Source organism: Pseudoalteromonas sp. SCSIO_11900 (assembly GCF_000576475.1).
In the GTDB taxonomy this organism is placed as follows: domain Bacteria; phylum Pseudomonadota; class Gammaproteobacteria; order Enterobacterales; family Alteromonadaceae; genus Pseudoalteromonas; species Pseudoalteromonas tetraodonis.
In genome coordinates, this window is record NZ_KK070023.1 from 2,525,144 (window position 1) to 2,755,829 (window position 230,686).

At 40.3% G+C, this 230,686-nt stretch carries 195 protein-coding genes, 3 tRNA genes and 7 pseudogenes (1 of these 205 only partly in view); 84 read left to right on the top strand and 121 right to left on the bottom strand.

The features are described from left to right. Nucleotides 1-350 (top strand): IS3 family transposase (locus BG00_RS17875; RefSeq protein WP_202807722.1); only part of this gene is annotated, 350 nt, incomplete at its 5' end. Between the two features lie 60 nt (nucleotides 351-410). On the opposite strand, the gene BG00_RS11720 is transcribed toward BG00_RS17875, so the two are convergent. The 6 genes from BG00_RS11720 to BG00_RS11745 all read right to left on the bottom strand — a co-directional run bounded on the left by BG00_RS11720 (nucleotide 411) and on the right by BG00_RS11745 (nucleotide 5,373). Further along, on the bottom strand, nucleotides 411-1,028 hold the full coding sequence (locus BG00_RS11720; protein WP_008112467.1) for a BamJ family beta-barrel-assembly machinery protein: 618 nt from the start codon (nucleotides 1,026-1,028) through the stop codon (nucleotides 411-413). A gap of 69 nt (nucleotides 1,029-1,097) precedes the next feature. Continuing rightward, nucleotides 1,098-1,421 carry a hypothetical protein gene (locus BG00_RS11725; RefSeq protein ID WP_036983456.1) on the bottom strand — a complete coding sequence of 108 codons (324 nt, stop codon included), beginning with the start codon at nucleotides 1,419-1,421 and terminating at the stop codon, nucleotides 1,098-1,100. A gap of 114 nt (nucleotides 1,422-1,535) precedes the next feature. Continuing rightward, nucleotides 1,536-1,626, bottom strand: a tRNA-Ser gene (locus tag BG00_RS11730). Nucleotides 1,627-1,724: 98 nt separating this feature from the next. Continuing rightward, nucleotides 1,725-2,102, bottom strand: a complete 378-nt coding sequence (locus tag BG00_RS11735) for a hypothetical protein (RefSeq protein WP_024601029.1) — start codon at nucleotides 2,100-2,102, stop codon at nucleotides 1,725-1,727. A 203-nt stretch (nucleotides 2,103-2,305) separates the two neighbouring features. After that, complete coding sequence (locus BG00_RS11740) at nucleotides 2,306-2,854, bottom strand: NAD(P)H nitroreductase (RefSeq protein ID WP_036982794.1); 549 nt, start codon at nucleotides 2,852-2,854, stop codon at nucleotides 2,306-2,308. Nucleotides 2,855-3,411: 557 nt separating this feature from the next. Then, a complete protein-coding gene (locus BG00_RS11745) occupies nucleotides 3,412-5,373 on the bottom strand; it encodes an oxidoreductase (protein WP_036982796.1) in 1,962 nt (653 codons plus the stop codon). A 322-nt stretch (nucleotides 5,374-5,695) separates the two neighbouring features. Here BG00_RS11745 and sppA point away from each other — a divergent pair, with 322 nt between their 5' ends. Together sppA and ansA are read left to right on the top strand one after the other, a co-directional pair. Further along, nucleotides 5,696-7,561, top strand: a complete 1,866-nt coding sequence (sppA, locus tag BG00_RS11750) for a signal peptide peptidase SppA (protein ID WP_036982798.1) — start codon at nucleotides 5,696-5,698, stop codon at nucleotides 7,559-7,561. Nucleotides 7,562-7,630: 69 nt separating this feature from the next. Beyond that, entirely contained in the window at nucleotides 7,631-8,641 is a 1,011-nt protein-coding gene (gene ansA, locus BG00_RS11755) for an asparaginase (protein WP_036982799.1), read from the top strand. Nucleotides 8,642-8,708: 67 nt separating this feature from the next. Here the strand turns inward: ansA and gndA are convergent, their stop codons facing one another. Further along, nucleotides 8,709-10,082, bottom strand: coding sequence for an NADP-dependent phosphogluconate dehydrogenase (gndA, locus tag BG00_RS11760; protein ID WP_036982800.1), 1,374 nt, complete (start codon nucleotides 10,080-10,082; stop codon nucleotides 8,709-8,711). Nucleotides 10,083-10,432: 350 nt separating this feature from the next. Between gndA and pyk the strand changes: the two genes are divergently transcribed. Beyond that, nucleotides 10,433-11,869 carry a pyruvate kinase gene (gene pyk, locus BG00_RS11765; RefSeq protein WP_036982801.1) on the top strand — a complete coding sequence of 479 codons (1,437 nt, stop codon included), beginning with the start codon at nucleotides 10,433-10,435 and terminating at the stop codon, nucleotides 11,867-11,869. A gap of 60 nt (nucleotides 11,870-11,929) precedes the next feature. Here the strand turns inward: pyk and BG00_RS11770 are convergent, their stop codons facing one another. From BG00_RS11770 to thrS, 10 genes are all read right to left on the bottom strand, one after another. Further along, nucleotides 11,930-12,754, bottom strand: a complete 825-nt coding sequence (locus tag BG00_RS11770) for a LytR/AlgR family response regulator transcription factor (protein WP_008110464.1) — start codon at nucleotides 12,752-12,754, stop codon at nucleotides 11,930-11,932. Then, on the bottom strand, nucleotides 12,751-13,824 hold the full coding sequence (locus tag BG00_RS11775; RefSeq protein ID WP_008110465.1) for a sensor histidine kinase: 1,074 nt from the start codon (nucleotides 13,822-13,824) through the stop codon (nucleotides 12,751-12,753). Before BG00_RS11775 ends, BG00_RS11770 begins: the two co-directional genes overlap by 4 nt. 258 nt (nucleotides 13,825-14,082) lie before the next feature. Further along, complete coding sequence (locus BG00_RS11780) at nucleotides 14,083-15,639, bottom strand: SulP family inorganic anion transporter (RefSeq protein ID WP_008110467.1); 1,557 nt, start codon at nucleotides 15,637-15,639, stop codon at nucleotides 14,083-14,085. A 114-nt stretch (nucleotides 15,640-15,753) separates the two neighbouring features. Continuing rightward, on the bottom strand, nucleotides 15,754-16,212 hold the full coding sequence (locus tag BG00_RS11785; protein ID WP_008110469.1) for an Lrp/AsnC family transcriptional regulator: 459 nt from the start codon (nucleotides 16,210-16,212) through the stop codon (nucleotides 15,754-15,756). Between the two features lie 84 nt (nucleotides 16,213-16,296). Continuing rightward, nucleotides 16,297-16,938, bottom strand: a complete 642-nt coding sequence (locus tag BG00_RS11790) for an MBL fold metallo-hydrolase (protein ID WP_036982802.1) — start codon at nucleotides 16,936-16,938, stop codon at nucleotides 16,297-16,299. Between the two features lies 1 nt (nucleotide 16,939). Beyond that, the gene (locus BG00_RS11795) at nucleotides 16,940-18,757 is read right to left on the bottom strand and encodes a M14 family metallopeptidase (RefSeq protein WP_036983458.1); all 1,818 of its coding nucleotides are present in this window, start codon (nucleotides 18,755-18,757) and stop codon (nucleotides 16,940-16,942) included. Nucleotides 18,758-19,063: 306 nt separating this feature from the next. Continuing rightward, nucleotides 19,064-19,426 carry a 50S ribosomal protein L20 gene (rplT, locus tag BG00_RS11800; RefSeq protein WP_008110477.1) on the bottom strand — a complete coding sequence of 121 codons (363 nt, stop codon included), beginning with the start codon at nucleotides 19,424-19,426 and terminating at the stop codon, nucleotides 19,064-19,066. Between the two features lie 15 nt (nucleotides 19,427-19,441). Continuing rightward, on the bottom strand, nucleotides 19,442-19,642 hold the full coding sequence (gene rpmI / locus BG00_RS11805) for a 50S ribosomal protein L35 (RefSeq protein WP_004587840.1): 201 nt from the start codon (nucleotides 19,640-19,642) through the stop codon (nucleotides 19,442-19,444). 212 nt (nucleotides 19,643-19,854) lie between these two features. After that, nucleotides 19,855-20,415: a translation initiation factor IF-3 gene (gene infC / locus BG00_RS11810; RefSeq protein ID WP_008110479.1), complete on the bottom strand. Its 561-nt coding sequence runs from the start codon at nucleotides 20,413-20,415 to the stop codon at nucleotides 19,855-19,857. 59 nt (nucleotides 20,416-20,474) lie between these two features. Continuing rightward, nucleotides 20,475-22,385 carry a threonine--tRNA ligase gene (gene thrS, locus BG00_RS11815; RefSeq protein WP_036982803.1) on the bottom strand — a complete coding sequence of 637 codons (1,911 nt, stop codon included), beginning with the start codon at nucleotides 22,383-22,385 and terminating at the stop codon, nucleotides 20,475-20,477. A gap of 565 nt (nucleotides 22,386-22,950) precedes the next feature. Here thrS and BG00_RS11820 point away from each other — a divergent pair. Further along, nucleotides 22,951-23,397 carry a DUF3010 family protein gene (locus tag BG00_RS11820; protein WP_008110482.1) on the top strand — a complete coding sequence of 149 codons (447 nt, stop codon included), beginning with the start codon at nucleotides 22,951-22,953 and terminating at the stop codon, nucleotides 23,395-23,397. Between the two features lie 330 nt (nucleotides 23,398-23,727). Further along, on the top strand, nucleotides 23,728-25,461 hold the full coding sequence (locus BG00_RS11825; RefSeq protein ID WP_036982804.1) for an AMP-binding protein: 1,734 nt from the start codon (nucleotides 23,728-23,730) through the stop codon (nucleotides 25,459-25,461). 45 nt (nucleotides 25,462-25,506) lie between these two features. On the opposite strand, the gene BG00_RS18160 is transcribed toward BG00_RS11825, so the two are convergent. From BG00_RS18160 to BG00_RS11860, 7 genes are all read right to left on the bottom strand, one after another. Next, complete coding sequence (locus BG00_RS18160) at nucleotides 25,507-26,085, bottom strand: GGDEF domain-containing protein (protein ID WP_253861412.1); 579 nt, start codon at nucleotides 26,083-26,085, stop codon at nucleotides 25,507-25,509. A gap of 709 nt (nucleotides 26,086-26,794) precedes the next feature. Continuing rightward, nucleotides 26,795-28,147, bottom strand: a complete 1,353-nt coding sequence (gene gdhA, locus BG00_RS11835) for an NADP-specific glutamate dehydrogenase (protein WP_036982806.1) — start codon at nucleotides 28,145-28,147, stop codon at nucleotides 26,795-26,797. Nucleotides 28,148-28,534: 387 nt separating this feature from the next. Then, nucleotides 28,535-29,008, bottom strand: a complete 474-nt coding sequence (locus BG00_RS11840; RefSeq protein ID WP_024601041.1) for a YehS family protein — start codon at nucleotides 29,006-29,008, stop codon at nucleotides 28,535-28,537. Between the two features lie 98 nt (nucleotides 29,009-29,106). Then, nucleotides 29,107-30,351 carry a lipoprotein-releasing ABC transporter permease subunit gene (locus BG00_RS11845; RefSeq protein WP_036982808.1) on the bottom strand — a complete coding sequence of 415 codons (1,245 nt, stop codon included), beginning with the start codon at nucleotides 30,349-30,351 and terminating at the stop codon, nucleotides 29,107-29,109. Then, entirely contained in the window at nucleotides 30,341-31,039 is a 699-nt protein-coding gene (gene lolD / locus BG00_RS11850; protein ID WP_036982810.1) for a lipoprotein-releasing ABC transporter ATP-binding protein LolD, read from the bottom strand. The genes BG00_RS11845 and lolD overlap by 11 nt, the downstream gene beginning before the upstream one ends. Next, nucleotides 31,032-32,249, bottom strand: coding sequence for a lipoprotein-releasing ABC transporter permease subunit (locus BG00_RS11855; protein WP_036982811.1), 1,218 nt, complete (start codon nucleotides 32,247-32,249; stop codon nucleotides 31,032-31,034). Before BG00_RS11855 ends, lolD begins: the two co-directional genes overlap by 8 nt. 134 nt (nucleotides 32,250-32,383) lie before the next feature. Continuing rightward, nucleotides 32,384-33,256: a LysR family transcriptional regulator gene (locus tag BG00_RS11860; RefSeq protein WP_171034725.1), complete on the bottom strand. Its 873-nt coding sequence runs from the start codon at nucleotides 33,254-33,256 to the stop codon at nucleotides 32,384-32,386. A 130-nt stretch (nucleotides 33,257-33,386) separates the two neighbouring features. On the opposite strand from BG00_RS11860, the gene BG00_RS11865 reads away from it, so the two are divergent. Next, complete coding sequence (locus BG00_RS11865; RefSeq protein ID WP_036982813.1) at nucleotides 33,387-34,508, top strand: S-(hydroxymethyl)glutathione dehydrogenase/class III alcohol dehydrogenase; 1,122 nt, start codon at nucleotides 33,387-33,389, stop codon at nucleotides 34,506-34,508. A gap of 66 nt (nucleotides 34,509-34,574) precedes the next feature. Then, nucleotides 34,575-35,417 (top strand): S-formylglutathione hydrolase, encoded by an 843-nt coding sequence (gene fghA, locus BG00_RS11870; protein WP_036982814.1) that lies wholly within the window; start codon nucleotides 34,575-34,577, stop codon nucleotides 35,415-35,417. Here fghA and BG00_RS11875 read toward each other — a convergent pair. Further along, complete coding sequence (locus tag BG00_RS11875; protein WP_036982815.1) at nucleotides 35,371-35,706, bottom strand: hypothetical protein; 336 nt, start codon at nucleotides 35,704-35,706, stop codon at nucleotides 35,371-35,373. The two genes, fghA and BG00_RS11875, sit on opposite strands and share 47 nt — an antisense overlap. Nucleotides 35,707-35,976: 270 nt before the next feature. Between BG00_RS11875 and BG00_RS11880 the strand changes: the two genes are divergently transcribed. Both BG00_RS11880 and BG00_RS11885 read left to right on the top strand, forming a co-directional pair. Continuing rightward, complete coding sequence (locus BG00_RS11880; RefSeq protein WP_036982817.1) at nucleotides 35,977-36,393, top strand: MgtC/SapB family protein; 417 nt, start codon at nucleotides 35,977-35,979, stop codon at nucleotides 36,391-36,393. A gap of 114 nt (nucleotides 36,394-36,507) precedes the next feature. Next, nucleotides 36,508-36,984 (top strand): annotated as a pseudogene (locus tag BG00_RS11885) (DUF1624 domain-containing protein); the annotation flags it as partial. Here BG00_RS11885 and BG00_RS11890 read toward each other — a convergent pair. Continuing rightward, complete coding sequence (locus BG00_RS11890) at nucleotides 36,979-37,410, bottom strand: hypothetical protein (RefSeq protein WP_036982818.1); 432 nt, start codon at nucleotides 37,408-37,410, stop codon at nucleotides 36,979-36,981. The pseudogene BG00_RS11885 and the gene BG00_RS11890 overlap by 6 nt on opposite strands. Nucleotides 37,411-37,691: 281 nt before the next feature. Between BG00_RS11890 and gloA the strand changes: the two genes are divergently transcribed. Next, nucleotides 37,692-38,219, top strand: coding sequence for a lactoylglutathione lyase (gloA, locus tag BG00_RS11895; RefSeq protein ID WP_036982819.1), 528 nt, complete (start codon nucleotides 37,692-37,694; stop codon nucleotides 38,217-38,219). A 73-nt stretch (nucleotides 38,220-38,292) separates the two neighbouring features. Here gloA and htpX read toward each other — a convergent pair whose 3' ends face one another. From htpX to bioB, 5 genes are all read right to left on the bottom strand, one after another. Then, nucleotides 38,293-39,156: a protease HtpX gene (htpX, locus tag BG00_RS11900; RefSeq protein WP_036956542.1), complete on the bottom strand. Its 864-nt coding sequence runs from the start codon at nucleotides 39,154-39,156 to the stop codon at nucleotides 38,293-38,295. Nucleotides 39,157-39,295: 139 nt separating this feature from the next. Then, nucleotides 39,296-39,979, bottom strand: a complete 684-nt coding sequence (gene bioD, locus BG00_RS11905; RefSeq protein ID WP_036982820.1) for a dethiobiotin synthase — start codon at nucleotides 39,977-39,979, stop codon at nucleotides 39,296-39,298. Nucleotides 39,980-39,997: 18 nt separating this feature from the next. After that, the gene (locus tag BG00_RS11910; RefSeq protein WP_036982822.1) at nucleotides 39,998-40,816 is read right to left on the bottom strand and encodes a methyltransferase domain-containing protein; all 819 of its coding nucleotides are present in this window, start codon (nucleotides 40,814-40,816) and stop codon (nucleotides 39,998-40,000) included. Beyond that, entirely contained in the window at nucleotides 40,813-41,967 is a 1,155-nt protein-coding gene (locus BG00_RS11915; RefSeq protein ID WP_036982824.1) for an aminotransferase class I/II-fold pyridoxal phosphate-dependent enzyme, read from the bottom strand. The genes BG00_RS11910 and BG00_RS11915 overlap by 4 nt, the downstream gene beginning before the upstream one ends. A gap of 55 nt (nucleotides 41,968-42,022) precedes the next feature. Further along, nucleotides 42,023-43,063 (bottom strand): biotin synthase BioB, encoded by a 1,041-nt coding sequence (gene bioB / locus BG00_RS11920; RefSeq protein ID WP_036982826.1) that lies wholly within the window; start codon nucleotides 43,061-43,063, stop codon nucleotides 42,023-42,025. A gap of 94 nt (nucleotides 43,064-43,157) precedes the next feature. On the opposite strand from bioB, the gene bioA reads away from it, so the two are divergent. The 6 genes and pseudogenes from bioA to BG00_RS18435 all read left to right on the top strand — a co-directional run bounded on the left by bioA (nucleotide 43,158) and on the right by BG00_RS18435 (nucleotide 49,681). Then, entirely contained in the window at nucleotides 43,158-44,459 is a 1,302-nt protein-coding gene (gene bioA / locus BG00_RS11925) for an adenosylmethionine--8-amino-7-oxononanoate transaminase (protein ID WP_036982829.1), read from the top strand. A gap of 180 nt (nucleotides 44,460-44,639) precedes the next feature. Continuing rightward, entirely contained in the window at nucleotides 44,640-45,452 is an 813-nt protein-coding gene (locus BG00_RS11930) for a hypothetical protein (RefSeq protein WP_036983462.1), read from the top strand. Next, the gene (locus BG00_RS11935; protein WP_036982831.1) at nucleotides 45,453-46,499 is read left to right on the top strand and encodes an extracellular solute-binding protein; all 1,047 of its coding nucleotides are present in this window, start codon (nucleotides 45,453-45,455) and stop codon (nucleotides 46,497-46,499) included. Continuing rightward, complete coding sequence (locus BG00_RS11940) at nucleotides 46,499-47,998, top strand: ABC transporter permease (RefSeq protein WP_036982834.1); 1,500 nt, start codon at nucleotides 46,499-46,501, stop codon at nucleotides 47,996-47,998. Before BG00_RS11935 ends, BG00_RS11940 begins: the two co-directional genes overlap by 1 nt. A gap of 13 nt (nucleotides 47,999-48,011) precedes the next feature. Beyond that, nucleotides 48,012-49,022, top strand: coding sequence for an ABC transporter ATP-binding protein (locus tag BG00_RS11945; RefSeq protein WP_036982836.1), 1,011 nt, complete (start codon nucleotides 48,012-48,014; stop codon nucleotides 49,020-49,022). A 30-nt stretch (nucleotides 49,023-49,052) separates the two neighbouring features. Then, nucleotides 49,053-49,681: pseudogene (locus BG00_RS18435) on the top strand (CatB-related O-acetyltransferase). Nucleotides 49,682-49,684: 3 nt separating this feature from the next. Here BG00_RS18435 and BG00_RS11955 read toward each other — a convergent pair. Then, complete coding sequence (locus tag BG00_RS11955) at nucleotides 49,685-50,119, bottom strand: AAA family ATPase (protein WP_013464982.1); 435 nt, start codon at nucleotides 50,117-50,119, stop codon at nucleotides 49,685-49,687. A 291-nt stretch (nucleotides 50,120-50,410) separates the two neighbouring features. On the opposite strand from BG00_RS11955, the gene asnS reads away from it, so the two are divergent. After that, on the top strand, nucleotides 50,411-51,808 hold the full coding sequence (gene asnS, locus BG00_RS11960; protein ID WP_013464983.1) for an asparagine--tRNA ligase: 1,398 nt from the start codon (nucleotides 50,411-50,413) through the stop codon (nucleotides 51,806-51,808). Nucleotides 51,809-52,025: 217 nt separating this feature from the next. Here asnS and BG00_RS18175 read toward each other — a convergent pair whose 3' ends face one another. The 4 genes from BG00_RS18175 to BG00_RS11975 all read right to left on the bottom strand — a co-directional run bounded on the left by BG00_RS18175 (nucleotide 52,026) and on the right by BG00_RS11975 (nucleotide 54,519). After that, nucleotides 52,026-52,283, bottom strand: coding sequence for a hypothetical protein (locus BG00_RS18175; protein WP_249929896.1), 258 nt, complete (start codon nucleotides 52,281-52,283; stop codon nucleotides 52,026-52,028). A 129-nt stretch (nucleotides 52,284-52,412) separates the two neighbouring features. Further along, a complete protein-coding gene (locus BG00_RS18180; RefSeq protein WP_253861388.1) occupies nucleotides 52,413-52,724 on the bottom strand; it encodes a hypothetical protein in 312 nt (103 codons plus the stop codon). Between the two features lie 118 nt (nucleotides 52,725-52,842). Further along, nucleotides 52,843-53,769, bottom strand: a complete 927-nt coding sequence (locus BG00_RS11970) for an electron transfer flavoprotein subunit alpha/FixB family protein (RefSeq protein WP_036982839.1) — start codon at nucleotides 53,767-53,769, stop codon at nucleotides 52,843-52,845. Next, on the bottom strand, nucleotides 53,770-54,519 hold the full coding sequence (locus BG00_RS11975) for an electron transfer flavoprotein subunit beta/FixA family protein (protein WP_013464986.1): 750 nt from the start codon (nucleotides 54,517-54,519) through the stop codon (nucleotides 53,770-53,772). A 219-nt stretch (nucleotides 54,520-54,738) separates the two neighbouring features. On the opposite strand from BG00_RS11975, the gene BG00_RS11980 reads away from it, so the two are divergent. From BG00_RS11980 to BG00_RS17465, 7 genes and pseudogenes are all read left to right on the top strand, one after another. After that, nucleotides 54,739-56,385: an electron transfer flavoprotein-ubiquinone oxidoreductase gene (locus BG00_RS11980; protein ID WP_036982841.1), complete on the top strand. Its 1,647-nt coding sequence runs from the start codon at nucleotides 54,739-54,741 to the stop codon at nucleotides 56,383-56,385. A gap of 101 nt (nucleotides 56,386-56,486) precedes the next feature. After that, a complete protein-coding gene (locus tag BG00_RS11985; protein WP_024602547.1) occupies nucleotides 56,487-56,951 on the top strand; it encodes an acyl-CoA thioesterase in 465 nt (154 codons plus the stop codon). Nucleotides 56,952-57,201: 250 nt separating this feature from the next. Next, the gene (locus BG00_RS11990) at nucleotides 57,202-57,771 is read left to right on the top strand and encodes an outer membrane beta-barrel protein (protein WP_036982842.1); all 570 of its coding nucleotides are present in this window, start codon (nucleotides 57,202-57,204) and stop codon (nucleotides 57,769-57,771) included. A 172-nt stretch (nucleotides 57,772-57,943) separates the two neighbouring features. Further along, nucleotides 57,944-58,648 (top strand): tRNA (N6-threonylcarbamoyladenosine(37)-N6)-methyltransferase TrmO, encoded by a 705-nt coding sequence (gene tsaA, locus BG00_RS11995; RefSeq protein WP_036982843.1) that lies wholly within the window; start codon nucleotides 57,944-57,946, stop codon nucleotides 58,646-58,648. 129 nt (nucleotides 58,649-58,777) lie between these two features. After that, a complete protein-coding gene (locus tag BG00_RS12000; RefSeq protein WP_036982844.1) occupies nucleotides 58,778-60,502 on the top strand; it encodes a proline--tRNA ligase in 1,725 nt (574 codons plus the stop codon). Nucleotides 60,503-60,833: 331 nt separating this feature from the next. Then, a pseudogene (locus BG00_RS18560) lies at nucleotides 60,834-61,203 on the top strand (IS982 family transposase); the annotation flags it as partial. Continuing rightward, nucleotides 61,190-61,504, top strand: a pseudogene (locus BG00_RS17465) (IS110 family transposase); the annotation flags it as partial. The pseudogenes BG00_RS18560 and BG00_RS17465, both read left to right, overlap by 14 nt. A gap of 400 nt (nucleotides 61,505-61,904) precedes the next feature. Here BG00_RS17465 and BG00_RS12010 read toward each other — a convergent pair. From BG00_RS12010 to BG00_RS12035, 6 genes are all read right to left on the bottom strand, one after another. Continuing rightward, the gene (locus tag BG00_RS12010) at nucleotides 61,905-63,617 is read right to left on the bottom strand and encodes an alpha-amylase family glycosyl hydrolase (RefSeq protein ID WP_036982845.1); all 1,713 of its coding nucleotides are present in this window, start codon (nucleotides 63,615-63,617) and stop codon (nucleotides 61,905-61,907) included. Nucleotides 63,618-63,642: 25 nt separating this feature from the next. Then, nucleotides 63,643-66,045 carry a glycoside hydrolase family 15 protein gene (locus BG00_RS12015; RefSeq protein WP_036982847.1) on the bottom strand — a complete coding sequence of 801 codons (2,403 nt, stop codon included), beginning with the start codon at nucleotides 66,043-66,045 and terminating at the stop codon, nucleotides 63,643-63,645. A gap of 36 nt (nucleotides 66,046-66,081) precedes the next feature. Then, entirely contained in the window at nucleotides 66,082-67,575 is a 1,494-nt protein-coding gene (locus tag BG00_RS12020; protein ID WP_036982848.1) for an MFS transporter, read from the bottom strand. Further along, nucleotides 67,572-69,428, bottom strand: coding sequence for an alpha-amylase family protein (locus BG00_RS12025; RefSeq protein WP_036983465.1), 1,857 nt, complete (start codon nucleotides 69,426-69,428; stop codon nucleotides 67,572-67,574). Before BG00_RS12025 ends, BG00_RS12020 begins: the two co-directional genes overlap by 4 nt. 148 nt (nucleotides 69,429-69,576) lie before the next feature. Continuing rightward, nucleotides 69,577-71,076 (bottom strand): tryptophan halogenase family protein, encoded by a 1,500-nt coding sequence (locus BG00_RS12030; protein ID WP_036982849.1) that lies wholly within the window; start codon nucleotides 71,074-71,076, stop codon nucleotides 69,577-69,579. 92 nt (nucleotides 71,077-71,168) lie between these two features. Then, complete coding sequence (locus BG00_RS12035; RefSeq protein WP_036982850.1) at nucleotides 71,169-73,973, bottom strand: TonB-dependent receptor; 2,805 nt, start codon at nucleotides 73,971-73,973, stop codon at nucleotides 71,169-71,171. Nucleotides 73,974-74,631: 658 nt separating this feature from the next. On the opposite strand from BG00_RS12035, the gene BG00_RS12040 reads away from it, so the two are divergent. Further along, nucleotides 74,632-76,272 carry an alpha-glucosidase family protein gene (locus BG00_RS12040; protein WP_036982851.1) on the top strand — a complete coding sequence of 547 codons (1,641 nt, stop codon included), beginning with the start codon at nucleotides 74,632-74,634 and terminating at the stop codon, nucleotides 76,270-76,272. A gap of 53 nt (nucleotides 76,273-76,325) precedes the next feature. Here the strand turns inward: BG00_RS12040 and BG00_RS12045 are convergent, their stop codons facing one another. After that, nucleotides 76,326-76,880, bottom strand: a complete 555-nt coding sequence (locus tag BG00_RS12045; RefSeq protein ID WP_028835834.1) for a TIGR00645 family protein — start codon at nucleotides 76,878-76,880, stop codon at nucleotides 76,326-76,328. A gap of 243 nt (nucleotides 76,881-77,123) precedes the next feature. On the opposite strand from BG00_RS12045, the gene BG00_RS12050 reads away from it, so the two are divergent. After that, nucleotides 77,124-77,366, top strand: coding sequence for a hypothetical protein (locus tag BG00_RS12050; protein ID WP_016899532.1), 243 nt, complete (start codon nucleotides 77,124-77,126; stop codon nucleotides 77,364-77,366). Between the two features lie 171 nt (nucleotides 77,367-77,537). On the opposite strand, the gene topA is transcribed toward BG00_RS12050, so the two are convergent. Both topA and BG00_RS12060 read right to left on the bottom strand, forming a co-directional pair. Next, the gene (gene topA / locus BG00_RS12055; protein WP_036982852.1) at nucleotides 77,538-80,246 is read right to left on the bottom strand and encodes a type I DNA topoisomerase; all 2,709 of its coding nucleotides are present in this window, start codon (nucleotides 80,244-80,246) and stop codon (nucleotides 77,538-77,540) included. 256 nt (nucleotides 80,247-80,502) lie between these two features. After that, nucleotides 80,503-85,500 carry a beta strand repeat-containing protein gene (locus BG00_RS12060; RefSeq protein ID WP_253861389.1) on the bottom strand — a complete coding sequence of 1,666 codons (4,998 nt, stop codon included), beginning with the start codon at nucleotides 85,498-85,500 and terminating at the stop codon, nucleotides 80,503-80,505. Nucleotides 85,501-85,684: 184 nt separating this feature from the next. Between BG00_RS12060 and BG00_RS12065 the strand changes: the two genes are divergently transcribed. After that, nucleotides 85,685-87,016 (top strand): dicarboxylate/amino acid:cation symporter, encoded by a 1,332-nt coding sequence (locus BG00_RS12065; protein ID WP_013464802.1) that lies wholly within the window; start codon nucleotides 85,685-85,687, stop codon nucleotides 87,014-87,016. Between the two features lie 83 nt (nucleotides 87,017-87,099). On the opposite strand, the gene sohB is transcribed toward BG00_RS12065, so the two are convergent. Beyond that, complete coding sequence (sohB, locus tag BG00_RS12070) at nucleotides 87,100-88,116, bottom strand: protease SohB (protein ID WP_036982853.1); 1,017 nt, start codon at nucleotides 88,114-88,116, stop codon at nucleotides 87,100-87,102. A 100-nt stretch (nucleotides 88,117-88,216) separates the two neighbouring features. Continuing rightward, nucleotides 88,217-90,682 (bottom strand): VolA/Pla-1 family phospholipase, encoded by a 2,466-nt coding sequence (locus BG00_RS12075; protein ID WP_036982854.1) that lies wholly within the window; start codon nucleotides 90,680-90,682, stop codon nucleotides 88,217-88,219. Nucleotides 90,683-90,889: 207 nt separating this feature from the next. On the opposite strand from BG00_RS12075, the gene BG00_RS12080 reads away from it, so the two are divergent. Beyond that, nucleotides 90,890-91,636 (top strand): YciK family oxidoreductase, encoded by a 747-nt coding sequence (locus BG00_RS12080; RefSeq protein WP_010389778.1) that lies wholly within the window; start codon nucleotides 90,890-90,892, stop codon nucleotides 91,634-91,636. Nucleotides 91,637-91,700: 64 nt separating this feature from the next. On the opposite strand, the gene rluB is transcribed toward BG00_RS12080, so the two are convergent. The 4 genes from rluB to BG00_RS12100 form a co-directional block, all read right to left on the bottom strand. Next, complete coding sequence (gene rluB / locus BG00_RS12085; RefSeq protein ID WP_036982855.1) at nucleotides 91,701-92,570, bottom strand: 23S rRNA pseudouridine(2605) synthase RluB; 870 nt, start codon at nucleotides 92,568-92,570, stop codon at nucleotides 91,701-91,703. Then, nucleotides 92,567-93,157 carry an SMC-Scp complex subunit ScpB gene (gene scpB / locus BG00_RS12090; protein WP_036983469.1) on the bottom strand — a complete coding sequence of 197 codons (591 nt, stop codon included), beginning with the start codon at nucleotides 93,155-93,157 and terminating at the stop codon, nucleotides 92,567-92,569. Before scpB ends, rluB begins: the two co-directional genes overlap by 4 nt. Before the next feature lie 155 nt (nucleotides 93,158-93,312). Beyond that, complete coding sequence (locus BG00_RS12095; protein WP_036982856.1) at nucleotides 93,313-93,831, bottom strand: EF-hand domain-containing protein; 519 nt, start codon at nucleotides 93,829-93,831, stop codon at nucleotides 93,313-93,315. Nucleotides 93,832-94,032: 201 nt separating this feature from the next. Continuing rightward, on the bottom strand, nucleotides 94,033-94,464 hold the full coding sequence (locus tag BG00_RS12100) for a hypothetical protein (protein ID WP_036982857.1): 432 nt from the start codon (nucleotides 94,462-94,464) through the stop codon (nucleotides 94,033-94,035). Between the two features lie 240 nt (nucleotides 94,465-94,704). On the opposite strand from BG00_RS12100, the gene xthA reads away from it, so the two are divergent. From xthA to rlmA, 3 genes are read left to right on the top strand one after another with little or no spacing between them, the layout of a single operon-like run. Further along, on the top strand, nucleotides 94,705-95,511 hold the full coding sequence (gene xthA / locus BG00_RS12105; RefSeq protein WP_013464795.1) for an exodeoxyribonuclease III: 807 nt from the start codon (nucleotides 94,705-94,707) through the stop codon (nucleotides 95,509-95,511). A gap of 5 nt (nucleotides 95,512-95,516) precedes the next feature. After that, nucleotides 95,517-96,164 carry an energy-coupling factor ABC transporter permease gene (locus tag BG00_RS12110; protein ID WP_013464794.1) on the top strand — a complete coding sequence of 216 codons (648 nt, stop codon included), beginning with the start codon at nucleotides 95,517-95,519 and terminating at the stop codon, nucleotides 96,162-96,164. Continuing rightward, nucleotides 96,161-96,964: a 23S rRNA (guanine(745)-N(1))-methyltransferase gene (rlmA, locus tag BG00_RS12115; RefSeq protein WP_036982858.1), complete on the top strand. Its 804-nt coding sequence runs from the start codon at nucleotides 96,161-96,163 to the stop codon at nucleotides 96,962-96,964. Before BG00_RS12110 ends, rlmA begins: the two co-directional genes overlap by 4 nt. On the opposite strand, the gene yfbV is transcribed toward rlmA, so the two are convergent. After that, entirely contained in the window at nucleotides 96,948-97,394 is a 447-nt protein-coding gene (gene yfbV / locus BG00_RS12120) for a terminus macrodomain insulation protein YfbV (protein WP_036982860.1), read from the bottom strand. The two genes, rlmA and yfbV, sit on opposite strands and share 17 nt — an antisense overlap. A 253-nt stretch (nucleotides 97,395-97,647) precedes the next feature. On the opposite strand from yfbV, the gene BG00_RS12125 reads away from it, so the two are divergent. From BG00_RS12125 to BG00_RS12155, 7 genes are all read left to right on the top strand, one after another. Continuing rightward, nucleotides 97,648-98,862 carry an acetate kinase gene (locus BG00_RS12125; RefSeq protein ID WP_036982861.1) on the top strand — a complete coding sequence of 405 codons (1,215 nt, stop codon included), beginning with the start codon at nucleotides 97,648-97,650 and terminating at the stop codon, nucleotides 98,860-98,862. Nucleotide 98,863: 1 nt separating this feature from the next. Continuing rightward, nucleotides 98,864-101,017 carry a phosphate acetyltransferase gene (gene pta / locus BG00_RS12130; RefSeq protein ID WP_036982862.1) on the top strand — a complete coding sequence of 718 codons (2,154 nt, stop codon included), beginning with the start codon at nucleotides 98,864-98,866 and terminating at the stop codon, nucleotides 101,015-101,017. 221 nt (nucleotides 101,018-101,238) lie between these two features. Continuing rightward, nucleotides 101,239-101,625 carry an ACT domain-containing protein gene (locus tag BG00_RS12135; protein WP_036982863.1) on the top strand — a complete coding sequence of 129 codons (387 nt, stop codon included), beginning with the start codon at nucleotides 101,239-101,241 and terminating at the stop codon, nucleotides 101,623-101,625. A 3-nt stretch (nucleotides 101,626-101,628) separates the two neighbouring features. Then, nucleotides 101,629-102,126 carry a PTS glucose transporter subunit IIA gene (locus tag BG00_RS12140; RefSeq protein ID WP_036982864.1) on the top strand — a complete coding sequence of 166 codons (498 nt, stop codon included), beginning with the start codon at nucleotides 101,629-101,631 and terminating at the stop codon, nucleotides 102,124-102,126. Nucleotides 102,127-102,130: 4 nt separating this feature from the next. Further along, the gene (locus tag BG00_RS12145; protein ID WP_013464787.1) at nucleotides 102,131-102,475 is read left to right on the top strand and encodes an ArsC family reductase; all 345 of its coding nucleotides are present in this window, start codon (nucleotides 102,131-102,133) and stop codon (nucleotides 102,473-102,475) included. Then, nucleotides 102,475-103,605 (top strand): succinyl-diaminopimelate desuccinylase, encoded by a 1,131-nt coding sequence (gene dapE / locus BG00_RS12150; RefSeq protein WP_036982865.1) that lies wholly within the window; start codon nucleotides 102,475-102,477, stop codon nucleotides 103,603-103,605. The genes BG00_RS12145 and dapE overlap by 1 nt, the downstream gene beginning before the upstream one ends. Further along, the gene (locus tag BG00_RS12155) at nucleotides 103,605-104,300 is read left to right on the top strand and encodes a M15 family metallopeptidase (protein WP_036982866.1); all 696 of its coding nucleotides are present in this window, start codon (nucleotides 103,605-103,607) and stop codon (nucleotides 104,298-104,300) included. The genes dapE and BG00_RS12155 overlap by 1 nt, the downstream gene beginning before the upstream one ends. Here the strand turns inward: BG00_RS12155 and BG00_RS12160 are convergent. Further along, nucleotides 104,287-105,159: pseudogene (locus BG00_RS12160) on the bottom strand (DMT family transporter). The gene BG00_RS12155 and the pseudogene BG00_RS12160 sit on opposite strands and share 14 nt — an antisense overlap. A gap of 216 nt (nucleotides 105,160-105,375) precedes the next feature. Between BG00_RS12160 and BG00_RS12165 the strand changes: the two are divergent. Genes BG00_RS12165 through BG00_RS12180 form a run of 4 tightly spaced genes read left to right on the top strand, consistent with a single transcriptional unit; the run spans nucleotide 105,376 to nucleotide 108,287 of the window. Then, nucleotides 105,376-106,740 carry a COG3014 family protein gene (locus BG00_RS12165; protein WP_036982868.1) on the top strand — a complete coding sequence of 455 codons (1,365 nt, stop codon included), beginning with the start codon at nucleotides 105,376-105,378 and terminating at the stop codon, nucleotides 106,738-106,740. An 8-nt stretch (nucleotides 106,741-106,748) separates the two neighbouring features. Then, nucleotides 106,749-107,174: a YcfL family putative periplasmic lipoprotein gene (locus tag BG00_RS12170; RefSeq protein WP_036982869.1), complete on the top strand. Its 426-nt coding sequence runs from the start codon at nucleotides 106,749-106,751 to the stop codon at nucleotides 107,172-107,174. A gap of 11 nt (nucleotides 107,175-107,185) precedes the next feature. Next, nucleotides 107,186-107,803, top strand: a complete 618-nt coding sequence (gene lpoB / locus BG00_RS12175; RefSeq protein ID WP_445322875.1) for a penicillin-binding protein activator LpoB — start codon at nucleotides 107,186-107,188, stop codon at nucleotides 107,801-107,803. A 16-nt stretch (nucleotides 107,804-107,819) separates the two neighbouring features. Beyond that, nucleotides 107,820-108,287, top strand: coding sequence for an outer membrane lipoprotein (locus BG00_RS12180; RefSeq protein WP_036982871.1), 468 nt, complete (start codon nucleotides 107,820-107,822; stop codon nucleotides 108,285-108,287). A 97-nt stretch (nucleotides 108,288-108,384) separates the two neighbouring features. Here the strand turns inward: BG00_RS12180 and BG00_RS12185 are convergent, their stop codons facing one another. Beyond that, on the bottom strand, nucleotides 108,385-108,831 hold the full coding sequence (locus tag BG00_RS12185; protein WP_008110031.1) for a DUF4826 family protein: 447 nt from the start codon (nucleotides 108,829-108,831) through the stop codon (nucleotides 108,385-108,387). Between the two features lie 119 nt (nucleotides 108,832-108,950). Next, nucleotides 108,951-110,345 (bottom strand): M28 family peptidase, encoded by a 1,395-nt coding sequence (locus BG00_RS12190; RefSeq protein WP_036982872.1) that lies wholly within the window; start codon nucleotides 110,343-110,345, stop codon nucleotides 108,951-108,953. Between the two features lie 347 nt (nucleotides 110,346-110,692). On the opposite strand from BG00_RS12190, the gene BG00_RS12195 reads away from it, so the two are divergent. The 3 genes from BG00_RS12195 (at nucleotide 110,693) to yddG (ending at nucleotide 113,925) form a co-directional block, all read left to right on the top strand. Further along, complete coding sequence (locus tag BG00_RS12195; protein WP_226915909.1) at nucleotides 110,693-110,881, top strand: phosphate-starvation-inducible PsiE family protein; 189 nt, start codon at nucleotides 110,693-110,695, stop codon at nucleotides 110,879-110,881. A 111-nt stretch (nucleotides 110,882-110,992) separates the two neighbouring features. Beyond that, nucleotides 110,993-112,840, top strand: a complete 1,848-nt coding sequence (locus BG00_RS12200) for an ABC transporter ATP-binding protein (RefSeq protein ID WP_036982874.1) — start codon at nucleotides 110,993-110,995, stop codon at nucleotides 112,838-112,840. A gap of 182 nt (nucleotides 112,841-113,022) precedes the next feature. After that, a complete protein-coding gene (yddG, locus tag BG00_RS12205) occupies nucleotides 113,023-113,925 on the top strand; it encodes an aromatic amino acid DMT transporter YddG (protein WP_036982876.1) in 903 nt (300 codons plus the stop codon). Between the two features lie 52 nt (nucleotides 113,926-113,977). On the opposite strand, the gene BG00_RS12210 is transcribed toward yddG, so the two are convergent. Continuing rightward, nucleotides 113,978-114,397 carry an MAPEG family protein gene (locus tag BG00_RS12210; protein WP_036982878.1) on the bottom strand — a complete coding sequence of 140 codons (420 nt, stop codon included), beginning with the start codon at nucleotides 114,395-114,397 and terminating at the stop codon, nucleotides 113,978-113,980. A 274-nt stretch (nucleotides 114,398-114,671) separates the two neighbouring features. Between BG00_RS12210 and BG00_RS18185 the strand changes: the two genes are divergently transcribed. Then, nucleotides 114,672-114,842, top strand: a complete 171-nt coding sequence (locus BG00_RS18185) for a hypothetical protein (RefSeq protein ID WP_248474597.1) — start codon at nucleotides 114,672-114,674, stop codon at nucleotides 114,840-114,842. Between the two features lie 318 nt (nucleotides 114,843-115,160). Here BG00_RS18185 and BG00_RS12215 read toward each other — a convergent pair whose 3' ends face one another. The 4 genes from BG00_RS12215 to BG00_RS12230 form a co-directional block, all read right to left on the bottom strand. Next, entirely contained in the window at nucleotides 115,161-116,282 is a 1,122-nt protein-coding gene (locus BG00_RS12215; RefSeq protein ID WP_036982880.1) for an ABC transporter permease, read from the bottom strand. A gap of 2 nt (nucleotides 116,283-116,284) precedes the next feature. Then, nucleotides 116,285-119,074, bottom strand: a complete 2,790-nt coding sequence (rbbA, locus tag BG00_RS12220) for a ribosome-associated ATPase/putative transporter RbbA (RefSeq protein WP_036982882.1) — start codon at nucleotides 119,072-119,074, stop codon at nucleotides 116,285-116,287. After that, nucleotides 119,074-120,078: an HlyD family secretion protein gene (locus BG00_RS12225; RefSeq protein WP_036982884.1), complete on the bottom strand. Its 1,005-nt coding sequence runs from the start codon at nucleotides 120,076-120,078 to the stop codon at nucleotides 119,074-119,076. Before BG00_RS12225 ends, rbbA begins: the two co-directional genes overlap by 1 nt. A 355-nt stretch (nucleotides 120,079-120,433) precedes the next feature. Beyond that, complete coding sequence (locus BG00_RS12230) at nucleotides 120,434-121,447, bottom strand: endonuclease/exonuclease/phosphatase family protein (protein WP_036982886.1); 1,014 nt, start codon at nucleotides 121,445-121,447, stop codon at nucleotides 120,434-120,436. A gap of 234 nt (nucleotides 121,448-121,681) precedes the next feature. Here BG00_RS12230 and avtA point away from each other — a divergent pair. From avtA to BG00_RS12245, 3 genes and pseudogenes are all read left to right on the top strand, one after another. Then, a pseudogene (gene avtA, locus BG00_RS12235) lies at nucleotides 121,682-122,245 on the top strand (valine--pyruvate transaminase); the annotation flags it as partial. A 90-nt stretch (nucleotides 122,246-122,335) separates the two neighbouring features. Next, nucleotides 122,336-122,676, top strand: a pseudogene (locus BG00_RS17475) (transposase); the annotation flags it as partial. Between the two features lie 246 nt (nucleotides 122,677-122,922). Next, on the top strand, nucleotides 122,923-124,122 hold the full coding sequence (locus tag BG00_RS12245) for an Nramp family divalent metal transporter (protein ID WP_036982887.1): 1,200 nt from the start codon (nucleotides 122,923-122,925) through the stop codon (nucleotides 124,120-124,122). A gap of 74 nt (nucleotides 124,123-124,196) precedes the next feature. Here the strand turns inward: BG00_RS12245 and BG00_RS12250 are convergent, their stop codons facing one another. Next, complete coding sequence (locus BG00_RS12250; RefSeq protein WP_036982888.1) at nucleotides 124,197-124,658, bottom strand: hypothetical protein; 462 nt, start codon at nucleotides 124,656-124,658, stop codon at nucleotides 124,197-124,199. Between BG00_RS12250 and BG00_RS12255 the strand changes: the two genes are divergently transcribed. Further along, complete coding sequence (locus BG00_RS12255; protein ID WP_081762905.1) at nucleotides 124,643-125,824, top strand: PQQ-dependent sugar dehydrogenase; 1,182 nt, start codon at nucleotides 124,643-124,645, stop codon at nucleotides 125,822-125,824. The genes BG00_RS12250 and BG00_RS12255 overlap by 16 nt on opposite strands. Nucleotides 125,825-126,118: 294 nt before the next feature. Here BG00_RS12255 and BG00_RS12260 read toward each other — a convergent pair whose 3' ends face one another. The 7 genes from BG00_RS12260 to lrp all read right to left on the bottom strand — a co-directional run bounded on the left by BG00_RS12260 (nucleotide 126,119) and on the right by lrp (nucleotide 134,229). Next, nucleotides 126,119-127,072 carry an SIR2 family protein gene (locus BG00_RS12260; RefSeq protein ID WP_081762906.1) on the bottom strand — a complete coding sequence of 318 codons (954 nt, stop codon included), beginning with the start codon at nucleotides 127,070-127,072 and terminating at the stop codon, nucleotides 126,119-126,121. Between the two features lie 342 nt (nucleotides 127,073-127,414). Next, nucleotides 127,415-128,719, bottom strand: a complete 1,305-nt coding sequence (serS, locus tag BG00_RS12265) for a serine--tRNA ligase (RefSeq protein ID WP_036982889.1) — start codon at nucleotides 128,717-128,719, stop codon at nucleotides 127,415-127,417. 9 nt (nucleotides 128,720-128,728) lie between these two features. Further along, nucleotides 128,729-129,109 carry a fluoride efflux transporter CrcB gene (gene crcB / locus BG00_RS12270; RefSeq protein WP_010389726.1) on the bottom strand — a complete coding sequence of 127 codons (381 nt, stop codon included), beginning with the start codon at nucleotides 129,107-129,109 and terminating at the stop codon, nucleotides 128,729-128,731. Next, nucleotides 129,102-130,445: a replication-associated recombination protein A gene (locus tag BG00_RS12275; RefSeq protein ID WP_036982890.1), complete on the bottom strand. Its 1,344-nt coding sequence runs from the start codon at nucleotides 130,443-130,445 to the stop codon at nucleotides 129,102-129,104. Before BG00_RS12275 ends, crcB begins: the two co-directional genes overlap by 8 nt. After that, complete coding sequence (gene lolA / locus BG00_RS12280) at nucleotides 130,438-131,064, bottom strand: outer membrane lipoprotein periplasmic chaperone LolA (RefSeq protein WP_024601693.1); 627 nt, start codon at nucleotides 131,062-131,064, stop codon at nucleotides 130,438-130,440. Before lolA ends, BG00_RS12275 begins: the two co-directional genes overlap by 8 nt. Then, nucleotides 131,064-133,553 carry a DNA translocase FtsK gene (locus tag BG00_RS12285; RefSeq protein ID WP_036982891.1) on the bottom strand — a complete coding sequence of 830 codons (2,490 nt, stop codon included), beginning with the start codon at nucleotides 133,551-133,553 and terminating at the stop codon, nucleotides 131,064-131,066. The genes lolA and BG00_RS12285 overlap by 1 nt, the downstream gene beginning before the upstream one ends. 196 nt (nucleotides 133,554-133,749) lie before the next feature. Further along, nucleotides 133,750-134,229 (bottom strand): leucine-responsive transcriptional regulator Lrp, encoded by a 480-nt coding sequence (gene lrp, locus BG00_RS12290; protein ID WP_036982893.1) that lies wholly within the window; start codon nucleotides 134,227-134,229, stop codon nucleotides 133,750-133,752. Between the two features lie 139 nt (nucleotides 134,230-134,368). Here lrp and ald point away from each other — a divergent pair, with 139 nt between their 5' ends. Continuing rightward, nucleotides 134,369-135,490 carry an alanine dehydrogenase gene (gene ald / locus BG00_RS12295; RefSeq protein WP_008110075.1) on the top strand — a complete coding sequence of 374 codons (1,122 nt, stop codon included), beginning with the start codon at nucleotides 134,369-134,371 and terminating at the stop codon, nucleotides 135,488-135,490. 118 nt (nucleotides 135,491-135,608) lie between these two features. Here the strand turns inward: ald and pssA are convergent, their stop codons facing one another. Further along, nucleotides 135,609-136,934 carry a CDP-diacylglycerol--serine O-phosphatidyltransferase gene (pssA, locus tag BG00_RS12300; protein WP_036982895.1) on the bottom strand — a complete coding sequence of 442 codons (1,326 nt, stop codon included), beginning with the start codon at nucleotides 136,932-136,934 and terminating at the stop codon, nucleotides 135,609-135,611. A 276-nt stretch (nucleotides 136,935-137,210) separates the two neighbouring features. Between pssA and trxB the strand changes: the two genes are divergently transcribed. From trxB to infA, 5 genes are all read left to right on the top strand, one after another. After that, a complete protein-coding gene (gene trxB / locus BG00_RS12305; RefSeq protein ID WP_008110078.1) occupies nucleotides 137,211-138,161 on the top strand; it encodes a thioredoxin-disulfide reductase in 951 nt (316 codons plus the stop codon). A gap of 294 nt (nucleotides 138,162-138,455) precedes the next feature. Beyond that, entirely contained in the window at nucleotides 138,456-141,269 is a 2,814-nt protein-coding gene (locus BG00_RS12310) for a bifunctional aconitate hydratase 2/2-methylisocitrate dehydratase (RefSeq protein ID WP_081762907.1), read from the top strand. A gap of 180 nt (nucleotides 141,270-141,449) precedes the next feature. Continuing rightward, the gene (aat, locus tag BG00_RS12315) at nucleotides 141,450-142,166 is read left to right on the top strand and encodes a leucyl/phenylalanyl-tRNA--protein transferase (RefSeq protein WP_036982897.1); all 717 of its coding nucleotides are present in this window, start codon (nucleotides 141,450-141,452) and stop codon (nucleotides 142,164-142,166) included. Then, entirely contained in the window at nucleotides 142,159-142,863 is a 705-nt protein-coding gene (locus tag BG00_RS12320) for an arginyltransferase (protein ID WP_036982898.1), read from the top strand. The genes aat and BG00_RS12320 overlap by 8 nt, the downstream gene beginning before the upstream one ends. 90 nt (nucleotides 142,864-142,953) lie before the next feature. Further along, the gene (gene infA / locus BG00_RS12325) at nucleotides 142,954-143,172 is read left to right on the top strand and encodes a translation initiation factor IF-1 (protein WP_002962494.1); all 219 of its coding nucleotides are present in this window, start codon (nucleotides 142,954-142,956) and stop codon (nucleotides 143,170-143,172) included. A gap of 513 nt (nucleotides 143,173-143,685) precedes the next feature. Here the strand turns inward: infA and clpA are convergent. After that, nucleotides 143,686-145,947 (bottom strand): ATP-dependent Clp protease ATP-binding subunit ClpA, encoded by a 2,262-nt coding sequence (gene clpA, locus BG00_RS12330; RefSeq protein ID WP_036982899.1) that lies wholly within the window; start codon nucleotides 145,945-145,947, stop codon nucleotides 143,686-143,688. 68 nt (nucleotides 145,948-146,015) lie between these two features. Beyond that, nucleotides 146,016-146,324, bottom strand: a complete 309-nt coding sequence (clpS, locus tag BG00_RS12335; protein ID WP_008110102.1) for an ATP-dependent Clp protease adapter ClpS — start codon at nucleotides 146,322-146,324, stop codon at nucleotides 146,016-146,018. Between the two features lie 209 nt (nucleotides 146,325-146,533). Here clpS and cspD point away from each other — a divergent pair, with 209 nt between their 5' ends. After that, nucleotides 146,534-146,752, top strand: a complete 219-nt coding sequence (gene cspD / locus BG00_RS12340; protein ID WP_013464751.1) for a cold shock domain-containing protein CspD — start codon at nucleotides 146,534-146,536, stop codon at nucleotides 146,750-146,752. Between the two features lie 453 nt (nucleotides 146,753-147,205). Continuing rightward, entirely contained in the window at nucleotides 147,206-149,428 is a 2,223-nt protein-coding gene (locus BG00_RS12345) for an NADP-dependent isocitrate dehydrogenase (RefSeq protein ID WP_036982901.1), read from the top strand. A gap of 110 nt (nucleotides 149,429-149,538) precedes the next feature. On the opposite strand, the gene BG00_RS12350 is transcribed toward BG00_RS12345, so the two are convergent. From BG00_RS12350 to BG00_RS12360, 3 genes are all read right to left on the bottom strand, one after another. After that, nucleotides 149,539-150,780, bottom strand: coding sequence for an amidohydrolase family protein (locus BG00_RS12350; RefSeq protein WP_036982903.1), 1,242 nt, complete (start codon nucleotides 150,778-150,780; stop codon nucleotides 149,539-149,541). 12 nt (nucleotides 150,781-150,792) lie between these two features. Further along, on the bottom strand, nucleotides 150,793-152,175 hold the full coding sequence (locus BG00_RS12355) for an amidohydrolase (protein WP_016899875.1): 1,383 nt from the start codon (nucleotides 152,173-152,175) through the stop codon (nucleotides 150,793-150,795). A 99-nt stretch (nucleotides 152,176-152,274) separates the two neighbouring features. Next, on the bottom strand, nucleotides 152,275-153,060 hold the full coding sequence (locus BG00_RS12360) for a hypothetical protein (protein ID WP_036982905.1): 786 nt from the start codon (nucleotides 153,058-153,060) through the stop codon (nucleotides 152,275-152,277). A 416-nt stretch (nucleotides 153,061-153,476) separates the two neighbouring features. Between BG00_RS12360 and BG00_RS12365 the strand changes: the two genes are divergently transcribed. Then, on the top strand, nucleotides 153,477-153,785 hold the full coding sequence (locus tag BG00_RS12365; RefSeq protein ID WP_215908108.1) for a DUF3718 domain-containing protein: 309 nt from the start codon (nucleotides 153,477-153,479) through the stop codon (nucleotides 153,783-153,785). 98 nt (nucleotides 153,786-153,883) lie between these two features. Here the strand turns inward: BG00_RS12365 and BG00_RS12370 are convergent, their stop codons facing one another. Beyond that, nucleotides 153,884-154,576, bottom strand: coding sequence for a hypothetical protein (locus BG00_RS12370; RefSeq protein WP_024601678.1), 693 nt, complete (start codon nucleotides 154,574-154,576; stop codon nucleotides 153,884-153,886). 122 nt (nucleotides 154,577-154,698) lie between these two features. On the opposite strand from BG00_RS12370, the gene BG00_RS12375 reads away from it, so the two are divergent. Together BG00_RS12375 and BG00_RS12380 are read left to right on the top strand one after the other, a co-directional pair. Next, nucleotides 154,699-155,568 carry a fructosamine kinase family protein gene (locus tag BG00_RS12375; protein ID WP_036982909.1) on the top strand — a complete coding sequence of 290 codons (870 nt, stop codon included), beginning with the start codon at nucleotides 154,699-154,701 and terminating at the stop codon, nucleotides 155,566-155,568. Nucleotides 155,569-155,781: 213 nt separating this feature from the next. Continuing rightward, on the top strand, nucleotides 155,782-155,985 hold the full coding sequence (locus tag BG00_RS12380; protein ID WP_008464077.1) for a CPXCG motif-containing cysteine-rich protein: 204 nt from the start codon (nucleotides 155,782-155,784) through the stop codon (nucleotides 155,983-155,985). On the opposite strand, the gene BG00_RS12385 is transcribed toward BG00_RS12380, so the two are convergent. Next, a complete protein-coding gene (locus BG00_RS12385) occupies nucleotides 155,982-156,608 on the bottom strand; it encodes a riboflavin synthase (RefSeq protein ID WP_036982911.1) in 627 nt (208 codons plus the stop codon). The two genes, BG00_RS12380 and BG00_RS12385, sit on opposite strands and share 4 nt — an antisense overlap. 192 nt (nucleotides 156,609-156,800) lie before the next feature. Here BG00_RS12385 and BG00_RS12390 point away from each other — a divergent pair, with 192 nt between their 5' ends. From BG00_RS12390 to BG00_RS12405, 4 genes are all read left to right on the top strand, one after another. Then, nucleotides 156,801-158,156 carry an MATE family efflux transporter gene (locus tag BG00_RS12390; protein WP_036982913.1) on the top strand — a complete coding sequence of 452 codons (1,356 nt, stop codon included), beginning with the start codon at nucleotides 156,801-156,803 and terminating at the stop codon, nucleotides 158,154-158,156. Beyond that, nucleotides 158,134-159,183: a DUF3080 family protein gene (locus tag BG00_RS12395; RefSeq protein WP_036982915.1), complete on the top strand. Its 1,050-nt coding sequence runs from the start codon at nucleotides 158,134-158,136 to the stop codon at nucleotides 159,181-159,183. The genes BG00_RS12390 and BG00_RS12395 overlap by 23 nt, the downstream gene beginning before the upstream one ends. Nucleotides 159,184-159,418: 235 nt before the next feature. After that, nucleotides 159,419-159,495: transfer RNA gene (locus tag BG00_RS12400), tRNA-Val, on the top strand. Nucleotides 159,496-159,521: 26 nt separating this feature from the next. Further along, nucleotides 159,522-159,598 (top strand) — tRNA-Val (locus tag BG00_RS12405). 82 nt (nucleotides 159,599-159,680) lie between these two features. Here BG00_RS12405 and BG00_RS12410 read toward each other — a convergent pair. Next, nucleotides 159,681-160,178 carry an REP-associated tyrosine transposase gene (locus BG00_RS12410; protein WP_036982917.1) on the bottom strand — a complete coding sequence of 166 codons (498 nt, stop codon included), beginning with the start codon at nucleotides 160,176-160,178 and terminating at the stop codon, nucleotides 159,681-159,683. Between the two features lie 442 nt (nucleotides 160,179-160,620). On the opposite strand from BG00_RS12410, the gene BG00_RS12415 reads away from it, so the two are divergent. Further along, on the top strand, nucleotides 160,621-161,391 hold the full coding sequence (locus BG00_RS12415) for a type 2 periplasmic-binding domain-containing protein (RefSeq protein ID WP_036982919.1): 771 nt from the start codon (nucleotides 160,621-160,623) through the stop codon (nucleotides 161,389-161,391). A gap of 37 nt (nucleotides 161,392-161,428) precedes the next feature. Here the strand turns inward: BG00_RS12415 and BG00_RS12420 are convergent, their stop codons facing one another. Further along, nucleotides 161,429-162,352 carry a hypothetical protein gene (locus tag BG00_RS12420; protein WP_036982921.1) on the bottom strand — a complete coding sequence of 308 codons (924 nt, stop codon included), beginning with the start codon at nucleotides 162,350-162,352 and terminating at the stop codon, nucleotides 161,429-161,431. Between the two features lie 190 nt (nucleotides 162,353-162,542). Between BG00_RS12420 and BG00_RS18190 the strand changes: the two genes are divergently transcribed. After that, nucleotides 162,543-162,950 (top strand): hypothetical protein, encoded by a 408-nt coding sequence (locus BG00_RS18190; protein ID WP_253861390.1) that lies wholly within the window; start codon nucleotides 162,543-162,545, stop codon nucleotides 162,948-162,950. 167 nt (nucleotides 162,951-163,117) lie between these two features. Next, nucleotides 163,118-163,309: a hypothetical protein gene (locus tag BG00_RS18195; RefSeq protein WP_226915915.1), complete on the top strand. Its 192-nt coding sequence runs from the start codon at nucleotides 163,118-163,120 to the stop codon at nucleotides 163,307-163,309. Nucleotides 163,310-163,382: 73 nt separating this feature from the next. On the opposite strand, the gene prpF is transcribed toward BG00_RS18195, so the two are convergent. From prpF to BG00_RS12450, 5 genes are all read right to left on the bottom strand, one after another. After that, complete coding sequence (prpF, locus tag BG00_RS12430) at nucleotides 163,383-164,555, bottom strand: 2-methylaconitate cis-trans isomerase PrpF (protein WP_036982923.1); 1,173 nt, start codon at nucleotides 164,553-164,555, stop codon at nucleotides 163,383-163,385. A gap of 13 nt (nucleotides 164,556-164,568) precedes the next feature. Continuing rightward, nucleotides 164,569-167,178 carry a Fe/S-dependent 2-methylisocitrate dehydratase AcnD gene (gene acnD, locus BG00_RS12435; RefSeq protein WP_036982925.1) on the bottom strand — a complete coding sequence of 870 codons (2,610 nt, stop codon included), beginning with the start codon at nucleotides 167,176-167,178 and terminating at the stop codon, nucleotides 164,569-164,571. A 113-nt stretch (nucleotides 167,179-167,291) separates the two neighbouring features. Next, complete coding sequence (gene prpC / locus BG00_RS12440; RefSeq protein ID WP_036982927.1) at nucleotides 167,292-168,419, bottom strand: bifunctional 2-methylcitrate synthase/citrate synthase; 1,128 nt, start codon at nucleotides 168,417-168,419, stop codon at nucleotides 167,292-167,294. Nucleotides 168,420-168,444: 25 nt separating this feature from the next. Beyond that, entirely contained in the window at nucleotides 168,445-169,323 is an 879-nt protein-coding gene (gene prpB, locus BG00_RS12445) for a methylisocitrate lyase (protein ID WP_013464731.1), read from the bottom strand. 58 nt (nucleotides 169,324-169,381) lie between these two features. After that, a complete protein-coding gene (locus BG00_RS12450) occupies nucleotides 169,382-170,098 on the bottom strand; it encodes a GntR family transcriptional regulator (RefSeq protein WP_036982928.1) in 717 nt (238 codons plus the stop codon). Between the two features lie 265 nt (nucleotides 170,099-170,363). Between BG00_RS12450 and rsmF the strand changes: the two genes are divergently transcribed. Beyond that, the gene (gene rsmF, locus BG00_RS12455; RefSeq protein WP_036982930.1) at nucleotides 170,364-171,803 is read left to right on the top strand and encodes a 16S rRNA (cytosine(1407)-C(5))-methyltransferase RsmF; all 1,440 of its coding nucleotides are present in this window, start codon (nucleotides 170,364-170,366) and stop codon (nucleotides 171,801-171,803) included. Between the two features lie 547 nt (nucleotides 171,804-172,350). On the opposite strand, the gene BG00_RS12460 is transcribed toward rsmF, so the two are convergent. The 18 genes from BG00_RS12460 to galU form a co-directional block, all read right to left on the bottom strand. Then, nucleotides 172,351-173,064 (bottom strand): VpsP family polysaccharide biosynthesis protein, encoded by a 714-nt coding sequence (locus tag BG00_RS12460; protein WP_036982932.1) that lies wholly within the window; start codon nucleotides 173,062-173,064, stop codon nucleotides 172,351-172,353. Then, nucleotides 173,057-173,785 carry a tyrosine-protein phosphatase gene (locus BG00_RS12465; RefSeq protein ID WP_036982934.1) on the bottom strand — a complete coding sequence of 243 codons (729 nt, stop codon included), beginning with the start codon at nucleotides 173,783-173,785 and terminating at the stop codon, nucleotides 173,057-173,059. Before BG00_RS12465 ends, BG00_RS12460 begins: the two co-directional genes overlap by 8 nt. Before the next feature lie 12 nt (nucleotides 173,786-173,797). Next, nucleotides 173,798-176,005 (bottom strand): GumC family protein, encoded by a 2,208-nt coding sequence (locus BG00_RS12470; protein ID WP_036982936.1) that lies wholly within the window; start codon nucleotides 176,003-176,005, stop codon nucleotides 173,798-173,800. Nucleotides 176,006-176,029: 24 nt separating this feature from the next. Further along, entirely contained in the window at nucleotides 176,030-176,551 is a 522-nt protein-coding gene (locus BG00_RS12475; RefSeq protein ID WP_036982938.1) for a polysaccharide biosynthesis/export family protein, read from the bottom strand. Further along, nucleotides 176,548-177,762: an outer membrane beta-barrel protein gene (locus BG00_RS12480; RefSeq protein ID WP_036982940.1), complete on the bottom strand. Its 1,215-nt coding sequence runs from the start codon at nucleotides 177,760-177,762 to the stop codon at nucleotides 176,548-176,550. Before BG00_RS12480 ends, BG00_RS12475 begins: the two co-directional genes overlap by 4 nt. Continuing rightward, nucleotides 177,746-179,149, bottom strand: a complete 1,404-nt coding sequence (locus BG00_RS12485) for an undecaprenyl-phosphate glucose phosphotransferase (protein WP_036982942.1) — start codon at nucleotides 179,147-179,149, stop codon at nucleotides 177,746-177,748. Before BG00_RS12485 ends, BG00_RS12480 begins: the two co-directional genes overlap by 17 nt. Before the next feature lie 189 nt (nucleotides 179,150-179,338). Beyond that, nucleotides 179,339-179,737 carry a hypothetical protein gene (locus BG00_RS12490; RefSeq protein WP_036983477.1) on the bottom strand — a complete coding sequence of 133 codons (399 nt, stop codon included), beginning with the start codon at nucleotides 179,735-179,737 and terminating at the stop codon, nucleotides 179,339-179,341. Between the two features lie 109 nt (nucleotides 179,738-179,846). Further along, nucleotides 179,847-182,051 (bottom strand): choice-of-anchor A family protein, encoded by a 2,205-nt coding sequence (locus BG00_RS12495; protein WP_036982944.1) that lies wholly within the window; start codon nucleotides 182,049-182,051, stop codon nucleotides 179,847-179,849. Between the two features lie 378 nt (nucleotides 182,052-182,429). Continuing rightward, on the bottom strand, nucleotides 182,430-183,176 hold the full coding sequence (locus BG00_RS12500; protein WP_036982946.1) for a WecB/TagA/CpsF family glycosyltransferase: 747 nt from the start codon (nucleotides 183,174-183,176) through the stop codon (nucleotides 182,430-182,432). A 13-nt stretch (nucleotides 183,177-183,189) separates the two neighbouring features. Further along, nucleotides 183,190-184,386: a YyaL domain-containing protein gene (locus BG00_RS12505; protein ID WP_036982947.1), complete on the bottom strand. Its 1,197-nt coding sequence runs from the start codon at nucleotides 184,384-184,386 to the stop codon at nucleotides 183,190-183,192. Continuing rightward, nucleotides 184,383-184,835: a serine O-acetyltransferase gene (locus BG00_RS12510; RefSeq protein WP_036982948.1), complete on the bottom strand. Its 453-nt coding sequence runs from the start codon at nucleotides 184,833-184,835 to the stop codon at nucleotides 184,383-184,385. The genes BG00_RS12505 and BG00_RS12510 overlap by 4 nt, the downstream gene beginning before the upstream one ends. 308 nt (nucleotides 184,836-185,143) lie before the next feature. After that, entirely contained in the window at nucleotides 185,144-186,388 is a 1,245-nt protein-coding gene (locus tag BG00_RS12515; RefSeq protein WP_036982949.1) for a hypothetical protein, read from the bottom strand. Beyond that, nucleotides 186,389-187,573, bottom strand: a complete 1,185-nt coding sequence (locus tag BG00_RS12520) for a hypothetical protein (RefSeq protein WP_036982950.1) — start codon at nucleotides 187,571-187,573, stop codon at nucleotides 186,389-186,391. It lies immediately after the preceding gene. Nucleotides 187,574-187,814: 241 nt separating this feature from the next. Further along, nucleotides 187,815-188,951, bottom strand: a complete 1,137-nt coding sequence (locus tag BG00_RS12525) for a sugar-transfer associated ATP-grasp domain-containing protein (protein ID WP_036982951.1) — start codon at nucleotides 188,949-188,951, stop codon at nucleotides 187,815-187,817. 8 nt (nucleotides 188,952-188,959) lie between these two features. After that, nucleotides 188,960-190,297 carry a phenylacetate--CoA ligase family protein gene (locus BG00_RS12530; protein ID WP_036982952.1) on the bottom strand — a complete coding sequence of 446 codons (1,338 nt, stop codon included), beginning with the start codon at nucleotides 190,295-190,297 and terminating at the stop codon, nucleotides 188,960-188,962. 377 nt (nucleotides 190,298-190,674) lie between these two features. Continuing rightward, nucleotides 190,675-191,925: a UDP-N-acetyl-D-mannosamine dehydrogenase gene (gene wecC, locus BG00_RS12535; RefSeq protein WP_036982954.1), complete on the bottom strand. Its 1,251-nt coding sequence runs from the start codon at nucleotides 191,923-191,925 to the stop codon at nucleotides 190,675-190,677. Nucleotides 191,926-191,958: 33 nt separating this feature from the next. Beyond that, nucleotides 191,959-193,092: a non-hydrolyzing UDP-N-acetylglucosamine 2-epimerase gene (gene wecB / locus BG00_RS12540; RefSeq protein ID WP_036982955.1), complete on the bottom strand. Its 1,134-nt coding sequence runs from the start codon at nucleotides 193,090-193,092 to the stop codon at nucleotides 191,959-191,961. A 39-nt stretch (nucleotides 193,093-193,131) separates the two neighbouring features. Next, on the bottom strand, nucleotides 193,132-194,028 hold the full coding sequence (gene galU / locus BG00_RS12545) for a UTP--glucose-1-phosphate uridylyltransferase GalU (protein ID WP_036982956.1): 897 nt from the start codon (nucleotides 194,026-194,028) through the stop codon (nucleotides 193,132-193,134). Between the two features lie 257 nt (nucleotides 194,029-194,285). Between galU and BG00_RS12550 the strand changes: the two genes are divergently transcribed. From BG00_RS12550 to BG00_RS12565, 4 genes are all read left to right on the top strand, one after another. Next, entirely contained in the window at nucleotides 194,286-194,984 is a 699-nt protein-coding gene (locus tag BG00_RS12550; protein ID WP_036982957.1) for a transglutaminase-like cysteine peptidase, read from the top strand. Beyond that, on the top strand, nucleotides 194,968-196,974 hold the full coding sequence (locus BG00_RS12555) for a bifunctional diguanylate cyclase/phosphodiesterase (protein ID WP_036982959.1): 2,007 nt from the start codon (nucleotides 194,968-194,970) through the stop codon (nucleotides 196,972-196,974). Before BG00_RS12550 ends, BG00_RS12555 begins: the two co-directional genes overlap by 17 nt. A gap of 21 nt (nucleotides 196,975-196,995) precedes the next feature. Further along, a complete protein-coding gene (locus BG00_RS12560; RefSeq protein ID WP_036982962.1) occupies nucleotides 196,996-197,541 on the top strand; it encodes a hypothetical protein in 546 nt (181 codons plus the stop codon). A 64-nt stretch (nucleotides 197,542-197,605) separates the two neighbouring features. After that, nucleotides 197,606-198,928 carry an O-antigen ligase family protein gene (locus BG00_RS12565; protein ID WP_190276270.1) on the top strand — a complete coding sequence of 441 codons (1,323 nt, stop codon included), beginning with the start codon at nucleotides 197,606-197,608 and terminating at the stop codon, nucleotides 198,926-198,928. Between the two features lie 310 nt (nucleotides 198,929-199,238). Here BG00_RS12565 and BG00_RS12570 read toward each other — a convergent pair whose 3' ends face one another. The 14 genes from BG00_RS12570 to yceD form a co-directional block, all read right to left on the bottom strand. Beyond that, nucleotides 199,239-201,098 carry an alkaline phosphatase D family protein gene (locus BG00_RS12570; protein ID WP_036982964.1) on the bottom strand — a complete coding sequence of 620 codons (1,860 nt, stop codon included), beginning with the start codon at nucleotides 201,096-201,098 and terminating at the stop codon, nucleotides 199,239-199,241. 4 nt (nucleotides 201,099-201,102) lie between these two features. Next, nucleotides 201,103-201,882, bottom strand: a complete 780-nt coding sequence (locus BG00_RS12575) for a TatD family hydrolase (RefSeq protein WP_036982965.1) — start codon at nucleotides 201,880-201,882, stop codon at nucleotides 201,103-201,105. 17 nt (nucleotides 201,883-201,899) lie between these two features. Beyond that, complete coding sequence (locus BG00_RS12580) at nucleotides 201,900-202,226, bottom strand: PilZ domain-containing protein (protein WP_008109887.1); 327 nt, start codon at nucleotides 202,224-202,226, stop codon at nucleotides 201,900-201,902. A gap of 12 nt (nucleotides 202,227-202,238) precedes the next feature. After that, nucleotides 202,239-203,153 carry a DNA polymerase III subunit gene (locus BG00_RS12585; protein ID WP_013464701.1) on the bottom strand — a complete coding sequence of 305 codons (915 nt, stop codon included), beginning with the start codon at nucleotides 203,151-203,153 and terminating at the stop codon, nucleotides 202,239-202,241. A gap of 1 nt (nucleotide 203,154) precedes the next feature. After that, nucleotides 203,155-203,781, bottom strand: coding sequence for a dTMP kinase (tmk, locus tag BG00_RS12590; protein WP_016899838.1), 627 nt, complete (start codon nucleotides 203,779-203,781; stop codon nucleotides 203,155-203,157). Between the two features lie 5 nt (nucleotides 203,782-203,786). Next, complete coding sequence (gene mltG, locus BG00_RS12595; protein ID WP_036982967.1) at nucleotides 203,787-204,773, bottom strand: endolytic transglycosylase MltG; 987 nt, start codon at nucleotides 204,771-204,773, stop codon at nucleotides 203,787-203,789. Beyond that, nucleotides 204,773-205,564 carry an aminodeoxychorismate lyase gene (gene pabC, locus BG00_RS12600; protein ID WP_036982968.1) on the bottom strand — a complete coding sequence of 264 codons (792 nt, stop codon included), beginning with the start codon at nucleotides 205,562-205,564 and terminating at the stop codon, nucleotides 204,773-204,775. The genes mltG and pabC overlap by 1 nt, the downstream gene beginning before the upstream one ends. A gap of 68 nt (nucleotides 205,565-205,632) precedes the next feature. Then, nucleotides 205,633-206,871, bottom strand: a complete 1,239-nt coding sequence (gene fabF, locus BG00_RS12605) for a beta-ketoacyl-ACP synthase II (protein WP_008109876.1) — start codon at nucleotides 206,869-206,871, stop codon at nucleotides 205,633-205,635. A gap of 269 nt (nucleotides 206,872-207,140) precedes the next feature. Continuing rightward, nucleotides 207,141-207,377 (bottom strand): acyl carrier protein, encoded by a 237-nt coding sequence (gene acpP / locus BG00_RS12610; protein ID WP_008109873.1) that lies wholly within the window; start codon nucleotides 207,375-207,377, stop codon nucleotides 207,141-207,143. Nucleotides 207,378-207,627: 250 nt separating this feature from the next. Then, a complete protein-coding gene (gene fabG, locus BG00_RS12615) occupies nucleotides 207,628-208,374 on the bottom strand; it encodes a 3-oxoacyl-ACP reductase FabG (RefSeq protein WP_036982969.1) in 747 nt (248 codons plus the stop codon). 11 nt (nucleotides 208,375-208,385) lie between these two features. After that, entirely contained in the window at nucleotides 208,386-209,312 is a 927-nt protein-coding gene (gene fabD, locus BG00_RS12620; RefSeq protein ID WP_036982972.1) for an ACP S-malonyltransferase, read from the bottom strand. Between the two features lie 55 nt (nucleotides 209,313-209,367). After that, nucleotides 209,368-210,405: a phosphate acyltransferase PlsX gene (plsX, locus tag BG00_RS12625; RefSeq protein ID WP_036982974.1), complete on the bottom strand. Its 1,038-nt coding sequence runs from the start codon at nucleotides 210,403-210,405 to the stop codon at nucleotides 209,368-209,370. 12 nt (nucleotides 210,406-210,417) lie between these two features. Continuing rightward, entirely contained in the window at nucleotides 210,418-210,588 is a 171-nt protein-coding gene (gene rpmF, locus BG00_RS12630) for a 50S ribosomal protein L32 (protein ID WP_008109865.1), read from the bottom strand. 9 nt (nucleotides 210,589-210,597) lie between these two features. Next, nucleotides 210,598-211,122 carry a 23S rRNA accumulation protein YceD gene (gene yceD / locus BG00_RS12635; RefSeq protein ID WP_036982975.1) on the bottom strand — a complete coding sequence of 175 codons (525 nt, stop codon included), beginning with the start codon at nucleotides 211,120-211,122 and terminating at the stop codon, nucleotides 210,598-210,600. Between the two features lie 131 nt (nucleotides 211,123-211,253). Here yceD and BG00_RS12640 point away from each other — a divergent pair, with 131 nt between their 5' ends. Continuing rightward, a complete protein-coding gene (locus tag BG00_RS12640; RefSeq protein ID WP_036982976.1) occupies nucleotides 211,254-211,850 on the top strand; it encodes a Maf family protein in 597 nt (198 codons plus the stop codon). On the opposite strand, the gene BG00_RS12645 is transcribed toward BG00_RS12640, so the two are convergent. Both BG00_RS12645 and rluC read right to left on the bottom strand, forming a co-directional pair. Beyond that, on the bottom strand, nucleotides 211,843-212,487 hold the full coding sequence (locus BG00_RS12645) for an HAD-IA family hydrolase (protein ID WP_036982978.1): 645 nt from the start codon (nucleotides 212,485-212,487) through the stop codon (nucleotides 211,843-211,845). The genes BG00_RS12640 and BG00_RS12645 overlap by 8 nt on opposite strands. A gap of 11 nt (nucleotides 212,488-212,498) precedes the next feature. Continuing rightward, nucleotides 212,499-213,458 carry a 23S rRNA pseudouridine(955/2504/2580) synthase RluC gene (gene rluC, locus BG00_RS12650; protein WP_036982979.1) on the bottom strand — a complete coding sequence of 320 codons (960 nt, stop codon included), beginning with the start codon at nucleotides 213,456-213,458 and terminating at the stop codon, nucleotides 212,499-212,501. Nucleotides 213,459-214,227: 769 nt separating this feature from the next. Between rluC and rne the strand changes: the two genes are divergently transcribed. Further along, a complete protein-coding gene (gene rne / locus BG00_RS12655; RefSeq protein ID WP_036982981.1) occupies nucleotides 214,228-217,371 on the top strand; it encodes a ribonuclease E in 3,144 nt (1,047 codons plus the stop codon). 331 nt (nucleotides 217,372-217,702) lie between these two features. Here rne and yejK read toward each other — a convergent pair whose 3' ends face one another. Further along, nucleotides 217,703-218,719, bottom strand: a complete 1,017-nt coding sequence (gene yejK / locus BG00_RS12660; protein ID WP_036982983.1) for a nucleoid-associated protein YejK — start codon at nucleotides 218,717-218,719, stop codon at nucleotides 217,703-217,705. A 63-nt stretch (nucleotides 218,720-218,782) separates the two neighbouring features. Between yejK and BG00_RS12665 the strand changes: the two genes are divergently transcribed. From BG00_RS12665 to BG00_RS12690, 6 genes are all read left to right on the top strand, one after another. Next, complete coding sequence (locus BG00_RS12665) at nucleotides 218,783-218,995, top strand: YejL family protein (RefSeq protein WP_008109847.1); 213 nt, start codon at nucleotides 218,783-218,785, stop codon at nucleotides 218,993-218,995. Between the two features lie 5 nt (nucleotides 218,996-219,000). Continuing rightward, nucleotides 219,001-220,497: a DUF3413 domain-containing protein gene (locus tag BG00_RS12670; RefSeq protein ID WP_036982985.1), complete on the top strand. Its 1,497-nt coding sequence runs from the start codon at nucleotides 219,001-219,003 to the stop codon at nucleotides 220,495-220,497. A gap of 145 nt (nucleotides 220,498-220,642) precedes the next feature. Further along, nucleotides 220,643-221,125, top strand: a complete 483-nt coding sequence (locus BG00_RS12675; protein ID WP_036982987.1) for a DUF4124 domain-containing protein — start codon at nucleotides 220,643-220,645, stop codon at nucleotides 221,123-221,125. A gap of 192 nt (nucleotides 221,126-221,317) precedes the next feature. Then, nucleotides 221,318-223,036, top strand: coding sequence for a bifunctional isocitrate dehydrogenase kinase/phosphatase (gene aceK / locus BG00_RS12680; protein WP_036982989.1), 1,719 nt, complete (start codon nucleotides 221,318-221,320; stop codon nucleotides 223,034-223,036). Between the two features lie 16 nt (nucleotides 223,037-223,052). Further along, nucleotides 223,053-223,991 carry a LysR family transcriptional regulator gene (locus BG00_RS12685; protein WP_028835763.1) on the top strand — a complete coding sequence of 313 codons (939 nt, stop codon included), beginning with the start codon at nucleotides 223,053-223,055 and terminating at the stop codon, nucleotides 223,989-223,991. Nucleotides 223,992-224,162: 171 nt separating this feature from the next. Beyond that, on the top strand, nucleotides 224,163-224,606 hold the full coding sequence (locus BG00_RS12690; protein WP_036983479.1) for a ferritin-like domain-containing protein: 444 nt from the start codon (nucleotides 224,163-224,165) through the stop codon (nucleotides 224,604-224,606). Between the two features lie 378 nt (nucleotides 224,607-224,984). Here the strand turns inward: BG00_RS12690 and BG00_RS12695 are convergent, their stop codons facing one another. Genes BG00_RS12695 through BG00_RS12705 form a run of 3 tightly spaced genes read right to left on the bottom strand, consistent with a single transcriptional unit; the run spans nucleotide 224,985 to nucleotide 229,657 of the window. Next, a complete protein-coding gene (locus BG00_RS12695; RefSeq protein WP_036982991.1) occupies nucleotides 224,985-228,017 on the bottom strand; it encodes a TonB-dependent receptor plug domain-containing protein in 3,033 nt (1,010 codons plus the stop codon). 9 nt (nucleotides 228,018-228,026) lie between these two features. After that, nucleotides 228,027-229,103, bottom strand: a complete 1,077-nt coding sequence (locus BG00_RS12700; RefSeq protein WP_036982993.1) for a FecR family protein — start codon at nucleotides 229,101-229,103, stop codon at nucleotides 228,027-228,029. After that, on the bottom strand, nucleotides 229,100-229,657 hold the full coding sequence (locus BG00_RS12705) for an RNA polymerase sigma factor (protein ID WP_036982995.1): 558 nt from the start codon (nucleotides 229,655-229,657) through the stop codon (nucleotides 229,100-229,102). Before BG00_RS12705 ends, BG00_RS12700 begins: the two co-directional genes overlap by 4 nt. 297 nt (nucleotides 229,658-229,954) lie before the next feature. On the opposite strand from BG00_RS12705, the gene BG00_RS12710 reads away from it, so the two are divergent. Together BG00_RS12710 and BG00_RS12715 are read left to right on the top strand one after the other, a co-directional pair. Continuing rightward, a complete protein-coding gene (locus tag BG00_RS12710; protein ID WP_036982997.1) occupies nucleotides 229,955-230,563 on the top strand; it encodes a PilZ domain-containing protein in 609 nt (202 codons plus the stop codon). 114 nt (nucleotides 230,564-230,677) lie between these two features. Further along, nucleotides 230,678-230,686, top strand: partial view of an agmatine deiminase family protein gene (locus tag BG00_RS12715; RefSeq protein WP_036982999.1) — the beginning only. Its footprint extends 1,047 nt past the window's final position; 9 of the gene's 1,056 nt are visible here — the first part of the coding sequence; it begins with the start codon at nucleotides 230,678-230,680; its stop codon lies beyond the right edge, outside the window.

Consider the following 230,686-nt stretch of genomic DNA (forward strand, 5'->3'; position numbering starts at 1 on the left):
CTGACATGCTTAAAACAGCAACTGCTAGGTTGAAGCCAAATGAAAAGCCAGTTGTACACTCAGATCAAGGGTGGCAATATCAAAACAAACAATATCAAAATCATCTCAAGGAAAAAGGGTTGCAACAAAGTATGTCTAGAAAAGGAAATTGTTTAGATAATGCGGTTGCTGAGAACTTCTTCGGCATATTGAAGAGTGAGATGTACCACAACGAAACGTTTAAAGACGTGAATGAGCTTATTGAAAACATCAAAGAATATATCGACTATTACAACAACGAGCGTATTAAGCTGAAACTAAAAGGCCTGAGTCCGATACAGTATCGAAATCAGGCCTTGGCAGCCGCTTAAAAATGAGTCCAACTTTATGGGGTCACTTCAGAATGCGGTTTTTTTATAACTAAATTCTAATTAAAGAATTGCGTGTAACTCAACGTCAAATACAAGTGTTGAGTAAGGTGCGATTGCAGCACCGGCACCACGTTCACCATAAGCAAGCTCATGAGGAACGTATAAACGCCATTTAGTACCTACTGGCATCATTTGTAATGCTTCAGTCCAACCTTTGATCACGCCACCTACTGGGAATTCAGCAGGTTGACCGCGCTCGTATGAGCTATCAAAAACAGTACCGTTTACTAAAGTACCGTGGTAATCAACACGTACTGTAGACTCTGCAGTTGGCTTTTCGCCTTCACCTGTTGCAAGTACTTCGTACTGAAGACCTGACTCAGTAACTGTAATTTCAGGACGTTTTGCGTTTTCTTCTAAAAATGCAATACCTTCAGCCGCCAATACTTTAGCTTCTTCCTCACGACGAGCTTGGATCTCTTCGTTGATTTTCTCAAATGCAGCTTGGATCTCAGGGATCTCTACTTGAAAAGCACTGCCTGCATACGCATCTTTCATGCCTTCAAATACTGAATTTAAGTTTAAACCTTCAAAAGGGTTAGCCTTAAGTTGCTCACCCATTTGTAAGCCAATACCGTAACTTGCTTTTTCAGCATCTGTAGTAAAATTATCTGACATAATGTGTTATTCACGTTTTGTTAGTTAAAAGACCCATATATGCTATCACAAAACAAAAGCCGTTTGGGGCTAGTTTTTATTGAGTTTTTCTTTAATTAAACCAATAGCAAAGGTACATACAGGTAAACTGAGCAAAATTCCAACAAGTAAGCTCATCGGCAATAATCCAGCCACGCCGTTCAATAAAAGAGGCACAGCCACTAAACCGATAATGCCAATGTAAAACGCGCCCCACACTGGCCAAAAATGATCGTATTTTGTGATTAAATGCCCGGATAAAAGATTAAACCCGATGCCATATAAGAAAGTCATCATCAGCGCATTATCTGGGTATGCATCAATGGCCATTTTTTGTAATAACGATATGGCACTTTGGTAACAATAACCAAACACAGTCCATAGCAGGATGTGCTTAAGTAAACGTTTAGAAAAGGATAACTCCGGGGACTGTGACATAATAAAGCTCCAGATAGCAAAAAACCGCCAATAAGGCGGTTTTTTAAATAATGGTGGAGAGATAGGGATTTGAACCCTAGAGGGGCTATAAACCCCTGCCGGTTTTCAAGACCGGTGCATTCGACCACTCTGCCATCTCTCCGTACGGCGCGCATAATAAGATCATACGCTTAGCTTGTAAAGCCCTATTTTACTAAAACCGCTTAAATAGTTAAATATTAATCAGGATAGTCATAAACCCTAGTAATATTGTTTAGGTCTGCGGGCAATCCAAGAACATACTAAACACACCAGTAAGCTGGCAGTTAAAAATGCAATACTTTGAAATATTAAATCGAAGCGGTTTAAATCATCACTTGGGATCACAACTAACACAAACGAAGGTAGGACGGTGAATAATAGAACATAGCAGCATATTTTAAAGGCTCTGCCAAAATCAAATCGTCGAGACTGTTGCATCCACCATGTTAGCAGTACTAGGACACCCATCGCAGTTGCAGCAATAAAGTGAGCTGCTTGTGTATTCATTGCAACATAAAATGTCGCAAGCGCGCCAACAACACCCCAGATTGACCAAGCAAACCAGTTTTCTTTTTCACGTAAAAATAAATTTCCCATCATTTTCGTCTTCTTTATCGTTATTATTGGTAAGACTTTCCATACATTACCAAAAAACAACCGATTAAAAAACAAACTGAAGAAGATTTATTGCGTATGGTGCTTCCGTGCGCTTCTCGCAGCTACAATATTAACCGCGGTAGTGTAACACGATTAACTTAATAAATTATGACTATGTTGAATATAAAAAGTTCATCCTATTGCTACAAAAAACTAAAATAGTTTTCTGGTTTATGGCGCGGTGACTTTTTACACTCAACTGCTGGCGTCCCTAAATACAAATAACCCACTATTTCATCATCATTGTTTAAGTTAAGCGCTTGTTTAACACTGGGGCTTTGTGCAAAGTATCCTGTGCGCCAAATACCGCCAAGCCCTTGTGCAAATGCGGCTTGTTGCATAGCCAGCACGCCACAGCCTGCACTTTGAACTTGTTCTATTCTTGGTACTTTTGGATGTTGTTGATATTTTGCAATGGCAATAATGATCATGGGTGCTCTAAGGGGTAACTCTTTAGCACGATTAATTACTTTTTCAGCTTGCTGCTCGGCCAAAGCGCTTTGATAATAAATTTCACCCAACTTATGACGTGCATCCCCTTGAACAATAATATATTGCCAAGGCGCAATACAGCCATGATCGGGAACTCTGAGCCCAGCCTGCTGAATAATGTTTAGTTGTTCTTCATTAGGGCCTGGCTCTGTCAGTTTTGCATCTGACTGGCGGGTTAATAAAAGCTCAATAGCATCCATTGTAATTACTCAAAAGACAAAACAATAGCATACCATTGAAACCCTTAGGTTAAAATATAATGGGCACCCCGCTGTTATTATTTGCTTATCAAGAAAGTACCAAGGTTAAAAAGCACACAAATAATATTGCAACCCAAATAGCCGTGTATTTGTGCCATTACAAAGTGGCGCTCGCCTTTTGCGTGTAATACCAATCCGCAATAATACTTAATCATTTTACGGGGCTAAACGTGTCGCTATCTGTGTTAAAAAATTCTCATTTAGAACAACTAAATAGCGAATTTTTTGCCTAGCTATCAACACGTTTTTCCAGCCTCAAAATAGATCACTTAATTAAGCGAATTGGTATAAATAATTAGGTTGAACTAATGAGAGGCTTTATAGATTTAATTTTGCCAGTTAAGCGTTGTAGCCGAGACACCATTGAAAATCGTAATAGCGTATTTATTAGTTATACAAGGAATGGGGTAAGGTAAAAAACAACAATATAAGGGTCTGATTATAAGTTAACTATCTTTAAAAAATAATCAGACCCGTGTACTTACTTAAATTGCATATTAGATACTGCGTGCAACTTGTAAGGCTTCGAATATAGCGCGCTTGGCATCAATAGCCGCTGCTAGTTTAGCGCCACCAATAACATGAACTTTGGCATTCTCTGCTTGCGCCTTAAATAGTTCGTCATTAGACACTTGGCCAATACAAGCAATCACAGTATCAACTGGCAATACTTGCGTTTCGCCAGCAACACTGATAGTTAGGCCGTTTTTATCAAAACGATGGTACTGGCAATTGGCAATTTGCTTAACGCCATGTTGTTTAGCAACTTGACGATGTATCCAACCGGTTGTTTTGCCTAAATCACCACCAAAGCGCCCTTCACTGCGTTTAAGCATATAAAGTTGACGCTCATCTTTATGAGGCTGAGCATCGCACTCTATTCCCCACTGGGTTTTAAAGTCGCTGATACTTTGTGATTTATGTTCACTTAAAAATGCCACCATATCAAAACCGATACCGCCTGCGCCTAAAATCGCAATCGAATTACCAAGTTCAACCTCACCGCGAATGACTTCATCGTAGGCAAAAACACGTTTGTCATCACTACATTCTATAGAGGCTTCACGTGGCCTTACACCCGTGGCAAAAACCACATCATCAAACTGGCTCAGCATACCGTCATCAAATGCTTTGCCTAATTCAACGGTGACGTTTAAACGCTTAAGTTCATTGGTAAAATAAGCCAATGTATGGTTAAAGTCTTCTTTACCTGGTATCTGCATGGCTAAATTAAACTGCCCACCCATATGCTGCTTTTGGTCAATAAGCGTTACATTGTGACCTTTTTGCGCTAAGTAGCAACTTGAAGAAAGCCCAGCAGGACCCGCTCCAACCACTAATACATTTTTAGCTGTTGCGGCTTTTTCTAGAGGGTAATCAAGTTCAAAACCCGCTTGTGGGTTCACTAAACACGTAGCACGTTTACCTTTAAATACATGGTCTAAACAGCCCTGATTACACCCTATACAAATATTAATATGTTCAGAGCGCTTGGCTTGATATTTATTAAAAAAATCGGGATCTGCAAGTAAAGGGCGCGCCATAGAGATTAAATCAGCCTCACCCGCCGTTAAAATATCATTAGCAATCTCTGGTGTATTAATGCGGTTTACGGCAATAACAGGCACGCTAATGACATCTTTCAAACGCTTTGACGCTTCTTTAAATGCGCCTGGGGGTACCATGCTTGCAATTGTCGGTACCCGTGCTTCATGCCAACCAATGCCAGTATTAAAAATATCAACACCTGCTTTTTCAAGTACAATAGCTTGTTGTGTTACTTCCTCAGGAGTTGAGCCATTAGGAATTAAATCGATTACAGACAGTCTAAAAATAATTAAAAATTTATCTGAAACTTTAGCTCTTACTGCTTTTACAATCTCAACAGCTAAACGCATTCTGTTTTCAAGACTACCACCAAACTCATCGTCTCGTTTGTTTGTATGCGGTGCCATAAATTCATTAATTAAGTAACCTTCAGAGCCCATCACCTCAACGCCATCGTAACCTGCTTTTTCTGCTAAATATGCAGAGTGAGCAAAATCTTTAATGGTTTTTTTGATTGAACTTAAAGACATAGCCTTAGGTTTATAGGGATTGATCGGTGCTTTTATAGCACTTGGGGCTTGATTGAATGGATGATAGGCATAGCGCCCAGCATGCAATAACTGCAGGCAAATTTTACCACCATGTTGATGAACAGCTTGTGTATAAGCACGGTGTTTAAAAACATCATAATAACTATTAAATGATGATGAAATAGGCGTTAACTTGCCGCGAAGATTAGGGCTATATCCCCCCGTAATGAGCATTGCTGTGCCACCTTTAGCACGTGCTTCATAAAAAGCACGTAGGCGTTTACGATTATGCCACCCCTCTTCGAGGCCGGTATGCATTGATCCCATTACTAAACGGTTGCGTAGTTGTGTGTGTTTTAGTTCTAATTTTTGTTCTAACATCCTGTGCCCCAATAACTGGTCTAACCTGTGTGCATTTAGTCAATTCTGCTTTAATGACCAACAATAAGCAATATATGAGCAGATTAAACTTAATAATTTTTTAACTTAAAACCTGTTGACTGCGTTTATCTTGACCAATAGCGTGAGTTAAAAGTAGTGACTACAGCCATAATTTCAGTAATTATTTATTAAATAAACACGTGTTTAATTTCAAGTGTAATTGAATTTATAAATGTTTCGTTACGATTTAGCAGTTAAATTTATTTATATTCTACGCTAAGATGGCAATAACGTTTTAGCTGTACCAATTTAAGGAGCTATTTTGATAGCAAAGGTATTTAAAGGTATATGGACGGGGATCAACTTCTCACGTCGTTTAATACTCAACGTATTGTTTTTATTTTTGGTCGTTATTTTTATCGTATCGGTATCAAGTGACGGTGATAAAATTATTGTCGAAGAGGGCTCTGTTCTTAGACTTAACCTTAATGGCCCTATTGTCGAAGAAAAAACCTATATAGACCCTGTTGAAGCCGCTATTAATGATGCAACGGCCAGTGCTGACTCACCCAGTGAAATATTGCTCGACGATGTAGTTGAAGTAATTAATCAAGCAGCACAAGACTCGCGTATAAGCGCTATTTTGCTTGATTTACAAGAAATGCCAAAAGCACATTTAAATAAGCTCAAACAAATTACACAGGCACTTGAAACATTTAAAGCAACCGGTAAAAAAGTGATTGCCTCAGGGTATTACTACACCCAAGCACAATATTACATTGCCGCACATGCAGACGAAATTGCGATGCATCCTTATGGTAGTGTGCTTATTGAAGGCTACGGTATGTACCCGCTTTACTTCAAAGACGCATTAGAAAAATTAGAAGTCACTCAGCATATATTTCGTGTAGGTACCTTTAAATCGGCCGTTGAACCGTTTATCAGAAACGATATGTCAGAGGCAGCTAAAGAAGCTAACCGCGTATGGCTAGGTGCTTTATGGAATGAATATAAGCAAGACGTTAGTGCTGTGCGTCCTTTTGATGAGTCAAACTTTGATGAAACAATGGATGTTTATTTAGCTAAAATGCAAGCCGCTAATGGTGATGCCGGTAAATATGCACTGGATAACCAATGGGTTGATTCATTAAAAACCAATCAGCAAATTCGCCAACAATTAATTGAATTGGTTGGAGAAAATGAAGATGGAAAAACATTCAAACAAGTCTCTTTTGGTGAATACTTAAGTTTAGTAAAACCGCCTATTGAGTTTGATAACCCTATGACTGAAAAAGTCGCTGTTGTGGTTGCTAAAGGCACTATTGTTGATGGTGAACGCCGTGCTGGTGAAATTGGTGGTGATTCAACTGCAGCCCTCCTTCGCAAAGCGCGACTTGATGACAAGGTTAAAGCGGTGGTTTTACGTATAGATTCAGGCGGTGGCAGCATGTTTGCCTCAGAAGTAATTCGTGCTGAAGTGCTTGCACTTAAAGCTGCTGGTAAACCCGTTATTGCATCAATGAGCTCAGTAGCTGCATCAGGCGGTTATTGGATTGCATCGGCGGCCAATGAAATTTGGGCAGCGCCGAGTACAATTACCGGTTCAATTGGCGTATTTGGTACCTTTATGACATTTGAAGATACCCTCGCTAAAATAGGCGTGTATTCAGATGGCGTAGCGACCACCGAATTGGCAGGTTTTTCAATCACTCGCCCACTTAACCAGAAAATGGCTAAAGTTATTCAAATGAGTGTTGAAGAAGCGTATGGACGCTTTTTAGATGTGGTTGCTGAGGCACGTAATATGACCCCAGAGCAAGTTGATAAAATTGCCCAAGGTCGGGTATGGATTGCCTCTCAAGCTCAAGAGCTTGGTTTAGTTGATAAACTTGGTAATAAACAAGATGCGATTAAAGCAGCTGCTGAGCTTGCTAAGCTTAACTATTATGACGTTAAAACAATTAAGCAATCGCTTAGCCCACAAGAAAAAATGCTTCAAGATATCTTCAGCAGTGCCGCCGTTAAATCAGTACTTGGGCTTGAAACACAAAAAACAGCAGTATTAGCCAGCCAAGCTAATCTGCAAAGTGTTATTAAACAATTAAGCAGTGAAGTAGAAAACCTAAAAGATTATAACGATCCACAAGGTGTTTATGCCCGCTGTTTAGAGTGTACAGTTGCACAATAGTGCCTTAACAGGCTGTATTGATTAGCAGTTAGCGTTATACTAAGCCCAGTTTTTTTACTGGGCTTTTTTATGAAACGTAAACGCATTTATATCGCTTACACTGGCGGTACCATAGGAATGAAAAAATCAATTCGTGGCTATATTCCTGCTGAAGGATTTTTAACCGAAACCGTGGTTAATAACGCAGAGTTTAATCGTGAAGAAATGCCATTATTTGATATTCATGAATACTGCCCACTTATAGATTCTTCAGATATGTCACCGACTCATTGGCAACTCATCGCCGATGACATAAAAAGTAAATACCAAGATTACGATGGCTTTGTGGTACTGCATGGCACCGATACTATGGCCTATACTGCATCAGCTCTATCGTTTATGTTTGAAAACTTAACTAAACCTATTATTGTAACCGGCTCACAAATTCCGCTATCTCAATTACGCTCAGATGGTCAAGTTAACCTCCTTAATGCCATGTATTTAGCGGCTAACTACCCCATTGCAGAAGTCAGCTTATTTTTTAATAATCAGTTGTTCAGAGGCAATCGTGCAACTAAAGCCCATGCAGATGGGTTTGATGCATTCGCCTCACCTAACTTAGAGCCGCTTGCGCTTTCAGGTATTAATATTCAGCTGATCAAAGGGCAATTAAGCCCGTATGTAGAAAATGAACTCCAAGTTACCCCTATTACACCGCAAGCTATTGGCGTGCTGTATTTATACCCAGGGATCAGCAAAGAAGTAGTAAAAAGCTTAGTTAATGGCAATATTAAAGCCCTCGTACTGCTAAGCTTTGGCGTAGGCAATGCGCCACAAGACCCTGAGTTTTTAGATATTCTGGATGAAGCAAGTAAGCGGGGTGTTATTATTACTAATTTAACCCAATGTTTAAAAGGTCAAGTGAACATGGGCGGTTATGCCACGGGTAATGCGCTGTTAAACATAGGCGTGATCAGCGGTTACGATATGACCTTAGAAGCATGCTTAACTAAACTGCATTACTTATTTAGTCAAAACCTAGAAATCGAAACAATTCGCCATTTAATGCAAGATAACCTGCGTGGTGAGCTGACCCGTTAAGTAATCAGTTAAGCGAATAACAAAAAAGGACGCTATATAGCGTCCTTTTTTGTTTACTTAGATTTTATTAACGAACTTTTGCGTCAATATCAACTAAGTCAGTTAAATGACACGTTTCACCACTGTGAGTTTTAATGCCGTGCTCACCAAAGTAATCACGCTGGGCTTGAACTAAGTGCCCATTACTTGGTGTTGTTAGCGTAGCTAAGTAGGTTTGTGTTGCACTAAGTACAGGAAACGCCAGACCCGTCATAACGGCTTGGCCAGTCACTTTACGCATCGCTAATGACTCTTTTTCAAGCGTGTCAATAAACTCAACGCCTTGCGCTACACTATCAAGGTAATCAGCACGGATAATACACCCTGCACGCCATGTTTGTAGCGTTTTCGCTAAATCAACTTTCCATTGATGAGTTCGTGAAGCGCCTTTAATTAATGCAAGTCCTTGACGGTATGCCAACAGGCTCGCAAGGGTAAATGCATCTTTAAGCTCGTCTAAATCAATATCTACTTGCGTGGTATTTTGTGCGCTGTACGTCATTTCTTGTGCGGCAGTGGTATTACACGCATTGGTTAAATGACGAGCTTGTACAGCAGCCACTAGCGACGGTACCGCAATACCTAATTCAAGGGCGTTTTGTGCTGTCCATAAACCGGTGCCTTTTGCGCCTACTTTATTGTCAATTAAATCTACAAGCGGCATATTATGCGAATTTTCAAGTGATAAAATATGGCTTGAAATTGACAGTAAATAGCTATTTAGCTGCCCTTGAGACCATTCGTTAAATATCTCTGCAATTTCTTTAGGTGAGCGATTAGTGCCGTGACGAAGTAGCTGATACACTTCAGCAATTAGTTGCATGAGTGCGTATTCAATTCCATTGTGAACCATTTTTACAAAATGGCCGCTGGCTGACTGGCCCACACGCGCAAAACACGACTCGCCTTTATAGCTTGCAGCAACCTTTGTAAACCATGGCTCGACACGCTCCCAGCCACCTTCAGAACCACTGGCCATCATAGCTGGACCGTGACGTGCACCCTCGGCACCGCCTGAAATACCCATAGTGGCAAATTCAAACTTATCTTGGTATTTGAGCTTACGGTTAATACCGTCTTTGTAATTACTGTTGCCACAATCAACAATAATGTCACTACACTGAACACCCGCTTCAATAAGCTCGTTGCAAACCGCATCAACTAACTCACCAGCAGGCACAAGTAATAAAATAGAACGCGGTGCTTCTAAACGCCTAACCATATCCCCTAGATCAGAGACAATGTGAAGTTTATCAGCCATGCCTTGTGATTTAGCACAACTTAGTAATTCTTCACCCGCATTTGGGTTTTTGTCATAAGCGACAAGCGTTATCCCTTTTTCAATCAAGTTCAGGGCAAGATTTTTCCCCATAACGCCTAACCCTACTAATGCAACTTGCATTTAGTGCCCTCCTCGGTAACAACTATTTGGTTAGTAAATTAAAATAATACCGCGTGCATTATACTCAGACCGCAGCCATGAGCAAAGCTACATGCATTTATTACAGTTAAAATAAACGCCGCAATTATATCAAACAACCGCTCTCTCAGGGGAAGAAATAGCAGTGCTATTTAAATTTTTAGATCATTGACGCCCTGTGACACCGGTGTCATAATGATGACATATTCATTTTGTATATAATAGTCGCAATGTTATAAAAATTGCATAAAACTAAAGATTGCTCTTTATTAGTAATCGCTAAAAACAAAATAACCGTCAACTTGCTTAAAAAAAGCACACAGGAGAATTTAATGTTAAGACGTACAAAAATAGTCGCGACACTTGGACCTGCAACAGATAGAGATAATAACTTAGAAAAAATTATTCGTGCAGGCGCAAATGTAGTTCGATTAAATTTCTCACACGGTGTTGCACAAGATCACAAAAACCGTGCACAAGCTGTTCGAGATATTGCAACTAAACTTGGTAAGCACATCGCGATTCTCGCTGACTTACAAGGCCCAAAAATTCGCGTTTCAACCTTCAAAGAAGGCAAAGTGACCTTATCTGTTGGTGCAAAATTTATTCTTGATGCCAAAATGGAAAAAGGCCAAGGCGATATTAACGCCGTCGGTATTGACTACAAAGAGCTACCACAAGATGTTGCCCCTGGTGATTTATTGCTATTAAACGATGGCTTAATTCAACTTACCGTAGAAAGTGTTGAAGGTCACTTAGTTCACACCATTGTGACTGTTGGCGGCGTACTTTCTAATAATAAAGGGATTAACCGTTTAGGTGGTGGCTTAACGGCACCTGCATTTACGGAAAAGGATAAGGAAGATTTAATCACCGCTGCTGAAATTGGTGTTGATTACATAGCGGTTTCTTTTCCTCGCAGTGGCGATGATATGCGTTATGTACGTTCATTAGCGGAGGCTGCAGGCTCTAATGCACAGCTTTTAGCTAAAATTGAGCGTGCTGAAGCAGTAGAAACACAAGAAGCAGTTGATGACATTATTTTAGCGTCTGACGCTGTTATGGTTGCCCGTGGCGACTTAGGTGTTGAAATTGGTGATGCTGCACTGATGGGTAAACAAAAACTTATTATTCGTCGTGCTCGTTCATTAAATCGTACCGTAGTAACCGCTACGCAAATGATGGAATCGATGATCGATAACCCTATGCCAACACGCGCAGAAGTTATGGATGTTGCCAATGCAGTACTTGATGGCACAGATGCAGTGATGCTTTCTGCTGAAACAGCCGCTGGTGATTACCCGGAAGAAACCGTTGCGACTATGGCGCGTGTTTGTTTAGGTGCTGAATCGCAAAAAGAAACACACGTTTCTAAACATCGTTTAGACAGCCGTTTTTCTTCTAATGCCGAATCAATTGCCTTATCAGCTATGTATGCAGCTAACCACTTAGACTCTGTTAAAGCGATTATCACGCTTACTGAGTCAGGTAGCACGGCAAAATTGATGTCGCGTATTAGCTCTGGACTGCCTATTTATTCACTTTCACGTCATGCAAGTACATTAGGTCAAACAGCACTATATCGTGGTGTTTACCCTGTATTTTTTGACTCTACAAAATGCGAAAAAGATAGCATGGTTAAAGATGCATTAAGCACACTCGTAGCCGCAGGCTCTTTACAAGCAGGCGATACCGTGATCATTACCCACGGTGATGCGATGGAAACTATTGGTGCAACCAACACGATGAAAATAGTCACGGTTTCGTAATCGTAACACGCATAAAAAACGCGAGCTAAAAGCTCGCGTTTTTTATGCTATTTATTAAAGTTAGCTAGCTAATGCTGCTTTTACTTTATCACGGTAACTTCTACTTACTTTAAGCTCTTGCCCGTTATCTAACACTAATAAATATTCACCACTAACCTGAGTTACCAGCTTGCTAATTTGTTTGGTGTTAACAATCGCGCTGCGATGAACACGTACAAATAGGCTTGGATCCAATTCTTGTTCAAGCTCTTTCATAGTTTTACGTAATATATGCGTTTGCCCATCTTGGCAGTGCAGACACATGTAATCACCTGCCGCATCTACCCATTGTATAGTAGCAACAGGTACTCTGACAATTTCCCCCTGCTCTTTTACAGCCAATGATTCAGGATAGCGGCGATCAGTTAAAGTATCGCCAGTGGCTAATTTCTTTAGAATTTCTTCGCAGTTATTACCTGTTATCCCTGCTACGAAACTCGCTAGTTTTTTCTTATGGGCGTTATCCTGCTGAGTTTTTAAATAGGTATGCACTTTTTCTACCGCCTGCTTTAATCTGTTATCATCAACGGGTTTTAAAATGTAATCTAAAGCATGAATTTCAAATGCTTTAACAGCAAAGTGATCAAACGCCGTAACAAACACAATGGCAGGTAAATCTTTACTGCTTTCACTTAAAGCACGTGCGACTTCAAAACCGTTCATACCAGGCATTTGAATATCAAGAAAGACAAGATCAATTTTTTCGTTTTTACAACTTTCAATCGCATCAAAACCTGAGCTACACAGTTTGATCACTTCAATATCAGAAAACTCTTCAAGCCTGACGGCTAAACCTTTACGTGCTAATGGTTCATCATCAACAATAAGCGTTTTTATTCTTGTCATTTCTTCACAGCCTTCTCAAACGGGACACGCAGATTAACTTTTAATCCACTTGGCGTATTATGTGATAATACAAACGAGTAATTATTTTCGTAGAGCGTTTTTAATCTGTCTCGGGTGTTTGCCACCCCTACGCCTTGTGCATTAACTAACTGACCATTTTCAATATCAGTGCCAGGCCCATTATCGCCCACTTCAAGTAATAATTCATTAGCAAAAACTTGCGCTTTTATATCAATAACACCACCTTCTGACATATGGGCAATGGCGTACTTAATGGCATTTTCGATGATCGGTTGTAATATTAAGCTTGGCACTAATGCTTGTTTGGCCTGCTCACTCACGTCCACATTAACTTGTAAGCGCTCATCAAAACGAACACGTTCAATTTCTAAATAGAGCATTAATGCATGTAACTCTTGCTCCAGCGGCACTTTTTTAATTGGATCAGTATTAAGCGTATAGCGTAAAAAGTCACTCAATTTAGATACCATCAAGTTAGCATCTTTATTTTCTTTTACCAAAACTAAGGTTGATATTGCATTGAGCGTATTAAACAAAAAATGAGGATTTAGCTGGTATCTAAGCATTTTTAACTGCGCTTCGTGCGCCATTGTGGTTGCTTTTAAGGCTTTTTGACGTTCACTTTGTAATAACTGGTAATACTTAACACCAAAGTACAAACCACTCCAACACAAAATAATATAAACAGAATCAAGTCCTTGTTGTAAATAATAAAACCATTCTTCAGGACGGTATCCGTGGCGATAAATTTCCCACAGGTTAAACTTTTGCACCACGGCCCATAATGTACCGGTTATATAAGAGGCGCCAAATACAACAATAATTAATACCCAAGGTGAGGCATTCCAAATTTTTCGATAAATATAACGCAGAGGCACAGTCATTAAACAGCCCGCATAGGCGTTTAGTAAAATAACGAATACGTAAATATCACGCATTTCGAATACTTTAGAACCAATGTAGTTAACTAACGCATAACCTATCCAGCCTGCAATTTGCAAAAGCCAGAAAAAACGTTGTCTGTTATCAATTAAAGACTGCCAATTCAAAATTAATTATTACCTTGTAAATTTGTCACTATTATATCGATTTATCGTCAGGTATAGCACTACCAACTGTCTTACTTTTTAATAGCCCTATCGCAAACAATAAATTAAATAAATACAGGATGGGTGCTCAGTTATGGTTTAGTAGTTACGTTGAACAAACTAAAACTCGTGGTGCAATTATTCCTTGCGGATGGTTTAGAGCGCATAAAAAAAGCGAAAGGCATCCACCTTTCGCTTATCAATGTTTACTTTTATTTTTTAAGCAAGCTTATCTGAAGCAACTTTATAAGTCGGATCTTCAATTACGTTCACTTCAACTAAGTCACGTGCTTTATGAAGTAGTTCTGTACAGTCTTTACTTAAGTGACGCAAGTGCAGCTTTTTACCCGCTTTATTGTATTTGTCAGCTAAGCTGTCTATGGCCTCAATCGCACTATGATCCGCAACGCGGCTGTATTTAAACTCAACAATCACATCTTTAGGGTCGTTCTTAACATCAAATAAATCAGCAAAGTTTTTAACCGAACCAAAAAATAAAGGCCCATGTAGCTCGTACACTTTTGAACCTTCTTTATCAATATAGTTAGTTGTGTAAATATGTTTTGCATGCTGCCATGCAAACACTAACGCAGAGACAATAACACCTACACACACCGCAATCGCAAGGTCGGTAATAACCGTTACACCCGAAACTAATACAATTACAAAAGCATCAGATAAAGGCACGCGTTTCATCATTTTGAAACTCGCCCATTCAAATGTACCCAGTACCACCATAAACATAACCCCAACTAATGCGGCCAGTGGAATCATTTCGATTAAGCTTGAAGCGAAGATAATAAATGCCAGTAACATCAATGCGGCACTAATACCTGATAAACGCGAACGTCCACCTGAATTAATATTGATCATGGATTGGCCAATCATGGCACAGCCACCCATTGCACCAAAAAAGCCACATGTGACGTTGGCCGCACCTTGGCCAATACATTCTTTATTAGAATGGCCACGGGTTTCTGTAATTTCGTCAATCAAGCTTAGCGTTAACAGCGATTCAATTAAGCCAATTGCTGCTAAAATAAGCGCATATGGAAAGATAATTTGTAGTGTTTCTAAATTAAAAGGCACCATAGGAATATGAAACTGTGGTAAGCCACCGGCAATGGTTGCAGCTTCATTTCCTGTCATGCCTTTTAAGAAATCAAGTACCGTACGTGCTTCTAAATCAAGACCAATCACTAAACCCGTTACAGTAACAATAGCAACCAGTGATGAAGGCACTGCGGTAGTTAATTTTGGTAAAAAATGAATAATTGCCATCGTTAGCGCCACTAAACCTAACATGATGTAAAGCGCACTGCCCGTCATCCACATTTGGCCGCCAGCACCATCAGGCACTTTAAACTGTCCAAGCTGGGCTAAAAATATAACAATCGCTAAACCGTTAACGAAACCGAGCATAACAGGATGTGGAACCATACGAATAAATTTACCGAGCTTAAATACCCCAGCCAATATTTGTAGTAGCCCCATCAGCAACACAGTGGCAAATAGGTATTCCACTCCGTGATCAAGTACTAAACTTACCATCACAACCGCTAATGCACCGGTTGCACCCGAAATCATACCCGGACGACCACCAAAAATAGCCGTAATTAAGCCCACAATAAATGCAGCGTATAAACCAACAAGAGGTTCTACATTTGCAACAAAGGCAAATGCAACAGCTTCTGGGATCAAGGCAAGTGCCACTGTCAATCCAGAGAGAATATCGTTTTTAGCAGAGCTTGGCGCTCTGCTGAGTAAGTTAAACATTGAGTTCCTCAGTTTTATTTCGCTAACAAAAAAAGCGCTAGATTTTATCGAATTAGCGCTCATTTCACAATTATAGTTAATTCAGCCTGTGTGTTTTTAGCTGCTTAGTAAAGTTTAAAGTGGCAGTGCTGTGCTTCGTTTAACACACGTCATGGTCACATTAGAATGAACCTCTTGTACATATTCTAAGCTAAGCAAGTTATCGCGTACAAAGTGCTCATAACCTTCTATGCCTTGAGAAATAATACGCAACATAAAGTCCATAGTGCCAGCCATGGTGTAACATTCAGTCACTTCATCATAGCTAAGTATTAATTTTTCAAACTCAGCTAAATTCTTTTTACCATGGTTTGATAAACGTACATGGGCGTAAACCAACATATCAAAGCCCAGCTTTTTTTCATCAAGCAATGCGACTTTACTTTTGATATAGCCATCTTGTTCTAATTTAGCAATACGACGCCAACAAGGAGACTGAGAAAGTCCGACTTTGTCTGCAATCTCAGCAGTTGATAAACTTGCATCTTGTTGTAAAAGTGCCAATATTTGGCGATCTACGTGATTTAGAGACATTTTATTTCTTATTTATCTAATAAATTGGTTAAATTATACAGCCTTTTTAAAAAGCAGTCTGCTTATTTTTAACAAATATGCACATCAACCAAACTGGCCACTTACAAATGGGTTAGTAGCCTGTTCATGAGCAACATGGGTGTTGTTACCATGGCCACTTAAAATTGCAGTGTTCGGTGGTAATGTCATGATATGTTGCACTATAGAGTCGATTAGCTGCTTGCTGTCGCCTCTAGGAAAGTCGGTACGCCCTATTGAACCTTTGAAAATAACATCCCCGACGATAACCGTATTGTGTGCTTGTTGATAAAACACAACATGCCCTGGTGTATGCCCTGGGCAATGAAGTACTTTAAATTCAAGCAGCCCAACCTTGATACTATCACCATGAGCTAACCATTCATCAGGATAGAAGGAATTGATCGGTTTAAAGCCAAACATAGTGGCTTGCATCGGTAAATTGTCGAACCAAAAACGTTCATCCTCATGAGGCCCAATCATTTTTACCTTGTGTTGCTCGCGTAAATTATGCGCAGCGCCCACATGATCTAAATGCCCATGGGTTAACCAAATCGCTGCCAATGATAAATTATGCTGCTTAAGTGCTGCATTAATTTTGTCAGCATCACCGCCAGGGTCAACCACGACAGCTTGCTGGGTTTGTTCACATACTATAATGCGGCAATTTTGCATAAACGGGGTTACGGGAATAGTGATTATTTTCATCTTATATTTCTTTATCTTTTTGCGCTGGAATAACTATATTCTCTTCGTATGACATTAAAATTGGGTATTTTAAATAAGCTTGATCATAAAATGGGCTATGCTCATATAACCAATTTAAACGTGCATCAGCGTTCTTAGCAAAGTCTTTATCCTGGTTTACTTTTTTATCAAATTCTTGGGCTAATTTTGGGTCATCAGCAAGCATTTTTTCAGCAAACGGTATCAAAGCATAATTTTCCATATATTCAGTGCGCTGAAAAATACTATTAAACTCCCCCCAAGCAAAAAATGAATCTGGTGCCTCAGGATGTAGCAAGTGGACAGCTAACTCTCCTACCTTTTGCTGTGTACTCACTTCAAACCAACCATCTAAATCCACATTTGTAGCTGGTACATAATCAAAACTAGCCGACACTCTAAAACGCCCTTCAAATGGCGCTTTATCAAAACTATATTGCGCTACTTTTGCCATTTTTAATGGCTGAGTGTTGGCACCACTGAGCTTATTAACTGACACCCCATGCAGGACTAATTTCTCAATAATATCGGTGTAAACAGGTGGAATAAAAAATGATTTTGGTACTTCAACCCTGTGCTGCACCTCTTTTTGCCAAAAAATAGGCAGCTTGTCATAATCTTGTTTTTTACCCAAATAGCTTACTTCTTGTTGATTTGACAATGGGCTCAGGCTTTTAGAATAAGCAATACCTTTAAACGCGATATGATCAGGCTGCTCAGAGTAACCACGCTTAACAATTAATTGCTTAGGAACAAATTCTTGTTCTTTTTTTACTGCATTAGCGAGTTTATCTTTATGCGCTGATAATGCTTCAATAGCACCATCTATAAACACATAAGTCCCTAACACGCGTTGTTTGTATGGCTTTAAAGAATGGTTTTCAACTAAAATGGTAGGCAATGACTTTAAATCACCCCACCCGTTTGAAAACCGCGGTGTGGCAACCCAACCGGCCAGCCCCGATTTAAATTCTTGCTTATCCATAACGAACACTAAAGGGCCCGGAATATGACCTTGCTCAGCGAGAGTTTGATCAATCACTGGTTTAAAATAACGGTTAAGCGCATCTGAAATGGCAGGCGACTCGCTAGCAAATACTGGGTTATAGCCATAGGTGACATCGTATTGGTAATCAGCCCCATCAGTCACATGTACGTCTATATATAAATTCGGATTATAATCGTTAATGACTGCAAGAACGCTTTTAACCTCGGGGGTATCTAATTTAGTGAAATCACGATTTAAATTAAGATTATTTGCGTTTGTTCTAAAACCCATTTTGACAGGGCCACGCTGATTAATACGATTAAACGCACTACTACGCTCGTGACCATCAACGTTTAATATTGGAATAAATAAAATGTTTACCTTTTTTAATATATCGCGTCGTTTACCCGTAGCAATATCTCTAAGCAACATAAACATTGCATCTTTACCATCAATCTCACCAGCGTGAATACCAGCCTGAATAAGCACGGTTGGTTTGGTGCTATTGGCCATTTGCCCCGCATTAAAAAAACCCTGTTCGCTGGCAATCAACATTTTTATTGCTCGTTTACTATTACTATAGCCAATCGTTTTTGATTTAAATTGAGTGGGATTCGCCGCTACCAACCTATCAACAAATGCCATGGTATCAGCATAATTAGGAGACGAGACACCCGCAGAAATTTCAAAGTCTGTGGTTAAAGGTCCCTGTTGTTGTAATAGTGAGGTACTACTACCTTCCCATGGTAATAATGGCGGTAAATGATCGCTATTTGCCATACTTGCAGATAAAACCAATAAACTTATAAACATATACTTCTCTAGCAAACGCATTAATTAAAAAAATTATAGCAATTAAAGCTTTTTAGATGCCAAAACTGCGGTGGTTCAACAAAAAAATGCAGCCAACTGCAGTTCCCTTTGATTATTTGCTCAAGTACTGATAAAAACATAATTAATATCAACCTTAAGAGCAACAATGAACATGCCTAAAATTCTGGTTTAGCTAATTTAAGTTAAATGGATACACGGCACTAAAAGGTATGACATAGCTAAAACAGTAAATTACAGGCACAAAAAAAGGAGCCATGGGCTCCTTTTCATTACTTATACAAAAACTTAAGCTGCCGCTAGGCCTTCTTTTGCTTTTGCTACAAGCGCTGCGAATGCAACTTGGTCGTAAACAGCGATATCTGCAAGGATCTTACGATCGATTTCTACAGATGTCTTTTTAAGACCATTGATAAAACGGCTGTAAGACAGACCATTTTGACGTGAAGCAGCATTGATACGTGCAATCCATAGTTGACGGAAAGTACGTTTCTTAGCACGGCGGTCACGGTAAGCGTATTGACCCGCTTTAGTAACAGCCTGGAAAGCTACGCGGTAAACACGTGAACGTGCTCCGTAGTAACCTTTCGCTTGTTTTAAAACTTTTTTGTGACGTGCACGTGCGACAACGCCGCGTTTAACTCTTGCCATTTCTAAAAACCCCTATTAAGCGAATGGTAACATACGTGAAACTAGACCATGGTCATTTTTATGAACCATCATCTTAGGACGTAGGTGTAACTTACGCTTAGAAGTTTTCTTAGTCAGAATGTGACGAAGATGCGCTTGTTTACGCTTGAAACCGCCAGAAGCAGTCTTTTTGAAACGCTTAGCTGCGCCTCTGTGACTTTTTAGCTTGTAAGCCATTGCAATAACTCCAATTGTATTGCTTTAAATTTAGTAAGAAGGCGTGAGATATATTGCTATAGCTCCACTTTAAAGGCCTAACTTACCGCTATGTTCCGGTGAAAACCCGATATAAATACCGCAATTTTACTTTAAAACCGGTTAACTCAGGTGGACATTTTCATATCACTTGCAAACCTGAGCTAAATTCGGTGCGTATTATCGCCTAATTATTACTTTTTAGCAACCGGTGCCATCATCATAACCATTTGACGACCTTCAACACGATTTGGGAAAGACTCAACAACTGCTAACTCTTCTAAATCGGTTTTAATACGGTTTAATAATTCGATACCAATTTCTTGGTGAGCCATTTCACGACCACGGAAGCGGATAGTTATCTTAGCTTTATCGCCAGCTTCTAAGAACTTACGTAAGTTGCGCAGCTTAACCTGATAATCACCTTCATCCGTTCCCGGACGGAATTTGATTTCTTTAATCTGGATTTGCTTTTGCTTTTTCTTCTGCTCTTTTAGTTCTTTGCTTTTTTCAAAGATGAACTTACCGTAGTCCATAACCTTACAAACAGGCGGCTCAGCGTTTGGACTGATCTCTACAAGATCAACACCCGCTGCATCAGCCATAGCTTGCGCGTCTTTTAATGACTGAATTCCAGCTTGTTCGCCGTCGATGTCGATTAAACGAACTTCTAGCGCTGTAATTTCTTCGTTAATACGATTTTTTTGAGCTGTTTGTTGCCCTTTCTTGCCGCCTCTAATGGTACGTTCCTCCAAGAATATCAATAATATAAGCGTGTAGTTGGCCGTTTGTGATTGCCCTACACGCTCGATTTTTACTGTCGATTTTTGATTTCTTCACTGATTTTAGCGATAAAATCATCGACATTAAATTTGCCTAGGTCTTCACCTGTGCGAGTTCGTACTGCTACTTGCTGTTGTTCAACTTCTTTATCGCCAACAACCAGTAAGTAAGGAATACGCTTAAGTGTATGTTCTCGGATTTTAAAGCCAATCTTCTCATTTCTCAAGTCAGCAGCGGCTCTAATTCCAAGTTTATTTAATTTTTGTACAATTTCCTGCACATAAGGTGCTTGTTTATCGGTGATATTCATAATCACCACTTGCTTAGGTGCAAGCCATGTTGGGAATAAACCAGCGTACTCTTCTGTTAAAATACCGATAAAACGCTCAATAGACCCTAAAATAGCGCGGTGTATCATAACAGGTGTGCGACGTTCGTTATTTTCAGCTACATAAGTAGCGCCCAAACGACCCGGTAATGCAAAATCTAGTTGCACTGTACCACACTGCCACGCTCTGTCTAAGCAATCGTACAAAGTAAATTCAATTTTAGGGCCATAAAACGCCCCTTCACCTGGTAAATAATCAAATTCAATGTCATTTGCTTTAAGTGCGTCAGCAAGTGCAAGCTCTGCTTTGTCCCACATTTCATCTTCGCCAATACGTTGCTCTGGGCGAGTTGAAAGTTTAACAACAATTTTTTCGAAACCAAATGTTTCATAGGTATCGTAAACCATTTTAATACAGGCCGATACTTCATCCATGATTTGCTCTTCTGTACAAAATACATGAGCATCATCTTGGGTAAAGCCGCGTACACGCATTAAGCCATGAAGCGCGCCTGATGGTTCATTACGGTGACAACAACCAAACTCTGCCATACGTAGTGGTAAGTCACGGTAAGATTTTAAACCTTGGTTGAAAATTTGTACGTGGCCTGGGCAATTCATTGGTTTAATTGCGTATTCACGCTTTTCAGATTCAGTGGTAAACATTGCCTCTGAATATTTTTCCCAATGCCCTGATTTTTCCCACAAAGAGCGATCCATCATCATTGGACCTTTCACTTCTTCGTATTGGTACTCACGTAATTTTTCACGCACAAAGTCTTCTAGCTCGCGGTAAATGCTCCAACCATCGTTGTGCCAAAATACCATACCTGGCGCTTCTTCTTGCCAGTGCCATAAATCGAGTGCTTTACCGATACGACGGTGATCGCGCTTCTCAGCCTCTTCTAAACGCTTTAAATACGCTTTAAGTTGCTTTTTATCGCCCCATGCTGTGCCGTAAATACGCTGTAGCATTTTGTTTTCACTATCACCGCGCCAGTATGCGCCGGCCACTTTCATAATTTTGAAGTTTTGACAAAATTTCATGTTTGGCACATGAGGACCACGACACATATCGATGTATTCTTCGTGATGATATAAACCTGGACGGTCATCTTTTGCGATGTTTTCGTCTAGTATTTCAATTTTGTATGTTTCGCCACGCGCTGCAAAAGTGTCGCGCGCTTCTTGCCAGCTAACGGTTTTTTTCACTACGTCGTAGTTTGTTTTTGCAAGCTGTAGCATACGTTTTTCAATGGCATCAAGATCATCTTGAGATAACGAATGTTCCATATCAATATCGTAGTAAAAACCGTTATCAATTGTTGGACCAATCGCCATTTTTGCATCAGGGAAAAGTTGTTTAACAGCATGACCAATTAAGTGCGCACACGAGTGGCGAATAATCTCTAGGCCATCGTCGTCTTTTACGGTAATGATCTCAAGACGAGAATCGTCACTAATTAAATCACACGCATCTACGCGTTCGCCATTAACACGACCCGCAATAGTGGCTTTAGCAAGACCAGGGCCTATATCGTTTGCTACATCAAGAGTGCTTACAGGGTTTTCAAAACTACGCTGACTACCGTCAGGAAGAGTAATAACTGGCATTATAAATCCTTACATACAGTGGTGACACCTACAATGTATCACGTGTATTTTTAATTAATTAAATGAGAATGACTCGACAACGCTTTTACGAATAAGCATTGACTATTTTTCGCCGTAAATGGCTAATGTAGATGCTGAGTCTGCTCAACTACAAGAAGGTTATTGTCGCGTGCTGCAGCATTAATTACAAGTTTTAAGCTATTAAAAACCACCCAATTTTACCATAAAAATGCAATTAATAACGTTTAATAAGAGTCTGCTGAGTTTTCAGTATTAGGATTTGTTTAATCTAGGGGCGATTTAGTTAAAGCCCGGGAGCTATCATCTGGTGCTAAGTAAAAATTGAGCAACGCTCACACCTATTTAAAGTAAACAAACCATAGCGCTGTCTTAGCTAAAAAAAGGAGGGCTGCACATTTAGCCGCAAAGATAAACAGACCTTGTTACATCAAAATGACGAATGGACGTTAAGCGCTAATAAAAACACCACTGTAAGTGCTTAAACTCGCATTTTAATGCGTGTTGCGTATAATAACGGGTAATTAAGTTATAGTAGAGATTAGCAATGAGAACATGTGGTGTAGAAATTACCGGTAGTGATGTACTACTTTGTATTTTAAGTAAAGATAATGACGTTTTTGATATTCGTGATGTACGCCAAACACGCTTTACCTTAGGTAACGGTAACGACACTGAAGTAATGCGTAAGTTTCAGTTTGATTTTGCCAAGTTAATGCAAGATTACCAAATTGATTCGGTTGCCATTCGCGAACGCCAACCTAAAGGTAAGTTTGCTGGCAGCGCTAAAGGATTCAAAATGGAAACCGCTATTCAGTTAATCGATAATCTCGATGTACGCGTGTTTTCAACCACCGAAATAAAAGAACAAGTAAAACGTAATCCAATCCCCATCGCGTTTGAAGACACCGGTCTGAAAAAGTATCAAGAAAATGCATTTGTTAATGCTTACGTTTACATCATGAAAAAAACGTATCGCAGCGACGAAATGTAAATTAATTACACCCTCATAAAAACGCGTATTCGCTAGAGAGTACGCGTTTTTTTTGTTTAAATTCTATATAAAAACAGTAATACCAATTCGCTTAACTAAGTGATCTAATTTGAGGGAGGAAAATCGTGTCGATATCAAGGCAAAAATTTCGTTAGTTAGTTGTTCTAAATGAGAAATTTTTAACACAGCTAGCGTCTGATTTGCCCCCTCAAAATGATTTAGTATTATTGCGGGTTGGTATAATACATTAGTCTAACCCCCTTTCCTTTGTCGACAATTCGTGTTTATTTAAGCAGCAGGCCTCCCAAAAATAAAAACATGGAGTATGTCATGAAAGCGACACAAAAAGTGATAAAAGAAGTAGAGCAAATAAACACTATACCGCTATCAAACAGCTATTTTAAAGGAATTCAGAGCACACCATTAGTAGAACAAACCATAGGCGATTACTTTGACACCATTGTCGACAATAACCCAGACGCTCTGGCCGTAGTCGTTGCCCATCAAAATATACGTTTAAGCTATAAGCAATTTCAACAGCAGATTAATCAACTTGCTATGGGGTTACTGGCTTTAGGGGTAAAACCTGGTGAACGGGTCGGTATTTGGTCACCGAACAATATACAGTGGTGCTTAACACAATTTGCCACCGCTAAAATAGGTGCCATTATGGTATGCATTAACCCAGCGTATCGTCCAAGTGAACTGCAGTATGCACTAAACAGTGTGGAATGCTCTACGCTTATTACCGCCACTGAATTTAAAGGCAGCCACTATATTAATATGCTGCAAAGTTTAGCACCTGAGCTTAGCCGTTGTAACAAAGGTGAGTTAACCGCAGCCAAATTACCCACCTTAAAAAATGTAATTTGTATTGGTGATGAACCCGTCGATGGTATGTTCTCATTTAATGAGGTTATGAGCATGCCCACCGATGCACATAAATTAGAACTTCAAGCGGTGGCTAAAACCCTCAATTGCAATCAAGATATCAATATTCAATTTACTTCTGGCACCACCGGAAACCCTAAAGGGGCTACGTTGACACATAAAAATATATTGAATAATGCGCTTTTAGTCGCACAAGCTATGCACTTTACTGAATATGATAAGCTCTGTATCCCTGTACCGCTTTATCACTGCTTTGGCATGGTTTTAGGCAGCTTATTGTGCGTAAGTAAAGGCGCTGCAGCTATTTATCCAAGTGATTCTTTCGATCCAAAAACCACATTGGAGGTGGTACAACAAGAAAAATGCACCGGCCTTCATGGTGTACCCACTATGTTTATAAGCGAATTAGAGCTTAATAACTTTAGTGATTACGACTTAAGTACATTACGAACCGGTGTTATGGCAGGCTCAACCTGCCCCGAACAAGTTATGCGTAAAGTACAAACACTCATGAATATGAACCAAGTCGTTATAGCCTATGGACAAACAGAGTGTAGCCCAATCAACAACATCACTGAAACCGACTCATCAATTGAGCGTCAAGTCACCACAGTAGGACGAGCGCTTGCACACACTGAAGTAAAAATTATTGATGAAGTGGGTGAAGTTCAAAAAATAGGCCAACCCGGTGAAGTTTGTAGCCGTGGTGCCGGCATTATGCGCTGCTATTGGAACGATGAAGAAAAAACCAAAGCCACTATCGACAATGAAGGCTGGCTGCACTCGGGCGATTTAGGGGTAATGGACAGCGAAGGCTTTGTCAGCATTGTTGGCAGAATTAAAGACATGATTATTCGTGGTGGTGAAAACATTTATCCGCGTGAAATTGAAGAAGTGCTTTACACCTACCCGGGTATACAAGACGCCTCTATTTTTGGCATTAGTGATGAAAAATTCGGTGAAGAAGTCTGTGCTTGGATCCAACCCAAAGAAGGTGAAGTGCTTGATGAGCAAGCAATTCGTCTGTTTTTAAAGGACAAACTCGCCTACTTTAAACAACCTAAATACATTCGCTTTGTTGAAAATTACCCGATGACGGTAACCGGCAAATTGCAAAAATTTAAAATGCGCGAACAAATGCAAGAAGAGCTCGCCGAATCTGCATTTTCGTAATCCGATTAAATGCAAAGCACTATCAGCTTAGTGCTTTGCATTGTCTTACTCAATTTCAGGTTGTTTAGGGTCAACAAAATCGGTAATACTGATATTTCGTCCTGCATTTTTAGCTTTATAAACCCCTACATCAGCTGTTGCCAACAATGATTTAATTGAAGGTCTGTATGTCGTGTTTTGATCAATTACAATACCGGCAGAGACAGTAATACGGTTAAAGGGTGAATACTGATGTGCAATCGGATCGTCTGCGAAGCGTTTAGGTAAGTCATTCAACCAGTCTAGCTCATTCGCTTGCAATGTTTTTACCAATATGAATTCTTCACCGCCAAAACGCACCACAATATCAGCATCACAATGTTTTAGGCGGTTTGCGACTGCTACTAATACGTTATCTCCCTCTAAGTGGCCGTAGTTATCGTTATAATTTTTAAAATAGTCGACATCAATCATGGCTAACCCTAAATATTGTGATGGCGCTAACTTGTTAATTAATGCTTTACAGCGTCTATCAAAACTATGCCGATTATGCATACCTGTTAATTGATCGGTATTGGCTTTTTCAGTTTCAAATAATTCCGCTTTATATTGCTTTCTTAACAGGGAATCTAGTTGGTATTGCACTATGGCCAATACAATAACTATGCTGAAATAAAAATGAAGTGTCCACGCAATAGAAGTAGAAGAAAAAAGCTCAATAAATATCTAGGTAATACCAATTATTGACCATAATATCCGTTTATGCCCTAAGTGCAGCATCGGTATGGCTATAAATGCAGCTGCTACAAGCATAGGCCCTCCCTCTCTCAACTCACCGTAACGCTGAACATATACCCAGAAGAAATAACTAAATAAAAAACAAAATAAAACCGCATAACTAAAAAAGCGCAAATGTAAGTACTCTGAACTTAGTGTTTTATTTATAATAATGAGAATTATCGATAACAACACCATGACTAGACGTAAAATTGTTATGGTTGAATTGGCAGGCTCTTGTTGATTAAACCAAAACATAAAAAATAAAAGACAATAAAAACAGTGTTACGAGGTAGAGTGATGCATCAGCAAGACGCATTGAGCTTTTATTAAGTTGATTTTGGAAGTCGTGCTCTGTCGCACTTGAAAAATAAAAACTTGCGGGAATAAGACGCACCTGCACTCTCCTTAATAAGCTCACTGATCCTTATCCACACTATAGTTTATTGTTATTAATTAGCGAGTTAAATTTACCTTATTAAATAATATTAAACATTATTTTTGCTATACCCTGAACAATCCCTATTCAGGATATAACGAATAAAAGTAGAGAGTTAATTAAATAGCAGAGGCGCTACTATACAACGCCTTGTTCAATCATTGCATCGGCTACCCGTCTAAATCCCGCAATGTTAGCGCCTAGTAGTAGGTTGCCGGCTTGATCAAATTCTTTTGCGGTATCGCTTGCTGTTGTGAAAATATCTTTCATTATTTGCTTGAGCTTTTCATCAACTTCTTCAAACGTCCAGCTTTGCATACTGGCATTTTGCGCCATTTCTAGTTGGCTGGTTGCCACCCCACCTGCATTCGCTGCTTTGCCAGGGCCATAAGCTATTTTTGCTTCAATAAAGCAGTCAATCGCCTCTTTGGTTGAGGGCATATTGGCTCCTTCACTAACTAAAATACAACCATTTTCAAGTAGTGCTTTTGCATCAGCTTGGGTTAATTCATTTTGTGTGGCACAAGGAAAAGCCGCATCCGCACTGTAACGCCATACAGCATGACCATCCTGAGGGTACTCATCGCGGGGCGTATACTTTGCCTGAGGATGAGTATCTAAGTAGTCACTTAAACACCCTCTTGATTGCTCTTTGAGCTGTTTTATCAGCTTTAAATCAATACCATTCTCATCGTACAAAGTGCCTTTTGAGTCACTACAGGTAATTGGTGTTGCACCAAGTTGATATAACTTTTCCATGGCATAAATAGCCACATTGCCTGAGCCTGAAATTAAACAGCGTTTTCCTGATAAGCTGTCATCACGATCTTCAAGCATATAGTTAGCAAAATAAACTGCGCCATAACCCGTTGCTTCTTTGCGAGCAAGCGATCCGCCCCAAAGTAAGCTTTTACCGGTTAGTACACCTTCATAGCGCCCTGTTAAGCGTTTGTATTGGCCAAACATATAACCAATTTCTCTTGCCCCTACGCCAATATCCCCTGCAGGTACATCGGTTGTAGGACCAATGTGGCGATATAACTCGGTCATAAACGATTGGCAAAAACGCATTATCTCGCCATCAGAGCGTCCTTTAGGATCAAAGTTCGCACCGCCTTTTCCACCGCCTATAGGCAAACCAGTCAGTGCATTTTTAAAAATTTGTTCAAAGCCTAAAAATTTTATGATGCTGGCATTTACACTTGGATGAAAACGTAAGCCGCCTTTGTAAGGGCCCAGCGCTGAATTAAATTCGATTCGGTAGCCTTTATTCACTTGAATATTGCCCTCATCATCAACCCAAGGCACGCGAAACATTAACTGGCGCTCTGGCTCTACCATTCTTTGAATAATTGCTTGTTGTTGGTAATGACTGGTTTGCGCAAATATAGGCTCTAGCGAGTCTAGCACTTCTTCCACTGCTTGATAAAACTCACATTGCGCAGGGCTCGTCTGCTTTAATTGCGCAATTGTTCTGTGTATATAATTCATATTTATTCTTCCATGTAGGTATTTTTTAATTTGAAATAGGAAAAATGATCAATGCTATTGCTAGTGAAGAAATTAATTATCCGATCATTATTTTTACACTTTAACATCATAGATAAACTGGATGCACGTGTTTGATGTTGAATTAAATTGTTGTTTCTTTTGTATAAAAACTCATTAAAAAAGAATTTATATGCTAAAAACAGCCGTTTGAATGAATAACATGTTAAAAGTATTAAAAAAATAGTAAAACAAAATACGACTCTACACTTTTACGAGAGCGACAAAATAAAATGCTTTATGAGACTGAAGTTGTAGAAGAATAGACGGATAATTGAGTAAATGTGGAGAGGTCAAAATGGAGGTTGTATTCAACCTCCATAAAATGCATTAAGCTTTTTCGCCATCTGGGCGAAAAGTACGCTGTACACCGGTTAAAAATAAACGCAAGATTTGATCGTTACACACACGGTAATGCTTGTTTTCAACTTTACGTGAAAATGCGCTTAGCTCATGTTTACTTAAATCAAAATCAACCAACGCCAAGGTCGCGATCACATCTTCTGCTTTCATATTTAAAGCAATACGTAGCTTCATAAAAATAATATTGTTGTTCAATTTACTTTCAGGCTCTGGCTGCTCACCTTCACGCTTGCCGCGCTTGGTATTTATAAAACCATTTAAAAATACCGCAAATTCAGTGTCACTTATTGGGGTATACCCAGGCTCGCCCTCTTTAGTTAACCATGCAATCACCTGCTCAGTGCTTACGCTCTGCGCTGCTGCGGCGAAAACATCAACCATAGCTGAATCTGTTAAATCAAAGGTGTAGCGAATACGGCGTAAAATATCGTTATTTGTCAAAGTAAATTCCAAGGTAAATAAGTGCTCAGCAAACAAACGCTGTTAAGTAGCGGCGCAGTTTATCAGAGTTACACTTAGTGCCCTATTAAATACTGTCTTTAATTACCCAATACTTTTGCCGGATCAACTCGTGTTGCTTGCCATGCTGGATACAGCGTCGCCAATATTGCAAGCACAAAGGTGGCAATAACAGTTAACACTATATCTTGCCAAACTAATTTACTGGGCAAAAATTCGATAAAGTACACACCTTCTAGCGGGTTTTCACCCAGTAACAAGCTCAGCCAAGTAAATAGCTCACTAATATTAATTGCTAAAATCACGCCAACAATTGAGCCTAAAAGTACACCCACAAATGCTTGGGTTAAGCCTTGCATGACAAAAGTAGCCAATATGGTACTGTCTTTGGCACCCATGGTTTTTAAAATAGCAATATTGCCTTCTTTTTCACGCACTTCCATTACCAGTGAAGACACAATATTGAAACTCGCCACCGCGATAATTAAAAACACCACAATATAAACAATCGTGCGCACCATTTGAATATCTTGATACAAGCTACCTTGCGTTCTAAGCCAACTCGAAATATACACATAATCGGTAATAGTCTGGCCAACACGAAGCGCTATTTGATGCGCCGAAAACACATTATCAACACGCAAGCGTAACCCTGTTACTTGGCTTTGATCGTAACCTAAGGTTTGTTGTGCTTTGTTAAGATGAATAAAAGCAGCGCTGCTGTCGATTGGTCCGCCCATTTCTATAATGCCCGCAAGCGTGAGGGTAACACGTTTTGGGGCGAGTATTGACCGGCCTTTTTCACTAATTTGCGGGATTAACAAGGTCACGTTATCACCTAATGCGATATTAAGTTGCTTAACAATTTGCTTGCCTAAAATAACATCATCACCTGTTAACTGGCTGACTAATTTACCTTGTGTAAATTGGTTGATGGCTGACACGTCACCTTCCAACGAAGGCTCAACACCTCGGATCTCAACCGCTTTTAATTGGCTTTTAAATTGCGCCATACCATTAACGGCAATAAATGGGGCTGCGCCTGTTACGTGTGGTTGCTGTTTTAACTTTTCGACTTTGCTAGGCCAATCGGCAATCGGCCTACTTGGGGCAACATATTCAACTTGCGGCACGACACTTAATAAACGATGAACCAATTGTTGTTCAAATCCATTAATCACCGATAACGCCACAATTAACACTGCAACACCAAGTAAAATACCGATAGTGGATGCTTTGGCTATAAAACTTACAAAGGCATTTTTTTCATCTTTATGGCCTGAATAGGCTCTAAAGCGTTTACTAATAAAGGCACTAAGCAACATGACTAGACTCTTTTATCGTTAGTTTACCATCATCTAAGTACGCTATTTTACCCAGCTTATCAGCCAGCTCTAAATCATGAGTAACCACCACAAAGCTGGTGTTTAAACTTTTATTTAGCTGATTAATTAAATCGTAAATTTTAATTGCATTTTGCTTATCTAAATTACCCGTTGGCTCATCAGCAAGCACCAGCGCAGGCTCTGTCACTAGAGCGCGTGCAATGGCAACACGCTGGCGTTCACCACCAGAAAGAGCCGATGGCTTATGGCTACTTCTATGTGCAAGGCCTACCTTATCTAGCATGTTAAGCGCTTTCTTATTGGCTTCTTTTGCGCTCAATCCTTTTATGAGTAATGGCATGGCAACGTTTTCAACTGCACTAAATTCCATTAATAAATGGTGGAATTGATAAATAAACCCTAAGTTTTTATTTCTGAAAGCCGCTTGCTGCGAGCGAGATAACTTAGCCACGTCTTGGTTTTTTATTTTTGCACTACCCGCACTGGCCGTGTCTAAGGTGCCTAAAATATGTAACAAGGTGCTTTTACCTGAACCTGAGCTGCCAACAATTGCCAGCATTTCACCTTGCGTTAGGGCTAAATCAACCCCTTTTAATACCTCAACCTGATTTTGCCCGTCTTGGTACACCTTACTTATTTTTTCACAACTAATTACTAAATCATTCATAACGTAATACCTCTGCTGGGTTTACTTTAGCGGCTTGGCGCGCTGGATATAAAGTCGCTAAAAAGCTCATTGCTAAGCTTAAAACGGCAATAACACTTAAACTAACCACATCAAATTTGACGGGGAGTGAAATTCCCGATAGTAAATTTAAACCAACCAAAGCCAGCAGTTCATTTATATATAAGCTTAATAAAATACCTAAAGAAGCACCCACGACTGTGCCAATTACCCCGTTATAGAGTCCTTGTACCATAAATACGGTTTGCACTTGGCTTGGTGTGAGTCCTAATGTTTGCAAAATTGCTACTTCACTTTGTTTTTCACTGACCATCATGGTCAGTGCCGATACAATATTAAATACCGCCACCAGCACAATTAAGCCAAGGAGCATAGACATGATGCGTTTTTCCATCGCAACGGCGGCAAATAAAGTGCCTTGACTGCTTCGCCAGTCGGTGAGTTTAAAGTCATTGAGTATGTGTTGGCTGTCTTGCATAAATTGGTCAAGTGCAAACGGCTCATGCAGTGACACGCTTAAATTAGGTACGGTATTGTTGCTAAGTTTTAAAATCCGTTGTAGTGATACGCCACTGGTAAATGCCAACCCCATGTCTATTTCGGAGCCAGTTTCATAGATAGCAGCAATTTTAAATAAACGTTGGCTTGGCATGCGCCCAAGTGGGGTGTACGTAGATGCGTTAGGCATAATTACACGTAACTTATCACCTAAGCCAACGCCAAGTTTGCGGCTTAAATAACGACTTATTGCAATATTATAATTATTGTTTAGTACATTTAGCCAATTGCCTTGCACTATTTTGTCGGTGATTTTATATAGCGAGCCGTTGTTGTCGTAAAGCCCTTGTAATAACACCCCGTGAAGATCTTTATTGGTTTGCAATATGGCTTCACCATGGCGATATAAACTAACATGATCAACATACGGTGATTGCTCAAGCGCAGATTTTAACGAATTCATTTGCGCTTTGGAGTGATCTTTGGCTTGCACTTCAACATGTGGAATAAGCCCCAACATATTTGATTTTAAACTACTCTCAAAGCCGTTCATTACACTACTGACCGTAAAAAGCGCCATTAAACCAATCGCTATACCTGCAATAGAAAAAAACGAAATGAACGAAATAAACGCATTGCCTTTAGAGGAGCGGCTATATCTGAGTCCGATAAATAGGCTAACAGGTTGAAACATATTAATTAAACATTAATGCCAAAAGTGTGGCTTATAGTAGCACGAACTCAGCGCAATTGAATATCACCATAAATGTAAGAAATAATTTATAAATCTGACACTTGACTATATTTTAAACAAGCCAGTAAACCCTGCTAAACTTTCAGCCCTGTTATTAAGTAATCAAGTAATACCCGTACATTAGTAGCCACAAATTGCCGTGACGGATATAGCCCCCACACGCCCTCTTGTTGTGGTTGGTATGCAGTTAATATAGGCACTAACTGACCGGATTTAATTTCATTTTCAATATAGTAATCAGGCAACTGAACAATACCCAAACCTTTTTTAGCGCCGTCAACCAGTGCCCAGCCGCTATTACAATGCAATCGCCCTGCGACCTTAATATGTTTATCACGATTATTTTCATTTACTCGCCAATAACTACTATTGCCAATTAAACATTGATGATTATTAAGCTCCCCCAAAGTGTGAGGCTCACCAAAACGCGCTAAATATGCAGGTGAAGCACACATAATAAATCGTCGCGAACTCAAGCGCCGCGCTTTTAAGCTTGAATCTTTTAAATGGCCTAGTCGAATGGCTAAATCAAAGCCCCCCTCTAATAAGTTTTCTTGCTCGTTAGAGAGCGTTGCGATTACTTCTACCTCAGGGTGATCATGCATAAATGAATGCACAATGGGCATAATAAAACTTTCACCATACATAACCGGTGCTGTTAATTTAATTTTACCTTTAGGTGAGGTTTGTACCGATGCTAAGCCTTGAGTGGCCTCGTCCATTGCGTGCTGTAAATGTTTAACTTGGTGTAAAAACTGCTCGCCCTCTTTGGTTAACACAACCTTTCGAGTGGTACGTGTTAATAATTGCGTATTTAACCGTTGTTCAAGCTTTGTAACATGGCGGCTAATATGAGCAACCGATAAACCTAACGTCTGTGCAGCTTGGGTAAAACTTCCCTCTTCGCCAACAGCAATAAACTCATCAATACCTTCCCAACGCATAATTATTACCATACTGTAAAAGTGTTTTATTAAATTGAAGATTATCATTATCTGAGAAACAAATACAATAACCTCATCACCCAAACAGTATGGGTCTATAATTCATATTCAAACCACTACAAAGGATATACACATGTCTGAATTTATAAAATCAAAAGCAGCGATTGCCTGGGGCCCTAATCAGCCTTTAAGCGTTGAAGAAGTTGATGTGATGATGCCTAAAAAAGGCGAAGTAATGGTAAAAATCACTGCCACTGGTGTTTGTCACACTGATGCTTTTACATTATCTGGTGAAGATCCAGAAGGTATTTTCCCTGCTATTTTAGGCCACGAAGGTGCTGGCGTCGTTTACGCTGTAGGTGAAGGCGTAACCAGTGTTGAGGTAGGCGATCATGTTATTCCACTTTACACTGCTGAATGTGGTGAATGTAAGATGTGTAAATCTGGTAAGACTAACTTGTGCTCTGCAGTACGTGAAACGCAAGGTAAAGGCCTAATGCCAGATGGCACTACACGCTTTTATAAAGATGGTGAGCCTATCTATCACTACATGGGTTGCTCAACATTCTCTGAGTACACCGTACTCCCAGAAATTTCACTTGCTAAAGTAAACAAAGAAGCATCACTTGAAGAAATTTGTTTACTTGGTTGTGGCGTAACCACAGGTATGGGTGCGGTAACAAATACAGCAAATGTTAAACCAGGTGATACTGTCGCTATTTTCGGCCTAGGTGGTATTGGTTTATCGGCTATTATTGGTGCAAAAATGGCGGGCGCGGGTCGCATTATTGGTGTTGATATCAACACCAGCAAGTTTGACTTAGCCACTAAGCTTGGTGCAACAGACCTAGTTAACCCTAAAGACTTCGACAAGCCAATTCAAGAAGTAATTGTTGATATGACCGACGGCGGTGTTGATTACTCATTTGAGTGTATTGGTAATGTTGATGTAATGCGCTCTGCACTTGAGTGTTGTCATAAGGGTTGGGGAGAGTCTGTGATTATTGGTGTAGCCGGTGCTGGCCAAGAAATTTCAACTCGTCCGTTCCAACTTGTTACTGGCCGTGTATGGCGTGGTAGCGCATTTGGTGGTGTTAAAGGTCGCTCACAACTTCCTGAAATTGTAGAGCGTTACATGGCGGGTGAATTTGCGCTAAACGATTTTATCACTCATACCATGAGCCTAGAAGAAATTAACGATGCCTTTGATTTAATGCATGAAGGTAAAAGTATTCGTACTGTAATTCATTACTAATACGCTCATTTCACTTAATTACCATCACAAGCCGTTGCTATTAAGTAACGGCTTTTAAGGATTGTTATGTTAGAAAATATTTCAACAGCTAAAGTGGCTGGCGGATGGCATAAGCAATACAGCCATAGCGCCTCAAGCACTCATTGCACTATGCGTTTTGCAGTGTTTTTACCGCCAGGCGCCAGTGAAACCAATAAGGTGCCGGTACTGTACTGGTTATCAGGTTTAACCTGTACCGATGAAAACTTTATGCAAAAAGCAGGCGCATTTAAAAAAGCATCGGAGCTAGGTATCGCCATTGTAGCGCCAGATACGAGCCCACGTGGTGATAACGTGCCAAACGAAGACAGCTATGATTTTGCACAAGGTGCTGGGTTTTACCTTAATGCTACAAAAGCGCCCTACAACACCCATTTTAATATGTATGATTACGTTGTTAATGAGTTACCCGCACTAATTGAGCAACACTTTCCTGTTACAGATAAAAAAGCAATTAGTGGTCATTCAATGGGCGGGCATGGCGCATTGATGATTGCACTTAAAAACCCACATTCGTACGCCAGCGCTTCGGCATTTAGTCCTATTGTTAATCCTATGGCGTGTCCGTGGGGTGTAAAAGCATTTACAGGCTACTTAGGTGACGACAAAACAACGTGGGCACACTACGATACTTGCGAATTAATGCAACAAGCCGAGCAAGCAAACTATTTACCTATGCTGGTAAGCCAAGGTGATGCTGATAACTTTTTAGAAGAGCAGCTTAAGCCGCAAAACTTGGTCGATATCGCTGATAAAAAAGCGTATCCGTTGCAGCTCGAAATGCACGCTGGCTACGATCATAGTTACTTTTTTATTAGTAGCTTTATAGACCAACACTTATTATTTCATCATCAGTTTTTAGCGGCTTAGATTCATTACTGTGTAGAGTAGATTTATCTACTTCTACACATTCTTTTAAGACCTTAGTAACCTGCCTACATTTTTTAATCACACCGTCATCTCCTTTTATAAATTCAATTATGGCTTTATCAGTTTCGTAACCAAGCTTGCTAAAACTAAAACTATCTTTATCCTTTACAAAACTGTTAGTGCTATTGATGTTTGACTTGGATCTCGCCGTTTCATCCAAAAATATACCCATAACTGTACAACCACTTAATACATTATTTGAAAAGATAATAATTAATAAAATGCGCATGTAAACTCTCGTTGCAAATGAGCCAAATTATATACGACTTAAAAAGGAGTGTTGTAAAAATATGTAAGCCCCACAATTTTACCTAATAGAGTTTGCTTGTGTGGTACGCAGCTGAAATTCATTGCTGGGTAAAAACGCACTTTATTGTGTAAATATTGCTAACGCCACTCATCCCCCTCGATAAAAAAAAGGTAACACAATGATTTTATTTAAATTAATACCTTGGTTCAATTTTTGCTACTTATTTAGAATTTATCCGTGGAAATAGCAATGGAAATTGATCTACAGTGGAGTGACATTATTGATAATTTGATTCATCTTGGCATGGCGTATTTACTTGCCCTGCCAATGGCATATGATAGAGAGCGTAGCCATAATGGTGCAGGTCTAAGAACGTTTCCTTTAGTTGCCGTCGCATCATGTGGTTATGCACTGATTGCTATGTCAGTTTTAGAGGGCGCAGAGGCGCAATCTAAAATGTTACAAGGTATTATTACAGGTATTGGTTTTATTGGTGGTGGCGCTATTTTAAAAAATAACCAGTCTACATCTGGAACAGCAACAGCTGCGAGTATTTGGAATATGGGTTTAATTGGTATCGCTATTGCGTACAGCCGCTATGAAATAGCTATTTTGTTGGCAGTAATAAACTTCATAACGCTTAGGTATGTTAAAAAATTTAAATAATGAAAATTATAATTAATTGCTTAGCGCTGACGCGATCACCCTGTTAAATTCACCTTTTGATATAATATAACATATTATCAAGTTCATTTTTTTCATTCTTGTTAATTGTATTTTATGTCATTAGCTTTATCGCAAAGTCGCTTGCATCATATTGATCTATTACGCGGCATTATCATCATATTTATGGTGATAGATCACGGCATGTATTATTGTCTAAATTATTCAGTAACTGATCCCATGACCTTACCCGGAACAGATGCGCTTACTTTTTTCACACGCTTTATATCGCATTTTTGTGCGCCATTATTTGTATTTCTAGCAGGCCTCTCTGCCGCTATTACAGAGCATAAATACGCGTGTACTCGTCAGTTTGCTAACGCTTTAATAGTTCGAGGCTTAGTGCTTATTTTATTTGAGTTTACAATTGTATCATGGTCATGGAGTTTTAATCCTCTTTTCCCGATGTTATATGCTCAAGTAATTTGGGCGATTGGCTGGGGCTTTGTGGTGCTTGGCTTGCTTCGCTTAATAAGTATATACCCTGTATTTATAGCTGGGTTATTACTGGTATTTGGTCATAACTTATTAGATGCTTTCAACTCGATTTAAGATCTTGCTCAAAACCTCAATATTTGTCGATATTGTGTTGTTAAACCTTAGTGAAACTCCATTGGATTTAACTTCTCCGATAAGGATATCAATATTATTACTGTCATTTAGCTGCAAACGTGAACATAACCCCGCTTCTCTTTCGGATTCACTATGATTTGGGAATCTAACACCTAAAATATCAACTTCTGAGCTAATCCTGCCATTAATATCATGATGAACAATAAAACCATCAGAAAAGTATCCGTTTAATCGTAAGTAAAGTTTTACTAGCCGCTCTTGAAGCTGTGATCTTTCTTTATCTGTTAATATTCTTATTAACTTTTGAGTTTTAACAGCTTGTTGAACACCACTTTGGGGGTTATAACACCCCAAAACGGCGTATATTACATTGCTTAATAATTCCACTAAACAACTTCAATTTAAACAATTAATTACGTAGGCTGTAAAACACCTCTTGTTAAATACACCAAAGCGACTTTAAATAATGTTATTGGACAAAACACCTCAACTGCATAAATAAACAGTATCGATAAACATGCCATTTTTCGCTTATAAAACACTCAACTCATTGGCTAGTGATTTAGCTAGGTGGTTATAATTTTTGCTGTTGTATATTATGATGAGCTCACACCCTGCCTTTTTAAATCCATTAAGGTTTTTTCAGTCATTTTATTAAGGATTATCTCGTGTCTAGCTATAACGAATCCCCAGAGCAAATTGCACAAGCCACTGAGGGCTATGTGATGCAGCAAACTATGTTACGTATTAAAGATCCAAAACCGTCGCTGGCATTTTATGAAAACGTATTGGGCATGAAGTTGTTAGGTAAGTACGACTTTCCTGATATGGAATTTACCTTGTACTTTTTAGGCTACGAGCAAGATATGCCAAAAGGCGATGATAAACAAAAAACCCAGTGGGTGTTTCGCCGCCCTGCGCTGATTGAGCTTACCCATAACTGGGGCACTGAAAACGACGACAGCTTTAGCGGTTATCACAGCGGTAATGAAGAACCAAAAGGCTTTGGCCATATTGGTATTAGTGTACCCGATGTATACGCTGCCTGTGAGCGCTTTGCTAAGTACGATGTGGAGTTTGTAAAACAGCCAGATGACGGTTCTATGAAAGGCCTTGCCTTTATTAAAGACCCAGACGGTTACTGGATTGAAATACTCTCGCCGGAGGGCATTACTGACATTATTCAATCGCAATAAAAAACATTAAAAATAAAAAAGCCTGCAAATGCAGGCTTTTTGTTTACAAGTACTGTGAAAAACTTGAATTTTTTTAACGACGTAGTGCGTCTATACGTGCGTCAAGCGGCGGGTGAGATGAAAACAACTCAGCCATGCCTTTACCACTGGCAATACCGAAGGCCATCATTGAGCCTTCTAATTGCGATGGGTGGTTTTGCTTTAATCGCTCAAGGGCTGAACGCATTTTATCTGCGCCTACCAACTGAGCTGCGCCGCTATCGGCTGCAAATTCACGCTTACGGCTATAATGAGCAACCACTATGCTTGCCAGTACGCCAAATAATATTTGGAATAACATATCGAATAAGAAGTAAGTCCAGCTGCTGCCGCCCTCTTCTTCATCGCTATTGATGAAGTTGTCAACAATGCCAGCCAGTACTTTAGCGGCAAAAATAACAAAGGTATTCACAACACCTTGAATAAGCGTTAGCGTTACCATGTCGCCATTAGCCACATGCGATACCTCGTGCGCCAATACGGCTTCGGCTTGATCTTGGCTCATGTTATGTAATAAACCCGTACTTACCGCCACCAGCGAATTATTTTTACTCGGGCCCGTTGCAAACGCGTTCATTTCTGGGCTGTCGTAAATCGCCACTTCTGGCATGTTAATACCGGCTTTTTTAGCTTGAGCAGCCACAGTGTTTACCAGCCATTGTTCGGTTTCGGTACGAGGTTGGGTGATCACTTGCGCACCAGTTGATTTTTTGGCGATCCATTTCGACATAAATAACGAAATAAACGATCCACCAAAACCAAATACAGTCGCAATTAGTAAAATTCCGCCAAGGCTACGATGGCTTAAGCCCAGCGCACTCATTATTATTGAAAGCACCACACCTAATACCAACATAACCGCGAGGTTAGTTAATAAAAACAAAAATACACGTTTCATACGAGTTCTCCAAAAATAACATTTATTGCTGAGCGATTTACTATGTTTGATCGGCTTTGAGCAATCACTGCATTATGACACACTATGTCATAACGTCAGCGCTATTCTGTGACAAACTATGTCACAACACAAGGGTTATTTATGGATTTATCGATAATATTTCAAGCAGGGTTTTATAAATTTGTAATTTAGGGGTTTGCTCTGTGTATGGGCTAATGGCAAGCAGTGGAAATGGTAAACGTGTTTTCAGTGAATCTAGGTTTGCTTGGAATTCATCCATAGTGGCATCAACTTGGTTTGCAATCCACCCTACACAATTAATCCCTAAGCTTTGCATGTGTGCAGCAGTGAGTAAAGCATGATTTATACAGCCTAGTTTCATCCCTACCACTAATATTACTGGCAGTTGCTCTGCTTTTACCCAGTCGTATAAATACTCGTTATTATTAATTGGTAATGCCCAGCCGCCTGCACCTTCTGTTAATAGGTAATCGGCGCCTTGTTGCTTAACATGTTGATAAGCCATGCTGAGCTTTTCTACTGTTATGTTTATACCTGCTTGCTCTGCAGCAATGTGCGGAGCTATTGGCGGCGCAAATGCAAATGGGTTAATTATGTCGTATTTAGCACTGACTGTGGCACTTTCCATTAGCATTAGTGCATCGGCGTTCACAAGCTGCTCAAACGCCATTTCACACCCAGAGGCAATCGGCTTAAAACCTATTGCGCGCTTTTTATGTTGCGCGAGTAACTTTAACAGCAAACTGGTTACATGAGTTTTACCGGCGTCGGTATCGGTACCGGTAATAAAAAACTGGTTCATGGCATGGCCTTATTATTTTTACTGGGCTTTTTCTAATGATAACAATACTACATGGTAAGATACATGGGCTTTATTGTTTATAATCGGATAAGCATCACATACTTTTTGCAGCGCTGATTTAGTTAATAAACCACGACGACTTGTTGCATGATTTTGTGTGGTGGCACCAATGGCTTTAATCGATTTTATAGCCGCTAATGCATTGCTGTGCTGATCGGTATAAATGACTTTTTTTGAGGTGGTGATCTTAAACCCGGCATTTTCGACCGATTGGTTTATATTATTATGGCTTGCAAACTGATTAATATGATTATGTGAATCAAGCACTGCAAAGGCGGTTTTGATCTCGTTTAATGACCCTGCAACAACCGTACTAATATAGGCTTGTCCGCCTGGTTTTAATGCTTGATAAAGCGAGTGCATTAAGATTTCAAAATTAGTAGACCACTGCAAAGCAAAATTACTAAATAGCACATCAATACTGTTAGCTTGCAGCGGTAAATTATCCATGTCGGCGCACAGTTTTGGGGTGTTTAAATCACTGCTTTTTAGCATGTTAAAACTTAAATCTATGGCAACAACTTGGCCAAATAATGCCCTTAAAGCCTGAGTATTAACAAGCGGCCCTGCGCCTAGGTCAACACAGAGCCTTTTAGGGTTTGCTCTAATGAGTTTAAATAAATCATTTGCTGCTTGTTTTTGCACATTGGCATGCTGGCTGTAACTGTTTGCTGCTTTTGAAAAGTTATGCGCTGTGGTTTTTTTTAAAGCCTGAGTCGCTAAATACACTGTGGTGGGATTAAGTGGTTTAGTTTTAATTGCCTGCGGGCTTATCATGAAATGACCTTCTGTAAACTACCAACGAGTTGTTTTATATCGTCATGGGTGTGGGCTGCACTTAAGGTAATACGCAAACGCGAGGTATTGTGTAAAACAGTTGGCGGGCGAATAGCCGTTAGCCAAATGCACTGCTGCTTTAGTTGCTCACTGGCTTTTAACGTTTGCTCGGCGCAGCCTAAAACAATTGGTTGAATCGCGGTGTTAGAGTCCATTAGCGCAATGTGCTGCTCTTTTGCTAGGCGTTTAAACAGCGCAATATTAGCGTTTAATTTGGCTCGCTTGTCGTTGGCGCCTCTTATGCTCTTTATACGCGCTAAAGTATGTGAGGCAATAAACGGCGACATAGCAGTTGAGTAGGTATAATCACGATTAAACTGCAGCATGTAATCTATAAAATGCTGCGAACCTAATACGCACGCACCGCTACTAGCAACCGCTTTACCAAAGGTGATCACTAAGATATCGGGCAAGGTGCCGGCTGCAATTAAGGCTTCACAACTGCCAAGCCCCGATTTTCCTAAAGCACCAAAACCATGGGCATCGTCTATCATTAGCCAGGCGTTATGCTGCTTTGCTAAGGTTAATAGCGCTTTGATTGGCGCGGTATCACCATCCATGGAGAACACACCTTCAGATACAATGAGCTTATTTCGCGCTTTTGATTTTTCTAGCCGTGAGCGTAAATGGTTTATATCGTTATGGTTAAAGCGTATTAACGCGGCGTTGGCGTGTAATGCGCCATCAATTAAACTGGCATGATTGAGTTTATCTTGAAAAATCGCACTGTGTTGCGCTGTCGCTTTATCTTGAAATAGCGCTTTTATAACACTGCTATTAGCACTAAAGCCCGAATTAAACAGCATACCTGCCTCATAACCCAAAGCACTACATAAAGCTTGCTCAAGCGCTTGCTGTGGCTGTTGATAACCCGTCACTAGTGCTGAACTGTGGCTACCTAGTAATGGCGCGCTGGTTAATTCCACCGGCGAATCGCCAAACCCTAAATAATCGTTACTCGCAAAGTTAAGGTAGGTTTTATCATCAACCGTAATAGTGCGCGCTGTTGCGCTTTGTACTACATAGCGTTTACGCAAGAGCTGCTGTGCTTTGCGTTCATCTAAATGGGTGTTTATAAATTCAAATGACATAAATGCTTTAACCTTCAACGCAATACTTTAAACCATTAGCATAGTACTGAGCACTTTACGCTTCGTAAAACAATTCTGCGGTTGCTTTATCAGCCACTTGCGATGACAAAGACGCAGCAACGGCTTCATCTGAATAATCGTGGCGTGTTTCTGGGTTCATCCCGAGCTTTTTAATTAAATGCATGTCGGCATCGGCTTCTGGATTTTCGGTAGTAAGAAGTTTATCACCATAAAATATAGAGTTAGCACCAGCAAAAAAGCACATTGACTGCATTTGCTCATTCATTGCTGTGCGTCCTGCTGATAAACGTACGTAACTATGGGGCATCATAATACGTGCTGTGGCAATGGTACGAATAAACTCAAACTGATCTAAGTCATCAACGTTTTCAAGCGGTGTCCCTTTCACCTTTACTAGCATATTAATTGGCACGCTTTCGGGCTGCTGGGGTAAATTAGCTAACTGCATTAATAAGCCATAACGGTCGCTTGCTTGCTCACCCATACCGACAATACCGCCGGAGCATACTTTCATACCAGCGTCTCGCACATTGCCTATAGTATCAAGGCGGTCTTGAAAGGTACGAGTTGATATAATTTGCTCATAGTATTCAGGTGAAGTGTCGAGGTTGTGGTTATAGTAATCAAGCCCTGCACTGCGCAGTTCATGAGCTTTTTCGTTATTTAACATGCCTAAAGTCATACAGGTTTCAAGGCCAAGGGCTTTTACTTCTTTTACCATTTGCGAAATGTATGGCATGTCTCTGTCTTTTGGATCTGACCATGCAGCCCCCATACAAAAACGAGTGGCGCCTTTTTGTTTTGCTAACCGTGCTTGCTCTACCACTTTTTCTACTTCTATTAGGCGCTCGCGTTCTAAATCAGTTTTGTAATGCCCCGATTGCGGGCAATATTTACAGTCTTCTGGGCAGGCACCTGTTTTAATAGATAACAACGTAGAAATTTGTACTTCGTTTGGATTAAAATTAGCGCGATGCACAGAGGCGGCTTTAAATAATAAATCGTTAAATGGCATTTCAAATAAGGCTTTTACTTCCTGATGGGTCCAATCGTGTCGAACTGTTGCAAGCTCCATAATACTCTCTTTTATTTTTGCTCTTGGTGTTATTGGCTTAGAATACGTATTGCCGTACCATTGTCAACGAAGCCCACTTAGTTAAAGTTTACATATGAACAAAAAACAAACGATAGACCTTGATTTTGATCGTCAGCACATTTGGCACCCCTACACCTCAATGACTCAACCTATTCCGGTTTACCCCGTTACGCATGCAAATCACAACCTTATTTACTTAGAAACGGGGGAACAACTTATTGACGGTATGGCCTCATGGTGGAGTGCTATTCACGGCTATAACCATCCGGTTTTAAATGAAGCGATGCACGCCCAGATAGATAAAATGAGCCATGTAATGTTTGGTGGCATAACCCACCAGCCGGCAGTAGAGCTCTGTAAAAAGCTGGTAGCGATAACGCCAGAGGGATTAACAAAGGTGTTTTTAGCCGACAGTGGCTCAGTAAGTGTGGAAGTAGCGATAAAAATGGCGCTGCAATATTGGTTAAGCCAAGGGGTTACAACAAAACAAAAATTAATGACTCCGTTCAAAGGCTACCATGGCGATACGTTTGCAGCGATGAGTGTGTGCGATCCTATTAATTCTATGCATAATTTGTACGCTGGTTTTTTGCCTGAGCATATTTTTGTGCCTGCCCCTATTAGCCAATTTAATAGTGCGTTTAATCAAGCTGAGGCTGATGAACTCAAAAGCTATTTTTTAAAGTACCACCAGCACGTTGCCGCGTTTATTATTGAACCTATAGTGCAAAACGCCGGGGGAATGAATTTTTATCATCCTGAGTATTTAGCCTGTGTGCGTAAACTATGCACTCAATATAATGTGCTGCTTATTTGCGATGAAATTGCCACCGGATTTGGCCGCACCGGCAAATTGTTTGCTGTAGAGCATGCCAATATAGAGCCCGATATACTGTGTATAGGTAAAGCGCTGACTGGTGGCGCAATGACCCTTTCGGCAACCATAACTAGCGACAAAATAGCCACAGGGATCAGCGAAGGAGAAGCTGGGGTTTTGATGCACGGACCTACATTTATGGGAAATCCCCTTGCCTGCGCTGTTGCCTGCGCCAGTATTGATTTATTACTAAGCCAAAACTGGCAACACCGTATCAGCGAAATAAATACTCAATTACAGCAGCTGCATAAATGCCAAGCGCTCAGCGCCGTGGCGAATGTACGTACTTTAGGAGCTATTGGCGTAGTAGAGCTAACAGAAGAGGCTGGTAGCATTGATGTCGCTAAAATTCAGGCTTATTTTGTATCTCAAGGAGTATGGATACGCCCCTTTGGTAAGCTAATTTATCTAATGCCACCGTATATAAGTGACAAAAACAGTATTCGCGCTTTATGTGATGCTATTTATAACGCCATAAAAGGTAAACATTACGTATAGATAGGTTAACTATTATCAAGGATTACGTTAAAATTTATGCAAATAATTAGTTTACTGCCTATTCGTCCCAAAACATTGGTATTTTTAGTCCTGACCCGTCATTTAGTGTGTTGATCTGAATGATCTTTAGGGATATGATAATGCCTATCATTTACAATAACATTTATGGACTCACTTGCTATGAAAATATTACTTAAGCCTGCCAAGACATTAAGTGCAAGTTTTTTACTCGCCTCTGCGATTTTTGCACAACCGGCACTTGCTAATGGCCCTATTGGTGAGCATGTTAATCACCTTCAAGCTAATTTAAAAACTTACAATGAAGACGTTGAATGGATGATCTCTAAAGTCGATACCATGGTAAGCGATTACGAGAAAAAAGGCGCAAAAGCAGTCAATAGTGATGATTTGGTTGAGTACTGGGAGTCAGTTAAATTCCACAGCGCAATAGAAACTAATTACGTGCCTGTCTATGCCTCTATTTGGCAAGGTTTGTATGGCATAAAAATGGCTATCGATAATAAAAAACCAGCGTCAGAAGTACGCAAACAACAACAAGCAATGAATAATGCCCTATGGCAAGGATTAGGCGCAGTTAAACTGGCGGCTAAGTTTCAACAAAAAGGGTTATTAGATAGCGTTAAAGCAACAGCAACCAAAGAAATGACGCAAAGCGCGACTATCGACGAAATTAAACACAAATTAGACCGAGTGGTCGCTAAATACGCAGAACGTTTAAGCGATGAAGCCACCAACATAGTGCACGACACCTACCTACATTTATTCGAAGGTGTTGAAGGTACACTAATTGAGCAAGACGCGAAGTTAGTAGAAATCCTAGAAAAAGACTTTAACGTCACACTTCCACAAGCAATTTCTAATAATAAAAGTGTTGATGAAGTTCGTGATGTGGTTGTTGATATGCAAACCAAACTAAGCCGCGCTCAAACGCTGATTGAAAAAGCAGAAAAAGCACGTAAGGATGTATTTTAAGTGAAACGCAGAACCTTTATTCAAGGCTTAGCTGCGTTAGGGGTAGCGGGTGCTTTACCGCTATCGCTTTCACGCGCTTTTGCCGCTGATATTGCTATTGCAAACCCCGTGTCTGTTGATACATTGCCTAAACTAAAAGGTGCATTGACGCTTTATTTAGGCCGTGGTGAAGGTGGCTTATACGAAAACGTATTACAAGCCATTCAAAAAAAGAACCCTGATCTTGACCTTGCCATTCGTCGCGGCCCTACCGCAGCGCTTGCCAACACCATTGTTGCCGAAGCAAATGCAGGGGTTAAACGTGCCGACTTATTTTGGGCAGTCGACTCTGGGGCAATTGGTTTAGTTACCGATGCCGGTCTTGCCAAGCCCATGCCGAGTGATTTATCAGCGCAATTACAGCCACAATTTAGATATGATGAATGGGCACCTGTTACTGGCCGTATTCGTACTTTACCCTTTAATACCGATCGCTTAACCAAAGAGCAAATTCCAACGAGCATTATGGACATTGCCGACAGTGATTTAAGTATTGGTTGGGCGCCTGCTTATGCTTCTTTTCAATCGTTTATTACTGCTATGCGGCTTTTAGAAGGTGATGATAAAACGGCTAAGTGGCTCAAAAAAGTTAAAAAACGATCTAAAACCTACGCCGGTGAACTCGGTGTGGTAATGGGCGTTGAACGTGGTGAAGTAGACATTGGTTTTGCTAATCATTACTACACGCTGCGCTTAAAATCAGGTAAGCCCGATGCAAAACTTGATTTAGCCTTTACGCAAAATGATGCTGGCTGTTTAGTTAACGCTTCAGGTATTTTATCGTTATCTGACGACCCACTGGCAATCAACTTTATGCGCTATTTACTTAGCATTGAAGTGCAAAGTTATTTAGCAAGCGAAGCCTATGAAATCCCACTGGTTAATGGCATTACTCAACCCGATGGATTGCCAAAGTTAACCAGTATTTCGCCACCTAAAATTGATTTAACCCAGTTGGCTGATTTACGCCCAACTATAGATTTAATGCGCAGCAGCGGCGTTTTATAATGCGAATACCTACATCTTACCCAATGGCGCTGCTTGCAGCGCTAGTGACCCTGACCCCTATTTTTGTTTTAATTACGCTTGCCTCTGACGCAAGCTCTTTTTTTGATAGCCATAATTTAACTATTTTAGGCAATACCCTGTCGTTAATGGGATTAACTGTATTAGGTTCAATTTTAATTGGTGTGCCCTTAGCATTCATTAGCGCCTATGTGCAGTTACCGTTTAAAAAGTTTTGGCTGGTGGTGTTTGCAGCCCCGCTTGCTATTCCCAGTTACATTGGCGCTTTTACGCTTTATGCTGCATTTGGTCCTGGCGGTGAAATAAACAACTTACTTGGTTTTGAAACCCCTTCTATGTATGGGTTAACGGGAGCCGCCATTGTCATGACCTTGTATACTTTTCCGTTTGTTATGATGACTACCCGTTCGTCTTTACTTAGTTTAGATGCCAGTATGGTCAACGCTGCTCGCACGCTGGGTATGTCGATGACGCAAAGCGTATTTAAAGTTATTTTACCCCGCGTAGTAAATGGCATTGCTGCAGGGTCGTTATTGGTTGCACTATATACCTTATCTGACTTTGGTACTCCCGCAATGATGCGCTTAGATACGTTTACCCGTGTTATTTATGTGGAATATAATGCTTTTGCCTTAAGCCGTGCGGCTATGTTGTCACTGCAACTGATGGTGATTGTTGGTTTTTTATTAATGATTGAATCACAAATAAAAACCGCCTCAGAGCGTCAAGGTCGTTCGCTTATTTTATTCCCTAAAAAATGGCAACTAGGCGCTATGTTTGCCACCTTTGCACCTATTTTGTTACTCGCTATTGGCCTACCCTTAGCAGTATTTACTTTGTGGTTAGTGCGTGATGGCTTTAGCTCGTTTGATTTTAGTATTGCCTGGCATTCAACTTACGCTTCAGCCATTGCCGCTATTGTTACAGTTATTGTTGCCATTCCGGTTGCCCATGCGGCTTTAAGTGGTAAGGCTGGTAAAATAATGGAACGTGTTACTTACTTTGGTTTTGGTATTCCGGGTATTGTTATGGGCACAGCGCTTGTGTACGGCGGCTTACAACTACCCTTTTTATATCAAACGCTGGGCTTATTGATTATTGCTTATATGCTACGTTTTTTACCACTTGCGGTAGGTTCTGTGCGTACCAGCACCGAGCATCTTGACCCAAGCTTGGTAAAATCAGCGCGGGTATTAGGCGCAAGCCCGCGCGAAGCCTTTACGCGTATTACTTTACCCCTAACTATGCGTGGTATTATTGCAGGTGGCGCCTTGGTCTTTTTAGAGTCAATGCGTGAATTAGAAGCCACACTTTTATTAGGCCCCACTGGCTTTGAAACGCTATCTACCTACTTATGGCGTGTTTACGAAGCCGGTTATTTTGGCCGTGCTGCTATTCCTGGCTTATTGTTGGTAGTGATTTCTGCGGGTGCTTTAGCTATTATGATGTCTGGCGAAAAACGCAACCAGTTTGAACATTAAGGATTTATAAAAAATGCTATCTGTAAGTCAGTTGTCTATAGATTATGGCAGTAACCGTGTTGTTAGCGATTTAAATTTCACTTTAGGTGAAAGCGAAATATTAATGCTTGTTGGTCCAACAGGTTGCGGAAAAAGTACTATTTTACAAGCGTTAGCGGGGCTTTTACCAATTAGTGAGGGTGAAATTAAAGTAGCTAAATGGACAGCGACACCAAAGCATACTGTGGCGCCTGAAAAACGCAGCGTAGGTATGGTGTTTCAAGACTTTGCGTTGTTCCCTCATTTAACAGTTGAGCAAAACGTATGTTTTAAACTTAAAGACACCAGCCCTGCCGATCACTGGCTAAAACTTCTTGGTTTAGATGCATTTAGGCATAAAAAACCAGCCACACTGTCAGGCGGGCAAAAGCAACGCGTAGCATTAGCGCGTACCCTTGCCCACCAACCTGACTTTGTATTACTTGATGAGCCGTTATCTAACCTTGATGCTGCCTTAAAAGATATGTTGCGTTGGGATATCCGCAACGCATTAAAAGAAGCTGGTGTACCGGCAATTTGGGTAACGCACGATCAAGAAGAAGCGCTTTCGGTGGGCGATCGTGTGGGTGTTTTAAAAGGCGGTAAAATACAACAAATTGACACCCCAGAACAGTGTTTTAGTACCCCAAACAATCGCTTTGTTGCGCGCTTTTTAGGTGAAGCCAGCTTTATAAAAGGAACCCTAAATAACGGCCAAGCGCTTACCGACATTGGTAATGTGCCTGCAAACGGCATTGATTGTGACACTGGTGAGGTAGAAGTTTTACTTCGTCCAGATGATGTATTATTAGTACAAAGCAGTATTGGTAATAATGGTGAAGTAATTTGGGTACGCTTTGAAGGCGGTAGCCGTTTATGCGCGGTTAAACTTGCATGCGAAACCGTAGTAACTAGCCGAGTAAGCCATGAGGTGGTTGTACACCCAGGTGACAAGGTACATGTTTCGCTCAGTACATCTCACCCATTGGCGGCATTTAAAAGCTAGTAGCGTATTTATCTTACTTGAGAGGAAACCATGAACGGACCAAATCCAAACAATCCATCACCTATGGACGGTTTTCCTCAAGTAGGTTATTTAAAAAACTTTATTAAGTCACCTAATATAGAAGTGGGTGATTACACCTATTACGACGACCCTGATGGGCCTGAACATTTTGAAAAAATGTCCTTTATCATTTCGATTTTATTGGGGATCGTCTCATCATAGGTAAGTTTTGCGCCATAGCTAAAGACGTTACTTTTATAATAAATGGGGCTAACCATCAAACCTCCGGCTTTTCTTCTTATCCATTTTTTATATTTGGTAACGGTTAGGAAAAGTCTGCACCTCAACAAAGTGACTTACCTTTCAAGGGCAATACTGAAATAGGTAATGATGTATGGATTGGTTACAACGCCACTATTATGCCGGGGGTAAAAATTGGCAGCGGCGCCATCATAGCGAGTAAATCTGTGGTAACCAATGATGTACCTGCCTATAGCATTGTTGGCGGTAACCCTGCAAAAGTAATAAAAAAGCGTTTTGATGAAACAACTATCAATCAACTTTTAGCAATTGCATGGTAGGGCTGGAGCAGTGGAAAAATTACCGCTCATTTAGATGCCATTACCCACGCTGGTATAGACGTTTTAGCTAAAATTTAATAATTACCACTCAAACATGTAGGCCATTTTACTAATGGTTTTAAGCGGTATGTTATGACTATTGCGCTTGGCATATAAGTGTTGCATTGATTTGTCTTTTACTTCACCAACAATCACTTCTTTTACTTGATACCCTAAAGCTATCGCTGCTTGCGAATAGGCAATGAATTCCCATTTTTTAATATTAGTGTTATCAACAATAACCAGTTCAATACCTTGTGCTAACGCGTTAATAAAACGTGCTAGGTTTAGGTTATGATATTGCGATAATTTAAACTTATCGAAATGATATTCTCCCTGCTCGTTTACAAAGTAATCATCTGTTGAGCAAATAAAATAATTGCTTTCATCTGCGCCCGATAATTCGTCAGCGAGATTTTGCGCATAATATGACTTACCACTGCCTGGCAGTCCTCGTAAAATAAAAACTTGTTTCATAGCATCCATTTTTTATTAATGGTAAACGTTAATTCGGTTTGATTACTAATAATGCCACAAATTGATGAATTTTCAGAGTAACAAATGGTAATAGTAGCCATTTAACTCTAAAAACTGGTTAAAAAAACCGCGCGTGACTAAAAACTTTTAAAGAGTTGCCCACAACAGTTTTTTTATTTTACTTTACTAGGTATTATACAAGGTTCAAGTGCAGTGACCTTACATACATAAATGCATGAGTAACGCACAATTAATTTATATAGTTAGGCAACTTATATCATTGGAGTGAAGATGAGCCATTTAGCGATTTCAGAGCTATTAAAAGGCAATGTTGCGGTAGACAGCCAAGTAACCATTAAAGGCTGGATCCGTACACGCCGCGATTCAAAAGCAGGAATATCATTTTTAGCCGTTCATGACGGTTCGTGTTTTGATCCTATTCAAGCGGTAGTTCCTAATTCACTGAATAATTATGATGAAGTTACAAGCTTAACAGCAGGCTGTTCTGTGTCGGTTACCGGTGTATTAGTGCAATCTGCAGGACAAGGTCAATCTTTCGAAATTCAAGCTAATTCAGTGACTGTGTTAGGTTGGGTTGAAAATCCAGATACTTACCCAATGTCGGCTAAGCGCCACAGCATTGAATATTTACGTGAGCACGCTCACCTTCGCCCGCGCACCAATATGATTGGCGCAGTAACGCGTGTACGTAACTGTTTAGCGCAAGCGATTCATCGTTTTTACCATGAGCAAGGCTTTTACTGGATCAGTACACCAATCATCACAGCCAGTGACTGTGAAGGTGCGGGTGAAATGTTCCGCGTATCAACCCTTGATATGCAAAACCTGCCAATGACAGATAAAGGCGAAATTGATTACAGCGAAGACTTTTTTGGTAAAGAAGCATTCCTAACGGTATCTGGCCAGCTAAACGGTGAAACATATGCATCAGCTATGTCTAAAATTTACACCTTTGGCCCTACGTTCCGTGCAGAGAATTCAAATACATCTCGCCACTTAGCTGAATTTTGGATGGTAGAGCCAGAAGTTGCGTTTGCTGATTTAGAAGATATCGCAAAATTGGCTGAAAACATGCTTAAGTACGTGTTTAAAGCGGTATTAGAAGAACGCCGTGACGACATGGAGTTTTTTGCTCAACGTATCGAAAAAACTGCGATTAGCCGTTTAGAAGAATTTGTTGAAAAAGACTTCGCACAAGTTGATTACACAGACGCTGTAGAAATTCTAAAAGCATGTGGCAAGAAGTTTGAGTACGCTGTTGAATGGGGTGTAGATTTACAGTCTGAGCACGAGCGTTACCTAGCAGAAGAACACTTTAAAGCGCCGGTTGTTATTAAAAACTACCCGCGCGATATTAAAGCATTTTACATGCGTCAAAACGAAGACGGTAAAACTGTTGCGGCTATGGACGTAGTGGCACCTGGTATTGGTGAGATCATTGGTGGTTCACAACGTGAAGAGCGTCTTGATGTATTAGATGCACGCCTTGACGAAATGGGCTTAAATAAAGAAGACTACAGCTGGTACCGCGACCTACGTAAATACGGTAGCGTGCCACACTCTGGCTTTGGTTTAGGGTTTGAGCGCTTAGTTGCTTATGTTACCGGTATGGGTAACGTACGTGATGTGATTGCATTCCCACGTACTAAAGGCAGCGCAACGTACTAAGCCACGCTTTGTAACGTTAAATAAAAAACCAACCTAAGGGTTGGTTTTTTATTGTCTTTATCTAAATCTTTATAAATATCTTGCGTTTATAAAGCATATTTGACATTAACTAAAAGCCTATAACATGTAATAAAGCAAAGGTGAACTATGCCAATTTAGCACTCATAACTAAAGCGAGTTGCTCATACATCCCCCCCCCAAGTTTAGCTCGCCAATATTAACTAGTGAATAGCTCAGTACCCACACACCCGATAACACATAAAAAAAACAAAGGATTCGAGCCATACACAATTAATGGATTAACAAGACGTTCGGGTTTTACTATGTCGCAAAGCCACACAAAAAAGGCCAGTACAATACAGGCAATCCCTGAGGTGTAAATAACAAAGGTACTGGTCCAAAGCGGTTTATTAATTGGCATAATCAGCGAGCCTAATTGCTCTAGAGCAATACCGACAACCCCGATTAACAACAAACGCTTAATACTTGTCCATTGACTGCTAGAGCTGGTAAGTAGGCGGGTAACCTAAAAGCCAAATAAAACACTCACGACACTAGGTAAGGTGCTCAAAAGCCCTTCTGGATCAAACGCTAATCCTTTACTTCACCACAAATGCGGTTCACCTAACACCGCTATATAAACCGTTCTATCCAGGTTATTCTCTAGTGTATAGGCATTATTAGAACCAACACTTAAAAGCAGTAACCAATATGCAATTAAAATAACAACCGATAAGCTGATCACCCCTCGCCTATTGAGTAACAATACACAGATAGACGCTAAAATATAGGCAATGCCTATTCGCTGTAATACGCCCAGTATTCTCAAGTTTTCAATGCTCGTGGTAAAGGGGTAAATATTTAACGCTAAGCCAATAGCAAAAATAATTGCTGCTCGTTTTATCAGCCGTAACACTTGGCTTGCATTAGCTGTGCTGTTGGTTTTTTTAATGAAAAAAGCCGCAGAATCAATAATGAAACGGCGGCTTTAAATCAGAATATTTAACTTTATATTATGCTGTGGTTATTAAACTTTATAAAGCTTGTTCAAGCTCAGGTAATACATCAAATAAATCAGCAACTAAACCGTAATCAGCCACTTGGAATATTGGCGCATCTGGGTCTTTATTAATGGCCACAATAATTTTTGAATCTTTCATGCCAGCTAAATGCTGAATAGCACCACTTATACCTACGGCTATGTATAAATTAGGCGCAACAATTTTACCTGTTTGACCTACTTGCATATCGTTAGGGACAAAGCCTGCGTCAACCGCTGCACGTGAAGCGCCAATTGCAGCCCCCAGCTTATCGGCAATACCATTAAGAAGTGCAAAGTTTTCACCATTTTGCATACCTCGACCACCTGAAATAACCACATCAGCTGCAGTGAGCTCTGGGCGTTCAGATTCGGTTTGCTCAACACTAACAAAGCTACTTAACTGTGAATCAGAGACCGTATCTAAGGTTGTGACATTAGCTGGCGCTTGTTCGCCTTGTAAATCAAAGCTACTTGCACGCACGGTGATCACTTTTTTATTATCGAGTGATTTAACCGTTGCTATGGCATTTCCCGCATAGATTGGGCGTTTAAACGTGTCTGCGTCAATAACAGCAATAATTTCTGAAATTTGTGCAACATCTAATAATGCGGCAACACGCGGCATAAAGTTTTTACCTGTCGTTGTGGCACTTGCCACAATATGGCTGTACTCACCTGCAAGTGATAACACTAAATCTGTCATGCTTTCGGCAAGTTGATGCTCGTACACCGCGTTATCTGCAAGTAATACATTTGTAACCCCCTCAGTGCTCGCAAGTGACTCACTCATGGCACCTAAGTTTATGCCAGCTAACAATACATCGACATCAAAGCCTAATTTTTTAGCGGCGTTAATGGTTTTTGAGGTTTCTGGTTTTAAGGCACCGTTATCGTGCTCTGCAATTACAAGAGTTTTCATTTAAATCACCTTTGCCTCTGTTTTAAGTTTTTCCACAAGCTGTGCAACGTCTTCAACAATAATGCCGCCGCTGCGTTTTGCTGGTTCTTCTACACGAACGACTTCAATACGCGGTGTTAAATCGACACCTAACGAATCAGCCGCAATAACTTCTAGCGGTTTACGTTTGGCTTTCATGATATTAGGTAGCGACGCATAACGTGGCTCGTTTAAACGTAAATCGGTGGTTACAATCGCTGGTAAATTAAGTGCAACAGTTTGCAAACCGCCATCAACTTCGCGGGTTACATTCACTTTGCCATTTTCAATAACCACTTTTGAAGCAAATGTACCTTGGCCGCGATTAGTTAATGCAGCGAGCATTTGGCCCGTTTGATTATTATCAGAATCGATAGATTGCTTGCCTAAAATAACGAGCTCAGGAGATTCTTGCTCAACCACTTTCGCAAGTAACTTTGCAATATGGAGAGATTCTAGGTTTTGCTCGGTTTCAACATGAATCGCTTTATCAGCGCCAAGGGCAAGTGCTGTGCGTAATTGCTCTTGTGATGCTTTAGCGCCAATAGTCACAACAACCACTTCGCTTGCAGTACCCGCTTCTTTTAAACGAATCGCTTCTTCTACCGCAATTTCACAAAATGGGTTCATTGCCATTTTTACGTTTGTTAAATCAACACCGCTGTTATCAGGTTTAACGCGAGCTTTTACGTTGTAATCAATCACTCTTTTTATTGGTACGAGAACTTTCATAGGGACTCCATAATTATTTAAACCTATAAGCTAACGTATACGTCAACCTATTTATTTTATGAAATCAGACTACTTCCTGTTGACGTAAACGTCAACCTAAAATAACCTTAAACTATTCACAACCTGTAACGTTTAATTTGCATCACAAAATAACAGGTTGCTTAGCTTACTTTTTGCCTATAGGGCAAGAGTAAGTCCGTCATAGATAAAGAGGTTATTATGATTGAACGCGAAACCATGGAATTTGATGTTGTTGTTGTAGGGGCAGGCCCTGCTGGGCTTTCAACAGCAATTAAACTCGCGCAGCAAGCACAAGAAAAACAACAAGAGTGCATGATTTGTGTGGTTGAAAAAGGCTCTGAAGTGGGCGCGCATGTATTATCAGGTGCTGTTTTTGAAACCAAAGCATTGGATGAACTACTGCCAAACTGGCAAGAATTGGGCGCGCCTGTTACGACTAAAGTCCAAAGCGATGAAATTTATTGGTTTAATAACGAACAAAAAGCAACCTCTATACCTCATTTTGCAACCCCTAACACATTTCATAATAACGGTAACTACATTGTTTCTATGGGGAATGTATGTCGTTGGCTTGCTGAGCAAGCAGAAAACTTGGGCGTTGAAATATTTCCAGGCTTTAGTGCTCATTCACTTATTATTGAAGATGATGTTGTTAAAGGCATTATTACCGGTGATATGGGGCTGGATAAAAACGGCGACGAAAAAGACGGTTACATGCCGGGTATGGAGTTACGTGCTAAATACACGGTATTTGCTGAAGGCTGTCGCGGCCATTTAGGTAAGCAACTGATCAATCAGTTTGCTTTAGACGATGAAAGCTCGCCACAGCATTACGGTTTAGGCTTTAAAGAAATTTGGCAAGTAGATGAATCTAAACATCAGCTTGGTAAAGTAGTTCACGGAACCGGTTGGCCATTGAGTGGCGATACTGGCGGTGGTGCTTTTATGTATCATAGCGAAAACAACCAAGTGGTGGTTGGTTTAATTGTTGATTTAAATTATTCAAATCCACATTTAAGCCCATTTGATGAGTTTCAGCGTTTAAAACACCACCCGGTATTTAAAAAAACCCTTGAAGGGGGTGAGCGTATTGCTTATGGTGCGCGCGCCATTGCCAAAGGCGGTTTACACTCTTTGCCTAAAATGCATTTCCCGGGTGGCTTATTAGTGGGCTGTGATGCAGGCACCCTAAACTTTGCAAAAATTAAAGGTAATCATACGGCTATGAAGTCAGGCATGATAGCCGCTGAGGTGATTTTTAATGCGTTACAAAACGATTTAGCTAACACGGATTTAACCCAGTACACCGCTGAGTTTAAAAAATCATGGGCGTATAAAGAGCTTTATCAATCGCGTAACTTTGGCCCCGCTATGCATACCTTAGGCAAATTTGCAGGCGGTGCGTATAACACCCTTGATCAAAACATATTTAAGGGTGCCCTACCGTTTAATTTTAAAGATAACGTACCCGATCACGCCACTTTGAAAGACGCTGATCAAGCTCAAAAGATTGCCTATCCGAAGCCTGATGGCAAACTCAGCTTTGATAAGCTTTCTTCGGTATTTTTATCAAACACTAATCATGAAGAATCGCAGCCGTGTCATTTGAAACTCAAAGATGCATCAGTTCCGATTAAGGTAAATTTAGTTAAATTTGATGAGCCTGCACAGCGATACTGTCCTGCCGGCGTTTATGAAGTACAAGAAGTCGAAGGCGAGCAAGCCTTCGTGATCAATGCGCAAAACTGTGTGCATTGTAAAACCTGTGATATTAAAGATCCGAGCCAAAATATCACCTGGGTCACTCCTGAAGGTGCCGGCGGTCCTAACTACCCCAATATGTAACAACCTTTCTAAAGAAATTATAAACTTATCCTAAATTGCAGGGGCTTCGGCCCCTTTTTTGCGCTATGCTGTTAAGTAATATGAATAAATGAGAGTATGTTATGGCGTCGTCGAGTGTAATTTTTCGTTTTTTAGCAGAGCCTACCGATGTAAATTTTGGTGGTAAGGTGCATGGTGGTGTGGTCATGAAGTGGATTGACCAAGCAGGCTATGCCTGTGCTGCAGGTTGGAGCGGTCATTACTGCGTAACCGTATCGGTTGCGGGCGTTAAGTTTAGCCGCCCTATTTTGGTTGGCCAAATTGTTGAAGTGGAAGCCAAAATTGCACACACAGGTAAAACCAGTATGCAAATTTTCATTCAAGTACGCTGTGGCGACCCTAAAACCCAAAACTTAGTTGAAACTAATCATTGTGTAATAAGTTTTGTTGCTATGGATGAGACCGGTTACCCTGTTGCCGTTCCTGAATTCACATCTGTTACTGACGAAGATAAAAAGCTAGAAAATTACGCCATTAAAATGAAACAAATAGCGATAGAAACAGAAAACTTACTTTATCAAGTTTAATTAAGTACTTTTTGCAGGTATGTATAAACTACAGCAAACTGTAAATTCTACAATTTTTATTTTTTTACAAATTAACAGTACGCTTAACAGCTGGATGTTTTGCGTACTTAAACCACCAAAAAAGTTCAATAAATACACTTTAAGAGCAAATATTAAACAAAAAAATTATTGGCATGTTCACTGCAATTAGATAATTGACGTTTGATGAATCTATCGAACATTAGATTTTATTTTTTAAAGGAGCTATACAATGATTAAAACACTTTCTCTTTCTGCACTTGCTTTAGCAACACTGGGTTTTAATTCAGCAGCACAGGCAGATGTTACCGACATGGACTCTCCACGTATTTATACGGGTATTGGTTACGGCCAATATTCATTTCAGTTTGAAGATAGCGAAAACGACACCGATTTCGATGACGACGCGCAAATGTTAAAAGGTTATATCGGTACTCAATTTAATGAACATATAAGCCTTGAACTTGCCTATCAAAATTTTGATGAAGTGAGTGACATAGACAGTAAAGCAGAAATTGATGGGGTATCACTAGCAGCGCGTTTTGCAGCGCCAATCACTGAAGATTTTTCTATCTATGCAAAAGGCGGTTGGTTCGAATGGGATGCTGATTTAACTCAAGAACTACCAGTAGGCAGCGTTAGCGTATCACAAGACGGTGGTGACGTATTTTATGGTGCAGGTATTGAATATGCTTTCACAACCAATATGCAAGTGCGTTTAGAGTATGAGCGTTACGAATTAGATGATGATATCGACCCAGAAATGGACGTTGCGTCAGTATCTTTCCAATATATGTTTTAATAACAACTCAATAGTTGCAATGTAAGGGTAAGGCTAGGTTTAGCCTTGCCCTTTGTTATTCCACATTTAAACGAATCAGTCTAAACTCTCTTTATGCTGATTATATTAAGCTAATGCCACCAATGGTAATTACAGGTAGAATACCTCCCTATTTTATTTGTTAGCGAGCATTATGAGCGATTATCAGATTTCGGCTATTGGTCATATTCAATCACCGTATAAACAAAAGTTTGCCATTCCTAGACAACCTCGATTAGTGCCAGAAGCAAAAGCTAAACTTATTTTTGCTCCAGATTTTAATCGTGAAGAATTTGTTCGTGGTTTAGATGAATTTAGCCATATTTGGCTATTATTTCGTTTTCATGAAACCGCAGATAAAGGCTATTCAGCAATGGTGCGCCCGCCGCGCCTTGGTGGCAATGAGCGTAAAGGCGTTTTTGCCACACGCGCTACATTCAGACCTAACGCTATAGGGATGAGTGCTGTTAAGTTAGAGGGAATTGAATACAAAAAAGGGCAGTTAGCGTTATTGCTCGCCGGTATTGATTTACTTGATGGTACACCTATTGTTGATATTAAGCCTTATTTGCCCTATTCAGACGCTTTACCTGATGCCAGTGCAGGCTTTGCCGACACGCGCCCAGAAACTCACATGAGTGTTGAATTTAGTGAGCAAGCTTTGGAATTTATAAATAAACAAAGCCACTATCCTGAGCTACAAGCGTTTATCAGCAATGTGCTAAAACAAGATCCTCGCCCAGCGTATAAAAAGCAGAAACAAGGCATACAAAGTTATGGTATGAATTTGTATGAATACAACATTACCTGGCAAGTGACTGACTCTCATCATCTGGTTACTCATATAGAGACCAGTTAAACTAACTTTAAAACCCTGCTATGGCTATAAAATGCGATAAAAAATCACTTAGCGCTTTAGTGTCAATGCATCCGCTGGTAAACTGAGCGCCTTAATTAAAAGAACATATTACTCTATTTCGGAAAAAACATGCGTACTAGTCAATATATACTCGCTACACTTAAAGAAACGCCATCAGATGCGGAAATTGTATCGCATCAATTAATGCTTAGAGCCGGAATGATCCGTCGCGTCGCTTCGGGTTTATACACTTGGCTACCCTCTGGTTTACGTGTGCTTAGAAAAGTAGAAAACATTGTACGCGAAGAAATGGATAAAGCAGGCGCAATTGAAATGCTAATGCCAGTAATTCAACCGGCTGACTTATGGGAAGAATCGGGCCGCTGGAGTGAGTTTGGTCCAGAGCTTATGCGCTTTACCGATCGTCACAATCGTGAATTTGCTATGGGTCCTACCCATGAAGAAGTGATCACCGATTTTGTCCGCAAAGAAATTAACAGCTACAAGCAACTGCCTATTACTTTATACCAAGTACAAACCAAAGTACGTGACGAACGTCGCCCGCGTTTTGGTGTTATGCGTGCTCGTGAATTTACTATGAAAGATGCTTACTCATTCCATTTAACCGATGAATGTTTAGATGCAACTTATCAAGTTATGCACAAAGCCTACTGTAATATTTTTGAACGTTTAGGCCTTGATTTCCGCCCTGTTATTGCTGATACCGGCTCTATAGGCGGTAGTGTATCGCATGAGTTTCACGTACTTGCTGAATCTGGCGAAGACGCTATTGCCTTTAGTGATGCCAGTGACTACGCCGCTAATATTGAAAAAGCTGAAGCGCTAGCGCCAACTGAAGCGCGCCCTGAAGCAAGCAAAGAGCTAAAAGCATTCCCAACGCCAGATGCTAAAACAATTAATGAGCTGAAAAAACACTATGGTGTAAAACCACATCGCGGTGTTAAAACACTGATTGTTTATGGCGCCCCTGATGAAGACGGAAAACGTGGCTTAGTTGCACTAGTACTGCGTGGCGATCACGAGCTTAATGAACTTAAAGCTGAAAAACACCCACTGGTTTCTTCACCACTAGAGATGGCAACCGAGGCAGATATTGTCGCTGCCATTGGCGCAAAACCGGGTTCTTTAGGCCCTGTTGGCTTAAACATGCCAATTATTGTTGATAGAGCGGCGAATGTAATGGCTGATTTTGTAGCTGGTGCCAACAAAGACGATGAGCACTTTAGTGGTATTAACTGGGACCGCGACGTAACAGACTACGAAGTTGCTGATATCCGTAATATTGTTGAGGGCGATCCTAGCCCGTGTGGCCAAGGCACGTTGCAAATTAAGCGCGGTATTGAAGTTGGTCATATTTTCCAACTAGGTACTAAGTACTCAGAAGCAATGAAAGCAGGTGTATTAAGCGAATCGGGTAAAAACCAAACAATGACTATGGGTTGTTATGGTATTGGTGTATCGCGTGTTGTTGCCGCTGCCATTGAGCAAAATAACGACCAATACGGTATTACCTGGCCTAAAGCCATCGCCCCTTTCGATTTAGCAATTGTGCCAATGAATATGCATAAATCGCATCGTATCCCTGATATTGCTAATAATCTATATCAAGGTTTGAAAGATGCAGGTTTAGATGTGCTATTTGATGACCGTAAAGAGCGCCCTGGTGTTATGTTTAACGACATGGAATTACTCGGTGTGCCTTACACGCTTGTAATTGGTGAGCGTAACCTTGATGAAAACAAGGTAGAACTTAAAAACCGCCGCACTGGTGAAAAACTAATGATAGATATTGATAGCGCGATTGAAACAATCAAAAATCAATTTAATGCATAAGCTTAAAGTTAATTAAAAAACCGCTGTATGATTTTTTCATACAGCGGTTTTTTATGGCCGTGAATATGATGATTTAAGTTCAAAATGTGCGTCACTGATACTACTATCAATAATCAATTTAAAGCAGATGAAAATAGATTAAAACTACGTATCGTCCTTCTCTATGATGCCTTTTGCAATAGCCATGTCTTTAAGCTCATTTAAAAGCTCCCATATTTCTAGCGTTACATATTTACTAATTAACCTGAGCTGCACATAAGAAATGGAACTAAACGCCCTTGCGGTGATCAGATCTTTCGACTAAGAAACATAAAATTACCGAGGCAAGGGCATGAATAACTTAGATGCAATTTACCTAGATGTCGATGATTTTTGTTTATTGTTTGAACCTCAATGGCTTAAACACCTAATAGCGTCAAGTGAAAAGCAACGCATTAAGCCATCTCGACTATCTTCTTGCAAAGTGATGACTATATTAATTGCCTTTCATCAATCAGGTTATCGCGATTTTAAAACTTACTACACCAAATTTGTTTGTCAGTATTGGCGACATTATTTCCCTGATTTAGTCAGTTATACACGTATGTTGAAGTTACTTCAAGCCACGTTACCTACTCTGTGTAGCTATCTGAAGCAACGCTTTGATAAATCAACAGGCATTGCATTTATCGATTCCACTCAAGGTGTGTCACAAAATGCGGAAATAGCCGAGCAAGACGCCTCCTTGTTGAAGGCGCGTACACTTATCGCTATGCAGCAAATATATCGACAGATATGCAAAAGCGACAAGAAGGTTTACCAAAGGACATTATTGATATTGCGTGGAAAGCACAACTTAGGCTCTGCAAGCGCTATAAAAAAATGATAGCCAAAGGGAAACACTACAACCTGGTTGTCACCGCAATTGCCCGAGAAATGATTGCGTACATATGGGCCATTGCTAAAGAAGTGGTGCTTACGCCAGTGAATACAAAACTTAGATTGGCAAGAGTACCCGCATGATAAACGAATTAGAGTTAATGCAATTGCCAGCTATAGTTATTTCTTGCTACTAAATATAATAAGAAAGAAGAAAGTGCGCTCATTTTCTTGAATATGTGAGCAAAACAACTAGGCTGTATATTTATACAGCCCTCAACATTGGTGATGATATGAAAACGCGTTCCCCATTTTTAATTTATGTCGCTTATTATATGTTGGTACGTCAGTATTCATTACGTACCGTGGACACCTACCTGAGGTGGATTGCATCTTATATTCATTTTTATGATAAGCGCCATGACGCCAGAAGAAGTTAAGCGACTTATGACTCATTAAAATGCGCTATAAGTTGGGGGATGCAATTAAAGCATATTCACAAAAGGGGCTAACGTATGTTAACCCCAATTTGTGTATATTTTATTTAGAGTGCGTTGTTTAGTAACAACAAACCATAGGCTGCGAGTTGCTCGTCATTGAGGTCGTGTTGCCAGCTAGGCGTTAACCCCTCACGTTTTATGCTACTGATGCTTTGCGGGTTAGCGGTTAAGTTAAGTATAAACATACTTTTACTGCCGTTTAACTCGCGGGTTATTTCGACAAGGCCGTTGTTGTGTTGCGTTAATTCATAACTACCTTTAATACCCAGTTCTGGGCGCTGTTTTTTCAATGTGATTAAGTGCTGGTATATACGCCACAGTGAATCAGATTGTGCTTGTTGCGTTTTTACATTGCGATCAGCAGCATTAATTTGCTGTGCTAAAAATTCTGGCCACCACTGGGTGTAGTTATCACCAAACAGTTCAGCCTGCTCAACCCAACTTGTTTGAGCTTGAGTAAAGCCAGCTTGATTGCTGTTATCCCATTGCATTGGCGCACGTTTATACACGTCGTGACCTGTACCACCTTGTGTTAAGCCAATTTCTTCACCGTAATAAATATACGGAGTACCCGGAGAGCTAAATAACATGGCGGCAGCAAGTTTTGCTTTATCGTCATGCTCTGCAAGTTGATAAGCCACACGTTCTTGGTCGTGATTAGTTAAAAACGGTGCAAAAAAATCAAGTGGCGCAGTTGAATCTATACGCTGTTGTAAATTTTGTTTAAGCACATTGGCATCAACTGTATTCACTTGTTGGTTAGATTGCATGGTGCCAAATTGCGCTTCACCACTGACATCGGGTTTTAATAAGCCCAGTATTTTATAGCCTACTTCAAAATCAAAGCCTTGGTCGAGGCCCTTACCTTCGCCAAAGTATTTTGCTGCAACGGGAATGTCAGCCCATGCTTCACCCACTAAATACGCCTCTGGATCAACGCTTTTTACGTATTGGTTAAAGTGCTGCCAATATGCAATGGTTTCGTCGGTATCGGCTTGCGCATCTGCGCCACCTTCCATGGCAAAACGTACTGCGTCTAATCTAAACCCTGCAACGCCTTTATCGAGCCAAAACTTAGCCATTTTTTCCATTTCGGCAACAACATCTGGGTGGCGTAAATTCAAGTCAGGTTGGCTTGCTCCAAACGCACCATAGTAATACTGCTGGCGAGTTTCATTCCAATGCCATACAGCATCGGGTTGGTCGTTATTACTCCATGCGTGGCCCCAGCCGCTTCCGGCTTTTGGCATATCGTCGCGCCAAATAAAGTAATCTGTATAAGGGGCTTGTTGTTTTGCTGAACGCTGAAACCATTCATGGTTACTTGATATATGATTTATAACTAAATCAAGTATGACTTTCATGCCTTTGTCGTCAGCAGCTTTTATAAAGGCTTCAAACTCGGCCATGCTGCCGTAGTCGTTTTCTACTTGGTAAAATTCAGTAAAATCATAACCATGGTAAGAAGGTGCTTCAAACATCGGGGTTAACCACAATGCGTTAACGCCAAGCTCTTGTAGATACGGGAGCTTTTGGGTCATACCGTTAAAATCGCCATGGCCATCAGCATCGCTGTCGTAAAAACTGCGGGGCCAAATTTGGTAAAAAATGGCGCTTTCCCACCACGGGCTTGCTTGTTGTTTAGTATTTAATTGCGATATTTCGGTATTATTCGTGTTGTTATTTAATGATGGTGCGTTCTGGCAGCCTGTTAGCATGATTGCTAATGCTAATGCGCTCAAGGTAAATGTTTTCATTTCAGCCTCGTTAATTGGTTTGCAGTTATTTTAGTGCTTTAGTAACAACTGGATAATGATCCCATACTTGCTTGTCACTTAATGAGCGCACTAGTTTCACGTATTCCGCATGCGTCCACGCCAGTGGTGTGGCCGAGTTTGTACCCTCGCCTAACGTGTATCCTGCTTTATTTACGCCTACGCCATCCCATACTTGTTCTGGTAGCATCATACCTTCGTTAGCAAATTGCTCTAGCCCTTTTACATAGCTATTTTTAATAGCCTGCTGTTTTGTTGCATCTAAACTGTTATTGGCATTTGCAGCGGCAATTTCGTAATGACCACGTTCACCGGTAAAAAATGGCCAAACTCGCCCACGTTGCCCTGGGCTATTTTTCCCACCTTCGGCATAATTAGCGCCCGTTACTTCATCTTCACCGTACCCGTCGTTACCATAACGGCGGTAGCCTGCAAATGTGCCGCTGCCATCAGTAAACTCAAAGCTGTATTTAACTTGTAGGTTATCTGTTAGGGTTTCGTCATCATATTCTGGGAGGGTTTTTACTATGCTCGGCGCTAGTGCATCACGTACACCATAGCGAACGAGCTCTAAAAATCCACCATCAAGTATTTGCTTTTTATTAAACCCGTCACGGCCATTATTAGCGTTAATTTTGGTATTTGAGTTAGCATCTTTGTCTTGGCCAATGCGAATGAAATATTCACCATCAGAGGCGCTCGACTCTAAATTACCAGCCGTTGTAAACATTAATTTTTCAATATCATTGTTATAACGCTTAGCTGTATTTAGGTAACGTGTTGCATTGGCATCATCACCTGCTAGTTTAGCGATATCGGCTGCAGTAATTAAACCAGCAACAACAGCGGCGGTGGTTGATGGCGAATACCCTTCTTGCTCCTCCCAGCGTTCTTGCTGAGTGGCTGGCGGCGTTATTTGTGTGTCATTCCACAGAATGTTTGCACGGCCACCCTCAACTAAAAAGTCTGCCGCAGGCTTTAACATACGGCTATACCAATCGCTCAGCTCTGCATCTGTTAAAACATCAGCTTGATGGAGTTTCCATGCAAGCATGAGTGGCATAGCAGTTTGGTCTAGCTGTACGCCTACCCATTCAAGTTCGCCATCTACGTGTGTTTTTTGTAAAAACCACCCTGTGTCGCCGTTGTTGCCCGGGGTTTTGCTGTTTACTTGTACTTTTTCAAGGTATTCAAATGCGGTTTTAGCTGTTGCAGTATCGCCCATGGCCATAAACGCCATGGCAACTTGATAAAAGTCGCGCACCCATACCGCTTTGTAACCAGTAGAGCCGGTTTTAGCTGATACGGTTTCGCCCCATGGGTTAGATAATGAGGCAATAAGTGCGCCTGCATGAGTTTTGTCTTCTTGCGCTTTAAGTACCATGGCACTGGTGTAAAGTAATTTGCCGTTATCAGCGGTTTGTTCGCTCATGTTATTTAGCGGTGCAAGGCTTTGCAGGTAGTCTTGCCAACCAAGCGCTTCGCCTTTACCGTTGTAATTATCAAGCACCGCTTGGTAACCTTTGGCTAACGTAGCTTGGCCTTGTTTAAAGCTGGTTTGTTCGCTATTACCAAAGCTTAGGGTTAAATCGAACTGGCTGTTTTCACCAATTTCACCCAGCTCTGCAAGTAAGCTAACATTACCTGATTGTTCACCGGTATTTTTATAAACCTGAGTAAGCTGCTGAGTTGTTTTAAGCTGGCTTAAACCATCGCTTACACCTGTAAAACCAACACTTGTTTGTTTAAATGGCTGAGCACCTTGTAATGAAAGGTAGCTGTTGTCTTGCCATGCCAGCAGCCCTTGTTCTGTAGTTTTAGCAAAATCATCAAGGCCGTTATTATCAACATACGGGTTAACGCTTACGTAGGCCTTCACACCTTCAAGCTGGGTATTAAAAATACTGCGTACAAATAAGCTTTGCCCATCAGGATCGGTAAATATGTGTTTTTCGAGGCTAAAGCGGCCTTGTTTATCTTTGCTTACTACTTTGTAAGCTAATGATAACGGGCGGCCTTTATCGTCTTTATATAAGTAATCAATGGTAACGTCTAAATCGTCAGCTTCGGTGACTGTAAAATCTTTTCCGACTACAACAAATTGCATGTCTTTAATTTGCGCTTTATGAATAAGCCCGAACATGGTTTCAGTGATCATCCCTTTGGCAATCGAAAACCATACTTTTGATACTTTACCTGTAGGGGCCTCATCACTGTAATGGCCATTTTGATATTGCTCAAAAGATGTGCCAATACCGGTTTTACCTGCATAAGCCCAAAATGGCTCTGCCCCAGGGGCACCCGGCGCCGATATTTGCATTATAGAGCTGTTTGAAGGCTCTTGCTGCGCGCCACAAGCTGTTAAACCAAGCATTAATAAACTGGTGGTAATTGTATTTAATTTTTTCATTCTAAAGCCTTAATTAATTTCAGTTTACTCGTTACTTTATTGAGTGTGCTTAACACGCAATACCGCAACCGCTGCAAGTACAAACGACACGGCGCCCAGTACTAATGCGTAAATAGGTTGGTTTTCAAAAAAGTGGCGTAATATTAATCCCAGTACGCTGGCGGCTAATAATTGTGGGATCACAATGAAAAAGTTGAAAATGCCCATGTAAACGCCCATTTTATGACTCGGTACCGAGGTACTTAACATTGCATAAGGTAATGACAAAATAGACGCCCAAGCAAAACCTACGCCTATCATTGGCCAAATAAGTAAACCTGGATCCTTTATAAACATAAAGCTTGCTAGGCCCAACGCACCTAAAATAAGGTTAAGTGCATGTGCTACTTTTAAGCCGACGCGCTTAACGATGATCGGGATACATAAAGCAGCAATCGCGGCAAAGCCGTTGTAGGCTGCAAATAAAATACCCACCCAGTCTGCACCATTGTTATACGCCACTGAACTTGTATCGCTGCTACCATAATGAAAACTGGTTACCGCTGAGGTGCTGTAAATCCACATAGCAAATAACGCAAACCAACTAAAAAATTGTACCCATGCCAATTGCTTCATCGCCTCAGGCATAGTAAATACATCATTCACTACATTATAAAAACCGCCGCTAGTGTGCTGTTTAGCTTTTAATGCCGCTGCAATAAATTGAATAACACCAAAACTAACTAACCCAGCAGCCAGCAAGTAAAGTTCTTTTTCCAGATCCAGCCCTAATACAGTGGCTAAAACAAGCAAACCTAAGCCGCTAAAAATAACGCCGCCTTTGGTGAAATTAACGCTATTAGTAAGATTGGTTTGTGTTGTTTGTGATTCTTGTTGATTAAATTGTGCAAGCTGCTCGGGTGAGTACTCTTTTGTAGTGACAATAGTCCAGCCGACTGCAATAAATAAAATAACACCACCAAAGTAAAACGAATACTTTACAGAGTCAGGAATTTGACCAATCGGTGCGGTATTAGCAATATCAAACCAGTTGGTCATCATCCAAGGGAGTGCTGATGCAACCACCGCTCCCACACCAATAAAAAAGCTTTGCATGGCATAGCCTGTGGCGCGCTGCTTGTTTGGCAAATTGTCACCTACTAAAGCACGAAATGGTTCCATGGTGACGTTAATCGATGCATCCATGATCCATAACATGCCCGCTGCAATCCAAAGTGTTGGTGAGTTTGGCATAACAAATAACGATAATGTGGTTAAAATAGCGCCGTATAAAAAAAACGGACGACGGCGGCCTAATTTGCCCCAGGTTTTATCGCTCCAGTAACCAATAATTGGCTGTACAATTAAACCGGTAAGTGGTGCTGCCACCCACAAAATAGGAATGTCATCTACATTCGCTCCAAGGGTTTGAAATATTCGGCTTACATTACCGTTTTGCAGTGCAAAGCCAAATTGAATGCCTAAAAAGCCAAAGCACATGTTCCATATTTGCCAAAAACTTAAATCTGGTTTGTTTTTATTGTTATTCATTTTTCAGCCTTATTAATTAAAACCGCACTACTGAGTGCATCAAGGGTCAGCGTAAAGGTTGTATTTTGTTTCTCATCGCTCACCAAAATACCGTTATGCGACTCTAATAGATCGTAAAGCGTTGAGTTTGGTTTGAGCATTGTTGCTTGATTTGGCGTGAGCGTAATAGTGACTGTTTGCGCTTGCTGACTGAAGTTACTCAGCACCCATAATGATTGTTGCCCTAAGGTACGCACAAAACCAACCACGCTGTCACTCCCCGTGATCATAAGTTGCGCCATATCGCCGGCAACAATCGCTGGTAAATCGTTAAGTGCCATAATTGAAATATAATATTGGCGTAATTGCGCTTGTTCAGCTGTTAACTGACCACCATCAAATTTACCGTTGTTCATCCACGCTTGGTGAGCAGGAACACCAATATAGTCAAAAATACTGGTGCGAGTTGGGCTACCAAACCCCGCGTTTTCTGAGCCATCTTCACCGACATCTTGACCAAAATAAAGCAAGCTTGGCGAGCGACTGATTAAGTGAGAGACCACCATTGCCGGCTTGCCCCATGCGGCATCGCCGGCAAAATCAGGACTTGCGATACGTTGTTCGTCATGGTTTTCTAAAAAGTGCAGCATATGTTGCTCTATGTCAGCCACTTTTTGCTGAGCATTAAAAATACTACTTGCGGCTTGCTTGCCTTGCATTATGGCTTTTAAGGTGTCGTAAAAGCCTACTTTGTCATACAAGTAATCCATTTTACCTTGGTGAATGTAAGTTCGGTACATCAATGGGTTGTACACTTCGGCAAGTAAAAATGCATCGGGTTTATGCATTTTTATCGATGAATTTAAAAAGCTCCAAAATTCAACCGGCACCATTTCAGCCATATCATAGCGAAAGCCATCCACGCCTTTATCTAACCAATAAAGCGCAATATTTCTAAATTTATACCAACTATTTGGCAGTTCTTTATCTTGCCAAAAGGCATAATGTGCACGGTAATCTTGGTTTTCTAGCGCCTTAGGTAAAGTTGGAAAATCTAGGCTACCATCGGGTTTAACGCCGTAGTTTACTTTTACTGTTTCGTACCAGTCGTTTATATCAGGCTGTGGAGAGCGTGCACCGTTTCCTGTCCATTTAGCCGGTGTTTCATTAAATTTACCATCAGCTAAAGGATGAGAATTTCCGCCAAGCACCTGATAACTATCGCTCGAAGGCACTTGAAATGACTCACCGGGTACATAATAAAAGTTATTATTAACATCATAGTCTTTGCGAGTATCGTCTTGTTCACCAAAGTCTTTAACGCCATTAGGTTTAGCCGTTGAGTGGTAATCACGTGCAACGTGATTGGGCACAATGTCTATTATCACTTTCATATCATGATCGTGGGTACGTTCAATAAGCGCGCTAAACTCTTCGATTCTGTTCGTTACATTTACCGCCAAATCAGGGTTTACATCGTAATAATCTTTTATTGCGTAAGGCGAACCTGCACGCCCTTTAACCACATCAGGATCGTCTTGTTTTATACCGTACTCAGTGTAATCACCCACTAAGGCATGATGTAAAACGCCGGTATACCACACATGGGTCGTTCCTAATTCTTTAATGCCTTTAAGCGCTGCGTCGTTAAAGTCAGCAAACTTACCCACGCCATTTTGCTCTTTAGTACCCCATGGAATGTTTGCGGTTTGAGTATTACCAAATAAACGGGTAAACACTTGATAAACAACTGGCTTTACAGGCTCTGTCTTATTTACAATCGTTTTTGCTTGCGTGCTTTCATTATCATCACTGCAGCCTTGCACAACTAATGTGCTTGATAGCAGCAAGGGTATGTAAAATCTTTTTTTCATTGTGTGTGTCATTTTTATTTCAGTGTTGTCATTGGTTTATACTAAAGCTAACTGTAGTTTGGTTACAGTTGCTGCATACGTATTCACAGCTACATTCAGCACCTGTTAACCCAAAAATTAAACTGCCCGCATGAAAATTTTTGGGGGCTTACTTTGGTTTTAAACTACTTAAAAATACGGTGTGACTTGGCAGTTGCTCTACCGTTGAATTTATTAATGTTTTTAAATTACTAAATAACTCGGCTAATTGCTCATTGGTTAATGAATCTGCTAGCGCACCGTAATCATCGGGTAATAGGCCTTGACCTATCATGACTTGTTGCCACGCCACTTCGGCAAATAACTCGTCGTTTTCGCGCACTACTTTGCCCGTTTGTTTAAATAAATCCATTTTATGCGCTAACGATTGCGGAATTTCCATTTGCTTACATTGACGCCAAAATGGAGTATCTTTCCGCTCAGTTAGCTTATAGTGCAAAATAATGAAGTCACGAATATGCTCGATTTCGGTGATGCTTTGCTTATTAAATTCTGTTACTAACGCATCACTAACCCCATGGTGAGGAAATAACTTAATTAAACGCGTCACAGCACTTTGTATTAGATGAATACTGGTTGATTCAAGTGGCTCTAAAAACCCACTTGATAAACCTATGGCTACTACATTTTTATGCCATTGCTTGCGACGGCGTCCGGTTTTAAAACGAATAACCCGTGGCTCTGTGATAGGCTCACCCGGTAGATTATCTAATAACTGTTGTTTAGCTTGTTCATCCGTCATATGGCGGCTTGAAAACACTAAGCCATTACCAATACGGTGCTGAAGTGGTATCTGCCACTGCCAACCTGCATCATGCGCAATAGAGCGAGTATAAGGCACGGGATCATTCGCACTTTTAGTTTGAACTGCAAGTGCGCTGTCACACGGTAGCCAATGTGACCAATCTTCAAAGCCAGTATTAAGGGTTTGCTCAATCAACAAGGCATTCAACCCTGTACAATCAATAAATAAGTCACCTGATATTAACTGCCCATCATCAAGTTTTAGGGCACGAACAAAGCCGCTCTCTTCACATTGATGAACGTGCGCTATTTTACCTTCAACACGTTTAACGCCGCGCGAAATTGTAAGCTCTTTTAAAAACTCGCCATATAGGGTGGCATCAAAATGGTAGGCATAATTTAAGCCCGTTAGTTGAGTATTAGGTATTTGTTTTAAATACGTAAATTTATGCTTTTTCGCTGCTTGGTAATTGAGAGAGAAATCCCAAAAATCAGTTTTTGAGCCTTGCTGCTTTGCTCTTAACCAAAAATGGTAAAACTCACAAAGCGGAAAGTCTTTACCTATATCGCCAAAAGCATGCATGTAGCTGTGTTGTGGTGCTCGCCAGTTTTCAAACTCGATCCCCAATTTAATGGTCGCTTGAGTTGCTTTAATAAACTCGTTCTCTGGTATACCTAATGCCGCATTTAAATGAAGAATGGGTGGTATGCTGGCTTCACCTACCCCAACAGTACCAATTTGCTCTGACTCAACAAGGGTAATGTTAACAACATTGCCGAGCACTTTATTAAGTAGTGCTGCGGTTATCCATCCAGCCGTGCCACCGCCCGCTATTACCACGTCTTTTATTTGTTTATTCTGCATAGCCCCTGCTCCACTTGCTTTTACTTAAGTGTAGTCGATATAAAAAAGCCCTTGTAAAACAATTCACAAGGGCCTTTCAACGCTAAAGAATGTTATAGCTTGTAACTAAAACCAAGTAAGAAAGTACGACCGTAGTCTTGATAATCACGTACTTGTAAGTCACTGTCGCCTTGTAAAGAGACAAACGGTTCTTCCGTGATATTCTGGACTTGGAACGTCACACTTAAACCATCAAGGCTTTCTACACCACCTTCACTGAAGTCATAACCAATTTGCGCATCCCAAATGGTTTCGCCTTTAATATCAACCTGTGCTGTTTCAAAACCTGGGCCGTAAATATCACCTTTAAAGTCACTGCGTTTACGCATGCTGGTACGCGCTTGGAATCCATTACGCTCAAAGTACACTGTTAAGCTATCAATTTGGTCTGATAAACCTGGTAGCTCAAATTCGTTACCTTTCTGATCTTTTAAGTCTTGCTCTACACCTGTGTGACTAGCAATTAAACCAAAGCCATCAAGTGAGTCGCTGAACATAGTAAACGGTAAGGTTAATGAAAGCTCGTAACCCCACAAGTCACCACCACCACCATTCACTTTACCTGAACCTGTGGCAATTGGATTTTCAGGGACTTCACCCGTAGATGGATTTGGCACTCCAGTTAAATCAGTTTCATAAGTACCGTCAAAAATCCATTTTGAAATATCTTTATAAAATAATGCTGCAGCGAAATAGCCTTCTTCATGAAAATAATTTTCATAGGTTAAATCTAGGCCTGTCGCTTCTTTTGGCTCTAAGTTTGGGTTACCGCCAGATATCGCCCAGTTATTACCATTCTCGTCTACCTGCTGTTTATATTCAGCAGTGACAGATGCATTCATCTCATCTAAACGCGCACGAGAGATAGTTTTAGCTGCGCCAAAACGCACTGTTTGTTCTTCATCAATAGCAAATGATAAGTTAATACTAGGTAAAAAGTGATTATAGTCATGACTAATATCTGTAGGAGACACTATTACTTCACCATTCACGGTGTCTGCTGCATTACCTTGAGATGATTGCTTAGTCTCAACATAACGTACACCGATATTACCCGTTACAAGCGTTGAGCCAAACTCGGTATTGATATCAGCTTGAGCAAATAGCGCTGTTACTTCTTCTTTTACTGTCCAAGAGCGAGTTAGATGCTTTGAATCATTTAAGCTTTCTTGAAATAAACTGTAATAACCATCATTTACAAGCGCGTTAGTATCATAAGCAATCATGTCGCCCATACCGATAAAATCAAGGCTTGCTGAGCCCAAGCGATACTGCTCAGGTACTGACACCATGCCAGGGTTTGATAATGAAAAGTCTTTTAGTGTCATAAAGTAACCTTCAGACAGTTTTGACTTTTCGCGATCTCGGTATGACATACCAAATGAAACACGGCTAATATAAGCGTTATCAAGTACTTTACTAGCTGCTAGCTTTAATGTGCTTAATTCATCATTGATCTCTGGCGCATTAATAAAGCCATCTTGTGCCTGATTTTTATATCCAGAAATATCTTCACCATCTGCATCAACTAAACCATATTTTAGATTCAGAGGTTTGCTGGCTCCCCAAGATAATGGACCACCCAATTGGATCAAGCCAAAGTCACTGTAATCGAGCTCATGTGAAAACTGCGCGCCAGTATTACCATCATCAAAGGTATAGCCAATATTATCAGCTACGCCTCGATTATCGCCACGACCAGTACCAGAATAGCTTTCGATACTCCAAATTCTGCGCTCTACTTCAGAGCGACTTACATCAAACTCTACAGACCAATCATCGTTAATGTCATATTTAGTATTAAAACCAAATTGCGTTAAATCTGCATCTCGCTCTTCATAGTCATTACGCACTACAACACGTTGACCTTGCGTTACAGCACTGGTGATAAAACCACTTTCAGGATCAACTACCACAGAGCTTGGATCTATTGTTCCTTGCCCCCAGGCAAAAGGCACTTCAATACCACGAAGAATTTTTTCATCTGAAAAATCAACATATAAGGCATCAAATGTCATATTTAAGCGATCTGTTGGTGCTGCTTCGATAACAAGCATTGCAGAATCACGCTCAAGCGTAGATGAACGCACAAATGGTTTTGCGCCACCTAAAATAGAATAAGTTTGTCCATCATCACCCGTAAATTCAGGGTAACCCCATGAGTTCCAGCGTTTTTCTTGGTTTGGCGAGCTCATTGTGTTGTATGCGAATGCGACACCGATTGTGTCATCGGCAAATTGGTCAATATATGAAACCGTGCCACGAAAGCCTTTGTCATCACCATCTGGGTTTAACTTATCGAAACCAGTTTGCTCTAATTGACCATTAAACATGATCACGCGCTCACCTTTACTTAAAGGTTTTACGGTTTGCATGTCGATAACACCTGCAATACCTTCTGCGTCTAAGCTTGCGTTTGGTGTTTTATATACGGTTACACCGCTCATTATTTCAGATGGGTAAAGGTCAAACTCAACACCACGATTGTCCCCAATCGATACCTGCTCACGACCATTAAAGGTTGTTGCACTTTCGTTTTCACTAAAACCACGAACGCTTACACGACTGGCACGGCCATCTAGGCGCTGCGCGGTCAAACCTGGTAAACGTGCGATTGATTCGGCAATTGAAGAGTCCGGCAGTTTCCCAATATCATCTGCAGAAATAGATTCAACCACTTCTGATGAAAAACGTTTTGTATTGATTGACTCAACTACGCTGCCACGAAAACCTTTAACTTCAATGACTTCAACGTCATTCTTTGCGGTGGGCTGCTCTTCTTGTGCGTGTGAAGCGAAACTGCTAATACCTGCGGTTGCAAGTGCAATTGTTAATATACTTGGTTTGAACATAGCCATAATGTTTTCCCGTTACCCATAATGTGATACCCGCTTACTTGCTTAAGTGATAGTTAAGCTTGCGAGCTTATTTCGTTGTCAGGATGAATACTAACGCTCGTATTATTTTATTAACAACTTTATGCATACGTATTCAAAGTAACGCAACACGTATAAAGTTAACATTAAATTTACACCTCAATTCATAAGTGACTGTTTTATTATGAGTTATTTTAGTGCAACCACCATTTATAGCTTTAATGATAGTCATTATTTATTTTTTGATGAAATAAGCTCGTCATTAAACATAAATAAAGTGACACAACGCTATTTTATTTTCTAATTTATTATTATGGAGAACATTTATTTAAGTACAATTGGTAAGACCAATATTAATAATCACCAATTTAGTGCACCCCCTTATTTTTAAGCACCTAAATAACGCAAACAATAAATTAACAATTTAACAAACCAAATTGGTAAAGAGATATTCAATAAACCGGCGTTAAAATCGATGAAATAAGCGATTGATTTAACCTCTTTTAATTGCCTTAAAACGGTGCATACGTATGCAGACTTTTTACAGTATGACGGGCTTCAAGTATGCTTTTTCAAATAAACGAGGATTAACACCTCTAAAAAAGAACAACACAAAGACAGTGTGAAAACGGAGAAAGGCATGGCCCAAAAGCAATGGTATAAAGGTGCGGTTATTTATCAGGTTTATCCGCGTAGCTTTCAAGATAGCAACAACGATGGCATTGGTGACTTAAAAGGGATAATTAATCGCATTGATTACATTAAAAGTTTAGGGGTGGATGCTATCTGGATCTCACCTTTCTTTAAATCACCTATGAAAGATTTTGGTTATGATATTAGCGACTATCGCGATATCGACCCCCTTTTTGGTAACTTAGATGATTTTGATGAGCTCATTGCGCAAGCACATCAACGCGATATTAAAATTATTATAGACCAAGTGCTTAGTCACACCTCAGATCAACACCAATGGTTTATTGATAGCCGTGAAGATTTAACCAACGATAAAGCTGATTGGTATGTATGGGCCGATGCTAAAGAAGACGGAACAGCACCAAACAACTGGTTGTCTATTTTTGGTGGCGGTGCATGGCAATGGGAGCCGCGTCGTGGACAATACTACTTACATAACTTTTTCACGGAACAGCCTGATCTTAACTTTCATAACCCTGATGTTCGCCAAGCTGTATTAGATAATGTTGAGTTTTGGCTTAAAAAAGGCGTTGATGGTTTTAGGTTAGATGCAATTAACTTTTGTTACCATGACGCACAGCTTCGTGATAATCCTGCAAAACCAAAAGAAAAGCGTCAGGGCCGTGGTTTTAGTGAAGACAATCCGTATGCTTTTCAGTATCACTACTACAACAACACACAGCCAGAAAACATTGAGTTTATGCGTGACATTCGCACCTTACTCAATAAATACCCAGGAACCGTGTCACTGGGTGAAATTTCATCTGAAGATTCATTAGCCACCATGGCAGAATACACCCAAGGCGGCGATAAATTGCACATGGGTTACAGCTTTGAGCTACTAACTGATGACTACTCGAGTGAATATATAAGAAACACCGTTACTACACTTGAACAACGTATGACTGAAGGCTGGCCTTGCTGGGCATTTAGTAACCATGACGTAGAGCGCGTTGCAAGCCGTTGGAGCGAAACGGGTGAAGTAAACCCTGCGCAATGTAAGATGTTAACCGCCCTATTGGCCTCGTTACGTGGTAGCGTGTGTATGTATCAAGGTGAAGAACTCGGGCTCGGTGAAGCAAGCGTTGCGTTTGAAGATTTACAAGACCCATACGGCATTACGTTTTGGCCAAACTTTAAAGGCCGTGATGGTTGTCGTACCCCAATGCCTTGGGAAAACCTTGATAGCTCACATGCCAATGCTCACAATGCGGGCTTTAGTGAAGTAAAACCGTGGTTACCTGTTGATCAACAACATAGGCTGCAAGCAGTTGCTGAACAAGATAATGATTCAAACTCAATATTAAATGCGTACCGTGAATTTATGGCATGGCGTAAAAACCAGCCGGTATTACTTGAAGGTGATATTGAGTTTTTACAAACCGAAGAGCCAATCTTAGCGTTTTACCGTACTCTAAACGATGAAAAAATGTTGTGTGTATTCAATTTGAGTGCTTCACAAGCAAAACTTACTATTAATGCAAGTGTTGAAAATGAACATAACGACCTTTATCATCACAACGCAAAGCTTGATAGTGAAACACTGACAGTTGAGCCATTTGGTTGTTATTACGCCCACTGCAGTTAATATTTACATTATTATAAAAAACCCGAGCACTGCTCGGGTTTTTTTAGCATTTTTTAATGGCTAATTGTTTTACTATTTAAGTAATCAGTAAATGCAAACAGTACACCCGACACAACAAAGGTCACGTGTATCAGCACTTTCCAGAGTAATTCATCATTTGAATGAGATGCAGAGCTTATAAACACCTTTAGTAGCTCAACGGCTGAAATGGCGACTATTGCACTAATCAGTTTCATTTTTAAACCAGAAAACCCTACTTTTCCCATCCATACGGGACGGTCCTCATGATTTTCGATATTAAGCTTAGAGACAAAGTTTTCGTAGCCACTGAATATAATAATTAATAAAAGTCCAGCTAACAAAGCGGTATCAACCAAAGTTAATATACCCACCAACAACTCTTGATTACTGGCAGTAAACGTTGCGATCCCCATCAAATACAGCTGTTTAAAAAATTTTATTAGTAATAAAACCACAGCAAATAGTAAACCGACAAAAAATGGGGCTAATAGCCAGCGTCCTTTGAATATAAACGACTCAAGAGCATGCTCTACTTTATGAACAGGTTGTATTTTTTTATTTATATTATTTGTATGTGGCTCTGACATAAGAACACCTAAAAATTAAAACGCGACATTAGCCTAAATTTAGCTGTAACACAATTAGTTAAGGTTAAACACTTTTACGCGATACGCTCATCTTGACGATAAAAATATTTCGTTTCCCTTTATTTTATATTCGATTAAAAATCAATATACCAACAGAGATGTTCTGGCTTGGTTACACTTGTTTTATGTAGGCATTGTATGAATACATAACTCGATTGTTACTCCATTTTTAGGAATAAGAAAATGAATAAAGCATTACTCGCGTTAATCGTTGCACCATTTTTCGTTTTATCTGCTGCTAATGCAGTGGCAAACGATGCTACAGACGCTTCAGCTGAGACGATTCAAGAATTCACAGAAATGTGTGTTAGTTGGGCTAAAGAAGACGACGTAAGCAATGAAGAGCTTTATAACTATGTTTTAAAGTGTGTGAATGATGAACTAACATCTGAAGGCTATAACAAAGTCACTGCTGTTAAGATTTAATGAATAATTGAGTGAATTGAACCTAAATTGGTTACATTTTTTAATCCTGTAAAGTAAAAAATCAGATTAGAAATGCCATTGCGATAGGTTTTATTTGACAAAAAAAACCGGAACTGTCACAGGCTGTGCGTTCCGGTTTTTTATTACTTAAAGCGGTGAATAATTAATTAATTATTTATCGTCTTTTTTTACTTTTGCTTTCGCTTTACTTTTAGCAGGCGCTTTTTTAGCGGCGGCTTTCTTTTTAGGCGCGGCTTTTTTCTTAGCCTCTTCTACCCATTTACCACCTTCGTAGTGTGCCGTCCAACCAGTTGCTTTGCCATCAACCTCAGTCATTACATACTGTGATTTATTCTTACGACTGTAACGCACAACAGCAAGATTACCATCAGGATCTTTAGCTGGTGCATCAGCTAGGTAGTAAAACTTAGGCGAAATACGATCTCTAAAACGCTGTAACTCTTCTACTTTGGGGGCGCGTGTTTCTCGTGATTTAGGGAACGTATTTGCTGCTAAGAAAATACCTGCAGCACCGTCACGTAATACAAAATAGGCTTCAGACTTTTCACATTCTAATTCAGGAATATGAACGGGATCTTCTTTTGGTGGCGCAGCTTCGCCATTTTTTAATAACTTACGGGTATTTTTACACTCGTCATTGTTACAGCCAAAATACTTACCAAATCGACCTGATTTTAATTCCATATCAGCGCCACATTTATCACATTCAATAATAGGGCCGTCGTAACCTTTAATTTTAAACGTACCCTCTTCAACCACATGCCCATGACACGCTGGGTTATTACCACACACGTGTAGTTTACGGGTTTCATCGATAAGGTATGAATCCATCGCTGTTTCACAAATTGGACAACGCTTCATTTGCATTAATGTTTCTGTTTCAACGTCTTCAACATCAGCTGCAACCGCTTCATCACCCGACACTAAGTTCATAGTGGTAGTACAGCGCTCTTTAGGTGGCAGGTTATAACCAGTACATCCTAAGAATACGCCCGTTGAAGCAGTACGAATACCCATTTTTCTGCCACACGTTGGGCAGTCAATGTCAGTTTCTACCATTTGATTAAGACGCATACCGCCTTCATCGGGTTCACCTTTGGCAATGTTTAACTGGGTTGAAAAATCAGCGTAAAACTTATCGAGAACTTGCGTCCAAACACGCTCACCTTCGGCGATATCATCTAAACGGCCTTCCATTTTAGCGGTAAAATCGAAGTCCATTAAATCGGTAAAGTTTTCAACAAGGCGATCGGTGACAATCTCCCCCATTTTTTCAGCGAAAAAGCGACGATTTTCTACTCGTACATAACCACGATCTTGTATCGTTGATATAATAGAAGCATACGTGGAAGGACGACCAATCCCACGTTTCTCAAGCTCTTTAACTAAGCTTGCTTCACTAAAACGAGCCGGTGGCTTAGTAAAGTGCTGCTTAGGATCAAGCTCAACTAACGTGAGCACCTCGCCTTGCTTAACAGCAGGCAGCGATTGATCTTCTTCATTCTTTTTACGTACTGCCGGTTGCACTTTAGTCCAACCATCAAAACGTAAAACACGGCCTTTTGCTTTCAAGGTGAAATCGTTGGCAGCGACCGTTAAGGTGGTTAAATCGTACTCAGCAGGCACCATTTGACAGGCCACAAACTGACGCCAAATAAGCTCATAAAGCTTTTTCGCATCAGCATCAACACCTTCAACATGCCCTGAAAGCACCGATACGCTAGAAGGACGAATCGCTTCGTGCGCCTCTTGTGCATTACCTTTAGAGCTATAGTTAATCGGATCAGTAGGTAAGTACTTGGCACCAAACTCATTGGTTACGTATTCGCGACACATTTCAACCGCATCTTTCGATAAGTTAGTTGAATCGGTACGCATATAAGTAATATAACCCCCCTCGTATAAACGCTGGGCAAGCATCATGGTCTTTTTAACGCCATAACCTAATCGGGTACTTGCTGCTTGTTGCATTGTTGAAGTAATAAATGGCGCACTTGGGCGGCTCTTACTTGGTTTCTCTTCAACGCTGACAACTTTATATTCGGCATTCTCAAGGCTTTTAACTGCTGCACTAGCCTGAGCTTCATTTACTGGCTTAAATGGCTTGTCTGCTTGTTTAGTGACTTCTAAACGTAGGTCAGACTCGCTATTTTTAACATCGGCATGAATGTCCCAAAATTCTTCAGGAATAAATGCTTTAATTTCACGTTCGCGTTCAACTAATAAACGCACTGCAACAGATTGCACTCGACCCGCTGATAAACCACGCGCTACTTTAGCCCACAATAGGGGCGATACCATAAAGCCAACAACACGGTCTAAGAAGCGACGGGTCTGCTGTGCATAAACCATGTCGGTGTTTAACTCACCTGGGGTTTCGAATGCTTGTTGTATTGCATTTTTAGTGATTTCGTTAAAAACAACACGCTTATATTTTTCTGGCTCGCCACCAATAATTTCTTGAAGGTGCCAAGCAATAGCTTCCCCTTCTCTATCCAAATCCGTTGCTAGATAGATTTGATCAGCATTTTGGGCAAGCTTTTGTAATTCTTGAACAACCTTTTCTTTACCCGGCAAAATTTCGTAATGTGGCTCCCATCCTTTTTCAGGATCGATTCCCATACGCGCGACTAAGTTAGTGTAATCACGTTGCTGTTTATACGCTGCTTTCTCATCGGGGGGCATTTTACGCACCTCAGCAGGCGTTTTGCTTGCCGGTACTTTAGTTTTGCCAGAACCCGATGTAGGTAGATCTCGTACATGCCCAATACTGGACTTAACGATAAAATCATTACCTAAGTATTTATTAATTGTTTTAACCTTAGCAGGTGACTCTACAATTACTAGCGATTTGCCCATAGTTGCCTATTTCTAACCTAGTTTTTTAAATGTGTTTAGCCGACTCATGCGGCGCGAATATTTATAGGTATATCTACAAACACTAGTTCTTACAAGCTTTTAATACAAACTTTTCAGTATTTACTGAATAAACAAACAATTTCTGTTGTAAATTTAATCAAACCAGTGCTTTTTGAATAATTGATGTGGAATATATAGAATAGAAACAAAAATGCCAACCTTATTGGTTGGCATTTTTATTATAAGCCATAGCTAATTAAAGTTTTGCATCGTGTAAAACAGATATTGAAGCTGAAGAAACTAGACCTGAAGTAGCTGTTGCAGTAATAGTTACATTACCGTTAACAACTGCATTTTTATCATCTACCGGCACTCTTAAAACACCAAATGAAAAGTTAATTGGCCTAACCGTAGTTGTATTAGGAAAGATATAATCAGTTGTCCCCGTTAACTTGCCTTGATCTGAACTTATTTTAACCGCGGTTTCTACTGGTAATGGATTATTAAACATATCAGCAATATAAACAGTTGCTTGAACACTTGTAACACCAGTTGCTTGTGTTAAATCAATTTGTGATATTTGACACATTTTAGCGCTAGTTGGATCATCAAGCACTCTGCGCACAACAGGGCTTGCCGAATCACTATTTACACGCACTTCAGCTGCAGTAACCCCCGGTATTGCTGAACAGTCGTCGGCAAAAGTAACCACCCTGAAAAACGCAGCATCACTCGACATAACAATTTCTTGGTTTTGAAAAACATTGACCAAGTCACGACTACACAAGTTAATTGCAACATCTTCTGGTCTACAAAGAAGACCATTGTACATACTATTGCCTATTGTCCAGTCGCCATTATTATCAAAGTCGATAAATTCTTCAAATTCATCTCCTTGTAAATTATTTCCTGAACACGCTTCAGCAGGAGCATTACAGTCTTTTCCTCCATAAGTGCCATCTTCGTTGTGATCTATAAATGCTTCAGGAATATCAAATAGCTCACTAAAAAAGTCTTGGCTGTCATAATAACCATTACCGTTTAGATCAGAAAAGGTTTCTTCACCTATTGCATAGGCAAGAACTGTTGCCCTGCCCCCTAAAGGTCGATCTATCTCTAAATTATCGAGTGTAGTTCCTTTAACAATACCTAATGGGCAAGGCAAACCACTGTCACATTTTTCAAAAATAGTATTTTCATACATAGAGTCTGTAAATGGACGGGGGTTACTACTGCGCCAAGTAACAGAGCAAGTACCATTTATTGTCGTACAGCTAGGTTCAATGACGCCACCTTCTGTTATAAAGCTGACAGCAGTGCCATCAGGCACCGGGTTATTGAAATGATCGGCTAACCTTGCATTAACCATCACTTCATTACCATCAACATTCAAGCCGTGAACGTTGAAAATAGAGCGTGATAAGGAAAAGCTATTTTGATCTGCAATTCCAGTACTAATTACTAATACATCTGAAGGCGCAGATACCGTTATCGTATCACCATTAACCGTCTCTTCTATAGAGGCAATTACACGCACAGGTGTTGCCACCACACCCGATTGCACTGTAGTTCTAATTTCACCCTCTGCATTAGTTATCGCTGAATCAGTGCCTAATGTTATGCCACCCACAGCAGTTGATAATGCAAAGTTGACTGTTCTTGATGCCAAATCATTGCCATTGGCATCAACAAGTTTAAATATCACTTCTGATATTTCACGTCGATTAGCACCACCAGTTCCCTTAAGTGCTATTACTGGATCAGTAACCTCAACAAATTGAATGAAACCAACATTTGCTGGACTAACGTTAATCGTCGTGCTGGCAGAAACCGTATCGCCACCGGTAATTACGCTAGCCGTGATAATATCGCCACCTTCACAAGTTAGTGGTCGATAAGTTGAGCGGGCAAAACCACCGATACTAGTAACTGTTTCATCCATCACAGCTAAGCCTGATGCAACACATCCTGATGAAAACTCAACATTTAGAGGTGCCGTATACAAATTACCGTCTTTTGTAATTTCAATTGATACCAGTGCCGTAGAACCTGCTGCAAGTGATTGGTTAGCTGCGACCGTACTCGATATCGCAATATCAATATCAACTGCGGCGATTTGAAATGCTTTCGTTAAACTACTATTTAAAACCGATACGGTAATTTCACCTGCTCCTACGTCACGCCCAGGAATTATATCCAGTAAAGCGATGCCATTTTCATCTGTAATGGCCGTACCAGTATTGGGAGAAATAGCACCAATTGTAGTAGTTGCAGTAACTAAAGTTTGCGGTAAGGCAACTGTAGAATCTTTTTTATTTACTTCTATATATAGTATGCCTGTTGAATCTCCAGAGATACTGGCTGTAGTATCACATAAACTTTTGTCTCTTATCGTTTTAAAATCTGACGGACAGTTTTGTAAAATACTAAAGCTTATATCAGCACTGCTCTGATTGGGGTCAATTGCATCACCGCGGGTATAAAACCCTAGCTTTTTCTCTACTGCTTCAAATTGTGCAGTTACAATACCTGCGCCTTCAATTGTTCCTGATGTTAAGTTAAGTGTTGCAACGCCATTAGTGTCTGTTAACGCAGTGCCTGAACTTGGTAACAAACTACCTAACGTTGAACTAAATGAAACAACTTTACCCGCAGCTGGGTTACCGTCAACATCTAAAATAGTCGCTTGTACTAAGCCACTATCGTTAGCACTAATTTCACTGATTTGCGTTAAACTCGTCGATGAAATTAAGCTTAAATCTATCATAAAATCATTTGAGGTGCCGGGGGGAGGAGCATCACCTTTAGAAGTGTAAGTGAATTGGTTTGAATCAAAAATAGATGTTTCATCTAGCTTATAAGTTGCCGAAATAGTACCAGCACCTTGCTCTGTGCCTGTCAGCAAGTCTACCTTTGCAATACCTGCGGCATCGGTCATAGCCGTTCCATTTGATGGATTTATTTTGCCAAAACCCGACAAATTAAATTGGATTAGCTGATAAGCACTTGGCTGTCCATCGACCAATAGCGTCGCTTGTGCTACTGCTGGGTTTTCATAATCAACCGTTCTTGTTTCTGTGCCATCTGAAGCAATTAAATTAACGCTTAACTGTGCTTTTTCAACAATAACTGCTTCAAAGTCAAATGGTTCAGATGAGTAAGTTTGTCCTTGATTGATGTAGCGAACAACTACACTTGAAGCTCCGGCTACATTACCAGAGGTTAACTCAATTTGAGCTACACCTGAATTATCTGTTAACACACTTCCAGATTCTGGATTCAAAGCACCTATATTTCCATCAAGAGCAAAAGTCACGCTTTTACCAGTTACAGGAGCACCAATATCATCAAGTACAGTGGCTTTTAAATCTAGTGCTTCTAAACTGGTTACAGTATTTGATTGAGCACCTGTTTCTTTTGAATAACCTTGAATACTCAACGTATAAGCAACTTGATCGCCACTTGATTGAAATGAAAATGTATCTTTATAACTCACACCATTGATTGTATACGATGCAGTAACTTCACCTGCTCCGGCTTTTTCTCCTGCTGTAAGCTTTATTACTGCAATACCTGTATTGTCTGTAATAGCTGTTCCTGATGTAGGATTTAGCTTGCCAATATCATCCACTAAGCTAAACACGACGCGCTCACCAGTAACTGCCTTACCTTCTTTAGTCAGTATCGCATGCAAATCTAATGGCTGCTCAGCGGTTACACTATTAGATTCACTACCGTCTAATTTAGAGTACCCTTTTAAAAGCAATTGATAAGCTTCTTGACCACCAGTAGATTGAAATGAAAATGTATCACTATACGTTACACCATTTATTGTATAACTGGCAGTGACTCCACCTGCTCCGGCTTCCTCTCCTGCACCAAGTTCTATCTTAGCAATACCAGTGTTATCTGTGATAGCTGTTCCTGATGTAGGATTTAGCTTGCCGATACTGTCTGCTAAGGTGAAAGTAATACGCTCTCCTGTAACAGCAATACCTTCTTTAGTTAACGTTGCATGTAAATTTAAAGGCGAACCTGCAGAAACAGTGTTTGATCTACTTCCGTCTGCTTGTGAAAACCCTTCTAAAGATAAAATAAATAAACTTGTATCATTACCCCCTGCATCTCCTGCAGACTCGAATGCAAATTGACTAGTATACGTTTCGCCATCAACTGTATAGCTTGCAGTAACAACACCAGCTCCTTTTACTGTACCAGCTGTAAGGTCTAATGTTGCAATACCATCGCCTTTTGTTAATGCACTACCAGAGCTAGGGTTCAATACACCTACTTCATCTGCCAGTGTAAAAATAACTCTTGCACCATTAACTGAAGAGCCATCTTTTTCAAGCTTTGCTTTGAGCTCTATAGCTGAGTTTGCAGACACTCTATTTGATTTACTACCATCAGATTTTGAAAAACCCTCTAATGATAAAGTAAATAAATTTGAACCACTGCCATCCGCATCCCCTGCAGACTCGAATGAAAACTGGCTAGAATACGTAGCGCCGTTAACAGTATAACTAGCAGTAACAACACCAGCTCCTTTTACTGTACCCGCGGTAAGATCTAATGTTGCAATACCGTCGTCTTTTGTTAACGCACTACCAGAGAGCGGGTTTAATACACCAACTTCATCTGCCAATGTAAAAGTAACTCTTGCGCCAGTTACCGCAGAGCCATCTTTTTCAAGTTTGGCTTTGAGTTCAATTACTGAACTTGCAGACACTCTATTTGATTTAATACCATCTGACTTTGAATAGCCTTCTAATGCTAAAGAAAATAAGCTTGGATCATTAATATCAGCATCCCCTGCTGACTCGAAATCAAACTGACTAGTATATGTTTCGCCATCAACCGTATAACTAGCAGTAACAGCTCCAGCTCCTTTTACGGTGCCTGCGGTTAATTCTATCTTCGCAACACCATCATCTTTTGTTAATGCGCTCCCAGAGGTAGGATTTAATTCCCCAACTTGATCTTCTAATGTGAAAATAACTCTCTCACCGCTAATTGCAACACCGTCTTTTTCTAGAGTTGCCCTAAGATCTAATGGAGAACTCGCTGATACTGAGTTTGATATACTTGCATCTGATTTTGAGTACCCTTGAAGTATGAGTGTATAATTCGAGTCATCAGATGTACCCCCACTATTGCCACCAATACTACCCTCTTTCTCTAGTGAGCCACCACCGCCACAAGCTGATACTAAAAAGCTGAGCATAATGATGCAGAGCACTCTTATTGAAGGCATAGACTTCTCCTTGTATTTTTATTAACCAAGCGTTATTCACTTAATGTTAACCTATAACTTAGTCTAAAGTCTCAGATTTTTACTCCTTTTTTTGATAAAAATTTTTAAAAAGTTGACGTTTTTTCTGTAAAAAAAATTACATGCTGTTAGTCTATGCCAAATTTATAAAAAATAGATTGGAAATATGTCTAAAATCCGTTCAATGAGTTTAACTACTCGCATCATGATTGGTATGGTGCTTGGTGTTGCAGTAGGCTTTATATTTCAGGCTATATTAGCTGGTGAAGACGATTACCTAATCCCTCTTGGGTTATTCTCTTTGCCAATTAAAGCCTTTTTTGTTGATGGCCTTTTTCATGTAGGTGGGCAAATATTTATAGCCAGTTTGAAAATGCTGGTTGTGCCTTTAGTATTTGTATCACTGGTATGTGGTACCTGCAGTTTAAGCGATCCTAAGAAATTAGGCCGTTTAGGCGGTAAATCAATTGGTTTATACTTAGTTACAACGGCAATAGCGATTACAGTGGCAATTACACTCGCGTTACTATTTAATCCAGGTGAAGGAATTGGGCTTCCTTCTCAAGCAAGCTACGACGCAAAAGAAGCGCCTACTTTAGCTCGCGTAATTATTGATATGTTCCCTACCAACCCTTTTGAAGCAATGGCAAAGGGCAACATGTTACAAGTAATTGTATTTGCTTTGTTATTCGGTATTGCAATGGCACTTAGCGGAAAGGCAGGTAAACGTGTCGCTACGGTATTTGAAGACTTAAACACCGTTATCTTAAAACTGGTTACTTTGCTAATGAATATTGCCCCTTACGGCGTATTTTTCTTAATGGCTAAATTGTTCACTACCATTGAACTTAACTTAATTGTGAGTTTAGCTAAGTACTTTGGCGTGGTTGTTTTAGCCTTATTATTACACGCATTTGTAAACTACACTCTACTGCTAAAAATACTCACGGGCCTAAACCCGCTCACTTTCTTAGCTAAAATGAAACACACCTGTTTATTTGCTTTTAGTACCTCAAGTTCAAGCGCAACTATGCCTATCACACTTGAAACGGCAACTAAAAAGCTTGGCGCTAATAATTCGGTCGCTTCATTTACTATTCCATTAGGCGCCACCATTAATATGGATGGCACTGCAATTATGCAGGGTGTGGCCACAGTATTTATTGCTCAAGTATTTAGTGTTGATTTAACTATTTCTGATTACTTAATGGTGATATTAACAGCAACGCTTGCCTCTGTTGGTACGGCGGGTGTTCCTGGCGTTGGCTTGATCATGCTGGCCATGGTATTAAACCAAGTAGGCCTACCGGTTGAAGGCATCGCAATTATAATAGGTGTTGATAGACTACTTGATATGACCCGTACCGCGGTAAACGTAACGGGTGACTGTATGGTAACCTGTGTCGTTGCTAAAAGTGAGGGTGAGCTAGATGAAAGTATCTTTAATGACCCTAATGCAGCTAAAGATTTAGAAGACTACCACAAATCTATTGATTAGTATTTCTGACAATAGTCATAAAAAAAGCCTTGCTACTTCGTTAAGTAACAAGGCTTTTTTGTTGGGTTTAAGTGATTAAATTATTAAGGGTGTAACGCCTTAAACTTTGACATTAAACTTACGCCCGCTTTATTCACACCATGGCTGAGCCCTATTGCAAGCTTTTCACTTAGCCCTTTTTTAACCTTGTATTGCACTTTATAAATTTGATATTGCTGTTGTTGCTCTAACAACGCATCATCGCTAGTTTTAATAGTATCGACTAACCCTTTTTCAATTGCTTGGGTTGCAAACCAATGTTCACCCGTTGCCACTAAATCCATATTTAAACTTGGGCGCTGAGTGCTCACAAACGTTTTAAACAAACCATGAGTTTGCTCTATCTCTTCGCGGAACTTTTCACGGGCTTTATCGGTATTTTCACCAAATAACGTTAGCGTACGTTTAAATTCACCCGCCGTAATTTGCTCAAACTCGACATCGTTCTTCTTTAATATTTTATTAAAGTTTGGAATTTGTGCAATAACACCAATAGAGCCAACAATTGCGAACGGCGCTGCAATGATATGATCAGCCACACAAGCCATCATGTAGCCACCACTGGCAGCGACTTTGTCTATTGATACAGTCAACTCAATACCAGCTGATTTAAAGCGTTGTAATTGTGATGCAGCTAAACCATAGCCATGTACCACGCCGCCACCACTTTCAAGACGAACTAACACTTTATCTTTTTTTGCATCCGCGATTGAAATAATCGCAGTCACTTCTTCGCGTAAACTCTCTACTTCATGTGCATCCATGCTGCCGTTAAAGTCAATAACATAGAGTCGTGATTTAGGCTCTTCTTTATCCGCTTTTTTTTGCTCTATTTTTTGTTGCTTTTGATAGGCTTTTAGCTCTTTTTTACCTAGCGTATTATTTAAAAAGCTTTCTTTTATATTGGTCAGCTGCTCTGATAGGTCATCAATTTCAATCTCACCTTTTTTCGCTTTTGGCTTTACAGCCGAGCTTACAATTAAGGTTAAAATCACAGCAATAGCAATAACAAAGGTAATGGTTTTTGCAAAAAATAAGCCGTACTCGTATAAAAATTCCAACTGTGTTCTCCGTTTATAAATTTCAGTCAATTTAGCATGCTTTAAAATAAAAAAAAGCCACTATACAGTGGCTTTTAGTACTTAATTGAGTGGTTGATTATTAATTCGTCACAACCTCAGTGTTTTGCACCATTAAAAGGCGCCCTCTTGAAGCTAGGTAAGTAGCAACCTGCAATTGCATTTCAGCATTTGCAGCTGCACTACCCGCAGCAGTAGAAGACTCTGCCTCATCCTGTGCAGGTGTTAATATTGACCCATGATGGCCGGTATTAAATTTAACTAAATAGCTAGCCCCCATCTCTGTTGGCGCTTGCGATGTACTTACTGTTTCTAACCCCATAAAGTTGGCTAAAGGAATTGTACCTGCAATTGGATTGTTAGCAGTCATTGGCGGATTAGCAGTCATCGGCGGAATAACTTGGTCTGGCTTGTTATTATCTGTGCCATCACCAACAACAACATTCATATACACGGGTGTTTCTAGTGCTTTAACCGTTGCTGCATAGTTGGTTGGGTCGCCACTATCTAATGCTGTTTGTGCTGCAAATACAAACTGCGTCATCACGCCCTTTATATTAGCAAGTTTATCGGTTTCTCCCGCCATAGTTAGCGATGCTGCAAATTCATTAAAGCCACAGCTTAAGAAGTCCTGCATGTCTGGTAACAAGGCGCCACAGTTCGATAACGCACCAGCATTTAAGAATGCATTAAACTCGTCAGCTTCAGCAGTTCCAGCTTTAGCAAGGACAGAGCCTTGAATAAATGGACCAAACGCGGCTGATTCTAACAAGAAGCTAGCAATACCGCCGCCGCCACTTGCTAATGCTACAGCGTTAACCTTAAACAATGGATCTACTTGGTCGTCTAATGGGCTATTAGCTTGTGCAATAAATGCAGGTGCTACAATTGAGCCCAGTGAATGGCCAATATAAGATACATCGGTATAACTGAGTGAACTATCACCGCTGAATCTTAAGCCTAAGCGTAAACCAAGTAAGTCAGCACTTGACTGACGCAAGCTGTCTCTGGCGACCAATAACGAGCTTAGGTTCATGTAACTAAGTACAGAGCCTTTTCCCGAAGTTGCATTAAAGTCATCAGTACCATCACCGTCTACATCTACACCACGCTCGCCATGACGAGGGTGGTCAATTGCAACTGTTGCAAAGCCTTGCAATGAAAGCTGCGCTGTTAGCGTTAACATGCTTTCTTTTTGTGTGGTTATACCATGTTGCATAATAACCACTGGCCAGCCATTTTCTGGCATAGCAGCAAAAGGCTCTAAACCTAAGCCTGTTCGGTACGCATTAACAACCGGTAAAATCGGTTTGGTAATTTGTACTGGCACAGTTGCCATGCTCTGCACTTTAGGAAGTGAGTTATATTTCGTTAGATGACGTGTAACGTCTAAGCCTACACCTAAATCACGCAACCGCCCATCACTTAACGCTGCACATTTTGCATCATTAACGCTAACAGGAACAGTAGGGAAACCTTCACCAGCTTGTGCTTTATAACCCATAACAGCTACTGCGTTATCACACATACCTTGCCAGTAAGTATCATTTAAATCATCAATACTTTTACCTTCAGGCGTGCCTAAATACATAGGTAGTTGAATACTCCCTTTTTGATATTGTGCCGCCTGAAATACGTTGGGGACTGCTCTACCTAAGTCCTCAAAGATATCCTGTACGTTTTGCATAGGCTGAGTTGGAATTTGCAACGCAGGGGTTGGAATTGTTGGCTCTGTTATACTTTTTGCTAAAATCTTTTTGATTGTGCCAAGCACAGGACCTGCTGATTGCATTGTCATGGCAGCCGAGTAAATAATATCGTCTTTAGTAATATCGCCAGAGCTTACCACTACGTTTTCGTAGCTGTTAACAGCTCCTTGCAGCGCAAGTTGTGATGGCGTTACTAAAGGCGCTTCTTGTTTAACAGTGGCATACGTTGAAGATGGTTCAATTGAGCGCCCTTCTGAATCTTTCAGTCCAGTCGTTAACACATTAATGTATGAACTACCGGCCTTAAATGGCTTAAGTGGAATAATAGCAACCGCGTCTCCAGAGCCTTGTGTAACAAAATCAACACCAAAGGTCAGTTCACCTACTAGTTTACATGCTGTACCAGCTGGTGCTTGCGAGCATTCGGCATCTGTTAGGCTTGCACCCATGATCACTTCAAAAATACGTACTGAGCCTGGTGAAGCTGCAGACGTTTCATCTAGACTAATGCCCGGTGGAAACGTTAAATCTATTTTAAAAGGAACTTGCGTAGACCAGCCATCAAGTGCCCCTAGTGCAAGTTGCGGATCTGCATATTCAGCTCGAGAGATAGAAACATTCTCGTCATTTAATTCCCCAGGAATATTGAGTGTGCCATCGCGCGTACCGCTCATTAATAAATCATTAGGAACCGAAATTACACCATTTGCAGGGTCAAACTTTACCGTAGCTTTTGGAATAACTGTAACCGAATCGTTTTTAACATCTTCTAACGTTTCTCCGCCGCCACAGCCTGCTAATGCAGCTGCAACTGAGAGCGAGAGTAGCATTTTTTTCATAGTGTTCTCCGCACAAATCTTATTTTTATAGTGTGTTTATAGTCAGTGTAATTAAGTTAAAATAATGTAGCTAGTATATTAATGAGACATTAGACCAGTTAAACTTAACGTAAACTTTCTAGTTTCGCCACCTAAATTTGTAATAAATTCGATTACTTGTCGATTTGCTATGTTAAAATCAAAAAAAATTTAAACATTGGTACTTTTATGCATACCTATCAAGCAACTGAAAACGCACTTAAAGACAAAGTAATTTTGATCACAGGCGCAGGTGATGGTATCGGCCGTGTCGCAGCTATTACCTATGCTAAACATGGTGCAACCGTTATTTTATTAGGAAAAACAACTAATAAACTAGAATGTGTGTATGACGAAATCGTCAATGCAGGCTACCCACAGCCAGCGATTGTGCCTATGGACTTAAAAGGTGCAACTAAGCAGAACTATCGTGATTTAGCCGCAACGATCGAAAGTCAATTTGGCCGCCTTGATGGACTATTAAATAACGCGGGTATTTTAGGTACTTTAGGGCCGTTAGAGCATTTTTGTTCATCAACATTCGAAAACGTCATGAAAGTAAACGTCACTGCACAAGCGATGATCACTAAAGCGCTATTCCCTGTCATGCGTAAATCAAAAAGTGCCTCAGTGGTATTTACCTCATCGGGTGTCGGTCGTAAAGGAAGAGAGTTTTGGGGACCTTATGCAATTTCTAAATTTGCAGTAGAAGGTATGATGCAAACATGGGCGTGTGAAGTTGAAAAAACGCCAATCCGTGTTAACTGTATTAACCCAGGCGCAACCCGTACATCAATGCGTGCAAGTGCATTCCCAGGTGAAGATCGAGATCTACTCGCAACACCTGAAGATTTAATGCCAACTTATCTGTATTTAATGAGCGATGACTCAAAAGATATCAATGGCCAATCGTTAGACGCACAAGCTAAAAAATAATATTTAGTTTTAAACGTAAAAAGCCGCTATAAAAAGCGGCTTTATTGTTTTATTAGTAGCGTAATTACTTACGTTTAGTCGGTTTTACACGTTGATTGTGCTTTTTAACCGCCTTACGAATTTGATTTATTTTCGCGCGCTTATCTTTACGCTTTTCAGGAATAACAGACAGTTTAGTTTGCGTTTCTTTGCCAAGTTTAACTGTTTTACGTAAATAGTTAACTGTGTCTAAATCGTACTCAATCCAACCACCTTGCGGTACACGCTTATCAAGCTCTAATTTACCGTAACGTATACGAATTAGGCGCGATACTTCCACATCTTGTGATTGCCATAAACGACGCACTTCACGATTACGACCTTCATTAAGCGTTACGTTATACCAACGATTAATACCTTCACCGCCCATAGGCTTGATACCAGTGAACTTTGCGGGGCCATCTTCAAGTTCTACGCCACGCAGTAAGTTTTTTATTGTTTCGTTAGTGACTTCACCAAATACACGTGCTGAATATTCGCGTTCAACTTCATAGCTTGGGTGCATTAAGCGGTTTGCCAATTCACCGTCATTGGTAAACAGCATTAGGCCTGAGGTATTCACGTCTAATCGGCCTACTGCTATCCAGCGATCGCCATCAATACGAGGTAAGCGGTCAAAAACGGTTCTACGACCTTCTGGATCTTTACGCGTACTTAACTCACCCTCTGGCTTGTTGTACATAATTACGCGACAAATTCTGTCAGCTTTTTCTTCTATTTTAACGGTATGGCCGTCAACACGAATTAAATCGGTTTCTTCAACCCTGTCGCCTAACTTAGCTACTTTACCATTTACACTCACACGATTTGCATCAATGTATTTTTCCATTTCACGGCGTGAGCCTACACCTGCACGGGCTAGGACTTTTTGTAACTTTTCACCTTGTATACTCATTTGGATGGTTCTCTCACAGAAGGATCACTTAATAACTGGGTAATTTTACTTTGCTGTTGCTCTGGCAATGCGGGTAAATCATTAAGTCCCGTTATCGAAAAATAATCTAAAAATTGTTTAGTCGTTGCATAAAGTGCCGGTTTACCGGGTACTTCTTTATGCCCAACTACTTTAATCCACTCTCTTTCAAGCAGAGTTTTAATAATATTTGAGCCAGTTGCTACACCCCGCACTTGCTCAATTTCACCACGAGTTATGGGTTGCTTGTATGCAATTAACGACAGGGTTTCGAGTAAAGCTCTCGAGTATTTAGGGGCACGTTCTTGCCATAAATTACTCAACCATGGACTTAAACTACTGCACGCTTGAAAACGATAGCCACTGCCTACCTCAACTAAACGTATTCCACGCGTCTGATAGTGAACTTGAATGGCCTCTACAGCATCATTAATGCGCGCCATAGAAATTGCTAAGTCGTTTAAAACCGTGTTCTTAAGATGACGTTTTGATACGGGCTTGCCTGCCACAAAAATCGCCGCTTCAATGATTTCAATTAATTGTTCATCACTAATTCGCCGACCAACCATAATCACTCTAAAGTTAATAAACACACACAGCCATCTATTATGACAGAACAACGGCAAACTAGGAAAACATATTAATAAAATAACATTTTATAGGTATAAAAAAGCCAGTGAAAAACACTGGCTTGGTATCAAGTGTATTTAATAATGTAATTTAGCTATTTTTTAAATTGCTCAAGTGCATCGTCCTCTGCAACAGAATCACCATGCTTTTGGATATAGCTATTAAACTCTTTTTTACTTACTCGTTTATCTTTATTGCTGTCCATGTAACCAAAATGATTTGAAATATCATCATCGTCAGCTTCAGAAACTGAAATAAAACCGTTGCTATCATTATCTAAGCTTTTAAAGTCATTTTCTATTTTATCAAACTTCGCAATATCAGCCTTAAATGCAGACTCACTCACTTCACTATCTGTAGCAACTTTCCCAGCATTTAGCTGCATATAAGCATCATATTCATTACGGCTTATTTGATTATCCATATTAGTATCTATATTCGAAAAGTGCTGCCAAATACTATCATCGTCGGCTTCTGTTTTAGAAATAAAGCCATCGCTATCGTTATCTAAGCTTGCAAAATCACTGTCGATTTTTTCTAAACCTTGATTAGAAGAACAAGCTGCTAAACTCAATGCGGCTAAAACAGTAGAAACTATCGTTAATTTTTTCATCAGACGTATCCTTGTATTAATAAATTTCAAATCTAGTAATACAAATACGATGCCAAAAAAAATAAACCATTAAAATCAAACAATTAAACAAAAACAACTTCTATTGCGATATTCAATAATGCAATTTTTGCAAGCTACTCTGGTAATTTTTGCAAAAAAAAGCTCGGTAAGAACCGAGCTATTTATATCTAAAACGGTAATTTAGATTGCAGCGTTTTGGTAACGCTTAACAAAATCAGTAACGCTTTGGCCATTACACTTTAATGAATTTAAGTTACCAATTTGCTTACGTACTGGTTGTAGGCCTTGCTTTACTGCAGTCATACATAACTGTGTTTCTTGGTGTGAATCTTTTGCAAATACTTCTACTTTAGACACAACTGATTGCGTTGCTTCTTCTTTTTTTGCAATGTCACGGATGTCTTGACCGTTACATAGGATACTTTTTGAATAACGTGATAAATATACACCGTGCTTTGCTGCCATTTTACGAGCAGCCGAAAACCCCTCATTGGCGCTTACTACACATAAGTTAGACTCTAATTTGTTGTCTTGGCTGTAATACGTATTGCTTTGCGCAGTAGCAGTTACAGAAACAAAAAGAGAGGCGGCTAAAAGTAATTGAGTTTTCATTAGGAGGTCCTATTTGAACGAGTTAAACATACGATTTTTGCGCACTATATAGACAAGTTTTAACATATAAATTGAATATTTTATTTATTTTATTGTTTAATATTGCATTTACAATGTTTAAACATTAAGCAAAAATTGATCAACATTTATGCAGCCATTTTCTCGTTTCAGTCATGTTATGTCGCTCCAAATACTGATACAATTTGGCCAACAATGAAAATAAATTTGAAGGTAAACTTTATGAAAGTGATTTCTTTTAATATCAATGGTCTGCGTGCTCGCCTACATCAGTTACAAGCTATTATTGATAAACACCAGCCAGATATTATTGGTCTTCAAGAGATCAAAGTGCACGATGAAGCGTTTCCGCTAGACGATGTACAAAAAATGGGTTATCACGTTTATTTTCATGGACAAAAAGCGCATTACGGTGTGGCAATGTTATGCAAAAAAGAGCCTAAGTCGGTATTAAAAGGCTTTTCCACCGACACAGATGAGTCGCAAAAGCGAATGATCAGCGTTACCGTAGAGCAAGAAAATGGCCGTGACCTACATGTTATGAATGGCTACTTCCCGCAAGGCGATAACATCAATCACGAAACTAAATTCCCTTATAAACGTCAATTTTATCAAGACTTAATGACTCACCTAAATAGTCATTACACGCCTGATCAAGATGTAATTGTAATGGGCGATATTAATATCTCTCCAACCGATTTAGATATTGGTATTGGTGAGGTAAACGCAAAACGCTGGTTAAAAACCGGAAAATGTTCATTTCAACCCGTTGAGCGTGAATGGCTAGCAACGTTATTAAACTGGGGCTTTAAAGACACCTTTAGAGAGCAAAACCCAGAAACTAACGATCAATACTCGTGGTTTGACTACCGCTCTAAGGGTTTTGTTGATAATCGTGGACTAAGGATTGATGTGGTTCTGGCAACGCATGACTTAGCAGCTCGCTGTATCGACACCGGTATAGATTACGAATTACGTGCTATCGACAAGCCTTCAGATCATGCCCCTATTTGGTCTGAGTTTAATTAACGATTATGCTAAGCGTGCAATTACAGGCATTACTGTGGATTGGTGTTATTGTTATTGGCTTTTTAAGTGTTAATAAATCAACATACGCCAATTTATTTAATACGCCAGCAAGGCAAACCGGTGTGTTTGCCTGCGCGCTGGTGCTCGCTTTACTATGGCGTATAAAAGCCGGTATTTTACCTGGTCTTGATCTTCATATACTGGGCATTACTGCTGTTACGCTGATTTTAGGCTGGCGTCTGGCTATTTTAAGTTGTGTATTAGCAACAGCCCTGCTAACTGCTTTTGGACAAATAGCATTCGAGCTGATTGCGGTAAAATTACTAATAAGTGCGTTTATTCCAGTATTATTAAGCTACTTCGTATTTATGCTTTGTTACCACTACTTAGCGCGGCACTTTTTTATCTATATATTTGTTTGTAGCTTTTTAACGGCTGGTGTCGTTGCTTGCGTTAACATTATACTCGGGGGTGTTTTTTATTACGCAATTGGCGAATATAATTGGCATCAGCTAACAGAAAACTACATTTATCTCAGTCCTATTTTAGCGTTTCCTGAAGCAATGCTAAACGGTATGGCAATAACTGTTATGATCACCTATCGCCCGCACTGGGTAAAAACTTTTTTTGATAAGGACTATTTAGGCTCATGAGTCTTCATTACCATTGCCCTATTTGCAAACTTCCATTGGCACTTAATGAAAAAACATTACGCTGTGATAATAACCACAGCTTTGATTTTGCCAAAGAAGGCTATGTAAACTTACTCCCCGTGCAAAATAAAAACTCTAAACAGCCCGGTGACTCTTTAGAAATGGTACAAGCAAGGCGTTCTTTTTTAGAGCAAGGCCATTATGCATTTTTACAGACGGCCTTAGCTAATTTAGTCAAACCGCTCAATGCAAATATAGTGATTGATTTAGGGTGTGGCGAGGGGTTTTACACCCATGCTATAGCAAATAACACGCAAGCTACTGTGTATGGTGTTGATATATCTAAGTCAGCGGTAAAATACGCAGCAAAACGATACAAACAATGTCAATTTAGCGTGGCATCAATAAGCCACGCGCCCTTTAATGATCACCTTGCTGATGTGTTAATTAGCGTGTTTGCCCCTTTGTTCGACGATGAACTTTCTCGCCTTGTTAAAGAGGATGGCTGTTTAGTGGTGGCAAGCCCTGGGCCTATGCACCTCAAAGAGTTGAAAAAATATATCTATAATACGGTAAATGAACATACTGAAGTTGCTACGCCAACAGGCTTTAACCAATCATCGCAACAGCTCATTACAGAGCAAGTGTCACTCACATTTAGCGACGTAAGAAATTTAATAATGATGACACCCTTTGCATGGAAGTTCAGACCCGAGCATTGGCAGGCACTTGAACAAAAACAGCATCATAAGGTTACCTTGTCATTTTATATTAGCCAGTTTGTTAAAACTGCTCTTTAGTAAAGGTTTTATCCATTTTATCAAACATGTCTTTTAACAATTCAGCAAGCTCCAAATAGCGGGGCTTGTTTTTCCCCATTTGTGCGTCGTAACCGTTGGCGACCATTTTTGCAAACAACTCGTTGTACCATTGCAGCATAGCGGGTTCTAATTCTGTTTGCGCACGTTTACCTAGCCATAAAAGCCCTTGTAACGGCAAGGAGATAAAAAATAGACTACTGGCAATAGCTTGAGGTAAAAAATCAGAGCCTAAATAATTAAGCTGAAAAAACAAAGTTAACATGGCTAAAATAGGCATTACTGTAATCGCAAGCTCGGTTGCTCTGATCACTTTAAACTCGGCAAATAATGGCGCGACCTCTTTGCGCATAGGCCATGTTTTAGCATAAGCGCGCCCTAATTGAACTTGTGATATCACACTTTTTTGCATTATAAATCCTCACAATCACGGCATTTAACACTTGTAAAAGCATCTTGCTTATAAAAGTGTAACACAACTCTCACTTTATCGGTAAAAATGCTTAATTTCATTAGTAAAACTCACAAAAAGCATAAATTATAGAAAGAATTCCACAAAGCCCTTTTAATAAAGTCAACTACACTTTAGTCTAGACCCATTTAAGCCTACAATGCTTATATATCAACCAAGTGTACTGATTAATATTTAAATGGAAAATGAATCTATGCCAACTCTGCCAAAAAAAACAAACCATGTTTTGGTACTTAATTGTGGAAGCTCAAGTTTAAAGTTTGCAATTATTGATGCAAACACAGGAAAAGACATTATTTCAGGTTTAGCTGAGCGCCTAGGTGCAGATGCTCCCTCAATAAAATATAAATTTAAGGGAGAAAAGACCACCATTAAACTTGCTGCTAATCAGGCACACGCGCATGCGATTGATACGCTGGTTGATTTAATAAAAGATCACAATCTTGATGAGCAACTAGTTGCTGTTGGTCATCGTGTTGTGCATGGCGGTGAGCATTTTACCCAATCAGTATTAATTGACGAACGCGTTACTGCAGGTATCACGCAAGCAGCCACGCTAGCACCTTTGCATGGCCACGCTAACTTACTGGGTATTTCATCAGCGCAAGCATCATTTAAAAATTTACCGCAAGTAGCCGTGTTCGACACGGCATTTCATCAAACAATGGATGAAGTCGCTTATCTTTATGCCCTTCCTTATCAGCTTTATAAAGACTTTGGTGTTAGGCGCTATGGTTTTCATGGCACCAGCCATTTTTATGTGGCAGGACAAACTGCGAAGTTGTTGGCACTTCCTATTGAAAACAGTAACTTTATTAGCGCCCACTTAGGAAACGGCTGTTCAGTGTGTGCGATTAAAAATGGCAAAAGTGTAGATACCAGTATGGGGTTAACCCCGCTTGAAGGGCTTATTATGGGTACGCGCTGTGGCGACATTGATCCGGGCTTATTTAACTTTTTAACCACGCAACTCGATTACACTGCTCAGCAAATTGATGACTTACTCAATCAAAAAAGTGGTTTATTAGGCATAAGCGAGTTGTCTAACGATTGTCGTACCATAGAAGAAGCCGCTATTGCAGGCAACCAGCAAGCTATGCTGGCACTTAATATGTTTTGTTACCGCCTCGCAAAACAAATAGCCGCTTACATGGTCCCGCTGCAACAGCTAGACGCAGTTATTTTTACCGGCGGTATTGGCGAAAATTCCGATATTATCCGTGATAAAGTACTTAAACAATTGGCCTTTTTAGGTATTAATTTAGACCCACAAGCAAACCTTGATGCACGTTTTGGCCAAGCTGGGTTAATAAGTACAGCTGATTCACGTAGCAAAGCGGTCGTTATGCCCACTAACGAAGAATGGGTGATCGCACTTGATGCCGCAAACATTACCAAGGAGTTATAATATGGCTCGTCGTATTATGTTGATCCCCATTTCTACTGGGGTTGGTTTAACCTCAGTATCGGTGGGTTTGGTAAGGGCGCTGGAACAGAAAACTGTTAAAGTTAATTTTTTTAAACCTATAGCTCAACCACGCGCGGGTGAAACAGGCCCAGAAAAGTCAACACAAATTGTTACCCAAGGCTCACCTATTGATCCACCTACGTCATTTGCGCTGGATTATGCCGAGCAAATGATTGGCGATGGCAAAGGCGATGACCTGCTAGAAGAAATTGTAGAGCGTTTTCAAAGTAAAATTAACGATGATGAAGTGGCTATTATTGAAGGCATGGTGCCTACCCGTCGCCAACCATATGCGGGGAGAGTAAATCGAGAAATCGCACAAACTTTAGGGGCGGATATCATTTTTGTACTTACCCCTGGCAATTACAACATTACTCAAATTGAAGACCGACTAGAAATAGCCGCTGGTAACTATGGTGGCATTGACCATCCTCGCGTGCTTGGCTGTATTTTTAATAAAGTAAACGCCCCCCTTGATGAGGAAGGTCGTGCTCGCGCCGATTTAGTCGATACCTATAAGCCAGAAGCGCTTGATAACGAATTAAACCGCTTAGCTTCTTTACCTATTTTTAGAAAAAACCCGTTTATGTTACTCGGCGCTATTCCGTGGGATTTTGAACTGGTTGCCCCACGTGTTAAAGATTTAAGTGCCTATCTAAAAGCCACTATTATCAACGAAGGTGATATGGTACACCGCCGACTCAGACGAATTACATTTTGTGCCCGCACGGTATCCAATATTTTAAACTATTTTACGCCAGGTGCGTTATTGGTTACCCCTGGCGATCGCTCAGATATACTCGTTGCAGCTTGCTTATCGGCCATGAATGGCACAAAACTAGGTGCAATTTTACTTACCGGTGGTTTTGAGCCTGAGCCGCGTATTATGGCGCTATGTGAACAAGCTATGCAAACTGGCCTACCAATTTTGGCAACCGAGGGCGATACCTGGCGCACTTCTTTATTGTTGCATAACTTTAACCTAGAAGTGCCTAGCGACGATGAACAACGCATTGAAAAAGTAAAAGATCATAACGCTGCACATATCGATTCTGATTGGCTGGACACATTAGCAAAAAGTGTGGGAAAAACCCGCAAGTTATCCCCGCCGGCCTTTAGGTATTTATTAACCGATAAAGCACGTAAAGCGGATAAAACGATTGTACTGCCTGAGGGTAACGAGCCTAGAACCATTAAAGCCGCTGCTATTTGTGGCCAGCGCGGCATTGCTAAAACAATTTTACTTGGCGATCGCGATGAAATATTTCGAATCGCGGAGCAACAAGGGATTGAACTGAACGAGCATGTGACTGTAATAGAGCCAACTAGTATTATTAATGACTACGTAGCACCTATGGTCGAAATTCGTAAAAACAAAGGCTTAACTGACGTTATTGCAAAGGAACAACTGCAAGATAACGTGGTACTGGGCACCATGATGCTAGAGCAAGGAAAAGTAGATGGGCTGGTTTCAGGGGCAGTCAATACCACGGCTAATACCATTCGCCCGCCTTTACAGTTGATTAAAACCGCACCAGGTTCATCATTAGTCTCGTCGGTATTTTTTATGCTTTTGCCTGATCAAGTGCTTGTTTATGGTGACTGTGCTATTAATCCTGATCCTAATGCTGAACAACTAGCCGACATTGCAATTCAATCTGCCGATTCTGCTGCCGCATTTGGCATAGAACCTCGTGTAGCAATGATAAGCTACAGCACGGGTAATTCGGGCAGTGGCGCTGATGTAGAAAAAGTCCGCGAAGCAACAAAAATTGCCCAACAAAAGCGTCCTGATCTCATTATCGATGGGCCATTGCAATACGATGCGGCCATTATGGAAAGTGTAGCTATTAAAAAAGCGCCAGATAGCCCGGTTGCCGGTAAAGCAACCGTGTTTATTTTCCCTGATTTAAATACGGGTAATACCACCTACAAAGCAGTGCAACGAAGTGCTGATTTGATCAGTATTGGTCCTATGTTACAAGGCATGCGCAAACCTGTTAACGACTTAAGCCGTGGCGCATTAGTTGACGATATTGTGTATACCATTGCTTTAACAGCCATTCAGGCGGCGCAAGTAGAAGCGCTTAATTAAGGCCTGTAATTAACATGCCTTTTTTATAGCCTAGCCATTTTTTATTTAATAATCAACTGGTTAGGCTATTTATACCTCACAACCCCCAAGCTTATCCACAGAAATTGTGGACAATTATTTTTTAGCTAATAAAAATATAGCACGGCCTAAACTTGAGCCTTTAATTTAGCTTCAATACTCTATACTATAAAGCTATTATTTTGCTGCTGGCGATACGTTTAATGTCAAAACAAACATTACAATTACACAGCACCGTGTTATCTATTCATAGATTAGCCCTTGATGCTGACATACCGCCTGCGCTGTTAAAGCAACCGTTATTTTTTATCTCAAAAACGCATGATGAACTGTCAGTTGTTTGCCCTGTCGACTTTATTATTGATAGCCAAGACACTGAATCTAATTGGCAAGCACTGGAAGTAATAGGCCCTTTAGGGTTTTCGTTAACTGGCATTATGGCAAACCTGTCAGGCGTATTAGCCAGAGCCGGCGTGTTCATTTTTTCGATATCGACCTACGATACCGACTATATTTTAGTAAAAAAACAAACGGTCACCAAAGCAATTACAGCCCTTAAAGCCGATGGCTACAACGTGGTAACTCAATAAATAATGAAATCTGAAGACGTTAGCTATTTAACTAAAAATAAAATTCCTCGAAACGCGATACAAATCACGAGTCCGTTCAGTGGTAAAGTAATGCCAATGGAAGAGCATCCACAACCCTTTTTTCGTTTTGGCACACTCGGCCCAGGTATTGTTGTTAGTTTATCGAGTCATAAAGTATTAGCGCCCTTCAATGGCACCTTACTGCAGGTAAAAAGTGCCGGTTGTGAATTTATTTTAAAAGCCAATAACGGCTTAAAAGTATTAATAAACCTAGCTGTTCCCGATTCACAAACACTTACGCATACTCATATTGCTCAGCTTAACGGCAGCAAAATAACCAAAGGCCAACGCCTTGCTTATTTTGATTTACGTGAGCTCGACTCGCCTATTTTAGCCAGCCTTATAATTCTCAATGGCCATAATTTAGGCACTTTTCATTATTCTCACCCGCAAGTTAATGCCGGTGTAGATACCTTATTAACTATTATTAAAAAGAAGTAGATTTATGATCACTCTCTATGGCATTAGCAACTGCGATACAATTAAAAAAGCAAAAAAATACCTAAGCGATAACGACATCGCATTCACTTTCCATGACTACCGCAAAGACGGCGTTAATAACGACATGGTAAGCGACTTTGCAGAACATATTGATTGGGAACAATTGGTTAATAAACGTGGCACAACGTACAGAGCGCTCACTGATGAGCAAAAACAAAGCTTGACTAAACAAACCGCTATAGATTTACTCGTTGAACAACCGGCGATGATCAAACGTCCAGTTCTTGTTAATAACGGGCAATACCACTTAGGCTTTAAAGCAGCACAATACGATGAGATTTTTAAATAATGACCCATCCAGTAATTACCCTAGCCCAAGCCTTAATTCAGCGAGAGTCGGTTACACCTGAAGATGCCGGGTGCCAACATATGATGAATGAACGTCTAAGCGCCATTGGCTTTGATATTGAATCGCTATTTTTTACCGATACCCTAAACACATGGGCACGCAAAGGGACCCAATCGCCCCATTTTTGTTTTGCCGGTCATACTGATGTAGTGCCCACTGGGCCTGAAAAAAACTGGCAGCACCCGCCTTTTGTAGGCCTAATTGAAGACGGCTTATTGCATGGCCGTGGCGCTGCCGACATGAAAGGCTCATTAGCAGCGATGATTGTGGCAACCGAACGCTTTGTGACTAAGCATCCAGATCACAAAGGTTCCATTTCGTTTTTAATTACCTCAGATGAGGAAGGCCCGTTTATTAACGGCACTACCCGCGTTATTGATACTTTAGAGGAGCGCGGTGAAAAAATAGACATGTGCCTTGTAGGTGAACCCTCTTCTCGCGATGTACTCGGTGATGTGGTTAAAAATGGCCGCCGTGGTTCACTCACGGGGTTTTTAACTATAAAAGGCGTGCAAGGTCATGTGGCCTATCCACATTTAGCACAAAACCCAATTCATTTAGCCACGCCAGCTTTAACCGAGTTAAGCCAAACTGTGTGGGATATGGGTAATGATTTTTTTCCAGCCACCAGCTTTCAAATCTCTAATATTAATGGCGGTACGGGCGCAGGCAATGTGATCCCTGGGGAACTAGAGGTACAATTTAATTTTAGATTTAGTACCGAAGTTACTCATCAACAACTACAACAAAAAGTAAATTCCATTTTACAAAAACACAATTTAAATTATGAACTCAATTGGATTGTGAATGGCTTGCCGTTTTTAACCGAGCACGGCCCATTGGTTGATGCCACCGTAGCCGCAATTAAATCGGTAACGGGGTTAACCACTAACTTAGAAACAACAGGTGGCACCTCAGATGGTCGTTTTATCGCACAAACGGGTGCTAAAGTTATTGAATTAGGGCCACGTAATGCCACTATTCATAAAGTGGACGAGTGTGTTAGCACCGACGACCTAATCGCGCTGGCCGATATATACGAACAAATATTAGAGCACCTGTTAACTTAATGACTGCAAATAAAGAACTCATACAATGCATCACTGGCCAAAGTGATGCACATTTAGTTGCCATACAAAATCATTCTTTGCATGCCGATATTGTAAATGACTTTATTGCACTGCAAACAGCGGCTGCATCAGCAGGCTTTGACTTATGTATTGCATCAAGTTTTCGGGATTTTAACCGTCAATCAGCTATTTGGAACGCTAAATTTTCCGCTAAGCGGCCGGTATTAAACAAAGCCCAGCAACACGTTGATATTAATTCGCTCAGTGATATTGATAAATGCATTGCCATTATGCTTTATTCTGCGCTACCGGGGGCGAGTCGCCATCATTTAGGGACTGATTTAGATATTTACGATAAAGGCGCAGTAAGTGACGATTATGTTTTGCAATTGAGCCCTAATGAATATCAGCAAGGTGGACCTTTTGCTAAATTAAGCCAATGGCTAGACACTCATCTAGCAGAATTTGGGTTTTATCGACCTTACCAGTACGACTTGGGCGGGGTAGCGCCTGAGCTTTGGCATATTAGCCACATAGCGCAATCAGCACAGCTTATTCGCCACCTTACGCCAGAAGTGTTGCACGACTGCATTAAACACAGTGATTTATTAGGTAAAGACGCTATTTTAACCCACTTACCTGCATTGTATGAACGCTTTGTGATCAATGTAAGTCCACCAGCTAAGCAGTTTTAGTCTTTTTATTTAAAGTAAAAACCAATACCGCTAGTAAAATGATACTGCTGGGGAGCATAAATTGTACAGTTAATGTTTCAGATAAAAATACAGCCCCTGCAATAGCCGCCAAAACGGGTACGCATAACTGCACTATGGCTGCATGCGTGCTCTTTAATAGTGGCATAGCCACATACCAAATACTGTACCCTACGCCAGATGCGATGGCACCTGAGGCTATTGCAAGTAACGCTCCTTCGATACGTATATTTTTAAGCTGGCTCATTCCCACCACAATTAAAATAGGTAGCACTAATAAACTACGTATAAAATTAAAGGTAGTGGCTCTTAGCGGCGACATACACGCCTTGCCACGAATACTGTAAATTCCCCACGCAATGCCACTTATACTCATTAATAATGCAGCCATCAGCGGTGGTGCTGTCTGTGAGGGCAGCATTAAGTAAACAAATGCCGCAAACGCCACTATAAATGCAAGCCATTGCACAGCACTTAAACACTCTTGTTTATATATGCCCCAGCCAATCATTGTAAATTGCACCGCTGAGAATAAAATAAGCGCCCCATACCGGTATCAAGCTCGATATAAGCAACAGAAAAACACAGCGCATATCAATAAGCTAGCACTGCTTCGCCAACTGCCAGTATCGTTAATAATAGGATTACTTAACTGCGCTTTTTTATTTAACTGCCTAGTGTAGAGCAGCATAATAATGGTCAAACACACTGCCCCACTCATTAACCTAATAACGGTAAAATTCCACGCATCAATGTAGCCTTGCGCCAACGCTAACCGACACAATAATGAGTTTGCAGTAAAAGCAACTAACGCGATAATGGTAAACAGTGTTGCTTTCAAATTAATTCCTAACGTATTGATAAATATGTACCGTATTTATATACCGATTAAATTAACGCCCAATGTTGTAAACGTTAACATGGTTATTTTTTAAATGATAAAGTTTTTGTTAAGGGTTTTTGTTCTATGTTTATACACTACGCTTTTTTACAATCTTTCACACTTGTATTTATTGGCAGTATGTTAACCTTACAGAATAAATAAGAAGGAGTGCGTGTGCGTCACATTTTAACTTTTAGCCTTTGCTTTATTGTAAGTGGTTGTAGCACCATTGGCTTTGACGATCTCTTTAATGATTACGCCACTAATACCACCCCTATTAGACAAGCCATTACGAATAATAATATTGAGAGTGCACGCTCCTTAATAAGCAAAAACAGCAAAACACACAGTAATTATTTACTGAGCCAATTAGAGCAAGGCCGCATCGCAGATTTAGCCAATAACCCCGATAACGCACAAGTTCATTTTGAAAATGTCTATCAACAAATGCAATCTGAGCGCCAAGCTGCAAAAATACAAGTAAGTGCTGGGCTTGAGCAAAGTAATGCGCTGTTAACCAACGACTCAGCTATTGGTTATACACCGCCCGCCTACGAAATGAGTATGTTGCATAGCTACAAAGCGCTCAATTATGTTTATAAACATGATATTGAAAGCGCCTTAGTTGAAATACGCCGTGCTAATAAAGTACAAGTTGATGAACTACTAAATAATCAAAGCGAATTTGATAATGCCGCTGCCCAAGCACAGCAACACTACCCTAATATGGATAACTTAATTCGCTCGGTTAAAAATGGCTTTCAAAATGCGTACACGTTTTATTTATCAGGCTTGCTATATGAAACGGCAAAGCAAGGAGATGATGCCTACATAGACTATAAAAAAGCGCTCGAAATACAACCTAACAATCCGTATTTACAACACGATGTACTGCGTCTTGCTAAGCAACAAGGTTTTGCTGATGACTATAACAAATTTAAACGCCAGTTTGGTGAAGTTAACAGCTTAGAAAAAAACCAAGGTGAAGTGGTTATATTATTCGAACAAGGCCTGATACCAAAACAACACGAATTTAAGTTACGATTACCCATTTATACTTCACAAGGAGACGCCCGCTTTTATAGTCTCGCCATGCCCATTTATATAAATAACGTTTATGAAAGCACCGTTAACAACGTCAAAATTAATGACCATGTATTATCACTAAGCCCGTTAGTACACTTAGAAGCACTGGCCGCTAAAACGTTAGAGCAGCAAGTTGCTGGGCGCGTATCGAGACAAATATTTCGCTTAGTGGCGAAAGAAAAGCTGCGCGCTGAGCTTGCCCGCAGTGGCGGTGATGTGGGGAATATTTTAGCAAACTTATATAATCTTGCATCTGAGCAAGCCGATACTCGCAGCTGGCTTACCTTACCCAATCAAATTAGTCTTGCCCGCAGTGCAGTGGCTGCAGGCGAACATACCTTAAATATTGGCTCACAACCGCCAATAAATTTTACCGTTAGTAAGCAAAGGTTAACGTTAATCTACCTAACCTCTGTTAATAACTATTTTAACTCCCATGTAGTGCAACTTTAGGAGCCATCATGAAATACATACTCCCCATTATTGCGTTGTTTATGCTTAGTGCATGTAGCAGCCGACCTGTAACCTCAGGCATTGGAGTTGAACAAACTACCAACGCCTACAAAGAGCAGCTCAATGTTAACAATCCACAGTTAGCAAAAAAGCTATTAATTAGTGATGTAAAAACCCGTCAAACAAATAACTTAACCGACGTGGTAGTCACCTTGGCGAGTACCTATAAAAAGTCACAATATTTACAGTATCAATTTAACTGGTTTGATAAAGATGGCTTTGTAATTAAAGGCAACCACTCGCCGTGGCAAGCCCTCACATTATTTGGCTTTGCTAAAACTCAGCTTGCAGGACTCGCGCCTAGCCCTAATGCCGTTACTTTCTCTTTAGCTGTAAGAGAAGTGTCTACTGAAGCTCAAAAATTTAAAGATTAAAGGAAACCATGATGATCAATAAACAATTTAAATCACTCTCTGGCTATGCAATTTTAGGCTTAGCCGCACTCACACTAACCGGCTGTGCTAATAAAGCAGTCGTTAGTTATGATGATGCCCAAGCCGTAGAAACCACAGATATAAACTTTGGCTCTACCGACCTACAAAAAGTAGCCTCGCAAATGACCGACTCACTGCTCAGTTCGCCAGTGGTTGGTACTATGACTGCCAATACACGCCCTGTGGTATTTGTTGAGCGTATTAAAAACAAGACCAGTGAACACATAGACACTGAGTCAATTACCGACTCAATTTCGACTCAATTACTTCGCAGTGGAAAATTTAGATTTGTTGATATGACCCGTGTAGAAGCGGTTCGTGAACAACTTACATTTCAAAATGAAGATGCACTGATCAATCCAAGCACTGCGGTGGCCTTTGGTAAACAAATTGGTGCGCAATATATGCTGTACGGTAACCTATCGAGCATTGTTAAATCCAATGCTGATAAAGCCGATGTGTACTACAAATTTACAATGCGCTTAATGGATATGCAAAGTGGCCTTGTTGAATGGGCTGACGAAACTGAAATTCGTAAAACCCGTGAAAAATCTACCTTTGGTTGGTAACTAACAGGAGCGAACCATGAAAACACTTAGCTTATTTTTATGCACTTTATTAATATTTAGCGCCCCCACTTTTGCCAAGTATGAACGCAATAAAGCCGTTCCTGTGCAGCAAGTACTATTTGGTAAAGTGAAGTCGGTGCGCAACATTACAGAGCAACAATTGGTTCACGATAAAAGTAACGGTTGGAAAACCTTTGGGGGTGCCCTATTAGGTGGTGTTATTGGTAACCAGTTTGGTGGTGGCAGCGGTCGCACAGTAGCGACGATTTTAGGATCAGTGATTGGTGGTAATGTTGCGCATAATCAGCAACAGACACAACGCTATGAAAACCTCCAATTAGTTGAACTGCTAATACAAGTAGAAAGTGGTGAACAATTTATGGTGGTACAAGACAACGATCCCGCTATGCCTTTTCACCAAGGTGATAATGTGCGTCTTATTTATTTAACTAATAACACAGTCCGCGTAGATAGCGCTTATTAGAGTCTATTTATGTTTCGAGCTTAATTATTAAAGTTCCAACAAAAAACCTAACTTAGGTCGCTAAGTTAGGTTTTTTTAATGTATTCACTTTTATTTATTAAGCGGGTTCTTTTGCCCAAAGCTGCTCGTTTTCATGCATTTCATATAAACCATGTGCACGGTTAATCAGTAAATTTGCAAAATCAGCTTGGGTTTTATCTCGCGCACCCGCGGTAATAATTTGATCGGCCTTTAACTGCCACTGCAGTGAAAAATAACGCATTGCATCGCGTGCATCTTTTGCTGCAGACGCTTCAGCATGATCAGTTGGTAAACGACCGGTGATCACCCAGTAGCTTTTACCGTTTTGCGCTTTAAATTTCCAAAGCGCACATAAAGGCGCTAAAAAGCGACTTTCTTTTTCAAGCAATGTTTTGGGCATAATGCCTTTTTCAGCTAAATGCTTTTGCGCATTTTGAAAGCATTCGCGCTGCCATTGAATTTCTTGTTGCTGAAGTTCAGCTTGCTGCTCTGGTGTTAATGGTTTTTGTTCTTGTTGCTGCATTTTAATAACCTTTTTACTTCTTTGTTTACACTTTAAGGGCATAACAAATAAGGCGCAAGCATAAATAGCGTGCTTAACACCTTATTCGCAGCTGTTTGCTGGGTTTTTAAGCAAACCGATTATTTTATGTTGTGATCAAACGACCCCACATCACCGGGGAACACCACTGGCGATTCAACACCCTGTTTATTCACGCTAGCAACGCCAAAATAGTAGTTATCAATAACCACATTTTTAAGCGTAAACTCGCTTACCTTATCAACCCATTGGCTGTATTGCCATTGTGGCTCACTCGTATAGCGCCAGTAAATTTTGTAACCGGCAATATTTTTATCTTCCGATGGTTGCCAAGAAAGTGTGGTACTGGCGCGTACGGCACCACTAATTTTCACTTCTTTCGGTGGCGCTGGTGCCCATGCCATTGACGCTAGGCTCACCGCATTCAATGACGTGAGTTTTGCGGCGTAATCAAAATCAACCCCATCGATGGTATCACCGTACACTATGCCATTTTCGGTGCGTAGGTCTTGATGTTGACGGTCGTAATGCTCGTTAGTTTCCATTATACGTACAGCCGCAAAGCCCGCATCATTAAATGGGCGATGATGCCCTCCTCGAGCAAATCGGTCGAGTCTGTATACCAGCATAGTGTCTAAATTTTCAATGTACTTATCGGCAATGGTGTCTATGTAACGCGCTAAATTACGACTCGCTGAGTCAACTTCGCCACCTGTAAAACGACGAGTACGCGCTTGCTCTTTGGTTTCAACCACTCGTGTCCCTTCTGAAAAAATGCGTGCAGTGGTGTTATCGGTTACGCCATTAATACCGGTAATATTACCAATCATGTCGTTATTTAAAACACCATGAACCTGCCAATTATTTTTTTGCGCATAAGCGGTTAAAATTTTACCGCCAAATAAACCTTGCTCTTCACCTGAGAGCGCCGCGTAAACAACCGAGCCATTAAATGTATATTTCGATAAAACACGCGCTGCCTCAATAACACCGGCAATCCCTGAAGCGTTATCGTTTGCACCTGGCGCATCGCTGGTAAAATCCATTACATCACTAACGCGCGAGTCTATATCACCCGACATCATCACCATACGATTAGGCTCAATGCTGCCGCGCTGAATCGCAATTATGTTAACCACTTCTACAGGGTTAGGAATGCGCTTTTCTCCCGAAATGGTTTGTTTTACCTCTATTATTTCTAAGCAGCCACCACATTGTGCCGAAATCGCTTCAAATTCTTTTTTAATCCAACGCCTTGCAGCGCCAATACCACGTGTATCAGACTTAGTCTCTGATAGCGTATGTCGCGTACCAAAACTCACCAGCGTTTGAATATCACTCTCAATACGCTGCGCCGAAATTTCTTGTGCAATTTTATGCAATGATGCTTGTTGTGTAGACTCGCCAGCAAAGCTTGTAAGCGTTACAGAGCATAATGATGCCAACACACCATACTTTATAAGTCGATTAACTAACTTTAAACCTAAATAAGACATCGCATTGTTATCCTCATAATGAATGCTACCAACATGACAGCAGAAACCAATAACCGCAAACCTTTTGAGATAGACACTAAAAATCACACGCTTAATTACAGATTATTAACACCTTGAATTTTACTTACAATTTAACCCTCACCAAACAAGTCCTCTGTTCAAGCACACTATTTTAATAAAAATAATCACTTATACTGTTTTGACCGTATTTAGTGCTAAACAAAATTAATCAGCTATCATTTTATAAAGGCTAATTTAATCAATAATGTGCCGAAATAACATGAAGAAACACGAAAAATTACCAGATGATCATGTTGATCCCCTGATTTACTAAAACCCGGTTATATTTGGGCTCTAGCTCGCTGCCCGTTGAACTGGTTATTGCTACCGCATTGATGGCTGTGGCGTGTAAAATTATTGTCCTCGATTTAAAATTAGTGACCTCAGAGCAAATTGTTGGCCTTGCGTTAGTTACTTTAGCACTAGGTATATCGTATTGGCTGGTAAAAAATAAAACCGGCCACACTAAGCTATAAACGGTTAACTCAACTTAAGTTAACCGACGCACACCTCATTCCCACTGCGCCTTTGTGTTTTACAATGGTATAATGGGACATCTTTATAAAATATTTAATTAAGCAGTTAATATGTATCGACTATTTGAACGGATGACTAAACCGTTCCCAGAGCGTTCTCCATCTCAGCCTCCTAAAACCCTTTTTGCATTTTGTCGTCACTACACTAAAGGCATGGAACTGTCGTTAGTGCTTATGTCGCTCAGTGCCGCATTACTCGCTATTTTAGAGGTGTCTTTATTTAGTTATATGGGACAACTGGTTGACTGGCTTGGCGAGTACACACCTGAAGAGCTGTTTTCGCAGCAACAATCCGCGTTAATAAAAATGGGGTTAATGCTTTTAGTCGTCATGCCTGTAGTGGTGTTTTTTAGATCAGCTATTTTACACCAAGCGCTATTGGGGAATTACCCTATGTCGATTCGTTGGTTGGCACACCGTTATCTACTGCGTCAAAGTGTCAGCTTTTATCAAAACGAATTTGCTGGGCGTATCGCTACAAAAGTATTACAAACCTCATTAGCAGTACGTGAGTCAGTCACTAAGTTACTTGATGTACTGATGTACATTGCTGTTTACTTTGGCTCAATGGTGTTTTTAGTGGCCGCCTCAGACTGGCGTTTAATGTTGCCATTATTAGTGTGGTTAGCATTGTATATTTGCGTGCAAATTTACTTTGTACCCCGATTAAAAAGTATTGCAAGTTCACAAGCTGATGCACGCTCAGAAATGACCGGCCGTATCGTCGACAGCTACACAAATATTTCAACCATTAAGCTGTTTTCTTACACTCAACGCGAAGAACAATACGCTAAACAAAGTATGGATGTATTTTTACAGCCTGTTTATAAACAAATGCGCTTGGTCACCAGCTTAAACGTGGTTATTCAAAGCTTAAACTATTTGTTAGTGTTTTCGGTAGCAGCTGTGTCTTTGTATTTATGGTCGTTAAGCGCCATTAGTGCAGGAGCGATTGCCGTGGCATTGAGTTTATCATTAAGGCTCAATGGCATGGCCCAATGGATCATGTGGGAAATTAGCAGCTTGTTTGAAAACATTGGCACCGTGGCTGATGGCATGCGCACCCTTTCTAATCCTATTGCGGTTGATGACAAACCAGAAGCCGAAACGTTAAAGGTCACCCAAGGGGCAATCGACTTTAATAATGTACATTTTAACTACGGTAAAGCCGCGAATGAAAATAACCGTGGCCCCGTAATAAACGGATTAAACTTAAACATTAAACCCGGTGAAAAAATCGGCTTAGTGGGTCGCTCTGGCGCGGGTAAATCTACATTAGTTAACTTGTTGCTGCGCTTTTACGACACCGACAAAGGCAGCATTAGTATTGATGGCCAAAATATTACGGATGTAAGCCAAGAAAGCCTTCGCCGCTATATTGCTATGGTTACCCAAGATACATCCCTACTACATCGCTCAGTAAAAGATAACATTTTATACGGCAGACCCGATGCCACAGAAGCCGAAATGCTCGATGCGACTAAGCAAGCCAAAGCCCTTGATTTTATAACCGATTTAGAAGACAGCAAAGGCAACAAAGGCTTTGATGCGCAAGTTGGCGAACGAGGGGTCACCCTGTCAGGCGGTCAGCGCCAACGTATTGCTATTGCACGCGTACTACTTAAAAACGCGCCAATCCTCATACTTGATGAAGCCACCAGCGCTTTAGACTCAGAAGTCGAAGCGGCTATTCAAGCAAGCTTAGATGATTTAATGACAGGTAAAACAGTAATCGCCATTGCCCATCGATTATCGACCATTGCACAAATGGACAGACTCATCGTGCTTGATGAAGGCGGCGTTGTAGAGCAAGGCAGTCACGATGAATTAATTGCCCAAGGCGGCATTTATGCTGCTCTTTGGGCACATCAAACCGGCGGCTTTATTGGCGTTGAGTAATTAAACTAATTGAAGGCGGGCTATTATTATAGCCTGCTCTTGTTAACTAAAATTAAACTTATTCTTTGATTTTAAAGCTATTTATAGTTATTTAGTCGAATTTTATAGTCTACCTCTTGCCCCACTGTTTTTAAAATGTCACATTCGCGACTAACTTTTTATCATTCATCAAGCAATTCACCATGTCATTTTTAAGCAAACATAAATACACCCTCTATGGGGTGTTCGCTATTTTACTTTGGAGCAGTTTAACTGCCTTTATCCGTGACTTATCAGAGTTATTTAGCCCTATTGGCGGTGCTGCTTTAATTTACAGCGTCAGTGCGATTTTTTTAATACTAGTCATGGGTGTACCAAGGCTAAGCAATTACCCAAAACGCTATTTAGTCTTTGGTGGCAGTTTATTTGTTATTTACGAAATGTGTTTAGCGTTATCCCTCGGCTTTGCAAATAGTCGCCAGCAAGCGTTAGAAATGGCAATTATTAACTACCTTTGGCCAGCGTTAACCATTTTATTTTCGATTATTGTTAACCGCACTAAAGTAAGCGTATTAGTCTACCCGAGCATACTGATTGCATTTTTAGGCGTTGCATGGTGTATTGCAGGCAACAGTGGTTTATCTATGGCTGTATTAACCGTTAATATTAGCGACAACCCATTGCCCTACTCTATGGCGTTTGCAGCAGCGTTTATTTGGGCTGTGTATTGCAGTGTAACGGTTAAACTTAGCGAGGGTAAAAATGCCATTAGTGTATTTTTTGCAGCCACGGCAATCTCTTTATGGATAAGTTACGGACTGAGTAATGAACCCAGCTTTGAGTTTAACGTATATTCTAGTTTTACTTTATTGCTGGCAGGGGTGGTTATTGGTGGAGGTTACGCACTATGGAACCAAGCAATAATTGGCGGTAACCTAGTGTTGTTAGGCACCTTGTCTTACTTTATTCCTGTATTGTCTACGCTATTTGCCTCTATTTACTTATCACTATCGCTCACCAACGCATTTTGGCAAGGCGTAGTATTAGTTACATTAGGCTCATTAATGTGTTTTATTGTGACGCGAAAAACAAAGCCAGCCCAATAAAATAAGTAAGCGAAAAGCTAGAGACTGTCTGCTTTTCGCTTTAATCATTTAATTAGCTTGCTAATCGCAGTCCTAACAGCACTAACATCACAATGTTTGCAATCACACCGATTAAAAAGAAGTAACTACGCGGGCTGGGGTTTTTCTCTGTGGCAATGGCGTAATACAGTGCCATATGAATTAAACGTGCAATAACGTAAACCCAAATACAGATTGCAAAAACCGAACTGTGGTAATTCATCACAAAGGCAAATAAAACCGTTCCTATAAATAACGCACTGTTTTCTAATGTGTTATGAAAGGTGCGATGCGCTCTAAATATAAAACTCTCATGAGATAGGTCTTTATCAATTTTTCCTGGTACAGCCCCAGGCTGTTTGGCTTTACTAAACGTCGCCACTGCCCACTGAACTAACATCATAATTAAATATAAATAAAATGCTATAAACGCTGAATGTGCTATATCGGTCATTGTTTAATCCTTTGTGTTGTTATTAGAGTAGTAGTTACAGCAACTATCAAGCCAAAGATAAGCCACTGATGTATATAGCAATGACTTTTTAGTAAAATAATTTTTTGTAATAGATTCATTCTTTATATAAAACTTACTCTATCACAGCGTCTTGGTATTTTTTTAGAGTCTGAGCGTAACTTAAAATCAGTACTAATTACGTATTTTTATAATTTTTATTTTAGCATTTATTCTAAGTGTTGTTTTATGGTGTTACTGATAACGGAACAGTAAAATGAATATGATGAATAAAATAACCAAATGCTTGGTAACCTTAGCGCTATTGAACTGTGTATCAGCGCCCGCTTTTTCAGCTCAATATGAAATCGAAAAAGGTGAAAACTTGGCTAAGTTGGCACAATACAAAGACGTAGCCACCATTAAACGCAATTTCGCAAAAAAATAGCGCTTAATTACAGTGTATTAAACGCTGATCTTATACAAACGCTAAGCCAATATAAACTGGTTTTGAATGCGGGTCAGCTACCGTCTTTAGGTATGCACACACAACAAAATACTCGTTTAGCAAACAACGCGTTACAACAACTGAAAGGTTTACCACTTAACCCAAGACTAAACTAAGTCAAACCCACTCGCTTAATAATTATTGCGGATGGTATCACTCCCCCATACTTCAATAGCCACCCATTAGCGCTTTAACGTTGACGGGTGGCTTTATCTTAAACAGCCACTTTTTTGAAAACACGCGTTATATTTTAATACCCTAACCTTGCGCCACTGATTTACGAAAGCGCATTAATGCAACAGTAAAAAACACACTGCCAATAACTGTTAATGCTAAAAAGTAAGGCCAAACTACATCCCACCCTGCTCCTCGGTATAAAATAGCTTGAGCAAATTTGACAAAATGCGTTGTTGGCGCCAATAACATTATATTTTGTACCACCTCAGGCATACTTTCTCGCGGCGTAACACCGCCAGAGAGCATTTGTAATGGTAATAAAATTAAAATCATCAGTAACCCGAGTTGCGGCATGGTGCGCGCCTGTGTGCCTAACAATATACCCAGCGATGTGGTCGCAAATAAATGAATAGCAACGCCAAATAAAAATAAGCCTGGCGAGCCATGAATAGGCACTTGTAACAAACCTTCGATCACAATAAATAATGAAAACGTAGTCAGTAATAAAATCACTAACCCATTAGCCCAAATTTTCGCCATCACTATTTCAAAGGGGCTTAACGGCATCACTAATAAATGCTCTAATGTGCCGTGTTCGCGTTCACGGATCACCGCGGCGCCAGTTAAAATAATCGAAATCATTGTGATCACGTTCATTAATTCCATCACGCTACCAAACCATACACTTGTCATGTTTGGATTAAACATAATGTGCGCCGATTGCTTTATTGGCAGTGAATAAACGGTTCGATAACCTTGCACAAACTCATTTACTTCGCCGTTAATAATGGTTTGAATATAGTTATCACCAATAAATGCTTGCGACATGCGCGTAGCATCTATATTTACTTGAATTGTAGGTTGCTTAGCTGCAAGTACATCACGCTCAAAATAAGGCGGGATATTAAGCACAAAAGTATAGCGGCCATTATCCATAGCTGAGTCAACATCGCTTAATGAAATACTGTCTGGCGTTTTAAAGTAAGGCTCATAAAAGGCATTAATAATACGCTTAGATAATTGCGATTGGTCGTGATCAACAACTGCAATCGGCGCATTATTTAACTCTATCGACGTGGCTGAAGCCACCACATAAATCAACCCAGTAAAAGCAAAAAAAACAAATAGCAGTAAAACCTTATCACGCCATAAACTACGCAACTCTTTAATACCTAAATTAACAATATTTCCGTGACGTTGCATGGCTATTTGTCCTGCTTTGGAAGTAAAAATACACTGGCCAGAGTCAGCACAGGTATAAAAGCGAATAAAGGCAGTAGCTGGGCTGATAAATCAGAAAAATTAAGCGCTTTATTAAAGACCCCTCGACACGCCTCTAAAAAGTAGGTAGTCGGAAACAGTTTGCCAATAATAGCGCCAAACCCTTCTAAGGAAGAAACAGGGTCAATTAGCCCACAAAAGTTAACGGCAATCATTAACACAACCACTGTAGTGGCTGCCAATGCTGAAATTTGTGTTTTTGTAAAAGCCGAAATTAACAGCCCAACTCCGGTAGTCGCTGTAACGTATAATAATGCAGCCAAACTAAGCGCCCAAAAGCTGCCTTTTAGCGCCACACCAAACACAGTAATAGCAAGTGCGACTAAGCCAAAAAAGCTGATCATACTCACTAAAATGTAAGGCAGCTGTTTGCCAATAATAAATTCCAGCCGGTTAACCGGTGTTACATATAAGTTTATGATTGAACCCAACTCTTTTTCCCGCACTACGCCAAGCGCCATCAATATCGCAGGAATAAATACTAATAGCAGTGGAATAACCGCCGGCACCATGGCCTCAATGCTTTTAAAATCTTGGTTATAACGATAGCGAGATTCAATATTAGCTGGCACTAAGTTTGGTACTTGTGCATAAGTGCGCAAAGATAAGTTGGTTAAATAGCTGTAATACAAGCCGCTCATATAACCATTAATCGTTTCTGCCCTAAACGGCATAGAACCATCAATCCACACTACAATTTCAGGTTTACGGCCACGTTTAAATTGCTGAGCAAAGTTAGGAGGAATTTCAACGGCCACGCTTAACTCACCACTTCGCATTCGTTTATCAAGTTCTTGCGGGCTTTTAATATCTGCTCTTTGAATAAAGTAACGTGAACCTGCCATATTTTGAATGTAGTTGCGGCTCTCGGGCGATTGGTCTTGATCTAGTACCGCAAAGCTTAAATCTTCAACATCAAATGTAATGCCGTAACCTAAAATAAACAGTAAAATTATCGAGCCCAGCAAAGCAAACGTTAGGCGAATAGGATCGCGCCATAACTCTAGCGTTTCGCGATGCGCATAACCAAATAACCGCAACAAACTAAATGCGGGGTTAATGTTATTTTTACAAGTAGCGGGCGCTGAATCCAATGCTTTGGTTTTATCCGTTATCGATACTTGTATCGCCGAGCTTGCTCCGGCTGCATTTACCGCCTCTTCTAAATATTCAATAAAGGCAGCTTCTAGTGTGTCGGTATTACGCGCTTGGCACAGTGCAGCTGGCGTATCGCTGGCAAGTATTTTACCTGCATGCATTAACGAAATTCTATCGCAACGTGCCGCTTCATCCATAAAGTGAGTCGAAATAAAAATAGTCACGCCTTGTTCGCGCGAAAGCTCAATGAGTAGCTGCCAAAAGTCATCCCTCGCAACGGGGTCTACCCCCGATGTGGGCTCATCAAGTATGAGCATTTCAGGGCTATGTACTACCGCAACAGCAAGCGATAAACGCTGGCGAATACCTAAGGGCAAATCGGTAGGAAAATCGTCACTGTATTTTTTAAGGTTAAACCGAGTAATTAAATCTTTAACGCGCGGCTCTATTTTCTCTGCAGGCAAGTGAAATAAACGCGCATGCAATACCAAGTTTTGCTTCACTGTAAGCTCGTTATAAAGCGAAAACGCTTGTGACATAAAACCAACGCGTTTGCGGCTTTCGATGTTATTGGCATCGACCTTTTCACCAAACAATTTTGCTTCGCCACTAGTTGCCGGTTGTAACCCCGTAAGCATTTTCATTGTGGTGGTTTTTCCACAGCCATTTGAGCCTAAAAAGCCAAAAATTTCACCTTGTTCAATACTCAAGCTCACCTTGTTAACGGCGGTAAAATCACCAAATGTTTTACATAATCCATTTGCTTCTATAGCGAACTGAGTTGTGTTTGTGTCTTGTTTACGAGGTGGCACAACTAACCGCTGATGATCATGGCGCTTTTCTTCAGGAAGTAATGCTATAAACGCCTCATCAAGCGATTCTTTATTCGTTTGCGTTTTTAGGTTTTGTGGGCTGCCCGTACCGATTACTTTTCCATCGTCCATAGCGACTAGCCAATCAAAATCATCGGCTTCTTCCATGTAGGCGGTCGCAACCAGTACGCTCATCTGTGTATTTTCAGCGCGAATACTGTTTATTAATTGCCAAAATTGACGACGCGATAACGGATCAACCCCGGTTGTTGGCTCATCTAAAATTAATAATTGAGGGTCATGGATCAGTGCGCAGCACAAACCAAGTTTTTGTTTCATCCCGCCAGAGAGCTTTTCTGCGGGGCGATCGGCAAATGCCTCTAAGCCTGTACTTTTTAAAAGGTTATTAATTCGTTGTTTTCGCTCGGCTTTATTTTGAGAAAATAGACGACCAAAAAAATCTATATTTTCAAACACAGAAAGTGTTGGATACACATTTTTGCCAAGTCCTTGAGGCATGTAAGCAATGCGTGGCGACACCGTATTACGAAAACCACTGCTGCGCATATTGCCGTTTAATACCTCAACCTCCCCCTCTTGAATCGCCCTTGCCCCAGCGATAAGTGCCAGCAAGCTTGATTTTCCTACGCCATCAGGGCCTATAAACCCGACCATTTTCCCGGCAGGTAATGAAATACTAATGTTATCCAGCACGCGATTATTAGCATAGCGATGGCTCACCTTAGTAAGCGTAACAACACTTTCACTTGATGGCTGTTGAATGTTTTTATCGTCGTTATCCATTATTCAGGCACTCGTACCTGTAATGACGTAGGCCAATTTTTTTCAGGCGCTAACAACACATAAGCAAGCCCTGGCACCCCTGTTTTTACTTGTTTGATATGATCTTTTAATAACTGCGAGTCGAGCTTTACCTTAACTCTAAACATCAGTTTATCGCGCTCGTTTCGGGTTTCTACCGATTTAGGGGTAAATTGCGCCTGTGCAGATACAAACGTCACTTTAGCCGGTAATGTATACTCGGCAATAGCATCAATAACAATGCGCGCTTGTGAGCCTATTGTTACCTTGCCCGCTTGCGCTGTTGGTAAATATATACTCATATAAACATCGGTTAAATCCAATAACGATAAAACCTTACCACCACTGCCAAGCACTTCGCCAGGTTCAGCTAATCGATACAATATGCGTCCATTGATTGGTGCTGTGAGCGTGCTGTCGGCTATGTTGCTTTGTAATCGCTCAATACGTGCCTGCGCTGCTTCTATTTCAGCATCCGACTGCACAACTTTTACGTTTGCCGCGGTTAAAGCAGCTTGCGCAATAGCAGAGGTGGTTCGTTGTTGATCAACCACTTCTTTTGAAATATGGCCTTTTTCCAATAATTTTGCAGAGCGGCGCAATTCAGTTTGTGCAAAATTAAGCTCACTTTTATGCTGCTCTACAATCGCTAATGCGTATTTACGAGACTCATTAGCAACACGAAGCCCTGCCTGAGCTTCACGTAACTGTGCATTTAAATCATCAGTGTCAATAACCGCTAACGTTTGACCCGCTTTGACCATATCGCCTTCTTGCACCATAACGTCAACTAAGCGGCCCGGTAATTTTGTAACAATATCGTACTCAGTCGCTTCAATTCGCCCATTTCCATAGGCAACACTGTCAGGGAGTTGTTCAGCAAATGATGTAGGCTGCAAGGTTTGCCAAGCATACCAGCCAGCCCCCCCCACAATGACCAAAACAGCGAGCTTACTCAAAGATTTGAACGTTGATTTAATTGTCATGTGCTAAAACTCCATGTATGTATAAAGTAATGTAAGTGAGGGTAGTCAAGGTAAAATTTTTTATGATACAGCACGCTATTTGTTATATTAAAGCAACCCTGCCTTGAAAGTACAACATGGGTAGTTGTAATAAGCAATTTAAACGAACTTAAAAATCCAGCGTCACTAATCTACCATCCTCACCGCTAATAAAGATGATGTGGATCAATATAAATTAGAGTTAATGCACTATTTATTAGTGATTTTTTAAAACAGCAGGATAAAAGAAAGGGATAACATCAAGGCACCTACTGAGCGCCTTAATATTAATTATGTCAGCGGCAGATTAGCTTATAATTTTTAGTAACAAAATCCGTCACGACCTTAATGCTAAGCTAATCAATACCACGCCATGATCGGTGCTTAAATCATCACGCTCAAATTCAGGGTTAATTAAATGACGATCGTAAGTATGGTACTGCCTCACCTCAAAAAAGCTGTCGTCGTAACTTGAGTCAAACTCGCAAGATAGCAAAATGTAGTCAAGCACTGAGCTGCTCGCGCCAATATAATGGGTAGGCTTTCGCTTTAAATCTACTGTATTTTCATTATTTTGATTAGCCGAATTTAATTGCGACCTTGTAAATAACTGCCACGCGTCGTTAAGGCAATATTTTGCAAGGTAAGTTTTACTGTCAAACGTCGGGGCAAAACGCAGCGTATTAGTTAACAAATGGCTTAATACACCATCGGCTAAGTTGTTATTAAAATCGCCCATTAAAACTATTGGGTTTTGTGCAGATTCGCGGCGTGCAATGATGTCTATCATCAGCAATGTAGCCTCACTGCCGCGCTGAATTGTTGAGCCCCAACTCCCTGCTATATCGGCTTTTAATAGCTCGATAATGTTTTTTTCGGGTGTGAGATCTTGGTTTTGCTCATCGAGCTCTATCATTGAGCGCTTAGACTTAAAATGCACCACATAGCAATCGGTATTGCCGATATGCGGTAAGGTTATTGTAGCTCTAAGCACCTTTCGGCTAAATGTAAAATCCTCAGTTAAGCCAAGGGTTTTAGCAAGCTCATGGTCATGCTCAACACTCGCCACTTCAACGATGGGATATTTAGCAGCAAGCGCTACTACAGGGCGTTTGTAAATAAAGTCGTCGATTACCTGGGGCTCATCTACCACGGCAAAGTAAGCATAACCTTGCTCTTTAACTAATTCTTTAAGCGACTTAATACTAAATACTTCTTGAAAGCCAATCACATCAGGCTGATGCTCGGTTAAGTAATTTACAAGCCAACGCTGCTTTTTAGCCCACTGCTCTGCGGTGTATATGCGTTCAAATTCATAATAGGCATTAGGCGGCTCGAGGTAATTAAACAAATTAAAAGTAGCAATTTTAAGGCTCGTATCAGTAATAACCGAATCGTCTGCTGTGGTGTTTAAAGGTGTTTTAGTGTGTGATTCAAGGTTGCTGATAAGGCTGCCCTACTTAAAATATTAAAAACGATCATAGCGGGTTATCGCTATAGTAATCTAAGCGGTGAAAATTTTTCAATATCAAATTCATAGTGTTAATTTACACTAACTTATCATTTTTTAAGGCACACGGTCATTATGGATTACTCAAACTTCGGCACTAAATTTACTCAACCTAATGGTATTACTCAGTTAATTGAAGATTTAGGCGATGCTAAAAACAGTAACAATCCAAATATTGTTATGCTCGGTGGTGGTAATCCGACCTTAGTGCCTGAGGTTAATAATTTATTATCAATGAGTTACAAAAGTTTGTTGTGAATAATACACTTTCCAACGTATTCAGACTTTACGATGGCCCTGCGGGTAATGGCAGCCAAGCCAATTTTTTTGTTATTCAATCTGTTAGCTGGCAGTATGCCTGATGGAAGCCATAAAAAGGTTTTATTTCCGCTGGCACCTGATATGTAGGCTATGCAGATCAAAGCTTAACAGACGATATGTTTGTAGCAACAAAGCCCGATATCGAAATTTTAAATACTGAAAGTGGCTCAAACCAATTTAAATATATCATTAAATTTAAAGCTGTTGAGCAAGTATTAGCAAGCGACAGCAGCATTAGCGTACTGTGTGTCTTGCCCTACTAACCCTATAGGTTATGTCATCACTGATGAAGAAGTACAGCATCTCGATTTATTAGCTAACCTGAGCTGCACATAAGAAATGGAACTAAATGCCCTTGCGGTGATCAGATCTTTCGACCAAGAAACATAAGATTACCGAGGCAAGGGCATGAATAATTTAGATGCAATTTACCTAGATGTCGATGATTTTTGTTTATTGTTTGAACCTCAATGGCTTAAACACCTAATAGAATAAGGTGAAAAGCAACGCATTAAGCCATCTCGACTATCCTCTAGCGAAGTGATAACTATATTAATTGCCTTTCATCAATCAGGTGTGTGTCACAACATGCGTATTCCTCGCAACCACGTTTTTGCGGGAGAAGCCAAACGAGGCAAAGGATCAATGGGCTGGTTTTATGGCTTTAAACTTCACCTCATCATAATGATGAAGGGGGTTTATTAGCTGTAAAAGTGACAGCTGGGAATGTTGATGATAGACAGCCGGTATTACTGTTATTTATTGATTGTACTAATTTTGTGCAAACGCGCCACACCCCCTTTAAATTTATATATAAGTTGGTATCCTACGCGACCTTTTTTAACATATGATTATCATCAAAAAAGGGTTTGCCAAGGGGCGGCTATCGCTGCAAGGCACTTTATATAAGTGGCAGCAATAATACAGGCATCGCGTTATAAAACGTTAGATGTAACTTTAAATAGCAATATGCAAAAGTACTATTAAGGTCAATTATGCGATTAGGACCAGGACTACTCGTCACCGCTGCCTTCATTGGACCAGGGACTATTACGACTGCCAGCGTGGCAGGTGCAAACTTTGGTTTTGCACTAATATGGACATTACTGTTTTCAGTTATTGCCACCATATTATTACAATCTATGGCGGCGCGCCTTGGCGTAGCCACCGGGCAAGATTTAGCGCAAGCGCTAAGAGCTCATATTGAAACGCCCCTATTTAAATCTCTCGCTATATTTTTAGTGATCAGCGCCATTGGAGTAGGTAGTGCCGCCTACGAGGCTGGCAACCTTAGCGGTGCCAGCATGGGATTAATTGAAATATTTCCTCATGTTAATGCCCAGCTTTGGACGCCAATCATTGCATTTTTAAGTGCGGTGTTACTTTACAGCGGTAAACACAAAGTGGTTGAAAACGCGCTAATTTTACTCGTTATTTTAATGAGCTTAGTGTTTATCTCAACACTTGTAATGGCAGCGCCTTCACTGGGTGATGTATTTGCTGGCTTTATTCCTAGTATGCCTGAGGGTTCAATTACCACGGTATTGGCATTAGTGGGCACCACCATAGTGCCGTATAACTTATTTTTGCACTCCGGCGTACTCGCTGCTAGACACGACAGTAACAGCGACATGCAAAAAGTGATTAAACAAACAAATGTTGATACAGGCCTATCAATCACTTTAGGCGGTGTGATCACTTTAGCTATTTTATCTACAGCTTCAGTTGCATTTTATGGCACCGATGCGGGGCAAATTAGTGCGGCTAACATGGCCGTGCAGCTAGAGCCATTGCTTGGCGACGCCGCTCATTACTTTTTTGCTATTGGTTTATTTGCTGCAGGTTTAACAAGTGCTATTACAGCGCCGCTTGCCGGTGCTTACGCCGTGTGTGGCATGTTAGGTTGGTCAAATAAAATGGATAACACCCGCTTTAAAAGTGTCGCCATTGTTATTTTATTATTTGGTGCAGCCGTGGCGTCTCTGGGTTTAGACCCTGTTGCCGTGATAATTTTTGCCCAAGCAGCTAATGGCCTATTACTGCCTATTGTCACCACTTACCTTGTGTGGCTGATTAACCAAAAATCAGTAATGGGCAAATACACCAACTCAATGTTGGTAAACTTGCTTACTTTACCGGTGTTAGTGCTTATTTTTGGCTTAAGTGGTTACAAGCTGTTTAGTTTGATTTTTTGATATCAAGACGCAATTTATACACACAAAAGCCGCTATATTAATAGCGGCTTTTTACATTGCAGACCAATACTGACTTAAAAGCCGCGATGCGCTTCCTTGTGCTTATTTTCCTTAATGAATTTTGCAAATACATAACCCCCTACTGCACCTGCACATAATTGCGCATAAAAACCCCAACCTCTTGCGCCTGCAATAATAGTAATATTCATAATAGATTCAATCGCAATTAACGCCGTTGCAAACGCCACCACACCAGCAATAACAAATAGTTGTGTACCTTGCTTGTTCATTTTTTTAGCAATAAACCAAGTAACCAAAAACGCGATAGCAAGTGCAACCGCAATAATAGCGCCATAGGTCGGTAGCAAGCCGAGCCAATCTTCAAGGGTTAAGTTAACACGATCATTAAAGCCCACTATAACACCTACATTAACTAATTGATTGACAACGTATTGACTATGAAACAAGCTAGCAAGAGTGAATGTTAGTAACCAAGAAACTAAAAATGACGGGAGTATACGTGTTAAAAACTGCATGGTTATCTCAACTTAAAATAAAACTTTTTCCTTACACTAGCAAAGGCTTGCAGGGTAAACAATCTCTATATTGTATTACGCTACTGTCACTTTTAGCGTTTTCTTGTCACGCCAGTGCCGAGTTACCAACACAGCAATATACTTCTAGTACTTTAGCAACAGGGCTCAATTCACCGTGGAGCATGGTTAAACTCCCAAACAATACCTGGTTAATCACCGAGCGTGATGGCCATGTTGTTATCATTAAAAACAACCAACAAACCCGAGTTAAAATAAACTTCGAGGGCTTATACGTTGCAGGGCAAGGTGGTTTACTTGATGTAGTGCTTTCGCCAAATTACAGTGAATCACAAGAAATTATATTCACTTACGCCCAAGGTGAGCTTGATGCAAACAGGCTAGTAATAGCCAAAGCCACGTTTGATGGTGCGCAATTTTCAACGCCAAAAATTATTTATAAAGTAATCACCGATAAAGGTACACCGCAGCATTATTCTGGCCGCGCGCTTGTGCTGCCTGATCACACCTTATTATTTTCAAGTGGCGATGGCTTTGACTACCGTGAGCAAGCACAGGTTATTACCAGTCAACTTGGCAAAACATTACGCATAAACTTAAACGGCACAATACCAAGCGATAACCCGTTTATTAGCCACAAAAACGCTAACGCGCATGCCATTTATTCACTCGGGCACCGTAACTTGCAAGGCTTGGTTTATGATTACGATACCAAGCAAATTATTAGTCACGAACACGGCCCTGCAGGCGGTGACGAGCTTAACTATTTAACGGCTGGCACCAATTACGGCTGGCCAGTAATCACCAACGGTGACGATTATTCACAAGCACGTATTTCCCCCTTTAGAGACTACCCCGGAATGGCTCAACCAACCATAGATTGGACGCCCTCAATCGCCCCATCAGGCATGGCATATTATGGCGCTAACCATGCAGCCTTCCCTTCACTGCAACGTCACGTGCTTATTACTACATTGGTCGATAAAAAGCTCTACAGTGTAAATTTAGCGAATGGTGAATACACCCAGACTCATATTTTCCCAGAAGCCACAGGCAGGCTCAGAGATCTGTTTGTCACTGCTGAAGGTAATGTGGCGATATTAACGGATGGAAAAGAGGCAAAGCTGATGTTGTTTAAAGCAAATTAATTTACAAAGAGGATAAGAGACGCTGCGCTTTTAGAGGTAAGTAGCGGCTTTAAGAAGCTGCTTTAATAGCTTTAAGAACTCTGTTGGGTGGCGCCTTTGGCTTAACCAACCTACTTTTTAACGTAGGTCGGATAAGTGGCAAAGCCACGCCATCCGACAAAAATGATAAATTTACTTGAGACAACCCGACTTATCACGCTGTGTATAATATGCAAATAGCGGCTTAAAATCAGCCGTAATAAGATTTAAGTTCTGATATAGCGAGCGTCCTAATTAACGCGTTTGTTAAGTGCATTATAGTTCTCGATGCACTGCTTTCGTTATGTCCCAAATTGATTTATCAAAACTCTTTTTTACAATGGTCGTATTATTAAAATTATGAGCTTTTGCCCAATCAATGGTTGTTTGAGGATATGGATCTACTATTAAAAGGTTTGGTCGTGCTTGCTCAATAGGCTCCCAGATATGTACATCATGAGCTATATATTTTATACCAACAAGAACAACTAAGCTTGAGGTAGCAATAATTTCAGAATATCTATTTTGTGTATTCTTAATCAGCTCACTATTTACAACGACACGCTTTCCCTCTGCATACATAGCTAAAACGGGGCTCAAGTCAGAGTTTTTTTGGTCATTACACCATTTTTCTACGTCATGAGCTGTCGACACAGCTTTAGTTTCTAAACCTTCCACAAACGTTCTACAACCTATCATTGTATTGCCTGACATAACAATGCCATTAGGAAGTTGTGGTAGAAAATTAGATGAACCATGTGGCTTCAATAAGTTAACTCCATTATCATCAGCATTATAATCCAAGTTAAAGCCATTCCTAGTTAGGGATTGTTCTATCAATAAATCATAATTTAAAGTTGTGATATTTATCTGTTCCATACAGCTTCGTAGTTTATTAAATAAACGTACATAAGCATTGTCTGGCCTAGTAAAAAATTTTGATAAGTAACAAGCTAACTCCTTTTGAAGTGGATTAATGATTCGGCTGTCATCAGCAACTGTAGCCATACCTGCTTCAAATCCACAGGTTCTAAATACAGCTTTTGATTCAGAGCTAAGTCTATAAAATGCACCATTTAAGTTTTCAAGATCATTGAATAGGTCATTTCCCAATGGAGGATTTTTTGGCGAGCACCCACCTGAACCAAAACTTGCTCCCGCACCAAAAACTATACTAATCAGAATATTTCTCCTTGCCAGAAAGGCACTTAACAACTCTGTATCCGACATTTGTCGCTTTATAAACCGACAAATGTCCAAATATTACAATTAGTCCAATGTAACCAGCGAATAAGCACATGTAAATAATTAGTTAGCTCTTACTTGAATTTACTGGATGCAGAAAAACACCAAAATGGTAGAGATCAGTAATATTGGATAAAAAGTGTTGTGCAAATAAACAATAGAGGCAGGTTTATTATTTTTACTGACAAATAGCGTAACTTAGACTTTTACTTTCTCCTTGAACCCTTCCCCTTTAACCTTTTCCCTAAAACAAAAAAGCCGCTGTTCGTTAAAAACAGCGGCTTTCTAAAGCTTATAGCTAAAAACTGACAGCTTACAGCTAGTACTTTAAGCTTTGCCAATCACTTCAAGTCCACCCATGTATGGGCGTAATACTTCTGGTACTTCAACTGAGCCGTCGGCTTGTTGGTAGTTTTCTAGTATTGCTACAAGTGTACGGCCAACCGCTAAACCTGAGCCGTTTAGTGTGTGTAAAAGCTCTGGTTTTTTAGCGCCTTCACGACGAAAACGTGCTTGCATACGGCGTGCTTGGAAATCAACCATGTTTGAACATGATGAAATTTCGCGATAGGTGTCTTGTGCTGGTAACCATACTTCTAAATCGTATGTTTTTGCTGCGCCAAAGCCCATGTCGCCCATACATAAAATTACTTTGCGGTATGGCAATTCAAGCGCTTGTAAAATTTGCTCAGCATGGCCTGTTAGCTCTTCGAGTGCTTGCATTGAATCTTCTGGTTTTACAAGTTGTACTAGCTCTACTTTATCAAACTGGTGCTGACGGATTAAACCGCGTGTATCGCGACCGTAGCTGCCTGCTTCACTTCTAAAACACGGCGTGTGCGCTGTTAGGCGAATAGGTAAATCGCTCTCTTCGTAAATTTCATCACGTGCGCTGTTTGTAAGCGGTACTTCTGCCGTAGGAATAAGGCTAAAGCCAGCTTGCTGCTCGCCATCATCGTTCACTAGGCCTAACGTGTGGAATAAATCGCCCGCAAACTTAGGTAATTGGCTCGTACCATAGAGGCTTGCACTATTCACTAAGTACGGTACATACATTTCTGTGTAGCCGTTTTTATCTATGTGGGTGTCTAGCATGTATTGGGTAAGTGCACGGTGCATACGTGCTACTTGGCCGCGCATTACGGTAAAACGTGCGCCACTAATTTTAACGCCCATTTCAAAGTCTAGGCCGTTTAGGTCTTGCCCTACATCAACGTGGTCTTTAACTTCAAAATCGTACTTTTTAGGTGTACCCCAAGTTAAAATTTCTACGTTATCGTCTTCGTCAGCGCCTTCTGGTACCGACTCGTCCGGTAAGTTTGGAATTGCTAAGGCAATTTGTTTAATTGCTTCTAACACTTCGTCTTGCTCAGCTTTAGCTGCGTCTAACTCGCTGCCTAAGTTAGCAACTGCGTCTAGCAATGGCTGTGCATCTTCGCCTTTTGCTTTTGCTTGACCAATGGCTTTAGCACTGGCGTTACGTTGACTTTGAAGTTCTTGCGTTTTTACTTGTAATGTTTTGCGTTTTTCTTCAAGTTCAGTCACTACCGCTACATCTAGCTCATAACCACGTGCGGCTAAACGTGCTGCAGTTTGTTCGACATCTTGACGTAAATATTTAGAATCTAACATGTTAGTTTTTTAACCTTTTTGCATTACTAGCTGAAGGCCCAGCCAAGCCATAAAAATACACACCATCACGTTTAAGATGATATTGAGGGCCATTTTAATAAAGTGACCTTGTTGTAATAACAACAACGAATCCATTGAGAATGTTGAAAAGGTGGTTAACGCACCTAAAAAGCCAATTCCGATGAGGGTTTTAGCAGGACTGACGGCAATAACTTGTTTATCTATTAAACCGTATAAAATGCCCATCAACAATGAACCCAGAATATTAACCGTCAACGTGCCAAAAGGGAATCCCCTACCGAGGAGTTTTAGCATGGTTTCGCTAATAAAAAACCGTAAACAGGCTCCTGACGCTCCGCCAAGGGCTATCATCATGTAAAGTTTAATCATGCTCATAACGTTTTATTGGGCTTTGTGCGTCGCGCTCTTTTAAATACTCGAGCTTTTGTTTAATTTTTTGCTCAAGTCCACGATCACTTGGCTGGTAGTATTGTTTGCCATCCATTTCTGGCGGTAGGTATTTTTCACCAGCAGCAAATGCGCCTTCTTCGTTATGCGCATAACGATACTCTGCACCATAGCCTAAGTCTTTCATTAAGTTGGTGGGGGCGTTTCGTAAATGCTCTGGTACGGGGTAGCTTGGCTCGTTTTTAGCGTCTTGTTTAGCTTGATTAAACGCCATATAAACTGCATTACTTTTAGGTGCACTAGCCAAGTACAAAGTGGCCTGTGCAATAGCGCGCTCACCTTCGCTTGGGCCAACACGTTGGAATATATCCCATGCGTTTAAAGCCACTTCCATAGCGCGCGGATCGGCGTTGCCAATGTCTTCTGTAGCAATTGCTAATAAGCGCCTTGCAACATAAAGCGGGTCGCCGCCACCGGCTAAAATACGGCAGTACCAGTAAAGCGCACCATCTGGCGAACTGCCTCGCACTGATTTATGAAACGCCGAAATTAAATCGTAAAATTCATCGCCGCCTTTATCGTATTTAGCTAAATGCGTAGGCAGTACTTGGCTAAGTACCTGTTCGTCAACATGAAATTGACCGTTTTGCTCAGTGGTTAAGTCCACTGCTTGCTCGAGTAAATTAAGCACTTTACGAGCATCGCCACCGCTTGCTTGGCACAGCGCTTGTTTGGCGTTATCTGCAATCACGATTTGCTTTTGACTAAGTTGTTCGTCTTGTTTGAGTGCGCGCTCTATTACTGTGTATAAATCGCTTTCCTGCAAGGATTTTAAAACATACACCCTTGCACGAGACAAAATCGCATTATTAAGCGCAAACGAGGGGTTTTCGGTGGTGGCGCCTACAAATATAAAAGTGCCATCTTCAATATGCGGTAAAAACGCGTCTTGCTGAGATTTATTAAAGCGGTGTACCTCGTCAACAAACATCAAAGTGCGCTGACCACGGCTTTGTAAGTTATCGCGAGCTTGGGTTACGCTATCGCGAATATCTTTTACGCCAGCGGTTACTGCCGACATTTGAATTAGTTCAGCGTCGGCATGGTTGGCAATAATTTGTGCCAGCGTAGTTTTACCTACCCCCGGCGGCCCCCATAAAATTAAACTATGGCAGCGCCCTGCTACTATCGCTTGATGAAGAGGTTTATCAGCGCTGAGTAAATGTTGCTGCCCGATGTAATCGTTAAGCGACAAAGGGCGCATACGCGCAGCGAGTGGGCGCACATCGGGCCCAAAGTTAAATCCTAAATTACTCACCGTTACTCTGATCGTCTATTTCTACACCCGCTGGCGGGGTAAATTCAAAAGTTGTTTTATCAAGCTCAGTATTAACCTGTGCATTGCTAAATGTAAACGCAGACAGCTGGCCTGAGTTATCTTTAACTACCAGTTTTGCAAGCCCTTGCTCGTTATCAGCAAAAGTAATATCAAGCTGCTCTACTTGGCTTTCTACGCCTTTATTTGGGGTAATGCTAAAGCCTAAATCGGTAGCGATCACGCTGTATTTTTCCCATTGCGCTGGGTCTTTAGAGGTGAGCAATATAAACGGCGTTGAGTCAATTAAACCGCTGGTTTTCATAATAGTTACTTGCTCAGCAAAGCTATCAAAGTAATAGGTTTTATCACCGTTTGATACAAATAAAGTGTCGTCTGGGTTAGTTTGCTGCCAGCGGATCATTAATGGCTGTTGCAACGCAATATTACCTTGGCCTTGCATTACCAGTTGGCCTTCACCGTCGGTTACGTTTTGTTTAAATTGTGCTTTAAAGCTTTTTAAAGTCGATAACTTATCTTGTAATGCTTGGCTGTCGTCAGCAAAGCTTGGCATCGCCACTAAACTGCCCAATACCAATAATAAACTACTTAATTTTTTCATTAATTTGCTCCATTAGGTACTAATACATCGCGCGCACCGTTATGTCCTGGTGCACTCACGATACCTGATGTTTCCATTTGTTCTACTAATCGTGCAGCACGGTTATAGCCTACACGTAATTTACGTTGCACTGATGATACCGACACTTTACCGGTTTCTATTACAAAGGCGACTGCTTCGTCGTATAACGGATCTGACTCTTCATCGCCATTTTCGCTTGCTTCCCCTGGTAATAAAATATCTTCAGTGGCATCGCCATTTAAAATTTCATCTATGTAATTTGGTTTAGCACGAGCTTTCCAATCGTTTACCACGGCATGTACTTCATGGTCGTCTACAAACGCGCCATGCACACGCTCTGGCACACTGGTGCCTGGCGGCAAATAAAGCATGTCACCCATGCCTAATAAATTCTCTGCGCCTTGTTGATCCAGTATGGTGCGCGAGTCTATTTTACTTGATACCTGAAACGCCATACGTGTAGGTATATTGGCTTTAATTAAACCGGTTATTACATCAACCGACGGACGCTGCGTTGCCAATATTAAGTGAATACCCGCAGCACGCGCTTTTTGCGCAATACGAGCAATTAACTCTTCAACTTTTTTACCTACAATCATCATCATGTCGGCAAATTCGTCAATAACCACCACTATACTAGGTAATTTATCTAGCTCATCTGGGCCGTCTTTCATGCCATCGGTATCTTTAAATAATGGATCCATAATTGGGTAGCCCGCTTCTTTGGCTTCCATTACTTTTTGATTGTAACCTTTTAAGTTACGTACCCCTAAAGCCGACATCAGCTTATAGCGGCGTTCCATTTCACCTACACACCAACGCAGCGCATTCGCGGCTTCTTTCATGTCGGTCACAACTTCACATAATAAATGCGGAATGCCTTCGTAAACAGAAAGTTCAAGCATTTTCGGGTCAATCATGATCATGCGAACATCTTCAGGGCCCGATTTATACAGTAAGCTTAATATCATTACATTAACGCCCACTGACTTACCTGAACCGGTTGTACCGGCCACTAATAAATGTGGCATTTTACCTAAGTCGGCACACACAGGTTGCCCTGCAATATCTTTACCTAGCACCATAGTTAATGGCGATGGGTTTTGCTCAAACTTAGGTGCGTTTATGACTTCTGATAAACGTACAATTTCACGGTATTTATTAGGCAGCTCAATACCGATATAGGTTTTACCCGGAATAACTTCTACCACGCGCACACTAATTGCCGAAAGTGAGCGCGCTAAATCTTTTGACAGCCCTGTAATTTTAGATACCTTAATACCCGGCGCTAAATCAAGCTCAAAACGGGTAACAACAGGGCCTGGATATACTCCAACCACGGTTGCTTGTACGTTAAAATCAAGTAATTTTGTTTCTACAAGGCGTGATACGCTATCGAGCTCTTCTTGCGAAATGGGGTTTTTTGCTTTGTCGGGTCTGTCGAGTAAATCAAGTGATGGCAATGGCCCCGGAGGTGGCTCTTGCTCTAATAATTGCTCAAACTTTTCTTTTGCAGTTGGCGGCGGTTGAAACCCTGATTTAGGCTTGTTAATTGGCCTTGCTGGTGAAACCACGGTTGTTGCTGGTTTTTCAGGTTCAACCACAGGGCTTTGATCCAGCGCGTTAAGTGCTGCTTCTGTGTCCATCGGTTCATCGTCTATGGCACTAAAGCTAATTTCTTGATCGAGTATTTGGTCAAGTTCGTCAAACGGCATAAATTCGTCGTCTTGAGGGGCATTAACCTTAGTTGCTGGTTTATCAATTGCTTTTGGTTTGTCTGCTACTTTATTAGCAAGCTCAGGTTCTTGTTGGCGTGTATCGTTTTCAAAATAGGCATCAGGTTGCTCGTCTTGTACTTTACCTGCAGTGCGTTCGCGTTGCATCCAACCACGGGCATAGGTCACCAAAAAGCGGTATAATCGAACAATTAAATCACCTAAGTAATCAACAAATTGTACCCACGACACACCCGTTAATAGCGTTAGCCCTGCAAAAAAGAAACACAGTAGTAAAATAGAGGTACCGGTAAAATTAAACGCTGGCATCATGGCTGATGCAATCACATCGCCCACTACCCCACCGGATGAAAAATTATAAATATCATCAAAATTAATACTGCTAATAGCAGTTGCTGAGGTAATAAACAGCGCAAAACCAATAATGCGTAATCCAAGTGTGGTGTAATCGAGTTGTAAAATACGGTGTGGCTGCTTAAACACCAAGTAACCTAGCAGCTGAATAGCCGCTGGCACAAAATAGGCAAGCCAGCCAAAGGTAAGTAATAGTATGTCGGCCACCCACGCGCCCGCTGTACCCGTTATATTTTGTACGTTGGTAAATTCACCCGTTTGCGACCAAGCAGGATCGGCAGGATGAAAACTAATTAAAGCACATAAAATAAATACCGCTGCAAAGGTGCTGACGATCAGCCCCGTTTCTAATAGTCTTTGCACACCGTTTAGGCGCATAATTACCTATCCCTCATTATTATTTTTTACACTCACTTGGCAATAGAATACCTTAGCAGGAAATGTATTTTGATGCACTCTATCTTAACCATGATGGCCTGATTATGAACAAGTTTTTATTATTTAATCGGCTTTTTCCAAGCCAAGCAAAATTGACTGCAACAATAAAAGTATTTTAAAGGCTGTTACTCTATCATTAAGCAACAAAAGGACGGATCACCACACCCTCTTCACCCTTTACTTCTTCCATGACTACATAGGTGCGGCTTTCACTCACATTGGGCAGCTTTAATAGTATATCACCGAGCACGCCGCGATATTCTGACATATCGTTAACTCGGGTTTTTAATAAAAAGTCGAAATTACCCGAAACCAAATGACATTCTATAATTTCTTTGTGCTTTCTAACAGCAGCACTAAACTCTTCAAATACGTCGGGCGATGTTTTGGTAATGGTTACTTCTACATACACAGAAAGCCCTTGACCAAGCTTGGCGGGATCAACCACTGCTTTGTAGCCTAAAATATACCCTTCTCGTTCGAGCTTTTTCACTCGCTCTAAACAGGGCGTGGCGCTTAGGCCAACTCGTCGGGCCAGTTCAACATTTGACAGGCGGCCATCAAGTTGTAATTCGACTAAAATTTTGCGATCAATACGGTCTAATAAGTTATGCATGGCTTTTTAGTTTTTTATTCTAATAAAATTAATTTTACAGATACTAACACTACAAAGAGCTTAAAAAAAGGTGAGACACACTACCCTAGCATGAATATAATAGTGAAAAATTTTTATCCCGTTCTAACAAGGCAAAATTATGATTATTGGTGTACCTAAAGAAATTAAAAACCATGAGTACCGTGTAGGTATGGTTCCTGCGAGTGTTCGCGAACTTGTAAATCACGGCCACCAAGTGATTGTTGAAACTAACGCTGGTATGGGCATTGGTTTTACAAATGATGATTATGTTCAAGCAGGCGCTGAAATTTTAGAAACAGCTGCTGATGTTTTTGCAAAAGCAGAAATGATTATCAAGGTAAAAGAGCCACAAGCTGTTGAGCGTGCAATGTTACGTGAAGACCAAATTCTTTTCACTTACCTTCATCTTGCACCGGATCTTCCACAAACTGAAGACCTTGTTAAAAGTAAAGCAATCTGTATTGCTTATGAAACTGTGACTGATTCACGCGGTGGTTTACCACTTCTAGCGCCAATGAGTGAAGTTGCTGGCCGTATGTCTATTCAAGCAGGTGCACAAGCGCTAGAAAAAGCAAACCACGGTCGTGGTATGTTGCTAGGTGGTGTACCAGGTGTTGAGCCAGCTAAAGTAGTTGTTATTGGCGGCGGCATGGTTGGTCGAAGCGCTGCACAAATGGCCGTTGGCCTAGGTGCTGAGGTTGTTGTACTTGACCGTAACATCGACGTATTACGTGCACTAGACGCACAGTTTGGTAATAAAGTTAAAGCTATTTATTCAACAGCTGACGCGCTTGAAAAGCACGTACTTGAAGCTGATTTAGTAATTGGTGGCGTACTTATCCCGGGTGCTGCTGCACCTAAGCTAGTGACTGCTGAACACATTAAAGCAATGAAGCCAGGTGCTGCAATTGTTGATGTTGCCATTGACCAAGGTGGTTGTATTGCTACGTCTAAAGCAACTACGCACGCTGATCCTACTTTCATCGTTGATGAAGTTGTTCACTACTGTGTTGCTAACATGCCAGGTGCTGTTCCACGTACATCTACGTTTGCACTTAACAATGCAACATTGCCGTTCATTATTAACCTTGCAAACAAAGGTTACAAAAAGGCACTACTAGATGACGCTCACTTCTTAAAAGGCTTAAACGTAATTAAAGGCCAAGTAACTTACAAAGAAGTAGCTGAAGCGTTCAATATGGAATATGTTGACCCACGCACTGCAGTAGAAAACGCGTAACTATTATTGTTTCCGCTTATACCTAAGCCATAATTTAGGTATAAGCATTAAAAAAGCAGCTAATTAGCTGCTTTTTTTGTATCTAAATTTTAGGGTCTGTGGTTAACAGACCTTAATGTTATATAAATCGTTTAATAATAAAGTCGACTTTTACGCGCTTAGCTTGACCAAGCAGTTTTTTCACTGGCTGTGGGTAATCGTCCATGGTTTCTAGATCATCTGGGCCGGTTAAACGACGACAATGCTTTAAAATTTCTTGGCGTTCATTATCAATATCGCGCATGATAGATTGTTCAGGATCTTCTATCAGAATGCCATTTTCGATATCCAGCCCCCACGCGCGCGGATTTAGGTTATGCCCACTAAGTAAATGCATTTTACGGTCGCAGCAAATCCCTTTTAGATGGAACGAGTTACTCTCGTGTTTCCAAAGGTATACGTTTAGGTTGCCATTATCTATGTGGCGTTTTTGCGATTTTACAAACTTGTGCAAAATAGTTTCGTATAAATACGGCAGTGCACCAATTTTACTAAATGGCTCGCTAGGTGGCAGATAAAAATCGTTTGCGGTTTTATCACCCACCACAATAGTAACTTGTTTACCTTGCTTTAATAACCTGCGTAAAGAGCGCATTAATGGCGCCGGAAAATTAAAATACGGCGTGTATAACACCAGCTCTTGCTCGGTGGTATCAAATAACGCTTTAATTAAGCGATTAAGCTCATTATTACGACGGCCTAATCCTAAAAATAAACGAATACCCATTGCATGAGTATTCAAGTGCTGCGCACTTTTATAGCTTGCCGATTTAAGCTCACGCATAAGTTGCTTTTGTTCAAGTTTAAAGTCAGCCATGCGTTTAAGCGGTCGTTGATCTATTCTTGGTACCGCTTCAGAGCTTAATAAAGTTGATTCAATAAAATCGACTACTGAGTCACATAATTCGCTTTGCAAGACTAAAAAGTAGCGATCGAGTCGGTATCGGTCGCTATATTGCAAATACACATTATTTAAACTGGCACCGCTGTAAAGCAATGTATCGTCTATAACAAAGCCTTTTAAATGCAATACCCCAAACAGTTCTTTTGCCTTTACGGGAACACCATACACTTGAACGTTTGAATTAAACTTCTCTAAGCTGTCGCAATATAAGCTTGCATTGCCCTCAGACTTTTCTGCACCAATTAAACCGCGCTGTGCGCGATGAAAATCAACCAGTACTTTAATTTCAAGCGAAGGGTTAGCTAACGATGCACTGTGTAGTGCGGCTAATATTTCACGACCCGCTTCATCATCTTGTAAGTAAAGTGTGGTGATATAAATTCGTTTTTTTGCGTTGGCAATTAAATCTAACAATTGCGTACGGTATTCTTGCGCATTGGTTAAGACGTTAACGTCTTTTGAAGTCAACCCAAATGCGGGTTTCTCTTGCCAAAATAACATAGTTGCCTATTCACTTAGGTCACATAATTAAGCAGTGACAAATCAAAATTAGTTAAAAGATAACAAAAAAAATCAGGCTGGTCATGAATTAACGTCGTTTTATTGGCTAACAGTCTATTTATTAGGCGGGCGCTGGCTTTAATGCATTTACCAGTACACATTAATGAACAGCTTTGTAATTTGCGAAAAAAAATAATCTCATCTTTTATTTACTTCCTGCTTGTTTTTCTTAGAATCGGGCGCATTAAAACCGTATTAAACGTTTAGGAAAAGATCATGACTGAAGCAAAACATTGTAAGTTACTTATTTTAGGTTCGGGCCCTGCTGGCTACACAGCCGCAGTTTACGCTGCACGTGCTAATTTAAACCCTGTTTTAATTACAGGTATTCAACAAGGTGGCCAACTAACGACCACCACTGAAGTTGAAAACTGGCCTGGTGATGCACACGGTTTAACCGGCCCTGCATTAATGGATCGTATGAAAGAGCATGCAGAGCGCTTTGAAACTGAAATTGTGTTCGACCACATCAACAAAGTTGACGTATCTAAGCGCCCTTTCACACTAACCGGTGACCAAGGTACTTACACATGTGATGCTTTAATTATTGCAACCGGTGCCTCTGCGAAATATTTAGGCTTAGAGTCTGAGACTAATTTCCAAGGCCGCGGTGTTTCTGCTTGTGCAACCTGTGACGGCTTTTTCTATAAAGGTCAAAAAGTAGCGGTTGTTGGTGGTGGTAACACAGCCGTTGAAGAAGCGTTATACCTGTCTAACATTGCTGATGAAGTTCATGTTATTCACCGTCGTGACAGTTTCCGCAGTGAAAAAATTCTTGCTGACCGCCTTGCAGAAAAAGCTGCGAACGGTAATGTTGTAATGCACTACAACCGTACACTTGATGAAGTACTTGGTGACCAAATGGGTGTGACCGGCGTTCGCATTAAAGATGTGGCGTCAGATGCTACTGAAGAACTTGATTTAGCGGGTGTGTTTATTGCCATTGGCCATAAGCCAAACACCGATATGTTTGAAGGTCAGCTAGAAATGAAAGACGGCTACCTAGTGGTTGAATCTGGTCTTAACGGTAATGCAACCCAAACCAGTGTGCCAGGTGTATTTGCTGCTGGTGATGTGTCTGATCATATTTACCGTCAGGCGATTACCTCTGCCGGTACTGGCTGTATGGCTGCACTTGATGCAGAACGCTTTTTAGATAACTTATAAGCATACATAGCATACTTTTGGGGCTGAATTTTCAGCCCTTTTTTGTGCCCAAACATAACTGTACACACACCAAAATTCATTGCATTTATAATTAAAATTAGTTTTATTTATACAATTAATGGCTTAGGTGCGATAGGATCTAAGGGTGAGCAACGAATACCGTCAAATTATAAAAGTAAAACTAGCTATAATTATCGTCAGGAATAAAAGCTTTATTCATTTAGGCATTACTAGAGACTGTAAAATCAGTTAAAATGCTTAACTTCATATCAAGTAAATTACCGAGAGTTTTCTATGAGTTTGTATACAAAATATATGGAAGAAATCCAAACCCGTAAAACGGAGCTTGGATTAAGCCCACAACCAATCGATAGCGCTGAACTAGTATCAGAAATAATTAATCAAATTAAAGATACTAATAACGAGCACCGTAAAGATTCACTGCATTTCTTTATTTATAATACTTTACCTGGAACAACCAGTGCTGCGAGCGTTAAAGCACAGTTTCTAAAAGAAATCATTTTAGGTGAAGAGCACGTTGCAGAAATCACTCCAGAATTTGCATTTGAACTGCTTTCACACATGAAAGGCGGCCCGTCAATTGAAATGCTAATTGATTTAGCATTTGGTGATGACGCAGCAATCGCAGCACAAGCGGCTGAAGTACTTAAAACTCAGGTATTCTTATACGATGCTGATATGGAGCGTATTAAAGCGGCCTACGAAGCAGGCAATGCAATTGCTAAAGAATTACTAGAGAGTTTCTCAAAAGCTGAATTCTTTACAAAACTACCTGACATCGAAGAAAAAATCGAAGTTGTAACTTACATTGCTGGTGAAGGCGACATCTCAACTGATTTACTGTCTCCGGGTAACCAAGCACACTCACGTGCTGACCGTGAATTACACGGTAAGTGTATGATCACTGAAGAAGCACAACAAGAAATCGTTGAACTTCAAAAGAAACACCCTAATGCTAAAGTAATGCTTATTGCTGAAAAAGGCACAATGGGCGTTGGTTCATCTCGTATGTCTGGTGTAAATAACGTTGCACTTTGGGCGGGTAAACAAGCAAGTCCATACGTTCCTTTCATCAACATTGCACCTGTTGTTGCAGGTACTAATGGTATTGCACCAATCTTCTTAACGACGGTTGATGTAACCGGCGGTATTGGTCTTGACCTTAAAAACTGGGTTAAGAAAGTAGATGCAGAAGGCAATACTGTAACTGATGAAAATGGCGATGCAGTGCTTGAAGAAGCTTATTCAGTTGCCACAGGTACTGTATTAACAATCAATACAAAAGAGAAAAAGCTTTATAACGGCGATAAAGAACTGGTTGATGTATCATCAGCGTTCACACCGCAAAAAGTTGAATTCATGAAAGCTGGTGGTTCTTACGCTGTTGTATTTGGTAAAAAACTACAAACGTTTGCTGCTGAAACGCTGGGTATTGAAACTCCTCTTGTGTATGCACCTTCAAAAGAAATTTCACATGAAGGCCAAGGCTTAACAGCGGTTGAAAAAATCTTTAACCGTAATGCGGTAGGTGTTCTATCAGATACGCCACTTCACGCAGGCTCAAATGTTCGTGTTAAAGTGAACATCGTTGGTTCGCAAGATACAACCGGTCCAATGACAGCACAAGAATTAGAAGCGATGGCTGCTTCAACTATTTCACCACTTGTTGATGGTGCTTATCAGTCTGGTTGTCACACTGCATCAGTATGGGATAGCAAAGCACAAGCTAACATTCCTAAACTAATGGCGTTTATGAATAAGTTTGGTTTGATCACTGCACGTGACCCGAAAGGCGTTTACCATGCAATGACTGACGTTATTCACAAAGTATTGAACGACATTACCATTGATGATCGCGCTATCATCATCGGTGGTGACTCGCATACACGTATGTCTAAAGGCGTTGCCTTTGGTGCCGATTCAGGCACCGTTGCTGTTGCACTTGCAACCGGTGAATCAGCGATGCCGATTCCTGATTCAGTTAAAGTGACATTTAAAGGCAAAATGGCTAAGCACATGGATTTCCGCGATGTTGTTCATGCAACGCAAGCGCAAATGCTTAAGCAATTTGGTGGCGAAAACGTATTCCAAGGTCGTATCATTGAAGTGCATATTGGTACCCTAATGGCTGACCAAGCGTTTACTTTCACTGACTGGACTGCAGAAATGAAAGCGAAAGCGTCAATCTGTATTTCAAATGATGAAACGCTAATTAAGTCAATTGAACTTGCTAAATCACGTATCCAAATCATGATCAACAAAGGTATGGATAACGAAGCGCAAACGCTACAAGGTCTAATCGACTTAGCTGACAAGCGTATTGCAGGTATTCAATCTGGTGAAGAGCCAGCACTTTCTCCAGACGACAACGCTAAATACCACGCAGAAGTTGTGGTTGATTTGGACCAAATCGTTGAGCCAATGATTGCCGATCCAGACGTGAACAACGATGATGTTTCTAAACGTTATACTCACGATGTGATCCGCCCTGTTTCTTTTTACAACGACAAACCTGTTGATTTAGGTTTCGTTGGTTCGTGTATGGTTCACAAAGGCGATATGAAAATTATTGCTCACATGCTACGTAACCTTGAAAAGAAAAACGGTTCTATCACATTCAAAGCACCATTAGTTGTTGCGCCACCAACATACAACATTGTTGATGAGCTTAAAGCGGAAGGCGACTGGGATATTCTTGCTAAATACGCTGGTTTTGAATTTGACGATGAAAAACCAAAAACAGCGGCACGTACTAAGTATGAAAATATCCTATACCTAGAACGCCCTGGTTGTAACTTATGTATGGGTAACCAAGAAAAAGCAGAACCTGGTGACACTGTTATCGCAACATCAACTCGTCTGTTCCAAGGCCGTGTAGTAGCCGATACATCTGAGAAAAAAGGTGAGTCACTACTAGGTTCTACACCGGTTGTAGTACTTTCTACTGTACTTGGTCGTTTCCCGACTATCGAAGAGTATAAGTCTGCGGTTGAAGGCATTGACCTTACCTCGTTTACACCTGTTGAAGAAGCAATGACAACTAAGTTTAACGCTGGACAAGCAGTACCTGTAAAAGTGGTTAGCTAATTCGATTAGTTTACCATTGAATTAAGCGCGTTTTTTAACGCGCTTTTTTTATGTCTAAAATTTATCTAACAGGAATGTAAGCCCTGCTCAACCCTATGGACAACACAATAATTTGTGGTTTGTGATTTTAAAGCAACAGGTTACACTTTACCTTGACCATGCAGTTATTCAATCGGTGTTATGACTAAACAACTCTATCAACTCGCTCAAAGCCACTTTGCTTTTCCTGATCCCAACCATGCATTAGATGATCCCGATGGTTTACTTGCCATTGGTGGATGCTTATCAGTATCGCGATTAAAAAATGCCTACAGCCAAGGTATTTTTCCGTGGTTTAGTGAACACGAGCCAATTATGTGGTGGTCGCCTAGTGAACGCGGTATTGTTGAGCTCAATGACTTTCATGTTAGTAAAAGCCTACGTAAGCATTTAAAAAAGCACCCGGTCACCGTAACCATAAACCATGCCTTTGAAGAAGTGATAGAAGCATGTCGCGATCAACGCATTGATACCGATGGCACCTGGATCACTTTGCAAATGCAACAGGCGTACATTAATGCCCATCACAATGGCCTAGCTCATAGTTTAGAGGTTTGGCGCGAGGGAGAGCTTGCAGGTGGCTTATATGGCATCATGCAAACAGGTGTTTTTTGTGGTGAATCAATGTTTCATCATCAAACAAATTGTTCCAAACTGGCTATGTGGGCGCTGGTTAATTGGCTTAAACGCCACAATGCGCATTTTATTGATTGCCAATTAGAAAATCCTTATTTAATGTCGTTAGGTGCCAGCGTGATTCCACGTGAAGAATTTTTAACTAAACTTAATAAAGCACAGTGTTACACCCCAGCTGCCAGTATGTGGCAGCCACAGGAGCTAATCGCGATATATGAATGAACAACTTCCGGCTCGTATTGGCCTAAGCCAACCATTTGAGTGCAGTTATTTACCTGATCGCCAAGAGCAATTGCTGGTGATACTCGATCCAAGTTGTTACAGCAGCAATAAGTTTGAGTCATTATTAGCATTAGGCTTTCGTCGCAGCGGTAACCAAATTTACCGTCCGCACTGCCCTATTTGCAGCGCGTGTAGTTCTGTGCGCGTTTTAGCTGATAAGTTTATACCGACAAAATCGCAAAAACGTAAACTTAACAAAGCAAAAAACCGCTTTGAGGTAAAATATTCTCAAGTTGAACGCGAACAATACTATCCACTTTACAGTAAATACATTAGCTTGCGCCACCAAGACGGTAGTATGTATCCGCCTGATAAATCACAATTTCAAAGCTTTTTGTTTTGTAGTTGGTTAACCATTACTTTTATTGAGCTTTGGGATCAAGAAAACTTAGTAGCTGTTGCTGTAACTGATTGTATGGACAACGCTATTTCGGCCATTTATACATTTTTTGACCCTGACTACGAACACTTTAGTTTAGGCACTGTAATGATATTACAGCAGCTTAAATTTGCTAAACAGCAGCGCAAACAGTTTGTTTATTTAGGCTATCAAATAGATGAATGCGACAAAATGAACTATAAAACGCAGTTTTTACCTGCTCAAAAACAGTGCAATGACCAGTGGCTGGCTATTTAATTTACAAAAATAGCCCCTGCGCCTTTACTTATTGGCGTATTTTGGGCAAAATCTGCAGCGTTTAACTATTAAAGAGGTGTTACGCTAAACATGGCGAAAGAAGACGTAATCGAAATGCAAGGGACAGTCCTTGATACTTTACCAAATACAATGTTCCGAGTTGAGCTAGAAAATGGTCACGTAGTTGTGGCTCATATTTCAGGTAAAATGCGCAAAAACTATATCCGTATTTTAACCGGCGATAAAGTAACGGTAGAAATGACTCCTTACGATTTATCGAAAGGTCGTATCGTATTCCGTGCTCGCTAAGTAAGTGCGTAAACGAGATTTAGTTTTTGGCTAGTGCAAACTAGCTTTAAGCGTTTATTAAATGTAATTAATGCTAGGGTCTGTTGACCTTTGCGGATTAAAATTTGTTCAAACTAAGGGCGGTTTAATCGCGGCGCGAGGTTTGTAACCTAGTGGGCTAAGTAAAAACCGAGCAAAGCTTCCGCGTCCTGCTCACGCCCCTTACCTACATCCATGTAGGCAACAAAGAGTAAATCGCCCCTAGGCAGAACCCTTCGGGCAGCGCCTGTTTGGCATTGATGCTGCGTTATCGCCTATTTATGGGGAATAACCACACCACATAGGCTCTGCCTTGCCTAAATACCAAACAGACTGCTGCAAATTTAACCTTGAAAGGTCAACAGACCCTAGTAGCCAGTAATTACATTTAATAAACAAAAAACCCAGCCTTTGCTGGGTTTTTTGTTGCCTATTTCTTTGGCAAATAAAAAAGCCTGCACAAAGCAGACTTTTTAAAATCGCTAACCTCTTAGGTTAGGCTGGCGTTAAGTCACTCTCGTAATCAAAACGTAGTTTTTTATCTTTAACCGATACTTTTACCGTACCGCCAGAAATTAGCTCACCAAACAGTATTTCGTTTGCTAATTGCTTTTTAAGGTCTTCCTGAATAACACGTGCCATAGGGCGTGCGCCCATTGCTTTGTCATAGCCTTTGTCAGCCAACCATTCACGTGCTTTAGAGGTAAGCTCAAGATTAACTGACTTCTTATCCAGTTGCGCTTGAAGCTCCACAACAAATTTATCAACCACTTGCAAAATAACCTCTTTCTCGAGGTGATTAAACCAAATAATGTTATCTAAGCGGTTTCTAAATTCAGGTGAAAATACTTTGTTAATTTCACCCATTGCATCGTGTGTGTGATCTTGCTCACTAAAACCAATCGACTTACGTGTAGTTTCTTGTACGCCGGCATTGGTGGTCATCACCACGACGACGTTTCTAAAGTCAGCTTTTCGGCCGTTATTATCTGTTAGCGTACCGTGATCCATAACTTGTAATAAAATGTTGTAGATATCAGGATGGGCTTTTTCAATTTCATCCAGCAATACCACTGCATGTGGATTTTTTATAACCGCTTCTGTTAATAAGCCGCCTTGTTCAAAACCTACATAACCCGGAGGCGCACCGATTAAACGGCTCACCGCATGGCGCTCAACGTATTCAGACATATCAAAACGAATAAACTCAACACCCATGCATTTAGCTAATTGCTTGGTAACCTCTGTTTTACCGACCCCCGTTGGGCCTGCAAATAAAAACGAACCAACCGGTTTGTTCTCGTTTGCTAAACCTGAGCGCGATAAGCGAATAGCAGAAGTTAATGCATCAATTGATTGATCTTGTCCAAACACCAACATTTTTAAATTACGGTCTAAGTTTTTCAGCGTTTCTTTATCAGAAGACGACACATTTTGTGGTGGAATGCGCGCCATTTTAGACACAATCATCTCAATATCAGATACACCAATCGTTTTTTTACGCTTAGAGGTAGGTAACAAACGTTGGTTTGCGCCCGCTTCATCAATAACATCAATCGCTTTATCAGGCAGGTGACGTTCATTAATATACTTTGCGCTAAGCTCGGCTGCCGCCTTTAACGCTTTTTGCGTGTAACGAATACCATGGTGTGCTTCATAACGCTCTTTTAAGCCGTTAAGAATTTTAGTGGTATCTTCAACGCTAGGTTCAAGCACATCAATTTTTTGAAAGCGACGTACCAAGGCACGATCTTTCTCAAAAATGTTTTTGTACTCACCGTAAGTCGTTGAACCCATACAACGTAATTGCCCACTTGAAAGTAGCGGTTTAATTAAGTTTGAGGCATCCATTACCCCACCCGACGCAGCACCTGCACCGATAATGGTATGAATTTCATCAATAAATAAAATTGAACCCGGTTTTGCTTGCAGCTCTTTTAATAAGCTTTTAAAGCGCTTCTCAAAATCGCCTCGGTATTTGGTACCGGCAAGTAACGCGCCCATATCTAATGAGTACACAACCGCATCTGCAATAACTTCAGGCACTTGTTCGTTAACAATTCGATACGCTAAACCCTCAGCAATAGCGGTTTTACCCACGCCAGCTTCACCAACCAGTAATGGGTTGTTCTTTTTACGACGACACAGCACTTGCACTGTGCGCTCTACTTCGCTGTCACGACCAACAAGCGGGTCAATGTTGCCCTCTTTGGCTTGTATGTTGAGATTAGTGGTGAAGCTGTCGAGCTTACTCGCTTCTTCACTGTCAACTTCTTGCACTTCTTCATGTATATCGTCAGTGTCATCGCCTAATTCGTCATCACCTTTAGCAATCCCATGAGAAATAAAATTAACAATATCAAGGCGAGAAATATCATTCTTTTTAAGTAAATAAACTGCCTGGCTTTCTTGCTCAGAAAAAATAGCCACCAGTACATTTACACCTGTCACTTCATTTTTTCCCGAAGATTGCACATGAAATACCGCGCGCTGTAATACACGCTGAAAACCAAGCGTTGGTTGAGTTTCGCGTTCTTCTTCTAAATCAGGAATAACCGGTGTGGTTTCATCAATAAATTCAAGTAACTCTGTTTTTAATCCAGAAATGTCAACACCACACGCATTGAGCGCTTCTCCAGCTGATGGATTATCGAGTAGAGCTAATAAAAGATGCTCTACGGTCATAAACTCATGACGACGTGTACGCGCTTCACGAAACGCGGTGTTCAAAGTTAGTTCTAAGTCTTTATTTAGCATTGGCAACCCCTTACAGAGATAATAATTTTATACCGCACTTCAAAGATGAAAGTTCACCTTTGTGGTATTTATTCCTGCTCACAACTACATAGCAGTGGATGCTCGTTATCCCTTGAGTAGCGGTTAACTTGCTCAGCCTTGGTATGTGCTACATCTGCGCTGTAAACACCACAAATGCCCTTACCTTGCTGATGTATTTGCAGCATCACATCAGTTGCTCTATCGCTATCCATATTAAAAAACGTCATCAAGATCTCAATTACAAAATCCATCGGCGTGTAATCATCGTTGTTTAACACAACTTTATATTTTCGCGGTGGCTGCAACTTTTGCTTTTCACTATCGCGAACGGTGTCGATAACACCAGAATCTTTCATACCACTCATAATTAAATATAGTCTTGTCTTTGTAACTCAAGCAAACTTGAATAAAAAAATAAATAAAATGTTAAAAAATAACCCAAAACACTTGACTGGTTGCTTAAATAAACTACAGTCAAATGGTGATTGATTAAACCTTAGTCAGTCTAGCAAACAATACAGTTTAGGATAACTAAATTAGTCAACTTATAGAAGGATGTAGAAGTATGGCTTGTGGTAAAGTCAAATGGTTCAACAACGCCAAAGGTTTTGGTTTCATCGTAGAAGACGGTTGCGAGAACGACATTTTTGCTCATTACTCCACTATTGTAATGGACGGATACAAGACACTTAAAGCTGGTCAAGATGTTACCTTCGAATTACAACAAGGCCCTAAAGGTCTACACGCTACTAATATTGCCCCTAACGGTGATATTTTAGAGTGATTGTAAATATGAGACTAAAGCGAGCGACCTGTTTAGATCCTCGCTTAATTCCCTAAAACCCCTAATCACTTCCGTAATAATTGCTTCATTGTTCGTTATTTCAACCCCACTCCTTGATTTTATTTTATCTACCCCAATAATTTCACTGTTAGATGTTTAACTACTGGCGTTTGGCGCGTAATCCTAGCCCTTTTTAGCCAAGCTTGTTACACTCTTTATCCTGTAAAACGTAATTACTTTAGCCTAATGGCTAATTTGTATTTACATAAATTTTAGTTATAAGAGACACTAGTCCGTCAGGTGTGATTATTCTCACCTTGTTTAGGTTATACGAGTACCAACACCTAACAGACTTTTCATTGCATATATTAATGCTTTATTTACAAGGTATTAGGCGATGATATCTTTGCATTGTTGAATTTGGCCAATGCGGCCTACTATCTAGGAATGATGATGACATCAAAAATTATCTACACAAAAACGGACGAAGCTCCGGCATTAGCAACGTATTCGTTGTTACCAATTATCCAAGCGTACACAAATGCGGCAGGTGTTGAAGTTGAAACACGCGACATCTCACTCGCTGGTCGTGTAATTGCGAGCTTCCCGGATTACCTAACAGAAGAACAACGCATTGGTGATGCACTTGCAGAACTTGGCGAAATGGCAAAAACACCAGAAGCTAACATCATTAAATTACCAAACATCAGTGCCTCAGTTCCACAACTTCGCGCTGTAATTAAAGAGCTTCAAGAAAAAGGTTATGCACTTCCAGAATACCCTGTAGAACCTAAAAACGATGAAGAAAAAGCAATTCAAGCCGCCTATGACAAAATTAAAGGCAGTGCAGTAAACCCTGTACTTCGTGAAGGTAACTCTGACCGTCGCGCACCAAGTTCAGTAAAAGAATATGCACGTAATAACCCACATTCTATGGGTGCATGGAGCAAAGATTCGCAGTCTTATGTTGCAAGTATGGAAGAAGGTGACTTCTTTGGTTCAGAGCAGTCACTAACTGTTGATGAAGCAACGGATGTTCGTATTGAACACGTAGCGGCTAATGGCGATATCACTGTACTTAAGCAAAGCACACCGCTACTTGCTGGTGAAGTTATTGATGCATCACGTATAAGTGCTGCAAAATTACAAGCATTCCTGGAAGATGAAATTAATGCAGCTAAAGAAAAAGGCGTGTTATTTTCGCTTCATATGAAAGCGACCATGATGAAAGTATCTGATCCAATCATCTTTGGTCACGCTGTAAAAGTATTTTACAAAGACGTTTTTGCAAAACACGGTGCACTTTTTGAAGAGCTAGGTGTTGATGTAAATAACGGTTTAGGCGATGTGTACTCTAAAATTCAAACTTTAGATGACGCTAAGCGCGAAGAAATTGAAGCTGACATTCAAGCTGTTTACGCTGACCGCCCTGCTATCGCAATGGTTGATTCTCATCGCGGTATTACAAACTTACACGTACCAAGTGATGTGATCATCGATGCCTCTATGCCTGCTGCAATTCGTTCAAGCGGTCAAATGTGGAATAAAGACGATAAATTACAAGATACAAGCTTTGTAATTCCAGATCGTTGTTACTCTGGCGTTTACCAAGCAACGATTGATTTTTGTAAAGAGCACGGTGCATTTGATCCTACTACTATGGGTAGCGTACCAAACGTTGGCCTTATGGCTCAAAAAGCAGAAGAGTACGGCTCACACGATAAAACATTTGAAGCAAAAGCTGACGGTACTATCCGTGTTGTAGACACAAACGGTAATACGTTACTTGAGCACAGTGTTGAGAAAGGCGATATCTGGCGCATGTGTCAGGTTAAAGATGCACCTATTCAAGATTGGGTTAAACTTGCAGTAAACCGCGCTCGCGCAACAGGTAATCCGGCAATTTTCTGGTTAGATGCAGAACGTGCACACGATGCTGAGCTAATCAAAAAAGTAAATAAATACCTGCCAGATCACGACACTGCTGGCCTAGATATTCAAATTTTATCGCCAATGGATGCAACCTTGTTCTCACTAGCACGCATCAAAGAAGGTAAAGACACAATTTCTGTAACGGGTAACGTGTTACGTGATTACTTAACAGATTTATTCCCAATTTTAGAATTGGGTACCAGTGCTAAAATGCTTTCAATTGTGCCACTAATGAATGGCGGTGGTTTATTTGAAACTGGTGCAGGTGGCTCTGCTCCTAAGCACGTTCAACAATTTGAAAAAGAAAACCACTTACGTTGGGATTCTTTAGGTGAATTCTTAGCACTTGCTGCGTCACTTGAGCACCTAAGCACAACAACAGGTAACAAAAAAGCACAAGTACTTGCAGATACACTTGATAAAGCTACCGGCACATTCTTAGCTGAAAACAAGTCGCCTTCACGTAAAGTAAAAGAGATTGATAACCGTGGTTCTCATTTCTTCTTATCTTTATTCTGGGCACAAGAACTTGCTAAGCAAAATGATGACAGCGAGCTTAAAGCGCAATTTACGCAAATTGCTAGCGACCTTGAAACTAACAAAGAGCAAATTGTTAGCGAGCTAAACGATGCACAGGGCCGAGCAATGGACATTGGCGGATACTTCCAGCCAAATGACGATGCAGCTTTTAAAGCAATGCGCCCAAGCACAACATTTAACGAGATTTTATCTAAACTAGTATAAATCAGTTAAATGAACGAAAAGGCGCCCATAGAGCGCCTTTTTTGTGCCTAAGAAAAAGGTATTCGTAAAAAAGGCCGCTAATGCGGCCTTTTCAATTCAACTTTAAAAGTTTATTTTGTGTACGCGCGTGGCATGTTCGACTCTGTTGTATAGCGCTCACGCAGTTTATCTTGGCGAGATTCAGTACTTACCTCAACCCCATTAATAAACATTTTATTTACGTGGCTGCTCAGCTCAAACGGATCATTACTCCACATTACAACATCAGCGGCTTTACCTACTTCTAGGCTACCGGCATTAATACCAAATACATCAGCCACATTTGAAGTCATCGCTTTTAATGCGCCTTGCTGGCTCATACCATAAGACACTGCATTACCGGCATCATAGCGGAGCTGGTAAACATTATGACTGGCATCGCCACCCACAGTTAAAAGTACTTTAACACCTGCTTTTTCTAGTATGCCGGCATTATTTAGGCTTGCATGTAATGAATCAAAACTGCCTGGTAAGTTATCCATTGCACTGATGATCACAGGAATACCCGCTTTTGCGATACGATCTTTAACTACAACGGCATCTTGCGCACCATTAAGAACAATATTTACCCCAAACTGCTGTTTCACTTTTATAAGTTCAACAATATCCGATGCACGCGACACACTAATTAGTAATGGCATATCGCCTTTTAGTACTTTAGCCATTATTTTATCTTCAGCACTTGGCTTAGCATCGTCTTTTTTAGCTTCTTTGCTTGCTTTGGTTTGGTGCTCATCTAACTTATTGATCAGTGTTTGCAATGTAAATGCACGAGAGCCTTTGCTTCGCTCACCCAAATGAACCACTAATGCCGCTTGTTTTTTAAGTACGCTTTCAAAGCTGCCACTTAAATCCACCACACTGGCAAGGCCCGCAAATATGCTGTCACCGCCGTACGGGGTGATTAAGTCACGAGTAACACCGCCTTTGCGTGCATAAGGGATTAGGCTTGAACGAGGGTTAAATGCCAAGCTTGCATCAAAATCAATACCTGCTTTTTCTTCTCCCGCATCGCGAGAGCCTGCAACCGCACCGACTTCAACTAAACCAAGTTGATTTACAGTGGCAATAAAACCAGGGGTCACGATTTGACCTTTGGCATCAATAATTTTATCTGCTTTAACATCGCTAGGATTGATTGCAGTAATTTTGCCATCATTCATTACGATGCTGGCAGACTCTAATACGCCTTGATCTGAGGATGTATGTAAAGTTGCATTAATAATAGCAAGAGATTGAGCGCTCACCGCACCCGATGCTAGTAACCCTGCAGCAACCAGAGAAAGCGAAAACGAACGTGATAATTTTTTCATTCTGGGTGCTCCTTATTGTTGACCTAACATAAAATCACTTTGTGCTTGGAACGCGCTATCGTTTCTATCGTAAACTTTTGCGCCATCAACAAACACTTGCTCTGCTTTTGCGTAAACGCTAAATGGGCTTTGATTCCAAATAACCACATCAGCTTGTTTACCCGCTTCAAGTGAGCCTGTTTTATCTTCAATGCCGAGTGATTTAGCGGCATTAGCCGTGATCCACTTAATTGCATGCTGCTCAGAAATATCAAAACCATTTTGGTTTGCACTGTACATGACTTTTGCGGCTTCTTGATTTAAGCGCTGAATCGTCGTATCTGAGTCTGAATGCACAACGGCACATGAGTTTTTAACTGCATCAACAATCGCTACGTTCTCTTGTACCATATCGTAGGCTTCCATTTTAAAGCCCCACCAGTCTGGCCAAAGTGCTGCACACGAGCCATTTTCAGCCAGTAAATCTGCGATTTTATAGGCTTCAATACCGTGATGGAATGTACCCGCGTGATAATTAAACTCTTTAGAAAGGTCGATCATCATCGCCATTTCTTCAGCTTTATAACAGTGATTGTGAATACGAACCTCACCTTCTAAAACACCACGTAGGGTATCGTATTTAATATCGCGGTGTGGAGCTTCTGGGTTTTTACCCGCAGCGTAATCAGCATCGTATTTGTCCCAAGCACGCTTGTACTCTTGCGCCCCAATCCAAGCTGTGCGATAGCCTGCCATATTACCCATACGTGTCATCGGTAATTCACCTTTACGGCCATAAACGCGTTTAGGGTTTTCACCACACGCCATTTTTAAACCGTATGGTGCATCAGGAAACTTCATCCCTTGCATGGTGTGAGCCGGTACATTTTTAAGGGTAACGCCACGTCCACCAAATAAATTAGCTGAACCTGGTAAAATTTGTAACGAGGTAATACCGCCTTCACGTGCGCGATTAAAGCCTGGATCTTGTGGCCAAATTGAATGCTCAACCCATACTTCTGCTGTATTTGGGCTAGTCATTTCGTTGCCATCTTGGTGAGACTCAACCGACGGATTTGGATAAGCACCTAAATGAGAGTGAACATCAATAATACCTGGTGTTACCCATTTGCCTTGCGCATCTATAGTGGTGTCTGCGTTAGCGGTTAAATCTTTACCAACTTGCTGTACTTTACCATCAACAAGTAATACATCGGCTTCATCTAAACGCTCACCCGTGCCTGTTAATACAGTGGCATTGGTAATTAATGTGCTTGATGTAGCAACGGGTTGATAAGTACTTGGGTATGGGTTTTTATTAATGGTTACTTTTGCGTCTTGCGGGCCGCTTTCTTGGCAACCAACAAGAGCCGCTGCTAAACCAACAGCTAACAATGAGGGAGCAAATTTTTGCATGTTTTTAGGTTCTCCTGTTTTTTACTACTTTAGCGAAAGCAAACGCATAAAGCTAAAAAAACAGGTGAAAAGGCCGTTATTTAAGGTGAGTTTCTGTAATTATTTTTTTATATAATTGTTATAAAGCTTATCCAGTGCCCCTTCTGTGGTGAGCGATGGATCTTTACTAATAAAGTGTTTAATCGTTCGGGTTACAAAATCCGAATTTTGCTTATGTAATTTTGAAAAATCTTTAATTAATGTATTACCATCTTTTGCGGCGGTGACTTTATCATGACGATGCCTGTATTGGCTCAATGCCTTATTAAAATCGCCTTGATAATCCTCGACTAAAATTTTATAAAAATCACTTTTTTGTACTTTTAATACAGTAATGCAATAGTTAAGCGCTTCTTTGAAGTCGGTAAATACGGTGCCTTCTACATCAAACTCTTTGGTTTTTTCGCGCACCGTAATGCGCGCTTCTTCAGTGGCATAACTAAACCCTGTAAAGGCGAGTCGCTCAGCCGCTTCTTTACCGAGTTTCATGCCTGCTTTAATGCTGTGCGCAAATTCATCGCTCATGTCGCCAAGCTCGCTTTCTTCCCACATGTTGTAAACACGTAAGGGCTTGGCGTATTTATTTGATAGTTTCTTTTTAAGCTTACTAAAACGCTCATCAATGGTCATTAGGCGCTCATTGTGAAGTAATGCATGGCATTCATAACAAGCCGCAATAGCAACAAAATCAGCTTCTTCGCCTAAATCAATAATACTTTGTAGCATGTGTAATGGCGGGCAATGATCGCGCTCTGTTGCCTCACAGCCGCAATAAAAACATTGGTTAAAATGCTGTTGCTCACATGCATAAGCTTGCTGGTAGTAACTGGCTAACGTTTTATTCACAATTGCGCTCCAAAAATTTAAAATGCCACAAATTTAGGGCGCGATAATAACAGTCTGAAAAAATATTTCAGTATGAAAACGCTAAAGTGTGTCAAAAATAAATTACTTAACCTGAACTCTGGTTAAGAGATTTACTAACATATTAAATTATATTAATAACTTGGTTTGTTTTCTCCAGCTAGAAATTTACAGTGAAAACAAGGCGAATTTTCGTGTCAATAGCGGGCCTATTGCAAGTAAATTCAACGCAGTTAGCGCTGAAAATAGCTGCTTGAGATAGATTCATTATTCATAGTTCAGGTTACTTATGAACAACTTTTCATACACCCTACAAATTGCATGATTTATATGCACATCTTATTACAGCTTGCCCCATTCAGTTAACAAGATTTCGGCTACATTAAGCAATACTTAAATTGCACATAAACAAAGAGGCAACCACTTTTGTTGCCGCTGATTCATCACCCGGTACACAAGTTTGCATGGCTGTTGTGTCTAACAAGCAACTGACACTGCACAAAACAATTAAAGATCTCCATACCAACAAGCATGTAATTGGCAAAAAATTACGCTGCAATAATTTATCAATGAATGATTTTGTAGCGCTTTATGATTTAGACAAATCTGCACGCTTTTTCAATATTGAGGCTACCACCAACACATCAATAAGGGATTTGGCAAAGGTAAATAAACCGATGGTGGTTATTATGGCGGGATCTAAATAACCTAAATTATGACTAGAAAATCGGTTTTTAATACGGTCAATTTACGCGAATCAAACACGTTAAGCAGGGCTTAGTACCTGCTTAACGTGTATTTATTATTAAATAAGCGCTGCCAACAAACCAAACAAGCCACCAAATACCCCACCCCATACAACGAGCCAGCCTAAGTGTTCGCGGATCATAGTTTGAATTATTTCTTTTACCATTTTAGGGGTGAGTTCATCTAAGCGTTCATCCACTAATTTGAGTACTGTATTATGTAAACTTTCCGCGTTATTGCCTTGAGTAAGCATATCGCTTAGTAGCATTTTAAAATCGTCGGTGCCGCTTATTTGCACCAGTGATAATTGCATTTTTTCGATAAATTTTTCTCGCATTGGCTCTACCGCCTCTGTACCGCCAAACATTGCCAGCATGCTGCCAAATTGTGATTGCTCTATCACCACTAACAAATTATCGAAAGCGGGATTTAAATCTACCTTTTCAATTACCGATTCAAAGTCTATCGTTGGCTGCGCCTTGCTTAGAAGCTTGTCTATTTTATGCTCAGAAAAGAACTCCGTAAGTATTAAATTTCTTATAGCTACTTTAAAGCTTTCAAACTTGAGCGCAATCACCCCCGATCCATATAAAAACGGGACTTTTTCAAATAGCATATGAATAGCGAGTAAGTTTGTAACCGCACCAGAGAGTGCAAATAAGCCCACCGAAAGTACAATGGCTTGATCAAATACAAAACCAATAACAACACAACACGCTGCCAATAAGTTAGTGATAAAACTTTTATTCATTTTTATTCCATTTCAGTGATTTGTATCAGAAATTGATAGTCTTAATTTTACACCGATTAATTTGTTTATTTAATCCCTTTTTGCCATAGTTTATTTATAGGTTTAAAAGGTGAGCAATTGTTATGTGGAAAACAATCAATCAACAGATCAGTCAGGCTATCCATTACGATTTTAAACACACCCATAAACGTCAGTTGCAAAACACATCAACCGATAAGCTTTTCCATATAAGTGATGGCAAGCACAATTATTTAGTTAAAATTGCGCAAAAAAATGAGCTTGATCGCTTTGAAGCACAAGCACAGGGCTTAAAACAACTCACTCAAAACAGTATATTTATGGTGCCCGACTGTATTACAACTGGCGCCAATATAGAATATGCGTTTATTGTATTAGAGTGGCTTACACTTGATGACCTTCCCCACACGCATTGGTCAACGATGGGTGAACACCTTGCCATGTTACATCAAAAACACGAGCAAGCGATGTTTGGTTTTGATACAGACAATTATTTAAGCTCTACGCCTCAACCAAATCAATGGCATAAAAAATGGGATGTATTTTTTGCAGAAGAACGTATTGGTTGGCAATTACAGCTATTAGCTGAAAAAGACATTGTGCTGGCAGACCCCGAACAACTGATAAATTTAGTAAAAGAGCAACTGCATAATCATCATGTTTTGCCCTCGTTATTACATGGCGACTTTTGGCGCGGAAACATGGGATTTGTAAATAATATTCCGACCCTATTTGACCCTGCTTGCTATTACGGTGATCGGGAGGTCGATATTGCTATGAGTGAGCTTTTTGCCCCATTACCCGATGAATTTTATAGCGCCTATAATCATCATTATCCACTCTCTCAGAACTACCAACATCGTAAGCTTATTTATCAGCTTTACCCTATTTTAAACCACGCCAATATTTATGCAGGCCATTACTTAAATCAGGCTAAAGAACACGTTGAAAAACTACTAAACTTAAATAAATGAGTAAACAAAATATAAGCACTATACTTATACTTGAACTCTAAAAAATAAATCTATTCGAGTGTTATTTTTAACGCTAATTGCATTGTATTTACTTGTAATAAGTGACTGTTGATAGCTCAATATAAGTAAATCATTTAGTCAGAGTTTAAGCTACCTAGTGTTAAGCCGTTATGTGCTATCTAGGTAAAATAACTTAATTTTTAAGGGGGTGTTATGAAAGACTTTTTATCACAACGTATCGCCTGCCCACATTGTGGACACCATATTCATTTAGACCTTGATGCCAGTATGGGCGACCAAGACTACTATGAAGAATGCAGCGCCTGCTGTAATCTAATTCATTTAAATATGCATATAGACTATGCACGTAATAAATTAGAGTTACACGTGGACAGCGATGACGAACAAATATTTTAGCTATGTTGGCGCATGTAGTTTTCGACGGTGTTTATAATAGTGTATGTTTGCTGATCAACTTCTATATTAAACTCATCACCTACAACGGCTGCACCTAAATTAGTAATATCGAGTGTTTCTGGTATTAAATGCAGCCAAAAGCCATGCTCATCAATATTGCCAACCGTTAAACTGGCGCCATTAATAGATACAAACCCTTTGTATAACACATATTTTTGCCATTTTTGTGGCAGGCTGAGCTGTATTTTATAGTTGTTTTCTAGTTTAACTATTTGCACTATTTTGGCAGTACAATGAATATGACCAGAGACTATGTGCCCACCCAGCTCAGTACCAAACGACACAGAACGCTCGTAATTGACTAAACTACCCAATTCCAGTTGTCCAAGGTTAGTAAGCTGCAAAGTTTCGTCAATAACATCAAAATGCACTTGAGCCACTACATCTTGATTACTAAGCTCTACTTTAACTACCGTTAAGCAGCAACCATTTATAGCGATGCTAGCACCTAAGTCTAAATGCTTTACGTATTGCTCATTAACAGAAACGACTAAACGTAATACACCCTGCGTATGGGTTCTAGAGACTACTTTTGCTTGAGTTTGAATAATACCGGTAAACATAAAAATCGCTTCTCTTTCTAACAAAGTGCTAGTTTAACGTATCAATCGCTAAAATAATTCACTTAAGAGCACTTTTATTCGCAACAAAAGTAAGCTTATGCAGCAATTAAATAGATTCGCTGATTGTCTACATAGATAGAGCAATCACAATAGATTACAATGCGCCCATGTTTTTCTGAATAGCTGTTTTTTATGACTTTTTGTAGTTGGGAAGCTAAACGTTTACTTTCCCTCGCCTTTCCCGTTTTTTTAGCACAAGTGACCTTAGTATTAATGTCAGTGGTTGATACCATTATGGCCGGACAAGTGAGCCCTACCGATCTTGCCGCCCTCTCAATTGCTACAGGAATATGGAACCCAATTCTATTAGCAATACAAGGTATTCTATTAGCCCTAACGGGAGTCATTGCTCAATTTGCGGGTGCTAAAGACCGCAACGGCATTAGCCATTATTTTCAGCAAGCGCTTTATTTAACGCTCCTTTTAAGTATTGCAGGTTTTTGTGCTGCCCAGCTTGCTAACACCGTTATTTTACAGCTTGATACTAGCCCGGCGATTGCGGGACTTGCTTTTGATTACATTCATTTTGTTAAATGGGGTGTATTTGGTTTTTTAATTTTTACCGTGTATAGAAATATGACCGAAGGCATGGGGATGACCAAGCCTGCGTTTTATATCAGCCTACTCGGACTTGCGGTAAATATCCCACTCAATTATATTTTTATTAAGGGCTTATTTGGTCTACCCGCATTTGGGGGCGCTGGCTGTGGTATTGCCACCGCACTGGTATTTACTGTAATGGCTATTGCGCAAGTTACTTATTGCCAGCTGAGTAAAAAAATAGATGCCAAAGGCCTATTAACTGGCTTTGAAAAACCCAATTTTAAAACCATTGGTATTATTACCAAACTCGGTATTCCTATTTCACTCGCTACTTTTTTTGAAGTGACCTTGTTTGCCTGTATTCCCTTGTTTATTGCGCATTTGGGTGCGGTGGCTGTGTCTGGCCATCAAATTGCAGCCAGTGTTACGGCACTATTATTTATGATGCCTCTGAGCCTCTCAATTGCCATTAGCATACGAATTGGTAATTTATTTGGGCAGAATCATTTAGATCAATTAAAAGTTGCAGTATCAACAAGTTATATTATGGCGGCTATGGTTGCGTTGTTTATCGCTTTTATTACATTTATAGGGCGTGATGTGATTAACCAATTATATAGCGATAGCCCTGCGGTACTTGCGCTTGCTTCATCAATTATGATTTTAGCCTGTATTTACCAACTTCCTGATGCATTACAAGTAGCTGCAAACGGTATTTTACGTGGTTTAAAACACACAGCGCCGATTTCGTATATTACTTTTATTTCTTATTGGTTAATCGGCTTTAGTTTAGGCTACGTATTAGCAAGAACAGACATGATAGTGCCAGCAATGGGCCCGCATGGTTTTTGGATAGGCATTATCGTTGGCTTATCAGTTGCAGCTATACTACTGATGCTGACCGTTCATAGGCGATTTAAACGTGAACCATTTATTCTCACTTAAACAATCAATCTATACCAAACTGCCGGTTAATTGGTTATTGGCGGCATGTTGTATGGTGCTTTTGGGCTGCTCAGAGCAGCCCAGTGAGGCAAATAAAACCTATTTGTCTCGCTTAAGTAATACCTTACAAACGCCTGAGCCACACACAAAGCCACTGCAACAATTAGCCTTAGTAAAGCCAGTTGAAGCGTTGCAACCTGCCATTAAAATTGGCATAACTGAACTAGCTGGTATTAGCCAATGTAAACTTAATGTTCTGATAAGCGAGCATAATAATCAATTAGGCAAAACCGCCACCGCTGCTAGCCAATTGAAGTACCAAATAGATTTTATTCAAAGCGCGCAAAACTGTTTAAACACCTTAGATAAACAAAGCAACGTTCACAGTAAAATTACAGCGGCAAAAAACCAAAAACAAACTCAACTCACTTATTATTTTAATAATGTTTTATATAGTGAACCTGAACTAAGCAGCACTTGGCAGCTAACTGGCCAAGAACTCAGCACCCAACCGGCTGGGTTTAGTGACACGGTTGAGGCGCTTAAAAAGCTAACGACCATTAAACACCAAATAGAAACTAAAGGGAGTATGGCAATAAACAGCGATGATATTTTGTCAGCGCTTGAAACGCTCAACAAATACAAATTTGACCAACAGCTTATTCAAGCTGTGCGAGAACAAATTAGCTTAAATCATACAGCAACCCAGTTTGTAAATTCATTAGTAGTAGAAGATATTTGCCCTAAAGGTAAAAACAAGCAGCAAGCTAAAATTGTCAGTAATATATTTAATAAATATTATTTAAAACAAATACAGCCTTATCAAGCACAGCTGAGCGGGTATTTAGAAACATTGCAGCCGCTTTATATGCAGCTATGGTTTAATCAAGCAGTGAGTAGCGAAGCGGTAAATGCCCTACTTGACCCAAATTCTAACAACTTACTCGCTCAGCTAAAAGCGTCAGCAAAAGAGCATGTTATCTGGTGGCAAAAATTTTATAAAACGTGCGAAATCAGTCCAATATGAATAAAAAAACGGCAAATAAACTCAAATAACATAAACATGCTTGATTCACCACTCATCACGCTATATATTAGCGACCGTTGTTAAGCAATTAACAATTCTTAAATACAGAAGTACGACTGTAGCTCAGTTGGGCGAGATTGGACCGAAGCGAAGCTTCGCAGCCAACCGAGGTGGAGGCAGGACGCCGACAGGATGAAGCTTCATGGATGAATTAAATAGTACGTAAACTCATAGTACGACTGTAGCTCAGTTGGTTAGAGCGCTACCTTGACATGGTAGAGGTCGGTGGTTCGAATCCACTCAGTCGTACCAACATTTAAGAATCCTAAAAAAATTGTACGACCGTAGCTCAGCTGGTTAGAGCGCTACCTTGACATGGTAGAGGTCGGTGGTTCGAATCCACTCGGTCGTACCAATTCAAAAAGAACGTAGGTCGGTTAAGTGGCGAAGCCGCGCCACCCGACATGGGTGAAACACCCGACATAAAATATATTATATTATTCCCCACACCAATTACGGCTGTACATTCCTGATGCGACCGCTTTATGAAAGCTTGAATAAGGCCAATCAACCACCCGTTCAACCAAACCATGTTTAAGCGGGTTAAAATGCACATAATTTACATGGTGCCAATAATCACGTTCATCAACAATGGTATGCTCCCAAAAACGGCGTTGCCAAATCCCTCGTTCATTTTTATTAACGCGTGCGAGTGATAAATATTCGTTTTTAGGCAAGCCTTTAGAAAAACGTTTTTTAATTTCGCGCCAACGGCCAGAATAATCGCTATCACCTTTGGGTAAAGTTAACACTGCATGTATATGATCAGGCAACACCACCCACGCATCAATATAAAATGGTTTATGCATTTTTACCCAGCGTACAGTTCCACGCAATAAATCAATATGCTCAACCAATAATGACTCTTTACGATCCTGCAAATTAACCGTAAAAAAATACGTTCCTCTCGGTTGATAATTTCGACGATATCTCACAAAAAATCTCCTTATAATAAACGGCTAATACCTCTGGGTTATTCAATATCGTAGGATAACGCCTTTGAATTATCCAACATCGTCGGACGACGCCTTTGAATTACCCAACATCGTCGGATGACGCCTCCGAATTATCCAACATCGTCGGATGACGCCTCCGGCTTATCCAACCTACGTTAATTGTTGGGAACGTAGGTCGGTTAAGTGGCGAAGCCGCGCCACCCGACATTGTGTAACCTACCACCATCAAGCAACGCCCAACATCAAAAAACATACCAAGAAAAAACGCTCACGCTCTAAACTTCCTTAATAAATATCAGGTAACATCCATTTAATCACGTTGCAAAGTCAGAATTTATTGCTTGAAAATTAATACTATGTTAACAAGTAGGCTATCTTATAAGATTAAATATCAGAAAGTATTCTAGGAAAGGATTTACCTGTGAAGTCTGCCGCACTCATTACATTACTATTGCTATTTATTTTTGCTGGGCAAGTTCAAGCTAAAACTCTGGTCAAAGTGGGTGGCTATGAATTTCCTCCCTACGTAGAGATTGTTGACGGCCGTGCTTCAGGTCTCACCGTAGAGCTAATTAGCGAACTCAATAAAATACAATCTGACTATCATTTTGAGCTTGTGCTCACCACACCTATTCGGCGCTTTAAAGATTATCAGCAAGGTTTGTTCGATGCGGTATTTTTTGAAGATCCAAACTGGGGGTGGCTGCAAGGCAACCATATAATCAGTAACTCCCCTGTGATAGCAACAGACAGCGAAGTATTTATTGCTTTAAAGCAATTTGCAAAGTCACAAGCTTGGTTTGATAACTTAGACGATAAAACCCTCATTGGGATTTTAGGCTATCATTATCAGTTAGCAAACTTTGAAAACAATCCATCAATACTTGAAAACGAATATAAAATGACGTTACTGAGCAGTCATAAAAAAAGTATTAAATTAGTATTAAAAAAACGCAGCGATATGGCGATTGTTACCCGTTCTTACTTAAATCAATACCTCAATAAATACCCAGAAAGTAAAAAAAAGCTGCTTATATCTGAACGCGTCGCGCAAACGTATAAAAACCAGTTATTAATTCGTCCAACACAGCAACTTGGTATAAACACGCTTTATAAATTAGTAAAAAAAGCACTCTCACAAAATACTTTTGCAACTAGATTAGAGCAGCTTGGCTTACAACATAATCTTTAGTAGCGCTTATTTTCTACCCATCAGCTTTGCTTATCATTTAATGGCAATAACTAGAAAATTTGCTATTTTCATCGTGTGTCGCAAACTCAACTAAAGTCATCAATAAATCACTGTGTTTATGGGTAAAACCAGTACTAGAAAGGCGTTTTTCTAAATAGGACGTAAAGTTTTTTCGTTGCAGATGTTGGCTATGTAATTTTATTAACAGCTCTGACTGCTTTTGGTTAATTAATCGCGTCTCGTAAATCGGGTCTTCATCTGGCCAATTTTCTACAGGCGAGCCCTTTTGCTTAAACACAAAATCACTAAGTGAACGCTCGATTTGATTATAATCTTGCTCCCCTAGCAATTTTTCTATTTCCTTTAATAAGCTTGAGTACAAAACACGCGGGAAAAGCTTGTAAAAATCATGATTTTTAAAGGGCTCTCCTTGTGGAGTTTGCTGCCAATTTTCAAAACTTGCTCGCAAAGCCTGGACTAATATACGTCCTACATAATGGCTTTTTTGGAATGAGACTCCTTGCGATTCTAGCTTTGAAAGTACGTGATTTAAACGTTGCTTTAAGCTACGTACTTCTAATTGCAGCTCGCTTTTTTCTGTCTCTAATAATTGTATTTCTTGAGCACTGGTTGTTATTTTTTGCTCTAGTATATTTATTTTAACTTGCGCGCCATAAAACAAATCACGGGTATCATTAAGCTCAGCCATAACACTGGCATTTTTTAATTTAATACTTGAATTCCCCTCAATAGCATAAGTAGTAAGCTGTTTGCTCTGAGAGAATGCTTTATTTAAAGTACTTTCTAACTTACTCTCAATAATTTGCCCAGACTTACTGCCTCTAAGTAAAGAATGTAAAGTTGAAGAAATATGCTTTTGGTACCAATTTTGGATCTGCTCACACTGTACATCAGATAAATTAGCAAATGGATTGTCTTCACTTATTGGCTTGTTAGCCATAAAAATTCCCTCTAGTAAAAAAGACTTTTAGTTGTTATGTCGTTTTAAAGTGAAATTACTTACCTTTGCATGTTAATAGCTATCGCTTTTTAAGGCTATATTTAATTGTTCTAGAAGAACCTCACTATTTAAGTTGTTTATTCCAAATAACGCACTAAACTTAAAATTAAAGATAAAATGCATTACCCTCATGAGAATATTTTTAATCGCTGCCTTAGTGCTATCATTTTTCACTTACGCACAACCTGCGCCAGTAACCTATACGGTCGACAATAAAAACATCACGCTTCCCGGAAAGAAATACAAAAGCGGCTATGGTGTACATATGGAGTTTTACCCTTGGACGCGTGCCGTTCGTGAAGCTGAATTAGGTAAAGCTGATATTTTATTTCCTGAGTATTTTATTAGTGACGATGTAATGTCAGAAAACACTTTAACCAAAACACGTAATCCGTTATTGGCGTTATCTGAGCCCATTCCTAATGGCGACTTATCATTTGTAGCACTTAGAGATCACAGTATAGATTACGATGGCAGTATTGAGTCTGTAAAAAAACAGGGTTATGGGGGGGTACGCTCATATACAAATAGTAAATAATTAGATGAACTTATTGAACAAGGCGAAATAAAAACCATCGTTGCTAACAGTGAGTATCAGCTTATTCATTTGCTTTTAAATGGTCGGGTTGAGCTTATTGTTGACGACTTAGAAGTGCTAAAAGCCAGTATTTATAAATCACAATTATCAGCTAGAGAAAAAAGAGGATGCTTAGTGCGCTAGTTGCATTAACGCCAAGCATAGAATACAAAGCCCTGTGTTATGAAATCAGTAAAAGTACGCCTAATTGGCAATTTATCTTAGATGATATCAACGCAGAAATAGCGATTATGCGTGCAAATAATGAATTTGAGCGCTTTATAAAAAATAAAAAACAGCAGTGTTATAACCTTGGATAATTAACGATTTATTTTAAACTCCATGGTAACTATAAAGCTGATGCTCTCATAGCCATCAGCTATTATATAATGTTTAAAAATCAAATGGCGCTCTTACCCAGCCTTCCATTAATACACGTGCGCTGCGGCTCATACTCGCTTTAGTCACTTGCCATTGGCCATTTGTAACAACCGCCTCGGCACCTACTTTAAGTGTGCCCGATGGGTGACCAAAATTAACCTCGTTAATAGCACCGCCACCAGCGGCCAAATTAACTAATGTTCCGTCAATTGCGGCTGCTGTGCCAATAGCCACGGCGGCTGTGCCCATCATGGCATGGTGTAACTTACCCATTGACATTGCACGTACTAACAAATCTATATCGCTGGCATTAACCTGCTTACCACTTGAGGCTGTGTAGTCTTTTGCTGGAGCAACAAAAGCCACTTTAGGCGTATGCTGGCGTGCTTGCGCTTCATTAATATTCTTAATTAAGCCCATTTTTACTGCGCCATGGGCACGAATGCTTTCAAGCATAGTTAACGCCGTATTATCGCTATTAATATCATCTTGCAGCTCAGTACCGGAATAACCAATATCGCTGGCATTTACAAAAATAGTCGGAATACCTGCGTTGATCATGGTTGCTTTTAATGTCCCCACGCCTGGCACTTCTATGTCATCCACCACATTACCTGTTGGGAATAACGCGCCATCACCATCAGCAGGGTCAATAAATTCCAGCTTTACTTCAGCGGCAGGAAAGGTAACACCATCTAACTCAAAGTCACCGGTTTCTTGTACTTGAGCGTTGGCCATAGGTACATGCACTAAAATGCTTTTTTTAATGTTAGCCTGCCATACACGCACAATAGCAATGCCATTATCAGGCACTCTGCTTTTATCAACTAAACCATTGCTGATGGCAAACGCGCCCACAGCAGAGGTTAAATTGCCGCAGTTACCACTCCAATCAACGAATGGCTTATCGATAGCAACTTGACCAAATAAATAATCAACATCATGATCGGGCTGTTCACTCTTACTCAAAATTACCGTTTTACTGGTACTTGAGGTTGCGCCACCCATACCATCGGTTTGTTTACCGTACGCATCTGGGCTACCAATAACGCGCAGTAATAAGTTATCGCGTGCCTCGCCTGCCACTTGGGCAGGCTCAGGTAAATCAGTTAAATTAAAAAACACGCCTTTACTGGTGCCGCCACGCATATAGGTCGCTGGCACTTTAATTTGTGGTTTAAACATCTTTTTTATGTCCTTATGATGCTTGCGTTGCTTCTAAAAAGTCTTGTGCAAAGCGTTGCAATACACCGCCTGCCGCATAAATAGAAAGCTCTTCTTGCGTATCTAATCGGCATTTCATTGGCACAGTGACTACTTCACCATTTTTACGAGTGATCACTAATTCTAAAGTTGCCCCCGGTGCTGGTTCGCCTTTTACATCATAGCTTTCGCTACCATCTAGGTTAAGTGTTTTGCGGGTTGTACCTGCAGCAAATTCCAGTGGTAGCACACCCATACCAATGAGATTAGTACGATGAATACGTTCAAACCCTTCAGCTGCAATAACCTGAACACCTGCAAGCCTTACACCTTTTGCCGCCCAATCGCGCGACGAGCCTTGCCCGTAATCAGCGCCTGCCACAATAATGAGTGGCTGTTTACGCTGCATGTAGGTTTCGATTGCTTCCCACATGCGTGTGTTTTTACCCTCTGGCTCTATGCGTGCATATGAGCCTTGCTTCACTTCGTCGTTTTCATCCAATACCATTTCGTTCAATAGTTTAGGGTTTGCAAACGTGGCGCGCTGCGCAGTTAAGTGATCGCCTCGGTGCGTTGCGTACGAGTTAAAGTCTTCTTCTGGCACGTTCATTTTAGTTAAGTATTCACCTGCCGCGCTGCTTGCCATAATCGCATTAGAGGGTGATAAATGATCGGTTGTAATGTTATCGCCAAGCACTGCCAACGCGCGCATACCACTCATACTGCGCTCACCTGCCAAAGCCCCTTCCCAATAAGGTGGGCGGCGAATATAGGTACTTTCTGGACGCCAATCGTAAAGTGGGTCGTTATCTTCGCCGTAATCAACGGTTAAGTTAAACATTGGCTCGTATACTTTTCTAAACTGCTCAGGTTTTACGCTTTGTTTGATAACCGCATCTATTTCTTCATCAGATGGCCATAAATCTTTTAAGGTTACATCGTTACCTTGCTGATCTTTACCGAGGATGTCTTTTTCTATATCAAAACGAATGGTACCGGCAATTGCATAAGCAACCACAAGCGGTGGTGACGCTAAAAACGCTTGCTTAGCATACGGATGAATACGACCATCAAAGTTACGATTGCCCGAAAGCACTGCTGTTGCGTATAAATCGCGATCAATCACTTCTTGTTGAATTTTAGGGTCTAGTGCACCACTCATGCCGTTACAGGTAGTACAGGCAAAACCAACAATACCAAAACCAAGTTGCTCTAGCTCTGGTAATAATTTTGCATCCTCAAGATACGATTGCACTGCTTTAGAGCCCGGTGCCAATGAGGTTTTAACCCAAGGTTTACGCATTAAACCTTTTGCATTGGCGTTACGCGCCAATAAACCTGCAGCAATTACATTGCGTGGGTTACTGGTATTAGTACAGCTGGTAATCGCGGCGATAATACAGGCGCCATCTGGCATTAAGCCTTCTTCGTTCTCAACAACACCCGAAATACCTTGCGCTGCTAAATCGCTGGTAGATACACGACGATGCGGATTTGAAGGGCCTGCAATGTTGCGCCCTACACTTGATAGGTCAAATTTAAGCACACGATCATATTGAGCAGTTTTTAAGCTATCGCTCCATAAACCCGCTGTTTTAGCGTAGTTTTCTACTAGGGCAATTTGCTCTTCATCACGGCCTGTTAAACGCAAGTAATCAATGGTTTTATCGTCAATGTAGAACATAGCCGCGGTGGCGCCAAATTCTGGGGTCATGTTCGAAATGGTGGCTCTATCACCCAGGGTTAGTGCATCAGCCCCTTCACCGTAGAACTCAAGGTAAGTCGATACCACACGTTGCTCACGTAAAAATTCGGTAATAGCCAATACAATATCGGTTGCAGTTATGCCGGGTTGGCGTTTACCGGTAAGCTCCACGCCCACAATATCGGGTAAACGAATATATGATGCGCGCCCAAGCATTACGCTTTCGGCTTCAAGGCCACCTACGCCAACAGCAATAACACCTAAAGCATCAACATGTGGGGTATGGCTGTCGGTACCTACTAAGGTATCTGGGAATGCAATGCCATCGCGGTTTTGAATCACCGGCGACATTTTTTCAAGGTTAATTTGATGCATGATGCCATTTCCCGGAGGGATCACATCAATATTTTTAAACGCGGTTTTGGTCCAGTTTATAAAATGAAAACGGTCATCGTTGCGTCTATCTTCAATGGCGCGGTTTTTTTCAAATGCATCGGGATCAAAACCTGCGTGTTCAACAGCTAATGAGTGGTCAACAATCAATTGAGTCGGTACAACCGGATTTACTTTTGCAGGATCGCCGCCTTTTGCAGCAATAGCATCACGCAGGCCCGCTAAATCAACCAGTGCGGTTTGCCCTAAAATATCGTGACATACAACGCGTGCCGGATACCACGGAAAGTCTAAGTCTTGTTTACGCTCAATTATTTGGCTCAGTGCATCGGTTAGCATTTCGGGCTCACAGCGACGCACTAAGTTTTCGGCAAATACACGCGAACTGTAAGGTAGTGTAGCGTATGCGCCAGGTTTAATGGCATCGACGGCGGCTTGGGTATCGTAGTAATCAACATTTGAGCCCGGTAAAGGCTTACGGTATTGGGTATTATTAATAATGGTCATAATAAATTCGCTAATTTGGTGACGGAGGAGAGTACGCTAAAGCGCTATAATGAGTAATCATCAGCGCTATAAACAATAAAAGGTGAGCTAGGCTCACCTTAAACGCTAACTAATTAGCCTCTTGATTCAATTGGCGTGTAGCTACGCGCATCTGGCCCGGTGTAATCAGCACTTGGGCGAATAATACGGTTATTTGCACGTTGCTCTTTTACGTGAGCTGTCCAACCAGTTACACGGCTCATTACGAAGATAGGCGTAAATAACTTAGTAGGAATACCCATAAAGTGGTACGCCGATGCATGGAAAAAGTCAGCATTACAGAATAACTTCTTCTCACGCCACATAACTTCTTCACAGCGAACTGACACTGGGTAAAGCACCTCATCACCCACTTCTGCGGCTAATTTTTCAGACCATTTTTTAATAATAACATTACGTGGATCTGACTCGCGGTAAATAGCGTGGCCAAAGCCCATAATTTTATCTTTACGCTCAAGCATCCCCATCAGTGCATCTTCTGCTTGATCGGCGCTGGTAAAGCCTTCAATCATATCCATGGCGGCTTCGTTGGCACCACCATGCAGTGGACCACGTAAGGTACCAATTGCACCAGTAACACATGAGTGAATATCAGAAAGCGTTGATGCACACACGCGACCGGTAAAGGTAGAGGCATTAAATTCATGCTCTGCGTACAAAATTAGTGATACATTCATTACTTGTGCAAATAATTCACTTGGCGCTTTATCGTGTAATAGCGTTAAAAAGTGTGCACCAACTGAGTCATCATCAGTTTGTGTTTCAATACGAACACCGTCATGAGTAAAACGATACCAGTAACAAATAATACTTGGGAAAATTGCCACCATACGGTCAATCGCATCGTTTGCTTCGCTAAAGTCATTTTCCATTTCAAGGTTACCTAGCATAGAACACCCTGTGCGCATTACATCCATTGGGTGTGCGTTTTTAGGGATGTTCTCAAGCACTGTTTTTAGTGCCTCTGGTAAACCGCGTAAACTTTTAAGTTTAGCTTTGTACTCTGCCAGTTCGCTTGATGTTGGTAGCTCGCCGCGTGAAAGTAAAAACGACACTTCTTCAAACTGTGCTTTTTCAGCCAGTTCGCTAATGTCGTAACCACAGTAAGTTAAACCTGAGCCTGTTTGCCCTACTGTACATAATGCGGTTTGTCCTGCTACTTGGCCACGTAAGCCTGCGCCACCTAATGCTTTATCTACCATGATGTGTCTCCTGTTGAAATTTTTATTATTTGTCAGATTTTGCTGAAAAAAGGTTATCGAGCGTGTTTTCGTATGAGTGATAATCTAAAAAGTCGTAAAGCTCTGCACGCGTTTGCATGTTTTCAATTTGGCTTTGTTGCGACCCTTCATTCAAAATAGCCGAGTACACATTAAGTGCCGCTTTGTTCATTGCTCTAAATGCACTTAATGGGTAAAGCACCATTTCTACGCCCACATCGCTTAGTTGCTCTTTGGTGTAAATTGGGGTTTGGCCAAATTCAGTAATGTTGGCCAAAATAGGCACATTAATCGCTTTGGTAAATGCTTGATAATCTGCAAGGTCATGAACGGCTTCTGCAAAAATGGCATCGGCACCGGCTTCAACACAAGCTGCTGCACGGTCTATTGCTGCGTTTAAGCCTTCTTTTTGAAACGCATCGGTACGTGCCATAATGTAAAAATCGCTATCGGTTTTTGCATCTACTGCGGCTTTAATACGGTCTACCATTTCAGCTTGGGTAACTATTTCTTTATTAGGACGATGGCCACAACGCTTTTGCGCTACTTGGTCTTCAATATGAAAGCCTGCTGCACCTGCTTTAGTCATTTCTTTAACGGTACGGGCAATATTAAACGCCCCACCCCAACCTGTATCGGCATCCACTAACAAAGGTAAATCGCTAGCACCGGTAATACGGCGAATATCTTCAAGCACGTTATCAAGGCTGGTCATACCTAAATCTGGCATACCAAATGAGGCATTAGCCACACCCGCACCCGATAAATAAATAGCCTGATGGCCCATTTTTTCAGCCATCATCGCGGTGTACGCGTTAATAGTACCTACCACTTGTAACGGATGGTTATTTGCAATTGCCTGTTTAAATTTTAATCCTGCTGACATTACCTTCTCCTAACTTTGAACGGGGCTGCTCTTTGACAACTTAGTATTTTTTTAACAACTAGTTAGCCATTTCATTTTGAGTGGCTTGTACTGATTGTTGATATCTATCAAATTTTGTTTGTATATTTGCTTGTGATGCACTGATATGGCGCTTCATTAACATTTCGGCAAGCTCTCCATCATGGTTTTCTATGGCGTTTATAATGGCTAAATGCTCATCAAACGCTTTAGATACCCGCGGCCCTACCATACCCATTTGTACACGATACATTCTTATTAATTGGTACAGGTCGTGGCATAACAAATGAATTAAGTGCGCGTTTTTACTGCCTTTGATTATTCTGTAATGAAAATCTAAGTCGCCTGCTTCTTGATAGTACGACTCACCTTCTTTAACACGCTGAGTGTGCAAATGCTGATTAAGTAATTGTTTCAAGCCTTGTACTTCATCTGGTTCCATATTGTCGGCAGCTAACCTACATGCAAGTCCTTCAAGGGCACTACGTACTTGATACACTTCGATTAAACGTTCTGCAGTTAATGCCACAACACGGCAGCCTATATTGGCTTTACGCTCAACTAAATAACAACTTTCTAAACGGTTTAATGCTTCTCTAAGCGTTGCACGGCTTACACCGTAACGCTTTGCTAGTTCCGGCTCTGATATTTTACTGCCTTGTGCAATGCTGCCCTCTACAATTTCGCGGCGCATGTCTACAAACACTTTATCGGAAGCGGTTGTAACTGCGGTGTCGTTTAACAAGTGCTGTGTCATAAAGTATTTTTATATTGTCGACAATTTATGGGTTAACTATGTGCTTATTAACCTACAGTGTCAACCCTGAAAACACTAAAAATGAATAAAAAACCACCATATTGTCGACAGCATTAGCTAAAAGTATAATAAAAAATAGTGTTTAAGCTATTTTTCTCAACAAGATGTCGACACCTTTTAAGGGTTACTATTTCATTTTTAACACTGAAAAAAATCGTTAAAAATGCTATTATCCGGCTTTAATTTTTATTGTATGAGCCAAATCGTGGACGCTAACACTTATATCCCAGAACAATTTATTGACGACGTAAAAACTTATCTGCCTGATCACCTTACGTTAGATGATTTTTTAAATGCGTGTCGTCGACCTTTACGTAAATCTGTTCGCGTTAATACATTAAAAATGAGTGTTGAAGAATTTAAGCAACAAGCGGCTAAAAAAAACTGGCAACTTACCGCTATTCCTTGGTGTGATGAAGGTTTTTGGTTAGAGCGCCCAAATGATGAAGAGCAAAACCTAGCGCTGGGTAATACCGATTTACATTTAAGCGGGGCTATGTACGTGCAAGAGGCAAGCTCAATGTTGCCGCCAATAGCACTAAAGCAAAGCCTTAAAACCAGTAACACAGTGCTCGATATGGCCTCGGCACCGGGCTCTAAAACCTCACAACTTGCCGCGATAATGGACAATCAAGGCGTTTTAGTTGCAAATGAGCTGTCGTCATCACGGTTAAAAGTGCTTAGTGCCACGCTAAAGCGTATGGGTGTAGGTAACTGTGCGCTATCGCATTTTGATGGCGTGGTATTTGGTAATTACATGTTTGAGTGCTTCGACAGCATTTTACTTGATGCGCCCTGCTCGGGTGAAGGCACGGTTCGTAAAGACAGTGATGCACTAAAAAATTGGTCTATCGAATCAAACATTACCATTGCCCAAGTACAAAAAGATCTGATTAAAAGCGCATTTTATGCACTTAAACCTGGCGGTACACTGGTGTATTCAACCTGTACATTAACCCCACTCGAAAACCAACAAATATGCAGCGCATTATTAGATGAGTTTGGCGAATATATAAGCCCTGAGTCATTAAGCGATTTATTCCCAGGGGCTGATAAAGCCACCACCACAGAGGGCTACTTACATGTTTGGCCGCAAACGTTCGACAGCGAAGGCTTTTTTATTGCCAAATTTAAAAAGCACAGCAGCTGCGAAAACCAAACATTAAAAGTTAAAAAAGGTGCGTTCCCTTTTAGTGACTTTGATAGTAAACAAAGAGCTGCGTTTATGAGCTCCCTCAAAAAGCAATTTGGTTTAACAAGCCTGCCAGGCACTTTAATGCAGCGCGATAAAGAGCTTTGGCTGTTCCCTGATGAATTTGAAGCGATACAAAACAAAATTAAATATGCGCGATTAGGTATTCAGGTAGGCGTTATTCATAAAAATGGCGTACGCCTAACGCACGAATTTGCAACGGTATTTGGTAAGCAGTGTAAAAGTAATGTACTGGCATTAACCAATCAGCAGGCTAACGATTACTTTAATGGTAAAGATATACGCCTAGAAGAGGTAACCAAAGCCAGCGGCGAGGTGATCCTAACTTTATGTGGTTGCCCAATTGGCTTAGGGAAATGGCAAAAAAATAAAGTTAAAAACTCTTTACCAAGAGATTTAGTACAAAATACGCAGTTAATAAACTGGGCGTAAATTCTAACTTAAATGTAACAAAGGTGTGTATAACAAATGTAACTTGCTATAATTACAACAGTATAAAAAACGAACAAGAATGTGTATTTTTAGCACTTTTGACTATACTTAAATAACTTTCTTCTTCTCCCTAAGAATCTGAAAGTGTCTTTAGTTAGCGCAGGGCTCAAATACGAGCCCCTCTATAACCCAGAGTTCCTTATAGCTCTGGGTCTTTTTTTGTCTAGGTGTAAGTTAACGGGCGTCGGGGATCGGGTTACGAGCTTAATCACTCTCCCAACCCTATATTACAATAAGAACTTAGTGATTTATTTACCACAGAGGATAGGAGCAGACAGAGAAAGTAATTAAAGACAAAGGTTAAAGAACTGTTGTTAGTACTTAGATTTCCAAAATCGAAGCTTTCTCTCCGTGTAGCGCGAAGCGCCTGGGTATTCTATGTGCTTAAAAAAGATTAAAGTTTAGAATTAACGAGGTGCGAGGTTCAAGGCCCGTTACCCGCAACCCGGAGCTCGCCACTCGAAGCTCGAAGCTCGTGGCTCGTGTTTTAACCACAGTATTTATTAAACATCCAACTGCCTCTAATAGCCTCATAATGAGAACCAAATTGCAGCGATAAACATACTATTGGCAAACGATTCATTTGCTCAGCCATACTAAACACATCATAAAATTTATAACCATATTTAGAGGCTAATTTAAGCTCGTTCACATAAAGGGCTTTGTAAGTAGGTGGTAGTTCATTCCAATGCATTAACGCAATTTGAATAATACCTAAATGAATATCTAACTTATATGGGCCTACTTTTTTAGCTTGCTGAATATAACTGTATACCCGCTCTGTTGGTCCCTCTTGATAGCTGACAACCTGCGCTAAGCTCATCCAAGTTTGTGCCCAAGTTTGTCTAAGCTCAACCGACTTTAATAACGCCTGCTCAGCTTGTTGATATGTTTGCTTTACTTTATCTGATTGCTCACTCGATGTGGTATCAACACCGCTGAGGCTTAGTAATTTTATATGGGCTAAAAAATGCCAATAATGAGGATGTTCAGGATCCATATTCGTAGCCAACGTAATCGCATTTTCTGCAGCTTGAAGCGATGAACCAGACAAAGCACCATCCGACTCTTTCACAATATTAAGCGCATTAAAGTACCATGCATTTGCACGCATACTTTGCATGCTGGTATAAGCGATAACAAGTACTATCAAGGCTAAAATAACTGCAGGCACTACCTTGGCCATGTTTAATTTAATCATTAAATAAGCACTCGGTTAGTTGCAGCGGGTTAGTTACAAAAAGCGTTGTGGCCTGCTCTTCACCTAATAATTGCGCTACTGTTTTTCTAGCTTGGCTTAAAATAGGCGGTCGGCGCTTTACTGAGTGAGCATCTGAAGCAACATAACTTACTAACCCATCTTTTAGCATTTGTAACGCTATAGTTTGTGCGCTTTCGCCCCACTCGCCTTCAATGCTCGATGCTGTTAATTGAAAATCACAGCCTAATTGGTTCAAGTGTTGAATATAATAAAGGTTGGACTGAATATCGCGATTGCGCTCAGGGTGCGGAATAATAACGCGTATATTTTTTTTGGCGAGCCACTGAATAAACTTATCGTAACCTTGTGGCATGTGTGAATGCGGTAGCTCTAATAACAACACATTTTTGTCTGCTATTTTACCAATAAAAGGCAGTTTATTAGCCATCACCATTGCCATGAGCTCTATGTCTAAACGTACTTCTGCAGCGGCCGCTAATTTTACATTTATACCCTCTTTATGCGCCTCTAGCTTTAAACTTTGTAAATCGTTTTGTATTTGAGCAGTCGCATTGTTAAAACGGCCTACGTGTATATGTGGTGTTGCCACCATATGAGTAATGCCATCGCTTTCGGCCAATTTTAAAAGCGCTAAAGATTCAGTTAAATCTTTAGCGCCATCATCAATACCCGGCAAAATATGCGTATGAATATCAATCATAAATTAACTTAATTACGCTTGAGGCTTTTCAGGTTGCTGTGAGTAATCGTAATAATCATAGTAGCCATGGCTATGCTCATCTTTAGATTTACTCATATCGACCTTATTCAGTACCACACCAGCAACGTGAGCTTTAACTTCAAATAAACGCTCAAGGCCTGCTGTAATAGGTTTAATTCGGGTAATGTCTGACTTAACAACATAAACTACCGAATCAACACTTTGAGCTATTACCAATGCATCACTAACCGCTTGGGTAGGCGGTGTATCAACAATAATATGATCGTACTGCGCTTTTAACTCACTAAGCAATTGTTCAAAGCGTGGGCTTGACAACAACTCAAGTGGATTAGATGGTATTTGGCCGCTTGGCATAATTGCTACACCCGATTGCTTGTCAACATGAACACACTCAGCTAGTTGCTCAGTACCTATCATTAAATTACTTAAACCTGGGTGAAATACGGGTATATCAAATCGTTTAGCTAACGTTGGTTTACGTAAATCGGCATCTATCAGTAATACCTTGCCCATTTGTGCCAACGACATCGCTAAATTGGCAGAGGTGGTGGTTTTACCCTCGCCTGGGGCAGTAGAGGTAACCGCTATAACCTGATGCGCACGGTCAAGATGAGTGAGCAATAAACTAGTACGGAAGGTACGTACCGACTCAGCAAAGCGGCGATAGGTATCTTCTAAATAAGCATGGATCGGAAAATAGCTTTTTTTAGGCACTACAACATGCGGTAATAATCCTAACATGCGCTGTGCGAGTTTATTTTCTACATCGTTTTTATTTTTAACTGTGTCATTTAAGGCATCAAAAACAAAGGTCATTACCACTGCAAAACCAAAACTAGCTACAAAGGCTAAAATAACAATTAACTTTTTGTTCGGTTTACTTGGTTCGTTTGGTGCAAAAGCTCGGTCAGTAAAGCGCGCAGCTGCAGAGCTAAAGTCACTGGTTACTTCGGTCTCTTTAGAGCGAGATAAAAAGGTATTAAAAATATTACGATTTGTCTCAACTTCACGCTTTAACTGATTATATTGGGTTTCTTTACGGGTAATGTCTTGATATTCAGCACGAATTTTAGCTAAGTCACGTTCAAGCGCATTTACAGTTCGGGTTGTTCTGTTAAGCTCTTTTTCTATACCGGTAATTAACCCTTTAATTTGCTTATTAAGGTTAGTTTTTACTGTGGCAAGCTCAGCTTTAGCTGAAATCATTTTAGGGTGTTTAGGGCCGTAAACTTCACTAAGCTCACTGACTTTTCGCTCAACCAATACTACTTCGCGTTTAACATCTTGTACAACACGGTGTGAGGTAATTTCAGGCATACTGCCAAGTAACTCTATGTTATCGTTACCATATTCGTTAATAACACGGTTAATGCTTTCTAGATTATTTTTAGTCGCTCGCGCATCTACTAGCTGTTTTGAGGTTTGCTCAAGCTCTTGGGTAACCAGCCCGGCTATGCCTTCTATATCAACCAGTTTTTGTTCTTCTCGGTAAGCTTGTAAACGAACTTCAGAACTATCTAGTTGTATACGCAGCTCTGATAAACGGGTATTTAACCAGCTCGATGCCTGCTGAGTAATGCCCATTTTGGCACGCATTTGGCTTTCTATGTAAACTTCACCCACAGTATTAGCCACTAAAGCAGCCAACTTAGGATCGCTCGACTCAAAGCTAACGCGAACCAACTGAGTTTTAATTATTGGGGATACACTCAAACGAGACTTAAATGCAGCTAATAAGCCCAGCATTTCACGCTCTGCTTGCTCCTCTTCACTAAGAGTGGAGCCTTCTTTTTTATTTAAAAAGGGTAAAAGCTGCTTAACCATGCCTTTTAGCTCACCAGTGAGTGAAGGCTTAGCAATAAAGTCGGTATGCTCTTTTAAATTAAGTTTAGTAATTACCTCACGGGCAATGCTGTTTGACTTAATCACTTCAAACTGGGTTAAATAATACTCTTTTTTGGTGGAATCTAAGCCATAAATTTCATCAAAGCTTACTGCTTTTGTTTGCTCCGACTCGATTAATAAAGTGGCTGTGGCGGTATACTTGGGCACTAACGTTAACGCAACCATTATAGTTAATAATGTAACTACAATAGCAAAACCTAAAATTTTCCATTTACTTTGCTTAATAACATTAAGGTAAGCACCTAAATCAATAACTTCCTCGTTGTTGCTAGGTTTTTCAGAGTGTGTATTCATTTTTTAATTACTACCTTAAACTGCTTAAAACAAGCGCTGTTCTATTTTTATGGTGTCACCCGCTGCAATTTGGCTGTTTAAACTACCTTTTTGTTGCTGCTGTTTGGTTTGTTCTTTAAAAATATATATTTTGTCAACCGAGGCACGCTCTGTTAACCCACCGGCTAAAGCTACAGCTTGGTTCACCGTCATAGCTGGTTGGTAAGGGTAAGCGCCTGGCTCTTTAACTTCACCATGTATATAAAAAGGCCGGTATTCTATAACTTGCGCATACACATTAGGGTTAACTAAATAATCTGGCTGCAGGCCTTCGCTTATTATTTGCTCAACTTGAGCAACACTTAAACCCACAAGTTTAACCTTACCTAAAAAGGGGTAGTTTATCTCACCGCTATTACCAAGCAATGAGGTTACATCTAAATCAGGCTGACCAAATACTTTAATTTCTATTTTGTCACCCGCACCTAAAATGTAGTTTTGCGAATCGTTCGCAAAACTACAAAAGCTCAGTAACAATATTAAGCCAGTTAAAATTTTAACCTTCATTCATTTCCCTTTAATGCAAATGTAAAGTTAAGGCCAACAATTACGCGATCAAATTCAATATTAGTTTGAGTTGAATTACGGTCAATAAAATCAACATAGCCGGTTACCATACCAAAGTTGGTGGCTAAATAATTTAAGCCAAGGCGCGCATTTTTAACTTTGTCTTTACGGTTAAAATTACCAGAGTACTGTTGATCAACATAATTAGCACTTACTACCGAGCTTAAAAAGTCGCTCCAATCGTGCTGCCACGTTGCACCGAAAACACTCTCGCGAATGTAGTCGCCTTCTAGTAACGGATCTTTAGCGGCACGGCTGGTAACTAGTTGTAAAGTTGAATAGGTTAACGGCTTCCAAACTACAGCACCTTCCCAGCTTAAGCCGCTAAAGTTATCGCGCAGGTTTGACTCAAAATCTTTATTTTGATAACCCACTTTAAATGAGCCAGTGGTAACGGCTGTGGCTTCCCACTCCATACCCAATAATACTTTTACGTCATTTGAATCACGTGAAATACCGTTTGAGTCAATTACATCGTATTGGTAGTTTTCTTGCTTTACTTCTAAAAAGGCACGGGTACCAGCTTGGGTATTATAATAACCTGTAATACCTAGCATAGGCTTGTCGTAATCACGGTACTGCGATATGGCCGTAAAATTTTGGTAATTTTTGTTATAATAACCTGCTGTAAAAGCAACCTGAGCTTTAGAGCTTTCTGCGCCATATTCGTAACGAGCAGTTAGGTTTTGTTGCTGATAATTTACAAGCTCATCTAGTGCGCTGCCCTGGCCTTCGGTTAAACCCGCACCACGTGGCTCGTACAACCAGTCGGCATCACCAGTAACATCTAAACGGTGTTGGCTAGTAAATTCTTTGTGCACACCAGCGGCCACGTTTACTTGAGTGAAATTATCGGTAGTGTCTTTGTTGTGGAACGACGTGCTTGACGCTATATCAAACTTATAGCTATCTGGACCATCTTCAATTAAGGCATTTAAACTCGGCGCTATGTTCCATATTAAACGTGACTGAGTGGCAGACGGCGTCATAAAAAAGTTGTCGTTGCTGCTCACACCTAACTGTAGCGTAGGTGTAATCTCGGCGCCGTCTTTGGTCATTACACTGCCTGGCTTTAATTCTACTGCCAATGCAGGTGCACTTAAGCCCAACGCAACAAGTAAAGTGGTAATTGTATTAGTACGCATTTTCACTTTTAAATCCCTTAAAAATTGTCATAAAAATTATTTTTACATCAAACCATAAAGACCAATGTTTAATGTAATGTAGGTCGTATTCAACTCGCTTGGCCATTTTATCTAAAGTATCGGTTTCGCCGCGCCAGCCGTTAATTTGTGCCCAACCGGTAATACCCGGTTTGGTTTTATGCCTAAACATATAAAACTCTACTTTTTTTCGGTATTCTTCGTTGTGGGCAACCGCATGGGGCCTTGGGCCAACAATAGACATATCGCCTTTTAAAACGTTTATAAACTGCGGCAGTTCGTCAAGGCTAGTGCGGCGCAAAAAACCACCTAAAGGGGTAATTCTGGCATCGTTCTTGGTTGCCTGAGTCACCACATCGCTGTTTTCGGTCACCGTCATCGAGCGGAACTTCCACACTTTTATTTTGCGGCCATCTAAGCCATAGCGATCTTGCTTAAATATAATAGGCCCTTTAGATGTCAGCTTTATTGCGGCAGCAATAGTCAATAATAGTGGGGTGATTAAAGTAACAATAATAGCTGAAACCACTATATCTTCTGTGCGTTTTATAAATTCATGAGCACCAATACACGGTGCTTCAAACACGCTTAATGTATCAACATCACCCACGTGCTCAATGCGAGCATGTATTAAGTTTGAGAGTAAAAAGTCAGGCACTATGTGCACATCAACGGTGGTATCGCCTAACTGTAATAAAATATCAGCTATGCGCTTTTGTGCTTTCATGGGGAGCGCAATATACAGTATATCTATTTCGCCATTACGCGCTGCATCTACCGCATTTTGAATGCGCCCTTCAACACCTTGTTGTTCGAGTTGTTCAAACAGGCGCTCTGGGCTTCTGTCATCGTAAAAACCTTTAAAATTAAAGCCTAGTTCATCATGTTTAACTATTTCAGCATGTAAATAAGCTGCAGACTCAGTGGCACCAATAATGGCCACATTGCGTTGCGATAGCCCTAATTTACGGCGGCTACGTTTATACCAAAAAACCCCTAAACGCCAAATGTACAAATAAGCCACACTTAGCGTAAACCAAATCGCGATTCCCACGCGAGAAAGCGACTCTGTAAACTTAAATACAAAAGACACGACTAATAAAAACGCAAAAGCAATTAAAACACTACCCCATGCACACATTACCATTGTTCTAAATTTTCCTGCACGCCAAGAGCGATAGGTAGAAAACAGCTCAGCACTGTATAAATAGCTTAGGGCAACAGTGAGTGCAGATGCGGCATAAATAGGGGTAAGTTTAAAATTGTAAAGAAGGGCTGCGCACTGAAACGCTAAAAATAACGCAAATATATCAAATAATCGGTGAAAATTGGCATCAGAGGAACCTGAAGGTTTAAAAGTCCTTGGAGATGTCATTTTGCTTAATTCCTTATAGCTAATTCAGTGTGAGTAAAGCCCCAAAAAATCCACAGGGATAGTATAGTATTAGCCAATTTTGTTCAATTACTGATTCCGACAAAAGTACTAAAATTAATATTTAAACCTTTTAGCTAACTCTTGGTTTTTTAATAAGTATTAAAGTAAATACTCGCATTTTACTTAGGTTTAATTTAATAACCCCTTAAACCAACTCCAAACCCCAAACGAATATCCTGCAAAAATATCAATGCCTAATGCCGATTTAAGTAAATATAAAACCAGCAATGAAAGTAAAATAATAAAAGTAGCTGCGATGCTTAAAATTAATGCTTGAGTAAATCTTGCTACTTTTTGCTCTTTTGCACTTAATTCACGCCTGTTTCGACCCGCTAAAAAAACATAGTAATAACGGTATCTAAAAAACTTAACTACGCCTCTACAATCAACAGCATGGTTGCCCCACTGCCTTGCACCTATGGCTATTTTTAAATGCGCTAACTGTTCATCAGTAAACGTAGTTTGAATGTTTTTAGGCATTCGCTCTAGTAAACTTCTAATAGCTGGATCTTGCTTTAAGTTCGACAAAAAAACCTCAAATGCAACATGATTGTTAATTGCCAATTATTTTAAACAACTATTTAATAATAAAAAGCCAATTAAAACTTAATTGGCTTTTATGTGCTTTTAGTACACGTTACTTAAGGGTACTAGAGCGATAAGTATTATTATTTAACCAGCTTGGCAATTCTACCCTAGGTAGTGTGCCATCTTGGTTAATGTTTGTTTGGTGGTACGAGTGCTGGTTCCAAATACGGGTTGCATTTTTCCAAGGCTTGCTGCTGTCAGCTGCACCATATACCGTTACCCCGTTATTTATAATGTAGTTGCTGTCAGAGTTGTTTGAGACCGCAATCAGCTCAGCATTATTATCTCCCTCTAGGTCAACCACAATTGGGTATTCCCAAAGCGTTGCAGTAGAGTTTGCTACAGTCGATAGTACTTCACCGTTAAGGCCGTTTAGTACTCTCACTTTAAAGTGATCTTGCACTATTACTTCATCAATGCCATCGCCATTAAAGTCGAACGCACTAACGCCCATTTTACCACTCCATTTATCATCGTTAGATACTGTCCAAACAATATCACCAGCTGAGTTGTACATATCTATCGAGCTAAAACCTGAGTAAACTATACCTAAATTATCAGTACCTAAGAAGTTTGAAATAGCTTGAGCCCCGCCGCCAGGGTTAGCTGGATTGTTTACTTGCCATTTCACATTACCATTTTGCTCTAAGACAACTATACTACTTTTATCAGAAGTTGAAGGTATGGATAGAATGATCTCAGGTTGTTCATCATTATCAATATCCGCTACCGATGAAAACCAGCTCAAGTCATCACCAACATAAGACCATAACACTGTTCCATCTTTATCAATTAATTCGCCTTTACCGAAAACCTCTTGCACGCCATCGTTATTAGAATCAAAAGCAATTGGAGAAGCTGACCAACCATAACTAAATAAAACGCCAGAATCATAATTATAAACACTATCTCCTAACAAAAACTCGGGTATACCATCACTATCTATATCCGCAACCGCAATATTACCTGTACCTTCCCATTTTGAACTTGCTTTTAACATCTGCTTTTTAATGACGCCATTATTGTCAACAATAGTAATAAAATTATCCAATTTATTAGAAACTATTATCTCGATCAGGCCGTCACCATCTAAATCTGCAGCTGCAGGTGTATGCCTAGCATCAACAACAATCGAGCCAGCATCATAACTCCAAAGCTCAGTACCATCAATTCCGCTTAAAGCTCTTAAAATACCATTAGATAAATCTTTTCCCTTATAAGAAACAATAACTACATCAGCCACATCGTTGTTATCAATAATGCCATCGCCATTATCATCGTTTAATTGTACAACAACAGGGGTTGCCATTACTTGGTTATATTCAGGCATAAAGTCGCTTGAGTTCCAGTGCCATTTTTGCGCCATTTCAAACGGGGCTAGCGGTTGTGCAACTGCGGGTAAATCACCATTAAACTCACCACCTAACAAGGCCATAGAGCCTTTAAAACTTTGGCCAATTACTGGCATTTTAGCCGTACCGTATGCACCTTTAATGTCAGCATAAGGGGCAAGTATTACGCCCTCCCAGCGGTTACCTTTAATATTTAGGTTTTGCGTATCAGGGAAGTTAAATACGGTTTTACTCGCATGGCGGCGTAAATGCCAAAAGCCTTTACCACGTACATGCAAATCGGCACTGCCAGTTATGTTAAAAATAACCGTTGCATCGCTTGGTATACCCCAAACTTTAAAGGTATGTGCGCGTGCAAAATCGCGGCCATCAACATTAAACACTTGTGTTGTAGATGTGCCATCGCCTTGTAGGTATAAGCCACCCCATTTAGAATATACGGTTCCGGTTTGATTTAACTGGTTTAACTCTGCGCTTAAATTTTTATAATGTTCTTCTTGTTCATCAAAGTTAAATGGCATGGCCGATTGATCTTGATTAGACAAAATCTGAGAGCCCCACTCCATACCCCAACGTACTGCCCAGTTTACATTTGTACCACCACCGGCAATCATGCTACCTACAAATTGGCGGCCATATTTATAGTTAATACCCGTTTCACTAATTAGGTAGTTTTCTTGAGGGTTAGAGCGGCGTAAAAAACCAACGCTGTAGCCTTTTAAGTCAATGTCGCCTGCAGCTATTGCGCCATCGGCACGGCCAAAGTGCGCTTTAAAATCTTCAAACACAAATGCCGAAAAATTATTGGCGACGCCTAAGTCTGCAGCTAATGTAGACGAGCTGGCTAACGTAAGTGCGATCACTGCACTTAATTTTTTAAATTTTAATAATGAGTTAGTCATTTTTTCCCTCGAAAATGAAAAGTGCATTAAAGGCACCAATTTAAAGCATTTTGTTTAATAAAAATTAACTTCATCAAACGTGTGCTGCACATTATATACACAACAAAAAATAAAATAAATAAAAACACTACAAAAGTATCAATTTTTAAAATAAATAAAAAGCCTAAAACGTAAAATCAATAACTTACACTCACTAAAAGTCAAAAAAATAATTTAAAAAAAAGATAAAGCATTATAAATACCTATTTTTTGTAAAATAATTGTAAACAAGAGTAAGGGTAACACCTACTGTTACCCTCGTTTGTATTGTTTAATTAAAAAAAGACATGGCGGAGTTTTATTAGAGGGGAGCTAATACAGCTGGGTTAATTTTAAAAATTAACGACTAAGTTTATCTTTTATCAAAAGGTATGCAAATTTTGAGTTTGTGACTAAGTAGCGCTTCCACATTCTGCGTGGCTCTTGTAATACTCTGTAAAGCCACTCTAATCCTGCTTTTTGCATCCACTGGGGTGCGCGCTTTACTTTACCTGCTACAACATCGAACGTACCGCCAACGCCCATAACAAAGTCTACACCGAGCTTGTCTTGCCATTTATTAATAAAGTTTTCTTTTTTTGGCGAGGTAATAGCTACAAACAACAGTTTTGCACCCGACTCTCGTATTTTATTAACAACAGCCTCCTCATCATCCCCCTCTTTATTGCCAAAGAAATAACCATCATGATAACCAGCAATATTTAAATTTGGGTTTTGTGCTTTTACTACTTCTACTGTTTTGCTGACCACCTCTTCGGTGGCACCGAGCAAAAACACAGGAAAGTCTCGCTTGGCGCTCATGGCTAGTAATTCATGAAATAAATCAACACCCGCTACGCGCTCTGGTACATGGTGCCCTAAAAAGCGGGCACCAAACACTACACCCATACCATCAATATTAATTACCTCACACGCTTTAACCGACTGCGCTAAAACAGGGTCTTTTTGCATATTTACTATTTTGGCAACATTAACCACTACATGCTGTAAAAATTGCTTTTGCTCAATTCTGCTTTCAATAAAAGCGACCGTCTCTTGCATAGTGGCAATGTCCATAGGCGCTTTTAAAAATTCAATACGTTTCATTTTGTGTCCGTTTTTAAAGTTGTTCTGTATCTGCACTTTTAGCGCTGTTCATTTTTTGGCGATTAAAATAAACAAACGAATAATATACCCACGCCTGAGTCCAACGTATGTAGTCAACCTTATTGGTAAAGTGCTTATTTTTTTGATAAATAAATCGCTGCTGTTTAGGCATATATAAGGTTTGTATTGCACGGTTTATTACTTTTTCAGCCATCGTAAAGTCATCTGGCGTTTTACCTACTTTTAATAATGTAAACACAGCTTGCGACACGCTGTGCATATCGAGTGGGTAACGATTATTATTGTAATATTTTGCGGTGCCATCTTGCTCAAATAAATGCGTTTTATAATAAGTAAGCCCTTTTGCAATTGCCGATTCAAACTCATCGGTTTGCAACGCATCGCTCAATAAGCGCAACGCCTCTAAGTTATAACCGGTGTGAAAGCCATCTATAAATTGGTGATGGTGGCGTGCACCATATACCCATGAGCCATCAGCCCCCTGCTCACTTACCGATTGGCGTGCCGCATTGAGTGCAAGTTGTTTATACTCTTGGTTATTAGTAAGTACCGCTACTTTTGCAACCCACGCGGCGCCCCAAAGGCTAGCATTATGTACAAATGCGGTTTCACCGGGTATGTAGCCAAAAAACTGCCTACCATCACATTCTTTATATAATGTTTTTACAATAAAATGAGCGCTATCTATTGCAGGCTCTAGGTATTTACTTTCATTAGTTACTTCGCTTAATGCATATAATGCCTGAGCTACATAAATAGTCGTAATTACATTAGGCTTACCTTTAGGTACAAAAAACGCGCGGGCATTCCAATCAAAATGGTAACCCCAACAGCTATGTTGCCAAATAGTTTTATCACTTTGCTGGGTCAATAACCAATCAGCTAGCTTTATGGCCTCATCTAAGTATGTTTGTTCATTTGTAACTTTATAGTCTTCTAATAAACCTGAAATAAATAAGCCAATGCCTTTTGGGTTGCGCTTTTTGGGTACACCACACAATGCGCGTAAATTTATCGCAGAGCGCTTATGTAACTGAATCCACGCTAAACCAACTAATCCTTTTTTAAATGAGGGAAAAACATCGAATAACTTGCTGTTTAAGCCATCAAATGGATCTTGCCCTGCGTAATTTGATTTTTTTACGTCACATAATAACTTTTTAGATATAACTTGAATGCTAACTGTCATAAAATTTCACCCAGCTCATCCCATATTGACTTTTCAATTTTCTTTAATACTTTACCAGGAGACCCTGCAACAATTGAATTTGAAGGAATATCACTTACAATGACTGAATTAGCGCCAATTATAACGTTATTGCCAATGGTTATATCACCTAAAATTCGAGAGCCAGCACCAATATAAACATCACATCCAATTACTGGGCAAGATTCTCTCAGCTTTCTGCCTATTGTGATCCCTTGTCCAATACATACTCGCTCACCAATTATGGCTTTTTTATGTATCACGCAACCAATACCGCCATACATAAAACGGCTACCCTTACCGATTTTTGCGGAACTAGGTACAACAGAATTGAATAAAATAAAAATCATAATTTTAATTATCGGTTGTATTAGAGGAATGTTTTTTTTATGCGCCCAATGCCCAAAATTATAAAAGTTTATTAAATTCATTATGCTACCTTTGTACATTAATACTAATTATTCAACACGAAATAATATTTTACTTATATGAATAACAGTAGATTAATTGACTAAACCTTCCAAGCTCTTGGAATTGAATAACGGTAAAGGCCTTCAATCAGCATTTCTCTTTTCCATCATTTAGTTTACTCAAACCTTACTTTTTACTTAAAAGCGTTATTTTACTTCTTCTTATAAACTGCTTTGTTTACTAACTTTAAATTTTTGATAGTTTTTTCACTTGTTTTCCTTTTACTATAGGTAGATACTTCTTATGGACTTAGTTCAATCATTATTTCTTAAAACACTGGATTCTCACCATTTCTACTCCAACTCAAATTAATTAAGTACCCAAAAGCTATTGAAAAGCTGATCATAAAAGGTGGAGATTCTAATCCAACGTGTGTGGCAACATTAAACACTCCACATATTGCAACAGGAACAGCAAATGTAACCCTACTATTCATATATTTCCCGAGATTGAAAATTGAGCTACCTATAAAACAAAGAAATAGTAGTAAACCTAAAACGCCAGTGCGAAACAACACATTAATAATAGATGAGTGCTGACCTCGAACAAAAAGTTGATCTAACAATCCGCCACCGGCAGCTTCAGGGCTATATGCTTTGTATGCTTCATCAACTACATCATGAGTTATTGGAAAATAAGAAACCCCAAAGCCACTACCAAAACCTAAATTTGACACTACTGCAGAAATATTTTTATACCAAGATTCAAGTCGCCAATAAGTATTTAAATCACTTATAAATAGATCAGAAAAAAACGGAGAAATTAAAACAAAAAGAATTACTGCGAATAAAGCACATAAGTTCATTAAATAACAAAGCTTAATTTTTTTAGTTAACTGTAAAACAAAGTAATTAAGTAAAATTAAAACAAAAACAACTTGACCAGTAGCAGCAGTAAACATAGTTCCATAACCTACAATATTTTGTACGATGAACCCAAGTACTACAACTAAAATTACACCAGTCGCATTATTCGTACAAAAAACACTGTAAAAGCTTAAAAACGCAACAAACAACCATATAAAGCCTTTATCCATATGGTACGTATAATCATTGTAAAAATAAAACCGAGGATCCCCAAAAAAATAGGCCGTTATGATATCCAAAATAAATATAGCCAGTAATAACTTCATACTATTTTTAGCTATAAAGTTATAAAAATCTGAACCAAGGTATTTTGAAATCTGAATAGTAGCAAGTAAAAAGATAGGTGCCATCACAGCAAAATAAGCTTGCCGAAATATATAACGCTGATCAAATTCGTATAAGTAAGTCCAGTTTCCAAAAAACCAAGAAAAAGTCGCATAAATCAAACAAAGACCAGAGAATAAAAAAAGATAAACCAAAGATCTATTTTTTGGGATCCCCTTGCGAATTAGCTCAAAAGCTAATACTAATGCTAAGAAGAAGAAAACCAACAGTACTTTCATATCTCTAATTAAATTAGGTAATAATGTGAGTATTAGTAAGAATGCGAGGAAAATTTTAGCTTTCAGGTTTTTTATATTAAACATTTAGTAACTCACTTTTCCTATGAACAAAAGCTTTCTGGCATTGTAAAATACATAATAAAAACGCATACAACCAGAAAACGAGTATGCAACCATTAGCAGTGCTGCATGTAAAGTATTATTTCCATATATTAAGAATAAAATAAGCGCAGCGGTAACTGCCAGTGAGTAAATAAAACTACCTATTAAATTAACTTTAAAATTACCATGTGACATCAGTAGATCACTAAAAGGAAATGCTAAAACTGTAATTATGATATTAAACAAAAGAAGAAAAATTAAACTCAAAGCCCCATCAATTAATAGAACCTCAAAAACAGCTAATTTATGAACAAAGTATACGAAAATGACCCCTAGGGCAGATAATAAAGCAGTTGATATAATTGTGTAAAACACTTGTTGTTGGTGCATTTTTAATGCAAACGCCTTATCTGATAGTAATGTTTTAGAGATAGTAGGAAGAAAATATGCACTAATAGAGCGAGGAACTAATTGAATCATAATTAGCAAGGATGTAGATAACCCCATTAGCACTGAATATTCAGCACCTAAAATAAGCCCAAAAATCACAGGAAGGCTATAAACGCCTAATCCAAGTAAAAATGTACTTAAGCCATTTTTTAGGCCATTTAACTGTTGTTCAATTGTCACTAAACTAAAGCTATAGTGCTCTAGTTTGGGTAAATTAAAAATAACAAATGCTAAATGTGAAAAAGTTAGTGCTATTAGTGGAGTAACACCTAAAAATAAAACAACAATAAATACCAACAAATTTAATGAGTCAAATATTATTATCCGTGTAAACTCTTTTTTTGTAATAATGTAGTGTCTTGATATCTGATAAAACATCCACCCAGCTATAAAACAGATTGTCCCTAAAGAATCTTTTGTTATATCCAATTTATACAACACATAAGGGATTAAACTAAATAGCAAAAGATATACAACCCCAGTATTAATAACTTTAAACAAAGCTCTTTCAGGTTGCTCCGATTGCGTTACTGTTGTCATTACTAAAGCAGCCCAGCTTATAGCTGTAAAAAATGAAATCAACTGAACTAACGATAAATCACTGGCGAAGTGACCAAAGTCTACTAAGTTGTATTTTGTTTCAACTACTAAAAAAACTAGAAGTCTGATTAACCCAGGTAAACCTGTGCTTATCAAAACCGTTAACCTTTTAAACATTAAATTTTAATCCTTGAAGTCATCAACATATTTATTTACTTAATATCTACAAGATTGGCTAAGCTTTAGTGGTGGTAATCGGATAAATTATTTTTAAAAATATTTATTAATACTAAAGTTTTCAAATTAGAAAAACTATTTTATTAAAACTTAAAAAGCACAATATGAAGTTAATTGCATCTATTATGTTAAAGAATTTACAATCACTCAAATTAAGTATTTAGTACAAAGTAAGTAGTATTTATCCTTTAAAGTTATAAATATTTTTTAAGTTTTTCGGATCGTTATTAACAAAAAAATCTTTCATGCCACCAATGCCTGCTTGTGTGTGGTCAAGACCAAAAAGTGTATTTGCTTCAATTATAACTATTTCTTTTTGCGTTATTGCAATGTCCCAACCGACAAGGTTTAGTTGCGTCAATTTTTTTGCCGCGTTTATGATCTCGCTCTTGGTAAACTCCCAATTTGGTATTTGTAAATCAAAAAAACTAAAACCTGTATCTGGGTGCTTCTCAAATTTTTCTATGCCGAACTCATATGTTGCGTAAGGCTTTAAACTCATACCTGTATTGAGATCAATACCGATCAATAATCCACCAGCAGAGCTATTATCTACTTGATTACCGCCAACCCCCATTCTTAAAGTAGCGGCGATAAAATCAACACTGCCATTATCATTTCTGACGGTAATTGCCCTTAAAGTATTTACGCTATTAGAATAAACCGTATTTAAGTAAGGGTGCTGCTCAATAGCAGCTTCGACTACATAATCACCGTTTAAAGCCTGCAAATAATCATGCGTTATCTTTTCATCGTTATATTCATAACCTTCTCTTGTACGTTTCGCAACAATTATCCCTTTACCACCTCTTCCCATAACAGGCTTAATAAACAATTTATTACAGGTAAGATTTTTAAATAACTCTTCAATACTTACTGACGTCAAATCTTTATTGTTAAAGCTTGTGAGCTTTTCGCCTCTTTTTATTACGACAATATTTGACTGTTGTAAGCCTATACGACTAAATAGCTGATTCATCGTAATTTTATTTTCGATAAGTGGGATAACAGCTTTTACATTGTCATATTGTGGGAAAATAACTTTATAGAAGTAATATGAAGGTATATATTCTTTCATTTCTTCAATAGTTAAATCACAATCTAACGAGTAAAAATCATGGGTATAATATTGTGTTGGTATACAACACCAATAATCTCTGAGTTGCTTTAACTCATCTTTTATAACAGATTTAGGTTTTTTATTTAATGTCGTTCTGAACCGCTTAAAATGCTCTCTCATACGCTTATTAGTCAAAACGTGGTAAATAAAGCGGATGTAATCCAAAAGTCGATGTTTGAAAGAGTATGTAAATCTCATAATTATCCTTATTTAAGAGAGCAAACAGCTTGTCGTATTTTGCCATTTTTAGTTCTTGGTATATTATTTACCTCTTCTATAAAAAAGGTAATTGATTTACCAAGTCTTTCTTTTGCGTTATTTGTTAAAATTAAGCGTTGCTTACCATTAAATAGGTTCTTATCTGAAACCACTAAGATAGTGATTTCGTCTTTAATAACTTGAACAAACTGTAAGGCTATTATTCCGTCAACTCCTTTAGGTATATGGTTTAGTATATGCACCTTTTGCCCATCTTCACCTATCAAGTAATCCCCAACTCGCCCTTCTATAGAATCTACTATTGGGTAAACCCGTCCACAGGGGCAGGAAGTTTCATTTGATAATATAACGTAGTCACCTGTTTTATAACGTATTAAAGGGTATAGCGCATTATTAAAATTAGTGCCGACAATTTCAGCCCTATCACGACCATCCTCTGTTTTACCAGCTGGCAATAATTCTACATGAGAATAGTCTGTTAATATGTGATAACGACCGTACTCGCAGCTAGCAATAGCAGCTACACGTTCAAATAAACCATACCAATCAAACACAGTACATTTAAATCGCGTTTCAATGAGGTACTTATCCTCCTTTGTTAGTGATTCAGATGAAGTAACAACTGACTTTATTTCACCTGGGTAGTATTCATTATTAACTTCTAGATACTTAGCTAACGTAACAATAGATGAAGGATATGCCTGAATAACTTGTACACCAAAATCAACCATTGCATTAATGTATCCCTGTAAATTTTTAGGCTCCATATGGAATGAAGAAAGCATAATCATGTTTTCAAAGTAAGAATAGCGCCAAAACGGCGCTTTTTTTTGGGCAAGGGGTACTATCATATCGCCTCTTATCCATGCCCTTTTATCTTTTTTTTCCATTCCCGCCCAACGCATCATTCGATTTATGAATGCTTGTTCAGCAATAACTGATTCCATATTCTGCGGCACAGACAAAGGTGAGCCAGTTGTACCACTTGTACTACCTTTTATTAAAATCCCTTTACTATTTTTTGATAAAAATTGGTCCTTATTCCTATTTACTTCTGCTTTATCAATATATGGATACTTGTTAATATTTGTTCCAAAGTTTTTGTAATACAAAGTATTTCTAGTAGCGTCAGTTAACACCTGCTCTAGCTTGTGCTCTGAATAACCTTGTAAAAGTACTTCGTTACTATCATGGTTGAGTAAAATATTAGTAAGTTGCTCGCACCTTATATTTTCTCTCAATCTTCTTCGTAAAAAGGCTCTTACACTTAACATCAAACTCTGCACTATGACAGGGCTTGAGGTGTAAGATTTGCTAGTGAACATTATTAGTATCCCTTTATGGTAATGTTTGGCTTTATTATCAATTTAAAAAGCCAACCATAATAATATTTACAAATAGTTTTTGCGTTTTTAATATTCCAACAACGAAATATCGATTTTGTCGAAACTAAAATTCATAAAAACCTGACTATTCTAGTCAAACAATAATTAGTAATAAGCATAAGCAAAAAGCAGCTATACTTTACAGCAACAGATTTACCTTTCTGATAAACAAGGTTAAACGTATATTTTGCTGATATATTTTATATTATTTAATTGCGCTGAAAGGATGCCTATAGTTTTAAACAAGATTGATAGGTGCCTCACAATACTCTAAGTAATAAGTTTAGTAATCTAAATGAGGCCCATTAATATTTATCTTACAAAATACCGCGAGTATCAATAACAACTTTTGATGCAAACTCTGTTTTATCTGCAGCTTTAAATTGTTTATGATCAACTAATACTACAACGACATTTGCTTGCTCTAGTGCGCTTTCTAACGACACTAAGCTGACATTTTTATCTGCTAGGTTAGCTGGTAGCTCTGAAATGTTTGGCTCTACAGCAAGTATTTCACCTATATTTTTTGCTGCTAATTCTTCAACAATATTTAATGCCGGGCTCTCGCGAAGATCGTCAATATCGGCTTTAAATGAAAGGCCTAAACACGCAATAACTGGACGTTTAAATTCATCAGCGGCTTTTGCTACTTTTTCAATTACGTAAAATGGTTTTGCGTCGTTAGTTAAGCGTGCTTGTTTAATTATTTTTGCTTCGTCTGGGCAACTTGCAACAATAAACCAAGGATCAACCGCAATACAGTGGCCGCCAACACCTGGGCCTGGGTTTAAAATATTTACACGCGGGTGACGATTAGCAAGCTTAATAAGCTCCCACACATTAATTTTTAATTTGTCACAAATGACTGACAATTCATTGGCAAAGGCAATATTTACATCGCGAAATGAGTTTTCGGTTAACTTAGCCATTTCAGCAGTACGGGCATTGGTAATAATACACTCGCCGCGCACGAAAGTTTCGTATAACTTAACGGCTTTTTCGCTACATGCTTTGCTCATACCGCCTATTACACGGTCGTTCGACACTAGCTCTTGTAATACATAGCCAGGTAATACACGCTCAGGGCAATGAGCAACATTGATGTCGGCGGCATCGCCTTTATCTTGTGGGAACGTTAAGTCAGGGCGCGCTTCACTTAACCAAGCGGCTAGTTGCTCTGTTGCACCTACAGGTGAGGTGCTTTCTAAAATAACTAAGTTACCTTTTTCAAGCACTGGGGCAATCATTTTTGCAGCCGATTCAATATAGCTTAAATCTGCACTGTGGTTACCACTTTCGCTGTGAATAAATGGTGTAGGTACAGCTACCATAAACGCATCGGCTTTTTCTGGCGTTGTAGTCGCTCTTAAGTTACCAGTAGATACTACGCCACGAACTATTATGTCGAGATCAGGCTCTACTATGTGTATTTCACCGGCATTAATGGTATTAACTGCTTTTTCGCTTACGTCTAAACCAATTACTTTCATACCGCGCGATGCAATAACCGCCGCAGTTGGTAAACCTATGTAGCCTAAACCAACAACTGAAACTGTTTTAATTGTCATTACTAAATCCTTGAAAAAGTTTTAAACTTTATTTTAATCTTTAAAGTGTTGCTTAATTTTAGCCACAATGCGTTCACACGCTTTACCATCACCATAAGGGTTATGTGCACGGCTCATTGACTGATATTCTTGAGCGTTAGTGAGTAAGTTATTAACTTCATTCACTATGCGAGCTTTATCTGTACCTACAAGTTTAACTGTACCTGCTTCTACCGCTTCTGGGCGTTCTGTGGTGTCACGCATAACGAGTACAGGTTTACCTAGGCTTGGCGCTTCTTCTTGAACACCACCTGAGTCGGTTACGATTATGTGAGCTTGATTCATTAAGTACACAAATGGTAGGTAGTCTTGCGGCTCGATTAAATGCACATTATCAACATTTTTTAATATACGATTTACTGGTTCACGTACATTAGGATTTAAATGCATTGGGTATAAAATTTGTGTATCTGGGTGGGCAGTTGCAATTTCTACCAATGCCTCACAAATTCGCTCAAAACCGCCACCAAAGCTCTCACGGCGGTGCCCTGTAACTAAAATAAGCTTTTTGGTTTCATCGAGCTCTGGAAACTTAGCTTTTAGAGTTGAAATTAAAGCGGTATCGGTTTTTACCTTATCAACCACTTGTAGTAATGCATCAATAACGGTGTTACCAGTAATTACGATATCGTCAGCACTTACTGCTTCATTGAGTAAGTTTTGCTGCGATGTTTGCGTTGGTGCAAAATGCAGCTTTGTAATAGCACCAGTAAGCTTGCGGTTACCCTCTTCAGGCCATGGTGAACTTAAGTTGCCTGTGCGTAAACCCGCTTCTACGTGCCCTACTGGAATTTGCTGATAAAACGCCGCTAAACTTGCAGATAAAGTAGTGCTGGTATCGCCATGAACAAGCACTAAATCTGGTTTAAACTCTTCAAGAATAGGTTTTAAGCCTAACAAAATATTTGTTGTTACATCGTATAAGCTTTGACCCGGTTTCATAATATTCAAATCGTACTCTGGTACAATTTCAAAAAGGTCTAAAACTTGGTCAAGCATTTCACGATGCTGAGCAGTAACACATACTTTTGCATCAATACCGTCTGCTTCATTTAGCGCTTTAACTAGCGGCGCCATTTTTATTGCTTCAGGTCGCGTACCAAAAATACTTAATACTTTAATAGCCATGATTTCCCTTAATTTTTTACTAACCGATTTTGCATAAATTTATGCATTTGCCATTAATTGCTTAACGCGCTTGGTAAATTCTTCACCCAATAGGCTTGATTGCATTGCATACTCTACGTTTGCGAGCATATAGCCTAGTTTTGAGCCGCAGTCATGAGACTTACCTTTTAAATGATACGCTTCAATTGTTTCAAGATGACGTAACTGTAGTAATGCATCTGTTAATTGTATTTCTCCGCCAGCTCCCGGAGGGGTATATTCGAGTAAATCCCAAATAGCGGGTGATACAACATAGCGCCCTGTTATGGCTAAATTACTGGGCGCTTCGTCATTATTTGGTTTTTCAACCATATTGGTAATGGCTGCATTTTCGCCAGGCGCAATATTTTTACCAGCTAAATCAACCACACCATAGTTGTGCACTTCTGCCTGTGGGACGGGCTCAACCATAATTTGGTTATGTTGCGTGCGTTCAAATTGGGCGATCATTTGCGCTAAGTTATCTACCTTAAGGTTTGACTTATATTGATCGATAATTACATCGGGCAATAAAATAGCAAAAGGGTTATTGCCAATGATTGGCCGGGTTTCAAGTATTGCATGGCCTAGGCCTAACGGCGCCGATTGACGAACCGATATAATGCTTACATCTCGCGGGATTATTGAACGCACCTCTTCTAGCAGACTACGTTTTACACGGGCCTCTAAGGTTGCCTCTAGTTCAAAGCTAGTATCAAAATGGTTTTCTATCGCGTTTTTAGAAGCATGGGTAACCAGTACAATTTCTTTAATACCGGCTTTTACTGCTTCGTTTACAACGTATTGAATGAGGGGCTTATCGACTAATGGAAGCATTTCCTTTGGCGTTGCTTTGGTAGCTGGTAACATACGGGTACCCAAGCCTGCAACAGGCAAGACTGCTTTTAATACTTTCACTTCAATTCCTTTTATAGTTTCTTTTGGTTATAACGTAGCTGTTTATAAATGTCGCTGCGAATAGCGAGTTTTAAGCACTACTAACCCTTATGGGCGGTTATTATACACAACACATATAATCGCTCAATATAAAAAGCAGCCTTTTTGATTGTTTTGTGTTAATTTTTTGTTAACCAGTTATTTTGCTTTTTTGTAATCTATCAATTTACTTTCAATGGGAATATAATAGTACGGTTAACTTTTAAGGGATGGGATTTGTGCGCGTAGGAATTTGCATAATTATATTAGTGTCTTTTTTTGCTTGTGCACAAGACATGCTTTTACATTTGCGTAATAGCGATATAATTACCCGTGCAAAGCAATTTTACGGCGATGCAGGCCACCAACGAATAAAAACATGGCTGAGTTTTATAGATGACTCTGCCGACAAAAGCGAATGGCAAAAAATTCATTTGGTTAATGACTTTTTTAATAAGCATATAAAGTACAAAACCGATGATGAACTTTGGCAAAAAAAAGATTACTGGGCCACCCCGCTTGAAAGCCTAGGTGTTGGCATGGGTGACTGTGAAGATTATGTTATTGCTAAATATTTTACTTTAATCGCTTTAGGTATCCCCGAAGATAAAATACGCTTTATGTATGTACGCCAGCGTACGGTTAATCAACCACACATGGTGCTTATATACTTTGAACAGCCTAACCAAATACCGTTGGTGCTTGATAACTTTAATACAAAATTAGTGCCTGCAAGCAATCGGGGCGATTTAAAACCTATATACAGTTTTAATGGCCAAGGTTTATGGTTAGCCAAATCGAAAGGGTTAGGTAATAAGGTTAAAAATAGCCGTGGGGTTTCTGCTTGGAACACTATGCTAGAACGAATTGAACAAGGTGAGCTTGCCCCCGCCGGTGGTAACAATAAAGGAACTAGTAGTTATGTCTCGAATATTTAAACATGGATTGAGTTTAAAAACTCAAGTATATGGCTTGATCATATTAATTTCGGTTATTTCATTTTGTGTACGCGTTATTACCGATGTGGATACAACCCGTAATTATTTACAAACACAAATGGCCAGCCATGCGCAAGACACCGCTACCAGTTTAGGGCTTTCTATATCTCCCTATTTAGAAGACGATAACCTAATGATTGCCGAGACGATGGCAACCGCTATTTTTGACTCTGGTTACTACAGTGAAATTAAGTTTACTGATGTACAAAATAATACTGTATTTGAGTTACAAAACCCTAAACGCGTTGAATCAGTTCCTAGTTGGTTTATTAGTGCTGTTGAACTGAGTGCGCCCACTATGCATTCTGAAATAAATAATGGTTGGATGATGGCAGGTACACTTGATGTAACTAGCCATACTGGGCAATCTTACCTTACCTTATGGCAACACACACTCCGCAGCTTATTTAGCTCATTTTTGCTATTAGCAGCATCGCTGGCTATTGCATTTTTAATTTTACGCGCCGTATTTAAGCCGTTAAAAGCCGTAGAAAATCAAGCCACTTTAGTGACTCGAAAACGCTTTACCTTAAATAAAGAAATACCAGTAGCACGGGAGCTTCGTACTGTTACACAAGCCATCAATAACATGGTTATGAATTTACAAAGTACGTTTGATTCACTGACCAAACAAACACAAGCGCTTACTGAAGAAGTATACATAGATTCGTTAACGGGGTTGGGTAACCGTAAGTCGTTTGAAAACCACTTTAATTCTGTGGTAAATAACATTTCTGACGATGCGCCAATTACTGCGATGATGCTTACCCTGCCCTCATTAAATAATATAAACCAAATAGTAAGCTACCAAGATGGTGATCAGCATGTATTAGATGCAGCTAAAATACTTAAGCATTTTGCCGATGAGTTACCAAATTCAACCGTTTTTAGGTTAAACGGCGGCACGTTTGTATTACTGGCCCCGTATGACGTTTTATTTTTAAATAAAGCCCGCCTAGACCTCATTGATAATTTAAGTCAAAAAGAAAACAGCTTACATATAAACGGTTACGCTAATTTAGCGATTGTTGGCGTTGAGCAAGGAGCGAGTTTAGGTGAAGTGTTATCGCTACTTGATACTGGTTGCACTATAGGTGAAGACACTACGTTTGATAAAAACGATAAAGAATCCTTATTTAGTGTTAACCAATGGCGCAAGCTTATTAAGTCAATTATAAGTGCTGGCGAAGTGAGTTTTTCGGTACAACCTGTTAAACAAGCTAATAAAGTTAATTCTCAATGTTACTTTGAAGTGTTTGCCCACTTTATTCATGAAGGCGAAAAAGTAAATAACGGCCACTTATTTGCCATGGCCGAAAAGTTAAATTTAACTGAAGAACTCGATAAAAAAATTATACGCAATTTTGTGGATATTAAAGAACAATACCCAAATGAAGTGTTTGCCCTGAATATTAGTAAGGCATCCTTGTATTCAGCCAACTTTATACAATGGCTTACGCTTTACTCGCACACTAAACCAGTCATTAAAACAAACTTAGTGTTTGAACTACATGAAATAAGCTTATTGTATAACGTGCATATTGCGTCTTTACATATAGATGCAATTAAAGAGCTGGGTATTAATGTGTGTATTGAACACTTTGGTACTAGCTTAACGTCGTTTAGGTATTTACAAGGCCTTGATATTGAGTACGTTAAAATTGATGGTAGTTATATTCAAGACTTAGTGGTCAACCCGCAAAGCCAATTTTATATTCAAACAGTTAATAATATTTGTCATGGCTTTGGTATTAAAGTTTTAGCCTGTTTAATTGAAAAAACCGAGACTTTAAAAATACTTGAATACCTAGGATGTGATGGGGTACAAGGTAATTTAATACTGCCACCATCAAAAATTATTAAATCTAATGAAAATGGCGTAAATAAAGAGTTTACTTTTTGCACCGATGCGCTAAAATTTTGCAATTAGTACTCAACCAAGGGACGAGAAATGAAAAAATTAATTTTAGCTGGCTTAGTAGCTAGTGCGTCTGCTCTAACTGCTTTGCCAACCTATGCACAAACGGATAATAATGCTGTGGTTCAAGAAGTGAGCATAAATAGCATTATTGATATTCTTAATAACGTAACAGCAGATACTACGCCAGAGCAGTTACGCGAAGATTTAGTAGAAGCGATTAAACGTATTTGTAAAAATAAAGAAAAAATCAAGCTAGACGAAAAGCTACTAAATGGCGCATGTGGCGCTGCAGACATTGATGCAATGGTTGCTGCTGTTGTGGCACGTTTTGGTGCAGATAACCCATTAATTTCTGACTTTTTAGCTGCACTTACAGCTGCGGGCTTAGATACTGATGCAATCACCCTAGCAGCAATTACTGCGGGTGTTGATGCTACAACCGCTTCTGAAGCAACTGCTGCAGGTCCGGGTACTGGCCAGCCAGCTCCGCCAGTAGGCAGCTTACCAACATTACCAACACCTCCAGGTTCTGGTGGTACAGGCGGTGATAACGGTATATCTGAAGTAGGTAACTAGTTTTTACTATTAGTATATTTAAACGCAGCCAATTGGCTGCGTTTTTACTTTGTTTGAGTTTATTTTGAATCGTTTTATATTTTTTCTTATTTGTCTGATCCTTTTTTTGCTTCCCCTTCCTTTAGGTAGTTACAGGCCTTGGGCAATTTTAGCTATTGGTATTTTAACTAGCTTTACCTTTATTACTCACTTGGCAAACAGTGTTTTAAATAACCACCAAGCGCTTTTCCCTCCTCGATATACTTGGCCATTATTTGCTACCTTAGGCATTGTTGCTTTAGTGTGTGGAGTTCAGTTATTTGGCGTGAGTGTTGATGCTTTTCAAACCAAACAAATGTTATTAAAAACCAGCTTTTTAATAATGTTGAGCTGGTTAATATTTAATTACTGTAATAATGTAAATCGTATTAAAAAATTAATTTACGCTGTTATTTGCGCCGGTGTTTTTCAGGCTTTGTATGCTAGTTACTTAAACTTATCGCCTGATATTGTTAGCCCTTTATTTGGCTACAAACACACCGACCGCGCGATTGGTACCTTTACCTATTCTAACTTTTTAGCTAATTACTTAGCGCTGTGTTTATGTTTAGGCATTGGTGTTTTAATTAGCGAATTAAAACGCACTAACAATGGCTATAAACCTACTTTAAAACAAACGCTACGCGCCTGGGCCGAGGTATTATTAAGTTCTAAAATAATCTTACGTATTTCATTAATTATTATTATTGTGGCGCTTATTTTAACTCGCAGCCGTATGGGTAACTCGGCGTTTTTTATTGCCTTAATTATAGTGAGCTTACTGGCGCTGTTTGTTTATAAGCAAAAGCCTAAAGCATTTAAGTTACTGATTGTGAGCTTTTTTATTATCGATTTAATCATCATTGGTGCCATTTTCGATGTAGAAAAGGTAAAACAACGTATTAGCGAAACCAGTTTACAATCGGAAACTCGCGATGAAGTTGTACGCGACTCAATCCCGTTGATTTTAGATAACCCGTTATTAGGCTCGGGCGGCGGTACTTTTTACACTGCGTTTCCTGCGTATCAGTCTGAGCCCTACTCTGGCTACTACGACAATGCGCATAACGATTATGTGCAATTTGCAGTTGAGCTGGGTATTCCTGCAACGGCGTTATTGGGACTACTGGTGCTTTATTGTTTATGGTTGTGTATTAATACTATGCGAACGCGCAAAACGGCCCTTTATCAGGGGGTGGCATTTGGTTGTGCTACAGCTATTGTAGCAATGATGCTGCATTCGTCGGTTGATTATTCGCTTCAGGCGGGGGCTAATTCGATGTTGTTTATAGTGGTGTTATGTTTAGCTTTATTAACCAACAAGTTACCGGCACCAAAACGGATTAAAAAACGGCGCAGCGAAAGTTAACGGGCTGCGGGAAGCGGGAAGCGGGTTACGAGCCTAATCCCGAAACCCGTAGTTCGCAACCCGCCGTCAGCAAGCTCTAACACCTAACACTTCATCCAGTTATATCATTACAATAAGATCTTAAGAAAATTATACACAAAGAGGGCTATGAGTCGCTGCGCTTTTAGATATTTAGCCCGCAACTCGAAGCTCGTCGCCCGTCGCCCGTCGCCCGTCGCTCACGACATTAAAAATGACGCGACATGAAGTCGCTGCTACACGTCGGCAATAATATCGACCTGATACCTAGCACCTAATACCTGTTTTTAATCTACTGCTCTTCTAAATCAAATTCGGTGGTGTGGCCGTCGCCGTGTATGAGCTGGTAGCGGACTAAATTACCGCCTTTAAGGGAAACCAAACTAATAGCCGAATCACTTACTAGGTACTTTTGCCCTTTGCCTTTAGTTTGGTGTTTGTCTACTTCCATGTGCCAGCGTTTGGTAAAAAAGTTAAGCGGACTTTTAGGGCCATATAAAATGGAGTCGAGCTTATCAAGCACATTTATTAGCTTACGCGGGAACTCGTTTTTAATGCCACTGGCTGTGAGCTGCCAAATTCGGTTGGGGTGATCGCCAAAACGCTTTTGCACTGAAAAACAAAACGAATAATGCACGTCGCCTGATAAAATCAGCGTTTCATTTGGGGTGTCGGTGCGTCTAAATGTGTCGAGCAGTTTTTTAGCTGAGCCTTCGTGCGCCATCCAGTTTTCTACATCAACCATAAGCGGTTGCCCACACATATTAAACACCGCTTGAATCGCCTCTATTGATTTAACCCCAAACACCGGAGCGGGCGATACAATAATGACTTGGTCATGACTGAGTAGGCTTTCTTCAAGCTCAGTAAGACGCTCCCAATCTAACAAGCCTGAGGGTTCATTAAAGTTCTGCTCGTTACGCCAGCGGTGTGTTCGGGTATCAAGCACCACCACTTTAGGAATAGTTGTTAGCTCATAATGCCAATGGTTAAAATCATTTAGATGTTTATCAAATGCTTTGAATTGCCATTGCTTATCCCCAGCTAGACTTGTTGTAAATGGAGTAAGTAGCGCACCGGTTTTTTGTAGTGCGTCGTTACCCATTCCCTGAAACAGCCAATAGCTTGCTAAGCCATTATTTACAATACGTTTGCTACTGGGGTTTTGGTTAATGGCTTGCTCCCACCCGGCGGTGAGGTTCCAATCATCAGTGACATCGTGATCGTCAAACATCATTAAGGTAGACACATTGGCACATAATCGCTCTACCTCAGCTAAGCCTTTGGCGTAATCAATGAGTGTGGCTTTTTCTGTGCTAAACAATGCTTGGCTTTTTTCGTTACCGCCTGAGTAATTTAGCTTTGATAAGTCAACATATTGCCACGCGGTACTACTAAAATTAAGTAAATACAGCGCTACAAACTCTTCAAAATGAATAAGGTGGTTATACGCTTTTACGCTAGAAAAATGTGGCTCGTCTTTTTTTAACCAATAACCTATGCCTAATTTAGAGCGCTTTTTCCACGAGGTGGTGGGTAATAAATGATGGCGGCCATAAAGCTGTTGGCTAATATCGTCGGGTAAATCCAGTGCAAGCGGTTGCTCTTTGTAAATGCCTAGATGCTCAATGAGTTGATGGATAGCTAATAACATAGGCCCTGCTACATCGTCAGCATATACCTGATCGCCCGAGAGCAATAGCAACTGCGCCCCTTGCTGATTATTACTGCGTTGAGTAGCTTGCCACTGACTTGAACTAACTAGGCTGTCTTTTGCGGCATGATGTGCATTGCGACACGAGCCATGTAATATTTGCGTCAGTCTTTTGGGGATCACAAACGCAGGTAACGCACCATCATTAAAACTAAACGCTGATAAATCAACGGGGCTGTCATCAAAAAATAACTGATATTGTAGTAATATATCGCGCGGGAACTGGCTGTTTATTGGTTTAATAACTATGAACTGTAAAAATAAATGTTCACCCAGTCTAACGCTGTTTTGTTCGCTATAGCATTCGTAGCCCATTAGCTCTATACGGCCGTTTACCTGCTTTGAGGTAGCAAACTGAATACAGACTGTGGTTTTTTCTGCTCGGCGCACCATGGGCCCCATAAGTAACAGAGGATGTTGCACCGAGAGAGTCGTCATGAGGTTAGCCTTTAGCTGCTAATTTAAATAAAGAATAAAAATTATCGGTGGTGGCCTTTGCCAATTCGTTAAAGCTAATGCCTTTTAGTTCACTAATATAATAAGCAACATCTTCCACATACGCTGGCTGATTAGTTTTGCCACGGTACGGTACTGGCGCTAAATACGGCGAGTCGGTTTCAATAAGCAGCCGTTCAAGTGGGATTTGTTTTACCACTTCTTTAAGCTCTACCGCATTTTTAAAGGTCACAATACCTGAAATAGAAATATAAAAACCCATATCAATGGCTTTTTTGGCCATATCCCAATCTTCGGTGAAACAATGTAGCACCCCACCACAATTTTCTGCTTTGTGTTCACGCATTAAGTTAATGGTGTCTGCACGGGCGTCACGGGTATGAATAATAAGCGGCTTTTGTAATTCATTTGCCACCTCAATATGGCCAACAAAACTGGCTTGTTGTACGGCATGGGTGTCTTTTGCATAGTAATAATCGAGCCCAGTTTCGCCAATCGCCACTACTTTGTGGTGCGAGGCTAAATCAATTAATTGCTGTTTATTAAGCGCGTCTTTTTGATCAAGCGGATGTACACCACATGACGCTGATACGTCGTCGTAATGCTTAATTTGCTCTAGCATATTAGGGAACTGATCAAGTGTGACGCTCACACATAAAAAGTGTTCTACTTTTTTGGCGCGAGCGTTATCAAGTACTTGGTCTAGGTTTAAATCGAGTTTATCAAAATCAAGACGGTCTAAATGGCAATGAGAATCTACAATCAAAATAAGGCCTGTTTTTACTACATGGTATAAGTTGGATTGCCGGAGTTTAACATAGTCCCCAGCAGTTTTTCGATCTTCGCGTTTAGGTTTGTTTTATCATCTAAAAAGCTAATGCCGATCCCCGGAGGGTTTGAGCTTTGTGCACCTTGCGGAGTGATCCACGTGACTTTGCCGGTGACCACATCGTCTTCTAAGGCATCAGGTAAGGTTACTCGTAAAGCGAGTGAATACCCAGGCTCATAACGCATATTGGTGCGTACAAATAGCCCCCCTTTTTTTAAAAAAGGCATGTAGCAGCGATATAGTTCGTCAAGGTCATCTATATCAACTAATAGCTCTTGCATATCTAATCCTTTTTATTGGTTGCGTAATGTATACGCTAGTCGTGATACCGCAAGCGGTAAGTTTAGCCCAAGAATTTGTATGTTATTTTGTAAAAAATCATTCAAGGCTTGCTGTGCAACTTGGTAGGCTTCAAAACTCATGCCATTTAAAAGCTGCTGTTTTAACTGCTCACTTAAAAATAAGGTAAAAATACGAACAAGCTCAGGCTGTTTATTTATTATATCGACTAACGCATTGAAATTATGGCTTTGTTTAAACTCAGTTGCAAATTTATAGAGTGTATCAATGCTTTCTAGCTGATTTTGCTGTTGCCACTGCTTTACTTGCAGGGGTTGACTGTAAAACAATGATAACCATGGGTAGTTAGGCACATCTAAAGAGCTTAGCCACTGCTGTGCTAGCTGGCTATTGGTTACTTTGACCTCAGTTTTAGCACAGCGGCTTAAAATAGTCGCTGGTAATTGTGCCACTTGGCTGGTTGTAAGAATTAAAAACCGGCTGTTACTGGGCTCTTCTAAGGTTTTTAATAATGCATTTGCTGCCGCCGTTGTCATTTTTTCGCAGTTTTCAATAATCGCCACTTTGTTGCCATTTTGCGCCGCCGACTGGTGCATAAAGTCGCTTATGCCGCGTATGTCGTCTACACCTATGCTTTGCCCTTCTACTTGAGTAACGCGTTTATCTGGGTGCGTCCCAGCTAGGTTTAACGAGCAGCTTTTACACTGCCCACACGGCGTTAGCACGCTATTAGGTGCACTTAACTGCGATTGTGTATTGTGACATAACAAACTGTTAGCTAATTGATCGCTTAGCTCAAACTTGCCTACCCCAATAGGCCCGCAAAATAGCTGCGCGTGATGAAAGCGCTGCGCTTTATAGCTTTGAGCTAAACGTTGCTCTACATCGTTAAGCCATGGCAATGCCATATTATTTTAACCCTGAAAAAAACGTACGCAGTACATTGGTGATATCACGGTGTACTTTATCAATACTTTGGTTAGCATCAACGGTTTTAATGCTTTCATCATCGTTTGCCAGTTCTATGTAACGCATACGGGTGCGCTGAAAAAACTCAATGGCTTCTTGTTCAATTCTATCGAGTTCACCACGCCCTTTTGCCCGTTCAAGACCAATAACAGGGTCAATATCAAGGTAAATGGTTAAATCGGGTTTTAATCCTTTTAACACCATAGAGGATAACGACGCTAACGTGTTTGCACTAATTCCGCGTCCACCGCCTTGATACGCCTGTGACGATAAGTCGTGACGATCAGCCAATACCCATTGCCCTTGCTCAAGTGCAGGGTTTATTACATTGTGCATTAGCTGTGAGCGAGCTGCGTACATGATAAGTAGCTCAGTTTCAAAGGCGATTTCTTCTTGATGCTCTGCTTTTACTAAGGTACGCAACGATTCAGCCAGTGGTGTGCCACCGGGTTCACGGACATTAATAAAATCAATATGATGATGATTTAAAAAGTCTTGGCACAGGGCAATAGCGGTTGATTTACCCGCGCCCTCTAGGCCTTCTATCACTATAAATTTTGGTTTCATAAACACTAATTCTTTTTATTTAAAATATACCGGTTAACCGCCGCATTATGTTGCTTTAATGTGGTTGAAAACTGATGGCTGCCATCGCCTTTTGCTACAAAGTAAACATACTCGCTTTTAGGCGGGTTTACCGCGGCTAAAATTGCTTCTTTGGATGGCATGGCAATTGGCGTGGGCGGTAATCCGTTAATACGATAGGTATTATACGGTGTGTAATTTATCAAGTCTTTACGTTTAATATCACCGTCAAAATCTTCGCCTAGCCCATATATTACGGTTGGATCGGTTTGTAAGCGCATATTGGTGTTTAATCTATTTATAAACGCCGATGCAATTAACGGACGCTCACTGGCAAGCGCGGTTTCTTTTTCGATAATAGAGGCCATGATCAGTGCTTCATAAGCGGTATCGTAAGGTAAATCGCTTGCCCGTTGTTGCCAAGCATCAGCCAACGTTTGCTGCATTTTTTGCGCAGCACGTTTTAGTAAACTGCTGGCAGTATCATTGCTATGGTAATGATAGGTATCGGGGAATAACCAACCTTCTAGATGGGTTTGCCTACCTATTATTTGCTCGCCAAGTTGTTCGAGTTTTAAATCGTTTTGTAAGTGTGGTGCCGTACTTAGTGCATTTAATATATCTCTAAGTGCTTGGCCTTCAATAATGGTAAAACTAAAACTAACTTGCTCGCCTTGGTTTATTTTTTTTATATTGTTGATCACGCTATCTGCGCTTAACTCGTACAAACCCGCTTTTAAATCGGTCAAGGTTGGGTCGAGTTTAGCTAATATTTGAAACCGCCAACAGTCTTCTACCCACTGTTGCTGCTGCCATTGACGGCACAACTTATTAAATCCGGTGCCTTTTTTAACTTCAAATTGGGTGTTATCGGCTATCTGTAATGGCGTTTGAATTGTTGCCTGTAATTGCTGATAGCCAATCACTGAGCTAAAAAAAGCCAGCAATAATACTGATACAATAACTTTTAACACTAAGCCTCCTTGGCTACTGTTAGTAATGACCGACTGTGAGCAATATCAAAACAGTGCTCGCCTATGCTTTTTACGGGCACAATTTTCATTAAACTATTACATACAAATACCGCGTCTGCTTGGGTAAGCTCATCAACGCTGATAGTTTTAAATTCAATTGCTAATTTATCACATAAAGATTGCAGAAAAACACCTTTAATGCCGCACTCATCAAGCCTGGGGCTAATTACTTTATTATTTTTTATTGCAAAAATATTAGCCGCCGAGGTTTCAATTACATTGTTGTTGTAGTCAAGTACAAGTGCATCATCACTTTGCTCGGTTTGTAGGGCATTTTTGATCAATACTTGCTCAAGTCTATTTAAGGTTTTAAGCCCTGCTAAGTGCGGTTGTAAAGCCAGTTTAATTGGACTGATGACTAAACTAATTCCTGTCTCGTGTAAGCTGTTATAATGCGCTGGATAAGGTAAAACACTCACAATAATGTTTAAATTACATTCGCTTAGTGGCGCATAGCCTCGCCCGCCCTCGCCGCGTGTTACCACTATTTTAACAACCGCTTGAACCTTTGATGCTATTTGCTGAGTAATGTGCGACTCAAGTGCGCTAAACTCAAGCGCCGGAAACCCTAAACGCTGCGCGCATTCAATTAAACGCGCTTTATGATAAGACCAATGTTCAACCTGTCCATCAGTAATAATCGCGGTTGTAAAAAAGCCATCGCCATAGTTTAAGCCTCTATCGCGGGTACTTACGCTACTGGTTTCACTTGCTGTTATTATTGTTTGCATATTTTTTTACACATAAAAAAACCCAGTTAAACAACTGGGTTCTTATTGTCGTTCGTTGTTAAAAAAGATTATACCTTTTTAAACAGTAACGAGCCATTAGTACCACCAAAACCAAATGAGTTACACAACGCGTAATCAAGTTTGGCGTCTCGTGCTGTGTGCGGCACGTAATCTAAATCACAGCCTTCATCTGGGTTGTCTAGGTTTATTGTGGGTGTTACTTTTTGCTCGGTCAACGATAAGATAGACACTATCGACTCAACAGAGCCCGCTGCACCTAGTAAATGACCCATCATCGATTTAGATGAGCTTACCATCACATCTTTCGCTGAATCACCAAAAATGGTTTTAACCGCTGACGTTTCGGCTTTGTCGCCCGCATGAGTAGACGTACCATGTGCGTTAATGTAGCCAACTTGCTCAGCATTTACTTGCGCATCGTTTAATGCGTTTTCCATAGCCAGAGCCGCACCTGCGCCATCTTCTGGTGGTGAGGTCATGTGGTAGGCATCGCCACTCATGCCAAAGCCAACAAGCTCTGCATAAATTTTAGCGCCACGGGCTTTAGCGTGTTCGTATTCTTCAACAACAACCACACCAGCACCATCTGAAAGCACAAAGCCATCACGGTCTTTATCCCAAGGACGAGACGCTGCTTGAGGGTCGTCGTTACGTGTTGAAAGCGCACGTGCGGCATTAAAGCCACCCATACCAATTGGCGTACACGCTTTTTCTGCGCCACCGGCAACCATTGCATCGGCATCGCCGTAGGCAATCATTCGCGCTGCATGGCCAATATTATGCAGGCCTGTAGTACATGCCGTCACAATTGAAATATTAGGACCACGCAAGCCGTGCATTATTGATAAATGACCTGAGATCATATTAATAATGGTAGACGGTACATAAAACGGCGATAACTTTCGTGGGCCGCTGTTTAGTAATTTAATGTGGTTTTCTTCGATTAGGGTTAAGCCACCAATACCTGAACCTACCGCTACACCAATACGGGTTGCGTTTTGCTCAGTGACTTCGAGGCCTGAATCTTGAAAAGCTTGAACACCCGCTGCAATGCCATACTGGATAAATAAATCCATTTTTTTAGCATCTTTTGGCGACATATAAGCCGATGCATCAAAATCATTGATTAAACCAGCGAAATGAGTACCAAATTTTGATGTATCAAAGTGGGTAATATTTTGAATACCACTTTTACCATCTAATAAGCCTTGCCAGGTTGATTGCACATCATTGCCTAGCGGCGTCAACATTCCTAAGCCAGTTACGACGACACGACGTTTAGCCACGGTTTGCCTCCAATAAGGAATTATTATTATACCAATTAACTTAGCTCAGTTTATTTCAGCGTTAACGCTGTTGCTAATTATGTTATTAGTATTGGGGATGATCATACCCAAGCTACCTCAAAGTGCGAGTCTCAAACCAATAACCAACGCTGAGCAATAACAATTTAATTGCTGATGATGAGTGAGGGTTTGGAATTGAATCATGGACTTTGAGGTGGTTTGGATATAAAGATTAAAGGCAGCGAATGCTGCCCTTAATTTGCGATTAATTACTCAGCGTGAGCTGTAACGTAATCGATTGCAGATTGTACTGTAGTGATCTTTTCAGCTTCTTCATCTGGGATCTCAGTGTCGAACTCTTCTTCAAGAGCCATTACTAATTCAACAGTATCAAGAGAGTCTGCACCTAGGTCATCAACGAATGAAGCTTCGTTTTTAACTTCTTCTTCTTTAACACCTAGCTGTTCGATGATAATTTTCTTTACGCGTTCTTGGATATCGCTCATTCTTCTTTCCTTTATTAAAAACGCCAATGCGTTATTTTCAGATTGCGGCGTAGTTTACGTCCGATAATTCTCTGATTCAATCTTTTGACCATAAATAATTTGCTGGTCAAACCTGTTGAGTGTTTATTTTATCTTTTATCGCTTATTTTCACAGCGATTTCAAGTATGTTTAAAGCAAGTTTGCGAAAAATTCAATGTTTTTTAGCAAACTCATTGGTAATTTGTGGTTTAACTATTTCGCATTGCGAAGCTAAACCATGTACATCGCACCATTTACATGCAAAGTTTCACCTGATACGTACGCAGCGGCGTCAGATGCTAAATAACACACAGCTGCTGCAATCTCATCTGGCTGGCCTAAACGACCCGCAGGTACGTTTGCAAGCGTTGCTGCTTTTTGCTCATCTGTCAAATCGTCCGTCATGTCTGTTTGGATAAATCCCGGTGCAACCACGTTGACAGTAATACCACGAGAAGCAACTTCACGCGCTAATGATTTAGAAAAACCGATAACACCCGCTTTAGCTGCCGCGTAGTTCGCTTGGCCAGCGTTACCCATAGTGCCCACTACTGAGCCAATATTGATAATACGGCCGTTCTTTTTCTTCATCATTGGGCGAAGTACCGCTTTAGATAAACGGAAAATAGAGCTTAAGTTGGTGTCGATAATATCGTCCCACTCGCTGTCTTTCATGCGCATTAATAAATTATCGCGCGTAATACCAGCATTATTTACTAAAACATCAATATCACCCAAATCGGCTTTAATTGCTGCTAATGTAGCCTCAATTGACCCAGGATCGGTGACGTTAAGCGCATAACCTTTACCGTTATCACCTAAGTATTCGCTAATTTTAGCCGCACCTGACTCGCTTGTCGCTGTGCCCGCTACCTTTGCGCCTTGTGCCACTAAGGTGTTTGCAATCGCTTTACCAATACCACGGCTAGCGCCGGTGATCAGGACAACTTTGCCCTCTAAAGAAAATAAATTACTCATATAATATACTCTTATTTAGCTGTATCGATTGATGCAAGGTCGTTAACTGAGCCACACACCATCGCTTTATCAATGCGTTTTGCAAGCCCGGTTAGTACTTTACCAGGACCAAATTCATAACTTTGCGTTACGCCTTGTGCAACTAATGCTTGCACTGTTTCAGTCCAACGAACTGGGCTGTATAACTGACGTACTAATGCGTCTTTAATTGCATCGGCTGAACCTTCAGCTTTTACATCAACATTATTAATTACATCACACTTAGGTGAATTAAATGTTAAAGCGGCTAAATCAGCGGCTAATTTTTTAGCCGCAGGTTTCATAAGTTCACAATGCGACGGTACGCTGACCGATAATGGTAGCGCACGTTTTGCGCCGGCTTCTTTACAAGCTACTGATGCTCTATCTACTGCATCTTTATGACCGGCAATAACCACTTGGCCTGGCGAGTTGTAATTAACCGGTGAAACAACCTCACCTTGTGCAGATGCTTCACATGCCGCTTTAATTTCGTCATCACCTAAACCAATAATAGCGGCCATAGAACCCACACCCGCAGGGACGGCTTCTTGCATGTATAAACCACGGTTTTCAACCAGTTTTACGGCTTCACTTAAACTGATCACATCGCTACATACCAGTGCTGAGTATTCGCCCAGGCTATGACCTGCCATGACAACGTCTGCATCTGGATTTGCTGCTAACCAATGACGGTAAATAGCAACGCTTGCTGTTAATAAAGCAGGTTGAGTACGGTGAGTTTGATTTAGTTTTTCTTCTGGACCGTTAAGAACGAGATCTGCTAGGTCGTATCCTAGTGCGGTTGATGCTTCTGCAAATGTGGCTTTTACTATGTCTGAGCTTTCAAGTAGCTCGTTTAACATACCCACAGTTTGCGAGCCTTGACCTGGAAAAAGAAGTGCAATTTTTTGTGCCATAGTTTGCTCTTTTAATTAAACAAAATAAATAATGTGTAACACGGCACGTTAACTGTTATTCAACCGCCGTGTCTTTAGAATGTGTTTTTTCGAAGATAGCAGCAATTTTATCCGGAAGTTGACGTTCTACTTCTTTCACTGCTTCGTCGATTGCAGCATGAAATGCTTTAGCTGAGGCATTTCCATGGCTTTTAACAACAATACCGCGCAATCCTACCAGAGAAGCGCCGTTATACTGGTCGGGGTTCACTCTTTTATAGAGTTTTTTTATGATTGGCGCCAATATAAACGCCATGCACTTGTAAACGACGTGCTTTTCGAGAGCGCGAGTGAATTTTTTCATGATAAGTTTAGCAATGCCTTCACAGGTTTTAAGTGCAACATTGCCAACAAACCCCTCACAGACAATAACATCGGCTTTGCCAGAAAAAATATCGCTACCTTCACTGTAGCCAATATAATTAATCAGCTCGCTTTGCTGCATTAACTGCGCGGCTTGCTTAATTTCTTCATGGCCTTTTATATCTTCAGCGCCAATATTTAATAAACTGACTTTTGGGTTACTGCAGCCAAGTGCTTGGCCTGCAACCACTGAGCCCATAATGCCAAACTGATACAGCATTTGCGCATCACAATGCACATTAGCGCCTAAGTCGAGTAAGTAAACAGGATTTTTTCGTTCAGTAGGTACAGCAGAGATAAGTGCGGGACGTTTCACCCCTGGAAGCATTTTTAATACGTAATGCGCCATAAAAAATAGCGCCCCTGTATTGCCAGAACTAACACAGGCTTGCGCTTCACCCGATTTAACTAAATCAAGGGCAACACGCATTGAGGAATCTTTTTTTGAGCGTATAGCAACAGCGGGTTCGCAGGCATTGGTGACAACGTCATTACAATGGCGAATTATTAATCTAGGATGAGAAAGTGAATCGAGTGATTCTAATTGTTTAGCTATTACTTGCTCGTTGCCACATAAAATGAGTTTTAAGTTGGCATTAGCATTTACCGCGGAAACGGCTGCGGGGATAGATGAACGGGGGCCATAATCGCCCCCCATCATATCTAACGCTATGGTTAGATTGGTCAGCATATAAGCAATCTCTTAGTTAGAAATTACTTGAACGCCTTTGTAGTAACCATCTGCAGTCACATGGTGACGACGATGAGTCTCACCAGATGTTTGGTCTACAGTTAAAGTTGGACCACTGATCGCATCGTGTGAACGGCGCATGCCGCGTCTTGCACGAGACTTTTTGCTTTTTTGTACAGCCATAGTCTTCTCCTAAGAATCTTTCTTAAGTTGTTTCAAAATATCAAATGGATTTGGTTTATCATCTTCCGCCTTTAAAACACCAAAGCTGGCAGGCTCTGCTGTATAACTGCATGAAGCTTCGTTGTGGGTAGGCACTAATGGCACAGCTAAAATAAGCTCGTCTTCGATTAACTCAAACACGTCTATTTCACCATTTTCATCAAGTGTTACTTCGTCGTAGCTTTCTGGAAGATCATCTGACTCTGCATCCAAACCGACTGGCGAATACACAAAGTCTTGATCCAAATCCAACCCTAAATCACCATTACAACGTTGACAAGTGACAGTTACGTGTGTGGACAAATTGCCACTAATCACAACTAAACCTTGCTCATCGTTTTTGCAATGAATTTTTACCGCTATTTCACCTACTTCTTCCTGGATAACCCCTCGTAAACGAGGAAGTTTCTCAAGCGGTACAATGCCGTCATACTTTAAACGGTGTTGCGCTGCTTTGCCCGGATGAAGGGTGATGGGAATTTTCACCTTTTGCATAGGGGCTGCATCATATAGATAGTTAGTGGGTTAGTCAAAGTAAAAAACCAATTTTACATTGTTTTTCACGTGTTTTACTCACGGATCTGATTTATCCTAACTCAATCTGATTTACGCTAGGAAAACATGCCATGAAGCACTCTCTTATATTAGCCTCAAGCTCGCCTTTTAGGCAGTCTTTATTACAAAAATTTAATCTGCCTTTTGAAACGTTTTCGCCCGATGTTGACGAAACGCCTCACAGCAACGAAACACCTAACGATCTTGTTAAGCGTTTAAGCGAACTAAAAGCCGCAGCTGCGGTCGAGCATTTTGACCAAGGCTTAGCGATTGGCTCCGATCAGGTTGCTGTATTTAATGGCCAAATATTAGGTAAACCACACAATAAAGAAAACGCCATGAAACAACTCAGCTTATTTAGTGGGCAAACGATCACTTTTTTAACTGGCTTGTGTGTGTACGATATACACACTAAGCAAAGCAAAACCCTTGTTGAGCCCTTTAATGTAACCTTTAAAACGTTAACAACGGCGCAAATAAGTGCTTATTGCGATGCAGAGCAACCCTATAATTGTGCAGGAAGTTTTAAAAGTGAAGGCTTGGGTATTTGTTTATTTGAAAAGCTCAGTGGTGATGACCCAAATAGTTTAATTGGTTTACCACTCATTAAACTCAGCCAATTATTGGCTGAGTTTGGCTTAGATGTATTAAGCGCTCAAACTAACTAAGTAAAAGTTGTTGCAACTGCTGATAGTTGTCAGCGGTTGCAATAGGCGTAAACTCGTTTAATTGCGCAGCGTTGTGCACGCCCATGGTTACCCCTAGTCTATCCATACCTGCAGCTTTTGCCATTGCCATGTCGATTTGCGTGTCGCCTATCATCAATGCTTCGTCGGCGCTAATAGCCAGCTCTTCAAGAAGTTGATAGAGCATATCGGGAGCAGGTTTTGATTTAGCGTCGTCACTGGTACGCGTAGCACTAAAAAAGTGACGCAACTGGCTTTCATCCAATAAACGCTCCAACCCTACCCGACTTTTACCTGTGGCAACCGCCAATATTACGCCTTGATTTTTTAACGCAGTGAGTACCTGTGCAACGTGCTCAAACACCGGTGTTGGGGTGGTATCAAGCGCATACTGCTGTTTATAACCTGCAATAAGCGCTTCGTGATGCTCACTGTAATCAGGAAACAAGGTCGCTATTGCGTTTTCAAGCGACAAACCAATAATATTTTTACTGGCCGTATCGCTCGGCGGTTCAATATTGAGTAACTGTGCACTTTTGCGGATACAATTAACTATTTTGCTAATTGAATCCATAATGGTGCCGTCCCAATCAAAAATCACCAGCTTATAGTTTTTCATGGTGGGTGAGATCACGCTTTTGCTGCTCTAAGTTTAACTAAACAACTTGATAGTGCTTTGTCTAGTGGTGCTTCTACTCGCATGGTGGTTTCGTTTTTAGGGTGGTAAAAACTTAAATCATGGGCGTGTAAAAATAAGCGGTTTAAACCACGTTTACGCATTGACTCGTCAAACCCTTGATCGCCATATTTGTCATCACAGGCAATAGCATGACCTTGACACTGAGTATGCACACGAATTTGGTGAGTACGACCGGTTACAGGGGATGCTTGTACTAATGAGCAATCGTTAAAACGCTCAAGCACTTTAAAGCGGGTATGCGACGGTTTGCCCTCAGTGTTATCAACACGTACTACGCGCTCACCCGATTTTAGGGTGTTTTTGCGCAAGCCTTCAGTCACATTTTTTGTTTTAGAGTCCCATTGCCCCTCAACAAGTGCCCAATAATTTTTTTCCATGGTTTTTTCGCGTAATTGCTCATGCAAGGCAGTCAGCACAGAGCGGCGCTTAGCAATGAGTAAACAACCTGAGGTATCACGGTCTAAACGATGCACAAGCTCAAGGCTACGCTCTTCTGGGCGTAAAACACGTAATGCTTCAATAAGGCCATAGCTTAGGCCACTGCCGCCATGCACAGCCATACCCGATGGCTTGTTGATAACCATCAGGTATTTGTCTTCAAATAGAATATCGTCTTCAAGGCGAGTTACTTTATCGAGTTTTGAAGGCACAAACTCTTCACGCTCTGACACTCTGATTGGTGGTATACGAATAACGTCGTCTAGCTGCAATTTATACACAGGTTTAATGCGTTTTTTGTTTACACGCACCTCACCTTTACGAAGAATTTTGTAAACTGCGCTTTTAGGCACCCCTTTTAAATGGGTAATAAGAAAGTTATCAATACGCTGACCTAGGTGGTCTTCGTTGATAGTGACAAAAGTTACTTGTAAGCCGGTTTTTTCTGACATTGCCTAATCACTGATTTAAGTAAAATAATTTAGTTGCTAACACAGTTATAATAGTGGGATAATCAGCAGCGCAAATATTTCGTATTTGTAAATAACAACGGTGCTTTTTAACACATTAAAACATTCGTGATGCACATTCTGGGTAACCGATCATACAGATCCGAGTTAAGTTTTCCAAAGCTTTTATACATACCCAGTTAACACGTGCGCACAACTAACGGCAATGCGCGTAATATATTGCTGCTTAAGTTTGAACATGAATTGATTTTTAAAGTGATAATAAAAGTAATGAACAGATAATTTGTCTGATAGTGGCGGCGTAAAAAAACGCCGTTCAGAATTCGCTCAAATATTGTAGTACCGTACAGCAGCTTATTTAGAACTAAAAAAATCTAATAAATAAGCGTTCATTAACATCGGTAGCGATTTTTGCTCATAAAAACGATAACGGTAGTTTAAAAACAAAACTATGGTTTGAAGCTAAAGAGCCCTACGTACCTAATATGAATGCATTTAATAAGATTGTTATGACAGGCCAACTTCTGGATAAAACGAGTATTGAGCTAAACAGCCGACACGTTTGTATCCTCTTAGAATTTAATAGCGTGATTACACCCTATTGTTTGCCGGCATTTAAAATACTGCTTACTAAATACAGAGCCGTTCCGTTAAAGACCCAGTCGTGAGACTGCACATTCTAAAAATAGGAACACCTGAACAGGCGAGAAAACATCGTCATGTCAGCGACACAAACTAGTAGAGTAACATTATGAAACGTATGCTAATCAATGCAACGCAGCAAGAAGAAATGCGCGTAGCACTGGTTGACGGCCAGCGCCTATATGATTTAGATATAGAAAGCCCAGGTCATGAACAGAAAAAAGCCAATATTTACAAAGGTAAAATCACACGTATTGAACCATCTTTAGAAGCAGCATTTGTTGATTACGGTGCTGATCGTCATGGTTTCCTTCCTTTAAAAGAAATTGCCCGTACTTACTTCCCGCAAGGTTACACCTTTCATGGTCGTCCAAATATTCGCGACGTGATCAAAGAAGGTCAAGAAGTTATTGTACAAGTTGATAAAGAAGAGCGCGGCCAAAAAGGGGCAGCACTGACTACCTTTATCAGCGTGGCAGGTAGTTATTTAGTACTTATGCCTAACAACCCTCGCGCTGGCGGTATTTCTCGTCGTATTGAGGGTGATGAGCGTACTGAACTTAAAGAGTCGCTAAGCCGCTTAGAACTACCTAAAGGTATGGGCTTAATTGTACGTACCGCGGGTGTTGGTAAATCGTTTGAAGAACTAAACTACGATTTAAAAGCATTATTAGTCCACTGGGAAGCCATTCAACAAGCGGCAGACAGTGCTAAAGCACCATTTTTAATTCACCAAGAAAGCAACGTAATCTTCCGTGCAATTCGCGATTATTTACGTCGTGACATTGGCGAAATTTTAATTGATAAGCCTCGTGTTTTTGAAGAAGCTAAAGCGCACATAGAGCGCTTTCGTCCTGATTTCATGAGTCGCGTTAAGCTTTATCAAGGTGACACACCGTTATTTACGCATTACCAAATTGAAAGCCAAATTGAGTCTGCGTTCCAACGTGAAGTGCGCTTACCTTCAGGTGGTTCTATTGTAATTGACCCTACTGAAGCACTTACCTCTATCGATATCAACTCGTCTAAAGCAACAAAAGGCGGCGATATTGAAGAAACAGCGCTTAACACCAACCTAGAAGCGGCAGATGAAATTGCACGTCAACTTCGTTTACGTGATTTAGGTGGCTTAATTGTTATCGACTTTATTGATATGACACCTCCACGTCATCAACGTGAAGTAGAAAACCGCTTAAAAGATGCTGCTCGCCCAGATCGTGCGCGCGTACAAATTGGTAAAATTTCTCGCTTTGGCTTACTTGAAATGTCGCGCCAACGCCTACGCCCTTCACTAGGTGAAGCAAGCCAAGGTGTTTGTCCACGTTGTAGTGGTCAAGGTACTATTCGTTCTAACGAATCAATCGCATTGTCTATTCTTCGTTTAATTGAAGAAGAAGCGATTAAAGACAACACCGCTCAAGTTAATGCTCAAGTGCCTGTTGCTGTTGCCGCTTATTTATTGAATGAGCAACGTCGTAGCGTTCACCGTATTGAAAAGGATCATAAATGTGATGTAGTGATTATTCCTAATCAACACATGGAAACACCTCACTACGAAGTAATGCGTTTACGTAAAGATGAAACGCTTGAAACTGTAAGCTACGAGCAAGTTATTGCGCCTGAGCCTGAAGCATTTGAAATGTCTAAATCGCAAGCGGCAACTGTTCGTGAAGAGCCGAAGCTTAAAGGCGTCGTTATGCCTTCAACGCCTGCTCCACAAGCGGCAGCAAAAGCTGCGCCGGTAGTAGAAGCAAAAGCTGAAATTGGTTTATTTGCCGCATTAGGTAAATGGATTAAGTCTTTATTTGGGTCTGATACTGAGCAAAAATCAGAAAAACAGACTGAAAAGCAATCGCAAGATCGCCCTAGTAATAACCGTGGTAATGATAATCGTCGTCGTAATAACAACCAACGTCGTCGTAATAATAACCCTCGTAATAAACCGCGTAACGAACGTACTGCAGACACTGAAGCTAAAAATGAGTCGGCGCCTGTAAATGATACGCAAGAAAAGAATGAGAATCGCAATAAGCGCCGTCGTAATTCAAATACGCGTAAACGTCCTGAGCATAAAACTGAAGATAAAACGCAAGTAAAAGCAGAGGCAACTCAAAATGCGAATACTGCAGTTAAATCTGATAAGAATGCTGAGCCAAAAGAGCAAAAGCCTAAGGTACGTCGTCAACGTCGTAATTTACGTAAAAAAGTTCGCGTACAAGACGAAAGCACAGAGCAAGTTCAAACTACTGAACAAGCTGTTGAGCAACCAGTGGTTAAAGAAGACAAGCCACAAGTGAAAGAGCAAGCACCTGTTGTTGAAAAGCAAGCGCCGGTATCAGATGAAAAAGCACCTGCACCTGCTAAAGAACAAACAGAAGCTGTTGTTGATGCAAACGATAACGTGGCTAAACAAGATGAAGAGCAAGAGCAAACACGTACTCGCTCACGTCGTTCACCACGCCATCTTCGTGCATCAGGTCAACGTCGTCGTCGTCCTGAAGGTGAAGGCACGCAAGAGAAGTCTGATGAAGCGCCTGCTTTCATTCCAGTTGCGGATCAAGCCGCTGCTGAATACGAGGCAGAGCTAAAAGCAAAAGCACATAAAACGGCCGTTGATGCCTCTGATGTAGTTGAACAAAACGTTGTTGAAGAAGACTTAGCGAAAGCTGAAGAACCAGTAAAAACTGAAGAACCAGTAAAAACTGAAGAACTAGTAAAAGCTGAAGAACCAGTAAAAGCTGAAGAGCCAGTGAAAGCTGAAGAACCAGCAAAAGCTGAAGAACCAGTGAAAGCTGAAGAACCAGTGAAAACTGAAGAACCAGTGAAAACTGAAGAACCAGTAAAAGCTGAAGAATCAGTAAAAGCTGAAGAACCAGTAAAAGCTGAAGAACCAGTAAAAGCTGAAGAACTAGTAAAAGCTGAAGAAGTTGCTGTTGAAGCTGAAACAACACCGGTTAGCGCTACTGAAACACCTGTAGAAGCGAAAGATGCGCCTGTGGTTGAAAATAAACCTAAGACAGTTTCGCAAGCGAGTTCAGCTAATGCAAACGCTAAAACTGTGATTACAGCAGGACATGCAAGTGCGCCAATGGCACAGCCTACGCCTGTAGCCGATAGTGAAATCAAGCATATATCGGTTGCAATGGCACATGACAAACGTGAGTTAATCCCTGACAGCGGCCTTCGCCCTGGCTCGGTAAAACCTGCCAGTCGTGCAAGCTCAGCAATGACTAAAACGCTGAGTGCTGAATAAGCACTGAGTTTAGCTCAAAGCATAAAAAAGCCGCGTTAATTTATTTTAACGCGGTTTTTTTGTCTGGCATTTATGTAACTGGCAACGGGGTTCGGGTTGCGAGGATCGGGTAAGGATTAAAGACTGAAGGTTAAAGGTTAAAGGTTAAAGGTTAAAACTACCCTGACACAGGGGGATATTAGTTTTTGTTTTGTATTCTCAGTGCAGTTCGGAGCGTCTCGGTGTTCTCTGTGATTAAAAATCAAAGACTAGAGGCAAAAAAGCTAGCGGGCTACGGGGATCGGGTTACGAGCCTGATCCCGAAACCCATAGCTCGCAGCCCGCTGTGAGTTTAATCTTGCTGTTGTTCCATAAAGCGCTGTAGTTGATCTTTTAGATTTGGTGGAATACCTTTGATCACTAACGTATCAGTGGCTTCATTATAAGTTACACGCTCGCCTAAATGCTTACGCTCAAAACTGATACTGACTCCACCGCCTAAGCCTGAAAATTTAACCATACTGGTTAGCGTTTTTTTATCAACCGGGAATGACTCTTCTAAATCATAGCTTTGCTCTTTACAAAAGCTTTCAAATGGGTTGTCGTCGCCTTTGGTAAGCGTTGCTGAAAGTTCACTCACATTAGCTTCTTCACCCGTGGTAACACAGTCGTTACAGTAATCGAATACTTGCTTACGTAACTCGTCTTTTTCAGATTTATCAAACTCTTGCTCTGATAAGTAGTCTTCTACCGCATTGAGCATCACTTGACTTTGCTGCTTAGGATCAATGCCCTCTTCACAACCTAAAAAGTCTAAGAAAAAGTCAGCGACTTTACGCCCTGCACGACCTTTAATAAATGAAATATAACGATTGTCTTCTGCTTGAGTATCCCATGCGGTTAAATCAATACGAGCAGCCAATTGCATACGCGAAATATCTAAATGACGCGATGCGGCTAAATCAAGCTCAGAGGTCATTGAGTAATGCTCTTTAATATTGATCATAGCAATCAACATATAATCAGTCGCCACGTACTGATAATGACAAAATACTAAATAGCCGGTTTCGTTAAAGGCGTATTTATCTAACTCTTCTTTTAACACCGTTGATGCCTGCTCGGTCATGTGCCAAAAGCCAAGCTCATTATTACGATAGCTTTGCATGGTAGAGGCTACAATACTGTTTTTTTCGCCACTGAATGCACAAAACCCTTTACCTGGCTTGCCATTGTAGGCATGGTGTAATTGCTCAATGAATACAGCCACTTTATCGTTGATAGTCATTTCGTCGTTACGAAGGTGAATTTGAGTGTTGTCATCTTTTTTGTCTACATAGTGTACGACTAATTTTTTAACATCTATTGCCATCTTTGTTTTTCACGCCTCTGGTGTTAAAATACGAGAATATAACTCTTTTTATTGAACCAACTGATGCCAATCTTATCAAAATACTCTAATGAAGAAGTAGAACAAATCGTCGATCAGCTTATTGATGTTTTATCAAAACACAATGCGCCGGTTGATTTAAGTCTTATGTGTTTAGGAAATTCTATCACGCATATCTTAAAAGAGCATGTACCTACAGGGAAAAGACAAGCCGTTACCGAGAACTTTGCCAAAGCACTCGCGCAGTCGGTTAAGTAAACTCTATGAATTTATCGCAGCACAACCAGTTTTCATCGAAAGCGAGTCAATTATTAAGTTGGGGCCATTGGTTTACATTTGCCAATATTGGCTTAGCGCTTTTAATTAGCTTAAGCTATTTATTTGCCGATTCGCCACCGACCACTTATATGGGTATAACCTATATGATGGTTACTTGGCTAAGCCACACTAGCTTTATTGCATTTTTAGCGTTTGTGCTGACGGTTTTCCCTTTGAGTTTAGTATTCCCCTACCCACGGCATATACGCGGTATGGCAGCAGTGATTGCAACTATCGGGGCCTCAATACTGACTTTAGACGCTTACGTCTACTTTAACTTAGGTTATCACTTAAATGCCTCTGCACTGCCTGAAATTATTTCACTGTTGTGGCATCGTGTAACAAACTCTCCCGCACTTACCACCTTGCTTGCAGGCAGCATAGTGTTAGCAATATTAGCGTTTCAATTGACTGTTAGTAATTTTACTTGGCATCATTTGGGGCGTTTAAAACAGTTTAAATTTGCCCGTTATGCCGGTTCATTTTTAGTGATTTGTTTTGCGCTAAGCCACAGCATTCATATTTGGGCTGATGCCAATTTAAAATTTGATATCACTAAACAAGATAATGTACTACCGCTTTCATACCCGACTACGGCAAAAAGCTTACTCGCTAAAAACGATTTGCTGGATGTTGAAAGCTACGAGCAAGCGCACAACGTTAAAATTAATAACCAAGGTATTAATTATCAAGCACCTGCTCCATTAGAAAAATGTGAAGATTACAGCGCAGCAAAAGTTGATATATTGGTGTTTGATAATGACGAGCAGCTAGCAAAGTTTGTTGCCATCCAACAAAGTATTTATAAAAACACGCAATTTTTACAACCCACAGATCATAGTGATATGTTATTTGGGCTTGTGTACGGCTTGCCAGCATTTTACAAAACGAACATTATTGAGCAGCAAACTTTACCCGTTTGGCAAAGCCAACGCCGTAGTGTGGAAGTGGCCGGTATTGATGAGCTGAGCTTTATTAACGAGCAAGCACATAAAGACAGTGCAATAAGAATTGTTAAAGGGGCTGAAAACGCCACTGTACGTGATGACGCCACCGAATTTTTTGCTTTTAGTATCTCGCAAGATAGCAATGAAATTGTAACCACGTCAACATTGTATAGCTCCGATAAATTTATTTCTAAGGTGAACGGTTTGATTCAGCCTAGCGATATTATCGCTACAAGCCTTGGTCAATACTTAAACTGTAATGCGATTGCGAAGCAAACTATGCTGGGCGAAAACTTGTACAGTAAAAGTAATAATATTGGGGTTAATTACTCGCAAGGCGTGGTGATTGCTTACAAAAAAGATAGAATCACGCTTATTGATCGTGATGGAAATTTTAGAAATATCTCTGCCGCTGAAGGATTTTCAATTGAACAAGGGCTTGATATTCCATTTTTAGTGCATGGTATTAAAAAGCTTAAAACATTCAGCCAATAGCACCTCATAATACGAGCGAGTCATTAAAACTGACTCGCTTAGTTTCTGTTATTAGTCCTTTGCACTTGCTATCCCAACAACCTAGGTTATAGTTTTTAGCATCAATTATTTTTAAGCTCAGTAGCGCATGTTAAGGATAACTGTTATGTGTAAAATTATTAACCTGATCGTTACCGCCTGTCTTTTTTGTTTAAGTACATATACTTCAGCGCAAGCCACCTACTTTAAGTGCGTCACTCCCAAAGGTACCACTTTCTCTCAGTTTCCTTGTAGTGATAATGCTACCTCACACACAATAATCGCCACTGAGCCTAAGCAAACGGGTAAAGAAATAAACTATACCAAACAGTTAAACGAGCTGGAACGAGATACGATTATTTCTAACCTAGAAGCAGAGCTGCGCAGTAATCAGCATAAGTTAGCAATACTTTTACGAGAAAAAGACAGGGCTGATTTTAAACAACAGCAGCGTTTAAATCATATATTGAGCGCAGATGATAAAAAGCGTATTAGCAAAGATATTAGAAACGCACAGAAAACATTAGATAAGCAATATAAAAAAGATAAAGCATTGATTGAAAAGCGTATTAAAAATTTACAAAAAAAGATTGATGCCTATCAACCTTGATCAGGCTAACTTCAATAAATATCATCTTAATTAGCTTGGTTTTAAATATAAAATAACATACCCTTTACATCCATAGAGCATAAACTCTATTGTGTGTTTAGTGGTGTAATTTCCTTTGACCCGCTTTTACAAATTAAATGGTATCCACCGGCATTATCCTAAACACCTAAAGGCGTCTATTAAGGAGTACTGATGCAACCACGCCAAATTGCTGAATTAATTTTAACCGGTTTTAAAAAGCATTATTTGCTGTTTCAAAGAACGACAGCCAAGGCTCCCTTCGCTTTTGCTAAAAGAGACTGGCAAGCTATTAATGATATAAGTCGCCTGCGTATAAGCTATTATGATGATCGGGTGAACGAAACAACAAAAACACTACGAGAACGCCAGCAAACAGACGCGCTAAACGAAAACTTATGGCTTGAAGTGAAAAAGCTTTACCAACACTTTTTATGTTTTCACCCGCAAGCAGAACTTGCTGAAACATTTTATAATTCAGTATTCTGCCGCTTGTACCACCGCCGCTATTTTCACAATGACTTTATTTTTGTAGAAGCCACGCTCAAAGATGCGCCTCCAGTGCCCGTTGAAGCTGAATACCGTAGTTATTTTCCTGTTGTAGATGGTTTAAAGCCCACCATTAAACGCATTATTAATCACTTTGATTTTAAAGCCGACTTTGTCAATCTAGAACGCGATATTCGTTTATTAGTTAAAGCCTTTTATAAACAAGCACCCGATACACACCACCAACATTGGCAAATGCGTTTTGATATATTACATACCCCGTTTTATCGTAATAAAGCCGCTTACATTGTGGGGCGCGTTGTATCGCAAAGTGGCGTTCAGCCTTTTATTATTGCCGTGTTACACCATGAAGATAAAGGCCTTTATTTAGATGCCTTACTTACAAAGTCGTCGCAAATGCGCGTTATTTTTGGCTTTGCGCGTGCCTATTTTATGGTAGAAACTCACGCTCCTTCAGCGTTAGTGCGGTTTTTAAATCAACTTATGCCTAATAAAACCCTCGCCGAGCTTTACAACGCCATAGGCTTTCATAAACAAGGTAAAACCGAGTTTTATCGCGAGTTTTTGAATCATTTAATCCATTCTAATGACGAATTTACCATTGCTCCCGGTACACCGGGTATGGTGATGATGGTATTTACCCTACCCTCGTTTGGTTATGTATTTAAAGTTATTAAAGATAAATTTGGCGAAAGTAAGCCGTTTGGTCGCGATACGGTATTAAAACGCTATCAACTGGTTAAAAGTCATGACCGTGTTGGCCGAATGGCTGACACCATAGAGTATTCAAACGTCGTATTTCCTTTGGCACGATTTGATAGTAACTTGTTAGCACAGTTGCACAAAACCATTGGCTCATCGATGGTGATTGAGGGTGAGTGGTTAATCATAAAACATTTGTATATTGAACGGCGAATGACACCGCTTAATCTTTTTTTAGAAAATGCAGACGAAAAAAGTGCCGCCGATGCCATTGAAGAGTATGGCCAGGCGCTTAAAGAAATGATTGCCGTGAATATTTTCCCTGGCGATATGCTGTTAAAGAACTTTGGTGTAAGTAAGCACAAACGTATTATTTTTTATGATTACGATGAAGTGCAATATTTAACAGACATGAACTTTAGAGCACTACCCAAAGCAAAAAGTTATGATGATTATTTGATGGATGAACAAAGTTACTCGGTTGCTCCGCAAGATGTATTTCCAGAGCAATTATGTACCTTTGTAATGCCTAACCCAACATATAAACAATTTTTAACCAGTACGCACCCAGAACTACTTGATGTGAGCTTTTGGAAACAAGCACAACAAAATATAAAAAATGGAAAGGTGAGTCATATTTATCCCTATCCTACAGCACAGCGTTTTATCCATTACTGGTAAACGTTAAGGACACACAATGAATATAAGTAAAATAGATTTAAATTTACTGGTTTATCTCGATACATTACTGCGCGAATGTAACGTTACTCGTGCCGCTAACCAGCTTAGTATTACTCAACCGGCAATGAGTAATGGACTGAAACGCCTACGTAACCTTTTTAACGATCCTATTTTAGTGCGTACCAGCGATGGTATGGTGCCGACCGAGCGCGCTATTGAGTTACAGCCTGTTATTCGCGGCATTTTGATGACGCTTGAGGAAACGCTAGCACCTAATCGCGAATTTGAAGCTAAACAAAGTAAACGCGTGTTTAGAATTATGGCCAGTGACTATGCAGCCAGTACTATGGCACCGCGTTTGTTAGGGAAATTACATGAAGAAGCCCCAGACACCACATTAGATATTTTAACGCCCAGCGATGTAACCTTTCATGATGTAGAAAACGGTAAAGTAGACATGGCAATTAACCGCTTTGAGAACTTACCGCAATCGTTTCATCATAAGCGAATTTGGAAAGATAGCTTTTGCTGTTTAGTAAGATCCGACAACCCTATTATTGAAAACTTTAGCCTAGATAGCTATTTAAAAGCCCGTCATATTTGGGTAAGTAAAACAGGCTTTGGTGTTGGGGTTGGCATGGACCCTAAAGATGTGCAAAAGCTGGGTTGGGTTGACGAAGCGCTCGCCCATTTTGGGAAGCATCGAAATATTGCCACCTTTACTCGTAACTACCATGTTGCGATTCATTTAGCGAAAGAAAAAAACCTCGTGGCGACTTTACCCTCAAAAGCGGCCAATATTTATGTAGACGATCCAGGGCTTAAAATACTTGAGCCACCTTTTCCTATTCCACCATTTGAACTTGATATGATATGGAGCCCTTTGTTACACAGAGATGCTAGCCATATTTGGTTACGTCAAAAAGTAGCCGAAGTAGCTGAAGAGCTTAAATAACCTTCTTACATGCTTTTATGTAAATTTTGCTTGCTAGCAGCATGTTAGCAAGCTTGCCTAGACATCCCCACAATAATAAAACGATGAAAAACAATTAGTTAAAAATAAAACCGCGTTGGAATGCCGCTTGCTTAGTTATCTATGTATTTTAAATTAACAGAGGTCATTATTATGAGCACTCATCAAGGACAAGAGATAAATCATATCACCGACATTATCCAAGTAATGAATAGCGGTATCGACTTTTACGAAAAAGCACAAGATAAAGTACAAGATCCTAGCTTAAGTGCATTATTTCAGCGCATGATTGACGCCCGCAAAGTAAGTGTTGAAAGCTTACAACCCTATGCAATTAATCAACAAGGTGCACGTGAAGATGGCTCTTCGTTCGCGGTAGAAGCACGCAGAGCATTTACCGCTTTGCTCAGTACATTCACTAGCGATAACGACCAAACCTACATTAAAGAGCTTGAAGAAGTAGAAGATAAAACCTTAGAAGAAATCAAAACAGCGTTGAAAAAGCCTCAATCACATGATTGTGAAGCGGCGCTGTCAAAGGTATTGCTTACCATGCAAAGCTGTCATGCTGAAATGAGTAAAATGCAAAAACATTAAGTTTAAAAACTATAAAAGGGCCTTACGGCCCTTTGGTTGTTAAATAACAATAGGAGAGTTATTAGGGTCTGTTGACCTTTTAAGGTTGAATTTGCAGCAGTCTGTTTGGTATTTAGGCAAGACAGAGCCTATGTGGTGTGGTTATTCCCCATAAATAGGCGATAACGCCGCATCAATACCAAACAGGCGCTGCCCGAAGGGTTCTGCCTAGGGGCGATTTACTCTTTGTTGCCTACATGGATGTAGGTAAGGGGCGTGAGCAGGACGCGGAAGCTTTGCTCGGTTTTTACTTAGCCCACTAGGTTACAAACCTCGCGCCGCGATTAAACCGCTCCTAGTTTGAACAAATTTTAATCCAAAAAGGTCAACAGACCCTTATTAAAAGCGGTATTCTGCACCTACGTAGTAGTAAGCACCGTTAAAACCAAATGGCGCTGAACGACGAGAGTACTTAAATACCCCATCACTGCTGACAATGGTATTACCTTGAGCATCTACAATAGTACCTGAACGTGAATTACCTATGGTGTTTTCATCAGGGTAAACATCAAATAAGTTATTTGCGCCAATGTTTACCGATAAATTATCAGTTACAAAGTAATTAACTTTAATGTCAGTTAAAATTTCAGCACCGTAAGTCTGGCGGCCGCCATCTTCAACTGTGTACTCACCAAAACGATTAAGTGATAAATTAACAGTCCAATCGTCACGGCGATAAAGCGCACTTAAGTTAATGCGATCTTCTGGTTGCCATTCTTCAATGATAGAAATTTCTTGATCAGAAAACACATCATCGACTGGCACGGTTTCAAGACCAGAACCTGCAGGTGTAAATAACGACACGACATCGGTTTCGGTAAAGTTGGCCGCTAATGTAAAATCAAGCGTGCCGCCTAGGCCTTCTGTATTCCATGTAGCTACAAAGTCGATACCTTGCGTTTCTGTGTCAGCGCCATTTAAGAAAAACTGTCCTGCACCAGCACCCGAGCTCAGTAACGCGGCATCAAGACTGTTTGATAAACCTTTGCCTAAGCGATTACTAATTACAATACGGTCGTCAATATCGATTGAGTAGTAATCAAGCGTTACATTAATATTATCGCTTACGTTATAAACAATACCTAAACTGCGGTTTTGTGATTTCTCTTCTGTTAACTTAGGAATACCTAAACTTTGCGCCAGTGTTGAATCGTTTCTAAACGTGCCCACTTCTTCAGCCACTAAATTGCCATTAGGACCAACAACAAACTGCGTGCTGATATTGTTAAAGTACAACTGCTGCATTGAAGGGGCTCTAAATCCTGAGCTTAATGCACCACGAAGTGAAATATCTTCGGTTAGTGACCAGTTACCCGCGAGTTTAAAGTTAACTGTATCGCCAAATCCTTTGTAATTATCGTAACGTAACGCCCCTGAGATAATCACATCTTCAATAACGTAAGCCTCAGCGTCTAAATAAAACGAGATCACATCGCGCGACTCATCAACCGACGATGCTGGCGATGAACCACCAAAGCCTTGTGTGCCACCTGATGCATTTTCGCTACCAATACCACCGCTCAGTCCATTATAAATATTAACACCATTGTTGGTATCGTAATCGCGGTATGCGTATTCGCTGCCCTCTAAAATACGGTACTCATCGGTGCGTATTTCTGCGCCCATTGCTAATGAGTAATCATCAAAATTTTGTGTAAAATCAAGATTAATCGTTTGCAGTGATAACTCCATACCATACGCGTAACCTTCACGTGGAATAGTGGCGCGAATATCTGCGGCGCTCAAGCCTTGGTCGTAACGTAAGAAGTTGGCATAAGAGGCATTAATCGTATCGCTAGTGGTGTAATCAATGCTGTTTTCACCATAGGTGTACGATAAGTCTAAGCTTGAGTCGTTATCAAACTGCGTTTTATAACCAAAGTTATATGAAATATCGTCAATCGTAGTGTTTATTTTTGGTAAAAAGCCAGCCGGAACTGTCGCATCACCATCTTGTAATACTGGGTTACCACCGGCATTGGCATTATGACGGAAAAATGCTGCTGATTCGTTATCACGCGTTGAATAGGTAATAAAACCGTATAGTTCACCCGCCCCTAATTCGTAGCCGGTGTTAACGGTTAAACCAAATTGTTGAGAGTCGGCATCACCAATTCTAAATGTATCGCGTGGCGCGGTTAGTTCACGCGGGTCGCCTGCCAGTAACGTGCCGTCACTGAGCTCAGTACAACCATAAAATTGACATGAACCATGAAGCCCTGCACGGTTAGTTGGCGCGCGGTCACGGTAGTTTATAGTTGTATTTAAATAACCATTGTCACCTAAAGCAAAGCCTTTATTAAAGTCGATGTTAACAGTTTCGCCATCACCTTCTGAATACTCACCGTAGTTAATAGCGGCTTTACCACCTTCGCTGCCATCTTTGAGCACAATATTTATAACACCGGCAATTGCATCAGAACCATATTGAGCCGCAGCGCCATCACGCAGTACTTCAATACGTTTAATTGCTGAGGCTGGAATGGCGTTCATATCGGTACCCGCCGTACCACGCCCCACCGAAGTATTAATATGAATAATACTGGCTTGGTGACGACGCTTACCATTGATCAATACCAACGTTTGATCTGGCCCTAGGCCACGTAGCGTTGCTGGTCTTAATGCGTCAGTACCATCACTAATAGATGAACTTGAAAAGTTAAAAGAAGGTGCGATAGCTTGAAGCATGCGACCAACTTCTGTTTGGCCGGTATTTTCGAGTGCTTCTGCACTTAAAATATCAACGGGGACAGGTAAGTCTTCAACTGAGCGCCCTGCCACACGACTACCTACAATAGCAATTTTTTCGATGTTTTGTTCTGCGCTTTGTTCAGCGGCATTTATTCCTTGTGAATTAACTGCAAGTAAAGCAGGTAATACAGCTGCACTAACTCCTGAAAGCTTCATCATGTTGTTATCTTTCCTATTGATTTGTTTGAGTTTAATACTCAGTAAACCATTTTGATCAACAACCGCATCGAGCGGTGTCTCAGCCAGTAATGCTTTTAGTGCATCAAGTTGAGAATAAAATCCATACAACGAATTTGCTTTGTATTGCTTGGCAAGTTCATACGAAAAAACCACAGTTTGTTCTGTTTGCTTAGCAAATTCTATTAAAGCTTTGTCTGCTCGTTGCGCTTTTATATCAAATTGCATCATTTGCCCTTCGGTTTGACTTGCATACACACTGATACTAAAAAACAGCGGTGCAACAAGGCCAAATTGAGTTAAATGGCACGTATGGTTACTGCGCAACTTATATAAACAGTTAGCAAACAAAAATCCTCTATAGTTTTTTATCATTTTTATAATCTTTAAATTACTTTTTACACTCTTATGAGCAACATTGATTAACAATGATGTGATTTTCATTACGATTACCTATGATTTTTTTTGATATTTTAGGCTAACAACATGCTCGCCTAAACGTTCATGTTCAATCGAAAAATTAGTTTGCAAGCTCTCTAACAGCCCTGCCACATCACCCGCTTTAAAAACACCGGCCACTTTTATAAGGGCTAACTCATCAGATGATAGTTCAAACCGCGTAGCGGTATAACGGCTGACTTCGTTTAAGGCATCAACCAGTTGCTCACCATTAAATATCAACATGCCATTTTGCCAAGCTAAGTCACGCTGTACATCATCAACCGATAACTGTGTGATTGGTTTGGTAACGCTTTGTTCAATAATTACTTTTTCACCGGAAATCACAATATTGGCATTAATTTGACGAATTTCATGATTGTTATTATCAGCTTGTTGATACGCTTTAAAATCATCAGCATTAACAGCAACGCTAGGATCGGTGATCATCACTTTACCCTCAGTAACAACCAGCTCGAGATCTGACGAAGTATTGCGCTGCACATTAAATACAGTACCGAGAGCGGTAAAGCTTTTATCACCGGCCATCACGCTGAATGGGCGTGATGCATCTTTAGCAACATTAAAACGGCCCTCGCCACGACTTAGTAACAATTGCCTACGACCTTGGCTATAAGCGACTTCCAATGAGCTATTGGTATTAAGTTGTACAATTGTGCCATCTGGTAAAACATAGGTTGCTTGCTCGCCAACTTTTGTTTTATAAATTTTTGTATAATTTACCTTGGCTAAATTTTTGTTGAAATTGCTATCTATATTTAGCAATAAATAGCTGCACATCATTAATGCAGCAACAATACTTGCTGCCATGCCAAATACATACGCAAGCTTTGTTTTGCTATTAGCCGGTTGTTTATTTGGAAATAATACGCTGAGTTCGTTAAGCACACTCAGGTCATCCCAAAGCTGAGCTAATTCATACACCGCATTTTGATGAGCAGTACTTTGTAGCATCCACAGTTTAAATTGTTCTTGCTCTTCTTTTGTAAGGCCACGGTCAATAGCACTGATCCATTGCGATGCTTTTTCTAATATTAATTCTTTTGAGGTAAATTGATGGATGATATTCATTTTGCTGCCCTCATTATGTCCGCACTTTGTTGGCAATGGTCGCTCTCATAGTGTGACTGTTCGCGCATATATAGCATGGTATTTAATAACCCTTTGGCAATGTGTTTTTCTACCGTACTTTGACTTAGCTGCATTTGCTGTGCGATCTCTTTTTGGCTCATTCCATAGACTTTTTTTAAAATAAAGCACTTTCTTACAACAGGACTTAATTGCTCAGTCGCCCGACAAAATAATAAAAAACGCTCTTTAGAGGTGTATTCGTCTTCTAATTGCATTGATTTAAGCAATTTAGGGAGTTCAGTTTCGTGGTTTAAAGGGGTACTAAATTTATTATCCCATTTAGCTATATGATTAAGTGCTAGGTGTTTAGCTGTTTTTAACATGTAGCTACGGGTGTATTGAATATCTTGCTTTAATTCAGCTTCATAACTTTTAACAAAGGTCTCTTGAACAATATCATCAACATCGTCAGGCAACACAATTTTAGACACGAAGCGCCGCAGTTGCGTGGATATGTCTGATAATGTACTGGCTAATCTAAGTCCTTGAGCCACGTGGGTCGTCTCTTGTTATTATTTCCGTAAGATTACGGGTTTTAGGGCTAATTACAAGGAATTTTGTTAATTATTGGTTATTTATTAGTTACTAACATAGATAGTGCAATGTAAACGTATTACCTTTTATAACTTTTTTAATGATTATGCCTGTTTGGTAAATATTGAAAGTTACCGCAATTTTAGTTGATTAGGCTTTTTATAATGAGGGCAAACAGATATTTAGCTTAATTTTATTGGCGTGTTGTGTAGTAATTTAGTAGTGGCAACGCTACTATTAACGGATAGGAGTTACATATGAATAATCAAAAATTATCAGATTTTGAGCTTTATTTTCAAATTGATGAAAGTAATCGCGTCAATCTGTTTGCCGTAGATGATTCGGCTGTGCCAAAAAGTTTAGCTGAACTTGACGCTGATATTCCGCCTTTATTTAAACTTGCTAACGAAGTAAGCAGTTTAGAGCAAAGCGCCTTAGGCCCTTTGCGTAATTTAGGTGATATTGCCCAAGAACTAACTACTTTTTTACAAGCTCAGTCGCGCAAAATAGATTTGATCATGAGTCATATTTTAGCTTCTGAACAACCAGAAGATAACTCTATCTATTGCGACAGTTACGGCGGTGGCGGCATTAAGTTTACCAGTGAACATTTGTATACATTAGAGCAAAAGTTTCGTACTAAACTTTTTTTACAACACGAGGCCTCTGCGGTGTATTGTTATAGCGAAGTGGTTGCCATTGAAAAACAAGATAATGAGCACTACCAATATACCCTGTTATTTGTATCAATAAGAGACAGCGACCAAGAGTTGGTTGTAAGAGCCAGCTTACATGCGCAAACTCGCCAGCTTAAAAAGCGCCAGCAACTTGAAAAAGCCAAAGAGAGTACAAACGATAAAAGCTAGCGTTTATTTACTTCTCAAATCGCTTTAAAATTGTGAGCCAAACACTCATTTAGAAGTGACTTAGCAGTAATTGAACTGCTAAACTAGCCCCATCTTTATTTGTATTAAAAATCCATGAACTTT

Coding starts and splice junctions, on each gene's coding strand:
- BG00_RS12380 (WP_008464077.1), top strand. CDS start 155,782: ATGAAAGACTTTTTATCACAACGTATCGCCTGCCCACATTGTGGACAC.
- clpS (WP_008110102.1), bottom strand. CDS start 146,324: ATGAAAGATTCTGGTGTTATCGACACCGTTCGCGATAGTGAAAAGCAA.
- BG00_RS11825 (WP_036982804.1), top strand. CDS start 23,728: ATGAAAGCGACACAAAAAGTGATAAAAGAAGTAGAGCAAATAAACACT.
- BG00_RS12000 (WP_036982844.1), top strand. CDS start 58,778: ATGCGTACTAGTCAATATATACTCGCTACACTTAAAGAAACGCCATCA.
- BG00_RS12010 (WP_036982845.1), bottom strand. CDS start 63,617: ATGAAAACATTTACCTTGAGCGCATTAGCATTAGCAATCATGCTAACA.
- lpoB (WP_445322875.1), top strand. CDS start 107,186: ATGATCAATAAACAATTTAAATCACTCTCTGGCTATGCAATTTTAGGC.
- BG00_RS12140 (WP_036982864.1), top strand. CDS start 101,629: ATGAAATCTGAAGACGTTAGCTATTTAACTAAAAATAAAATTCCTCGA.
- xthA (WP_013464795.1), top strand. CDS start 94,705: ATGAAAGTGATTTCTTTTAATATCAATGGTCTGCGTGCTCGCCTACAT.
- acpP (WP_008109873.1), bottom strand. CDS start 207,377: ATGAGCGATATCCAAGAACGCGTAAAGAAAATTATCATCGAACAGCTA.
- BG00_RS11975 (WP_013464986.1), bottom strand. CDS start 54,519: ATGAAAGTTCTCGTACCAATAAAAAGAGTGATTGATTACAACGTAAAA.
- crcB (WP_010389726.1), bottom strand. CDS start 129,109: ATGATTAAACTTTACATGATGATAGCCCTTGGCGGAGCGTCAGGAGCC.
- BG00_RS12420 (WP_036982921.1), bottom strand. CDS start 162,352: ATGGCTAACAAGCCAATAAGTGAAGACAATCCATTTGCTAATTTATCT.
- BG00_RS11820 (WP_008110482.1), top strand. CDS start 22,951: ATGAGAACATGTGGTGTAGAAATTACCGGTAGTGATGTACTACTTTGT.
- clpA (WP_036982899.1), bottom strand. CDS start 145,947: ATGCTAAATAAAGACTTAGAACTAACTTTGAACACCGCGTTTCGTGAA.
- BG00_RS12190 (WP_036982872.1), bottom strand. CDS start 110,345: ATGTCTTATTTAGGTTTAAAGTTAGTTAATCGACTTATAAAGTATGGT.
- rlmA (WP_036982858.1), top strand. CDS start 96,161: ATGAGTCTTCATTACCATTGCCCTATTTGCAAACTTCCATTGGCACTT.
- prpB (WP_013464731.1), bottom strand. CDS start 169,323: ATGTCAGCAGGATTAAAATTTAAACAGGCAATTGCAAATAACCATCCG.
- BG00_RS12685 (WP_028835763.1), top strand. CDS start 223,053: ATGAATATAAGTAAAATAGATTTAAATTTACTGGTTTATCTCGATACA.
- BG00_RS12110 (WP_013464794.1), top strand. CDS start 95,517: ATGCTAAGCGTGCAATTACAGGCATTACTGTGGATTGGTGTTATTGTT.
- BG00_RS12515 (WP_036982949.1), bottom strand. CDS start 186,388: ATGTTTAATATAAAAAACCTGAAAGCTAAAATTTTCCTCGCATTCTTA.
- gndA (WP_036982800.1), bottom strand. CDS start 10,082: ATGCAAGTTGCATTAGTAGGGTTAGGCGTTATGGGGAAAAATCTTGCC.
- asnS (WP_013464983.1), top strand. CDS start 50,411: ATGAGCCATTTAGCGATTTCAGAGCTATTAAAAGGCAATGTTGCGGTA.
- BG00_RS11970 (WP_036982839.1), bottom strand. CDS start 53,769: ATGAAAACTCTTGTAATTGCAGAGCACGATAACGGTGCCTTAAAACCA.
- BG00_RS18195 (WP_226915915.1), top strand. CDS start 163,118: ATGCTTAGTGCGCTAGTTGCATTAACGCCAAGCATAGAATACAAAGCC.
- BG00_RS12585 (WP_013464701.1), bottom strand. CDS start 203,153: ATGGCATTGCCATGGCTTAACGATGTAGAGCAACGTTTAGCTCAAAGC.
- bioA (WP_036982829.1), top strand. CDS start 43,158: ATGAACAAAAAACAAACGATAGACCTTGATTTTGATCGTCAGCACATT.
- BG00_RS11790 (WP_036982802.1), bottom strand. CDS start 16,938: ATGAAAATAATCACTATTCCCGTAACCCCGTTTATGCAAAATTGCCGC.
- cspD (WP_013464751.1), top strand. CDS start 146,534: ATGGCTTGTGGTAAAGTCAAATGGTTCAACAACGCCAAAGGTTTTGGT.
- BG00_RS11990 (WP_036982842.1), top strand. CDS start 57,202: ATGATTAAAACACTTTCTCTTTCTGCACTTGCTTTAGCAACACTGGGT.
- BG00_RS12080 (WP_010389778.1), top strand. CDS start 90,890: ATGCATACCTATCAAGCAACTGAAAACGCACTTAAAGACAAAGTAATT.
- BG00_RS12675 (WP_036982987.1), top strand. CDS start 220,643: ATGTGTAAAATTATTAACCTGATCGTTACCGCCTGTCTTTTTTGTTTA.
- bioD (WP_036982820.1), bottom strand. CDS start 39,979: ATGAACCAGTTTTTTATTACCGGTACCGATACCGACGCCGGTAAAACT.
- BG00_RS12245 (WP_036982887.1), top strand. CDS start 122,923: ATGCGATTAGGACCAGGACTACTCGTCACCGCTGCCTTCATTGGACCA.
- BG00_RS12390 (WP_036982913.1), top strand. CDS start 156,801: ATGACTTTTTGTAGTTGGGAAGCTAAACGTTTACTTTCCCTCGCCTTT.
- BG00_RS11845 (WP_036982808.1), bottom strand. CDS start 30,351: ATGTTGCTTAGTGCCTTTATTAGTAAACGCTTTAGAGCCTATTCAGGC.
- BG00_RS12470 (WP_036982936.1), bottom strand. CDS start 176,005: ATGAATACACACTCTGAAAAACCTAGCAACAACGAGGAAGTTATTGAT.
- rne (WP_036982981.1), top strand. CDS start 214,228: ATGAAACGTATGCTAATCAATGCAACGCAGCAAGAAGAAATGCGCGTA.
- BG00_RS12250 (WP_036982888.1), bottom strand. CDS start 124,658: ATGCAGTTTTTAACACGTATACTCCCGTCATTTTTAGTTTCTTGGTTA.
- acnD (WP_036982925.1), bottom strand. CDS start 167,178: ATGACCATTATTAATAATACCCAATACCGTAAGCCTTTACCGGGCTCA.
- BG00_RS12520 (WP_036982950.1), bottom strand. CDS start 187,573: ATGTTTAAAAGGTTAACGGTTTTGATAAGCACAGGTTTACCTGGGTTA.
- rplT (WP_008110477.1), bottom strand. CDS start 19,426: ATGGCAAGAGTTAAACGCGGCGTTGTCGCACGTGCACGTCACAAAAAA.
- bioB (WP_036982826.1), bottom strand. CDS start 43,063: ATGGAGCTTGCAACAGTTCGACACGATTGGACCCATCAGGAAGTAAAA.
- BG00_RS11865 (WP_036982813.1), top strand. CDS start 33,387: ATGTCTGAATTTATAAAATCAAAAGCAGCGATTGCCTGGGGCCCTAAT.
- plsX (WP_036982974.1), bottom strand. CDS start 210,405: ATGCTGACCAATCTAACCATAGCGTTAGATATGATGGGGGGCGATTAT.
- BG00_RS12100 (WP_036982857.1), bottom strand. CDS start 94,464: ATGAAAACTCAATTACTTTTAGCCGCCTCTCTTTTTGTTTCTGTAACT.
- yfbV (WP_036982860.1), bottom strand. CDS start 97,394: ATGCAAAAAAGTGTGATATCACAAGTTCAATTAGGGCGCGCTTATGCT.
- rpmF (WP_008109865.1), bottom strand. CDS start 210,588: ATGGCTGTACAAAAAAGCAAAAAGTCTCGTGCAAGACGCGGCATGCGC.
- BG00_RS12095 (WP_036982856.1), bottom strand. CDS start 93,831: ATGAAAAAATTAACGATAGTTTCTACTGTTTTAGCCGCATTGAGTTTA.
- BG00_RS11785 (WP_008110469.1), bottom strand. CDS start 16,212: ATGTCTCTAAATCACGTAGATCGCCAAATATTGGCACTTTTACAACAA.
- BG00_RS11915 (WP_036982824.1), bottom strand. CDS start 41,967: ATGTCATTTGAATTTATAAACACCCATTTAGATGAACGCAAAGCACAG.
- yceD (WP_036982975.1), bottom strand. CDS start 211,122: ATGCAAAAGGTGAAAATTCCCATCACCCTTCATCCGGGCAAAGCAGCG.
- BG00_RS12260 (WP_081762906.1), bottom strand. CDS start 127,072: ATGTCGGATACAGAGTTGTTAAGTGCCTTTCTGGCAAGGAGAAATATT.
- BG00_RS11855 (WP_036982811.1), bottom strand. CDS start 32,249: ATGTTTCAACCTGTTAGCCTATTTATCGGACTCAGATATAGCCGCTCC.
- BG00_RS12350 (WP_036982903.1), bottom strand. CDS start 150,780: ATGAAAAAATTATCACGTTCGTTTTCGCTTTCTCTGGTTGCTGCAGGG.
- BG00_RS12525 (WP_036982951.1), bottom strand. CDS start 188,951: ATGAGATTTACATACTCTTTCAAACATCGACTTTTGGATTACATCCGC.
- BG00_RS12695 (WP_036982991.1), bottom strand. CDS start 228,017: ATGAAAATCACATCATTGTTAATCAATGTTGCTCATAAGAGTGTAAAA.
- BG00_RS12475 (WP_036982938.1), bottom strand. CDS start 176,551: ATGAAGGTTAAAATTTTAACTGGCTTAATATTGTTACTGAGCTTTTGT.
- BG00_RS12045 (WP_028835834.1), bottom strand. CDS start 76,880: ATGTCAGAGCCACATACAAATAATATAAATAAAAAAATACAACCTGTT.
- BG00_RS12135 (WP_036982863.1), top strand. CDS start 101,239: ATGTCAAAACAAACATTACAATTACACAGCACCGTGTTATCTATTCAT.
- BG00_RS12555 (WP_036982959.1), top strand. CDS start 194,968: ATGTCTCGAATATTTAAACATGGATTGAGTTTAAAAACTCAAGTATAT.
- BG00_RS18185 (WP_248474597.1), top strand. CDS start 114,672: ATGAATATGATGAATAAAATAACCAAATGCTTGGTAACCTTAGCGCTA.
- serS (WP_036982889.1), bottom strand. CDS start 128,719: ATGTTAGATTCTAAATATTTACGTCAAGATGTCGAACAAACTGCAGCA.
- BG00_RS12040 (WP_036982851.1), top strand. CDS start 74,632: ATGGCCCAAAAGCAATGGTATAAAGGTGCGGTTATTTATCAGGTTTAT.
- BG00_RS12170 (WP_036982869.1), top strand. CDS start 106,749: ATGAAATACATACTCCCCATTATTGCGTTGTTTATGCTTAGTGCATGT.
- BG00_RS12065 (WP_013464802.1), top strand. CDS start 85,685: ATGTCTAAAATCCGTTCAATGAGTTTAACTACTCGCATCATGATTGGT.
- BG00_RS12700 (WP_036982993.1), bottom strand. CDS start 229,103: ATGAATATCATCCATCAATTTACCTCAAAAGAATTAATATTAGAAAAA.
- BG00_RS12465 (WP_036982934.1), bottom strand. CDS start 173,785: ATGATTGATATTCATACGCATATTTTGCCGGGTATTGATGATGGCGCT.
- BG00_RS12510 (WP_036982948.1), bottom strand. CDS start 184,835: ATGAATTTAATAAACTTTTATAATTTTGGGCATTGGGCGCATAAAAAA.
- BG00_RS11745 (WP_036982796.1), bottom strand. CDS start 5,373: ATGTTAGAACAAAAATTAGAACTAAAACACACACAACTACGCAACCGT.
- BG00_RS11875 (WP_036982815.1), bottom strand. CDS start 35,706: ATGCGCATTTTATTAATTATTATCTTTTCAAATAATGTATTAAGTGGT.
- BG00_RS11795 (WP_036983458.1), bottom strand. CDS start 18,757: ATGTTTATAAGTTTATTGGTTTTATCTGCAAGTATGGCAAATAGCGAT.
- BG00_RS12505 (WP_036982947.1), bottom strand. CDS start 184,386: ATGACAGTTAGCATTCAAGTTATATCTAAAAAGTTATTATGTGACGTA.
- rluB (WP_036982855.1), bottom strand. CDS start 92,570: ATGAGTATACAAGGTGAAAAGTTACAAAAAGTCCTAGCCCGTGCAGGT.
- pyk (WP_036982801.1), top strand. CDS start 10,433: ATGTTAAGACGTACAAAAATAGTCGCGACACTTGGACCTGCAACAGAT.
- BG00_RS12225 (WP_036982884.1), bottom strand. CDS start 120,078: ATGACAATTAAATCAACGTTCAAATCTTTGAGTAAGCTCGCTGTTTTG.
- BG00_RS12645 (WP_036982978.1), bottom strand. CDS start 212,487: ATGAAAAACTATAAGCTGGTGATTTTTGATTGGGACGGCACCATTATG.
- BG00_RS11770 (WP_008110464.1), bottom strand. CDS start 12,754: ATGACAAGAATAAAAACGCTTATTGTTGATGATGAACCATTAGCACGT.
- lolD (WP_036982810.1), bottom strand. CDS start 31,039: ATGAATGATTTAGTAATTAGTTGTGAAAAAATAAGTAAGGTGTACCAA.
- BG00_RS12375 (WP_036982909.1), top strand. CDS start 154,699: ATGTGGAAAACAATCAATCAACAGATCAGTCAGGCTATCCATTACGAT.
- tsaA (WP_036982843.1), top strand. CDS start 57,944: ATGAGCGATTATCAGATTTCGGCTATTGGTCATATTCAATCACCGTAT.
- BG00_RS12495 (WP_036982944.1), bottom strand. CDS start 182,051: ATGACTAACTCATTATTAAAATTTAAAAAATTAAGTGCAGTGATCGCA.
- pta (WP_036982862.1), top strand. CDS start 98,864: ATGGCTCGTCGTATTATGTTGATCCCCATTTCTACTGGGGTTGGTTTA.
- pabC (WP_036982968.1), bottom strand. CDS start 205,564: ATGCAAACAATAATAACAGCAAGTGAAACCAGTAGCGTAAGTACCCGC.
- ansA (WP_036982799.1), top strand. CDS start 7,631: ATGAAACGTAAACGCATTTATATCGCTTACACTGGCGGTACCATAGGA.
- yejK (WP_036982983.1), bottom strand. CDS start 218,719: ATGGCAATAGATGTTAAAAAATTAGTCGTACACTATGTAGACAAAAAA.
- rpmI (WP_004587840.1), bottom strand. CDS start 19,642: ATGGCTTACAAGCTAAAAAGTCACAGAGGCGCAGCTAAGCGTTTCAAA.
- BG00_RS12385 (WP_036982911.1), bottom strand. CDS start 156,608: ATGTTTACCGGTATTATTCAAACTCAAGCAAAAGTAGTCTCTAGAACC.
- BG00_RS12345 (WP_036982901.1), top strand. CDS start 147,206: ATGACATCAAAAATTATCTACACAAAAACGGACGAAGCTCCGGCATTA.
- BG00_RS12690 (WP_036983479.1), top strand. CDS start 224,163: ATGAGCACTCATCAAGGACAAGAGATAAATCATATCACCGACATTATC.
- trxB (WP_008110078.1), top strand. CDS start 137,211: ATGACTGAAGCAAAACATTGTAAGTTACTTATTTTAGGTTCGGGCCCT.
- BG00_RS12155 (WP_036982866.1), top strand. CDS start 103,605: ATGACTGCAAATAAAGAACTCATACAATGCATCACTGGCCAAAGTGAT.
- BG00_RS12075 (WP_036982854.1), bottom strand. CDS start 90,682: ATGAAAAAAATGCTACTCTCGCTCTCAGTTGCAGCTGCATTAGCAGGC.
- aceK (WP_036982989.1), top strand. CDS start 221,318: ATGCAACCACGCCAAATTGCTGAATTAATTTTAACCGGTTTTAAAAAG.
- BG00_RS12450 (WP_036982928.1), bottom strand. CDS start 170,098: ATGACACAGCACTTGTTAAACGACACCGCAGTTACAACCGCTTCCGAT.
- gdhA (WP_036982806.1), bottom strand. CDS start 28,147: ATGAATTATATACACAGAACAATTGCGCAATTAAAGCAGACGAGCCCT.
- BG00_RS11980 (WP_036982841.1), top strand. CDS start 54,739: ATGATTGAACGCGAAACCATGGAATTTGATGTTGTTGTTGTAGGGGCA.
- lolA (WP_024601693.1), bottom strand. CDS start 131,064: ATGAAAAAATTAAGTAGTTTATTATTGGTATTGGGCAGTTTAGTGGCG.
- BG00_RS11940 (WP_036982834.1), top strand. CDS start 46,499: ATGCGAATACCTACATCTTACCCAATGGCGCTGCTTGCAGCGCTAGTG.
- BG00_RS12035 (WP_036982850.1), bottom strand. CDS start 73,973: ATGGCTATGTTCAAACCAAGTATATTAACAATTGCACTTGCAACCGCA.
- BG00_RS11735 (WP_024601029.1), bottom strand. CDS start 2,102: ATGGGAAATTTATTTTTACGTGAAAAAGAAAACTGGTTTGCTTGGTCA.
- yddG (WP_036982876.1), top strand. CDS start 113,023: ATGTCATTTTTAAGCAAACATAAATACACCCTCTATGGGGTGTTCGCT.
- BG00_RS12570 (WP_036982964.1), bottom strand. CDS start 201,098: ATGACGACTCTCTCGGTGCAACATCCTCTGTTACTTATGGGGCCCATG.
- BG00_RS12020 (WP_036982848.1), bottom strand. CDS start 67,575: ATGAATAACAATAAAAACAAACCAGATTTAAGTTTTTGGCAAATATGG.
- BG00_RS12460 (WP_036982932.1), bottom strand. CDS start 173,064: ATGATTAAATTAAACATGGCCAAGGTAGTGCCTGCAGTTATTTTAGCC.
- tmk (WP_016899838.1), bottom strand. CDS start 203,781: ATGAAACCAAAATTTATAGTGATAGAAGGCCTAGAGGGCGCGGGTAAA.
- ald (WP_008110075.1), top strand. CDS start 134,369: ATGATTATTGGTGTACCTAAAGAAATTAAAAACCATGAGTACCGTGTA.
- aat (WP_036982897.1), top strand. CDS start 141,450: ATGACTAAACAACTCTATCAACTCGCTCAAAGCCACTTTGCTTTTCCT.
- BG00_RS12285 (WP_036982891.1), bottom strand. CDS start 133,553: ATGCGCCTAAACGGTGTGCAAAGACTATTAGAAACGGGGCTGATCGTC.
- BG00_RS11945 (WP_036982836.1), top strand. CDS start 48,012: ATGCTATCTGTAAGTCAGTTGTCTATAGATTATGGCAGTAACCGTGTT.
- BG00_RS12015 (WP_036982847.1), bottom strand. CDS start 66,045: ATGAAAAAATTAAATACAATTACCACCAGTTTATTAATGCTTGGTTTA.
- BG00_RS12500 (WP_036982946.1), bottom strand. CDS start 183,176: ATGAAACGTATTGAATTTTTAAAAGCGCCTATGGACATTGCCACTATG.
- BG00_RS12710 (WP_036982997.1), top strand. CDS start 229,955: ATGAATAATCAAAAATTATCAGATTTTGAGCTTTATTTTCAAATTGAT.
- lrp (WP_036982893.1), bottom strand. CDS start 134,229: ATGCATAACTTATTAGACCGTATTGATCGCAAAATTTTAGTCGAATTA.
- BG00_RS12310 (WP_081762907.1), top strand. CDS start 138,456: ATGAGTTTGTATACAAAATATATGGAAGAAATCCAAACCCGTAAAACG.
- wecB (WP_036982955.1), bottom strand. CDS start 193,092: ATGGCTATTAAAGTATTAAGTATTTTTGGTACGCGACCTGAAGCAATA.
- scpB (WP_036983469.1), bottom strand. CDS start 93,157: ATGGTTGGTCGGCGAATTAGTGATGAACAATTAATTGAAATCATTGAA.
- BG00_RS12320 (WP_036982898.1), top strand. CDS start 142,159: ATGAATGAACAACTTCCGGCTCGTATTGGCCTAAGCCAACCATTTGAG.
- BG00_RS12185 (WP_008110031.1), bottom strand. CDS start 108,831: ATGCAGCAACAAGAACAAAAACCATTAACACCAGAGCAGCAAGCTGAA.
- topA (WP_036982852.1), bottom strand. CDS start 80,246: ATGGGCAAATCGCTAGTAATTGTAGAGTCACCTGCTAAGGTTAAAACA.
- BG00_RS12180 (WP_036982871.1), top strand. CDS start 107,820: ATGAAAACACTTAGCTTATTTTTATGCACTTTATTAATATTTAGCGCC.
- fghA (WP_036982814.1), top strand. CDS start 34,575: ATGTTAGAAAATATTTCAACAGCTAAAGTGGCTGGCGGATGGCATAAG.
- BG00_RS12025 (WP_036983465.1), bottom strand. CDS start 69,428: ATGAAAAAAAGATTTTACATACCCTTGCTGCTATCAAGCACATTAGTT.
- BG00_RS12530 (WP_036982952.1), bottom strand. CDS start 190,297: ATGTTCACTAGCAAATCTTACACCTCAAGCCCTGTCATAGTGCAGAGT.
- BG00_RS18190 (WP_253861390.1), top strand. CDS start 162,543: ATGAGAATATTTTTAATCGCTGCCTTAGTGCTATCATTTTTCACTTAC.
- BG00_RS11930 (WP_036983462.1), top strand. CDS start 44,640: ATGAAAATATTACTTAAGCCTGCCAAGACATTAAGTGCAAGTTTTTTA.
- thrS (WP_036982803.1), bottom strand. CDS start 22,385: ATGCCAGTTATTACTCTTCCTGACGGTAGTCAGCGTAGTTTTGAAAAC.
- BG00_RS12210 (WP_036982878.1), bottom strand. CDS start 114,397: ATGACCGATATAGCACATTCAGCGTTTATAGCATTTTATTTATATTTA.
- BG00_RS12665 (WP_008109847.1), top strand. CDS start 218,783: ATGCCAATCTTATCAAAATACTCTAATGAAGAAGTAGAACAAATCGTC.
- BG00_RS12030 (WP_036982849.1), bottom strand. CDS start 71,076: ATGCAGAATAAACAAATAAAAGACGTGGTAATAGCGGGCGGTGGCACG.
- BG00_RS12200 (WP_036982874.1), top strand. CDS start 110,993: ATGTATCGACTATTTGAACGGATGACTAAACCGTTCCCAGAGCGTTCT.
- BG00_RS11720 (WP_008112467.1), bottom strand. CDS start 1,028: ATGTCAGATAATTTTACTACAGATGCTGAAAAAGCAAGTTACGGTATT.
- prpC (WP_036982927.1), bottom strand. CDS start 168,419: ATGGTAGATAAAGCATTAGGTGGCGCAGGCTTACGTGGCCAAGTAGCA.
- BG00_RS12670 (WP_036982985.1), top strand. CDS start 219,001: ATGAATTTATCGCAGCACAACCAGTTTTCATCGAAAGCGAGTCAATTA.
- BG00_RS12145 (WP_013464787.1), top strand. CDS start 102,131: ATGATCACTCTCTATGGCATTAGCAACTGCGATACAATTAAAAAAGCA.
- prpF (WP_036982923.1), bottom strand. CDS start 164,555: ATGTTTAAACCACAAATTAAAGTGCCAGCGACCTATATGCGTGGCGGC.
- BG00_RS11780 (WP_008110467.1), bottom strand. CDS start 15,639: ATGTTTAACTTACTCAGCAGAGCGCCAAGCTCTGCTAAAAACGATATT.
- rbbA (WP_036982882.1), bottom strand. CDS start 119,074: ATGGATAACGACGATAAAAACATTCAACAGCCATCAAGTGAAAGTGTT.
- BG00_RS12370 (WP_024601678.1), bottom strand. CDS start 154,576: ATGAATAAAAGTTTTATCACTAACTTATTGGCAGCGTGTTGTGTTGTT.
- BG00_RS12050 (WP_016899532.1), top strand. CDS start 77,124: ATGAATAAAGCATTACTCGCGTTAATCGTTGCACCATTTTTCGTTTTA.
- htpX (WP_036956542.1), bottom strand. CDS start 39,156: ATGAAACGTGTATTTTTGTTTTTATTAACTAACCTCGCGGTTATGTTG.
- BG00_RS12125 (WP_036982861.1), top strand. CDS start 97,648: ATGCCAACTCTGCCAAAAAAAACAAACCATGTTTTGGTACTTAATTGT.
- BG00_RS11910 (WP_036982822.1), bottom strand. CDS start 40,816: ATGATAAGCCCGCAGGCAATTAAAACTAAACCACTTAATCCCACCACA.
- BG00_RS11740 (WP_036982794.1), bottom strand. CDS start 2,854: ATGGATGCTATTGAGCTTTTATTAACCCGCCAGTCAGATGCAAAACTG.
- fabD (WP_036982972.1), bottom strand. CDS start 209,312: ATGGCACAAAAAATTGCACTTCTTTTTCCAGGTCAAGGCTCGCAAACT.
- BG00_RS12485 (WP_036982942.1), bottom strand. CDS start 179,149: ATGACATCTCCAAGGACTTTTAAACCTTCAGGTTCCTCTGATGCCAAT.
- rluC (WP_036982979.1), bottom strand. CDS start 213,458: ATGTCAGAAAAAACCGGCTTACAAGTAACTTTTGTCACTATCAACGAA.
- BG00_RS11955 (WP_013464982.1), bottom strand. CDS start 50,119: ATGAAACAAGTTTTTATTTTACGAGGACTGCCAGGCAGTGGTAAGTCA.
- BG00_RS12560 (WP_036982962.1), top strand. CDS start 196,996: ATGAAAAAATTAATTTTAGCTGGCTTAGTAGCTAGTGCGTCTGCTCTA.
- dapE (WP_036982865.1), top strand. CDS start 102,475: ATGACCCATCCAGTAATTACCCTAGCCCAAGCCTTAATTCAGCGAGAG.
- BG00_RS12215 (WP_036982880.1), bottom strand. CDS start 116,282: ATGCAACGTCACGGAAATATTGTTAATTTAGGTATTAAAGAGTTGCGT.
- BG00_RS11985 (WP_024602547.1), top strand. CDS start 56,487: ATGGCGTCGTCGAGTGTAATTTTTCGTTTTTTAGCAGAGCCTACCGAT.
- BG00_RS11880 (WP_036982817.1), top strand. CDS start 35,977: ATGGAAATTGATCTACAGTGGAGTGACATTATTGATAATTTGATTCAT.
- infA (WP_002962494.1), top strand. CDS start 142,954: ATGGCGAAAGAAGACGTAATCGAAATGCAAGGGACAGTCCTTGATACT.
- fabG (WP_036982969.1), bottom strand. CDS start 208,374: ATGAGTAATTTATTTTCTTTAGAGGGCAAAGTTGTCCTGATCACCGGC.
- pssA (WP_036982895.1), bottom strand. CDS start 136,934: ATGTTATTTTGGCAAGAGAAACCCGCATTTGGGTTGACTTCAAAAGAC.
- BG00_RS12640 (WP_036982976.1), top strand. CDS start 211,254: ATGAAGCACTCTCTTATATTAGCCTCAAGCTCGCCTTTTAGGCAGTCT.
- wecC (WP_036982954.1), bottom strand. CDS start 191,925: ATGACAATTAAAACAGTTTCAGTTGTTGGTTTAGGCTACATAGGTTTA.
- BG00_RS12060 (WP_253861389.1), bottom strand. CDS start 85,500: ATGCCTTCAATAAGAGTGCTCTGCATCATTATGCTCAGCTTTTTAGTA.
- BG00_RS12355 (WP_016899875.1), bottom strand. CDS start 152,175: ATGCAAAAATTTGCTCCCTCATTGTTAGCTGTTGGTTTAGCAGCGGCT.
- BG00_RS12580 (WP_008109887.1), bottom strand. CDS start 202,226: ATGCAAGAGCTATTAGTTGATATAGATGACCTTGACGAACTATATCGC.